Raw genomic sequence first — 226,222 nt, forward strand, 5'->3', positions numbered from 1 at the left:
GCAACCGGCGGCACAGCTCGATGCCGGAGACGCCCGGAAGCATCCAGTCCAGGATCAGCAGATCCGGCACGCGCTCCTGAAGCCGGATCTCGGCTTCGTCACCTCGCAGAATCGTCTCGACCTCATACCCCTCGGCTTCGAGGTTATAGCGTAGGAGGACGGACAAGGCCTCCTCGTCTTCTACCACGGCAATCTTCGGCTGCATCAAAAACAAACCTCGCTGGCCAACGTCACTCGGTGATCGCGCCGACGGAAGACGTCAGATCTTCCTTCGGTCGCTCACCTTCCGGCTGGGCGCCGGTGGTCATGTAGTAGATGGTTTCCGCGATGTTGGTCGCATGGTCGCCGATGCGCTCGATGTTCTTGGCGCAGAACAGAAGATGGGTGCAACTCGTGATGTTGCGCGGGTCTTCCATCATGTAGGTCAGGAGTTCCCGGAACAGCGAGGTGTAGATCGCGTCGATCTCTTCGTCGCGGTCACGGATCGATTTCGCCTTCTCAGCCGAGCGGGTCGTGTAGACATCGAGCACTTCCTTGAGCTGGGCGAGTGCCAGGTCGGAGAGATGTTCGAGGCCACGCGCGAGTTTGCGCGGCACGCCGGTCGCCTGGATGGCCACAACGCGCTTGGAATTGCTCTTGCCGAGGTCGCCGACACGCTCGAGATCGGCAGCGATGCGAAGGGCACCGATGATCTCACGCAGGTCGGATGCGACCGGCTGACGCTTAGCGATCGTGACGATGGCCTTGTCGCCGATCTCACGTTCCATGGCATCCATGAGCACGTCGTCGGAGATCACCTTCTGGGCGAGGGCGGCGTCGGAGTTGACCAGAGCACGCACGCTTTCGGCGACCATCTGTTCCGCCAGACCGCCCATTTCGGAAATGCGGCGCATCAGGAACTTCAGTTCATCGTCGAAGGCAGAGTAGATGTGAGAGGAACCCATGAGAAACGTCCTTGAATTTGAGGTGAGCCGAGGGTGACCTGGAGGCTCAGCCGAAGCGGCCCATGATGTAGTCCTGGGTGCGCTGGTCATCCGGATTCGTGAACATCTTGTCGGTGTCGTTTTCCTCGACCAGTTCGCCGAGGTGGAACATGGCGGTACGCTGCGAGACGCGGGCTGCCTGCTGCATGGAGTGCGTCACGATGACGATCGTGAAATTTTCACGCAGTTCGTGAATCAGCTCCTCGACCTTGGCGGTCGCGATCGGATCGAGCGCCGAGCAGGGCTCGTCCATCAGGATGACTTCCGGGCTGACCGCGATCGCACGGGCGATGCACAGCCGCTGCTGCTGGCCGCCGGACAGACCGGTGCCGGTTTCCTGCAGTCGATCCTTCACCTCGTTCCAGAGGCCAGCTTTCTGCAAAGACGTCGCGACGATTTCGTCCATGTCGGCCTTCTTGGCGGCGAGACCATGGATGCGCGGCCCATAGGCCACGTTTTCGTAGATCGACTTCGGAAACGGGTTGGGCTTCTGGAATACCATGCCAACCTTGGCCCGCAATTGCACGGGATCGACCCGGCTGTCGTAAATGTCTTCGCCATCGATCTGGATATCACCCGAGACGCGGGCGATCGACACCGTGTCGTTCATCCGGTTCAAGCAGCGCAGGAAGGTCGACTTGCCGCAACCCGATGGGCCGATGAAGGCCGTTACAGCGCGATCCCGTATGTCGACGTTGACATCCTTCAAGGCATGTTTTTCGCCGTAGTACACCTGCACGCCACGGGCGGTGATCTTGATTTTGGGCTGGTTCACGGAAGTCTCCGTCAATATGGATGCGTGATACATTCGAGGGTGTCCTTCTGGGATTTACCAACGGCGCTCGAAGCGGCGGCGCAGGACAATGGCAAGGATGTTCATGACCAGCAGGAAGAGCAGCAGAACAATGATGGCACCCGAGGACCGTTCGATAAAGGCCGGATCGGCACGCGACGCCCAGGAATAGACCTGTACCGGGAGTGCGCTGGCCGGGTCGAGGAAGCCACCTTCAAACGGCCCCGCCGGATAGTTCGCCACGTAGGCAACCATGCCGATCAGCAGCAGCGGGCCGGTTTCACCCGCTGCGGATGCGAGGCTGAGGATCGCTCCGGTCATGATGCCGGGCGCGGCCAGAGGCAGGACATGGTGGAACACAGTCTGCATCTTCGACGCTCCGACGCCCAAAGCGGCATCGCGAATGGATGGCGGGACGGCACGGATCGCGGCGCGCGTCGCAATGATGATGGTCGGCAGCGACATCAACGTGATGACCAGCGCCCCGACAATCGGGGAGGATGCCGGGAGCCCTACGAAGTTGATGAAGACCGCAAGTCCAAGGATACCGAAAACGATCGACGGCACGGCAGCAAGGTTCGAGATGTTCACTTCGATCAAATCGGTGAACCAGTTTCGCGGCGCGAATTCCTCGAGATAGATCGCGGCAGCCACGCCGAGAGGCAAGGACATGATCACCACGAGGAACATCATGTAGGCCGTACCCATGATGGCGATGCCAAGGCCCGCGGCTTCCGGGCGCAAGTCGGACGCATCAGGCGCCGTGATGAAGCTCCAGTTGAACTTCGATGCGAGGATGCCAGCTTCGACCAGCTTGTCGGCCAGGTCCAGCTGCGCGGGAGTCACATTGGAATCCCGTTCAGCTATTTCGCGCGTCACGCGACCCTTGAGATAGCCATCCACGCGGCCTGTGGCGAAAACGTTCACAGTGATCGTCTGGCCTACCAGTGACGGATCGGCCAGGACAGTGTCGCGCAGCCGAGCCGGAGCATCCTTGGAAATCATGTCGGTGACTTCCTTTCGGGACATGCCCTCGACTGCAATACCCTCTTCGGCCAGATACTTGACCAGAGATTCACCCAGGATGCGCGCGTAGCCGATCGTCGTCACCGAAGCCATCTGCGCCGGATCGCGCGAACCGGTCTTGTCCACGACCGCAGCGTCGATCACGACGGGATAGCTGATCGTCGCCTGAACGAATGCCGAAGAGCCGTCACGGATAATGGTGAACAGCATGATCGCCAGGGTGAGCAGCGCGATCACGATCGCGGCGACACCATACATGCGGAACCGAATTTCTGCGGCATTGCGACGCTTCATCAGCGGGGTCTCGCTCATGAGCGAACTGCCGGCCTGCGGCATTGCGAAAGGAGTGCGATCGATGATGTCGGTCATTCGTATTGTTCCCGGTATTTGCGCACGATCCAAAGCGCGAAGATGTTGAGCCCAAGCGTAATCACGAACAGCGTTAGGCCAAGCGCGAAGGCCACGAGCGTCTCCGGCGAGTCAAAGGCAAGGTCGCCCGTCAACTGACTGACGATCTTCACGGTGATCGTCGTCATGGCCTGGAAGGGGTTCAAGTCCAGCTTGGCGGCTGCCCCTGCCCCCATGACCACGATCATGGTTTCGCCGATTGCACGGCTGGCGGCGAGCAGGACAGCCCCGACAATGCCGGGAAGGGCCGCAGGCAGCACGACCCTGCGGATGGTCTCGGATTTCGTCGAACCCAGGCCCAGAGCCCCGTCGCGCATCGACTGCGGCACGGAATTGATGATGTCATCGGCCAGCGACGAGATGAAGGGGATGTTGAGGATGCCGATCACGAGCCCGGCGGTGAGAACCGAGGACCCCGAATTACCGAGACCAAATGGCATGGCGAAATAGTCGCGCAGGAACGGGCCGACGGTCACTAGTGCAAACAGGCCGAACACGACGGTCGGGATGCCGGCGATCACTTCAATCACCGGTTTGACCACTGAGCGGACCCGCGGCGAGGCATATTCTGCCGTGTAAATCGCCGCGAACAGGCCAATTGGAACGGCTACACACATCGAAACGAAACTAATGTAGAGCGTACCCCATAGAAGCGGGATCAGACCAAGTTCGGAACCGCCGCGGAACTGCGGGTTCCAGGTCAAGCCAAAATAGAAGTCCCAGATGGGATAAAGTCCAAAGAAGCGGATACTCTCTGAGAGGAGAGACATCACGATGCCGAAAGTAGTCAGGATCGCCACGCCGGCCGAGGCGATCAACAGCCAGCGCACAAAGGTTTCCGACACATTCCGGGCACGGAAGTCACGGTGAACGCGCATGAAGGCGAAGATGAAGCCCGACACCGCGAGGACCAAGACGGCAACCGTCATCATCGTTGCGCCAGAGCGCTGCATGACGCGGTATTCCTTGGCGGCCTCGAAGATTTCAGGCCGGACTTCTGCACCCAAAGCAACCCCGACCTCGGCCAGGCGCCCCCGAACGTCCGAAAAATCAGCCCGCATGTTCTGCAATTCATCGTCAGACAAGCCGGATCGCTGCTGCAGGGCGTCAAGGCCATCGGCGATGCGGCGCACGTCTTCGACCGCAAGCGTCGTGGATGTGGCGTCGAATGCCACCTGCGAACCCAGCAGACCGACAATGCGCGAGTCGATCCACAAAGGCTGCGCGACAAGCCAGATGGCCATCAGCAGGAAGGCAGGCACTGCCGTAAACAAGGCAACAGTCTGACCATAATAGCCCGGCAGCGAATGAAGGTTCCGGGCATCGCCGTTCGCGCTCTGCATCGCGCGTCGCCTGCCAAAGAAAAAGCCAATCACGGCCAATGTCAGTAGGATTAAGGACAGAATGCCGACGCTCATGGGAAATCCGGTTTTCGCAAGAGGAAGGAGGGCGCCTCGTGGCGCCCTCCTGTGTCAGATAAGGATCACTCTACCGGCGCCATCGGCGTACCAGCGGCAACCATTTCCTGGGTCTTCTTCAGTTCTGGGTCCGACACGAGGCCATAGGCAGCCAGCGGGCCGTCAGGACCAGCCATCTCGTCCGATACGAAGAAGTCGATGTATTCCTGCAGACCCGGGATCACGCCGAGATGCGCCTTCTTGACGTAGAAGAAAAGTGGACGCGAAACCGGATACTCGCCCTTTGCAATGGCTTCAGTCGTCGGAACGATACCGTCCATCGTGGCAACGCGCAGCTTGTCGGTGTTGTTCTGGTAGAACGACAGACCGAATACGCCGATGCCGTTCTTGTTCGCGTCAACGCGGGCCAGCGTCTCGGTGTAGTCGCCGTCGATATCAACGGAAACGCCATCGGTGCGCAGCGCCAGGCAAGCCTTGGCGGCTTCTGCGGCCTTTGCCTTGTCGTCAGCGGCGGTCGAAGCTGCCAGATGCAGGTCGTAAGCGCCCGACTTCTTGCAGCCGGCTTCGATAACCTTCACGTCGAACACTTCGCGAGTGCCGTGCTTGGTGCCCGGAACGAAAGCGAGGATATCCTGCGCAGGGAAGGAAGCGTTTACATCAGCCCAGGTCTTGCGGGTGTTGTCGACGAGCGCGCCGTCCTTAACAACCTTGGCAGCCAGCGCGCCATGGATGTCAGCCGGGGTAAATGCAAATTCCGGACCGTTGAGGTCGGAAGCGAAGACGATGCCGTCATAGCCGAAGCGAACTTCCATGACTTCGGTCACGCCGTTCGATACGCAGAGCTCGTAGTCACCCTTGGACATGCGCGAGGACGAGTTGGCGATGTCAACTGTGTTGGCGCCAACGCCTTCGCAAAGCTTCTTGCGGCCAGCACCCGAACCGCCGCCTTCAACGACCGGCGTCGGGAAAGAGAAGTTTTCGCCGAAAGCTTCGGCAACGATGGTGGAATACGGCAGCACGGTCGAGGAACCGGTAACCTGGACCTGATCACGAGCTGCAGCCGCGCCAGTGAAGGCAACGGAGGCGACCAGCGCCGCAACAGAAATTTTCAGAATGTTCATCATACTCTCCCGTGGATGAGTTTTTGTGTCTGTGGCCGCAATCGCGTCCGTCGCGGCCCGGCAGAGACGTCTTAGCGGCTCTTCGGCTTTGCTTTTATGTCAGTTCAATGAAACATTTGTGACAATTCAAGCCTCTGAAATTTAACGGGAAATTTTCAGAAGGCCCGACTTCTTCGGCTGAATGTGTCAGAAGCGCACGGTGAAGACGCTGCCACTGCCCAATTCCGACTTCACCACGAGCCGCGCCCGATGGCGCGTGAGGATATGCTTGACAATCGCAAGGCCGAGCCCGGTCCCCTTTTTCGAACGGCTGTCCTCGACATTGACGCGGTAAAATCGTTCGGTCAGGCGCGGCACATGTTCCGCGGGAATGCCAGGACCGTGGTCGCGGACGCTGACCTCCGTCGCACCGCCAGCATCGCGGCGGAGCGCAACCTCGACCACTTCGCCGTCTTGACCGTATTTGCAGGCGTTTTCGATCAGGTTTTCGAAGACCTCAACGAGCTCGTCGCGCTCACCCAAGACTTCGATCTTCTCCTCGGGGAGATCGAGGCGGATCTCGACGCCGAGCTCGGCTGCCAGCGGAGCGAGGCTGTCCCTGACATGGCCAAGGATCGGCGCGAGCTCCACCCTCTGGTCCGGTGCGACATGGGCTTTGAGCTCCAGCCGCGACAGGGACAGGAGATCGTCCACCAGGCGGCTCATGCGGTTTGCCTGATCGAGCATGATGGCGAGAAACCGGTCCTTGGCCTTCGCATCGTCGCGGGCCGGCCCCTGCATGGTTTCGATAAACCCGCGCAGCGATGCGAGCGGCGTGCGCAATTCGTGACTGGCATTGGCAACGAAGTCGCTGCGCATGCGATCAAGACGGCGCAGCTCCGAGATATCCTTGAACGACAGAAGGAAATAGGATGCGCCGGCCGCCTTGTCGGCATCGATCGGCGCGACCCGCACCACATAGACTCGTTCGGAAGGGTGACGCTCGGAGTGCTCGATCTGGTTGGGCTGAGCGGTTTCGATCGTCTCCCGGATCATGTCGAGGATCCCGGGGGAGCGCCAACGGGTCGAGACATGCAGGCCGACGACGAGCTCGCCGAACACCTTCTGAGCGGCCTGGTTCTGGGCAATCAACTCGGCCTCAGGACTGAGGACGAAGATCGGCATGTCGAGGCCGTCGAGCGATGCAAGGATAAGGGGAAGCGGATCAGCCGGCGAATCGGGCTCCGCAACGGTTAGCGTCGGCGCAGCCGGCGTGTCGTCCTCGGGCAGCTGCCGAAAAACCACGAGCAGGAAGAGCAGGACGAACAGCAGTATCGCATACCCGGTGGCAGCACCAGTCGCCCAGGCACTGACCGAAAGGACAGCGGCAGCGAGAATATAGACCCAGGCCGAAAGCAGCCGCCGGAGATCCTTGCGCCAACCGTCACCCCTATCATCCTGCATGCGCGCGCATTCTCCGCCCTGTCATTGTCCAAGTCTGATAGCCCTGATTCATGACAGAAGTTACACTGCTGTGCCATCACTTGCCGGGCCCTTTCCCCGGCGGATCGATCGATGTGCCGCAAGATGGAACCGAGATGCTTGAACTTCATTTCGGCTTGGGCTCAATTAAGACCATCGAAACGAGCAAGACAAAGGGAGCCGAGGATGGACGCGCAAACGGAAAAGAGGGCAGTTACCCTCTCGGTCGGTGAAACCCAGCAGGTCTTCGACATCGAACTGCCGGACCTGCCGGACTGGATCGAAGACAAGGCGCTTAAGTCCGGTGGCTTTCCCTATGACAAGAAGCTCTCCGAAAAGAACTACGCAAAGGAACTCACCCAGCTGCAGATCGAGCTGGTGAAGGTGCAGTTCTGGATGCAGAAGACCGGCGAACGCGTCATGGCCTTGTTCGAGGGCCGGGATGCCGCCGGCAAGGGCGGCGCCATCCATGCGACACTTTCTTATATGAACCCCCGCTCCGCTCGCGTGGTCGCCTTGACCAAGCCGACCGAAACGGAGCGCGGTCAATGGTATTTCCAGCGCTATGTCTCGCACTTTCCAACGGCCGGCGAGTTCGTGCTCTTTGACCGCTCCTGGTATAACCGCGCCGGTGTCGAACCGGTCATGGGCTTCTGCACGCCCGACCAGTACGAGAGCTTTCTCGAGCAGGTGCCGCGCTTCGAGAAGCTGATCGAACGGGAGGGCATCCGCTTCTTCAAGTTCTGGCTGGATACCGGACAGGAAATGCAGCTCAAGCGCTTCCATGACCGTCGTCACGATCCCCTGAAGTGCTGGAAACTCTCACCAATGGATATTGCAGCCCTGCACAAATGGGACGATTACACGAAGAAGCGCGACCGGATGTTGAAGGAAACCCACACCGAGCGCGCGCCGTGGACGGTGTTGCACGCCAATGACAAGCGCCGCGCGCGGTTGAACCTCATCCGCCACATGCTGCTGTCGCTCGATTACGAAGGCAAGGATGTCGAGAAGATCGGCAAGCTCGACAAGAAGATCATCGGCAGCGGCCCCGACTTCCTGAAGTGACCTTTATCTTTTGGGGGGAGCCAGCCGCACCCCGCCTCAAGCCCGCGTGACTGTCACTGGCCGGGCAGCACGCGGATCGCGTAGAGGTTCACGCCGCGTCCGCTGCCTGAGAGATCCGCATTGATCAAGAGGCGGCCCGGAGTGGACGGTGCCATGCCGTTGTCGAAGGAGACGCGGAACAGCGCATCGAGCTTTTGCGGGTTGACCGTGAAGCGGTGGCGCGGACAGTCGCCCATGCGCGGGAAATCGCATTCGACCGAGATCTGCACAGGCTCGTCATCAATCGACTGCACAGTGAGCGCAATCGTGGAGGTGCGGCCTGCCATTTCACGCAGAACCTCCGTCGGCACGGTCACTTCGATCACGCCAGCCTCGTCACCGCTGCGCGAGACGATCTGGGCGGCACTGCCGTCGCTGGCCGTGACAATATCGACGAGCGCATTGGCGCGGGGACGAAGCGCCGAGACCTGCTGCGGCGCAAAGACCTCGATCCAGTCATCCGAGAAGCCACCGCGTGCATCGAGCGCCTGCGGCCCGGCAGGCTCCGACGGGGAAGTCGTCTCGGGTGCTCCGGTAAAGTCTTCGGCTTCGGCGCGCGGCGGCGGATTGGGCACCGAGGTGTCGCGCTCGGCCTCCGTGAGCAGCAGCCCGGAGGAGTAGATCCACCATGCGCCGATCCCGAGCGTCGCCAAGAAAATCGACATGATGGTCAGTCGAGCCACAATCCCGCGGCGCCGGCGCGGTGCCTGCAGGGGACGCTCGGACCGCATGTCCGGCATTGGCCCTTCATCATCGGCATGAGCGTCAACAGACGCCCTCGCCGCGATTTCGGGCTCTTCGTCGAAAGAAGGCTCGCGGTAGCCTGTCTGGGCGCCGACTGGCGGATCACCTGCGGCGAAGCCGGGCTCGACACGACCGGTTCGCCGATCGGGCGGCGTTGGTGCCGTCGGCTCGGCAGCCCGCTGTGACGGCGCCGCCACCGGTGCGGCCGGGTGAGGCACCGAAGGTTCGGGACGCACTTCCAGACGCGTGCGCTCTTCGAGCTCGATGGAATGGATGAGCGCCTCCAGTCGGCGGCGCTGATAGTCTATGGATTCGGGGTCGTCGATGTTCTGCTTGCGCAGACCCGTTTCGAGCGCCTGACGGGCAGACTGATAGACCCGGGCGCGGGCCTCCGCATTCGAACGGTCGGCGCGCGCCAGGGCGTTCCTGATGGCCGTTTCCAATCCACTCATTGGCCGCCATACTCCTTCGGGGATCGCCCCAGCCACATCGCAATCATAGTTTCGATTCGGTAAACTCTGGATATTTCAAGCACAAGCCCGGAAAACCCGTATGGCGCCGAATAAACACAGGAATGAGGCTGCGTGGGCAATGTCAGCATTTCCGGGATCCGACGCTTGCATGACCGTCGAGCATAGGACCGGCTTTCCTCGCCGTCCATGTTCTGCTATTTGACGTTTGCGTAAACGTAAACTTCATGGGAGGTGAAGTGATGGCCCTGCCGCCGATCCTGAAAGACAATCTGAGGCTCCCCGTCGTCGCCTCGCCGCTCTTCATCATATCACATCCGAAACTGACGCTCGCCCAGTGCAAGGCGGGAATCGTCGGCTCGTTCCCGGCGCTGAATGCCCGGCCGGAGGCGCAACTCGACGAATGGCTGGCCGAAATCACCGAGGAACTCGCCGCTCACAATGCGAAGAACCCGGATCGCCCGGCCGCCCCCTTCGCAGTGAACCAGATCGTGCACATGTCGAACAAGCGGCTCGAGCATGACCTGATGATGTGCGTCAAATACAAGGTGCCCATCGTCATCTCCTCGCTCGGCGCCGTGCCGGAGGTGAATGCCGCGGTACATTCCTATGGCGGTATCGTGCTGCATGACGTGATCAACAACCGCCATGCCAATTCGGCGATCCGCAAGGGCGCAGACGGGCTGATTGCGGTGGCGACGGGAGCGGGCGGCCACGCCGGAACGCTCTCGCCTTTTGCCCTCGTCCAGGAAATCCGCGAATGGTTCGATGGACCGCTTTTGCTCGCCGGCGCGATTGCCAATGGCGGTGCGGTGCTCGCTGCCCAGGCAATGGGCGCCGACATGGCCTATATCGGCTCGCCCTTCATTGCGACGGAAGAAGCGCGTGCGTCTGACGAATACAAGCAGGCGATCGTCGATGCGCATGCCAACGACATTGTCTACTCCAACTACTTTACCGGCATTCACGGCAACTATCTGAAGCCATCGATCGTCGCCGCCGGCATGGACCCTGATAATCTGCCGGTAGCCGATCCCTCGAAGATGGACTTCGACAAGGCGACCACAGGCGCCAAGGCCTGGAAGGACATCTGGGGCTGCGGCCAGGGCATCGGGGCGGTGAAGGCCGTCGAGCCGGTCGCTGCCGTGGTCGATCGGTTTGAGCGCGAATATATAGGCGCAAAAAAGGCGATTTGCGGCTGAGACTGCCGCTGCTAGCGTCCCCGCAACACTGATTTGCGGGGACCCCATATGCGTCTATCCACTTTGAGCCTAACGCTTGCCGCTCTGGCCGGCAGCTCCTTTGCCGTCAACGCTGCCGACGGCGCCTACAAGGAGTTCAAATCCTGGCAGGTGAGTTGCTCGCAGACGCAGTCCTGCAGCATGCGCCAGTTCATCTCCGACAACCCCGTCTCGGGCTTGGAGCTGCAGCGCAGTGGCTTGCCGGAAGCGCCCGTCGCGCTTTTGATTTCCCCTTCCGAGAGTGCTCTTCTTGAGGGCGAGGGTGAGCTGATCGTTGCGATTTCGATCGACGGCGGTGCGCCGACGACCTTCAAGGACAAGGAAATCGCGATCGACGCAAATGCGCAGGCTCTCTCGCTGTCCGGCAACTTCATCGGCAGCGGCCTGATCGACAGCCTGAAAAACGGCACAACGGCCAAGATCACCATTTCCCGCAGTCAAATGACTGCCGAAGGCGACGTCCCGCTTGCGGGTGCTGCCGCGAGCCTGCTGTTCATCGACGAGTTCCAGAAACGTGTCGGTCACGTTGATGCCATGAGCGCCATGGGCGACAAGGCCCCGAATCCGCCCCCGCCGGTATCGGACATCCGCCGCTTCGCTGACTTCCCCGAAACAGTCCGCGCCCGCTTCGCTGATGGGGGCGAATGTGCGGAAACGGAAGAAGCCATGCTTGACGGCAACGCGCTTGCCCACAAAATCGCCGAGGAGCAGACACTTTATATTACGCCCTGCGGCATGGGCGGCGCCTACAACTTTCCCTATGCCGTCTTCGTGGAAGTCTATGGCACGGTATCGACACTGCCTTTCCCGACGATGCAGGAGGGCGCACCGAGTGCCGTCACCAGCGCCTTCAATCTGAGTTATGATTACGAGGCGAAGGCCTTCTCCGCCTTCTTCAAGGGACGCGGCGTGGGCGATTGCGGAACCTACAACGAATGGAAATTCGCAAAAGGCGCAATGGGCCCGCAACTCGTGCTCGTCGAGGAGGCGTTCAGGGACTGCCCGGCCGAGATCGACGAAAACGAGGCCGTTGATCCTGCAAACTGGCCGAAGTCCTGGCCTCTCCGATAATCGGAAAGCAAACAGGGCGGCTGCGGAATTTTTCCGCGGCCGCCGAAATGCGTCTTGAAATCAGCGGACAATCCCTGTATCAGCCCCTCACCAAACGCGACGGGATTTTTCCCGCTCCAGCGCTGGCCGCTTTAGCTCAGGTGGTAGAGCACATCATTCGTAATGATGGGGTCGCAGGTTCGAGTCCTGCAAGCGGCACCATTTCCTGAAATATTCTAAGGCCCTTCCCTTCCCCGCCGAGACATTCTGTGCAATGAGCGCCGTCGGGCGCGAGTGCCGTAAACTTTAGTACGGGCTCGGGCGGGTTGATTGACGTCTCTCCTGCTGCAGCGCGATTACGCTGCCGTCCACCTTGCCCAATTCCATCGACACGAACGGCAAAAGGGCCCCGACTTGCGAGGCCCTTCCGGCAATTTGATTGGTGATCGGCCGATCAGATCCAGTATGGCGGAACACCATAGTAGTCGTAGACCGAGCGACCATTGTTGCGATACCACTCATCGCTATCGTCGCGGGCGCGCGGCGCACCCTCGACCTGTTCCTTGGTCAGATCGATGCGATAGCCGTCCAAGCTCTCGTCATAAGTGAGCTTTTCCCAGGGGAGCGGATAATAGTCGTCGCCAATTCCCCAGAAGCCGCCGAAGCCAAGGACGGCGTAGGCAACGCGTCCACCCTTCTTCTCGAGGATAACGCGCTGGATGGAGCCGATGCGGTCACCATCGCGGCCATAGACGGCAGTGCCTTCGACCTTGTCGCTGGCGATCAGGCTCGGGGTGTCCTTGACGTAAGGATCCTGGCCGGCGGCGGTGTTTCGTTTTTCCTGCAACATGAGAAGTCCTCCTTCTTGGTTGTCGATGAAAGAGGTAACGGGTGGCCCTCAAGCATGGTTCCCCACAAACCACTTGAACAGCCAAGCGACAGAATGTTGACGTTTACGTCAAGGTTATATAGCGTTCTCACACTTGCACTGCCGGTGCGAAAGCATAAGCTTTCGGGACCTGAGGAGGAACCAGTCCCGAAAGGGCGTGCCGGCAGACCAATGATTTTCGGGAGGATTACATGACGGAAACTCTGAGCCGCCTCAGCGGCCGCGCCGCGGAAAAAATCTGGGTCAACTCCTATCCGGCATCGGTTCCGGCCGAGATCGCGCCGCATGCGCATCCCTCGCTCGGGGCGCTTTTCGAAGCGAGCTGCGCGAAATTTGCCGACCGCCTCGCCTTCTCCAGCATGGGCCGCGGCATGACCTTCCGCGAACTGGAACAGCAGTCCCGCAAGGTCGGCGCCTGGCTGCAGTCGAAGGGCCTCGTCAAGGGCGACCGCGTTGCCGTGATGACGCCGAACATCCTGCAGAATCCTGTCACCGTCTACGGCATCCTGCGCGCCGGCATGACGGTCGTAAACGTCAACCCGCTCTACACCCCGCGCGAACTCGAGCACCAGCTCAAAGATTCCGGCGCCAAGGCGATCGTCGTGCTTGAGAATTTCGCCCATACGGTCGAGCAGGTCGTGGCGCGTACCGACGTCAAGCATGTCGTGGTCTGCACCATGGGTGACATGCTCGGCCTCAAAGGCCACATCGTCAACCTCGTTGTGCGCAAGGTCAAAAAGCTGGTGCCTGCCTGGTCGATCCCGGGCAATACCGGCTTCAAGGCCATGCTGGCCGAAGGTGAAAAACTCACCCTGAAGCCTGTCGAGGTGGTGTCCAGCGATGTCGCCTTCCTTCAGTATACCGGCGGCACCACGGGGGTTTCCAAGGGCGCGACGCTCACCCATGCCAACCTGCTCGCCAACAAACAGCAGATCGCGCTCTGGCTGGAAGCCGCCTTTGCCGGGCAGAACCGCCCTGACGTGCTGAACTTCGTCTGCGCGCTGCCGCTCTATCATATTTTCGCGCTGACGGTGAATTCGCTGATGGGCGTGGCGCTCGGTGCGCACAACCTGCTGATCGCCAATCCGCGCGACATCCCGGCCTTCATCAAGGAGCTGCAGAGCTTTAAGGCGCATGTCTTCCCGGGCCTGAATACGCTGTTCAACGCGATGATGAACAATCCGGAATTCAAGAAGATCGATTTCTCCTCGCTGATGCTTGTGCTCGGCGGCGGCATGGCGATCCAGCGACCGGTTGCCGAGCGCTGGCTTGAGATGACGGGGCGTCCGATCACCGAAGGCTATGGCCTCTCCGAAACATCGCCGGTTGCGACCGTCAACCGCCTCGATGCGCGTGAGTTCACCGGCATGATCGGCCTGCCGCTGCCTTCTACCGATATCGAGATCCGTGACGAGGATGGTGTCACGATGGCGATCGGCGAAGTCGGCGAGATCTGCATCCGCGGCCCACAGGTCATGGCCGGCTACTGGCAGCGCCCGGAAGAGACCGCCAAGGTGATGAGCGATGACGGCTTCTTCCGCTCCGGCGACATGGGCCTGATGGACGAACGCGGCTATGTGAAGATCGTCGACCGCAAGAAGGACATGATCCTCGTCTCCGGCTTCAACGTCTATCCGAACGAGATCGAGGAAGTGGCTGTCATGCATGCCGGCGTGCTCGAATGTGCTGCCGTCGGCGTGCCGGACGAGCATTCGGGCGAAGCGGTGAAGCTCTTCGTGGTCAAGAAGGACGAGAACCTGACCATCGACGAGCTGAAGGCGCATTGCGCCGCCAATCTCACCAACTACAAGCGGCCACGCTATATCGAATTCCGCACCGAACTGCCGAAAACCAATGTCGGCAAGATCCTGCGGCGCGAGTTGCGCGACGGAAAATAAATCGATTTAAATTTGGGGAGGCTCTAGCCTCCCCTTCGTCTTGATCCCGTCTCAACTCGCTAATAAGGTCCCCGGCATCATCGTCGAACCAGGGACATTCCGATGCAATCCATCATCGACACGCTGACGAGCACGGTCGCCGCCACCCACGCCGAAGACCTGCGCGCCGCCTTTGCCGCCGATCCTGAGCGCTTCAGCCGGTTTTCCGCTTCGCTCGACGACCTCATGATGGATTACTCCAAATGCGCCGTAAACGACGAGGTGCTCGATCAGCTCGAGCAGCTGCTGGTGACGGCCGGGGTCGCCGAAAAGCGCGACGAGATGTTCTCGGGCGCACCGATCAATTTCACCGAGGGGCGCGCCGTTCTCCACACGGCGCTGCGCAACCGCTCCAACCGTCCCGTCATGGTCGATGGGCGCGATGTCATGCCTGATGTGAACGGCGTGCTCGACGCCATGGGCAAGTTCGCCGATGGCATCCGCTCCGGCGAGATGAAGGGTGCCACCGGCAAGGCGATCACGGACGTCGTCAATATCGGTATCGGCGGCTCGGATCTCGGGCCTGTCATGGCGACGCTTGCGCTCTCGCCCTTCCATGACGGCCCGCGCCTGCATTTCGTCTCCAATATCGACGGCGCGCATATTGCCGACACGCTGAAGACGCTTGCACCCGAGACCACGCTCTTCATCGTGGCGTCGAAGACCTTCACCACCATCGAGACGATGACCAACGCCCAGACGGCGCGCGCCTTCATTGCCGGTGCGCTAGGCGAAGCGGCCGTCGGCCATCACTTCTGCGCCGTGTCGACCGCGCTCGACAAGGTCGCCGCCTTCGGCATCGATCCGGCCCGCGTCTTCGGCTTTTGGGATTGGGTCGGCGGGCGTTATTCGATCTGGTCGGCCATCGGCCTGCCGCTGATGATCGCGATCGGGCCCGACAATTTCGGCGATTTCCTTGCCGGCGGCCATGCCATGGACGAGCATTTCCGCAACGCCCCCTTCCGTGCGAACCTGCCGATGCTGCTCGGCGCGCTTGGCGTCTATCATCGCAACGTGCTGAACTATGCGACGCGGGCGATCCTGCCCTATGACCAGCGGCTGTCACGCTTCCCGGCCTATCTGCAGCAGCTGGACATGGAATCGAACGGCAAGAGCGTCACCATCGACGGAAAGCCGGTCCAGGGCGCGTCGGGGCCTGTCGTCTGGGGCGAACCCGGCACCAATGGCCAGCATGCCTTCTACCAGCTCATCCACCAGGGCACGAGCGTCATCCCGGCCGAATTCCTGATCGCCGCCAACGGCTTCGAGCCGGAATTGCGCCACCAGCACGAACTCTTGATCGCCAATTGCCTGGCACAGTCGGAAGCCCTGATGAAGGGCCGCACGCTGACTGAGGCCAAGAGCCAGTTGACCGCCAAGGGTGTTGCCAGCGAAGAAGCCGACTTCCTCGCCCCGCACCGCGTCTTCTCCGGCAATCGCCCGTCGATCACCTTCGTCTACGAGCAACTGACCCCCTTCACGCTGGGCCGCCTTATCGCGCTCTACGAACACCGCGTCTTCGTCGAAGGCGTCGTCTTCCGCATCAACTCATTTGACCAATGGGGCGTGGAGCTCGGCAAGGAGCTGGCAACGGGTCTGCTGCCGGTAGTGCAGGGCAAGGTCGCCGCGACCGGGCATGACAGCTCGACGGTCGGGCTTGTCTCAGCGCTGGCGGAGCGGAAGATGGGGTGAGGAGACGGGGGATCGAGGTATTGCCTGTAACAGGCTGCTCTTTGATCCTCAGTTTCGCGGAGAGATTTCGGCCATCGTGCCTCGAACCACGATTGCCGTGGCCTTAACTTCCGCTTCCTGAAGCTTGAACGCGCTTTCGGAAAGTTGCGGCTATCGTCTGAGCGCTAGCGCCTCCTCCGACAATTAGCAGCACCTGAAGCTCGTCCTGATCTCGGATCAGCGCAATTTTCATTGACTTTTTCTGACCTCCGTTCTTCCAAACGCCAGTTCCCAGTGCAGAAGGCAACTCGGCTGCCGTACGTTTAGGAACAGGTACGGCCGCTGCATACCAGTCGTTGTTGGCAATCACTGTCAGAGCATCTCCCACCCGAGTGATGGTAAGCGAGCAATTGCCACATTCACCGGCGTTAGACTCTACCTGCCGCCAGATCCCTTCAAATTCTCCGGCTTCTGCCAAAGCGAAACCTGCAGCTGCGATGAAAACCGCCAAGCACAATGACTTAAACTTCGAATAAAGGTTCATTTCCCGCCTCCAACAGCCAAACACAATCTATGGTGGAGACGTTGCCCGGGGCTTAATTTTTCAGACTGTATTTTACTGTTCGGAACGGAGTGATCTGCGCGTCTGCTAGTTCTCGCGGACGGCGCCAACTTTACGTTGGTTCACGTAGAGATGCCCGGCATCGGCATGCCGGATATACCCCCGCCCTTGCAAGACGCTACGCAAATCGTATGGCGACCCTTGCGGTCGCGTCCGTCTCAGAACCCAATCTCAGCCGCCGTCGGCGGATTGGCCCCTGCTCGCGACACAGTCACGGCCGCAGCCTTGGCGCCAACCGTCAGCGCCTCGCGCACAGCCTCTTCCGAGAGCTTTGCTACCGTCTCCTTGGTCAGCAATCCCTGACGCTTCAGGGAAGCCAAAATGCCCGCATCAAACGTGTCGCCGGCGCCGACGGTGTCGACGACTTCGACCTTGTTCGAGGGCACCGAGACCTTGAAATTGGCGGTGTAGGCTGTCGCCCCTTCTGCGCCCTTGGTCAGCACGACCAGCTTGGCGCCGCGCGTCAGCCAATAGGCGGCACGTTCGTCCTGGCTGCCCTGGAGATCGAACCAATCGAGGTCTTCGTCGGAGAATTTCAGGATGTCGGACATATCGGCCATGCGGGCGATGCGGGCCTGGTGGGCGGGTTTGTCCTTGATGAAGCCGGGGCGGATGTTCGGGTCGAGCGAGATCACGCGGGTCTTGTGCTCGCGGGTCATCAGCGCCTCATAGGTCGAGCCGCAGGGTTCCGGGATCAGGCTGATCGCACCGAAATGCAGGGCCTCGCAGCTGTCATCGAGGGTGGGCAGATCGGCTTCCGTGATCATCCGGCCTGCCGTGTTCTCGTCATAGAAGGCATAGGATGCCTGGCCGTTGGTGAGCTTGACGAGCGCGATCGTGCAGGGGCGCGAGAGCGTGGCGCAATAGCTGAAATCGACACCCGAGGATTTCAGCGTGTCGCGCAGGATATCGCCCAGCATGTCGTCGGAGAGGCCGGTAAAGAAGCCTGTCTCGATGCCAAGACGGCCAAGCGCAATTGCCGTGTTGAAGATCGCGCCGCCGGCATAGGGCGAAAAGGCGCGTTCGCCGAGCGTGGTTTCGCGTGGCAACATGTCGATCAGCGCTTCGCCGCAACACAGGATCATCTCGACCTCCCAGACATCAGTTTCAATCGATTTAAACCAAGTCGCGTGGGATTTCCAGTGCGACTGCGAGCATCTGCTCAGGCGAGCGACGAAACCCCGCCATTGCGGCCAGACCATTCGAGTGGCGCATCGAGGAAGGCCTCGACTTCCGACAGCGTCTTTTCGTCGAAGAGCTTCTGCTCGCGGGCGACGGCCAAGACGTTCCGCCAGGTGGCGATGTAATGCAGCTTCACCTTGCCGTCGTCGAAGCGCTGCAGGGCTTCCGGGAAGATGCCGTAGAAGAACAGTGCAATGCCGTGATCGACAACGCCACCGGCTGCTCGGATCGCATCGATGAACTTGAACATACTGCCGCCGGCCGTCGTCAGGTCCTCGATCACGAGAACGCGCGACCCTTCCGGCATGTGGCCTTCGATCTGGGCATTGCGGCCATGGCCCTTGGGGGCCTTGCGGACATAGATCATCGGCAGGCCGAGGCGATCTGCGAGCAGGGCTGCAAAGGGAATGCCCGCCGTCTCGCCACCGGCGATGCAGTCGAACTGCTCGAAGCCGGCATTACGCATGAGCGTCGCTGCGGCAAAATCCATGACACTGGAGCGCACGCGCGGATAGGAGAGGAGCTTGCGGCAATCGATATAGACAGGGCTCTTCATGCCCGAGGAAAGCTTGTAGGGCTCGGCCGCATTGAAATGTACCGCCTTGATCTCCCAGAGCATCTTCGCCACGAGTTCAGCCATCACGGCGGGATCGGTGAAGGGGGTCTGGATCATGGGGGGCTCCTGTCTGTCTGGTTTCTTCGGCAATAGCAGCTAGCCGGGCGACCCGCCAGATGGGCGTGGCATGGAACAATCAGCCTCGACAGATCTTTACGGCTCACCATCCACGAAGGACAAATCTCCATGGACAACATGCTCGTCATTCAGCCGCTCATCGCTCTCATCGCCGGCATTCTCATTCTCATCATGCCGCGCCTTTTGAACTATGTGGTCGCGATCTATCTTATCGTGATCGGCGTGCTTGGCCTCTGGCCGCAGCTCGGCTCGCTCGGAACCTGACGCAGGCTGTTTCAGCCCCTCCACGCCTTCAAGAAAATGCCTCGCGTTATCAGCGAGGCATTTTTCGGTTCAGGCGACATCCCAGTGCAGCGGGAATTTCGGATTGAAGACCGTCACCGGCCCGGCGCCCGTGAAGATCTTGCCCGGAAACTCGACCGGCTCTGTGCGCTTCACCAGGGTAATGGTCTCTTCGTTTGCGGGCAGGCCATACCAGGCCGGTCCGTTCAGCGAGGTGAATGCCTCGAGCTTATCAAGCGCATTCTCCTGTTCGAAGACATGGGCAAGGCAGCTCATGGTGTTGATCGAGGTGTAGATGCCGGCGCAGCCGCAGGCGCATTCTTTCGACGGATCGACATGCGGCGCGCTGTCAGTACCGAGGAAGAACCTGGCATCGCCGGAGACGGCCGCCTTGCGCAGCGCCTGCCGATGGTTCTCGCGCTTGGCGACTGGGAGGCAGTAGTAATGCGGCTGGATACCGCCGACGAGAATGTCGTTGCGGTTGATGATCAGATGATGGGTGGTGATCGAGCCGGCGAGGTTGCGATCGGCGCTGCGGATATACTCGATGCCGTCCTCGGTGGTCACGTGCTCCATCGTGACCTTCAGTTCCGGCAGGCGCTTGCGCAGCGGATCGAGAACCGTATCGATAAAGACCTTTTCGCGGTCGAAGATGTCGACTTCGGGCGTCGTCACCTCGCCATGGACGCAGAGCGGCAGCCCGACCTTTGCCATGCGCTCCAGCACGGGCATGGCCTTTTCCATGTCGCGTACGCCGCCATGGGAATTGGTCGTGGCACCGGCCGGGTAGAGCTTCACCGCCGTGATCAGGCCGGAGCGTTTGCCCTCTTCCACGTCATCGGGATTGGTGTGTTCCGTGAGATAGAGCGTCATCAACGGCTCGAAGCGGTCACCTTGCGGCACCGCCTTCAGGATCCGCTCGCGATAGGCACGCGCATCATCGGTCGTCACCACCGGCGGTACGAGGTTCGGCATGATGATCGCACGGGCGAAGTGGCGGCTGGTGTCGCCGATCACGCCTTCCAGCATCGCGCCATCGCGCAGATGCAAATGCCAGTCGTCGGGGCGGCGGATGGAAAGGGATGACATGGGGCGAGCCTCCGGCTTGACGAGAACTCGCCGCCCTTAGCATGTCCATCCCGCCGGATCAAAGGATCAGGCGACCCGTTCGTTCGCTGATACGATCGTCTTTTCCGCTTCCTCCATCTGCTCACGGCGATCCTGCTCCATGATCGCCTGGATCCGCGGAAGCGCCCGCTCGAAGGCGGCCACACAATCCGGATCGAACTGGGTGCCAGCGCGGCCGAGGATATGCTCGACCGTGCGCTCGAAGCTCCAGGCCGGCTTGTAAGGGCGTTCCGTCGTCAGCGCGTCGAAGTTGTCGGCAACGCAGACGATGCGCCCGGAGATCGGGATTGCGGTCCCGACGAGACGGTTCGGGTAGCCCTGTCCGTCCCAGCGCTCATGGTGGCTGGCGGCAATCTCAGAGGCCAGTTGCAGAAGCGAAGAACGGGAGCGCCCGAGAATGTCGCTTCCGATCTCCGCATGAGACTGCATCTGGCGATATTCGGCTTCCGTCAGACGCCCCTGCTTCAGAAGAACCGTGTCGGGCATTGCGACCTTGCCGATGTCGTGCATGGGCGCCGCCAGCCGGATGTCGTGGCAGACATGGCTCGGCAGACCCAGCTCGATCGCGATCGCTTCCGAATAGGCAGCGACACGCAATGTGTGGCGGGCCGTCTCCGGATCCTTGTACTCGGCAGCGAGGGTCAGGCGATGGATTATCTCCTGCTCGCGCTCGCGCAGTTCGCCCACGGCACGTTCGACCTCGCGGCGAAGCCACTCGGCCTGGTCGGCAAGCTGGCGACGCGCACGGGAAAGGCTGACGATATTCTGCACACGCGCCTGAAACTCGACCGGGTTCACCGGCTTGGTCAGGAAATCGATCGCACCGGCATTGAGAGCCGCCATGCGGGTCGTCATGTCCTTGTCGGCGGTGACGAAGATCACCGGGACGTTGGCATATTTCTCGAAACGGACGATCTCCGTATAGAGCTCCACCCCGTTATACACCGGCATCTGGTAATCGATGATGGCAATGTCGAAATCGAGCTCCGGCAGGGCTGACAGCACGGAATCGGGGCTCGCAAAAGGCAAGGCTTCGCAGTGATCGAGCTTACCGACGAGCTTCGTCAGGAGCTTCAGATTGGTGCTGTTGTCGTCCACCAACAAAATACGCATGAACGCCTCCGTGCTTCTCAGGCAACCAGTTTGAATTTCAGAGCGAGAATTTCCTCGCCCAGCATTTCGATATCCGCGGCAACCGGTCTCTGGCTGCGCAGCGCGTGGGCCTTTACGGCCAGATCATTGAGCCCGACATTCGAGGCTGCGCCCTTGATGGTGTGCAGGACACGGTCGATTTTCTCAGGGTCGTTGCGGCGAAGGGCCTCGTTCAGCTCATCGAGCAGACTGGTCGCATCGTCGAAGAAGGATTCCACCAGCTCCTGGAACACCTCTTCGCCCAAGGCATCCACCAGTTCGGCGTGACGCGCTTCGTCCAGCCCCTCGATGCCGAGGGCGGGCATGTGAAGCGGGATCTCGGCAAAATCCAGTTCAGGCAATTCAAGCTTCTGCGGGGCCGTCGTCGTGGCCGCTGCCGGCGCACTTTCGCGTGCGGAAGACGTCGTGTGGGCAATCATTTTCTTCAATCTCTCAAGTGTCACTGGCTTGGATTCAAATCCCTGCATGCCCGCATCAAGGCAACGGCGTCGATCGTCGTCAGAAGCGTTTGCGGTCATGGCGATGATCGGCACATCGGCAGAGGGGCCGCGCTCGGCAATGATGCGCTTCGTTGCCTCGATGCCGTCCATGACAGGCATCTGCATGTCCATGAGGATCAAATCGAAGCGCTGCCCGCGAGAAATTGACACGGCTTCAGCACCGTCATTGGCAATCTCGACATCCTGGCCCAGGCGCGCCAGGAAACGGGTGGCGACAATCTGGTTCACCTTGTTGTCTTCGACCAACAGGATGCGGCATCGCGGCAACGTCTCTTCGGCGACGACCTGCGCGGCGAGACCGTTCGCTTCTTCGCGGGTTACCGGGACAACGCCCAGTTCGAACCAGAAGATCGAGCCGACACCGACCGTGCTGCTCATGCCGAGCTCGCCGCCCAGCTTCTCGACGATCTGCTTGCAGATGGTGAGGCCGAGACCGGTGCCGCCATAGCGACGGCTGATCGAGGCATCGACCTGGGAAAAGGGCTTGAACAGCTTGTCGAGGCCGGCCTCATCGATGCCGATGCCCGTATCTTCCACCTCGAAGCGGATCATCAGCTTGCCTTCGCGGTAGAAGTCGCGCAGGCGCAGCGTCACCGTGCCGTGATGGGTGAACTTGACGGCATTCGACAGGAGGTTGAGGAGAACCTGGCGCAGACGCGTCGGGTCGGTCTTGACGTAGAGCGCCTGCAGGGAATCCGGCAGGTCGAGGATCACCGTGTTCTCGTGATCGTCGGCGCGGCCGCGGATGATGCTGACCGTGCTTTCAGCGAGCGCACAAACGTCGAAGGCACGCTCCTCCAGCTCGAGCTTGCCGTGCTCGATCTTGGAGAAGTCGAGGATCTCGTTGATGATCTCGAGCAGGGCCTCGCCAGACGAGCGGATGGTTTTGACGCTCTGGATCGTGTCGTCAGGCAGTTCCGAAAGCTCGAGCAGTTCCGACATGCCGAGGATCGCATTCAGCGGCGTACGGATCTCGTGGCCCATGGTGGCCATGAATTGCGACTTCGCGCGGTTGCCGGCGTCAGCCGCTTCATAGGCCTCACTCAATTGAGTTGCCATGACCTGCAATTCATGGCTCGACTGCCGGACCGAGCGAAGCTGTCGATTGAGCGTAATGACGAGGAAGACCACCGACACCATCAGCAGGCTCAGCATGACGGTGGAGGTTCGCTCCAGGCTGAGGATCGTTGACCGGCTATCGGCGCGCTCGTGGCTGACACGGGTATTGGTATAAAGCAGGAAATCCTCTGCCACGCGGCCCATGGAAACCAGTGCAGTGTCAAGTTCCTGCAGCTGCCCGGAGGTCGGAGTTATCCCGTCCGCATAGTCATCAAAGATCGGCTGGACCTTGCGGACACCTTCCGTCACGGCGGCGATGTAGCCGCGAATAAGCTCGTCGCCGGAGAAGTAGGTCCCGAACTTCGCTTGATCGAGGATCGAGACGCGGGAATAGAGGATGTCGTAGCGCAGGGACAGATCGTCGAGCAGTTGCGGATCCTGTGGATCGGCTTTCGCGCTGCTCAGGCTATGACTGAACTGTCGTACTTCGCGGTCCAGTTGATAGACCGACCAGAGCGAATTTTCGCGGACGCCATCCTCCATGATCCGGTATTGGCGCGCGATATCGACAAAGAGAACCAGAAGCACGATCAAAAGCACCGCAGACACGGTCTGCAGAACGAAGGCAACAGTGCCTCCGCCTGCAAATTTCCGGGCTTTGGCGCCTGTCAATGTCACTGGCCGACCTCGATTTCCTTGATCTGCCAGACAGACCGCGAGAAGTACTTCTCGTTGAACAGGTCTGCATTCAGATCGAATGGATAGACCAGCATGAGCGGGCCCTTGTCGCGTATCGACATCGGCTTGCCATCAATCTTGGTGGCGAGGATCGTGTCGAGCTTGGCATCTTCGGCTGGCACATCGGCGGCGTAGTCGTTCAGGGCGCGGACCTTCAAATTCGTGCCGGTCGCACCGACTGCAGCGAGGATTTCGCGCAGGAGCGGGCCTTCGAAGGTCACCCTGCCAGTCGTCCAGGGCGTTTCCATCTCGCCCTTGCGGCCTTTCAGCTTCTCCAGCATCGCCATGTCGAACTGAGCGGCGTCACCGGCATTGGTATTGGAGATCTTGCCTGTCACGGTCAGCACGACCGGTCCGCTCGGCGCTTCCAGCGCCAGGGCGGCCGTTGCAGAGAGACCGATTGCAAGTATCGCAGCGATAATGCTCTTCATGGTGCAGCTCCTTCAGATTAGGCCGAACGCAGTTCCGGATGCACGGCGCCCGCGCCGATGTGATCCGAAAGCAGCTTGCGGAAGGCGACCGCTTCAACCGGCTTGTGCAGGAAGTCCGTTATACCGGCGGCCTTTGCTTCCTCGCGAAGACGCGGCTCGTCGTCCGCCGTCACCATCACCACAGGAACATCACGGTAACGGTCCATCAGGCGCACGGCCTTGACGAACTGAAGCCCGGACATGCCCGGCAGCTTGTGGTCAACAATCAACATTTCGAAGTTCTCGGCATGACACAGCATCAGAGCCGTGTTGCCATCGCCGGCAACCTTGATCTCTTCAACGGTGACCTTCTTTGCGAGATGCTTGATGATCATCGCATTGGTCGGATTGTCTTCGACAATTAGTATGGCCATTTCCAAACCCCCATGAACACGCCCAGCCCAGGCTCCGTCAGCCTTCCAGGCCGGACGGGAACTGCGTTAACCTTTCATGGAGGAGTTGTATCAGGGGGAGGCTGAAATTCGCTGAACCAAACCGGTACAATTTTACCGATGGCACATTTAATTAGAACTTAAGAATTTTCGTAGGCTCGACTACACCTTGAGACGGGCGTGTTCACAGCGTATTGAAGGTGAAATCGGCCGGCGCGCTGCGCTCGATGACGAGCCTACCATTGGGCAAATCATTGCCTTCCACTTTCGCTTCGATCTGTGCCGGTGTGAGACCATAATGGGTCCAGCGTGCTACGAGCCTGCGCTCCAGTTCACTGATCGGCGGCGCAACCATGACGGTAAGGTCGAAGAGATCCGCCAGGCTCGCCCAGCGCCCCTGCTGCAGCAGGAGATAATTGCCCTCGGCAATGACGATGCGATCGTCCGCGACAATGCATCGCGCGGCGGCGATGGCGAGTTCGCGGTCACGATCGAAGACGGGCGTGAAGACTTCACCGCCGGCCTTGACGGCTCTCAGGATGTCGCCCAGGCCCCTGATGTCGAAAGTATGCGGAGCGCCCTTGCGGGCGATGTCACCGCGCTCTTCAAGGATCGCATTGTCGAGGTGGAAGCCATCCATCGGTAGAACCGCGCTACGGTGGCCCCTCTCCGTCAGAGTTTGATGCAATCGATCCGCCAAAGTTGACTTACCCGCGCCTGGTGGTCCGGCCACACCTACGAGCAGGCGGACGCCATCCTGCGCCCGCCGCTCGATCTCGGTGATCAGATCATCCAGCACCGGCGTCATGCGGCGCGCTCGACCTCTGGGGCCGGACGGGCGCCCGTCATGAAGGCGACGGCATCCGACATGGTGTAGTCCTTCGGATTGATGACGCAGAGACGCTTTCCGAGACGGTGAACGTGGATGCGATCGGCAACCTCGAAGACATGCGGCATGTTGTGACTGATCAGCACGATCGGCAGGCCGCGCGAGCGGACGTCGAGGATCAGTTCGAGTACCTTGCGGCTCTCCTTGACCCCGAGTGCGGCCGTCGGCTCGTCAAGGATGATGACCTTGGAGCCGAATGCCGCCGCACGCGCGACTGCCACACCCTGGCGCTGGCCGCCCGAGAGCGTCTCCACCGCCTGATTGATGTTCTGGATCGTCATCAGGCCGAGTTCGGAGAGCTTGTCGCGGGCGATCTTCTCCATCGCCGGCCGGTCCAGCTTACGGAATACGCTACCCATGATGCCCGGTTTGCGCAGTTCGCGGCCGAGGAACATGTTGTCGGCAATCGAGAGCGCCGGCGACAGAGCGAGGTTCTGGTACACGGTCTCGATGCCGGCATTGCGCGCATCGATCGGCGAGCGGAAATTGATCTGCTTGCCTTCGAGCCTGATCTCGCCCTCATCAGGCGAAACGGCACCGGAGATCGCCTTGATCAGCGAAGACTTGCCGGCCCCGTTGTCACCGATGACGGCGAGGATTTCGCCGGGATAGAGATCGAAGTCTGCCTGATCGAGGGCAGTGACGCGGCCGTAACGCTTGACCAGGCCGCGGGCTGTGAGAATGGGTTCCTGGGTCATCAGCCTGCTACCTTTCTGATCCACTGGTCGATTGCCACGGCGGCGATGATGAGAACGCCGATCAAGAGATAGGTCCATTGCGGGTCCGTGCCGATCAGGCGCAGGCCGAGCTGGAAGACACCGACGATCAGTGCGCCGAAGATCATGCCGAGGATCGAGCCACGCCCGCCAAAGAGCGAGATGCCGCCGATCACCACGGCCGTGATGGATTCGATATTGGCAAACTGTCCGGCGGTCGGGGAAACCGAGCCGATTCGGCCGATCAGGGCCCAGCCGGCGAGTGCACAGATGAGGCCGGACAGCGTGTAGACGGAGATCAGCATGCGCTTGACGTTGACGCCTGCGAGTTCCGCCGCATCCGGATCGTCGCCGACCGCATAGACGTGGCGGCCCCAGGCGGTGTGGTTCAGCACATACCAGAGGAGTGCAACGAGGAGCACCATGGCGATAACGCCATAGGTCAGCACCGCGCCGCCCATGCGGATGTTCTCGCCGAAGAACTTGAGGATCGGCGCGTTCGCATCGATGTCCTGGCTGCGGATCGTCTCGTTGGCGGAATAAAGGAAGTTGGTGGCAAGCACGATCTGCCACATGCCGAGCGTCACAATGAAGGGCGGCAGTTTCATGCGCGCCACGAGCACCCCATTGATGAAGCCGCAAAAGGCGCCGACACCGAGACCGCAGATCACGGCAAGCTCGGGAGGAAGGCCGTAGCGGAAGGCAAACTGGCCCATGACCACCGACGACAGAACCATGATGGCGCCGACCGAGAGATCGATGCCCTTCGTCAGGATTACCAGCGTCTGCGCTGCTCCAACGATCCCGACAATCGCGACCTGCTGCAGAATGAGCGTCATCGTGAAGGCGGAGAAGAACTTGCCGCCGAGAATAAGGCCGAAGACGGCGATCGACAGAACAAGCACGATCAGCGCAACGGCTGCCGGGCTTGAATGCAAGAAATGCTGGAAGCGCTCGAGGGCACTCTTTTCATGACGGTCGAACGAGGCGACTTCGGTCGAACTCGACGACAGGACCTTTTCAAATTCTTGCGTGGTCCGCGTCTCGGGATTGGCCGGCTGCATGGGTCATCCTCCCTGCCGTTGGTCTCAGTATTTTACATGAAGGATACGCCCGACCTGCCGCCGCGCAAAGGCCGGGCGTTGCGCCTAGCGGCAGGAGACGAGCTCCCGCCGACGTTTCAGTTCAGGCGCAGGAGTTTCGATCAGCCCCAGCACTTCTCGGTGCCGACCTTGGTGTCGATCGACTCGACGCCGGCTGCCGGCTTGTCGGTGACGAGGGCGACGCCCGTGTCGAAGAAGCTCTTGCCTTCGGAGGCCGCCGGCTTTTCACCGGTGTCTGCGAACTTCTTGATCGCTTCGATGCCGAGCGATGCCATCAGCAGCGGATACTGCTGCGAGGTGGCACCGATGACGCCTTCGGCGACGTTCTTGACGCCCGGGCAACCGCCGTCGACCGACACGATCAGCACGTCACCTTCCTTGCCAACGGCCTTCAGCGCTTCATAGGCGCCGGCGGCTGCCGGTTCGTTGATGGTGTGAACGACATTGATGGACGGATCCTTCTGGAGAAGGTTTTCCATGGCGGTGCGGCCGCCTTCTTCATTGCCGTTGGTGATGTCATGGCCAACGATGCGCGGATCGGTTTCGTCGCCGATCTTGTTGATGTCGACCACGTCAATGCCGAAGCCCTTCATGAAGCCCTGGTTACGCAGGACGTCGACCGACGGCTGCGAGGGGGTCAGGTTGAGGAAGGCGATCTTGGCGTCCTTGGCGGCGTCGCCGAGGGTTGCTGCTGCCCACTTGCCGATGAGTTCGCCGGCGAGAAGGTTGTCGGTCGCGAAGGTCATGTCGGCAGAATTGATCGGCTCCAGCGGCGTGTCGAGGGCGATGACGAGGAGACCTGCGTCACGGGCCTTCTGAACAGCCGGAACAATGCCCTTGGTGTCGGATGCGGTGAGCAGAATGCCCTTTGCGCCGTCGGCGATGCAGGTTTCGATGGCGGCAACCTGGCTTTCGCTATCGCCGTCGACCTTGCCGGCATAGGACTTGAGCGTCACGCCAAGCTCGGCGGCCTTGGCGGTCGCGCCTTCCTTCATCTTGACGAAGAAGGGGTTGGTGTCGGTCTTGGTGATGAGGCAGGCAGAAACGTCGGCTGCCTGTGCCGGGGCGGCGAAAACAACGCCGAGGGCAAGGGTCGACAGGGCAGCAGTGATCAGAGACTTTTTCATTTGGTAATCCTCCCGAATGGTGTCGGCCAGCTCCTCCGGCCGCAGCGTGTCGGCACGGATCACCTTCCGGCGATCCGATCGGCTGCCATCAGGCATCCACTCCTCCACGGGCCCATTTAGAACATGAGGACATTTCAGCTGTCAATAAATAAATCCAGTTGAATTATTAAATCGGTGTGACATTCTGCGAGCGCTTTCGTAAGAGGAAGCGGTCGGGAGGAGCGGCCTTCAGTGTCACAGGATGATCATGCACGACTGGCGGATCCGGCGCCCAGGGTGAGCGCCGGCGGCGGCTCGAACCAGGTGCGCGTGCGCGCCTATAACGAGCGGCTGGTGCTATCGCTCGTGCGGCAGAATCCTGGCTGTTCGAAGGCCGATATCGCTCGCCTTACCGGCCTTTCCGCCCAGACCGTCTCGGTTATCATGCGCTCGCTCGAAAGCGACGAACTCTTGATGCGCGGCGAACCGATCCGCGGCCGTGTCGGCCAGCCCTCCGTCCCGATGTTCATAAACCCGGAAGCGGTCTTTTCCTTCGGCGTGAAAATTGGCCGCCGAAGCGCCGACCTCGTGCTGATGGATTTCGCCGGCACGATTCGGGAGCAACGCCACCGCACCTATCGCTACCCCCATCCCGATCATCTCCTGCCCTTCATCTGTGACGGCATCGCCGCCATGGAAGCTGAAATGGACGAACACACGCGGGCACGCATTGCCGGAATCGGCATTGCCGCGCCCTTCGAACTCTGGAACTGGGCCGAGGAAGTCGGCGCACCGGAAGGGGCGATGGATATCTGGCGCAAGGTCGACCTGCAGGTCGAGGTCCAGAGCCGCATGGCGCATCCCGTCTATCTGCGCAACGACGCGACCAGCGCCTGCGGAGCAGAACTGGTGTTTGGCGCAGGCCAACGCTACCCGGATTTCGTCTACTTCTACATCGGCTCGTTCATCGGCGGCGGCATCGTCGTCAATTCGTCCCTCTTCGTCGGCCGAACCGGGACCGCAGGAGCGATCGGCCCCCTGCCCGTCCGCGACAAACACGGCCAGACGCGCCAGCTTCTCGACATCGCCTCGATCTTCGTTCTCGAGAACCTGCTGCGAGAGCGCGGGCTCGATCCCCAGCCGCTCTGGTATGCAGCGGAAGAATGGATCGACTTCGGCGAGCCGCTGGAAATCTGGATCCAGGATACGGCAGCAGCGCTGGCCCAGGCCGTGATCGCGGCCGCATCGATCATCGACTTTGCTGCCGCGATCATCGACGGCGGCTTCCCGGCCTGGGTTCGCCATCGCCTGGTCAAGGCCACCATCGAGGCGATGAACCGCCTCGACCTGCAGGGCGTCGTCATTCCCGACATCGTCGAGGGCGAGGTCGGCGATCAGGCCCGCGCCATCGGCGGCGCCAGCCTGCCGATCTTCGACCGCTATCTCATCGATCAAACCGTGTTGTTCAAGGATACCACCCATGCTGAAGGGCATTGACCCCCTCCTAAGCCCCGAACTTCTCGCCACCCTCCGCGCCATGGGCCATGGCGACGAGATCGCCATCGTTGACGGCAACTACCCTGCGCTCGAACATGCGCGGCGCCTGGTACGCCTCGACGGGCATCACCTCGTGCCCGTGCTGAACGCGATCCTCAGCGTGATGCCGATCGACGATTTCGTGCCGGAGGCGATCTTTCGGTCTGTCGTCGGCGGGAGGCCGGACCAGGTCGATCCGGTGCACCAGGAGATCATCGACTGCTGCGCAAAGCATGAGCCGAAAGTACCCGTGACGAAGCTGATCGGTGCGGATTTCTACAACCGGGTCAAGGCCGCCCATACCGTCGTGCAGACGGGTGAGCCGCGCCTCTACGCCAATGTGATCCTGCGCAAGGGCGTGATCTACCCCTGATCCAGCGGCTGCGCTCAGCCCTCGAGGGCGCGCGAGATCCTTCGGGACAGTTCCACGGGGTTCTTCAGAACGATGGCGCGGCTGGTGCGCTCCACCAGCTGTTCGCGCGCCAGCCTCGACATCTCGCGCGACACCGTCTCTCGGCTAGCGCCGATATGTTCTGCCAGTTCCGCATGCACCAGCGGCGGCGAAATGATGCGTTCGCGACCACCGTCGTTGCGCACGCGCGAAAGCCTGAGCAGTGTGTTGTAGAGGCGATGCTTGGTGTCGAGGAACGAGAGTTCCGACAGGCGATCGTTCATCGCCCTGATACGCTTCGAAAGAAGCTGCAGCAGCGCCAGCGCGACATCAGACCTCTGCCGCAGAATGTCGAGAAAGACGATGCAGGGGATCACGGTCACCGTTGCGTCGCTAACGGCCATGAGGCTTGCGGAACGGGCCATGTCATCGATGGCGGACTGCTCGCCGAGGATGTCGCCGCGCTTGAAGCTGCCGAGAATGGCCTCCTTACCGACGGAGAAACGCAGCACGGCGCGGATCTCTCCCGTCTGGACGATGAAGACATCCTTGGACATATCCTCGAAGTCGACCAGACTTTCGCCGGCACTCAGCGTACGAGAATGGCAGCGCAAAAGCCATTCGCGGTCCTCTTCCGGCGTGAGACCAGCAAAAATCGCACATCCGCGCAGTGTCGGAAGCGTTGTTGCCGGAAGCGGCAGGGCGGAGCCTGTCGTAGCGTTTGCTTTCATTTACGGATTACTTGTCGCGTTCATGACGATGGAGCTTACTTATTCGCCGGTATCGATGCTTAGCAAGATGTCGAAAACCAAGACCCTTACAATTCGGCTACCGCAGAGCATCGAATTTCATTCAATTTCAAACAATGCAGAAACCGGTGCGCAAGAGTCAACCGATGGAACCCGATGACGGCCCCCAGACGTCGGTGAGGGCAAAGCCCCGCTCGAAGGGATCGAAGGGATCGAGCGCGACCTGATGCAGGCCGAAGGTGAAGCCTCGGCCGCTGATGGTCGGGATGACGGCCGGACGACCGGCCACCTCCGACAGGTCGGAAAGGCCCACCTCGAATTCAGAACCGATGATCGAGCGGGACAGCATCGTGTCGCCGACCGCGACCTTGCCTCGGGCGTGCAGCGTCGCGAGATTGGCAGAGTTTCCGGTGCCACAGGGCGAGCGATCGACGCGACCCGGCCACATCGTGGTGCAGGTGCGGATTGCACCGTCAGGATCGACATCGCGGAACATCACATAGGCAACGCCGGAAATGGCCGGGATCTCGGGATGGACAACGGGGATCTTGCGATTGATCTCTTCCTTCAGGATCATGCCGGCCTCGACAAGCGCCCGGGCATTGCCCTTTTCGATCGTGAGCCCGACCTGACCGACATCGACGAGCGCATAGAAGATGCCGCCATAGCTCAGATCGAAGGTGATGCGGCCCCATTGCTCGGTGTCGAGCGTCACATCCAGCTCGTGCACGAAGGACGGCACCATGGTGAGCTTGACGCGCTCGCAGCGCCCGTCACGGCAGGTGGCGGTCGCCTTGACGAGTCCGGCTGCCGTTTCCAGCATGACGACCGTCTCGGGCTCCTGCATCTCGACCATGCCGCTTTCCAAAAGCGCCGTCGTCACGCAGATCGAGTTGGAGCCGGAGCTCGCATGGGCCTGGTCGGGCTGGAGAATGACGAAGGCGGCATCGGCGGAGGGGTTCTTCGGCGGCAGCAGCAGGTTCACGGAGCCGATAGGTGCGCCGCGCGGCTCGAGCACCAACATTCGCCTCAGCGCCTCGCCCTTGGGATCCGTGTTCAGCCAAAGCAACTGCTCGGCGACGGTCTCACCCGGGATCTTCGGCACGCCACCGATGGCGACTTTGCCGATTTCACCCTCGGCGTGAACGTCGAGCAATTGAAGAGTGCGCTTCCATCTCATGTCATTACCCCATGCCGGTCGACCAGCCCGTCGCGAAAGCGGGCCACTGCCCTTCAAGAGCACAAGCTTATGCGACATCTCAAGGGGATACATCACAGGTGGCGACCTGCAACGTTGCCGGGGCCGTGTTAAATCAGGGGAACGAGATATCCAAGTGCTTTTATTGCGTGTTCATGAAAACGGCTTTGGCGATCACCCGCGAGTAAGACCGCACGGAGAGTCACGGCAATGAGCTTGCCCTTGGTCAGCTGACGCCGACAATCATGCCATGATGAAAGCGAGAGGAAATGGCGCACCCGAAGAGATTCGAACTCCTGACCCCCAGATTCGTAGTCTGGTGCTCTATCCAGCTGAGCTACGGGTGCTTGCCAAGGCCGACTGTGCGTCGGCGTGTGGCGATCCTCTAAAGCGGGACGATCAGGATTGCAAGCGCCCTTTTCGAAAAAAGAGTCATTTTCCTGTCACGTGCCTCGCCGGACGGTCTCAGGCGCGGGCGCGCCAGTCGTCGAGAGCCACTGGCCTGTCGGGGATTTCGACACGGAACATGGTGCCGGGACCCGGCTTTTCCACAAGGGCGATTGTTCCACCATGGGCGATCACCAGCTCGCGGGCAATCGCCAGGCCAAGGCCCGTGCCGCCGGAACGCGCCGAACCACGGAAGGCAGTGAAGAGGTTCTCCCGCGCCTTGCGCGGCATACCGGGGCCAGTGTCGTCGATGACAATGGCTACGACCGATCCGGTTCGCTGGGCGGATACGGTGATGCGCCGAACATGCTCGGGATCGTCGGGCGTGAACGTGGCCAGCGCCTGGATGGCGTTGCGGCAGATGTTGTGAATGACTCGGAAGAGTTGCTCGCTATCGGCATCGACCTCGATGTCGACGCCGACGTTGTCGATGAATTCGATACCCGCCTCGTGGCTCAGATGCAGGAGATCCCGAACCTCCTGACAGACTTCAGACAAAAGGAAGCGGCGACGGCGCGGCTCGGCTTCCGAAGTCTGACCATAGGAGAGAACCTCGCTGGTATAGCCGACGGCGCGATCGATGGTGCGCAAGAGCTTGGGGGCGAAGCTTTTCACCAGGGGATCGTCGACATCGACCAGACGGTCGGACATCAGCTGGGCCGAGGCCAGGATGTTGCGCATGTCGTGATTGATCTTGGAGACGGCGAGACCGAGGTCGGCGAGCGTCTTCTGCTGCCGCAGCGTCTTCTGCAATTGGTCCTGCATCCGTGAAAGATGACGCCCAGCAACCGCGATCTCGTCATTTCCGACGGTCGGCGGCAACACGCGCGTGGGATCTTCGGGATTTTCCGCGAACACCTGCATGCTTCGGGCCAGACGTCGCACCGGCATGATCATCACGCGATTGATCGCCAGGAACATCAGGACGGCAGCGATAACGGAAATAATCAGGGAGATGAAGAGGATGTTGCGGGCATAGCCGAGCATGGCCTTGCGCAGCGGCGCTTCGTCCATGACGATCTCGACGGTCACGTCACTGCCTTCCGCGATGGGCCCGTAGACGCGCAACAGGCGGTCGCCGCCGAAGATCAGCGTGTAGAAGGCGTCGCGAATCGATCCGAGCTCCGAGTAATCCGAGAGGTCGAAGGCGGCATCCACTTCGCTCGGCATCTCGGTCACCGCAAGCAGGCGCGAGGTGCCGTCCTTGCGAAGCACGATGGCCTTCGTTCCCGTGGTTGTCAGCGTATCTTCCTGAACACCACGGGGCAGCTCCAGCGGCTGGAGCCCATCGATCACCACTCCAGCGGCAGCCGCTGTGTTCAGCCGATCCTGCAGCCAGCGCTGGCGCATCGTGGCAACGGACGGTGCAAAGATCAGGATCTCAGCCAGCATTACGAAGGCGATTGTCAGCCACAGGAGCTTGCCGGATAGTCCCCTGATGCGGGACGGCATGGCATACCCCCCGGAGAGGTCGGCCTGCAGATGATTGTCCTGCCGGTCGAGCATCGGCCCTCATTCCTTATCGTTCCGGCCTGCCCAAATATGGCGCCGTCCGGCACGACTTCACGTCAGTGTGAAGCTGTCTTCTCATGCGTATCACGCGCAAGCCGCGAAGGAACATGAAAGTTTGGTCATGTTCTTTGCGTGGTCACCAGTATAAACGATGGAGCCGGCGTGGCGGATGTGTGGCGAGACGCGGTTTTTTCGCCTTTATTCGCAAGATAGAGGCTAAAAAGCCGCGTGATTGACTCCTGTGCGCCCTGACACTATAAGCCGCGCACGTTCGGATACAGGCGCCCGGCGGCGCTCACCCGTGCGACGAACCAAAACGCTGTTGCAATTTGCACATCCAAGAAGGGCCGCACACCGCGGTATTAAATAAATGTCGAAGCGTACTTTCCAACCTTCCAAGCTTGTTCGCAAGCGCCGCCACGGTTTCCGTGCGCGTATGGCCACCAAGGGCGGCCGTCAGGTCCTCAACGCACGCCGCGCTCGCGGTCGCGCGAAGCTCTCGGCCTAAGGCCGGATGAGCCCGACGAGACTGACGGGCCCATGACGTCCACGGACTCCAAGACATCTGTTGGCCGGCTCAAGAGCCGGCCTCAGTTTCTCGCCGTCAGGCACGGCGAAGCGCGCAAGGGTCGCACCTTCCTTCTGGAGGTTCTCGACCGCAAGGATGACGCGCCGCCCCGCGTGGGCTTCACAGTCACCAAGAAACACGGCAATGCAGTGGAACGTAACCGCATGCGGCGCAGGCTGAAAGAAGCCGTGCGACTGAATGCGGCGTTTGCAATGCAGCCGGGACACGACTATGTCATTGTCGCCCGGCGCGAGGTACTCGATGTACCTTTCGATCAATTGTCCCGGCAATTGATCCTGCGCATCGAAAACCGCCAGACGAATAACTCCCGGTCGAACAAGACCGCTCCCAGGAAAGAGTGATGCAGAACAACCGCAACTATTTCATCGCGATTGCCTTATCGGTGGTGATCGTCCTCGCCTGGCAGTTCTTCTATATGAACCCGCGTATCGAGGCCCAGCGTCAGGCTCAGGAGGTGCAGATCGCCCAGCAGCAGGCGCAGGCCGAGCAGCAGGCGACGAGCCCTGCAGCCACGGTTGACGGTAGCTTGCCAGCGGGTGCGGCCGCCAATCCGGAAGCAAGCCGCGATGCCGCCGTCGCCCGGACGGCCCGCGTCGAGATCGACACCCAGGATCTCGTCGGCTCCATCAATCTCACCGGTGCCCGCTTCGACGATCTGAAGCTGCGACAGTACCGCGAGACCGTCGATCCGACGAGCCCGATCGTTACCCTGTTCAATCCTGCCGAAACACGGGACGGCTATTTTGCCGAACTCGGCTTTATCGCCGGCGAAAATGCCGGTTCCGTTCCGGGCCCCAACACCGTCTGGACGGCACCCGAAGGCGCAAAGCTGACCGAGGCGACACCTCTTACGCTGACCTTCACCAACGAAGCCGGCCTCACCTTTACCCGCACGATCGCCGTCGACGAACATTACATGTTCACCATCGAAGACCAGATCGTGAACAATGGCGCTGCGTCCGCAAGCCTTGCGCCCTATGGCCGCGTGACCCGCTACAACAAGCCGTCCACGCCTTCGATCTTCGTTCTGCATGAAGGTTTCCTCGGCGTCGTCGGCACCGAGGGCAGCCTCGCGGAATACGACTATACGGATGTAGAGGAAGACGCCGTTGCCAATGCCAAGGCCACCGGTGGCTGGCTCGGCATCACGGACAAGTACTGGGCCACGTCGCTCATTCCGCAGCAGACCCTGCCTTACGAATCGCGCTTCTCCTACTTCACCGACGGTCAGGCCCGCTTCCAGGCCGATTACAAGAACGATGCTGTCAGCATTCCGGCCGGCCAGAGCACCTCGGTCAAGACCCTCTTGTTTGCCGGTGCCAAGCAGGTTCCGGTCATCGATAGCTACCAGGAAAGCCTTGGTATTCCGAAGTTTGATCTGATGATCGACTGGGGCTGGTTCTACTTCATCACCAAGCCAATGTTCCACCTGATGGACTACTTCTTCCATCTCGTCGGTAATTTCGGCGTGGCCATCCTGCTCACCACCATCGTCGTCAAGCTGTTGTTCTTCCCGCTCGCCAACAAGCAGTACGCCTCCATGGCCAACATGAAGCGTGTGCAGCCGAAGCTCGAAGAACTGAAGACCAAGTATGCCGACGACCGCATGGGCCTGCAGCAGGCGATGATGGCGCTCTACAAGGAAGAGAAGATCAATCCGGTTGCCGGCTGCTGGCCGGTACTCCTGCAGATCCCGGTCTTCTTCGCGCTCTACAAGGTCATCTACGTCACCATCGAAATGCGCCACGCGCCGTTCTTCGGCTGGATCCAGGATCTCTCCGCTCCCGATCCGACGAGCTTGTTCAACCTGTTCGGTCTGCTGCCCTTCACGCCGCCGCTCTTCCTGATGATCGGCGTCTGGCCGCTCATCATGGGCGTCACCATGTGGGTCCAGATGCGCATGAACCCGACGCCGCCGGATCCGACGCAGGCGATGCTGTTCAACTGGATGCCCGTTGTCTTCACCTTCATGCTCGGCACGTTCCCCGCCGGCCTGGTGATCTACTGGGCATGGAACAACACGCTGTCGATCCTGCAGCAGGCCTTGATCATGAAGCGTCACGGCGTGGAGATCGAGCTGTTCAAGAACATCGCCAACATGTTCCGGCGGAAACCGGCCCAGACCAAGTGACGATCAAAAGCCCCGGCCATGCCGGGGCTTTTTCTATGGTGATCGAGATTTAATCCCATGTCCGACTCCTCCGCCACACAACGCTCCTGGCTCGGCATTGCTCTCGTTGCCGGCTCGGCGGTCGCGTGGAGCTATGGCGGAGCGATCCAGCGTTTCATCGGCGTGGAGGATGGCTGGACGATCGTGTTCTGGCGCTGCCTGTTCGCTGGCCTTTTTCTCCTTGCCTTCATGCTGATCCGTGATCGGATCGATGGCACGATACGCCTGTTCCGCGCCATGGGCTGGCCGGGCTTCTGCATCGCCGTCGGCTTTGCCCTTGTCTCGACCTTCTTCGTGCTTGCCGTCACCATGACACCGGTGGCCAATGTCGTGCTGTTCATGGCATCCATCCCGCTGTTTGCAGCCCTTCTCGCGCGCGTCGTGCTGGGGGAACCGATCACGCCGGTCACCTGGGGCGCCATCGCAGCCGTCATCCTCGGTGTGGGCATCATGGTCTCGGCCTCGATCGGTGACGGCGGCTCGATCCTCGGGCTGACGCTGGCCGCCGCCATTCCGGCGATCTTCGCCTGCATGACCGTGCTGACCCGCCGCTATCCCGGCATCCGCATGACGCCGGCTGCCTGTGGCGGATCCTTCATCGCATCCGCGATTGCCGGCACCCAAGCCGGTGCCTTTGCCGTTGGCTTCCAGGATCTCACTTTGCTCTTCTGCTTCGGCGCCCTCAATCTCGGGCTCGGCATGGCACTTTACGTCACCGGTGCCCGGATGATCCCCTCGGCACTCGCGGCGTTGCTCGGTACCGCCGAGATGATCCTTGCGCCGATCTGGATGGTGATCCTGCACGACGAGATCCCGTCGGGGCGCACGATCATCGGCGGCGCGCTCGTCATGGCCGCCCTCTTCACCTATCTCATAAGCCACGCGCGGCAGGCGTTGCGGCCCGTTCCGACCTCTGCTGCTTGACTTTCCGGGCCAAAACCCGGATCTGTCCCGCTTACGAAAGGCCAGCCCATGACCGAGACACACGACAAACCCGACCAGCCGCTTTTCGGCCGCCCCTGGATCTTCATCCGCGGCGTGCCGTCGATGGAATTCCTGCCGCCGGAAGGCCCGCTAGAAGTGGCCTTTGCCGGGCGCTCGAATGTCGGCAAGTCGTCGCTGATCAATGCGCTCGTCGGCCAGAAGGGGCTGGCGCGCACGTCGAACACGCCCGGTCGCACGCAGGAGCTCAACTACTTCGTGCCCGACGGCTACTCCGGCGGCGCCGGGGACCTGCCGCCGATGGCGCTCGTCGACATGCCCGGCTACGGCTATGCCCAGGCGCCGAAGGAACACGTCGATGCCTGGACGAAGCTGGTATTTGATTATCTTCGGGGTCGCGCGACGCTGAAGCGCGTCTATGTGCTGATCGACAGCCGCCATGGTCTGAAGAAGAACGACGAGGAAGTGCTTGGCCTGCTCGACAAGGCGGCGGTCTCCTACCAGATCGTGCTCACCAAGACCGACAAGATCAAGGCTCCTGCCGTGCCGAAGCTGATCGCGGAAACGCAGGAAAAGATCAAGAAGCGTCCTGCCGCCTTCCCGGGCGTTCTCTCGACATCATCTGAAAAAGGTGATGGCCTCGACCAATTGCGCGGGGCAATCAGCGAGGCCATCGGTCGGAGCCTTTGACGCTCAGGCTCCGATCAGGTCGGCCCTATCAGGCGGAGACCGGGCCGAACCGTCGTTCCTTACATCTTCGGCAGGATCACCGTGTCGACGACATGGATGACGCCGTTCGACTGCTTGACGTCAGCGATGGTGACGGTCGAGACGCCGCCATTCTCGTCGGTCAGCGTCACCTTGCCGTCTGCTGCCTTGCCCTTCAGCACGCAGCCGCCGACGGTTGCGACATCGGCTTCACCGCCATTGTCGGAGATCATCTTGACGAGGGCTTCGGACATCACGTCAGCTGCCACCACGTGGCAGGTCAGAACCTTGGTGAGCTGTTCCTTGTTCTCCGGCTTCAGCAGCGTGTCGACAGTGCCGGCCGGCAGTTTGGCGAAGGCATCATTGGTCGGTGCGAAGACGGTGAACGGACCGGCGCCCGACAGGGTTTCAACGAGACCGGCTGCCTGGACGGCGGCAACGAGCGTCGTGTGATCCTTCGAATTGACGGCGTTTTCGACGATGTTCTTGGTCTCGAGCATTTCACCACCGCCGACCATCGGATTGGCGGCATAGGCTGCGGCAGCGCCTGCCAGGATGGCTGCGGAGAATGCGAGCGGGCGAAGAGCGGTCTTGAACATTACGGTTTCCTCTTATCCTTGGTGTTCACGATCGTGTCCCTGCGGTTCGGGCGGGACATCGGGGGCGTTCCTCAGCGGGAACACCACCAAGGACGGCGCGTTGTTCAAAGAAGTTTCAGGCGGCCCGACAAAATCGGCTGCCTGAAAACAATCCATTGAATTCATGAGGGAATTTCTTCTTCAGGGACGAACTTCGCCGAGCGCCACGACAGGCCCGGTGGCTTGTCCAGTTGGCGATCCACCGAAAGGCTCGAGGCTGACGGCCAGCACGACACCCTCCGTCAGGCGCGTGCGCAGCGCCTCGGGAACATCGAGTTCGCCTTGCCCGGTCTGCGGCAGCACGCCGAGCGATATCGGCGGCTGTTCACCCTCGACGAGCCAGAGTTCGAGCGACTTCTCATCTGAACCACCGCTTGCGACGGGCGTGACAGCAAGGCGGCCCGAGTTCCCGTCGTAGCGTGCATGCAGGGCAATCGCCTGGTTCTCGCCAGCAAGTTCGGCGGTCAGAGCGGCCTGCGGCTTTGGACGCATGCGTTCTGCATAATCGAGCCCGAACACCAGACCGAGTGCCGCAATGGAAGCAAAGCTCAGGCCGCGCCAGAGCACCAGCGAATTCCACAGGCTGCCCTTTACCGCCGCGACCGCGGCAGGAGACGCAAACAGCCGATCCTCGATCTTCGAAAACAGCTGATCCGGCGGTGACGCCTCGGCGTAATCGTCGTTGAACTGGGTGAGGTTCTCTTCCCAGCGCTTGACCATGGCGGCGAACTGCCGGTCGTGACGCAGGCGCGCGTCCACCTTCTGACGCTCAGTTCCGCTCAGGACACCGAGGACATATTCGCCCGCAAGAACTTCGTCCCGCGACCGGTCTCCCTTGCTTTGGTCAGGCGTGCTCATCCATGCACTCTCTCAGTTTCAAAAGGCTGCGCCGCAGCCAAGTACGCATCGTGTTCAAGGGAACGGCGAAATGGTCGGCCAGTTCCTGATAGGACAGTCCTTCCACATAGGCCTGGCGAACGGCGAGCGCCCGATCAGGATCCAATGCCTCCAGGCATGTGTCAATGCGGCCACCCTCGGATCGGAGCATCGCATGCTGCTCCGGATCCGGCGCGAGATCCGCCAGATCGATCGCCGCCTCTATGTCTTCCCCCTGCGGTCGACGCGCCCGAAGACGATCAATGCAGTGGTAGCGGACGATGGCGCAGAGCCATGGATAGGCATTGTCGCCGTCGCCCGTATAGCTGCCGGCCTTGTGCCAGATCTTGACGAACACGTCCTGGAGCGCCTCTTCGGCCTCTCCCCTGTCTTTGAGCATACGGATGCAGATAGCGAAAAGTTTCGCCGAAATACGACCATAGAGCAAGGAGAAGGCGCTCCGGTCCCGCAGGGCTACCCGGGCCAGCAATCCGCCGATGTCGTCGCGTTCCATAGAGCCCCCTCACCCAGTGGCCTTGATATAGCACGACATCTTCGGTGGACAATGCGACGAGAAGAAGAAGCATGTCACGTGCCGCTTATATTGTGGCTCGATTATTCCCTACAGGCGACACATGCGCTAAAAGGCCGCCATCCAATGCGAGGTTTCCCATGACATCGACCGAAAGCGAAATGCAGGCCCGCCTTCTCGTCCAGGCCCTGCCCTTCATGCAGCGCTACGAGAACAAGACGATCGTCGTCAAATATGGCGGCCATGCCATGGGCAATCCCGAGCTCGGCAAGGCCTTTGCCGCCGATATCGCACTTCTGAAGCAGTCGGGCGTCAACCCGATCGTCGTGCATGGCGGCGGCCCGCAGATCGGCGCGATGCTTGCCCGTATGGGCATCGAATCACGCTTCGAGAACGGCCTTCGCGTCACCGACCAGAAGACCGTCGAGATCGTCGAAATGGTGCTGGCCGGCTCGATCAACAAGGAAATCGTCGCCCTCATCAACCAGACGGGAGAATGGGCGATCGGGCTCTGCGGCAAGGACGGCAACATGGTCTTTGCCGAGAAGGCACAGAAGAAGGTGCGTGATCCCGACAGCAATATCGAGCGCGTGCTCGATCTCGGCTTCGTCGGTGATGTCGTCGAAGTCGACCGCACCCTGCTCGATCTTCTGGCCCGCTCCGAGATGATCCCGGTCATCGCGCCTGTTGCTCCCGGCCGCGACGGCGCGACCTACAACATCAACGCCGATACCTTTGCCGGTGCGATTGCCGGTGCCCTCAATGCCTCGCGCCTGCTCTTCCTCACCGACGTTCCCGGCGTGCTCGACAAGGACGGCAAGCTGATCAAGGAACTCTCGGTCGCCGAAGCCCATGCGCTGATCAAGGACGGCACGATCTCGGGCGGCATGATCCCGAAGGTCGAGACCTGCATCGAGGCCATCCAGGCCGGCGTGCAGGGCGTCGTCATCCTCAACGGCAAGACCGCCCATTCCGTATTGCTCGAGCTCTTCACCGAGACGGGTGCAGGCACGCTGCTCGTTCCCTGACCCGGATCTCAACGCTGCCGGTCACTCGATCGGCAGCGGACGCTCCAGCTTCTCGCTTCCCGGCGTCACTGTGCGCATCGAGGCAACCGCGATCAGCACGATCGTATAGGCGACGAAGTTGTAGATCAGGCCGAGGCTCAGGCCTTCGGCATAAACCTGCTGTCCAGACATCCCCGCGGCAGCATTCCTCGCCAGATCCGAGAAGAAGATCTCGCTGACGATCGCGATCCCCAATGCGCTTCCCACCTGCTGGATCGCCTGAAGCGCCCCCGATCCGCCACCGGCATCCTGCGGCGGCACCCCGGCCAGCACGAGTTGGAACATCGGCGCAATCGCAATGCCCATGCCAAGGCCGCTGAGCAGGAACCAGGGCAGGAGCGCCATGCGGTCAATGCTGTCCCCTACAGTCTGGATCTCGCTCCGCAACAGCCCCATGCCGATCACCACCATGACGACACCGACGACCACACGGATGCGCGGCGCAATACTGCCAAGGCGGCCTGAAATTAACGAAGCGATGAAGATGCCAACGGAGAAGGGCACGGTGGTCATGCCCGACTGCAGCGGGGTGAGACCATAACCCTGCTGCAGGAACATCGCAAAAATCAGAAAGAAGCCGGGCAGCGTCGAGAAGAAGGTCGCAGTCATCAGCGAGCCGATGACATAGTTGCGGTTTTTCATCAGCGCCACGGGTAAAAGTTCCGGTGCCTTGATGCGGTGCTGGCGACGCTCCCAGAAGCCGAAAGCCACGCCAAAGGGAATGGCCATCGCGACCATCACGAAGCACCAAAGGGGCCAGCCGAAACCGCGTCCCTCGATCAGCGGGAAGATGATGCAAAAGATCGTCAGGGCAGCCAGAATGATGCCGACGAAATCGTTCTTCAGGCCGGGCTTGGGCGGAAGTGCCGGGATCAGACGCCAGCCGAGCAGGATGGTCATGATCCCGACTGGAATGTTGATGAGAAAAATCGGCCGCCAGCCAAGCCCGAGTACATCGAGACTGATCAGCCACCCGCCGAGGATGGGCCCGGACACCGAAGCGAGGCCGGCGCTGAGGCCGAACAAGGAGAAGGCCGCAGCCCGCTCTTTCGGCGGGAACATCATCTGGGCAATCGCCAACACCTGAGGCGTCATCACCGCAGCCCCCGCGCCCTGCAGCAAGCGTGCGACGACCAGCCAGCCGATGTCAGGCGCCAGGCCGCACAGCAGCGAGGCGATAGTGAAGGCCGCCACACCGACGAGAAAAACCTGCTTCTTGCCCCAGACATCGCCGAGACGGCCAAACGGCAAAAGCCCGAGCGCGAAGACGAGCACATAGCCGGCCACCACCCATTCGATCTGGCTCGAGGTCGCGCCAAGCTCCGACTGAAGGCTCGGCAGCGCGACATTGACGATGGTGACATCAAGCAGGTTCATGAAGTTCGCCAGCATCATGACCGCCAGAGCCGTCCAGCGCTTGGGGTATGGATGCGACGCGTCGGCGCTGATCGTTGGTGACGCGGGTATCTTGGTGTGCACTTTTGTCTCCCCGGCCTCGGCGCGCTTGTGCCGTACGGTGTATCGCGCAGCGGGATGGGTCGCAACGGGGTAAGGGTGTCCGTCATGGTGAGGCGGGCGTGGCGGCGTTCCTCTCCCCCTTGCGGGAGAGGATGGAAAATCGAAGGCTTAGGCGAGCGCAAGCCGCCTAAACTTCAGATTTTCCCGGTGAGGGGGGCCGTTCCGTCGGCAACACCCTGACCGAGCCCCCCTCTTGCGAAATCTGAGGTTTAGCCCTGATCGGGCCAGGCCCTCGATTTTGTAACCTCTCCCACAAGGGGGGGGGGAGAGGGGTATCGCCCCTCACACCAGCACCAGCAACAAAACCCCGAACACAATCAGCACGCATCCCGCAATCTCCAGCCTGTTGATCCTCTCCTTGAAGAACAGCACCGACGACGCAAAGGTGAACAGCATCTCGACCTGGGCGAGCGCCTTGACCACCGCCACCTGCTGCAGCGTCATAGCCGTGAACCAGCCGAAGGAGGCCGTGGCGCCAACGAAACCGACGAGGGCGCTGACCTTCCAGGCAGCGCGGACGCGGGTCAGCTCTGTCCGATCACGCCAAGCCATCCAAAGAAACATCGACAGGGTTTGGATCGTGATGACGACGCAAAGCGTGTAGCCGGCCTGCACCATGGCATCCGGCGCGGGCAGGCTCGGGGCCAGTGACAGTGAGGCGGTGCGGTAGGCGATCGCGGAGACGCCGAAGAAGAAACCGGAGGCGAGGCCGATGAGTGCCGTACGGCTTCCAACCGAGGTGACGAGGCTCATGGGCGTGAAGGCCGTACGCGCCACGGAAATCAGCATGACACCAAGAATTGAGACGAGGATTGCGGCGGCCGTGCCCAAGCCGATCGTCTCTCCGAACAGAAGAAGCGCCAGCAAAGCCGCTTGCGCGGGTTCGGTGCGCGAATAGGCGGTACCGACGGCGAAGTTTCGGAACGAAAAGAGGTGCACGAGCAGGAAGGTGGCGGTGATCTGCGCGAGCGCCCCGATGGCCGCCCAGATCGCAAAGGTCAGCCCCGGCACCGGCAGCGGACGGTCTAGGGCAAGATGCAGGATGGCGAGATAGAGGAAGGCGAAGGGCAGGCCGAAGCCAAAGCGGACGAAGGTGGCACCTGTTGTGCCCATCCGGCCTTTAAGGTGTTTTTGCAGCGTCGAGCGCAGGTTTTGCAGGAAGGCGCTGCCAACCGTGATGAGGGCCCAAAGTTCCATGGGAGAGCGTCCAGAAGAGCCGCAGCGCAGGGATGTCGGCTTGCGGTAGGAAATCGGAAAGGGGGGAGGTCTTGCCTGAGCTTACGCCTCAGGTCCTGCGGCTCACGCCTGACGCTGGCGAATCGTACCGGCGCTGACCGGATGAAAACGCGCGGGCAGGCGCTTGCGGTCCTGCAGGACCACGACCCGCTCCATTGCAGAAATCGCCATCTTCTTTCCCATCTTTTCCAGATAGCACTTCCCGAAGCGGCGACCAATGCTAATTAGAGGCAACGCGCCTGATGTCGTCAGGCCTTTCGCACTGCCCAAGAGGACCTGATGAACACGCCAGCCAAGATCCCCTCGCCCGCCGATTTTTCCCATGTGCGCGACTGGGTCTTCGACCTCGACAACACGCTCTATCCGCATCACATCAACCTCTTCGCGCAGATCGATACGAACATGACCGCCTTCGTGTCCGAGCTTTTGCAGCTGGAGCCGGCCGAGGCGAAGCTTCTGCAGAAGCGCTACTACCACGAACACGGGACGACGCTTGCCGGGCTGATGCTGCATCACAAGGTTGATCCGAACGCCTTTCTGGAGCGGGCGCATGCGATCGACTATTCGGCGCTTCTCCCCGACGAGGTCCTGGGGTCTGCGATCAAGCAGCTGCCGGGCCGCAAATTCATCTTCACCAACGGCACGGTTGCGCATGCGGAAGCGGCGGCCCGGGCACTCGGCATCCTCGACCATTTCGACGACATCTTCGACATTGTCGCTGCCGATTACGTACCGAAGCCGGCAGGCGCGACCTACGACAAGTTTGCGAGCCTCAACCGCATCGACACGAAACATGCCGCGATGTTCGAAGACCTGCCGCGCAATCTGATGGTGCCAAAGGCACTCGGCATGAAGACGGTGCTGCTCGTGCCCCGTAATCTCGACACCGCGATCCTTGAGACCTGGGAGCGGGTCGAGCATATCGATGCCGATATCGTCGACTACCTCACTGACGATCTCACCAGCTTCCTGCAGCGGCTGCTCTCCGATGCAGCGTGAGCACAAGCTTACGAAAGTTTCATGCAGCTTACCGAGAGTTAAGTAGGGCCTGAGCCTTGCCGCCGTTACGGTTATCCCATCGAAGCAGACACTCGAAAGGATATCCCAATGAACGGCAAGACCCTGACGCTGGCCGCCGTGGCAGCCTCCCTCCTCATCGGCACGACCGCCGGCGGCGCCTTTGCGCAGGACCGCGGCGAGCGCCGTGGCGGTCCGGAAGTGATGTTCGTGCAGATGCTGCAGCAGCACGACACCAACAAGGACGGCAAGATCAGCAAGGAAGAAGCGACGGCTGCGGGCAACGCAATGTTCACCGCCATCGATGCCGACAAGGACGGCGTGCTCATCCCTGGCGAGATGCGCCAGCATCGGGAAGCGATGCGCGAAGAGCACAAGGCGGCCCGGGAAGCCATGCGGGCCGAGCGCCAGGCGGAACGCGAAGCCGCAAAGGCCGATGCGCCCACCCCACCCCAGGGTGGCGCACCGCAGGAGCAGGCCATGAACGGCGACGGTCCCGGTCGGGATGGCCGAGGCCATGACGGCAAAGGACATGAAGGCAAGCGCCATGGCTGGCACAACGAGCGCGCCGATCGCGGCGGGGATCGCGGTGGCCGAGACGGCATGCGCGGCGAGGGCCGGATGATGCGGGTGGCCGATACCGACGAGAACGGCCAGATCAGCCAGGCGGAAGCGACCGCCATGGCCGACCGGATGTTCACCCGGATGGACCGTAACAATGACGGCGTCATCAGCGCCGCAGATATGCCGAAGCGGCCGGTCATGATGCGCTGATTGCGCGATCACATCACCAAATCAACTGACGGCGGCCCCTCATGGGGCCGCTTCGTCGTTCAGATCATAGAAATCAGCGATGATCTTCCAGGCCTCTTCGGCCGTTTCGGCGAACTGGAAAAGCTCTAGATCTTCAGGGGCGATCGTGCCGAAGGCCGCGAGCGCCTCGAAGTTGATGATGTCCTCCCAGAAGGCGCGGGAGAAAAGGATCAGCGGGATCGGCGCCATACGCTTGGTCTGAATGAGCGTGATCGTCTCGAAAAATTCGTCCAGCGTGCCGAAGCCGCCTGGAAAGATGGTGATCGCCTTGGCACGCATCAGGAAATGCATCTTGCGGATGGCGAAATAGTGGAAGTTGAAGCTGAGCTCTGGCGTGACATAGGGGTTGGGCGCCTGTTCGTGCGGCAGGACGATGTTGAGGCCGATCGAGGGGGCGCCCACCTCCTGAGCCCCGCGATTGCCAGCTTCCATGACACCGGGGCCCCCGCCGGTCACGACCACATATTCCTGGTAGTCGCTGTGTTGTGCATGCTCAGAGCAGAGCTGAGCAAACTTGCGGGCTTCCTCATAATAGATCGAAGCGTCTTCCAGGTTCTTCTTCTGGATATCGTTCTTCGCCGCCCAGGCAGCTTCGCCGGGCGCGGGGATGCGCGCGCCGCCGAACATGACGACCGTCGACTTGATGTTTCGTTCGGTGAGGATCATTTCCGTCTTCAGCAATTCGAGCTGTAGACGCACCGGCCGAAGTTCCTCGCGGCAGAGGAATTCATCGTCGACATAGGCAAGCGTATAGGACGAAGACGCCGATTGCGGCGTGCGCGGAATGACTTCAGCCGTCTGCTTGTCGGTCGAGCTATCCTTCAGCGGATCCCAGGATCCGTCCTTGCGTCTGTGCTTGCCATTCTTCCACCGTGCCATGCCTCTTCCTTTCCAAAGCGCAGAGCTCCCACGGCTGTTTTCTTCCAGCCCTTTATGCGCTAGAGCTTTGCGCGAATTTTCGATCAGATCCTGATCGGTTCCATCCCCACGGTAGACAACGAAGTTTAAGGAATTCAGATGAGCGCCACCGATCTCGCCCAGCTCGAACACGTCATCGAAGCGGCATTCGACAACCGCGATACGGTTTCGACCACCACCACGGGCGAGATCCGCGACGCGGTCGAAACGGCGCTCAACCTCCTGGACAGCGGCCAGGTTCGTGTCGCAGCCCGTGGCGAAGACGGCAGCTGGACCGTGCATCAGTGGCTGAAGAAGGCCGTGCTCCTCTCCTTCCGTCTGAACGACATGGAAGTGGTGAAGGGCGGCCCAGGCACTTCGACCTGGTGGGACAAGGTGCCGTCGAAGTTCGAAGGCTGGGACGAAAGCGAATTCCGCTCGGCCGGCTTCCGCGCCGTACCGAACGCCGTTGTCCGCCGCTCGGCTTACGTGTCCAAGGGCGTCGTCCTGATGCCGTCCTTCGTCAATCTCGGCGCCTATGTCGGTGAAAACACCATGGTTGACACCTGGGCGACGGTCGGCTCCTGCGCCCAGATCGGCGCGAACGTGCATCTGTCCGGCGGCGTCGGCATCGGCGGCGTGCTTGAGCCGCTGCAGGCCGGCCCGACGATCATCGAGGACAATTGCTTCATCGGTGCCCGCTCGGAAGTCGTCGAAGGCTGCATCATCCGCGAAGGCTCGGTTCTCGGCATGGGCGTTTACATCGGCAAGTCGACCAAGATCGTCGACCGTGCCACCGGCGAAGTGATGTATGGCGAAGTGCCGCCCTATTCCGTCGTCGTTGCCGGCTCCATGCCCTCGGGCAATGCGGTCATGGCAAACGGTCTGCCGGCGCCGCATCTCTACTGCGCCGTCATCGTCAAGCGCGTCGATGAAAAGACCCGCTCGAAGACCGGCATCAACGAATTGCTGCGCGACTAAAGCGGATGTCCGGGCCGGGGCGAGAGACGACGGTCGGCTGGGCGCTCTTCCTTTGGGACGGGCGCATCGGCCGGCGCATCTTCATCCTCGGCACCCTTTTCTGGATGATGACGAACGCGGCCGTGATCGCGTTCGTCACGGGCCAATCAGACGAGCAGGTCGCACCCGGCTTCCTCTCGCTCTTCCTCGCCTCTGCTTCCCTCTCCCTCCTGTCGTTGCTGATGCTCGGCACCAAGAGGCTGCACGACATCGGCATGCCGGGCGTGGTGGCGGCGCTCCTGATCATGCCTGCGTTCTCACTGATCATCTTCTTCGCGCTCTGCGTCTGGCCCTCGGTCGAGGATGACAACCGCTATGGACCGGGTCCTGATATGCGTTCGACCTGAGGGGGGCGCGTGGTGGGTGACAGGCTCCGGCGGATCGGCTAAGTCTGCCTTATCTTCTCAAGGCACCGACGGCCGGGCTGAACCGGCACTCGGTCAATCCCGTAAAAGTTTTCATGACCGCTACCAATCCCGTCGATATCCTCCAGGCCCTTATCCGCTGCCCCTCCGTCACGCCCGCCGAAGGCGGCGCGCTTGATGTGCTGGAAGGCCTCCTTTCGCCTCTCGGCTTCAAGGTCGATCGTATGGTCGCAAGCGACGAGGGCACGCCTGATATCGAGAACCTCTATGCCCGGGCCGGATCTGATGGACCGCATCTGATGTTTGCCGGCCATAGCGATGTCGTGCCCGTTGGTGCCGAGACCGACTGGAGCGCTGGCCCGTTCTCGGGCGACGTTCGTGACGGAATGCTCTATGGCCGTGGCGCTGTTGATATGAAGGGCGGGATCGCCTGCTTCATCGCGGCTTATGCGCGGCTGGTCGAAGCCAGCACGCTGCCGAAGGGCTCGGTCTCGCTGCTGATCACCGGCGACGAGGAAGGACCTGCCGTCAACGGCACGGTGAAGTTGCTCGAATGGGCGGCGACGCGTGGCGAGCGCTGGGACGCCTGCCTGGTCGGTGAGCCGACCAATCCCGATGCACTCGGCGACATGATCAAGATCGGCCGGCGGGGCTCGGTTTCAGGCACCGTTACGGTGAAGGGCGTGCAGGGTCACGCGGCCTATCCGCATCTCGCCGACAATCCGGTGCGCGGGGCGCTGTCGCTGGCGAAAAGCCTGATGTACCCGGCCTTCGATCAGGGCACGGAAAACTTCCAACCGTCCAACCTCGAAGTGACCACCATCGATGTCGGCAATGCGGCAACGAATGTCATCCCGGCATCCGCTCGCTTCAAGTTCAACATCCGCTTCAACGATCTGTGGACCGCCGACAGCGTCAAGGCCGAGATCATTCGCCGGCTCGAAGCTGCGGCTGTGGATCCCGAGCTTCGCCCGGATCGCGCTGCGATCGGCTACGATATCGTCTGGTCGGAGCGTCCGAGCCATGTTTTCCTGACGCGCAACAACGCGCTGATCGCCTCGCTGTCGGGTGCAATCGAGACGGTAACGGGCAAGACGCCGAAGCTCTCGACCACCGGCGGCACATCGGATGCCCGGTTCATCAAGGATTATTGCCCGGTGGTCGAATTCGGCCTTGTCGGGCAGACCATGCACATGGTCGACGAAAGGGTTGCCGTTTCGGATCTGGAAACGCTCACCGTGATCTACCAGACCTTCATCGAACAGTGGTTCGCCCATGCCGACGCTTAGAGAGGTCGAGTTCTATCTCAGGGGCCTCTGGCTGCTGTTCAAGCAGGATCCGTCAGGCTTCTCCTATCTCGACCTGACCGACCGCGGCGCGATGCGCTCTTTCTGGGCCGTGCTCTGGGCGCTGCCCGCGATCATGATCTCGTTTGCCTGGTGGCGGCTGCTCTATCTCCAAGGCCTGCCGGAGGGGACGGAGACAGGCGCCCTGTTCTTCTTCCGCCTGGCGCTGGTCGAGGCCTCCAACTGGCTGTTTCCGCTGATATTGCTTGGCATTCTCTGCTGGATGGTCGGGATCGGCGAGAAATACGCATCGATGGTCGTGGCGATCAACTGGCTTGCTCTGCCGGTCTCCTATTCCTACGGCCTTCTGGTCCTGTTGATGATGTTCCTGCCCGGCCTGGCAGGCCTCGTGGCGCTGTTGTGGTTTCTGCTGATGATCACCGTCATCGCGGCGCTCTTCCGCATCATACGCATGATCGTCGGCGACCAGTTGCTGATGGTCTCAACCATCGTTCTGATCCTGCTCGTGCCCGCCATGATCATTGCCGAGGTGCTGGAACGCTATCTCGGCGTCTATCCGGGTTGAGCCTTGAGCCTCAGCCGCTGAACGGCTCGTCGCCGGGATAGTCCACAGCCATGAAGAACAGTCCTTCCGGTGGCGCGACCGGCCCGCAGGCTGCCCGATCACGGGCTTCGAGTGCAGCGCGCACATCGGCCGGTGTCATCTTGCCCTCGCCCGCGAGCTTCAACGTGCCGGCAAAGGAGCGGATCTGATTGTGCAGGAAGCTCTGGGCCGTGGCGCGGATCTCGATGAGATTGTCGGAGCGCGTGACATCCAGGCGATCCAGCGTGCGGACTGGGCTCTTCGCCTGGCAATGGGCAGAGCGGAAGGTGGTGAAGTCGTGGTGACCGACAAGCTGCTGCGCCGCCGCATGCATCGCCTCGTGATCGAGCGGCTTCGGCACCCACCAGGCACGCTTGTCCTCCAGCGCCAGACGCGCCGGGCGGGCGATGATCCGGTAGAGATAATGCCGGCGAAGCGCCGAGAAGCGGGCGTCGAACTCATCAGGTACGGCCTGCACGTCGATTACCGCGACCTGTTCCGACGCCATGGCCAGATGAGCGTTCAGCGCGTTGCGCAGCTTGTGCGGCTCCCAGGCGCGGGAAAGATCTGCATGGATGACCTGGCCCATGGCATGGACACCGGAATCGGTGCGGCCTGCGCCCCGGATCACGACAGTCTCGCTGGTCAAAGACAGGATCGCCTGTTCGAGGGCGGCCTGGATGGAGTGGCCGTTGTCCTGGCGCTGCCAGCCGACATAGGCCGAGCCATCATATTCGACGGTCATCCGGAAGCGGGGCATCAGGCGATCACCGTGCCCTTGGGGAGTGGGGTGCCACGCAGGAAGTCTTCGGCGTTCAGTGCCTTGCCGCCGGCCTTCTGGAGGCGGACGAGGCTGATTGCGCCCTTACCGCAAGCGATCGTCAGGTGCTCGTCAAGGGCCGTGCCGGCAGCCGCCAACACTTTATCCTTCTCGGCGAGATGCGAGGCGAGGAGCTTGACGCGTTCGAGCTTGCCATTGACCTCGATCTCGGTCCAGGCGCCCGGGAAGGGCGCGAGGCCGCGGATATGGTTGTGGACCTCGGTTGCCGAACGGGCGAAGTCGACGCGGGTCTCGGCCTTGTCGATCTTTGCCGCGTAGAGCACGCCCTCTTCCGCCTGAACGACCGTTTCGAGCGTCCCGGCTTCGAGCTTCGCCATCGCCGCGACCATGGCTTCGGCGCCGACGACACTCAGGGCATCGTGCAGTTCACCGGCGGTCATGTCAGGACCGATCGTCACCTTGCGGGTCAGCGCGACGGGGCCGGTGTCGAGGCCCTTGTCCATCTTCATCACCATCATCCCGGTCTCGGCATCGCCGGCCATGATGGCGCGCTGGATGGGGGCAGCCCCTCGCCAGCGCGGCAGCAGGGAGGCATGGCCGTTATAGGCGCCGAGACGCGTGCCGTTGAGGATCGCCTCCGGCAACAGCAAGCCATAGGCAACGACCACCGCGACATCGGCCTCAAGCGCGACAAAGGCATCACGGTCGGCCGGATCGCGGAAATTCAGGGGGTGGCGGACTTCGATGCCGAGGTCTTCGGCCGCCTGATGCACCGGCGACTTCTGCAGGTCCAGGCCACGGCGACCGCCCGGACGGGGCGGTTGCGAGTAAGCGGCGACGATCTCGTGGCCTGCCGCATGCAAGGCTTTCAGGGTCGCGACGGAAAAGTCCGGCGTGCCCATGAAGATGATGCGAAGTGCCATTCTGTCTGCCTTCAAGCGCGGGTTAAACTACGCCCAGAGCATTTCCGGCGAAAACGGAGCGCCGTCAATGCTCTATCATTTTGTTTATACGCAATTCCGGACGCAAAACCGCTTCGCACTTTTGCTGGATTTGCTCGATATCAGATCTTCTGACGGGCGGCCTTGGTGAACCTCTTGATCACCATCTCGCGCTTCAGGCGGGAGATGTGGTCGATGAAGAGCACGCCGTTCAAATGGTCGATTTCATGCTGAAGGCAAGTGGCGAGCAGGCCGTCGGCCTCGGTCACCGTCTCCTTGCCGTCGCGGCCGAGCGACTTCACTGTAATCGAGGCCGGACGTTCAACCTCGGCATAATAGTCCGGGATCGACAGGCAGCCTTCTTCGTAGACCGAGCGCTCGTCCGAGCTCTTGAGGATCTCCGGATTGATGTAGACGAGCGGCGCCGGCTCTTCGCCTTCCTTGGCGAGATCGATCACCAGCAAACGGCGCGGCACGCCGACCTGGATCGCTGCAAGGCCGATGCCCGGCGCTTCGTACATGGTTTCGAGCATGTCATCGATCAACTGCTCGAGCTCGGCATCGACGCGCTCGATGGGCGCGGATACCTGACGCAGCAGGGGATCGGGCAGGATGATGAGAGGCTTGATGGTCATGGCCTCCCTTAGCGCAACTTCCCCACGGAGGAAACGGAAAAAACGCTTCCGTTTCTCCGATTCTGAGCCGGATCAGGCGACCCGTCGTTCCATCATGCGACGCCCCTGCGGGGCTGCGTCGGCACGGGTGCGGATCTGAGACAACTGCTCGACGAGACCGGCGACCTCGGCCCGCAGGCGGCGCGTCTCGTCCGACGTGCGCTCGACCATGTCGCTGTTCTCGTGGGTCAGGAGATCCATGTTGCGGGTCGCCTGGTTCACTTCATTGAGGCCGATCGCCTGGTCCTTGGCCGCGGTCGCGATGTCGGAGACGAAGGTGTCGATCGCATCGATGCGCGTGATGATGTCGGTCAGGGCTTCACCGGTGCCAGTAACGAGACCGACGCCTTCCTTCACCTGGGCGGAGCTCTGGGAAATCAGCTGCTTGATTTCCTTCGCCGCATCGGCTGAGCGCTGGGCAAGCTGGCGGACTTCCTGGGCGACCACGGCAAAACCCTTGCCGGCATCGCCAGCGCGGGCTGCTTCGACGCCGGCGTTCAGCGCGAGCAGATTGGTCTGGAAGGCGATTTCATCGATCACCCCGATGATCTTGGAGATCTCAGTGGAGGACTTTTCGATCGCATCCATGGCGGAGACAGCCTTCGACACGACCGTACCTGACGTCTTCGCCTGCTGCTGCGTATCGCGCACTTCCTGCGAGGCACGCTCGGCATTGGCTGCCGTCTGACTGACGCTGACGGACAGCTGCTGCAAGGCGGTGGAGCTTTCCTGCACGCCGCTGGCCTGGCGGGTCGTGCGGCTCGCCAGTTCGCTCGAGGCGTGAGCGATCGCATCGGTTCCGCTCAGAATGCCTTCCGAGGCGCGGCGGATCGCGGCAAAGGAAACGTTCAGGCGATCGACCGTATCGTTGTAATGCCCTGCCATCTCCTTGAAGTTCTCAGGCAGGTCCGTGGTCATACGGGCTTCGAAGTCACCCTGGGCGAGCGATTCCAGGCCACGACGCAAATGCTCCATGGCGATCGCCTGATCGGCCTCAAAACGGGCACGCTCTTCCTCGAGCGCCCGGCGCCGGCTTTCCAGCTCTTCCAGGTAGACGGAAATCGAATAGTCCATGTCAAGCATGGCGGCCTTGACCACGGCGCGCATCTTGTCGGCGAGCGAGGCGGCATGCTGTTTGCCGAACGGGAAAGGCCAGTGCTTGACCAGGATGCCGGCCAGTAGTTCGCCAACCAGCATCGAATAGCCGCCGATATACCAGCGTGGCTCGAGCCCGATACGGGCATGGGCCTTGCCGACCGCCGTGACCCCGCGCACGTAGTTTTCATCGAAATTGCCGCTGGCGACCTTGTCCCAATGGCCGATCTGGGCGCTCTTTGCGCCATTCATATGGGCGCCATCGCGGAAATGCGCGGCGGTCTTCCCGGTCTTTGAAACCTTGGCGTAAAACTTGTCCAATGCCCCGCCCAGGACCTCCTTGATCGAAGGCCGAAGCTCGGCGAGCGTGCTGCGCGTCTTCTGATCGATTTCCAGGAATTCAAGACGTTCGGTGAGGTCGTTCTGAGTGTTCGAGGTCATGATGTGATGAAGACTTTCGGTTTGGCTGGTATCAGTCAGAACTGCCACGCTTTGCTGAACAGTTTCTAAACGGTCGCGCGGTTTCCGCGCGACCGTGACGGGCAAAGTCCGGACTAAGAGGCCATGCGGTAGTTGCTGCCTGGGTTCGACGTCTGCATGCGGCTTCCGCTCGTCTTGAAACCTTGCAGCGCCTGGACGAGGCGCCCGGCCTCTTCCATCAGCGTCGCGGTCTGGGCCGAGCTTTCCTCGACCATGGCGGCGTTGCGCTGGGTGATCTGATCCATCGACTGAACTGACGTGTTGACCTCGCGCAGGCCGCCGGACTGGTCGGCTGCGGCAAGCGCGATCTTGCCGACGATGTCGTTGATCTCGCCGATGCGGACGATGATCTTGCCGAGTGCATCGCCAGCATTGTTGACGAGGCCGACACCAGCTTCGACCTGTGTCGAGCTCTGCGAGATCAGGTTCTTGATCTCGCGGGCGGCGTTGGCGCAACGCTGCGCAAGCTCACGAACTTCCTGCGCGACGACCGCGAAGCCACGCCCGGCCTCACCCGCACGGGCAGCCTCCACGCCGGCGTTCAGCGCCAGAAGGTTGGTCTGGAAGGCAATCTCGTCGATGACGCCGATGATCTTGGAAATCTCGTCGGAGGATTTCTCGATGGCCCCCATGGCGGTGACAGCGCGGGAGACAACCTCTTCGGAGACGCGGGCTTCCGTCAAGGCAGCACCGACGACCGTGGCAGCCTCCTTCGCGCCATCGGCGGTCAAGGTGACATTCTGGGTCAGCTCGTGCAGCGCGGCAGTGCTTTCCTCGAGACCCGCCGCCTGCTGCTCGGTGCGCTGTGCGAGATCATCGGTGGCATCGGAAATCGCAGTCGTCGACTTGAAGATTTCGTCGGCAGAATGGCGCACGGTCGTAATCGTCGCGCGCAGGGCATCGACCGACGCATTGTAGTCCTCGGCCATCTGCGCGAAATTGGCCGGCAGATCGTTCGGCAGCCGGGCTTCAAGATCGCCGGCAGACAGCTTGCCGAGTGCGCCGCGCAGGGCTGCGAGCGCCGTTGCCTGCTCGGCTTCCGCCTTCAGCCGGGCGTCTTCCGCAGCCTGACGCTGCTCGGCCAGGATCGCCAGATAGACGGAGATGGAATAGTCCATGTCGAGCAAGGCAGCCTTAACGACGACAGAGATCTCTTCAGCGAGCTGCTCGGAATTGCGCCGACCGAAACGGCTCGGCCAACGTTCGCGAACGACCGCATGCACGAGTTGCTCGAGAACGAGCGCATAACCACCGATATACCAGCGTGGCTCGAGGCCAATGCGCGCATGGGCCTTGCCGACCTTGGTGACACCCTCGACATAGCTGTCCGTATAGTCTGCGGTGCCGACGATGCCCCAGTGTTCTTCCTGACGCTTCTTGGCACCCTTGATATGATCGTCGTTGCGAAAGAAAGCGGCGGTCTCTGGAACCTTGCGGATCTTGTCGTAGAAGATTTCGAGTGCACCGCCGATGTTCTTGCGGATCAGCGGTCCAAGTCTTCGCAGAGTTTCCCTGCCCTTGTCGTCCAATCCCAGGAAGCGAAGACGGTTCTTCAGATCTGCATTTTCGGTTTGCGACGCCATGGCCGGTACTTCACTCTTCTGGTTCACAAAAACATCAGCGATTGCTGATAAGCGACATTCAGAGAATTCTAAAATGGTAAATGTTCAGTTGTCGGGGGAGAGCATATTTTTGCCTTCGCGAGCGTATCGCGGTCGCACTGAACGAAAAACGTCCAGATTTCCGGGGAAGGATTGATTATCGTCACATACTGAAGGCGCGTATTTTTTCGCTATAGCAACCTGTGACTTCCCGGCAAGGGAGACGTCCGTTCACTCTTTGATCTGTTTTCGCGGTCCGAATCAGCTATCATCCCGCGCATGACCCTTCTCGACATTCCGGCAGTGACCATCGGCTCAGTCACCCTTCAGCCCGCGTTCCTCATCGGCCTCGTGGCTCTTCTGTTTTTACTGCCGCTCGTCTTGATCGTCATCGCGACGATGCGGGCCGCACGTTTGCGCGCCGAATTGCGGGAAGAGACTGCACGGCGGGACGAAGCTGCGGAAGCGCGGCTTGCGGAACTGCTGAAGGCCCAGGCTGAAATGCAGGGACGGCTTGCAACCATGGCCGAAGTGTTCGGCAGCCGCCAGGCCGAGCTCAATCAGTCGATCAGCCAACGGCTTGATGGCATGACGCATCGGTTAGGCACGACGATCACCGAGCAGACCAAGTCGACGCATGACAATCTGCGCACGCTGCAGGAGCGACTGGCGGTAATCGATGCCGCGCAGAACAACATCCAGTCGCTGGCCAAGGATGTCGTCGGCCTTCAGGCGATCCTGTCCAACAAGCAGACGCGCGGCGCCTTCGGCCAGTCGCGCATGGAGACGATTGTCGCCGACGGTCTGCCGATGGGCGCCTATGCGTTCCAGACGACGCTCTCCAACGGCTCGCGTCCCGACTGCACCATCCGGATGCCAAACAATTCGCCGCCACTGGTGGTGGATGCCAAGTTTCCGCTCGAAGCCTGGAACGTGATCCGGGAGACGGAAAATCCGGAGCAGAAGAAGGCCGCCTCACAGCAGTTCCGCCGGGATATGGAGGTGCATATCCGCGACATCTCGGAGAAGTACCTGATCCCCGGCGAGACCCAGGATATGGCCTTCCTGTTCGTGCCGTCGGAATCGATCTTCGCTGAGATCCACGAGAACTTCGAAGGCGTTGTGCAGAAAGCGCACCGGCAGAAGGTGGTGATCGTGTCGCCATCGCTGCTGATGCTGTCCATCCAGGTGATTCAGGCCGTACTGAAGGACCAGCGCATGCGTGAGCAGGCGCACCTGATCCAGGGCGAAGTCATCCGATTGATGGAGGACCTTGGACGTCTGGACGACCGGACGCGAAAGCTTCAGAGCCATTTCCTCGCGGCCCAGAAGGATGTCGAGATGATCATCACCTCCTCGGACAAGCTGGCAAAACGCGGCGCCAAGATCGAAGCCATGGAATTCGAGACACCCGGCGGACGAGAGGATGGCGACGATGCGCCCAGCCGCGCCGTCGAGAGCCGCACGGGTCTACTCAAGCTCAGGGTTGTTGACGAGGACTGAGACCCGGTCCAAAAGAGCGCGACAGCCTAGAGCATTCAGGGAGGCACCGCGCTCATGATCACCGTCTTCGGCTCCATCAACATGGACCTCGTTGCCACCACGCCCAGGCTGCCAAAGCCGGGTGAAACGGTCGCCGGGACGGGATTTGCAACGGCAGCGGGCGGCAAGGGTGCAAATCAGGCGCTGGCAGCCCGGCGCGCCGGGGCCGAGGTGCGCATGGTCGGCGCTGTCGGTCGCGACGAGTTCGCAGGCCCGGCGCTTGATCTTCTCGACAAGGCAGGCGCAATCCTTTCGGCCGTTGCCCGCGTCGATGGCCCGACCGGTACCGCGCTCATCCTGGTGGGGGGCGACGGCGAGAACATGATCGCCGTCGTGCCCGCCGCCAATGGCACCGTCAGCGCTGCGCAGGCCGAGAGCGCTATAGAGGGCATGCAGGACGGCGATATCCTGATGGTGCAGCAGGAGGTGCCGGCAGGCTCCGTCGAGGCTGCGCTGAAGAGCGCGAAAGCACGGGGCGTCCGGACGGTGCTGAACATCGCACCCCTCATCCCGGAGACAGAAGACCTGGCGGCGCTTGCGGATATCGTCATCGCCAACGAGACCGAATTCGAACGGCTGGTCGGCCGTGACAACCTGACAGGCGAAGAGCGGGAGCAGATCCTCCTCGACATGCATGGCAAGACCGGTCAGATCCTGATCGTCACCCTCGGCGCCGATGGCGTGATTGCTGCCGAAGGTGGTACTCTGCACCGGACCAAGGGCCTGAAGATCGTGCCGGTCGATACCGTCGGCGCAGGAGATACCTTCTGCGGCTATCTTGCCGCGAGCCTGGATGCTGGTCTTGCTTTCGGCGATGCACTGCGCCGCGCCGCCGTCGCCGGATCGCTTGCCTGCCTCAAGGCCGGCGCCCAGCCGTCGATCCCCGTGGCCGCCGATGTGACGGCCTCGCTTTGATACTTAATCAGGCCGCTTAAGTCTGATTTATTGCCCGTTAAGCAATGGAACATAGCATCGGTCGCGATCGGGGTATGCGAAAGCGTGCCCGGCCGCGCCATGACAGCGCGGAACGAATGTCCCTGCGTCCTGATCCTCAGTTTTCGAGGCTCCCATGTTCGCCTTCTTTACCCGTTCGATCGCCGCCAAACTTCTGGTCGTCACCGGCGTTGCCATCGGACTTGTGCTTTTCCTTTCCAATCTCGTTCTGATTTCTCAGACCCGTGATCGGGTTCATTCCCTGACAATGGAACAGGCCAATGCCGAGGCCAAATCCATCGCCCGCGAGATCGCCGGGGACATCGGCGAACTGGCAAGTGCGGCGCGCACCATGTCCGGCGTCATCGGTCGCGGCCACGAAGGAAAATCGCTCGACCGCCAGGGGATCACGAACATCCTCAAGGCCAACCTTGAGCAGAACCCATTCGCCTTCGGAAGCTGGATGGCGGAGGAACCCCGCGCCATCGACGGTCAGAAGGATGAAATCAAGGGCAAGCTTGAGCTCTCCGCCAATGACGACGGTGACTTTACGCCCTATTGGTCGAAAGATCGTAATGGCGACATTCAGTTCTCCACCTTCCGCGCGGACTATCCGGCAGAATGGTACGCACTCGCTGCCAAGAGCGGCAAAGGCGCGATCACCGCACCCTATCTCGCCGAAGGCACCGACGTTCCGACGACGATGAGCTCTATTGCCTATCCGGTCTATTCCGGCGGCAAGCTGCTCGGCGTGACGGGCGTCGACATGTCCCTGCTTTCGCTCTCCGAGAAGCTCAAGGCGTTGAAGCCATTTGAAACCGGGCGTGTGCTGCTCGTGGCGCAAGGCGCGCAGTGGCTCGTGGCCCCGACTGACGAGCTTCTGATGAAGTCATACGAAGCCGAAGGGGCCGACGCCCTCAAGACTTCGCTGTCGAACGGAACCGGCAGCCTCGTACCTAATCTTTCCGACGCAAGCGGCGAAGGCTACGACCGCCTGCTCTACCCCTTTGCCGTTCCCGGCGTGAACGCCACCTGGGCGGTGATCATCGACATTCCGCATGCTGCGATCAACGCACCGATCGAGGCACAGACCATGATGATGATCATTGGCGGCCTGATCGTACTTGCAGCCGTGATGCTGGCGCTGTTCCTTGCAGTGCGTTCGATCGCCCAGCGCCCGCTGCATGGTCTCGTCGGCGACGTCGAACGCATGACCAAGGGCGACTACGCCAGTGACGTCTCAAACCAGGATCGCCAGGATGAGATCGGTCTTGTCGCCAAGGCGCTCGATGGCTTCCGCCACAAGCTCGCCGAAAGCAACATGCTTGCCGCCGAAGCCGATGCACAGCGCAAGGCCGCCGAAGGCGAGCGCCGTCGCAACGAAGACGAACGCACTCAATCCGCTTCGGTGCAACAGCATGTCGTGACCGCGCTCGGAAGCGGTCTCGCGCAGCTCTCTCAGGGCAATCTCACCTATCGGATCGCCGACGAATTCCCGGGCGAGTATGCCGCCCTGAAGCGCGACTTCAACGATGCCGTGACAAGCCTCGAACAGGCGCTCGCCTCTGTGAACGGCAGCGTGGTCAACATCGCCGCCGGCACCAGCGAGATCTCCGAAAGCGCTGCAGACCTTTCCAAGCGAACCGAGCAGCAGGCGGCGAGCCTTGAGGAGACGGCGGCGGCTCTCAACGAGCTGACCGAACAGGTCAATTCGAGCGCCGACAATGCAGGGACAGCGGCAAACACCGTTTCGGTTGCCGTGAAGGATGCCGAAAAGTCTGGCGAGGTAGTACAGAAGGCAGTTGCCTCGATGCATGGCATCGAGCAGTCGTCGCAGGAAATCTCCCGCATCATCGGGGTCATCGACGAGATCGCCTTCCAGACCAACCTGCTCGCGCTCAATGCGGGCGTGGAAGCGGCGCGTGCCGGGGAAGCCGGAAAGGGCTTTGCCGTCGTCGCACAGGAAGTCCGTGAGCTCGCCCAGCGTTCTGCAACGGCCGCCAAGGAGATCAAGGCGCTGATCAATGCCTCGGCCGCCCAGGTCAAGGACGGCGTCGAGCTTGTCGGCGAAGCCGGTCAGACGCTCGAAAAGATCGCCCAGCAGGTCATGCAGATCAACGGCCTCATCCGCCAGATCTCCGCTTCGGCAAGCGAACAGGCATCCGGCCTCAAGGAGGTCAATGCCGCCGTCAACCAGATGGACCAGGTGACCCAGCAGAACGCTGCGATGGTGGAAGAGACGACGGCGGCCAGCATGGCGCTGCGCAACGAGTCCGATACCCTGCGCGGCCTGGTGGCGAAGTTCCAGGTAACCGGCGCTGCTGCGCCAGTTGCGGCCCTGCGCGCTGCGGCGGAAACGATGCGAAGCCCCGCAACCTCAACGGCTGCAAGCCCCAGAGCACCGGTCTATACGCCGGCCCCTCGCAAGATGGCGGCGGCAGGCGGCGCTGCGGCAAGTGCGGACAATTGGGAAGAGTTCTGAGGTTCAGAGCCCAAGTCCAAATCCAAATCAAAGGGCGCTGCCGAGGCAGCGCCCTTATTCGTTTGATCAAAGGCGGGCAAAGCGCTCGATCAACAGATCGAAGAAGCCGTCGGCATCGACGCTGCGCATGAAGGTCGCATTCGGCGTGCGGCCGGAGACGCGCCACCAGTCGACAACGGTCATGCCGACCGTCAGCTCGGACTCTAGCTCGATCTCGACATTGCAGTGGCGTCCGCTGAAGAGCTCCGGCTTCAGAAGGTAGGCAACCACCGTCGGATCATGTAGCGGGCCGCCATCCGAGCCGTATTTCTCCTCGTCGAAGCGCTCGAAGAATTCCAGCCACTCGACCATGACCTTGGCCGGCTTTGTGCCGAGCGCCGCCATGCGCGCAACGCGGGCCTTGGTGGTCATCAGCTGGTGGGTGACATCGAGCGGCATGATGGTGACCGGGATGCTCGAGCCGAGGACGGCAGCGGCGGCATGCGGATCGACATAGATGTTGAACTCGGCGGCCGGCGTGATGTTGCCCCCCTCGGAGAAGCCACCACCCATCATCACCAGTTCTTTGACACGCGGGGCGATGTCCGGCGCCTTCTGAAGCGCAAGGCCGATGTTCGTCAGCGGGCCGAGCGTGCAGAGCGTGACGGTGCCTGCCGGCTCGTTGCGGACCGTCTCGATGATGAAGTCCACGGCGTGCTGGCTCTGGACGGCCATTGTCGGTTCGGGGAGAACCGCACCATCAAGTCCGGTCTTGCCATGGACGTGTTCGGCTGTGACGAGCGGGCGTACCATGGGCCGATCAGCCCCTTCGAAGACGCGCCGGTCGGTCTCGCCGCAGAGCTCGCAGACGATGCGGGCATTGCGGCTCGTCATCGTGAGGGGCACGTTGCCGGCGACCGTGGTGATGCCAAGCAGGTCGAGTTCATCCGGGCTGGCAAAGGCGAGCATGAGGGCGGCGGCATCGTCCTGACCGGGGTCGGTATCGATGATGATCTTGCGGGGTTCTGTCATGGAGCAATCCTAAAGTCGAAAGGCCGAGGCTTGGAACGCGGGTTCGCTTTTGTCAAGCAAGACAGTGCTTGTCGGGGGCCGTACGATTTCCCATATTTAGCAGACGACGACAGTCCTTGAGGGCTGCACAAGGGAATGAAATGACGCGCAACAGACTGCCATCCGAAGCCTTCATCATCACCTTCGACACCGGCGACGGTAGCGCCTTTCGGCGCCCACGGGGTAGCGATGGCTACCCGCCCTATGACATCGAGCGACTGCCGCCGCAGAAAGGCAGCGAACGGCTGCGCGTGACGCTCGCCGTGGCAGGCTTCGCAGAGGACGAACTCGATGTCAGCGTGGAGGCCAGTCAGCTCGTGATTCGTGGCAAACAGGCCGAACGCGAGGAGGCAGACTATCTCTTCCGCGGCATTGCCTCACGTCAGTTCCAGCGGGTCTTTGCCATCGAAGACGGCATGGAGGTGACCGGGGCTTCGCTGAGAAACGGTCTTCTGGCAATCGAGATCATCCGCCATGATCCCGTGCATCTGGTAAGGAAAATTAACATCTCCACCGCAGAATGAAGTTCGCGGCAATGTTCTGCCGCCTCTCCCTCATTCGCGGAGGATCGGAATGTTACTCAAAGAAGCCTCATCCCGCCTGACGAAATCCGAACTGGCGCATCTCGGCGCCGGCGAAGTGGGCTATATCAGGAAGATGAAATCGGACGACGTGTCCCGCTGCTTTCCGGAGGCCCCGGAAATCGATCCAACGCTGGATCTCTGGGCGCTGTTTGCCGCGGACGGTACGCCGATCCTGCTCACCGACAACAGGTCCAGCACCTTCTTCAAGGCAGCAGAAGACGACCTCAAGACCGTTTCGCTGCACTAACAAGTGCAGCGAGCCGCCATCTCACAGAGATGCGAATCAGCGCTTTTGAAATGTGAGATAGGCCGATGACCGGCCTTCACGCCGAGCCTTGGCTTCATAGCGTGTCCCCGGCCAGCCCTCATAGGGCGTGAGCCAATCGCTCGCATTGCGGGCCAGCCACTCAAAACCACCATGATCGCGGCAGTGTTGCAGCGTCCAGTTGACGTAGGTGTCGATGTCAGAGGCAAAGCAGAAGGTGCCTTCCGGCTTCAGGACCTTGTGGAAGCGCTGCAGATTCACTTGCGAGACGAAACGTCGCTTCCAGTGCTTTTTCTTGGGCCAGGGATCAGCGTAGAGAAGATCGATCTGGTCGATCTGGCCTTCCGGCAACCAGTCCAGCAATTGGGTCGCGTCATCATCATAGACGCGAATGTTCTTCAGACCCTCGGCCTCGACGACCGCGAGTAGTTTTGCCATGGAATTGACGAAGGGTTCGACACCGATAAAGCCGGTCGTCGGATTGTTCCGGGCCCGGTGAACCAGATGCTCACCGCCCCCGAAGCCGATTTCGAGACGGATCTTGTCGACGGGAATAGGGAAAAGCGACTTGAGATCACCCGGCACCGGCGACGCCAGGTCGACCTTCAGCTCCGGCAGGACGGTTTCCATGCGCTCGACCTGTTGCTCGCGCAACGGCTTGCCCTTGCGTCGACCGAAGAAAGCTTCGGTCGACCTCGTCCTGCGTTCCTGTTCCGTCATTCAGATCAAGCCTTGATCGCATCCTTGAGCGGCTTGACCAGGTCCAGCTTCTCCCAGGAGAAGGAACCATCACGGCCAGCCTTGCGGCCGAAATGGCCGTAGGCCGACGTCTTAGCATAGATCGGCTTGTTCAGGTCAAGATGGCGGCGGATGCCCGATGGGGACAAGTCCATGACCTTGCGGATGCCGGCTTCGACCTCGTCCTCGGTCACCTTGCCGGTGCCATGCAGGTCGACATAGATCGACAGCGGCTGGGCAATGCCGATGGCATAGGAGATCTGGATCGTGCAGCGGTCAGCCAGACCGGCAGCGACGACGTTCTTTGCGAGGTAGCGGGCAGCGTAAGCGGCCGAGCGGTCGACCTTGGTCGTGTCCTTGCCGGAGAATGCGCCACCGCCATGGGGGGCTGCACCGCCATAGGTGTCGACGATGATCTTGCGGCCGGTGAGGCCGGCGTCACCATCCGGGCCGCCGATGACGAACTTGCCGGTCGGATTGATATACCAGGCGCAATCGTCGGCAATTTTCAGGTCGCCCAGTGCTTCCTGGATATAGGGCTCGACGACCTCGCGAACCTTCTTGGAGTCCCAGCTCTCGTCGAGGTGCTGGGTGGAGAGAACGATCGAGGTGGCTTCGGCCGGCTTGCCGTCGACGTAACGAACGGTGACCTGGCTCTTGGCATCGGGGCCGAGCTTGCCGACATCGCCCTCGCCCTTCTTGCGGGCGGCAGAGAGGGTCTGCAGGATCTTGTGCGAATAATAGATCGGGGCCGGCATCAGGTCCGGCGTTTCCTTGCAGGCGTAACCGAACATGATGCCCTGGTCGCCAGCGCCTTCGCTGTTGGAACTGTCGGCCGCCTTGTCGACGCCCTGGGCGATGTGAGCCGACTGCGAATGCAGGAGCACATCGATCTTGGCCGTCTTCCAGTGGAAACCGTCCTGCTCATAGCCGATGTCGCGGATCGCCTTGCGTGCGGCGGACTTGAACTTCGCGGGGTTGATGACCTCGTTGCCATTCTTGTCGGTCTTCATCAGGCTCGGCGGAAGGCGGACTTCACCGGCAATAACGACACGGTTGGTGGTGGCAAGCGTTTCGCAGGCGATGCGTACGGTCCAGGGATCGACACCAGTCTTGGCGGCTTCGCGGTAAACGAGATCGACGATTTCGTCGGAGATTCGGTCACAAACCTTGTCCGGATGACCTTCGGATACGGATTCGCTGGTGAAAAGATAATTCGCACGCATCGGGATTCCCCTCAAAGTATGGATGGCGGGCATCGTTACTCAGTTCGAAACCCGATGACAAGGACACAACCACATAAATATATCTTTATGTGAGTAAATTTTTCCTTCCGCGGGCACAAAAAAAGCGGCCCTGCGGCCGCTCTCTTTGTCAGGAGTGCATCCAGCTTACTCGCTGTCTGCTTCAGCCGCCAGCGCCTTGACGAGGTCAACGATCTTGCGACGGACCTTGGCGTCGCCAATCTTTACAAAGGCGCGGTTGAGCTGCAGGCCTTCGGAAGACGACAGGAAGTCGACAACGTAATTCGAGCTGGAGGCTTCTGCCATGCCCGCACCCGACGGCTGCTCGCCCGGCGCATCTTCGAAGAAGAAGGAAACCGGCACAGTCAGAATGTTGGAGATGTTCTGAAGGCGGCTCGCACCAACGCGGTTGGTACCCTTTTCATACTTCTGGATCTGCTGAAAGGTGATCCCGAGGCTTTCACCAAGCTTCTCCTGGCTCATGCCCAGCATCGTACGACGAAGGCGAATCCGGCTTCCGACATGGATGTCAATCGGGTTCGGCTTCTTCTTGTTCTCGATCATTAATGTCGTCCTGACAAAATTGTTGGCGTTGCGACCATAACCCCTTGCCCGCCAAACCATAACGAGACGTTGTGCTCGCCATCGATCATCTTTCAGCATACTTGCAGATTATCGGTCTGATCCACTATGCAATTTTAGGGGTTTTTGGTCAATTCGTCCGCCTAATAAAACCCAGACTAGAAACTACAGCCAGAAGGCTCATGAACACCAGCACCAACCAAAAGTTTAAATTGTGGTTGTGGATGTTTTTTTCCGGAACAGATTCTATACCGAAGGTTGAATCTGCAGCTCCGACGGCATCAAGAGAAAGTCCCTCAATGACACGTCCATAGGGGTCGATCACAGCGGAAATGCCGTTATTGGCTACCCGGATCAGCGGCACGCCAGTCTCCACGGCGCGCAAACGGGCCTGAAGGAAGTGCTGGTATGGGCCCGGGGTTGCGCCGAACCAGGCGTCATTGGTGACGTTCAAGATGACACTAGCGCCGGTGAGATCAGGGGCAATTTCCGCCGGAAAGATCGCCTCGTAGCAGATCAACGGATAGAGCCCGATGCCGGAGGGAAGCGTCAGTGGCGTGCGGCTGGATGCTGCGGTGAAGCCGCCGGGCAGGCTTATCAGCTCCTCGATCCCGAATTCCCGCAACAGGCTCTCATAGGGCACATATTCGCCGAAGGGCGTGAGATGGACCTTGTCGCTCGCGGCGAGGATCTGGCCCTCGTCGTCGATCATGTAGACGGAATTGTAGTAGAGCGGCATCTGGCCCGCGCCGCGCTCCTCGGCCCGAACGGCGCCAGTCAGCAGGATCTGCCCTTCCTCGAGCACATCGCCAATGCGCGCCAGAGCATCAGGGTTTTCCGTCAGGATGAAGGGGACCGAGGTTTCCGGCCAGACGATCACATCCGGCCGGGGCTTGCCTTCCTCCGGTGCTGCTGCCGTCAGCGCCAAGTGCTTCTCGAAGATGCCGATGCGGTCGGTGTTCTCCATCTTTTGCGACTGATCGATCGATGGCTGCACGAGGCGGACAGTGAGCGTCTTGTCAGTCGGAACCACCGGCGCGACATACAGGCGGTAGGCGCCATAGCCCAGATGAGCGCTGAGAAGGCTCGCGGACAGCAGCAAGCCGGGCCACGCCCCGCGACGCGTGCCGAGGAGTGCCGGAGCTGCAAAGACGAAGACGGCCAGCGGTGTGATGGCGAGGACGCCGAGCACATGGCTCGACTGCATCATCAGGGGGACGGGCATGGCGGCATAACCGATCGCATTCCAGGGGAAACCTGTCGCGACGAAGCTGCGGAGCCACTCGGCGAAGCCGAAGGCGGCAGCAAGTGCTGCTATGCGGCCCATCCCATCCGACCAGACGAGACGTGCAAGCAACGTGGCCAGTCCATAGAAGATGGCGAGCACGGCGGGCAGGCCGAGAACCGCAAGCGGGATTGCCCAGGCGAATTCGTCCGCTTCCAGAAGCAGAGCGTTTCCGAGCCACCAGAGGCCACAGACAAAATACCCTAGACCAAAGAACCAGCCCGTCCAGAAGGAGGACGACAGCCCTGCCCTGCCCGTATCGGCATTGCCGGTCGCACCGTCCAGCAGCCAAACCAGCAGCGTGAAGGAGATGAACATCGATGCGAAGATGTCGAAGGGCGGCAGGGCGAGCGCCCCGATTGCGCCTGCGAGCACCGCGAGCCCTGCCCGCCTGAGACCCCACATGAGCAGGATCCTCGCTGCCAAAGCCTGCATGTCCACCCCTTCTGCCCCGAATCAATCGCGGGCAGTCTCCCAAAAAACGGAGGCTCTGTCGCGGTTTTCGCTGCGGAGTGTGTCGACCGTCAGACTGACGTGCGCTCGGCGTTTTCCATCTCGGCCACGGGGGCTTCTGGGGCTTCCGGGGCAGACTCGACGACGGGTGGTGTTTCGACCTTCGTTGCGCGCGGCTTGGCAGCCGCCCGTGTACGCGGCTTCGCTGCAGCCTCACCCGCGGAGACGGCTGTGGCGTTCGGGGTCTTCGTCTCGGCAGCCTCGTCAGCACGCGCCTCGACATCACCCTTGGCGGTCGAGCGACGGCGAGCGCCGGCCCGCTTGCGGCCGATCCGGACGCGCTTGATGCGACGTGGATCTGCATCCAGAATGTGGAATTCGAAGCCGGGTAGAGCCTGGACAACTTCGCCACGCGCAGGGATGCGTCCAAGCGCCGAGAAGATCAGACCACCCAGCGTGTCGACGTCTTCGATCCGGTCGGCAATGTCGAAATCCGGGCCGATCGCTTCGGCGATCTCTTCGAGTTCGACGCGGGCGTCGGCGATAATGACGTCGTCGGAAACGCGGCTGAACATGACTTCTTCGTCGTCATGTTCGTCATCGATGTCGCCGATGACCATTTCGACGATGTCCTCGTGGCTGACGAGACCGTCGGTGCCACCATATTCGTCGATCACGAGCGCCATCTGGGTGCGTGCTGCCTGCATGCGGCTCATCAGGTCGGAGGCGAGCATCGATGGCGGCACGAAAAGGATCGAGCGGATGATGCCGGCTTCGGCGACCGTCTTGCTGAGGTCGATGCGGGCCAGATCAAAGTCGATCTTCGGCTTGGCAGACTTCTCGACCTTTTCGGCCTTTTCAGCCTTCTCGCCACCGTTCGCTCCGGTGGTGGCCTTGGCCGTCACACGCCGGCGACTGCGGGCCTGCTTGGTGACGTAGGACAGCAGGTCACGGATGTGGACCATGCCGCGCGGATCGTCCAGCGTGTCGGCATAGACGGGCATGCGCGAGCGACCGGAAACGTCGAAGATGGTCATCAACTCGCCAATGGTCACACTCTGATCGACCGCTTCGATATCGACACGCGGCACCATGATGTCTTCAACGCGCACTTCGCGGAAGCGGAGAATGTTGTTGAGCATCGCCCGCTCTTCGGGCGTGAAAGCCTCTCCGAGGCTGGCATCGGCGCTCAGGGCGACCGTCAGATCTTCGCGCAGGCTTGTGGTGGAGGACGGCTTCAGTATACGGCCCAGACGGGCCCAGAAGGAAGGATGTTGGCGTGCCGAGCTTTCCGCTCGGGTAGGACTACTGCCCTCGTCCGAAGACGATCCTTCGTTGCTTTCTTTGGCCTCGGGGGCCGTTTTCGTCGCAAAATCGGTCATTGTTCCAAACTATCAGATGGGGTCCTGCCCCGCATAGGGGTCAGATAGGCCAAGTTCCGCCAGAATGCGAGTCTCCAGCGCTTCCATTTTTTCGGCGTCATCGGCCTCGATATGGTCGTAGCCGAAGAGATGCAGGAATCCGTGAACCATCAAGTGGGTCAAATGATCCTCGAAACTCTTTTCGAGATCGACTGCCTCACGCTCGACTGTCTCCCGGGCGATGATGATATCGCCGAGCATCGGACCCGGCATCTTGCCGGGGGTCACCGGGAAAGCGGGAAAGGACAGGACATTGGTCGGCTTGTCCTTGTTGCGCCATTCCGCATTGATCTCGCGGATCATTTCGTCGTCGCCGAAAACGAGCGAAACCTCTGTCGGCTGCTTCGGAAAGGGCTGACGTTCTTTTGCAGCGAGATGGTTTTCAGCAGTACCGAGCACACGAAGGGCCAATGCCTCCAGCGCGGTCTCGTCTGCCCAACCGTCTGCCTCGACAGCGATCTGTATATCCAACTGGCTCATCGTTTAATCGCAGAGCGGGCTTAGTGCTCGCTCTGCTCGCTCTCGTCCTGTACCTTGTACTTGGCGTCATAGGCCTGCACGATCCGTCCGACAAGCGGGTGGCGCACGACATCGGTATCCTTGAAGCGGACCACCGATACGCCCTCCACGCCCTTGAGCACCTGCAAGGCCTCGACGAGACCTGACGTCACGCCGCGCGGAAGGTCGACCTGGCTCGGGTCGCCGGTGATGATCATGCGGCCGTTCTCGCCGAGACGGGTGAGGAACATCTTCATCTGCATCGAGGTGGTGTTCTGCGCCTCGTCGAGGATGATCGCGGCATTGGCCAGCGTCCGTCCGCGCATGAAGGCGAGCGGGGCAATTTCAATGACGCCAGCGGTGATGGCGCGCTCGACCTTGTCGCCGGGGATCATGTCGTAGAGCGCGTCATAGAGCGGGCGAAGATACGGATCGACCTTTTCCTTCATGTCGCCGGGCAGGAAGCCGAGACGCTCGCCAGCTTCGACGGCCGGACGGGTCAGGACAATGCGATCGACAACGCCGCGCTCCAGCAACTGGGCCGCATGGGCAACGGCGAGATAGGTCTTGCCGGTGCCGGCAGGACCAACGCCGAAGACCATTTCCGATCGTTCGAGCGCGCGCATGTAGGCGTCCTGGGTCGGGGTGCGGGCGGCAATCGTCTTCTTGCGCGTGGAGATCTGCGCCATCGAGAGCTTGGCTTTGCGCTCCATCGTCGGAAGAGAAAGCTGATCGTCGGCGGCCACCGCCATGCGGATTGCCCCTTCGACATCCGAAGCGTCGACCGAGACGCCGCTCTGCAGGCGGGCATAGAGGAAATCGAGTGCGCGTCGGGCCTGGTTGGTGGCCTGCAACTCACCCGTGATGGCGACAGAATTGCCACGGGCGCGGGCTTCGATCTGAAGGCGCTGCTCGAGAAGTTTCAGATGTTGGTCGAATTGACCGAAGAGCTCGCTCGCAAGCCGGTTGTTCTCGAACGTCAAGATGAAGTGATTGGCGTCGGTCGCAGTTGTGCGGACATTGCGCGAGGGTGAAGAAACCACTTCTGTTGCGTTCAAGCGATCAGGCTCCTGTTCGATCAGGTTCAGGCCCTCACTCTAACCCTCTGCCACCTCGGCAAACAAGCTGTTTGGGCCGGCTGCGGTGATTCGTACCTGTATAATGTCACCGATTTGCGATGACTTTGCATCAACATTCACAGACTGCAGCCAGGGCGAACGGCCGATGAGCTGTCCCGGCATACGGCCCGGCTTCTCCAGAAGCAGATCGATGGTCTTGCCGATCATCGACTGCATGAAGGCTTGCTGCTGGTCGAGCAGCAACGCCTGCAGCCGTGCCAGGCGTTCCGTCTTCACATCCTCGGCCACGTGATCGGGCAGGTCGGCGCCGGGTGTGCCGGGACGTGTCGAATACTTGAACGAATAAGCCTGCGCGTAGTTCACTTCGCGAACGAGATTCATTGTGTCCTCGAAGTCCTGATCCGTCTCGCCCGGGAAACCGACGATGAAATCGCCCGAAAGCGCGATGTCTGGACGGACAGAGCGGATGCGCTCAATCAGGGCGACGTATTCGGAGGCCTTGTGGCGCCGGTTCATGGCCTTCAGGATCCGGTCGGAGCCAGACTGCACCGGCAGATGCAGATAGGGCATCAGCATGCGCAGGTCACGGTGCGCCTCGATCAGACGGTCATCCATGTCGCGCGGGTGGCTGGTGGTGTAGCGCAACCGGGCGAGCCCCGGGATCTCCGCAAGCTTGTGGAGGAGGTCACCGAGGCCGATCGCCCTGCCCTCTCCATCCTCGCCATGCCAAGCATTGACGTTCTGGCCGAGCAGCGTCAATTCGCGCACACCTGAATCGACGAGGCGGCGGGCTTCGGTCAGCAATTGGGAGAGCGGGCGGGAGACTTCCGAGCCACGGGTATAGGGCACCACACAGAAGGTGCAGAACTTGTCGCAGCCTTCCTGAACGGTGAGGAATGCCGTGACCGAGCGCGGCTTGCCAATGACCCTGGTCGGATCGGGCAGATGCTCGAACTTGTCTTCCAGCGCATATTCGGTGTCAACCACGCGCTGGCCTGCGCGGGCCTTGTGCAGTGCCTGCGGCAGACGATGATAGGTCTGCGGACCAATGACGACGTCAACGGCCGGCTCGCGACGGGAAATCTCCTCGCCTTCGGCCTGGGCGACGCAACCGGCGACGCCGATCATGAATTCCTTGCCTTCGGCGGCGCGGGCCTTCTTGTGCTCTCGCAGGCGGCCGAGCGCCGAATAGACCTTTTCGGCGGCCTTTTCGCGGATGTGACAGGTGTTGAGCAGGACGAGATCGGCCTCTTCCATGACCTCGGTCGGGGCGTAGCCATCCGCCGCCAGGGCATCGGCCATGCGGCCGCTGTCATAGACGTTCATCTGGCAGCCATAGGTCTTGATGAAGACCTTGCGCGTGTTGGCGCCCGGCGCCGGGGTTTCGGAGAGGGTCGCGGTTTCCTGGGTCATGGCGCGCTATTTAGTGGTTTTCGGGCCGCGATTAAACCGAAAAATTGTCTGTAGGGCTCAGCGACCGTGACGGCCGCGCAGATGGGCGAGCAGCATCGAGCGCAGCTGCTCCTCAATTCGGGTGGCAAGTGTCTTGCGGCTGTCGCCCTTTTTGAACTCCACCGTCTCGCCAAAGGTGACATCGACATCGATGGCCCCTGCACGCAGGACGCCGAGCAGATGCTCCACCAGGCCGATGTCGCCTGGCCAGCCAGCGATCGGACGGTGATAGCGGCCCATGGGCATGCCCTGAACGCGGGTATAGGCGATCGCGACCGGCTGGACATGTACCACCGCGTCGTCTTCGGGTGGCAGGGCGGCTGCGGCCGCCCCAAAGAGCGAGGACTTAATGCCTAGAATACGATTGCCATCGGAGGTCGTACCTTCCGGGAAGAGCACGACGATTTCGCCATCGGCCATGCGGGCCGCGATCTCGTTGACCTGGTCACCGGTTCGGCGCTTTTCTTCCCGCACGACGAAGATTGTTTTCTGCAACCTTGCCAGGAAGCCGAAGACGGGCCAGGAAGCGACCTCGGTCTTGGCGATGAAGGTGACGTCGGCGAGGGAACCGAGGACGAGAATATCTTTCCAGGAGGCGTGATTGGCGGCGATCATCAGCGGGCGGCGGGTGTCGAGCGCGCCGTGGACATGGACGCGGATGCCGAGGAACCAGAGGGCCAGACGGTGCCAGTGGTGCGGCAAACGCCGGCGAAGCGGCCAGTCGAAGCGCAGTGCCAAAAGCTGGACCGGGATCAGCAGGCCAGAGACCACGAGCAGTACGATCAGATAGAGCCCGACCCTCAGCCAGTTGATCACGCGGGCCTCACTGGCATGGCGGGCATTGGCTCACTTCTCGTCTTTCGACAGCGGAATGCCATAGAGCTCAAGGCGGTGACCGACGAGGCGGAAGCCGTGTTCGCGGGCAATGCGCTCCTGGAGCGCTTCGATTTCCGGAGAGTGGAATTCGACGACGGTGCCGGTCTTCAGGTCGATCAGGTGATCGTGGTGTTCTTCCGGCACAGTCTCGTAGCGCGAGCGTCCATCGCGGAAATCGTGGCGCTCGATGATGCCGGCGTCTTCGAAGAGTTTGACGGTGCGGTAGACCGTCGAGATCGAGATTTTGGCGTCGATCTTGGAGGAGCGACGATAGAGCTCCTCGACATCCGGGTGATCGTCGGATTCTTCGAGGATGCGAGCGATGACGCGGCGCTGCTCGGTCATGCGCATGCCCCGCTCGGCACACAGCGCTTCCAACGATTTCAGGGCGTCATTCATGATGTCAGCATATCCGCAGAAGGTCGGTTCGTCCAACCGACCGGTTAGCGAAGATCACGGCGCATGACAAGCGCAGAGGACCGGCGGCCGTTTTCGTCGGTGTAATAGGCCGGACGCTCACCGGCCTTCTCGAAGCCGAGCTTGCGGTAGAGGCCAAGGGCTGCGTGGTTGCCGTCATCGACCTCGAGGAACATGGATTCACCGCCCCTCGCCTTCGCCTCGCGCAGAGCCGCCTGCATGAGGCGCCAGCCCAGGCCGAAGCGGGCGACCTTGTCGCCGACGGCAATCGTCAGGATCTCCGCCTCGCCGGCCACTTCGCGGGAGAGGACAAAGCCGGCCAACGGCGCCTTGAAGACCAGCGTATTGGTCTGCCAGGCAGCAAAGCCGAAGCTGTTGGGCTGGAGGAGCAGGCTGAGGAACTCGCCATCGCCCCAGGCGCGGGGGAAGCGCTGGGCATGCAACTCGGCCACTGCACGGCAGTGTTCGGAGGTCATGGGCACGATTTCGAATTCGGGCTGGCGGTAGAACAGGCTGTCGCGCATGTCAGGCTCTCGATACTGCAAATCCCGTCTGCGGTTTCGCATCCGGTCCGCGCAGATAAAGCGGCTTCGGCTTGCCCTGAGCTTTCGCCGTTGCTGAAATGCGCGCGACGATCTCGATCGGATAGTGATCGGGGGCGGTTTCAGCCTCGTGGTCGGCGGCGAGAGCCGAGGCCGAACCGACGAGCACCGTGCCCGGAATGGCAGCTCGGGCGAGATAGTCGTCGAGCTCCAGCAGCAGTGGCTCGCCCTGAGGCGCACCGTGTTCGAAGCTCTGGGCATAGACCTGATCGCGATGGGCGTTGATCGCGGCCAGCACGGGCTTTTCCGGTTCGGATGCGGTCTGCGCCAGCACTTCGAGTGTCGAGACGCCGACGCATTCCACGCCGAGCGCGAGAGCCAGGCCACGGGCCGCGGCAACACCGACACGGATGCCGGTGAAAGAGCCGGGTCCGACGGTCACGCCAATGCGCTCGATATCGCCGAGCGTCAGCCCGGCTTCGGCGAGCGCCTCGTCGATCATCGCCATTAGCCGTTCGGCATGGCCACGGCCGATTGTTTCGCTAACGCGACCGAGAATGGTGCCGGCATCAGAATCAAAAACGGCGGCTGCGCAGTCCACACCCGCCGTGTCGATCGCAAGAACGATCATGTCGTCTCCAGTCCGGTCAAATCAGACCGCTTCGACTTCCTGCACTTCCGGAACGAAGTGGCGCAGCAGGTTCTGCACGCCATGCTTCAGGGTTGCCGTCGAGGACGGGCAGCCAGCGCAGGAACCCTTCATGTTGAGGAAGACCTTGCCGTCCTTGAAACCGCGGAAGGTGATGTCGCCGCCATCCTGGGCGACGGCGGGGCGCACGCGGGTCTCGAGCAGTTCCTTGATGGTCGCGACGATCGTCTCGTCGCCGGCATCGAAGAATTCCTCATCGCTGTCGTTCTGTGCTGAGGTCGAGGCCGTGCCCATGACCGGGGCACCGCTCATGAAATGCTCCATGATCGTGCCGAGGATCGCCGGTTTCAGGTGATGCCATTCGGGGCCGTCCTTGGAGACAGTGACGAAATCGTAGCCAAAGAAGACGCCGGTAACGCCCGGGATCGCGAAGATGCGTGCCGCAAGCGGAGAAGCGCTCGCGCTGGTGGCATCGCGGAATTCGGCGGTGCCGGTTTCCATGACCACCTTGCCGGGGAGGAATTTCAGGGTCGCCGGGTTCGGCGTGGCTTCGGTCTGGATGAACATGTTGGCCTCCGGGCGGTGAGTGCACCGCTAAAGATTAGAATGCTTCAAAAATAGACCCTGCAGGCTCCATCTTCAAGACGTGATCGGCAGGATGCTCAAATTAGCAAAGCGCGTCGATTTCTTCATTGGTCAGCGTATCCGGCAGGACCGTGACCGGGATAGGGAAAGCTGCAGCCCGACCGGCGATCATCGAGACCAGAGGGCCCGGACCGTCCTTGGTCGAGCCTGCGGCCAGAACGAGGATCGCGATGTCGCGGTCTTCTTCGATCAGACTATTGATCTCGGGATAGGCGCTTCCCTCGCGGATGATCAGCTCAGGCTCGATGCCGATGGTATCGCGTACGGTCTGGGCAGCCTTGGCCATGATGGCTTCGGCCTCTTCCCGGGCTTCTGCCCGCATGATCTCCTCGACACCCAGCCATTGCTGGAAATCACCTTCCGGGATCACATAGATCAGCACCAGTCCGCCATTGGAATTCTTGGCGCGGCGGCCGGCATAATGGACCGCACGCGAGCATTCCGGGGTGTTGTCGATCACCGCCATGAACTTGCGGCGGTGACCTTCAAGACGTGACAGACGCGTTGAAACCATAGAGAACCCCGCCGCCGGACTGATAACATGTGACGCGGGCGGGCTCCGGGCGGACCCGCCAGCGACCGAGACCTTATCGCACGAAGCCGATGATGTCGCGGACTTCGTTCATGGTCTTTTCGGCACGGGTGCGGGCACGCTCGCCGCCGTCCCGGAGGACCGCATCAATGTGACCGGGGTCTTCCATAAGACGACGCATCTCGGCATTGATCGGGCCCAGTGCCGCGACCGCCAGATCGATCAGTGCCGGCTTGAAGACGGAGAACTGCTGGCCGCCGAACTCCGAAAGAACATCCGCTTTGGAGCGGTCCGCGAGCGCTGCGAAGATGCCGACGAGGTTGTCGGCTTCAGGGCGACCCTTGAGGCCATCGACTTCGCTCGGCAGCGCGTCCGGATCAGTCTTGGCCTTGCGGATCTTCTTCGAGATGGCGTCCTGGTCGTCCATCAGGTTGATGCGCGAAAGGTCTGATGGATCCGACTTCGACATCTTCTTGGTGCCGTCCTTGAGGCTCATGACGCGGGGCGCCGGGCCATCGATCAACGGCTCCACCATCGGGAAATAGGCATGCACCGGCTCTTCGCCGACCTTGATGTCGATGCCGAGGCCCGTCGGCTTGATCTTGTCATGGAAGTCCAGGTTGAACTTCATGGCGATGTCGCGGGCGAGCTCCAGATGCTGCTTCTGGTCTTCACCAACTGGCACATGGGTGGCGCGGTAGACGAGGATGTCTGCGGCCATCAGGCTCGGATAGGCATAGAGGCCGAGCGAGGCCTGCTCGCGGTCCTTGCCCGCCTTGTCCTTGAACTGGGTCATCCGGTTCATCCAGCCGATCCGGGCGACGCAGTTGAAGATCCAGGCAAGTTCCGCATGCTGCGGCACCTGGGACTGGTTGAAGACGATGTGCTTCTTCGGGTCGATGCCGGCGGCGAGGAAAGCGGCGGTGATCGAGCGGATCTGGGTCGCCATGTCCTCGTGGACGAGCTGGGCCGTCAGCGCATGCAGATCGACGACGCAGTAGATGCAGTCATTGTTTTCCTGGAGCGCGACGAACTTTCTGATGGCACCGAGGTAGTTTCCGAGATGGAGATTGCCGGTCGGCTGAACGCCGGAGAAAACCAGCGGCTTGAACTCAGTCATAATAATCCTCAACAGGCTGGTGGAGGGCCCGATCATCTGATCGCGTCGGTCAGGGCTTATGCACGGCGAGCGGGGCGCAATCAAGCGCTCACTTCGGCGGATACCCAGGGGTCGGCTGGCGCCGGCTCGATCAGGTCCCAGAGATTGCCGTAGAGATCCTGAAAGACGGCGACGGTTCCATAGACTTCACGGCGCGGCGCCTCCTGGAAGACGACACCCGCCTTCACGAAGCGTGCCTGGTCGCGGGCGAAATCATCCGTTTTCAGAAAGAAGCCGACGCGGCCACCGGTCTGGTTGCCGATCGCGGCACGCTGAGCATCGTTCGACGCCTCGGCGAGCAGAAGCGAAGCGCCTTCGGCACCGACTGGACGGACCACCAGCCAGCGTTTGCCGTCCGGCATTTGGGTGTCCTCCATGCACTCGAAGCCGAGGCCATCGCAATAGAAGGCCTTGGCCCGATCATAGGTGTCCACGACCAGACTGACGAGAAAGAGGCTGTTTCCGCTCATGAAATCGCACTTTCGGTTTGATGTGTGACGAAGACACCATCGATGTCACGCATAGGGAAATTTCCTCTCAGAATCGAGGGGTTTAGGGAATAAATTCGCGACGTGCCAAGACCTCGATTCACGAGCTGATGCGGGCTCGAAATGCAGAAACGAGCAAAGCGCACCAAATTTGACACATTTCGGGGAATAAAAACCCGCCGAAAGCGATCTGGATCGCCCCAAAGAACAATCCCATTCCAGAAGGTCACTCATGCGCACTTTGTTTCGCGTCGCGCTCGGCTGCGTTCTTTCGCTCTGTCTCCTCTCCCCCGTCGAGGCCGTGGAGAAGAAGAAGCGACACTTTTTTATGAAGCACGATACTGCTGTCGCCTACACGCTGCAGCGGGTCAGCGTCAAAGCCAACTGCTTTCCCGACGAATTGAAGGCGATCCTGGCCCATATCGCCAAGAAGACCGGCAAGAAGCCGGTCGTAACCTCAGGACATCGCCCGCGCTCCGGCCGCTCGCAGCACAGCCATTGCTTTGCAGCGGACATTCGCGTGCCCGGCGTGCCCGAGAAGAAGATCGTGGCCGCCGCCCGCAGCGCGCCCGGCATCGGCGGCATCGGGCGTTACTGCAACGGCATCGTGCATGTCGATATCGGGCCGAAGCGGACCTGGACTTACTGCTGACCCGGGTCGGGTGAGGTCGTTGCGGCCTCGTCAGCCGTTTTCTTCCTGCGCTGGAGGCTGCGACGGACTAGGCGCCAGTCCGCGCCGCCGATCAGGAAGGCGATGCCGAAATAGACCGGCATGGCGATTGCGATCAGCCCTCCCAGCGCCAGCAACTGATCGAAGAGCGGGCTTGATGGTGAAAGCCAGCCAGCCCAACGATCGGAGAGGTAAACGAGCAGGCCGGCCATGATGGCGGAGGCGATCACCAGACGTAGGGTGCGCGTGAGCAGTGACCACTCGAAAACGAGGTGGCCCCGCCACAGCAGCACCGAAAACAACAGGATGGTGTTGGTCCAGCCGGCGGCAGCCTCGGCCATCGCAATGCCGCTCTCCTCGAAGATCGGGAAGAGCGTGATGGCAAGCCCCGTGTTGAGCGCGACCGACACTATGGTGAAACGCATCGGCGTCTTGGTGTCTTCGCGGGCGTAGTAACCCGGCTGAAGCGCCTTGATCAGCACGAAGCCCGGCAGGCCTATACCGTAGATCGCAAGGATCGAGGCGACGACGGCAGTGTTCTGTTCGGAGAAGGCGCCACGCTCGTAAAGCACCCGGATGATTTCATCGGACAGCACCCAGATTGCGGCAGCGGCCGGCAGCGTCAGGAAGAGAACGAACTCGATCGAGCGGTTCTGCAGCCCCTTCGCCTCGTTCATGTGACCGCCCTTCAACGCACGCGCGAGTTCCGGCAGGAGGACGACGCCGACGGCGACCCCTACGACGCCGAGCGGCAGCTGATAGATGCGGTCGGCATATTGCAGGGCGGAGATTGCCCCCTCTTTCGTCGAGGCAATCGCCTGGCCGATGAGCTGGTTGATCTGGGTGATGCCACCCGTGATCGCGGCCGGCACGGCGAGCACCAGCAAGCGCTTGACGTTGGGGGTAAAACGCGGACGCTTGAAGCCGATGCGGATGCCGGCATTGCGCACGCCGAGATAAACGACGGCCATCTGCAAGAGGCCTGCCCCCAGCACGGACCAGGACAATGCCCAGGCGGTCGCAGCGGGATCAGCGCCCGTCCACAGAGCCCAGCCAAGCGCACCGATCATCAGCACATTGAGAAATACGGGCGCGATGGCGGCTGCAAAGAAATGATGCAACGAGTTGAGCATGCCGCTCAGCATGGCCGTCAATGACATGCACATCAGGTAGGGAAACATGACGATCGCGAGGCGGACCGTCAGGTTGAACTTTTCCGGATCGTCGGCAAAGCCCGGCGCGATGATCCACTGGACCAGCAGCGGCATGGACAGCTGCATGCCGATGGTCAGGATCAAGAGAACCGAAAAGAGAACTCCGAAAACCTCTTCGGAAAATCGCTTGGCGCCATCAATGCCATTCGCCTCGATCTCCTTGGCGAAGAGCGGCACGAAGGCAGCGTTGAAAGCGCCCTCGGCGAAGAGGCGGCGGAAGAGATTGGGGAAGCGGAAGGCGGCATAGAAGACGTCGGCGACCGGGCCTGTGCCGAGTGCCGCGGCCATCAGGGTTTCGCGGGCGAAGCCGAAGATGCGGCTTCCGAGCGTCGCCCCACCGACCGTCATGAATTTCTTGACGAGGCTCATTCCTCAGGCCCGTGCCTTTTTCGGCGCCGGCGCTGCGCGGTGTGGCTGGGCGATGATGCCCGAGGGCATGTTGTCCTTGAGCTCGTCCGGCTGTTCGGTCATCACCGGCTTCAGGCGATTGGCAATATTGGCCTGCCGGTTCTCGTTGGTCACCTTCTGTCCGACGAGGTCGGTGACATAGAAGGTATCGATGACCTTTTCCCCGAAGGTGGTGATCCGTGCCGAATGAATGTCCAGCGACAGGTCCGACAGCACGGCGGTGATCTCGGCAAGGAGACCGATGCGGTCGAGGCATTCCACCTCGATAACCGTGAACTTGTTGGACAGCGCATTGGAGATGCGGACATCCGGCTGAACCGGAAAGGTCTTGTTGCGCTTCTTGCCCTTTGTGCGCGTGGCAATGACCTCTGGCAGGCGCTTACGGCCCGACAGCACGTCCTCGATCATCTTCCCGATGGTGGCCGCGCGGCGGGTTTCGTCCTCGTCGATCGGGAACTCCCGGTTGATCAGGATCGTATCGAGGGCCCGGCCGTCCGAGGTCGTGAAGATCTGGGCATCGGCGATGTTGGCGCCGGCCGCCGCACAAGCGCCGGCGATGATCGAAAGGAGACGTGGATGGTCGGGCGAGAGCACCGTGATCTCGGTGATCGCGTGGAACTGGTGAGTGCGCACCATGGTCGCCAGCGCCTGGCCCGACTTGTCGGTCTGACGGATGAAATGGGCGTGGCGGACCTGGTCTTCGAGATCGACCGAGAGCAGGTAGGGCTCGTAGTGCAGCTTGGTATAGGTGCGCTGGTCCTTCTGGCTCCAGCCTTCGAGCGCCTGGCTGAGCTGCTCGGCGGCATGCTTGGCGCGTTCCTTGCGAGAGACCTGGGAGAAGCCGCCTGACAGCAGCAGTTCGGTCTCGTAATAGAGCGTGCGCAAAAGCTGGCCCTTCCAGCCATTCCAGACACCCGGGCCAACGGCCCTGATATCGCAGATGGTCAGAACCAACAGCATCTTCAGCCGGTCGAGCGACTGCACCTTTTCGGCGAAGTCGGTGATGGTCTTGCGGTCGTGCAGGTCGCGCGTCTGAGCCACCATCGACATCAGCAGATGCTGGTCGATCAGCCAGGCGACCATTTCGGTCTGCTTGGGCGAGAGGCCGAGACGCGGGCAGAGCTTGCGGGCGACCTTGGCGCCGGCGACGGAGTGATCCTCCTGGCGGCCTTTGGCGATATCGTGCAGGAGGATCGCGACATAAAGCGTCTGGCGATCCTCGATTTCCGGCATAATCTTGTTGGCGAGCGGATGGATCTCCTCCGCCTTGCCGTTGTCGATCTCGGAGAGCACCTCGACCGTGCGGATCAGATGCTCGTCGACGGTATAGTGATGATACATGTTGAACTGCATCATCGAGACAATCTTGCCGAATTCCGGCATGAAACGACCGAGCACGCCGGCCTCGTTCATGCGCCGAAGGATGAAACCCGGATCCTTGCGTGAGGTCAGGATCGAGAGAAACAGGCGGTTGGCCTCTTCGCTTTCGCGGAAATCATTGGTGATCAGCGACAGCGAGCGGGTGACGGCCTTCAAGGCATCAGGATGGAATTCGAGCCCGTTCAGATCCGCCACGTGGAAGAGGCGCATGATCGACATCGGGTCCTTCTTGAAGACGCCGGGATCGGCAAGCGCAATGCGGCCGCGATCGTCGATGAATTCGCTGGCGCCGGGGATCTTGCGCGGACGGTTGGCAAAACGGCCGATCATGCCACCGATACCGGGGGCGGCCTTGGCCTGCTGATCCTCAAGTGCTGCCGCAAAGATGCGGGTGAGATCGCCGACGTCTTTTGCCACGAGGAAGTAGTGCTTCATGAAGCGCTCGACGGCGGACAAGCCCGGACGCGGCTGGTAGCCGAGGCTCTTGGCGATCTCCGGCTGGATATCGAAATACAGGCGCTCTTCCGGCTTGCCGGTCAGATAATGCATGTGGCAGCGGACCGCCCAAAGGAAATCGTCGGCCTTCTGGAAAAGGCGCCACTCGTGGCGGGAGAGCACGCCGAGACGCACCAATTCGCCGGTGTCGCGGACATGGTAATTGTATTTGGCGATCCAGAAGAGGGTCTGCAGATCGCGCAAGCCCCCCTTGCCTTCCTTGACATTGGGCTCGACGAGGTAGCGGCTGTCGCCGGCCTTGCGGTGCCGCTCGTCGCGTTCGGCAAGCTTGGCGGCGATGAATTCCGGCGCGGTTCCGGTCGTCACTTCCTGATCGAAACGGCGCTGGAGTTCGGTGACCAGAGCCTCGTCGCCGCAGATATGGCGGGTTTCGAGGATCGCGGTCCGAATGGTCATGTCCGTGGTTGACAGGCGGATGCACTCCTCCACCGTGCGGGTGGCGTGGCCGACCTTGAAGCCGACATCCCACAACAGATAGAGGACGAACTCGACCGCCTTGTGCATGGCGGGACCAGCCTTCGGCGGCAGCAGGAAGAGCAGGTCGATATCGGAGCCTGGCGCCAGGGTTCCGCGGCCGTAACCGCCGACGGCGGCGACGGCCAGACCGTTGGCGTCCTTCGGATAGACATGGGTGCGGGCGAAATCGAAGATGACCGAGATAAGCTGATCCTGGATCCAGGAAATCCGGTTGGCGCAGTTCATGCCGCTGCCGTCTTCGAAAAGCTTCAGCCGCGCCTGTTCGCGGGCCTCGGCAGAGGCCTTCTTCAGGATCGGCAGGAGCTTCGCGCGGGTCTCCAGCATATTGCCGCAGCCAGCCTCCGCGATGGTCTTGCAGGACGCACGGAGCGCGTCGATGTCGAGGAGATCGTCGAAGGCAAGCTCTGCTGTGGCCATGGGTGCGGCATCATCTCTTGGGAACCCGGGAATCAGCCGGGATTGGTGGCGCTATAGCGCTTTTCGGGCGCGATTGACAGGCACTCTACCGGTCAAGGCTTGCCAAGTTGTTTCTTGAGATCATAGAGCGCATCGAGCGCCTGACGAGGCGTGAGATCGTCAAGATCGAGTGAGCGCAAGGCCTCCTCGACCTTCGACGGGCCGGATTTTTGGATCTCCTCGCGGCGCACGGCGACCTGGAAAAGCGGCAGATCATCGATCAGCTGGGCGGCAGGGTTCTTGCGGTCGCTGTCTTCGAGGCGGGTCAGAACCTCACGGGCACGGGCAACGACGGCGGCCGGCAGGCCGGCGAGACGGGCGACCTGGATGCCGTAGGAGCGATCGGCGGAACCGGGGCCGACCTCATGCAGGAAAATGACGTCGCCGTCCCATTCCTTGACGCGCATCGTGACGTTCGACATGCGGGCAAGCTTTTCCGACAGCGCCGTCAGTTCGTGGAAATGGGTGGCAAAGAGCGAGCGGCAGCGGTTGGCCTCATGCAGGTGCTCGACGGCGGCCCAGGCGATGGAGAGGCCATCGAAGGTTGCCGTGCCACGACCGATTTCGTCTAGGATGACGAGCGAGCGATCGGTGGCCTGATTGAGGATGGCTGCCGTTTCGACCATCTCGACCATGAAGGTGGAGCGGCCACGCGCCAGATCGTCGGAAGCGCCGACGCGGGAGAAGAGCCGGTCGACGATCCCGATATGCGCCGCACCGGCGGGCACGAAGGAGCCCATCTGGGCGAGGATGGCGATCAGCGCATTCTGGCGCAGGAAGGTCGACTTACCGCCCATGTTGGGACCCGTCAGCAGCCAGATGGCGCCGGGGCCTTTGGTATCGTTGGGCGAGAGATCGCAATCATTGGCGATGAAGGGGCTGGCGGCCTGGCGGCGCAGAGCCTGCTCGACCACCGGATGGCGGCCAGCTGTAATGGCGAACATTCTGCTATCATCGACCAGCGGGCGGCAATAGCCCTGCTCTTCCGCCAAGGCCGCGAGGCCGGCTGCGACGTCGATGACCGCGAGTGCGCGGGCAGCGGCTTTGATAGGTTCTGCGGCGGAGACCACCTGGCTCACCATCTGATCGAAGGCTGCGAGTTCGAGCGAGAGTGCCTGCCCGGCGGCGTTCGCAATCCGGCTTTCGAGATCGGCGAGTTCGGTGGTGGTGAAGCGCATGGCGTTTGCCATGGTCTGGCGATGGATGAAGCGGGCCTTGGCTTCGTCGCCCTCGGTCATCGGACCGGCATTGCCGGCGGTTACCTCGATAAAATAGCCGAGCACATTGTTGTGCTTGATCTTCAGCGACTTGATGCCGGTTTCCTCGGCATATTGCAGCTGAAGGCCGGCGATCACACGTCGGGACTGGTCGCGCAGCGCGCGCAGCTCGTCCAATTCCTGGATCGCGCCATCGCGCAGGAAGCCGCCATCGCGCTTCAGAAGCGGCAGTTCCTCGGCGAGCATCGCGGCCAGGCTGGAGCCAAGATCGGCGGGCAAGGCTGCGAGGTCGGCAAGGGCTTCGGACAGTTCCGCAGGCAGGCTTGACGGGTGCAGAAGGCGGCCAACCTCGGCAGAGGCGGCGAGACCGGCGACGATAGCCCCGAGGTCACGCGGGCCACCGCGATCGAGCGCCAAACGGGAAAGGGCGCGCGGCATGTCGGGCACGCGCTTCAGGGCGTCGCGGAGGCGGTCGACGAGCAGGCCATCGGCCAGGAGATGAGCGATCGAGTCCTGTCGATCGGCAATCGCCTCCGGGTCTGTCAACGGCGACATGAGGCGTTCGGCAAGCAGGCGGGCGCCACCGCCTGTGACGGTGCGGTCGATCGCTTTCAACAGCGAACCGTTGCGCTCGCCGGACAGCGTCTTCACCAGTTCGAGATTGGCGCGGGTCGCGGGATCAATGAAGAGGGTCGAGGCCGCATTCTGCCGTTCGGGCAGACCGAGCGGCGGGCGCTCGGAGATCTGGGTCTTTTCGACATAGGCGACGGCGGCGGCGGCCGCTGCGATTTCGGCGCGGGAGAAGGCGCCGAAGCCATCCAGCGTGCCGACGCCAAAGTAACGGGCAATGCGGCCTTCAGCACTTGCACTGTCGAAGAGCACGCCGGGCTGGGGCACGACGACACGACCGAGCACGTCGAAGGCGGGCTTCAGTTCTTCGTCGTGGAACAGCGTATCGGGCACGATCAGCTCGCGCGGCTCGATGCGCAGGATGTCCGCGAGCAGGCGCGTCTCAGTCGTCTCCGCGAGGCGGAAGATGCCGGTGGAAATATCGATCCAGGCGAGCGCCAGTTGCGGGGCGGAACCGCCCCGGATCCGGGCGAGTGCCATCAGGTAGTTGGATTCGAAGGGCGAGAGGAGTTTATCCTCGGTGATCGTGCCCGGCGTAACGAGGCGGACGACGTCACGCTTCACCACGGATTTCGAGCCTCGCTTCTTGGCCTCTGCCGGATCCTCGATCTGCTCGCAGACCGCAACGCGGAAGCCGAGCGAGATCAGTTTCTGCAGGTAATCATCGGCAGCATGCACCGGCACGCCGCACATGGGGATATCCTGGCCGAGATGCTGGCCGCGCTTGGTCAGCGTGATGCCGAGCGCGCGGGAGGCGTCGACCGCATCCTCGAAGAACAGCTCGTAGAAATCGCCCATGCGATAGAAGAGCAGGCTACCCGGATTGGCGGCCTTGATCTCGATGAATTGCTCCATCATCGGAGTGGCCGTGGCGCGGCTCTCCTCCGAGGTCAGCTCGGCGACGTTCAGGACATCACTTTGGGTGGCTTGATATAGCGTCACGGGCTCAATGTTTTCTTGAAAAGGAAGTCGTGCAACACTAACGACTTAAGGCGAGGAAAAACAACCAGGATGGGCCGGCGTTCGCCCGCTGCCCACAACAAGGTGAGGGGAAGCATGGCAAATGAGAAGACGACCGGCCGGACGAAAGTCTCGGTGACGGAACAGGAAGCTCTGGACTTTCACTCCCAGGGGCGGCCGGGCAAGCTGGAGATTACCCCGACCAAGCCAATGGCGACGCAGCGCGATCTGTCGCTTGCCTATTCCCCCGGCGTTGCCGTTCCCGTGAAGGCGATCGCTGCCGATCCTGCCACCGCCTATGACTATACGACCCGCGGCAACATGGTGGCCGTCATCTCGAACGGCACGGCGATCCTCGGGCTCGGCAATCTCGGAGCACTCGCCTCGAAGCCCGTGATGGAAGGCAAGTCCGTTCTCTTCAAGCGCTTTGCCGATGTCGATTCGATCGATCTTGAGGTGGACACGGAGAATGTAGACGAGTTCATCAATTGCGTGCGTTATCTCGGCCCCTCCTTCGGCGGCATCAACCTCGAAGACATCAAGGCGCCCGACTGCTTCATCATCGAAAGCCGGCTGCGCGAGCTGATGGACATCCCTGTTTTCCACGACGATCAGCATGGCACGGCGATCATCGCGGCTGCCGGCCTGATCAACGCGCTGGAACTGACCGGCCGCGACTTCAAGACGACCAAGCTTGTCTGCAACGGCGCGGGGGCTGCGGCGATTGCCTGTATCGAGCTGATCAAGGCCATGGGCTTCAACGGCGAGAACATCATTCTCTGCGACACCAAGGGCGTGATCTACCAGGGTCGCACCGAGGGCATGAATCAGTGGAAGTCGGCCCATGCCGTCAAGACCGACCGGCGGTCGCTGAAGGAAGCCATGGTGGGTGCTGATGTCGTGTTCGGCCTCTCCCAGAAGGGTGCCTTCGCCGCCGACATGATCGCCTCGATGGCTGACAATCCGATCATCTTTGCCATGGCCAATCCGGACCCGGAAATCACGCCTGAGGAAGTGGCCGAGATCCGCTCAGATGCGATCATGGCCACCGGGCGCTCGGACTATCCGAACCAGGTGAACAATGTTCTCGGCTTCCCTTACATCTTCCGGGGTGCTCTCGACGTGCGGGCAAGCCAGATAAACGATGCGATGAAGATCGCCGCCGTCCGGGCGCTCGCCGATCTGGCGCGCGAGGACGTGCCTGACGATGTGGCCGCGGCCTATCAGGGCGAGCGGCCGCGCTTCGGGCCGCAATACATCATCCCCGTACCCTTCGACCCGCGCCTCATTTCGGCAATCCCGGTTGCCGTCGCCAAAGCAGCGATGGAAAGCGGCGTGGCACGCAAGGAAATCGAGGATCTCGGCGCCTATGCGCATGAGCTTTCCGCCCGCCGCGACCCTATCGCGGCCGCGACGCAGCGCATCTACGAGCATGTCCGCAGCCACCCCAAACGCGTCGTCTTTGCCGAAGGTGAAGAGGAGCAGGTCATGCGTGCGGCGATCTCCTTCGTCAATCTCGGCCTCGGCACCGCGATCCTGCTGGGCCGCGACGAGCCCTTGAAGGCGACCGCCGAGCGGGCCGGCATCGATCTCGACCGTCCAGGCATCGAGGTGGTCAACGCCCGCATGTCCACCCGCGTCGAGGCCTATACCGAATATCTCTATGCCCGGCTGCAGCGGAAGGGCTACCTGCATCGCGATGCGCAGCGGCTGATCAACACCGACCGCAACCACTTCGCCGCCTGCATGGTGGCGCTGGGCGATGCGGATGCCATGGTAACGGGCACGACACGCAACTATTCGACGGCACTCGAGGACGTGCGCCGCTGCATCGACACGGCACCCGGCCACCGGGTAATCGGCGTGTCGCTGGCTCTGGCGCGTGGCCGCACGATCGTCGTGGCAGACACCGCCGTGCACGACATGCCGACGGCGGATGAGCTGGCCGATATCGCCGAAGAGGCGGCGGGTGTCGCCCATCGGCTGGGGCTTGTGCCGCGCGTGGCGCTGCTGGCCTATTCCACCTTCGGCCATCCAACCGGCGAGCGCTCCGAGCGGGTGCGGGAAGCCGTGAAGATCCTCGACCGGCGCGGCGTCTCCTTCGAATATGACGGCGAGATGGGGGCGGATATCGCACTCAATAGCCACCGGATGGAACAGTATCCGTTCTGCCGTCTGTCGGGCACGGCCAATGTGCTGGTCATGCCGGCGATCCATTCGGCGGCGATCTCGACGAAGATGCTGCAGGAACTGGGCGGCTTGACCGTGATGGGGCCGCTCTTGATCGGGCTCGAAAAGTCGGTGCAGATTGCCCAGATGGGCGCGAAGGACAGCGACATCGTCAATATGGCGGCGATTGCGGCCTATAACGCGGCGGGTTAAGCGAAGACCGGAGCGGCTTTTGCAAGCCGCTCCATGTCGTCCTCGATCTCGCGCTTCAGCCAGCGCTTGAACTTTTCCACCTTCTCCGAGCGCCTCGCGTTCTCGGCGGTCACGAAGTAGTGGCCGAAGCCGGTTTTGACCGCCGGACCAAAGGGCGCGAGGAGCTGGCCGTGTTGTAGCTGGTGGGATGCGATGGTCTGCCAGGCGAGCATTACCCCCTGCCCCGCAATTGTCGCGTCCAGGCAGAGCGAAGCCTCGCTGAAGGTGTGGCGGGCCTTGATCTCAGCGCCTTCGAGACCGACGGCGGAGAGCCAGACATCCCAGGTAAACATGGCCCTGCCATCGATGACCTTCGGCAGGTCGAGGATATCTGCGGGTTCGCGCAGTTTTTCGGCCATGGCCGGGGTGCAGAGCGGGGCCACCCGCTGTTCGAGAATGAGTTCGGCCTTGAAGCCCGGCCAGTGACCCCGTCCGACACGAATTCTGAGATCGACATCTGTCTGGCTGGCATCGGTCAGGCGGTCGTTGGCGTCGATGCGCAGGCTGATCTGCGGGAAACGTTCGGAAAAGTCTGCAATTCGATGCACGAGCCAGCGGGCGGCGAAGACCGGGGCGACCGAAATGGTCAGCAGGCTGTCGTCGCTGCGCCTGGCGAGGGCCACGGCGCCCGAGAGGTGGCGGAAGCCATCCGAGAGGCGTGCCAGCATATCTGTCGCCGTTTCTACCGCGACCATGCCACGGCTCGTGCGCTCGAAAAGCATGCGACCGAGCTGCTGTTCGGTCTTGATGACTTGCTGGCTGACGGCGCCGATGGAGACGCCAAGCTCTTCCGCCGCCGCCTGGAGTGAGCCGAGACGTCCCACGGCTTCGACGGCGCGCAGGCCGTTCAGATGCAACTGATTGAGGTTCTTCATATAGAAAAGCTATAATCACAAAGAGCAAAACTCAATTGAAATGTACAGGATTCAAGCAGAGTATCAGGCATCATTTCAACCGATTTCCCATCCATTAGGCGCGCGGAAGGCTAGGTCATGCTCAAGATTTTCTGGAAGCAAGCGACAGCTAAGGCGAAAGCAAGGGCAGACTGGCGGCATGACCCCTTGGGGCATCCGGCTTTACAGGAGATGAGCCTGCTAGAGCTTGCCGATCTTCCGATGGTGGCGGAAGTGCAGATGCGGCAAGGTCGAGCGGAGGTGGTCGAAGATTGTCGTCTAAGCGCCAGCCACGGGCATCGAGCCGGATGCAGTGTATCGCGCTGATCCCAATAGTGAGGGCATTCGGCTTCGCCGCCCCCTCATCCCCGGTGCAACGAGTTGCACCTGAGGGCTGCGCGCCACCTTCTCCCCGATGGCGAGAAGAGGATCAGCTGGCGCTGGCGAAGCGGCCGGCGTCGGCGCCGTAATAGTTGACGTAACGACCGGAAATGCTGGCGATCGGCAGGATGATCAGAACATCGGTGGTGTTGAATGCATGATCGACCACCGCGCCATTGCCGACCATGGCGCCGAGGCGCAGATAACCCTTGATCAGCGGCGGCATGGCGAAGAGGGCGCGTCGGGCATTCACAGCTTCCGACGGCATCAGGTCCATCTCGCGGTAGAGATGCGGCAGCGCGTCAACGGCCCACTCGCCCCTGGCGACGGCGTTCTGGTGCAGGAATGACAAAGCCAGCGCATGCTCCTCCGGCTGCGTGCCGGGGAAGGAGCCGCAGCCGAACATGGCGTCGATGCGGTTATGCAAGGCATAGGCCCAGCAGCCCTGCCAGAGCAGTTCGACCGTGCGCTTCGTGCGGTATTGCGGCAGGACGCAGGAGCGGCCGAGCTCCATGAAACGCTTTTCCGGATGGCGGGCGACGAGCGCGTTGACGCCGAATTCGGAGCCGGAATAAAAGCCGCCATGGGCGATCGCCACTTCATGGCGCAGCAGGCGGTAGGTGCCGACAATCTGGTCTTCGGCGTCGCCATCGATCGAGCGGTCGAGGACCAGAAGATGATCGCAAAGGCTATCCCAGCTGTCGACTTCCCGGCCGCGGCGCGCATCTTCGACGCAGACCTGCGCCTTCATCTCCTCGACAAACACGCGATAACGTACGGCCTGGGCCGCGTCGATCTCGCGTTCGGTGCGGGCGATGCGCGTTTCGAGGCTACCGATTCGGCCCAGGATATCGCGCGAAGCGGGAAGTCCCAGCGGCATACCGGCCGGGTTTTCCAAGAGAAGGTCTCGTTCGATCAGTTCCACGCTCATGGGATCTATCCAGCGTTGAAGTCACGGCCTTTAAACACGAGACTGCTACAGGAAAGTGACAAAACTTCGAACAGCTTCGCCGCCTTTCAAGCCTCCGGCGGCTTCGGCTTGCGATGCTGGATGATCTCGTCGACGACGATGCAGATGGCGCCAATGGTGATGAAGCTGTCCGCCAGGTTGAAGACCGCGAAGGACCAGGTATCTGTGTAAAACAGAATGTAATCGACCACATAGCCATAGGTGAAGCGGTCGATGATGTTGCCGAGAGCACCGGCGATGATCATCGCAAAGCCGAGATGGGCGAAATGTTGTTCGGGGCCCGTCTTGCGCCAGAGCCACAAGACAAAACCGACGATGACCAGGCGCAGGCCGATGATGAACCAGCCGTCGAGATGCGACAGCATGGAGAAGGCGACGCCGAGATTGTGGGTCCGGTAGAGCGCCCAGAAGGGCAAAACCGGGATAAGCTCATGCATCGGCAGATAGACTTCCACCGCATATTTGATGGCCTGGTCGAGGATCAGGACGAAGGCGATAAAGGTCAGGACCGGACCGGGCCGGTTGAAGGCTGCGAGCATCGTCACTTGGCTCCGTCGAGGGCGAGCAGATGGCGGCGGACCTCGAACAGCATTACGCCGGTGGCGACTGCAAGGTTCAGGCTGTCGGCCATGCCAACCTGGGGAATGCGGGCGAGCTTGTCTGCGGCCTGAGCCAGTTCATCCGGCAGACCTGATTGTTCGTTGCCCATCATCAGGATGACCGGCTTCGACTTGTAATCAATGGTGCGGTAATCGACGGCGCCGGCGAGATGGGTGGCAACGAGGCGGGCATCTACCGACTTCTTCCACTTGAGGAAATCAGCGGGCGTCGTTTTGACCAGCGGCAATGCGAACATCGAGCCCATGGTGGCGCGCACGGTTTCCATCGAAAAGGGATCGGTGCAATCGCCGACCAGGATGACGCCTGCGGCACCTGCAGCATCGGCCGTGCGGATGATCGTGCCGAGATTGCCGGGATCGCGGACCCGGTCGAGTGCGATCCAGGTTTCCGAGCCCTTCGGCTGAATGTCCTTGAGCGGCGTCCAGCGCTGTTCGAAGACAGCGGCGACCATCTGCGGATTGTCACGCCGGGTGATGGAAGACATGACCTTTTCGCTGACTTCCAGCACGAGGCCGCCTGATGCCACCGTGCGTGCGGCGACCTTTTCGACCAGCGGCTTGCCCTTGCCGGCCTTGGCATAAACGAGGGTGCGGATGGTCCAGCCGCGATCGAGCGCATCGATCACGAGCTTCAGGCCTTCCGCAAGGAAGGTGCGGCTTTCGTCGCGGCTCTTCTTCTGCGAGAGGGCCTTGATGTCCTTGATGATGGGATTGGCGAGGCTGGTGACTTCCTTGACCTGACCGACGCGGCGCGGGCCGTCCTGGCGATAATCATCGGTCATTTCGGCACCCAGCGGCTGAAGAGAGAGGTGGAGAGCGCACGCCCCGGCGTCTTGCCGTCGAGACCTGCCTCGCGGATGACGAGCTCGCCTGACTCGACCAGGCCGCCCTTGCCGCGCATGGTTTCCCGCATCAGCTCGTGGATCGAGTAGAAGCTGGCACGGATCGAATAGGCGGTCAGAACAAGCCCGACGGCCTTGGGCGCCAGTAGTTCGCGGCATATGTCGAGCATCAGCGGCAGATGGTCGAAGAGCTGCCAGACTTCACCGTTCGGGCCACGGCCGAATTTCGGCGGGTCGGTGAGAATGATGTCGTAGCGATGACCGCGCCGTTCCTCGCGCAGGATGAACTTCATCGCGTCCTCGCAGATCCAGCGGATCGGCGCCTTGTCGAGGCGGCTCAGCGACTGGTTCTCGCGGGCCCAGCCGATCGCCTTCTTGGAGGCGTCGACATGTGTGACTTCGGCGCCCGCAGCGGCGGCCACCAGCGAGGCGACGCCGGTGTAACCAAAGAGGTTCAGGACCTTCAGCGGCCTGTCGGCAGCCTCGATCTTCTCTTTCATCCAGCTCCAATGGGCGATCTGCTCCGGGAAAACGCCGACATGACGGAAGGCGGTGAAACGGCCGTGGAAATCGACGCCGAGCAGGGATAGCGGCCAGGTTTCGCCCAGCGCCTCACGCTGGAAGCGCCAGCGGCCCATGCCGTCTTCGTCGGTATCGCCGGTGAAGACAGCGTCGGCCTTGTCCCAGACATGGGTCGGCAGCGCCTTTGGCCACAGCGCCTGGGCTTCGGGGCGAACGATGCGATAAGGGCCGTATTGCTCAAGCTTCAAACCGTCGCCGCTGTCGATCAGGTGGAAATCGCCCGCGCCTGAGGATTCGAGGATCAGCGGCACGCGCTCGGCCGGGCGGTCACCGTTGCGGATCGTCAGGGCGCGGGCGGGTTCGGCCGTCACATCGGGCGATTGCGGCTGTGGCTTTGGCTTTGGTGCCTCGGCATCACGGCGCGGCGGGCGGGCCTGGCGATCGTCCCTGCCCTTCGACGGGTACGGCTTCGCTGATCCGGGCCGTGTGTCGCCAATGGCTTTCGCCTTCGCTCCCGGGAATGGCTTGGCGCCGGGGCGACGTTCCTTGTTCTTCACGTCAATGATCCGTGGGTCGTGTTCGTTTGCGCCAGCCCATAGCATTGCCGGCCCGGCGCGGAAAGGAAATTTGCCGCGAGACCGAATGACCTGATGTCACTTGGCGCCGAGTTGGGGCAGCGTCGAACCGGCAATCTGTTCGGCCCTTGTCTTCTGGCGATCGGCCTCGGCCTGCCATTGCTGCGCCTCACGCGACTGGCTGCGTGCCTTCTTGCGATGTTTGCCCTGGGTGAACCAGGTCACAACGGAGCCAAGGAGCACACCGAGTATGACCGCAAGAATGAGGAAGACGAAGAAGGGTGCGGAGACAGACAGAGCCTGATCCGCGGGATTGAAGGGGTTGAGCGCGAGACTGACGACGCCGCGATTGGCCACGGCCAGAACGATGAGCAGCACACCGAGGGGCAGAAACACCACGAGGCTCACGACTTTCCGGATCATCTGGACAACTCCCTGTTCACTCCGAGGTGAATGCATCACCTCTTTGGGCTCAAGTTAAGGACAGGGGCGGAATTTTCAACGCGAAAAGCGCTTATTCGTCGTCCTCGTCACCCATGCCCGGGTTGAGGCGCTCGCGCAGTTCCTTGCCCGTCTTGAAGAACGGAACCCATTTCTCCTCGACAAACACGGTTTCACCTGTACGCGGATTGCGCCCCGAGCGCGAGGGACGGTTCTTGACGGAAAAGGCACCAAAGCCGCGGAGCTCCACGCGATTGCCGGCGGCCAGCGCATCAGTGATTTCGTCCAGAACCGCATTGACGATATTCTCGACATCGCGATGATAGAGATGCGGATTGCGGGCCGCGACGATCTGCACCAATTCCGACTTTATCACGCGGACCCCCTGAAATTTCTATTGTGACGTTGAGCGGCGATAACGTTGCCAAAGCAAAAAAGCTCAGTCAAGGAACAACTTAACCATAAATTGCCGGCTTTGCGAGAGATATGACGAGCGTCACACGCAATATCGTGATCGCGAGGGTCACATTTTCACCCTCCGCGTGCTGCATGGCTTGTGTGGCGCTTTCTTGTAACAAGTCTGCCATAATCCATATTGGCAAGGCCGAACGGACATGCGAAACGACGAACAGGCGGCTTGCTGACGGCCACCGCCACAATATTACGGATCCTAGGGAATGCTGGAAGCGACACATGAAGGCCTGCCGCCGCTGGAGCGCCGATCCGAAGCCGATGCCTATCGGCGGGCGGTCAGCCATTCGCGTCGCGTCCGGCGTCTGCGCTTCCTTCTACCTGTCGTCGCACTGGCCATCACGCTGGCATTCGTTGCGGTTTCCTTCGTGCGCAGCCTGATGCCCGACGAATTGCAGATCGAGTCCGCCACTATAGAAGACGGTAAGGTCGTGATGGAAAAGCCTGCGATCGCGGGCCGCAACGACGAGGGCGTGCGCTATTCGATGCGCGCTGAGCGAGCGCTGCAGGACATCAAGAATCCCAATATCATCGCGCTCGAGACCATTGCCGCTGCCGTGCCGGTCAACGACAAGATCATCGCCCGCGTTGTCGCCTCGAGCGGCATCTTTGACCGTGGCGCAAACACCCTCAACCTCGACAAGCCGTTCACTCTCAATCTCAGCAGCGGCATCGACGCGCAGTTCAATTCCGCCAATCTCGATATTGCCGGTGGCACGATGAAGACAAATGATCCTGTCGCCATCCAGACCAAAGGCGCGTCGATTGTTGCGAACTCGCTCGAGATGAAGGATAAGGGGCGAACCATGATCTTCGCGGGCAGTGTCAAGTTGAACATCGAGCCGTCCGCCATTCAAAGCAATCGGTCCACGGAAGCCGCCCAGCCATGATTCACAGCACCTTCGCCAAGTTTTCCTTTGCTGGCTTCCTTCTGGTTTCGGCAGGTCTAGTTGCCGGACCATCGGCGGCACAGACGACCAACAGCCAGATGAACGGTCTGAAGCTGTCCAACGATCAACCCATTCAGATTGAAAGCGATCAGCTGGAGATCCGCGAGCAGGAAAAGAAGGCCTTCTTCACCGGCAATGTGAAGGTTGTGCAGGGCACGACGACGCTGCAGGCCGGGACCATGGTCGTTCACTATCGCGGCGAGGGCCAGACGGTGACCCAGGGCAATGCCGATATCGAGAAGATCGACGTGGCCCAGAAGGTATTCCTGTCATCCGGCACGCAGCAGGCGACTGCCGATACGGGGTATTTCGACATGACGCAGCAGGTCTTCGTACTTGAAGGCGAGCGCGTCGTGCTTTCGGAAGGGCAGAACGTCTTTGTCGGCTGCAAACTCACCGTCCAGATGAATTCCGGTCAGGCCAAGCTCGACAGCTGTGGCCGGCGCGTTCAGATTCAGCTCGACCCCAAGTCCCAGCAGAGCAACTGACGGGTTCGCGTGAACGTGCACATTCCATTTTTCTCCAGGACGAAGCAGCCCAAAAAGGCGGCGAACCCGACCGGCCTGCCGGGCGACAAGTCGCGCTATGAAGGCACACTGATCGCGCATGGACTGACGAAGACCTACAATTCGCGCCGCGTCGTCAACGGTGCTTCGCTGGTGGTCCGCCGCGGCGAAGCCGTCGGGCTGCTCGGGCCCAATGGGGCGGGCAAGACGACCTGTTTCTACATGATCACGGGCCTCGTTCCGGTCGATGCCGGCACCATCTCGATCAACGGCAACGACGTCACCTCCATGCCGATGTATCGGCGCGCCCGTCTCGGCGTCGGCTATCTGCCGCAGGAAGCGTCGATCTTTCGCGGCCTGACGGTGGAAGAGAACATTCGCGCAGTGCTTGAGGTCCATGTCTCCGAGAAGCGCAAGCGCGAAGAGAAGCTCGACGAATTGCTCGCCGAATTCCACATCGAGAAACTGAGGAAGTCGCCGGCTGTCGCGCTTTCCGGCGGTGAACGCCGACGTCTGGAAATCGCACGTGCCCTTGCGACCGATCCGACATTCATGCTGCTGGACGAACCCTTTGCGGGCGTCGATCCGATCTCGGTCTCCGACATCCAGAACCTCGTGCGACATCTGACGGCACGCGGCATCGGCGTTCTCATCACCGACCACAATGTGCGTGAAACGCTCGGCCTGATCGACCGCGCCTATATCATCCATGCCGGTGAAGTGCTCACCCATGGCCGGGCCAACGACATCGTCAACAATGCCGATGTGCGTCGCCTCTATCTCGGCGAACAGTTCAGCCTCTGACGGATCTTTGAAGAAAAGACCGCCTCACCATTCCCACGGCTTGACCAAAACAAAATAAAAAGCAATTTTTGGGCCAAGTGGAATCTCCCGCCATAAAAGGCGGGATTGCGGGGAAATGTAGGGGAGTCGAACGTCCGCCATGGCCTTATCCGCCAATCTGTTCCTGCGACAAAGCCAGTCCTTGGTGATGACTCCCCAGCTGATGCAGTCGATTCAGCTGTTGCAGATGACTCACCTCGAACTGATGCAGTTCATTGCGCAGGAAGTGGAGCGGAATCCGCTGCTCGAAATGGCGGCAGATGATGGTGATTTGGGCGGCGAAATGCCTGACAATGCCGATCGCCACGGCAATACGACGCAGGAAAACCAGGCCGCTGCAGACGAGGCTGGCGCCTCCCCATCGCTCGACAGCGATTGGTATGAGAACGGTGCGAGCGAGCGGCTGAACGACAGGCTCGATACGAATTACGATACCGCCTTTGCCGACGAAGGCTCCACGCAGCGGCCCGATGCGCCGGAGCTGCTTGGGCAATGGAAATCCATGCCCGGTCAGTCCGGGGACGGAAGCGAGGGCTATGACCTCGACGATTTCGTTGCCGGTCAGGTCAGCCTCAGGGACCACCTGAACCAGCAAGTCCCCTTCGCACTCTCTTCGGCCTCGGATCAGTTGCTCGCCTCCGTGCTGATCGACCACCTGGATGAAGCGGGCTATCTGCGCGCAGATCTCGACGAGGTGGCGTCTCGCCTCGGTCTGAGCGGCGCGGATGTCGAGGCGGTTCTTGCGACCCTGCAGACGCTCGAGCCCGCCGGGGTCTTTGCGCGCAGCCTCAGCGAATGCCTGGCGATCCAGCTGCGTCAACGTGATCGGTATGATCCGGCGATGGCAGGTCTCATAAACAATCTCGAATTGCTTGCAAAGCGCGACTTCGCCACGCTGAAGAAGATCTGCGGCGTCGATGAGGAAGATCTCGTCGACATGCTGTCGGAGATCCGCAAGCTCAATCCGAAGCCGGGCAGCAGCTTTGAGCATGCGGTCAGCGAATCCGTGACGCCCGATATCGTCGTACGTCCCGACGGGCTTGGAGGCTGGCAGGTCGAACTCAATCCGGATGCGCTTCCGCGCGTGCTTGTGAACCATAGCTACATGGCCGCTGTTGGGCGCCCGAAGGCGTCCAAGGACGCCCCCGACCAGGCCTTCATGTCGGAATGCCTGCAGAACGCCAATTGGCTCACGCGCAGCCTCGACCAGCGCGCGCGAACGATCACCAAGGTCGCAGCCGAGATCGTGCGCCAGCAGTCCGCCTTCCTCGACCACGGCGTCGACCACCTGCGGCCGCTGAACCTGAAAACGGTCGCCGATGCCATCAAGATGCACGAATCGACCGTCAGCCGCGTGACGACGAACAAATACATGCTCACGCCCCGCGGGCTGTTCGAACTCAAATACTTCTTCAGCGTGTCGATCGCCTCGGCGGAAGGCGGCGACAGCCATTCGGCGGAAGCCGTGCGCCACAGGATCCGCGCATTGATCGAGAAGGAAAGCCCCGAAACGGTTCTCTCTGACGACGATATCGTCGATCAGCTGAAATCATCAGGCGTCGATCTCGCCCGGCGCACCGTCGCCAAATATCGCGAGTCGATGAACATCGCTTCTTCCGTCCAGAGACGTCGCGAGAAGCGCGCCATGGCCAAGGTTTCGGCCGGCTGACGGCCCCCTTCCCGCCTTAAAGATTAACAGGAGATTGACTCTTTCCCCGTGGGCGGCTAGAAGCGCGCCGCAATCGACAGCGCACACTGTCAACCGAAGGACAGATCCTTCGACGACGCCCGACAAACGAAGGCACAGACTAACCTAACCGTTCGAAAAGCTTGGACGCGGCCGTCGCTTGGCGTAAAATGGATACGCAACCAATCATAAGAAGGGAAACTCCATGAGTGTGCGTGTATCCGGCAAGCAGATGGAAATCGGCGAAACGTTCCGGCAGCGGATCGAAGATCGAATCCAGGATGCGGTTACCAAATACTTCGACGGAGGGTATTCCGGGCAAGTGGTCGTCTCGAAGTCGCAGTCGCGCTTCGCGGCAGATTGCCTGGTGCATCTCGATACCGGCGCAAACCTGCATGCAGCAGGTGAGGCCAATGATCCGCAAGTGGCCTTTGACACCGCCTTCGAGCGCGTCGAGAAGCGCCTGCGCCGCTACAAGCGCAAGCTGAAGGATCATCACGCGGGAGAAGCACAGAACCCGTCGATCGAGGTCGCCTACACGGTTATGGATTCCGTCGACGAGGATCACGAGGAACTTCCCGAGGACTATGCGCCGACGATCGTTGCCGAGAGCACCAAGAAACTTCGGACCATGTCCGTCGCTTCCGCAGTTATGGCTCTCGACATGACTGACGACCCGGTTCTTCTGTTCAGAAACCCGGGAAGTGAACAATTGAATATCGTTTATCGTCGGAATGACGGTAATATCGGGTGGATCGATTCCGCCAACATCAAAGGCTGAAGATCGGCTTGGGCGGCTGCGCGAGGCAGCCGCCCGTTCCTCGATCCGAGGCATGAAGGACATTGATATGGCATTGGCAGATTTGCTGCAGCAGGATGCTGTCGTACCGGCTCTCCGGGTGAACTCCAAGAAGCAGCTGCTTCAGGAACTTGCGGCCAAAGCCTCCAAGCTTACCGACATTCCGGAACGGGAAATCTTCGACGTGATCCTGCAGCGCGAGCGCCTCGGCTCGACGGGCGTGGGCAACGGCATCGCCATCCCGCATGGAAAGCTGAACAAGATCAGCAAGATCACGGGCGTCTTCGCAAGACTCGAAACGCCGGTCGATTTCGAAGCGCTCGACGATCAGCCGGTCGATCTGGTCTTCCTGCTGCTCGCGCCCGAGGGTGCCGGGGCAGATCATCTCAAGGCCCTGTCACGCATTGCGCGCGTGCTGCGCGACCAGGACCTGGTGGCCAAGCTCCGGGCGACTGAATCGGCCTCGGCGATCTACACCTTCCTCAACGAGGAACAGGCGTCGAACGCCGCCTGAGCGACTGCCTTTAGGTCCAGACAGCAAAAAAGCGCCCGAATGGGGCGCTTTTTTTCATTCACGCGATATCACGTCTGCTCACGCCTTGGCGGCATCCTCGGCTGCGGCTTCCTTCGGACCGCCCTTGGCAACACCGACCATGGCCGGGCGCAGCACACGCTCGCCGATGGCGTAGCCAGCCTGAACGACCTGGACGACTGTGTTGTTGGGCACGTTCGGATTGGGCACCTCGAACATCGCCTGATGGAAGTTCGGATCGAACTTCTGGCCTTCCGCCTCGATCTTGCGCACGCCATGGCGCTCGAGCGTTGCCAGCATACCGCGCTCGGTCATTTCGACACCTTCGATCAGAGCGGTGACGGTCGCGTCTGCGGCGGCACGAGCCTCGTCCGGCAGCGTCTCAATCGCGCGTCGCAGGTTGTCGGAAACGGAGAGCATGTCGCGGGCGAAGCCGGTGACCGCATAGGACTTGGCATCCTTGATTTCGCGGTCGGTGCGGCGGCGCAGATTGTCCATTTCAGCGGCCAGGCGCAGGAAACGGTCGCGCAAATCGGCGTTTTCTGCCTTCAAAGCGTCGATCGGATCATTCTCCTGCGCGGACCCGGCCTCGCTTTCGTTCGCAACCTGTCCTTCTTCGGTGGTCGCGGTTGCTTCTGCCTCGGTAGCTGCCGCGTCAGGTCCGTTCTTGTTGGTTTCTTCGGTCATGACGTTCTCCGGATGATGTCTCGTTTTCGAAGCTCAAAGCTTTCGAATGCGTGCCCGATATCAGGGTTTGACGAGAAAAAATCAAGGGTTTGTCGGGAAATTGGCTCAGCGCGCGCCGCGCGAGAGCCTCGCCATCAGCTGAGCGGTGTAATCGACCATCGGCACTATGCGCGAATAGTTGAGGCGGGTCGGACCAATCACGCCGACGGCGCCGACGATACGGTCTTCGCCATCACGATAGGGTGCGACGATCAATGAGGAGCCGGAGAGCGAAAAAAGCTTGTTTTCTGATCCGATGAAGATCCGGACCCCCGGGCCGCTTTCGGCCAGATCAAGGATTTCGATCAAGCTTTCCTTGCGCTCCAGATCATCGAAGAGCAGGCGCAGGCGATCAATGTCCTCAGAGCCGGCAAGACCTTCGAGCAGATTGGCGCGACCGCGGACGATCAGGCGGGCGGGCTGCTTTTCGGCCACTTCGCCCGACCAGACAGCGAGGCCGCGCTCGACCAGATCCTGGGACAGGGTGTCGAGCTCGGTCGCCACCTGGGACTTCAGGCTTTCAATCTGGCCACGCAGTTCGCGCAGCGTCTGACCTGCCAGGTTGGCGTTCAGGAAATTGGCCGCCTCGGTCAACTGCGAGGCCGTGATGCCTGCCGGCAGTTCGATGATGCGGTTCTCGACCTGATTGTGCTCGCCGACGAGAACGGCGAGCGCCTTGGTCGGTTCGAGCCGAATGAATTCGACATGCTTGAGAACGGGATCGTTCTTTGCCGAGATGACAAGACCGGCGCCACGCGACAGGCCGGACAGCATGCGGCTTGCCTCGGTCAGCATGGCCTCCATCGGCTGATCGGCACCGGAAGGCCTGATCTGACGCTCGATTTCGTCGCGCTCGCCTTCGGAAAGATCGCCGATCTGCATGAAGGCGTCGACGAAGAAGCGCAGGCCGGCCTGCGTGGGCAGGCGTCCAGCGCTGATATGCGGCGCGTAGATGAGGCCGAGTTCTTCGAGATCACTCATGACGTTGCGCACGGAGGCCGGCGACAGCGACATGGGCAATAAGCGCGAAAGATTACGCGAACCGAGCGGATCGCCGCTGTCGAGATAGGTCTCGACGATACGGCGAAAGACCTCCCGGGAGCGGTCGTCCAGGGAGGCGGACACGTCTGCGACGGTCGTCTTCGGTGATGCCATTATCGGAGCGAACATGATCTCAGAGGTTTCATGCAAGAAATATAGTCACTGCTTACGGGATGACCAAGGGGTATTTCGCCGCGCGCAAGGCTCTCTGCGCTGCGGCATGGTTTTTCTTTGCAAATAAGCTGCTCCGTCCTTAGAAGGCAACTAACAACCCAGGAGATTGCAATGCGGCCATCCGGCAGAAAAACCGATCAAATGCGCAAGGTTTCATTCGAGCGCAACTTTTCCAAGCATGCAGAAGGCTCCTGCCTGGTGAAGTTCGGCGACACGCATGTGCTGTGCACCGCGAGCCTGGAAGAGAAGACCCCGCCGTGGCTGCGCAATTCGGGCAAAGGCTGGGTGACGGCGGAATACGGCATGCTGCCGCGCGCCACCGGTGATCGCATGAAGCGCGAGGCCGCCTCGGGCAAGCAAAGCGGCCGTACCCAGGAAATCCAGCGCCTCATCGGCCGGTCCCTGCGGGCGATCGTCGATCTCGAGGCTCTCGGCGAACGCCAGATCTCGATCGACTGCGACGTTATCCAGGCGGATGGCGGCACGCGCACGGCGGCGATCACCGGCGCCTTCATTGCCCTGCATGACTGCCTGAAGTGGATGGAAGCCCGCAGCATGATCAAAGTCGAGAAGGTCCTCAAGGATCATATCGCGGCCGTTTCGTGCGGCATCTTCGCAAGCCAGCCTGTGATCGACCTCGATTATCTGGAAGACTCGGCTGCCGAGACGGACGCCAACTTCGTCATGACTGGCTCTGGCGGCATCGTCGAGATCCAGGGCACGGCAGAAGGCAAGCCGTTCAGCCAGGACGAGTTCCTCACGTTGCTTGGTCTGGCGCGGAACGGCATCGACGAACTGGTGGCGCTGCAGAAGCAGACAATCGCCTGAGAAGAAGGGCCGCATGATCGAAGGGATCCTCGAAACCGCACTCTATGCGGACGATCTGGACAAGGCAGAGGCGTTTTATGACGGCGTCCTCGGCCTTGAAAAAATCCGCCGTGGCGGCAACCGGCATATCTTCTATCGGTGCGGGTCCGGCGTCCTTCTGATCTTCAATCCGGCAGAAACGGAGACACCCATCGCCGACGACCCCTTCCCTGTCCCGACCCACGGGACGAGGGGCACTGGCCATGTCTGTTTCATCGTCCGTCACGACGATCTCGATGCCATGCGCAGTCGGCTGCAGCAGGCCGATATACCGGTCGAATCCGAACTGACATGGCCGAACGGCGCATGCTCGATCTACTTCCGCGATCCGGCCGGAAACAGCCTGGAATGCGCGTCCCGCACCCTTTGGACTTCTTGAACGGACCTATCGCATGCGCAAACTCGACACCCGCACCATCATCGTTGCCAGCCACAATGCCGGCAAGATCGCTGAAATCGCCGACCTGATCGGCCCCTTCGGCTTTTCTGCCAAATCGGCCAAGGACCTTGCCTTCGTCGAGCCAGATGAAACCGGTACGACTTTCGAGGAAAATGCCGCGATCAAGGCGCTCGCCTCTGCCAAGGCTTCGGGGCTGCCTGCGCTCTCGGACGACAGCGGCCTCGTCATCGATGCGCTCGACGGCGCCCCAGGCGTCTATACGGCGAACTGGGCCGAGCGCGAGGATGGCAGCCGCGATTTTCAGATGGCGATGGAGAAGGTCGAGAAGGCTCTCCAGGAGCGCGGCGCAACGGATGCGGCTCAGAGAACCTGTCGCTTCGTCAGCGTGCTCTGCCTCGCCTGGCCGGACGGTCATACCGAATTCTTCCGGGGTGAGGTCGAGGGCGTGGTTGCCTGGCCGCCGCGCGGCACCGCCGGTTTCGGCTATGACCCCGTCTTCCAGCCCGAGGGGCATCAGCGCACCTTCGGAGAGATGACCGCGGACGAAAAACATGGCTGGAAGCCCGGCAATCCAGAGGCTCTGTCGCACCGTGCCCGGGCCTTCAAGCTTTTCGTCGAAACCTGCCTGGAGGCATGACGCCTTGACCGATCGGTCCTTTACGCTCCTGCCCGACACTGGCGAGCCTGGTTTCGGGGTCTACGTGCATTGGCCCTTCTGCGCGGCCAAGTGTCCGTATTGCGACTTCAACAGTCATGTGCGGCACCAGCCGGTCGATCAGGCGCGCTTCGTCGCCGCCTTTCTTGCCGAGCTGAAGGCTGTGCGGGCCATGTCCGGGCCGAAGACCGTCACCAGTGTCTTCATGGGCGGTGGTACGCCGTCGCTGATGGATCCCTCGACGGTCGGCGCGATCCTCGACGGTATTGCGGCCAACTGGCATATGCCAGACGGCATCGAGATCACCATGGAGGCGAACCCGTCCAGCGTCGAGGCGACCCGCTTCCACGGCTATCGGGCAGCGGGCGTCAATCGTGTTTCGCTCGGGGTGCAGGCGCTGAACGATCCAGACCTCAAGTTCCTCGGACGCCTGCATGATGTCGCCGATGCACTCAAGGCGATCCGACTGGCGCGCGAGATTTTTCCGCGCATGTCCTTCGACCTGATCTACGCCCGTCCGAACCAGACGGTCGAGGCCTGGGAGCGGGAGTTGAAGGAAGCGATCTCCTATGCCGTCGATCATCTGTCGCTCTACCAGCTGACGATCGAAGAAGGCACGGCCTTCTATGGCCTGCACAAGGCCGGCAAGCTGATCGTGCCCGACGACGAGCATGCCGCCACGCTTTATGAGGCGACGCAGGAGATTACCGCGCGTGAAGGACTGCCGGCCTATGAGGTTTCCAACCACGCCCGCCCGGGCGCGGAGAGCCGCCATAACCTGACCTACTGGCGTTATGGCGATTACGCCGGCATCGGTCCAGGTGCCCATGGACGCCTCACCCAGGGTCGCACCAAGATTGCAACGGTCGCCGAGCGGCATCCGGAAACCTGGCTTTCGGCCGTCGAGCAGAGTGGTCACGGCATTATCGAACGCGAAGAGCTCGATCACGAGGCGCAGGCCGACGAGCTTCTCCTGATGGGCTTGCGGCTTCGCGAGGGCGTAGATCTCGCCCGGTGGCAGCAGCTGTCCGGCCGCGACCCCGATCCGGACAAGGAGCAGTTTCTGCTGGATCAGGGCTTCATCGAGCGGCTCGGCAATTCGCGGCTGCGCTGCACACCGCCGGGCATGCTGATCCTCGACGCCGTGGTCGCGGATCTCGCCTGCTGAGAATCCTCAGATCTTCAGTTTAGCCGGCGACATTCGGTTTGGTGTAGCACGGTCCAACGACAAAGCCCGCCGATGCATCATCGGCGGGCCTTTCTATTCGGTTCGTCAGGAACTCGCTTACTCGTTTATCAGACGGCGCAGAAGTTCGATTTCCTGCGACAGCTTCTGGTCTGCCGAGATCAGCTCTTCGATCTTGCGGACGGCATGCAGTACGGTCGTGTGGTCACGTCCACCGAAGCGACGACCGATCTCCGGGAAGGAGCGCGGGGTGAGCGTCTTCGACAGATACATGGCAATCTGGCGCGGCTTGACGATCACGCGGGTGCGGCGGTTCGATACAAGTTCCTGGCGCGAGACGTTGTAATGACGGGCCACGACGCGCTGGATGTCCTCGATGCGCACGCGCTTCTGATCACCGGCGCCGACGAGGTGAGCGAGCAGTTCGTCAACGCGCTCGATCGACAGGTTCGGCTCGAAGGAGCGGCGGAAGAGCAACTGGTTGAAGGCGCCTTCCAGATCGCGGCCGCTGCTGGTGATGTTGCGGGCCACATGCTCCAGGATCTCGGCGGGGATGTCGATCGACGGGTCGTCCTTGCGGGCGACGTCGAGGCGCGACTTCATCATGTCGAGGCGCATGTCGTAATCGGGCGCTTCCATCTCGATGGCGACGCCACCCTGGAGGCGCGAACGAACGCGCGGATCGAGCGATTCCAGTTCCCAGGGCGCACGGTCGGCGGCGACGACGACCTGCTTGGCGCTGTCGAGCAGCATGTTCAAGAGATGGCAGAACTCATGCTGGATCATCTTACCCTGCAGGAACTGCATGTCGTCGATGATCAGAAGGTCGATATTGCGCAGCGAGTCCTTCAGCGTCAGGGCATCATTGTCGCGGATCGCGGTTGCGAAACGCCACATGAAGTATTCTGCCGTGAGATAGACGACGCGCGGCTGCCGCGGGCTCTGGATTGCGGCATTGGCGATGGCCTGCAACAGGTGCGTCTTGCCGAGGCCGACGGACGAATGGATGAAGAGCGGGTTGAAGCGCACGGCGCCGGCGCCGGCTTCAGCGATCGTCTTGGCAGCTGCGAGCGCCACGCGGTTCGAGGACCCTTCCACGAAACCATCGAAGGTATAGCGGCTGTCGAGTGGCGAGCCGAACAGCGGACCTGCCTGTGTGGTACGGGCGTTCGACGGTGCCTGGGTCTGGGCCGAGGCGATCTGGCCTACGGTCTGCGGTCCGGTCTTGCGCGGCGAAGCCGGCTGGCTGACGTCCGATCCGACCGAACGCTCCTCGACGACAGGACCACGGGTGCTGCGGCTAGCGCTGCGCACCATGATTTCGACCTTCAGGATCGACGGATCTTCAGCCTGGAAGATCGACGTGATCAGGTCGAGGTAACGGTTGTTGATCCACGACTTCAGAAATGTCGTCGGTACGGTCAGGCGCACCACGCTTTTCGATGCTGAGTGCAGCTTCAGACGCCCAAACCAGCTCTGGTATACGTCCACACCCACCTGAGCCTTGAGCCGCTTGCTGAAACGATCAAACAGAGCATCATGCTTCATCTCGGCATTGTCTCCTGCCCCTTCGGAGCATGCGGCGCCGAGCGCCGAATGTGCATTGTCCCCGTTCGCCAACGCACCGGCCGTCATAGAGTTCATATGCATTTTGCCGCCTTCCAAATTCATTCCAGGTGCCGGGCGTATCCATTTGCGCCCGACAGCCGCTTCATCTCTAATCGATCCCTTGAGGGATCGATGGTCCCCGAACACTTCGCGCCGACTTCAGCCAAAAGTCAGCTCAACGCGCCATCGCCCCCTCACGACAATGGCAGTGCTCATACGTGCGGCATCCTCGTCATCCCGCACATCCTTGTCCTTGTCGTGGCCATCAGCCACCATCAAGGCGCAAAACCGCCATCACGCGGAAACAGCTAAGTTTCCGATGCAACGTCGATCACTTTATGAGAAAACGGAATGGAAACACTCCGTCCCGGCAAGAGCGACCTGTCACGATGACATTGCTGTCGTCCGGACCGTCGTTTTCGGCCATTGGCTGGCCTCTTGCTGAGAAACATTAAGGCAGGATCAAAAGCCAAGATCAACACCGATTTTTAGGCTATCGGGCGCCTGGACCATTGACTCTTCGTACTTCATTTTCGCGTCACATTCGGGCGAAAAAGAATCGCTTTTGAATCAAGGAGATTCCCAAACAGACACAAGACAGGGCGCTGGCAATGCGAAAAAATAAAATTTCTCTTGACTCATGAGGGGGCCAATCTGCCCCAGCGTGAAGGCAGCCCGCCCACAAGCACCTCCCAGAACCATATGAAATCATTGCGTTTTTCATGTCATCAGACTGACAATATGCAGTGCAGCAGAAAACTCTAAAACAACAATTTTCGATAACCGCGAGCAACAACGACAAAAAGCCCGGCGCAGCGCCAGGCTCTTCGAAAAATGTCAGAAAGGTGTCTAAAATTAGACAGCCAGGGCCTTCACACGAGCGGCCAGACGCGAGATCTTCCGCGATGCGGTGTTGGCGTGAACCACACCCTTGGTGGCAGCGCGCTGGATCTCAGGCTGAGCAGCCTGCAGGGCGTCCTTGGCAACAGCTGCGTCGCCGGAAGCGATGGCTTCTTCGACCTTGCGGATGAAACCACGGACCCGCGAACGACGAGCCTTGTTGACTGCAGTACGGGCAGCGATCTTGCGGGTCGCCTTCTTCGCCGAAGTTGTGTTGGCCATGATGCCTCTCTCGAATTCAAACCAAAGCCCACCATTGCCGCGTCGGGTCGTTGCGACCTGCCATACCAGCACTTGGGGGGCTGTTTCATGGGAAAAGCGCATCGGCTTTCCCAACCGTGGGCGGGCATATAGCGGGAAAGCGCGAATGCGTCAACGCGGATTCTGCAGATAACGCGCCTTCCCTTGCGCTTATCTATGCTTGAAGGCGGGCTTCCGCTTCTCAACGAAGGCCGCCATGCCCTCCTTCTGGTCTTCCGTCGCAAACAGCGAATGAAACAGCCGGCGTTCGAAGCGCAAGCCTTCGCCCAGGGTCTGCTCGAAGGCGCGGTTCACGGCCTCCTTCGCCATCATCACTGAAGGCAGCGAGAAGGAGGCAATCTTGGCTGCCGCTTCCAGCGCCTCGTCCAGCAGGCGCTCGGGCTCGACGACGCGCGCCACCAGGCCGGCACTTTCCGCTTCCGCGGCATCCATCATGCGGCCGGTCAGACAAAGATCCATGGCCTTGGCCTTGCCGACGGCGCGGGTCAAGCGCTGGGAGCCGCCCATGCCGGGAATGATGCCAAGGGTGATCTCGGGCTGGCCGAACTTTGCGGTCTTCGAGGCGATGATGAAGTCGCACATCATGGCGAGCTCACAGCCGCCACCGAGTGCAAAACCGGAGACGGCGGCGATGAAGGGCTTGCGGAAGCCGGCGATGTGATCCCATCCGCCGATGAAGTCACCGGTATAGGTGTCGACGAAACCAAGCGACTGCATTTCCTTGATGTCAGCACCGGCAGCGAAGGCCTTTTCCGAGCCCGTGAGCACCACAGCACCGACAGTCGCGTCGGCCTGCAGCTCGGCGAGAAGCTGGCTTAGCTCGCGCATGACCGTCGAGTTCAGGGCATTCAGCGCCTGGGGCCGGTTGAGCGTCACCAGCGCAACACGGTCGCGCCGTTCGATCAGCAGGGTTTCAAATGACATGGCTTCCTCCTCCACGACCCGAAGGCCTCATTTCTGGCAGGTGCGACAATAGAATGTCGAGCGGCCGGATTGAACTATCCTTTCGACGGTACCCCTGCAACCATTCGTGAGGCAGGGCTCGCCCTCCCGATCATAGGCGCGGAAGGAATGCTGGAAGTACCCCAAGGTGCCATCCGCCTGGATATGGTCGCGCAGCGACGAACCACCTGCCTCGATCGCATCGGCAATGACCTCGCGGATCGATTGGGTGAGCAGCTCAAGTTCCGCCTTCGGTTTTCCCTTCGCCGTGACCAGGGTGGAAACCTTGCGGGTCGGCGACAGATGCGAGCGCCAGAGCGCTTCACAGACATAGATGTTGCCGAGGCCGGCAATTACCTTCTGATCGAGCAGAGCCCCCTTCAGCGGCTGGCTGCGGCCTGCAAAACGGGTCGCCAGATAGTCCGGGGAGAGGATATTGCCGACCGGCTCGGGGCCGAGATCGCGAAATGCCGGATAGGTATCGAGTTCAGAACGCGCCATCAGCTCCATGAAGCCGAACCGACGCGGGTCATTATAGACGACGCGGACAGGGCCCTCCGGACGCTGCAGATGAAAGACGACGTGGTCGTGCTTCTCATCCTTGCTGCGCTCGTGGTGGAAGACGCCGGGGATGTTTGCCTCGGCTGCCGCTTCGATACGGAACGAGCCGGACATGCCGAGATGCGCGATGACGGTCAGATCCTCCTCAAGGTCGACGAGCAGGTATTTCGCCCGACGGGACAGCGCGAGAATACGCCGACCTTCGACCCTTGCGGCAAAATCGCGCGGGAGAGGAAAGCGCAGATCCGGTCTGCGCAGCTCCAGGCGCTGCAGATTGGCGCCTTCCATGGCGGGCGCAAGGCCGCGTCTGACTGTCTCAACCTCTGGCAATTCCGGCATTTCCGCCCATCTTTCTGTTTGAACCGCTTCTTTAAAGGTCTATAGACCAGCGAAGCCAAGGCTTCTCCCACGCAGATAGCGCGAGACAGGCCTTTTCGCTATGGTCCGCCGACCGTTCCGATATGTGGAGTGAACCGATGACTGCAAGCCGCATTTCCGCCGATGGCGGCATGGAAACCTCCTACGGGTTCCGCCAGGTCGACGAGCAGGAAAAGCAGGACCTGGTCAACGATGTCTTCCACAAGGTGGCCAAGCGCTACGACATCATGAACGACGTCATGTCAGCCGGCCTCCACCGTGTCTGGAAGGATGCGATGGTGGCGGCTCTCAATCCGCGCAAGGATCAGAACTATAAGGTGCTCGACGTCGCCGGCGGCACGGGCGACATCGCCTTCCGTATCGTCGAGGCCTCCAACCGAATGGCGCATGCGACCGTGCTCGACATCAACGGCTCCATGCTCGGCGTGGGTGCCGAGCGGGCGGAGAAGAAGGGGCTTTCCCCCAACCTCACCTTTGTCGAGGCAAATGCGGAAAGCCTGCCCTTCGAGGACAACAGCTTCGACGCCTATACGATCGCGTTCGGCATCCGCAATGTGCCGCATATCGATGTGGCGTTGTCGGAGGCCTTCCGCGTTCTGAAGCGCGGCGGACGTCTGCTCGTGCTGGAGTTTTCCGAGGTGGAACTGCCGCTGCTCGACAAGGTCTATGATGCCTGGTCGTTCAATGCGATCCCGCGCTTCGGCAAAATGATCACCGGCGATGCCGAACCCTATCAGTATCTCGTCGAGTCGATCCGCAAATTCCCCAATCAGCCGGATTTTGCCCGGATGATCGAGCGCGCCGGTTTCTCCAACGTCCGCTTCACCAATTACACCGGCGGCATCGCGGCGCTCCATTCCGGCTGGAAGATCTGAGGCGCATGAGCACGATCGGGGCATATTTCCGCCTGGCGCGGGTTGGGTGGGTGCTGGTGCGCGAAGGGGTGGTCGCGGCCCTGCCGTCCGAAGGACTTCCGCCGCTCGTCGGGATCGCCAAGGCGGCCGTCGCGCCGCTCGCGCGTGGCCGCGCGAAATCGGTCGAGCGGTCGGATCGTCTCGCCAGGGCCGTTGCACGCCTCGGCCCGTCCTATGTGAAGATCGGCCAGTTTCTCGCCACCCGTCCGGATGTCGTCGGCGCTGAATTTGCAGAGGATCTCGCCGGGCTGCAGGACCGGATGGATTTCTTCCCGACGCAAGCCTCGAAGACGACCATTCAGGAATCGCTCGGCCGCTCCATCGAAGAGCTCTACACGCATTTCGGTGAACCGATCGCCGCCGCCTCGATCGCCCAGGTGCATCCGGCCCAGGTCGCAACGCCAGAGGGCTCGCGGAAGGTTGCCGTCAAGGTGATCCGTCCGGGCGTGCGCAAGCGGTTTGCGGCCGATCTTGAGGCCATGTATCTCGTCTCGCATCTCCAGGAACGTTTCCTGCCGCATACGCGGCGCCTGCGGCCCGTCGAGGTGACGAAGACGCTGGAGCAGACCACCAAGGTCGAGATGGATCTGCGCCTTGAGGCTGCGGCCCTGTCCGAGATTGCGGAAAACACCAAGGACGACCCGGGCTTTCGCGTGCCCGAAGTCGACTGGGAGCGCACGGGCCGCGACGTCGTCACCATGGAATGGATCGATGGCGTCAAGATGTCCGATGTCGAGGGCTTGAGGGCCGCCGGTCATGACCTCAACGCGCTCGCCGACACGCTGATCCAGTCCTTCCTACGCCATACGTTGCGCGACGGCTTCTTCCATGCCGACATGCATCCGGGCAATCTCTTCGTCGATCCCGCCGGCATGATCGTCGCCGTCGACATGGGCATTGCCGGACGACTTGGCAAAAAGGAACGCCGCTTCCTCGCCGAGATCCTCTACGGCTTCATCACGCGCGACTACATGCGCGTGGCAGAAGTGCATTTCGAAGCCGGCTACGTTCCGTCGCACCACAACGTCGCGAGCTTCGCCCAGGCGATCCGCGCCATCGGAGAGCCGATCCACGGGCAGCCGGCCGAGACCATCTCGATGGGTAAGCTGCTGACGCTATTGTTCGAAGTCACCGAGATCTTCGACATGCAGACACGCCCTGAACTGGTGATGCTGCAAAAGACCATGGTCGTCGTCGAGGGCGTCTCGCGCATTCTCAATCCGCGCTTCAACATGTGGAAAGCCGCAGAGCCGGTCGTCTCAAATTGGATCCGCGACAATCTGGGTCCGAAGCGGATTGCGACCGATCTCAAGGACGGCGCCAAGGCAGCACTCAGGCTGGCCGAAGCTCTGCCAGAAATCGCCAGCAAGACCGAGAAGCTTCATGGCGAGATCGTGCGGATGAGCGAGGAAGGTCTGCGTTTCGATGCGGACACGGCCGAGCGCATCGGACGGGCAGAAGCGCGACATACACGGTCTGGTCGGATCGCGCTCTGGGTGATCGCGGTCGCAGCTGTGGTGACCGCCTTCCAGGTGTCCTGACGGCAACCACGGACGAAAATAAATCGCGAGTCCGCGATTTTTTGATGGAACAAACATATCGATCGTGCGTTGCAACCACCTAACGCGCTTTATGTTCCGTCAGGAGTGACATGTCTGCCACCCAAACCGGCTTCGTTCGGTCCACGCTGCTCTTTCTCCTGATTGGCACCGCAATCCTCATCGGCATTATCGTCGCGACCTTTGGTCTTGTCGAGCGCACCCAGGCGACCTTCGAATATATCCTGCAGGAGCGTAACATCCGGCGCATGGCCGCCGACCTCATGCAGAAGCTGACCGACGCCGAGACCGGCCAACGTGGTTTTGTTATCACGCAGGACGAGCTATTTCTTGAACCTTACGAGTCCGCCGTCGGCGCGATCCGGGAAGAGGTCGACCGACTGGCGACAGCGGTTGCCGATCGCCCGGTCAAGGCAGCCCAGATGGACCGGTTGCGCGACCGGATCCGGGGAAAGCTCGCCGAGATGGGGCAGGCCATCAATCTCATGCGCAGCGGCGAGCAGGCTCAGGCCGTCGAATTGATCCAGAGCGATGTTGGTCGTGAGCTTATGGACGACATCCGCTCCATGCTCGATCAGTTCAAGGAACTTTCGGACGCGAATGTCGACCGGGGAACCGAGGCGCAGATCAGTGCGACCCAGCAGCTTCAGTGGATCACGGTCGGCGGCGGCATCGCCATCATAGCCGTGATGGGTGGTGCGATCCTGGTCGTCGCCCAGCATGTGCGTGCACTTGCGGCTTCCAGGCGCGAGGTGGAAGTGTTGAACCAGGGTCTGGAAGCCCGCGTTGCGGAACGCACCGAGGACCTGATGCAGGCAAACCAGGAGATCCAGCGCTTCGCCTATATCGTCACCCATGACCTGAGGGCACCGCTCGTGAACATCATGGGCTTTACCGCAGAGCTCGACGCCTCGCTGAAATCCTTGCAGGCCTATGTCCTGAACGACGGCAAGCCGGTGTCCGAAGAGGAGATCCGCGAGGCCAGACTGGCTGCGTCGGAAGACCTGCCCGAAGCCATCGGCTTCATTCGCTCGTCGACCAAGAAGATGGACGGACTGATCAACGCGATCCTGAAGATCTCGCGCGACGGGCGACGCCAGCTGAAGCCCGAAATCGTCGAACTGCAGCCCCTGCTGGAGACCATCACCAACAGCGTCTATCACCAGATCAGCGAAAGCGACGGCAGCATCGATATCGACATCAAGGCCACCCGCCTGAACACCGATCGATTGTCGGTCGAACAAATTCTTGGTAACCTTTTCGATAATGCTATCAAATACAAGCATCCCCAACGGCCCCTGACGCTCGCCGTCCGAACCGCGCCCGAAGGGCGTCACATGGTAAGGATCGAGGTGCAGGACAACGGCCGTGGCGTTGCAGAGCAGGACCACGAACGCATTTTCGAACTTTTCCGCCGCGCCGGTCAGCAGGACCAATCGGGTGAAGGCATCGGCCTTGCCCATGTCCGCTCACTGGCACGGAACCTTGGGGGGGAGATCACCGTTCAATCCCGTTTAGGAGAAGGGTCAACCTTCGTACTGCGACTGCCATCTGATCTGTCACGCTTGGTACGGAGTTGATAATGAAAGCCGTGGGTAAAGAAGTCACCATTGTCATGGTCGAAGACGACGAGGGTCACGCCCGTCTGATCGAAAAGAACGTGCGTCGGGCCGGCGTCAACAACGAGATCGTGCCCTTCACCAACGGCACCGAAGCGCTGGACTATGTGCTGGGCAAGGATCGTAGCGGCAAGATTTCAGAAGACCGCTACCTGTTGATCCTGCTCGACCTCAATCTGCCCGACATGTCGGGCACCGATATTCTCGACCAGATTAAATCCAATCCGCACACGCGACGGCTCCCGGTCGTCATCCTCACGACGACGGATGACGAACGCGAAATCCAGCGCTGCTACGATCTCGGGGCCAATGTCTATATTACCAAACCTGTCGATTACGACAATTTCGCCAACGCCATTCGCCAGCTCGGACTGTTCTTCTCCGTCATGCAAATCCCCTGATGGCGGGCAGGCGATGAGCTTCAGCGTTCTCTACATCGATGACGATGCTGCCATTGCCCGGCTGGTCCAGAGGCATATGGGACGGCTTGGTCATGAGGTGTCGCATGCCGAGAACGCCGAAGACGCGCTTGAACTCCTGAAGACGGCCGCATTCGACGTCGTCGTGCTCGATCATTACCTGCGCCAGACGACCGGCCACGACGTGCTCGGCCGCATGCGCGATGCCGAGATCGATGTGCCGGTGGTCTATGTCACCGGGTCCAACGAGGCGCAGGTCGCGATTGAGGCGATCAAGGCGGGTGCTGCGGACTACGTGATCAAGACAGTCAGCGACGACTTCCTGTCACTCTTGTCGAGCGCGATCGAGCAGACGGTCGCCAACGCCCAGCTGCGTGCAGCGAAGGCCCGCGCCGATGAAGAGATCAGGCTTGGTAAGGAACGTGCCGAGGCGCTGCTGGCCGAGGTCAACCATCGCGTCGCAAACTCGCTGGCGCTGGTCGCCAGCCTGCTCAGGCTGCAGATCTCGGCGGCCCGCAGCGATGAAGTGAAGGCGGAACTGGCTGAAACCCAGGCCCGCATCACGGCAATCGCCGGCATGCACCGCAGTCTCTACACCTCCGACGACGTCAGCCGGGTGGAGCTTGATCGTTACCTCAACCGTCTCACCGTTGAGCTCTACAATTCCCTGCACAGCGCCGAAAAGCCGGTGCGCCTGCTGCTCGATGCGGATCCTATTTCGCTCAGCGCCGACAAGGCGGTTTCGGTCGGCATGATCGTCACCGAACTCGTGACCAACGCCTTCAAATACGCCTATGCGACCGGCCAGCCGGGTGACATCAGGGTGCATCTGAAAACGATGGGCAACGGCGAGGCGCTGCTCCGGGTCGAGGACGACGGGGTCGGCATTGATCCCCAGTGCGCGCCGAAGGGAACCGGTCTCGGGAGCCGGATCGTCAAATCCATGGCCTCGACGCTGGGAGACGGTCTGCGTTATCTCGAAGGCACGCCTGGCACCGTGGCGGAAGTTCCGCTCAAGCTCGACAGCGGGGCTTGAGCCACGCCGTTTACCACTCCGGCGTCCAGTGATTTGCCAGCGACCCGATTTGCGTTAGGGTCGCGCCGCAGAGATTAAGGGTGCTTCTTCATGAGCTTGGCCGGAAAGCGCATTTTGCTTGTTATCGCGGGTGGCATAGCCGCCTACAAGAGCCTCGACCTCATCAGGAGGCTCAGGGAGCGCGGTGCGAGCGTGCGGCCCATCATGACGCGTGGGGCACAGGAATTCGTGACGCCGCTCGCCGTCGGTGCGCTGTCGGCCTCCCATGTCTATACCGAACTCTTCTCCCGCGAGGACGAGCAGGATGTCGGTCATATCCGGCTTGCGCGCGAATGCGATCTCGTGCTTGTCGCACCCGCGACCGCCGACCTGATGGCGAAGATGGCGAACGGGCTTGCGGATGATCTTGCATCCACAGTGCTGCTTGCGACCGACCGTCCTGTGCTGATTGCGCCTGCCATGAACCCGAAGATGTGGGCGCATCCGGCAACACAGCGGAACTACGCCACACTGCAACGTGACGGCATCAAGGCCATCGGCCCGATGGAAGGCGAGATGGCGGAAAGCGGCGAGCGCGGGCGCGGTCGTATGGCCGAGCCGATCGACATCGCGGACCGTGTCGAAGACCTGCTCTCGGGTCCGAAACCGCTTGCGGGCATGACAGCCGTCGTGACCTCGGGCCCGACGCATGAACCGATCGATCCCGTGCGCTACATCGCCAATCGCTCCTCGGGCAAGCAGGGCCACGCGATTGCGGCAGCCCTTGCCCGCCTGGGCGCCGAGGTTACCCTGGTCTCCGGCCCCGTGACCATTGCCGATCCCGTGGGCGTTCGCACCCAGCATGTGGAGCGGGCCGAGGAGATGCGCGATGCCGTGCTCTCGGCGCTTCCGGCCGACATCGCGGTCATGGTTGCCGCCGTCGCCGACTGGCGTGTTGCGTCCTCGGCGGAGCAGAAGATCAAGAAGCAGCCCGGCGAGGCGCCGCCGCCGCTCGAACTCACGGAAAACCCTGACATCCTCAAGACCGTCGGCCATCATCCTCAGCGCCCACGGCTCGTTGTCGGCTTTGCCGCAGAGACCCAGAATGTCGAGGAAAACGGCCGCTCCAAGCTTGAGCGCAAGGGCGCCGACCTGATCGTCGCCAATGATGTCTCGCCCGAGACCGGCATCATGGGGGGCGATCGCAACCGGGTGAAGCTGATTTCCCGCGACGGGGTCGAGGCCTGGCCGGACCTTTCCAAGGACGAAGTGGCGGAACGGCTGGCACTCTGGATCGCGACCCAGATCGGCGGGACCGGCGCATGAGCCTTTTTACGCAATCCGGCTTCGACGCCTTTGTCCAAGGTTTCGCCGGCACCACGCAAGTCGACCAATGGGACAGCCGTGTCGCCAAGGTCGGAGACAAGGTCTTTGCGCTGCTCACCAACAGTGAAAGCCGGTTGACGTTCAAGGTCAGCGAAGAAAGCTTCGAGATCCTGACATCGCTCAGAGGCGTGTCGCAGGCGCCCTATTTCGCCAAGCGCAAATGGGTCAGCGTCGAACCGGACAGCGAGCTCGGCGAAGCCGACCTTATGGAATATCTCACCCGCTCCTATCGCACGGTCAGTGCGTCGCTGACCCGCAAGCTGCGCGCCGAACTCGGCATCGTCGAGTAAAGCTGTGATCAGACCGCAGCCATCGCCGGCTGACGGATCTGCTCGACCCGTGTGCGCTCGACGTCAGGCTTGAACTCGGCGGCATCCAGACCGTTTTCGCTGAGGATCACGGCACTGCCTGCGGGAATTTCCACCCAGGTATCCGTCTCGTCGTTCAGCGGCTCCGACACGAGACAGAAGCTGCCCTTCGGCCCCATGGGCGCTGCAAACAACGTTGGAGCATATTCGTCCGTCGAGTAGCGCACGGCATAGAGCGTCTTGCCATCGGAAAAGGCAGCCGTCATGCGGATGCGGGCGGTGCCGGTCAGATGCAAGCTGATCTGCTCGACGAAGCCGACGGCCTCGCTCATGGCCGCGATAGGGCGCTCACGCAATCCGAACTGAAGGGCCAGCAGGAAGAGCAGTTCGCTGTCGGTCGTGCCAACACGGGCATGGAAATGCTCATCGTCCAGCATGCCTTCCATCGGCCGGCGGATGCGATCGAAATTGTCGATCTGGCCGTTGTGCATGAAGGACCAGTTCCCCTGGACGAAGGGATGGCAGTTGTCGCGGCGGGTGGCGCCATGGGTTGCAGCGCGGACATGCGCGAGAAACAGCGGCGAGCGAATCTGGCTTGCGAGGCTCTTCAGATTGCAGTCGGACCAGGCCGGCAGCACATCCCGGAAGCGGCCCGGCTCGGGGCGGTCACCATACCAGGCGAGACCGAAGCCATCGCCGTTGGTGGCGGTCTTGGCGCGGGTTGCGCAATGCGATTGCTCGATAAGGGAATGCGCAGGCGAGGTCACCAGCTCCTCGAGGAAGATCGGAACACCACGGTAAGCTGCCCAACGACACATATGAATTCTGCCCCAGGTCCATCGACCGACTGCAAATCTTCGGTAGTCTTCGCCCGATAGACTAATGATTTGCAAACATCGCATCCTTCATGACAAAATTTTGTCGGGCAGTGCAACATTCTTCCTGCTGTCGACTGGCACAAAAGTGAACACTGCGTTCTGCCCGGCAGGCCTGCGTGCCATGGTTCTCTCGCCTATATTGCTTCCCAAGCAACGAGCCCGTTCCCCGAGGAGGTCCGCCAATGTCCATTCGCCCTGTCAAGCATGAGAGCCGCGCCACGCCGACCATGGAAGGCGCCGGCGTCAAGCTGCACCGCGTCTTCGGCTTCGGCGATCCCTCGATGACCGACCCCTTCCTGATGATGGACGACTTCCGCAACGACGAGCCGATGGACTACCTCCGCGGGTTCCCTTGGCATCCGCATCGCGGCATCGAGACGATCACCTATGTGCTGGCCGGCACCGTCGAGCATGGCGACAGCCTGGGCAATCAGGGCATGCTAGGCGCGGGCGACCTGCAATGGATGACCGCCGGCAGCGGCATCCTGCATCAGGAAATGCCGAAGGGCGATTTCGCCGGCCGCATGCACGGCTTCCAGCTCTGGGCCAACCTGCCCTCGTCGCTGAAGATGACCAAGCCGCGCTATCAGGACATCAAATCACCTGAGATCCCTGTGGTCATCGATGATGACGGCACGTCGGTTCGCGTCATCTGTGGCGACTTCTGGGGCAAGAGCGGCCCGGTAGACGGCATCGCCGCTGAACCCGTCTATCTCGACATCTCCGTGCCGCCGGGCAAGCGCAAGACCTTCCCGGTCGACACCTATCGCTCGGCATTCGCCTATATTTTTGCAGGCTCCGGCTCGTTCCGGGATGCGTCGAAGCCCTTCGGCGTCAAGGTCGAGAAGGAATACATGGGCGAGGAGCTGAATATCCGCGACCTCTCCGGCAACCGGACGCTTGTCGTTTTCGACACCGGCGACGAGATCACCGTTCAGGCCGGCGAACAGGGCATCCGCTTCCTGCTGGTCACAGGCAAGCCGATCAAGGAGCCGGTCGCCTGGCATGGTCCGATCGTCATGAACACGCGGGAAGAACTTATGCAGGCGATGAAGGAGCTGCAGAACGGAACCTTTATCAAGGCCGATCATTAACCCCACGCAGTCAAGTTCACTTCCACCCGGCGTCTCCAGCGCCGGGTTTTCTTTTTTGTCTGCATACACCGCCTCAGAGATCAAGTCTGTGCAGGCGCCGGCCAGAGCGCGTGGAAATGATGCACCGGCCCATGTCCTGAACCAACGGTCAGCGCATCGGAACGCCGAACAGCCTCCGCCAGCCAGGCCTTGGCAACACGCACGGCCTCCTGTGGCTCCAGCCCCTTTGCCAATTCGGCAGCGAGCGCGCTCGACAGAGAACAGCCAGTGCCATGCGTATTGCGCGTTAGGATCCGTTCCGCCTCGAACCAGGTCACCTGGCCATCCGCAACCAGCACATCCGGGCTTTCCGGACCTGCCAGATGGCCACCCTTGAGCAACACTGCCCGGGGTCCGAGTGCTGTCAGCCTGATGGCCCGGGATTCCATGATGCGGCGGTCGAAAGCCTCGGGATCACCGAGCAGGGCTGCAGCCTCCGGCAGGTTCGGCGTCAGGAGCGTCGCGAGCGGCAACAAGTCCTCCGTCAAGGCCGCGACCGCATCCGGATCAAGCAGCGATGCACCGCCCTTAGCGATCATGACGGGATCGAGAACAACAGGGATGCCGCGATAGGCTTTCAGTGCTTCGGCGACGGCCGAGGCAATGCCAGCATTGGCGATCATGCCGATCTTCACCGCATCGACCCTGACATCGGCAAAGACCATGCGGATCTGCTCGGCGACAAAACCGGGATCGAGCGGCACGACGGCCGAGACGCCCGTCGTGTTCTGCGCCGTCAGAGCCGTGACGACCGCCATTCCGTAGCAACCGCGGGCCGAAAAGGCCTTGAGATCGGCCTGGATGCCCGCCCCACCGGAAGGGTCGGAGCCGGCGATGGTCAGCACGTTGCGGATGATGGATGATCTCATGTCTGCGTCTCCCAAGGCGGCGGAGACGCAGCGGGCACAGCGCGGATATATCTGGCGCGACACCCGAGCGACTCCCTCCGCCAGCATGATCTGGTTCAGGTTCAAAGGGTGCTTCTCAGCCCGGCTTGCGCCAGACGCCCCTGTCTCTCAGGCGCCAGACTATGCCACAGCATCGTTCCTGTCACCTGGGTCTCTCGTCATTCCCATTCAGCGTTTGCAGCGGAGGACCAGAGCCGCTAGGGAGGCCGGGATATCCAACCGACCCGAGGAGATTGCCTTGCATCACGCGCCAGACCGCCTTTTCGACCGCTCCTATGATGGCTTTCTCTTCGACATGGACGGAACGCTGCTCAATTCGATCGCCGCTGCCGAGCGCGTCTGGAGCCTCTGGGCACTGAAGCACGGTCTGGATCTCGAAACCTTCCTGCCGACCATGCATGGCAAGCGCGGGATCGACACCATCCGCGCCCTGAACCTGCCCGGCATCGATGTGGTGAAGGAAGCGCTCGAGGTGGAGCGCGGCGAGATCGAGGATCTCGACGGTATCACGCCGATCCCCGGCGCCATCGACTTTCTGAAAAGCTTGCCCGCCGAACGCTGGGCGATCGTGACCTCGGCTCCATCAGCCCTTGCCCGCGCCCGTATCGGGGCCGCCGGCCTGCCACAGCCGCTGCAGATCGTGACGGCGGAAGACGTGAAGATCGGCAAGCCTGATCCGGCCGGCTACCGGCTCGGTGCAGAGCGGCTCGGTTTCGCTGCATCGCGCTGCCTGGTGTTTGAGGATGTGCTGGCAGGCGTCAGAGCCGGAGAAGCGGCAGGGGCAGATGTCGCCGTGATCACGGCGACGCACGCGCATCCGCTGGAGACGTCCCATCCGACGATTGCGAGTTATGAGAAACTTAGGGTGGAGTTCGACGCGTCCCGGGGACTGAGGATCAAGGCGGCAGAATAAGCCGACCCGGCGGCGACGGGAATTCCGTCACCGCCCTCGACCAAACTCACGCCGCCTTGGCGACGTGATACTCCTTGATGGCGACCATCTTTATCGCGGGGTAACGTTCGGACTCGTAGCGCAGCGAGAACTGGTCCTGCGCCATGAAGACCGGGTCGCCGTCGAGATCCCGGCAGATATCGCCACGGCGCTGGGTCATGAACTTTTCCAGATCGTCCTTATTCTCGGCCGAGATCCAGCGGCAGACGGAGAAGCGCGACATTTCGAAGGACACCGGCAGGCCGTATTCGCCCTGCAGTCGCTCCTTCAGGACGTCGAGCTGCAGTGCACCGACGACGCCGACGATGGCCGGCGAGCCGTCTTCGGGCGAGAAGAGCTGCACGACGCCCTCTTCCGCCATCTGCTGCAGGGCTTCCTTCAGCTTCTTCGCCTTCATCGCATCTTCCAGACGCACACGGCGCAGGATTTCCGGCGAGAAGTTCGGCACGCCCTGGAAGACGAGGTTTTCGCCTTCGGTCAGCGTGTCGCCGATTCGCAGCGTGCCGTGGTTCGGGATGCCGACGACGTCACCGGCATAGGCCGTATCCGCCAGCTGACGCTGCGAGGCGAAGAAGAACTGCGGCGCCGTCAGGCCCATCTGCTTGCCGGTGCGGGCCAGGCGCGCCTTCATGCCGCGCTCGAGCTTGCCGGAGCAGATGCGGGCAAAAGCGATGCGGTCGCGGTGGTTCGGGTCCATGTTGGCCTGGATCTTGAAAACGAAGGCGGTCATCTTGTCTTCGGCGGCATGCACCGTGCGGGTGTCAGCCACCTGGTCGCGCGGCGGGGGCGCATAGGCACCCAGCGCATTAATGAGGTCGCGGACACCGAAGTTGCGCAGTGCCGAGCCGAAGAAGACTGGCGTCATGTGGCCTTCGAGGAAGCTCTGGCGATCGAAGGGCCGGCAGGCTTCGCGGGCAAGTTCGAGCTCGTCGATGAAGGTCTGGCGCTCGTTTTCGGGCAGGTTCTCCGCCACGCTCTGCGGACCGTTGACCTTGAGCGGCTCGACCTGGGCATCGCCGCCCCGATAGGTGTTGTTGGCCAGATTATAGGAGCCGCAGAAGGTCTTGGAACGGCCGACGGGCCAGGTGATCGGTGCCGTGTCCAGCGCCAGCTTCTCTTCGACCTCGTCGAGGATCTCGAAGGGGTCGCGGCTTTCGCGGTCCATCTTGTTGATGAAGGTGATGATCGGAATGTCGCGCATGCGGCAGACCTCGAACAGCTTCAAGGTCCGCGGCTCGATACCCTTGGCGGCGTCGATGACCATGACGGCGGCGTCGACTGCCGTCAGCGTGCGATAGGTGTCGTCGGCGAAGTCTTCGTGGCCAGGCGTATCGAGAATGTTGAAGACATGGCCTTCATATTCGAAGGTCATGACCGAGGTCACGACCGAAATGCCGCGCTCGCGTTCGATCTTCATCCAGTCCGACCGGGTCTGGATGCGATCCTTCTTCGCCTTGACTTCACCGGCAAGCTGAATGGCGCCGCCGAACAACAGCAGCTTTTCGGTCAGCGTCGTCTTACCCGCATCCGGGTGCGCGATAATAGCAAAGGTGCGGCGGCGGGAGACCGCCTCGGCGAGCGTTTCAGCCATATCTCAGGAGTCCTTCTGGTCGGGCGGTTATCTAGCGTTTCGACGGCCAATATGCAATTGAGCGCGACAAACAAAGGAATCTCGCCATGGCTGCCATCCGCACCGACATCCTCGGCCCCGTGCTCAACCTCAAGCGTCTGCCGCATGGGCAAGGGCTTGATCTGCCCGCCTATGAAACGGCAGGAGCGGCGGGAATGGATCTGAGGGCAGCGGTGTCCGATGGAGAGTCGCTGATGCTTGCCCCGGGCGCGCGGGCGCTGGTGCCCACCGGCTTCATCATGGAAATCCCTGAAGGTTTCGAAGCCCAGATCCGCCCACGCTCGGGTCTCGCCTTCAAGAACGGTGTGACATGCCTCAACACACCCGGCACCATCGACAGCGACTATCGCGGCGAGGTGAAGGTGCTGCTGATCAATCTCGGCCAGGAGAATTTCGTCATCACCCGCGGCATGCGCATCGCCCAGATGGTGATCGCACCGGTGACGCAGGTGCGCGTGGCCGAGGTGACCGAGACGAGCGACACGGCGCGTGGTGCCGGCGGGTTCGGATCGACGGGGGTGTAGGAATCCAATGCTGGAAACGCTGACGCTCAGGGAAGGCTATTTCGAAGATCCGAACGCCTTCCGAGCGCTCGCGGACCTGCTGCAGTACGTGTTCGGCATCGATATCGGGCTGCAGAGCCGCTTCGGCGGGCCGGATCCATCTTCGATGCCCTTTGGCTATTTCGACGCCACTGGCCGTTGTGTTGCCAATTTCTCGGTGTTTTCCATGCCGCTTCTCATAAAAGGGCGTGTCGTCAAGGCGGCTGGGTTTCAATCGGGTGCCGTTCGCCCTGCGTTTCGTGGACAAGGGCTCTATCGCGATCTGATGCAGCGCGCCTTTGCCTGGGTCGACAAACAGGGTTTCGAGGCCGGCTTTCTTCTAACCGACAAGCCGGAACTCTATCACGACTATCGTTTTCGAGTTGTGCCGCAATTCTGCTTCTGCGGCGAGGTCACACAAACGGTGCCTGCGGACGCCGAGGCGCGGGAAATCGACTTGGAAAACCAGGACGATGTTACGCTTGTCTTGAGGATCCTCGCCGATCGGGAGCCTGTCGCTCGTCAGCTTTCCGTTGTGCGCCAGTCCGAAATGTTTCTGCTCAATGCCGCCCTCACCCCGGAGATCAGGCTCAGCTACTTACCCGGCTTCGACGCCATCCTTGCCTGGAAGCTCCGTCGCGGCACATTGCAAATGCTCGATATCGTCGCCCGCCAGATACCGTCGATGTCAGAGATCCGCGGCGCATTGAGTGTTCCGCACGACCGCATCGAGGTATTCTTCCCGACCGACCGTCTCGAATGGAGCGGGAGCGCCAGACCGTATGACGGGTCGTGCGCCCTGATGGTCAGCGGGCTTCAGCCATCCGACATCCCGACTCCCAGCATCTTGTCGCCGATGGCTGATTTCTAGTGCGTATCACAGGACCGGCGGCAGACGCCGCTTGAGGGGCGTGGACTTGACCATTGCGGTATTGGTCTGCGCCTTCTCGGTGATCCGGTCGTGGACCCGGTCGAGATCGGCCATGTTGCGGACGGCCACGCGGCACACAAAGCAGTCGTCACCGGTAATCTTGTCACACTCGATGATCTCTGGCGTTTCCAGAATGATCTTCTCGACGATATGCAGCATGCCCGGCAGCGGACGCACGCGCATGATGGCCTGCAACGGATAGCCGAGAGCATCGAGAGACACGTCTGCGGCATAGCCCAAGAGAACGCCACGCTCTTCCAGACGGCGCAGACGCTCGGAACAGGCGGGTGACGAAAGACCGGCGCGTGCTGCCAGTTCTTTCAGCGACAGCCGAGCATCGTGCGCGAGGGCGTCAACGATTTTGCGGTCTGCCGTATCCAACACTTGAGGAAAATTAGGATTCATCGCCGATCTCCTGCGCATAATTCCGCAGATGCGAGACTACACCTAATCTGCGCAAAGGAAATCCCGACTTTCCAGGCATAGACTGCGGAAAACTCGGAGATCGACCATGAACCATGTTACGAAGCGCGGAATCTTAGACATGACCTTTGCGATGGTCATGTCCGGCACGATCGGCTGGTTCGTGCTGCAATCGGGCCAAAGCCCCTACAACGTGGTCTTCTTCCGCTGCCTGATCGGCGCTCCGGTTCTCGCCTTGCTCTGCTTTCACCTGAGGGCCTTTTCCAGTTCCGGCCTCGATGCGAGGCGTATCCTGATCGCGGCCGGTGGCGGTGTGGCGCTGGTGATGAACTGGCTGCTGTTGTTTTCGGCCTATCCGCTGGCCTCGATCTCTGTCACGACGATCGTCTACAATTTTCAGCCCTTCATGCTCGTCGGCCTCGGAGCGCTGTTCCTCGGGGAGCGCGTGGGCGCCGCCAAACTCGGCTGGATGGGCCTGGCCTTCGCCGGAATGCTGGCGATGACACTGAGCGGAACATCCCTCAGCGGTCATGCGGGCCAGGGATATCTCACAGGCATCCTGCTCGCGCTTGCGGCCGCCTTCTGCTATGCGGTGGCCGCCTTTGTTACCCGGCGCCTGCGCAGCACGTCGCCTTATGTCATCGCCCTTATCCAGGTTCTTACCGGTATCGTCATCCTTGCGCCCCTCGCCGATTTCAATGCCCTGCCGAGCTCGCCGCAGAGCTGGGCCATGGTGGCGACCATCGGGGTTGTGCACACCGGGGTGATGTATGCCTTCCTCTATTCGGCGATCCAGAAGCTCCCGGTCGTGCTGACGGGCACGCTCTCCTTCCTCTACCCTGTCGTCGCCATCCTGGTGGATATCCTGGCCTATGGCCATGTGTTGACGCCCGGACAGGCGCTGGGCGGCGCCGCGATCCTGCTTGCCGCCGTGGGCACAACCCTCAACCTCACGCCACGACATCTTCTACCCGGAACCCGAAAGGCCTGACATGATCACCTGCAGCCTGCGTTATGAGATCGATCCCTACAAGCTCAAGGAGTTCGAGCATTATGCGGCCCTCTGGATCCCGCTGGTCAATCGGCTCGGCGGCAACCATCACGGCTATTTCCTGCCGCATGAAGGGGCAAACGACATCGCGCTCGCGCTGTTCAGCTTTCCGTCGCTCGCGGCCTATGAGGCCTACCGCGCGGCGATGGCGGCAGATGCCGAGTGCCAGGCGGCCTTCGCCTATGCCGAGGAGACCCGTTGCATCCTGCGTTACGAACGCAGCTTCATGCGGCCGATGTTCTGATCGTCAACGCTGCGCTTCCGTGACCATGCGGATGGCGAGAGCCGCGAGCACCGTGCCCATGAGCCAGCGCTGGACGACCATCCAGAGGGGGCGACCGGCCAGGAAGAGGGCGATGGAGCCGGCAGAGAGCGCGATCAAACCATTGACCGTGACGCTGATCACCACCTGGGTGAAGCCGAGCGCCAGGGACTGGATCAACACGCTGCCACCAGCGGGATCGATGAATTGCGGCAGCAGCGAGAGATAGAGCACGGCGACTTTCGGGTTCAGCAGGCTGGTGACGAAGCCCATCAGGAAGAGCTTTCGATTGCTGTCGGCGGGCAGGTCGCGGACCTGGAAGGGCGAGCGGCCGCCGGGCTTCAGCGCCTGCCAGGCCAGCCAGGCCAGATAGAGAGCACCGGCAAATTTGAGCAGGTCATAGGCGAAGGGGACTGCAAACAGCAGGACCGTGAGCCCAAGCGCCGTCAGCAGCACATAAACGACGAAGCCGAGGGCCACTCCCGCCAGCGAAACGAGGCCCGCCATCGGCCCCTGACAGATCGAGCGCGAGACGAGATAGATCATGTTCGGCCCAGGTGTCAGCACCATGCCAAGGCAGATCAGGGCAAAGGCAAGCAGCATGGCGGCGCTGGGCACAGGGGCGTTCTCCGTAAGGTCCTTCATGACTATGCGTGTCCGCCAGCGACCGCAAACGAGATCGTGTCATCGAGACAAGTCCGCCGGAACGCACGATCGCGACGACGGCGGACGTCATGGTACGGCCACGCCAACGATGTCGCAGGCGACATCCGGCGCCAGGGTTTGTGCCGCGTGTATCGCCGTGGATCTTGCGCAAGAGCCGTAATCCAGGCGCTTTCCCATTGCTCTTAAAATCAATAGAACTGAGTGCGAGCGGAGGACCTCCATGACACTGACGACCATCATCGCCTATTGCGGCGCGCTGTTCATTACCGCCGCCATCCCGGGACCCGGCATGACCGCGATCGTCGCGCGGGCGCTGGGGTCCGGATTTCGCCCGACCTTCTTCATGGGGCTCGGGCTCATCCTCGGCGATCTCGTCTATCTGACCGCCGTCATCCTCGGGCTCTCCGTCTTGGCGAAAACCTTCGTGACGCCCTTCCTGATCCTGAAATTCCTGGGTGCCGCCTACCTCGTCTATGTCGCCTGGAAGCTCTGGACATCAGGTCTTTTGCCGCAGGACATCAAGGCGGAGGGCGCCATGCGCCCGTCCATGTCCTTCCTCTCAGGCCTTCTGGTGACGCTGGGCAATCCGAAGACCATGCTGTTCTACGTCGCTCTTGTCCCGACGCTGATCCCGCTCGAGGCGATCGGACTTGCCGACTACATCCTGCTCGTCGGCCTGACCTTCGTCGTGCTGATGGCGGTGCTTCTGCCCTATATCCTGCTCGCGGCCCAGGCGCGCGGGCTCATGAAGCGTCCGGAAGCGCTGAAAGTCCTGAACCGAAGTGCTGCTGGCATCCTTGCCGGCACCGCCGCCTATATCACGGCGCGCGCGGCCTGATCGGCACGCGGCATGAAACAAACAGGCGGCAGGCGCTTTTCTCACCAGGAGACGAATGCGACCGGGCCCACGGAGCAGATTTTTCCACGGATCAAGCTCGCCGCGGCATGGCTATGCTGGCAAGGACCGGTCGGCGGGCGTAAGCTCGCGCCAACCAAATCATAAGGGAGACACCGATGACTGAGCAGAAGAAACCCGGCCGCGGACGCGTCTATGGCTCGATCACCGAGACGATCGGCGACACCCCGATCGTCAGGCTCGACAAGCTCGCCAAGGAAAAGGGCGTGAAGGCGCATCTGCTCGCCAAGCTCGAATTCTTCAACCCGATCGCCTCCGTCAAGGATCGTATCGGCGTTGCCATGATCGAGAGCCTGGAAGCCCAGGGCAAGATCGTGCCCGGCAAGACGGTTCTCATCGAGCCGACATCCGGCAATACCGGCATTGCGCTCGCCTTTGCGGCAGCGGCAAAGGGTTATCGCCTGATCCTCACCATGCCGGAGACCATGTCTATCGAGCGGCGCAAGATGCTGGCCCTGCTCGGCGCCGAGCTCGTGCTGACCGAGGGGGCCAAGGGCATGAAGGGCGCGATTGCCAAGGCACAGGAACTGGCCGAGACGACGCCGGACTCGATCATCCCGCAGCAGTTCGAGAACCCCGCCAATCCGGAAATCCATCGCAAGACGACAGCCGAGGAAATCTGGAACGACACCGACGGCCAGATCGACTTCCTCGTCTCCGGCATCGGCACAGGCGGCACCATTACCGGCACCGGCCAGGTGCTGAAGAGCCGCAAGCCCGAGATCAAGGTCGTCGCCGTCGAGCCGGCCGACAGCCCGGTTCTCTCGGGTGGCAATCCCGGCCCGCACAAGATCCAAGGGATCGGCGCGGGCTTTGCGCCCGCCATCCTCGACACCCATGTCTATGACGAGGTCGTCACCGTGACCAATGACGAAGCCTTCGAAAATGCACGTCTCGTTGCTCGCCTCGAGGGCGTACCGGTTGGCATCTCTTCGGGCGCCGCGCTGACGGCAGCGATCAAGCTTGGCCAGCGTGAAGAAAATGCCGGCAAGACGATCGTCGTCATCATTCCGTCCTTTGCCGAGCGCTATCTGTCGACTGCGCTCTTTGCCGGTCTCGGCGAGTAAGCCACCGAAGGGGCGCCGGGCAACCGCCGGCGCCTCCTCACCCCTCGATTGCAGCCGCCCCATTCCCCGGCTAGAGTAGCTCACGACAGGTCGACTGCAGTCCTGAAGGGCCCCCATGCGTGCATTACTTCACCGCCTGCCTGCGTTTGCCTCCGTTCAAGAGCGACTGTCGACGAGCGGCTTGATCGCGACCTATGTCGCGAGCCTCATCGTCTTCGCAATGGCACTGGCGATCCGCGCCTGGTTCGACCCCGTGCTACCCGCAGGCTTCCCGTTCCTCACCTTCTTTCCCGCAGTGATCATCTGCGGTTTTGTCTTCGGCGTCCGGCAGGGCCTGATCGTCGCCACGCTCTCCGGCCTTGCGGCCTGGTACTTCTTCATCAGCCCAGGGCGCTTCGACTTCTCGCTTGGCACCTTGCTCGCCATGGGGCTCTACCTTTTCGTCGTCGCCACCGACCTGACGCTGATCTACATGATGAAACAGGCCTATCGTCAGGAGATCGGCACACGCGAGGAGGTTCAGCGGCTGGCCGAGCAGCAGGAAGTCATGGCCCAGGAACTGGACCATCGCCTCAAGAACATCTTCGCCACCATCAATGCGATCATCAGCCTTTCCCTTAAGAATGCCTCAAGCGCCGACGAGCTGGCCGCACGGCTGCGCGACCGACTGACTGCGCTCGGCCGCTCCAACCTCCTGCTGCGGGGTCTTCGCGAAGGCGAGGACGCCTCGCTGCAAAGCGTCGTCTTCCAGGCGCTCGAACCCTTCGCTATCGTCGGCACACCCCGCTTCACAGCGCATGGTCCGCGCGTCCCGATCGGCGGCCAGACCGTCGTCGTGCTCAGCCTCATCCTGCATGAGCTCGGCACCAATGCCGCAAAATACGGCGCCCTCAGCGTCGGCCATGGCCAGGTATCCCTGATCTGGGACATCGAGACCGACCAAGACGGAACCGAGCAACTCGTCATGCGCTGGAGTGAAAGCGGCGGTCCGCCACCCCTTACGCCACAGCCGGGATCGGGCGGTTTCGGCTCCACACTGATGAAACGCGTCATCGCTGGCGTGCGCGGCCACACGGAGATCGCCTATCCCGAGACCGGAGCCGAGGTGCGCCTCACGCTTCCCGTCGACATGCTTCGCCCGACGGCCGTGCCGGCCTGATCCACTCTTCCTCTTCCTGCCCCGTTCCTCCTATCCCTTCCTCCTACAGGCCGCCGGTCACGCGGCCGCTGCCAGCCGCTCGGAGGCGATGCGGTACGAGATCGCCTCAGCCAGATGGATACGCCCCAGGGTTTCCACCCCCTCGAGATCGGCGAGGGTCCGCGCCACCTTCAGCACCCGGTGATAGCCGCGCGCGGAAAACCGGAATTTTTCGGCAGCATCGCGCAACAATTGCAGCCCCGAGGCATCTGGCTCGGCCAGCGTCTCAATCAAGGCCGTCGAGCAGCGGGCATTGGTGCTGAACGGCAGGCCCAGGCGCTCGAAACGATCTCGCTGACGGGCGCGGGCCGAAGCCACGCGTTTGGCGACCTCCGCACTGCTTTCGGCCGCGCGGGGCCGGATCAGGTCCGTGGCCGAGACGGCGGGCACATCGATGCGGATGTCGATGCGGTCCATCAGCGGCCCCGAGATGCGGCCCTGGTATTCGGTCTGGCAGCGGATGCCGCGCGCGCAGACATGGCCAGGCTCGCCTGCCATGCCGCAACGGCAGGGGTTCATGGCCGCCACCAGCTGAAAGTCGGAGGGGTAGGAGACCCGGTGGTTGGCGCGGGCGATGATGCATTCGCCGGTCTCGAGCGGCTGGCGGAGCGCATCGAGCACCGGCGGCGCGAATTCCGGCAGTTCGTCAAGGAAGAGAATGCCATGATGGGCAAGCGACGCCTCGCCGGGCTTGGCCTTCAACCCGCCGCCGACCAGAGCTGCCATGGTGGCCGAGTGATGCGGCGTGCGGAATGGCCGGCGATCGGAGAGCTTGCCGCCCGAAAGTTGCCCCGCGATCGAATGGATCATCGAGACTTCGAGCAGTTCTGCCGCAGAGAGCGGCGGCAGGATCGACGGCAGGCGGGCAGCGAGCATCGACTTGCCCGAGCCGGGCGGGCCGACGAAAAGCAGATTGTGTCCGCCGGCGGCGGCGACCTCCAGCGCCCGCTTGGCGCTTTCCTGGCCCTTGATGTCGGCGAGATCCGGCAGGTTGGCCGCGGGTGCCCGGATCGATGGTTCCGGCCGGGAGAGCACCTGCGTGCCCCTGAAATGATTGGCCAGCGCGATCAGGCTGCGCGGGGCGAGGATATCGATCTCGCTGCCGGCCCAGGCGGCCTCGGCACCACTGTCGGCCGGGCAGATCAGGCCCTTGTCCATGGCATTGGCGCTGATCGCCGCGGGCAAAGCCCCCGCGATCGAGGCGATCGTGCCGTCAAGATTGAGTTCGCCGATCACCAGAAAGCCCTGGAGCGCATCACCCGGGATGGCGCCGAGCGCCGCCATCAGGCCGAGGGCGATCGGTAAATCAAAGTGAGAGCAAATCCCACTTTCATGATTTTGTATGCAGATGACTTCAATTCGATCTGAGAGTCGCTGGCTGGCGTTTTGGTTTCCGGAGCTATCTAAACATCGGAGCACGCACTTTATACTAACGCATCCGCCGACTAGGCGGATTCCGCATTCATTCGAATGCAAGTCAGACCAGCGCGCTCGTCACGCTGGCGCAGGCTGGCTTGCAATCGAAATTACTGGAACTTCGGGCGTAGCCCGTCCGCTTTTCGACCGTTAGGTCGACCGGACCCGTCCGCAGGACGGGCTTTGACAGTCCGACGGCAACGGGGACCGCTGGGCCGCCTCAAGGCTTGTCAAATATCTGTCGATTTTGATCCGCTTGAGCACATTCCGAATTATCGAAGACGCCCCAGCCGTTTCCTTCTCGAGGCTGAGCAAACAGGATTCCTCTTTGCTCATAAAAACGCTGCAGTAGCACAGAGCCATGCGGCCAGTCGCGCCGGCCTGTCTCAAGTCGCTGGATGGTACTTCTTGATAGTCCTGCTGCTTCCGCCACCTCGGCCTGTTTCATGCCAAGGAGTTCTCTAGCGGCTCTGAGTGTTTTGGGCGGAGCTATCATTCTGGAACACCATTACACGGTTCACATCAATCACCGGCATTCCAAGGACTCAAGGGAGAAATGTCCCAAACTAAGAATGGAAAAAAATCTGGATGCCTGAGGCGTCCACTGGACGCCTGAGGCGTCCTGCGCTACGACCGTTTGTAACGGGCAATAGCGAAGGATTGAGCAAATGACATTCGTCTTCGATGATCCAAGAATCATGCAACGTGTGCTCCACGATTTGGAGAAACTGCAATCGGGAAAGTTGGACACCTCTGAAATTCTGACAACGGCACCGCTGTTGGAGGACCACAGGCTGGTGCTCGGTTGGTGCCACGCGATGAAAGGAATTGTCACCCGTCATCCATTGCTTCCAGACGGAAACGAGGTCGTTACCAGTCAACTCATCTACATGAACCCTGACATCGGTCTGGCTCGGACCCTCAGTCGCTGGTACCGCCTCGGTACGCCGCGCCCAAAGCGGGGGCACTGACATGAAACGCTATCAACTCCGTGAACGCTTCCGAGATCTGAAGAAGGATCCGAGCGGCCTCCTGGCCTATTTCGCACTTCGGCGACTGATCAAGAAGGATGGTATGAACTTTCGCCCGGACGATGGATTCGTCATTGCAACAGTTCCGCCCGACTTTCGACCGCTCTCCTACAAGAAGGCGTGTCACGTCCTCCTAAATGTCGACGGAGACGAATGGGGGCTGCATCGCGAAGCCGTGCGACTTGCCAGCACAACCAAGCGGACGAAAACGATTGAACACGAGCTTTCGATTTTTGAACTGCGAGGTCTGCGTGTCCTTTTGGCGACCCACCTAAACGAGGTGCCTAAAGAAGTGCGCTTCGTCGCAAAGCGTATCCTCTCGTTAAGCCCGCCGTTGGCGGAAGATGTTCATGCTACACGACGCATCCTTGGTATGCCGACATTAAGCAGCGAGCAGGTGGATGTCCTTATAGGCAAGCCGGAGAGCATAATGCTCGCTGGGGTAATGAAGCCGCAATGGTGCGCTGATGATACACGGGCGCTGATTGAACTCGAGCATTTGGACGAAGAAGCGCCGAGCCTATTCGAAGTGCCAGGCTTCAAAGAGCAAAAGATTTGGGCCCGGGGATTAGTCAAAGACATTGGTCTTTGGCGACAAGGTAAGTTGGGTTGGAAGGATATCGGGCAGAGCGCGCTCGTATCCGGTCCGCCGGGTGCGGGAAAGACATACTTTGCTTCGGCTCTTGCCACGGCCCTTGGATTTCGGTTGGTCCAGACCACGGTCGGTGTGTGGCAAACTGGAGGTTACCTCAACGACATGCTTGCAGCGATGAGACGGAGTTTCGATGAGGCCAAGGGGAGTGCCGGAGCGGTCCTGTTCATCGACGAGTTCGACAGCATTGGCTCGCGCCCGAGCCGACCGACCGGACACCCGAATGAGACGTATTGGCAGGTAGTCATCAACGAGTTCCTCAGCCTGATGAATGCCCCAGGAGAGGGCGTGATTGTCATCGGTGCCACGAATTTTCCGGAATGGATCGATCCCGCGATCCTGCGGGCAGGTCGCATCGAGAAACACTTCAAGTTGGGTCTGCCAGACGTTACGACTCGGGCCGAAATCTTGCACCACCATACTGGTAATGCTCTACCCTTCGAATCCTTGATCGAGCTTGCCGACGATCTCGAAGGGAAGTCTGCAGCGGCACTTGAAGAACTCGTTCGATCGGCTCGACGGCGAGCAAGGAATGAGGAGCGGGAACTTCAGTTGCGTGACTTGCGCGCTGTCATGCCGGAGAGGATAGGCTACGCCCCCGAAGAGCTATTCAGGCTGGGCGTCCATGAAGCTGGCCACGCCTTAATCGCACTTACGCTTAACTGCGCGCGTTCCGCGACGATCGAGATAAGGGATACTTTCGACGTTTCACCGGGCTCATATACGCGAGGCCGAACCACGTATGATCTGTTCGAGTATAACCTGCCAACCGAAACCGTTCTTCTAAATCGAATTGCGATGTCCCTCGCCGGAATGGCTGCCGAGGCGGTCGTCTTCGGAGACCGATCCCTGGGCTCCGGAGGTCTAGTCGGCAGCGACGTCGAACAAGCAACTTCGATCGCTCGGCGACTAGTCGGATCGTATGGTCTGGGCGAGACACCATTCTTCTTCGCCACGCCAGAGGAGCTGGAGGACGAACGAATGCCTCCCGCGCTTGAGGTTGAGGCGATGAGGATCTTGCGCGAACAGTATGAACGCGTGCTTGGCATCCTCTCCCGTGAGAAGGACCAGCTTATCGCTCTCGCTTCCGAGGCCGTTGCACATGGGAAAGTCATGATCGAAAGAGATGCAGGACTGGTTAGCGAAAGCGAAACGGCGGTCGACTAGGGTCGATTACAGGAAGACAGTCGCATATCAGCGTTTCGGGGCGTGCTGGTAATGTCGTTCAATCCATAGGTTTGATGGCTATTCGCTGACAGCCTCATCAAAACCCCTCTAGTTCTACGGGAGATTAGTCTTACTAATTTATGATAAAGTCTACATGCGGCGAGATTGGGGGGACTGTCATGAAACATGACGAGTTGATCGCTGACATGCTGCAAGCTGCTTTGAATCTTGCAAAGGAAAGCAGGTACGAATTCCTATGCTATCTGATCGAAATGGCCGTGCTTCATCTCCGCAAGGATGGACAACAGAAGAACGGGTGCAAGCCATCAGGCGGCTAGACGAAGTTGCGGAGCGCCTGCAGAGCCTGATGGAGTTGGCCGACGACAACGGCCACACTCTGCTTGCCTATCTTATCAACATGGCGGAGGTCGAAGCACGCTATGTTGCTGACGAACATCGCAAGCATCTCAAAAACTAGCCAGCAAGAGGAAGCAGGATCATGTCTGCTGCCGGAAACGGTCGTTGCAATTTGAGTGCGTCGTCCCACGGTGCTGTCATCCAGGTCTCGCGCTCTTCTTCTGTGGTGAGAATGACTGGCATCGCCTTCGGGTGAATGGGGGCGACAACTTCGTTCGGTTCACACGTCAAGAAACCGAAAAGCTCGTGGGTGCCTGGCCGCGGCGTTTTCTGTGAGCCACGGACACCAGTCCACGTCGTCCAGACCCCGGCGAAGAAGGCCAGTGGCTTCTCCTCGTTGATCGCGAACCAGCGCTTCGTTTTCCTGGGCTTCGTATCTTCCCATTCGCAAAACGTTGTCCAGGGGACAAGGCAGCGGTGCTCGACACTCCGCCAAGGTTGCCAGTGTCTGGATTCGATATTGCGGATATTAGTGACACCCGTGTCCGGGTTCCCTTTGGTCACGAAACTTGGTGACGGCATTCCCCACGTCAAAGCGGCGAGTTCGCGGCCGCCAGGCGTATTGCGCACGACGGGTGCTGGACGGTCCGGATACACATCGATCGTTGGCTCGAGATTGCCGAGGATATCGTTCGCAACCTTGCCCAGCGCACGCATGGCCTCTTGGTTGGTGCTGATGTTGTAGAGATTGCACATGCCGTCCTCCGCTGGCCTCCACCATCCCAGGTGATCGATTTCAGATAGTTCGATCATTTCGCCCCGATGACAAGCACGGAAGCGAAGGGCGATGTCGCGGTCGGCGAAGCTGTGCAGCAGCCAGGTCGCATCCGCTTCATAGGAAATGAGCCGCGTGTGTCCCACGCCCAACGCACTGGCTTCGTAAATGATCGGCAGTCGTTCCTGAACGCTGCGGCTTTCAGGCCAGGGAATGATGACGTGGTGGGGAAAACGTGCGTTCAAAAGGGTTTTTGTCCAACGCTGTTTGCGGCTTGCCATGGCTACTCTCGTTCGCGCCCCCGCCGAGGGCCAAAGGATTCAATTTTTCCACCGCCGAAGGAGCCGCTCCCCTTCAACGACGAATAGTTGACACTACATCATGAAGATGAGAACATAAAGAGAACAGACGAGGTGAAACATGACCACTACGAGCACGAATGATGTCGTTGCAAATGCACTTGCCGAGGTTGCCAAAGCGCGAGCGTGGCGGGAGAAAAATGAAGCCCAGAGGCGCCGTACCTTCGGCGGCATGGCTACTCGCCAGTCGGTCTATGTGTTCGCTCGGAAGAAGCCGATAGAGGAAGAGCCATGCAAGCAGTGACCCCATGTATGGAAGAGCAGCCCAATGAGGTCGAAGAGGTTCTCAAGCTGTTCGGCGGAGATGCTCGTAAAGCGCTGTCCGCGGTCCTCGGCGATTGCCATCATTTGCATGAGCAATTGCGGTTGACGTCCGGTGCCATGAGCGTCGGTTTTACAAGAGGCTGGCTGCCAAAGGAGCGCGCTCAGCAGATGGTTGATCCGTTACCAGTCACGGCGATCGATTAGGAATCTCCCAAGAGAGATTGATTCTTCGACGCCTAAAGGATCTCCCTCTCCGAACGAGCGACCATCCCTCCGCGTAAGTTCTCTCCTAAGTTCATCAACCAGCGACTCCGAAATCGCAAGGCGCTCTTCTAGAGTGACAATTTTTGCTCGTAGTTCGTCATGCTCACTCATGAAGATATCCATGGATGAGGAGATCGCTTTCATCGAAGAAGGTGCGTGATGTGGTCGCGCAACTGCGACTTCCGGAACCTCGCTCATCGCCTCCAGTAGCCGACGTTTCTGCGCAAACGGTTCATTGTCCTTAACCATGACGACCTCCATAAGAAACGCGTATCCTCGGCTGCACTACCGAACCAGCTTCCGTAGAGCGTAGGTCTTCAAAATATACGAAAAGCTTAGGTGTTGAGCAAATGAAAATAATTTATAGAATAAAAGTGGTAAATGACTCGATTTGATTGACCTTTTTCATAAGGACTCAGCTTTTATTATAATTCCTCTTATCGTGAATCCTACGAGAAGTTGATTATATTGCCTTCGGCAGGCATAAATGCAATGCGGAGGATAGGAACCAATCTGGTTGCCGTGGTGCAGAATGGAGCTTGTCCTCGGCTTAGTCGCGCGCACTGCAAGGCGATAACGCGAGGTCTTTCCAGTCAAAAGAAGGTCTGCTTTGGGGCCGTAAGCGGATTGTCCGCTTCTATTGCACCGAGAACAGAAGCGGACAACAGACGTCTGTGTCCTCAAGCACAGCCCTCAGCCTGAACTTGAGGACGCCCGTTAGATTTCAGTCCGCTCGGCCAGTTCCAGTGCATCCTCAATGTCGACGCCGAGATATCTGACTGTGTTCTCGATCTTGGTATGGCCAAGCAATATCTGGATCGCTCGAAGATTGCCGGTGGCCTTGTAGATCATGGCAGCCTTCGTTCGCCGCAGGGAATGCGTACCGTAATCCTCCCGTCGCAGCCCAATCGCAGTCACCCACTCATCGACCAGCCGGGCGTATTGCCGAGTGCTGAGATGATCAGCGTAGCCGACGCGACTGGGAAAGGCATAGTCATCGACTGTTCCTCCCCTTCGCTGAAGCCAGGCAAGCAGACTGGCTCTGACCTCGGTCGTAATTTCGAACTGCACGGGTCGTCCAGTCTTCTGCTGGACGACCATCGCTCGAGTTCGAATGTCGTGGCCGGTGACGAGTGTCCCGATTTTCAGCTTTACCAGATCGCAGCCACGGAGCTTGCTGTCGATGGCAAGATCAAAAAGCGCCCGATCTCGTATCCTTCCTTCACGGTCGAGGAAGAAGCGGACTGCCCAGATTTGGCGCTGCTTTAGAGGCTTCTTGACGCCAACTTGCTTGCCTGCGTTCCAGGCCGGTCGACCCAGTGCGCCAGGATCATATTGTGAGATACCCATTTAAGTTCTCCTATGGCCACCATTGGCCACAGGGAGAACGCGCACCTTCGGTTAGATGACGGGGCCGAAGGCAGACTGTCAGATTCGAGCTTCAATCTGCGAGAGGCAGGCACTCGGCGCCGTATTGGTCGCTGAATCGATCACCGCCACTATGGGGACATGCCACGGCGACCAACCGTCAGATCGCCCTGATTTGTTCACGAACCCAATTAACTCATGATCACGAAATCCTCTCCCGTTCGGCTGTCTGGCGCGAGTGGGGCGTCGGTCAGGATCAGGATTGCGCCGGGATGCAGGACCCTCTGCATGGCAGATACAAAGGATGGGTCTGCAGAAATACGGGAGAGGAGGTTTGCGGACGTGCTGACCACGCCCTCGTCCTCGTTAGGATTGGCAAACGCGATCCAGCGCATGCCCAGTACAGCGTCGTTGATGTCGTCGAGCAGGAACACATGGCTCCCAAACTTGTCCCTGCCGCTCACCGTGATCCGGCCCTCGGCGCGGATCTCGGAGTTTTCGACCAGCAAAGCCCTGCTATCGAAGGTCGACATGATAACGGAAACGACCGGCTGCTTCTTCAGGTCCGTCCAGTCGTTCGGACGCTGCTTGCCGCGTAGCGCCGTCACGGCATCGCCGAATTCGCGGGCCGCATAGGCACCGAGCACCATGCCGGGATGAGTGAGTTCCTGCGGATCTGCGGCAGCACCCGAGATGATGACGGGTGTGCCGAGATGGGTGATGTCGAAGAGCCGTTCGGAAAAGGTCATGGGCAGGCGCACGCATCCGTGCGACGCCGGGTAGCCCGGCAGATTGCCGGCATGAAGCGCGATCCCGGACCAGGTCAGCCGGTTCATGTTCGGCATCGGTGCATCGTTATAGGTGCTCGACTTGTGGTGCTTGTCCTTCTGCAGCACCACAAACACGCCCGTAGGCGTCTCGTGCCCCGGCTTGCCGGTCGAACAGGTGGAGACGGCGATGCGGATGCCGTTGCGATAAACATGCACGCGCTGTTCCAGAAGGGAGACGACGATGGCCACCGGGCCAGTGCGCTGCCTCTCCGCATGCCATGTGAATTCGCCAGGCTTGAGCGCGGCGACGTCCTTCATCACCTCGCCGGCCAGCCCCCTGGCGGGACCCGAGAGCACGGCCAGTGCCGAGATCCCCGTCATGAAGAGACGCCTGCCCTCAACCGTTTTCGTCATTGCCGATCTCTCGTTCACAATAGCGATGGAACCGACCATTTCAGGACCTATCCCGGGTGTCCAATGAGTTTCCTTCTTGTATTTCAAAAAACTCTCATGGAACGTGGGAACACGTGCCTCGCCATCCCTGCTTGCATGAGCAGATGGCGATAGGGAAGACGCCTGTTCGAATGTAGCCAGAAGGACAACAGCATGGATTTCCGGCATAACCTGCGCGCCTTACACACTTTTGAGACGGTTTCACGCCATCTGTCCGTGGCTGCGGCAGCAGAGGAACTGGGCGTCACGCAGAGTGCCGTCAGCCACCAGTTGCGCCTGCTCGGGGAGATTGTCGGCGAACGGCTGATCCAGAAAAAGGGCCGGGGCATCGCGTTGACGGACGCCGGTCGCGATCTCGCACGGCGCCTCCAGCCGGCCTTTGCCGAGATCGACCGTTCGCTGGCCGAGGCGATCGGCGGCACCCGCGATCGGGTGAGGCTCGCCATCTGCAGCAGTTTCGCCCAGGCATGGCTCGTGCCTCGGCTGCACTCCTTCTATGCGGCGCATCCGGATATCGATTTGCAGATCATGATGTATGCGCAGGACCCCGAGCTTACCGATGCCACGGGAGACGCCTTCGTAACGACACTCCCCAAGGATCGCGGCTATCACGCACAGCTTCTGTGGCCGGAGTATCTGATACCCGTGGTATCCGCAGCGGTTGCCGGGCGGAAGAGGACCTTCAGCTACATCACAACCGAATTGCAGCCCGGCAAAATCGGTTCGGACTGGCAGGCCTATGGGCGGCACACCGGGCGGGCCGATCTTCTTCCCCTCGATGGCCGATGGCTCTTCGCCTCACATTATGTGATTGCGCTGGATATGGTTCGCGAGGAGCTGGGGGCGGCACTCGTTCCCGATTTTCTCGTCGAGCCCGAAATCAAGGCTGGCCGTCTGACGCTTCTCGACGGGGCCGGGCTTCCGACGCATGAGGATTACCACCTCTGCATCAAGGAAAGCCGCCGGTCCGAGCCGGCGCTCGATGCCTTGCTGCGCTGGTTCAAGCTGGAGCTCGGCAAATCGGAACGCATCGCGCCCAAGGAGCGGCTGAAACTGGTGTAACCATGAGACCTTCTCATATTAGACTAATTTAATTCACTGGTTTGCAAGCTTTGAGCATGCCAGTCTGAGGACAGCGAGAGGTTGCAAGGCAACCGTTCGAAGCCTTCCCAGTGGGAGATGTCCGATGCGTTTGTGGCGTGCGTTCGTCGGTGGTGTGATTGCGGTGACGCTGATCGTCATGGCAAATGGCGGCCCCGGGCCGGCAATGGCGCAGGAGCGCAGCGCACGTGTCGAGTTCAGCCGAGGCCAGAGCTCGACGACCATCCGGGGTACCGTCCGCGGATACGAAGGCATCAACTACCGTATCAATGTTCGCGGCGGCCAGCGGCTGGCCGTCACCATGGACAGTTCCAACGGCAGCAACTACTTCAACATTCTCGGCCCCAGTGGCGGCGAAGCGCTCTTCAACGGATCGATTTCCGGCGATTTTGCCGACATCATCGTGCCCGACAGCGGAGACTATACCGTGCAGGTCTACCTGATGCGCAATGCCGCGCGCCGCAATGAGCAGGCGCGCTTCACGCTGCGCATCGAGGTCACCGGCGGCAGGCCGATTGCGCCGCCCTCGCCTGATTTCGCCGATGGTCTTTCCGGCGGGCCGGACTTCTTCCAGGTGGCGGGCATTTCGCGCGGCGATGCCTTGAACATCCGCACCCGCCCGAGTGCCCAGAGCCCGATCGTGACGCGCGTGGTCAATGGCGAGATCCTGCGCAATGGCGGCTGCCGCATGACCGGACAAACACGCTGGTGCCGGGTTTCCCGGCCTGATGGCAGCAATGCCGGCTGGGCGGCTGGACGGTTCCTGATCGAGGTGAGCAACTGAGCCCGATCAGGCCCTGATGAAGCAAAACAGGAGGGGAGACGCATGATCAGGTTCATAACGACATCAGGAACGATCTGCCTTGCTTTGGGGCTGCTTGCGGGCTGCACCTCGGACGGAACATCGCAACTGCCGCCCACGGCTGCCGCTACTCCGAGGTTGATGGACGAGAGCGTGCCGCCGGCGGCCCGTAGCGCCTGTCTGGCCGCAGTTTCCAACACGACGAACAATGGCGATGTCGAGATCATCGAAATGATCTTCTCGGAAGCCAATTCGCAGGTGACCGTCGGTGTTGGCCCGACACGGGCACCGTGGAACTGCCTCGTCTCCAACAGCGGGGTGGTCGCCAACGTAATGTCCATGACGAATGAGGGCTCTCTGTGAGGCCCGCTTCCTAACGGTGCCGGCTCGCTCCGGCACCGGATCTCCGCACTATGAGCGGAGGACCCGGCCACGACAGGTTTTCATCATTGACCAAAAAGAGGATCCTCATGCAACGCCTGACGCCTCTCGTCCTCCTGTGCCTGTCTGCCGCCATGTCCGCGCAGGCGGCCGAATTGGTTCCGGTGCCAGAGATCGGCCCGGACCAGCTATCGTTCTCTGTGACCAATATGGACATGTCGGTCGATCCGGGCACCGATTTCTATCGTTATGCGGTGGGCGGCTGGCTGGACCGCGTCGAGCGGCCGGCAGACCGCGTCAGCATCGGGACCTTCGACTTCATGGGGCTGAGACTGACGGCGCAGATGAAGAACCTGATCGCGGAGGCCGGGGAGAAATCCGCAACCGCGACAAAGGGAAGTCCGCTGCAGCAGGTCGGCGCTTTTTATAACTCCTACATGGATGTTTCCGCCCTCGACGCGAAGGGCATAGCGCCCATCGAGCCTGAACTGGCCAGGATCGACGCCATCGCGAGCCTCGACGATCTCGCGACCTATCTCGGGCACTATGTTTCCGTTGCTGGAGAGGTTCCCCTGGTCGGCATCGTTCCCTCGGCAGATCAGGCCGATACGACGAAGATGGTGCTCTTCATCGTCAAGGGTTCCCTGATCTTCAATCAGGAAAACCTCTACGAGGCTCCGGCGGGTTCGGCACTCGATATTGCTCTGAGGGGTAACCTGAAGACCGTGCTGGAACAGGCCGGATACGAAACCGCCCGGGCAGCGACCGTGGTCGACATGGTAGCTGATCTGGAACGCGAGCTGCATGGCGCAATGCTGACACCGGTCGAATCGATGAACCCGGACAACAGCTACCAGCCCAAACCGTTCGACGCTGTTCAGGCCGAGATCCCGGCACTCGATCTCACGAAAATCCTCGCAGCCGTCAACGTCGCGGTGCCGGAAACGATTGTCCAGACGCAACCCCGCTACCTAGCGACCCTCTCGCGAGTGCTGGCGGACAAGTCACTCTCCGACATCAAGGACTACCTCAAGGTCAGGGTGATCAACCACTTCAAGCCGTTCCTTGGGACACGCTTCGACGACAGTGCCCGCGAATGGAACCGGATCGTCTTTGGCATTGACCGGCTCCCGCCGCGCGAGGAGCTCGTCCAACAGAGCCTGCAGGCCAACATCGGTCATCCCGTTTCGCGTCTCTATGTCGAGCGCCACTTCTCCGGGGAGACCAAGGTCAAGGCGACAGACATGGTGGAGCGTGTTCACCAGACTTTCGAGAACCGCATGAAGCGCCTGATCTGGCTCAACGACGACACCAAGAAAGCGGCCCTCACAAAGCTTGAAAAACTCTCTTACAAGATCGGCTATCCGGAAAACTGGATCGACTATTCGACCGTCGACATCCGCACGGACGATCTGGTCGGCAACATCATGCGGATCAATGCCTTCGATACCGCGCGCTCCTATGCGAAACTCGGCAAGCCGGTGGAACACGAGGCCTTCGCGGATTCCACCGCAACGCTGCCCGTGATCATCAATGCCGGCTACGACATGCAGATCAACGGCTTTGAGGTGCCCGCCGCGATCCTGCAACCGGCGGCTTTCGAGGCGGACAAGGATGCGGCCACCTATTTCTGCCGCATCGGCGCGGTGCTCGGCCATGAGATGACCCACGGCTTCGACAGCCGGGGCCGGCTGTATGACGCCGACGGCAATCTCAACAACTGGTGGAAACCCGAGGACGCCAGCGCCTTCGACAAGGAAGCCGCCAAACTGATTGAACAGGCGAGCGCCTATGAAGTTCTGCCGGGCCTCAAGCTGAACGGTGCCCTCAGCGTCGGCGAAAACATGGCGGATGTCGGCGGCATCAACTTCGCATTCGACGCGCTGAAGGACTACCTCGCGGAGCATCCGGAAGAAAATGTCCCGATCGATGGCCTCACACCCGAGCAGCGCTGCTTCATCTCCTGGGCTCAGTTCTGGGCGATGAAGGTGACGGACGAGGCCATCCGCAGCGTCTTCATGAGCAATGCGCATCCGCCCGGCTTCTACCGCGCGACGGCAGCGCTCAAGCATGTCGACGGGTTTTACGAGGCCTTCGACATCAAGGAGGGCGACAAGGAATGGGTGCCGCCGGAACGGCGCGTGAAAGCTTGGTGAGCGGATCGCCGACCGGCAGACATCAAGATCATGAACCAGACGAGTGCAAAGGAGAGGGACTATGAAACGCATCATCGCATTGCTGGCTGCCACGACACTGGCTTTTCAGATGGGTCTCCAGCCGGTTGAGGCCGGCATGAGCGACAAGGACAAGGCGGCCGCGGCCGCCGCAGCCATCGCCATTCTCGGCATCGCCGCTCTCGCCCACAACAAGCATCATTATGAGGAGGGCTATGAGCCTGGCGGCGGTGAGGAGACGGCGGAATTCGAGCGCGGCTATCGCGACGGCGTTCATGGCTATCCCTATTGGGAGCAGAACCGCACGCGTGGCTATGCCGAAGGATATCAGGCCGGCGACAGGGAGCGCGAGAACTCGATGGCGCATCGCCAGCAGGCGTCCGCTGCCAAGGCGCCACCCATGGCCTATCAGGGTTGCGCCCAGATCGTGGCCCGCAACTTCGCGGTCGGCACCCATCAGGTCCACTTCACCAAGGCGCGCTCGCCGGGCAAGCATGAATGGATGATCGAGGCCGCAGTCGGGCGCCAGTACATGACCTGCAAGATGCGTGACAGCGGCGAATTGATCGACCTGAGGGGCGGCCGCCTCTGAGACTAGGCATGGCTGTTGGCGGGTATTGGGGGATTTTCATGAATTACACTGACATCTTCGCGTTGATCAGCGTCCTCACCGGCCAGGCCCGCGACGAGTTCGCGGGCCTGAAAGCCGGCGAAGCCGGTGGGCAGCCGATCTCACAAATCCTCTGCCCGAGGCCCCTGCCCGCAGACGAGATCGAGGGAAATACGGTCTTCTGTGGCAGCGTGCAGGTCCCGGAAGATCACTCCAAGCCTGACGGCAAGAAGATCACCCTCGAATTCGCGATCCTGAAATCGCATTCGCTCTATCCTGAGGCCGATCCCGTGGTCTATCTGCAGGGGGGCCCAGGGGGCAGCTCGATCGGCCAGATCCCGCTGCTCGCCCAGACCTTCGAGCCCTTTCGCAAGACCCGAGACGTGGTGTTCTGGGACCAGCGGTCCGCCGGCCTTTCCGGCCAGTCGGTCAAGTGCTTCAATGCGCTGGCTGCAAACGCCGCACTGATTGCCCAGAAGAACTACACAACGACCGAGATCGATGGCAGCAATATCGGCAACAACACGATCGCGGATTGCCTGAGAGAAGTCGAAGCCGCCGGCATCGATATCTCAAAGTACAATACGACTGAGAACGCCAAGGACGTGCCGCTTATCGTCAGCGCCCTCGGCTACGAGAGCTATAACATGTATGGCATGTCCTACGGCAGCAAGCTGGCGCTGGAGACCATGCGTGTGGCGCCCGAGGGCATCCGCTCGGTGATCATCGACGGCGTGGCTCCTTCCTGGGTGAAGCTCTACGAGACCTTCGCGCAGAAGGTCAGTGAACCGATCGAACACGTCGTCGAACAATGCAAGGCGGACGCGAGCTGTAATGCCACCTTCCCTGACCTCGACAAGGTGATCATCGACACTCTGCACGCAGCGAAAGCCGGCAAGGTCATCCATCAGGGAAAGCCGATGGAGCCGCGCACCATCTTCAGGCCCTTCGAAGAGCGCAACGGACAATATGGCCGCCTCTCGATGACGCCGTATCTGCCTGCCTTCATCTACGAGCTCCACCGGGGCAAGGAGATGCCGACGGTCGACATGCTGGTTGGGCTCGACTTTGTCATGCCAATGGCGGGCGATGACGACGTGACCAAGGCCGCGACAATGCTGCCGAAGGCACAGCGCGCGCTGATCGGCGCGCTCGCCGACAATGTGGCGATTTCCGCCCGGATCGATCGCTCCAATCAGAATGTTATGGAACAGTTACGCGACGAGATCGATGCCAGCAAAAACTACGGACCGGTGGCCACTCTGTTCGATACTGAACTCGAAAAGGCGCTGATCGCCGCCCGGGGAGACGATGCGGACAAGGGCGCAAAGATCGTGTCCGATTACACGGCGCTACAGAACACCAAACCCTCGAAAGACAGTCTCAGGAGCTTCGTCACGAGCTATACCACCGGCGACGCGACCACGAGGCTTCTCGCCCTGATCGACGGCATGAGCGATGCCGAACTCTCCGGCTCCTTTACCATCATCCAGCGCGATGTGGCGAAGTCCGAACACGGCTTCTTTGGTGACCTCTATCTCTTCAACTATGCCTGCCAGGAGGACCTGCCGTTCAACAGCTTCGAAGGCTACGAAAGATTCACCGCCGCCCAGAAATACCCCTATATCGGCGATGACGCCGACGAGATGGCACGCTTCGTCTTCGGCTCCTGCATCCCTTTCAAGCAGGTCCAGCGCGAAAACTGGCAGGTGCCAGTGAAGAGCGGCATACCCACGCTTTCGATCGGCAGCCTCTATGACAGTCAGACGCCGGCAAGTTGGGCGAAGGTGGCAACCGAAGAGCTGACCAATGCGCAGGTCTTCATGATCCCCGAAGCCGGCCACGGCGCCTTGGCCTACCAGCCTTGCGTGGGCGATATGGGCGTTGCCTTCATCGATAAACCGGAGCGCAAGCTCTCCGATGCCTGTACAGAGAGCATCAGCATCGATTGGCATATTCCCGACTGGGCGAAGGCTTCAAAGTAGCCATGGCCGATTTCGTTGATCCGAAGCATGCATCCGACACGGCGCAAGACAGCGAGGCGAAACCCGCGCTTTGGCTTCGGGTCCTGCAATTTCCGCTGACCCGTCTCATTCTGCTCGGCCCCTTGCTCTTCCTGTTGATGGGCATCAGCAACGGGTTCTGGAGCGTACAATTTGCCGATCGGCCTCTGCTGGCAATAGCAAGCGCGGCCTTGATGGCAGCGCTGGCTATTGCCGTCTATGTCGCTTTCGTCCGTATCGTGGAAAGACGCCCCGTGGACGAACTGGCCCTGTCGGCGATGGGCCGCGAACTGGGCCTCGGCATGCTTTCAGGTGCCGGTCTCTATACGCTGTGTGTCGTCATCCTGATGCTTCTCGGGGTCTACAGCATCGACGGCATCAATCCCGCTTCTCTCATGCTCCCGTCCGCGGCGATGGCACTGAGTTCGGGGGTCTTCGAGGAACTGCTGCACCGGGGCACGATCTTTCGCAATGTCGAAGCGCTTGCGGGGAGCTGGATTGCCCTCCTGGTCTCAGCGCTGATCTTCGGAATGATGCATCTCGGCAATCCAGACGGCAATATCGTCGGCGGGCTCGCCATCACCATCGAGGCGGGCCTGCTGCTTGCCGCTCTTTATCTGGTCACGCGAAGGCTTTGGTTGAGCATCGGCGCCCACATCGCGTGGAACTTCACCCAGGGCGGCATCTTCTCCGGCTCGGTGTCAGGCGCCTTCGAACGGCCAGGCCTGTTCAAGGCCGTGATCGAAGGGCCGCAGCTTTTGACCGGCGGAAAATTCGGGATGGAAGCGAGCCTTGTCGCGCTCGTCATCTGTACTGCGACGGGCCTTTTGGTCCTGCGCATGGCGGTGAAGCGCAAAAACATGGTGCCGCCGATGTGGAAACGGACCTGACCAGATGCCGAGAAGAGGCGCAACAATGCCGAGCATCGCCACGGCAAAGGCAAGTGAACAAAGAGCAGGTTGACATGAATTTTGCGCACGGAAAGGCCCGTCTTCCTCTCAGCCTTATCGTCTACGTGCTCTGGGCCGCGATCACCATCGGCGGCGGGATCTGGCTGAGCGGCGGGCAAAAGCAGTCCTTGATTGAAGGCCTTTCCAAGGGACCACTGTGGAACGTTATCGCAGCCTTTCTCTTCCTCGTCCTCGTCATCATCACGGCGGGTTGGCGCGATATGAAATTCGGGGCGCCCGACCCGATGAGCTCGCTTCGGATCATGTGGTTCCCGGCACTTTACGTCATTGCGTTCCTCAGCATGGCAGGCCTCCTCGGCTTGCCACCGTTGAGCTTGATGCTTCTGATCTTTCTCAGCACCGCATTCGTCGGCCTGTCAGAGGAGACAATGTTCCGTGGTGTGCTGTTTGAGGCTCTGCGGACCCGGGTGAAGATCTGGCCCGCGATGATCTGGACATCGATCCTGTTCGGCTCCGTCCACATCCTCAACGCATTGACGACGGGCGAATTCCTGAGCGCCTTGCTGCAGGCCTTTACCGCGACCCTGAGCGGCTTCGCCTTCATCGCCATTCTCGTTCGCACCGGCTCGATCTGGCCGGCGATCATCTATCATGCGCTGTGGGACTTCGGCACATTCGCGATCTCTGCCGGCAGCGAGGCAAGCGGTGCCGCGTCGAGCGGCGAAGTCGACAGATGGGCCTTCCTCCTACCTGTACTGCTCGTCCTGCCAAACTTTCTCTATGGGATGTACCTTCTGCGACATGTTCGGAACGAGGATGTTTGAGTGGGAAGAAGCCTTTCGCCCAGTGACTAGAAAAGGGCTTCACTGTGCCTTTGTGCCAGCAGCGTTTGTCGCCGACGTCATGTTCTCTGCCGTAGTCGACGCCAAAAGTCGGGAATGCGGCGTGACGCCACTCCCGCGCTATGTCCGCTGCCAGGCGAGGGCAATGAAGACCGAACGACCGAAATGACGGCGCTAAGCTGCCACGAGAACATGCTCCCCTCGCCTCCGGCTTGGCGCTCCCGCGCGGAAATAATTGCCGCTCTCCCGCTATGTTGACGTCGGCCCAAAGCCAGGGCACAAAGATGGCATCCACGGTCGCTCGCGGCAGGAAAACAGAGGAAAATCAACGGCGATTTTGTTAAGCCTTTGAAATAATGTGAGAATCTAGGTTCTCCAGGCAGGCCATTTTAGGCCGGTTCTCCGCGTAAATTCGGCGGCTGTTTCTCACAGAAAAAAGCGACGCCTTCTCAACAGCTTGAGCAATTTCGGCTGCTGTTCTTCAGGCCATCCGTCGTGCTTGAGCGGGGCTCGCAAAGCTGGCTGGGGACCCGCAAGCGATGTCTTTTATGGGGCCGAAAGGCGACAGTACGCTACCCGTGCTGCATGATCGCTTTGCAGCCCATAAGAATGGGGGTGATCTCGACGTTTCCTCGCCAAGATACCCGCAAGAACGGCCCCTCAGCCACAGAAGGCCATGCCATTCGGCGCGTACCACTTTTGGGCCAGATGGCCTACGCCCACTTGCGGCAACGGCTAGTCGAAAGGTCTCCCCGGCAAGCGTTGATACGTGCCGATTGCATCTAGATGGCAGAGGTGGCACTCATGGTTCGTTTGAGTACATCGGGTTTGGACGTGTGACCATGCATAATCGAGAAGCGGATCGAGTTGAGGCTCTCGAAGCCTACAATGTGCTCGACACTCCGCGTGAGCGCGATTTTGATGACATCGCGGAACTCGCTTCTCAGATCTGCGAAACACCGATCGCGGTCGTCAACTTGATCGGCAGAAATCGACAGTTTTTCAAAGCGGAGGTCGGCCTCGGGGTACGGGAAACACCAATCGATTCTTCTTTTTGTGCAAAAGCGATACTAGAGGAAGAATTCCTGATTGTGCCGGATGCCACGAAGGATGAGCGCTTCGCATGCAATCCACTCGTCACCAATGCGCCAAATCTGAGGTTTTACGCCGGCGCTTTGCTGAAGACGGACGCTGGCCATGCTATCGGAACCGTCTGCGTCTTGGACTACAAACCGAGATCTCTCTCTCCGCTACAGGAAAGCGCACTACGCGTTCTCGCGCGTCAGGTCATGCGGCAGCTTGAGCTGCGGCAGCTTTTGCGCGAACGTGAAGCAGCGCAGGCCCGCCAGGATCTCCTGAACAAGGAGATCTCGCACCGGATGAAGAATACGCTCTCGATGGTCCAGGCAATCGCCAATCAAACGCTCAAAAAGGTCGTTGACAGAGAAGCGGTACAAGCATTTCAGCGGCGAATATCTGCACTCGATCTGGCGCACGATCAGCTTTTACAGGAGAACTGGACAGCCGCCCCACTCGGACGCGTGGTTCGCCTGTTACTAGACCTGCATGACGATGCTGGAAGGATCCATGCGGATGGTCCTGATCTGGACCTTGGACCGAGAGCGACGCTCTCGATGTCGATGCTGCTGCACGAGCTCGCCACCAATGCTGCGAAGTATGGTTCACTGTCTCTTCCTGACGGGCGCGTGGACCTCTCATGGCAGATCGAGACAGATTCGTCAGAGCCAATGCTGAGCGTAACATGGAAGGAATCGGGCGGACCTATCGTTGCAGAGCCGGTCCGCAGTGGCTTTGGATCCCGCCTCATCCAGCTCGGCTTGCTTGGAAACGGCGATGCCGAGAAGCGCTATTTGCCGGACGGCCTTGTCGCCACGTTCCGAGGCAGCCTAAAGGATATTCGCGAGCTTTAGGAGAAGCAGCAACAGCCAGCATTCCAGGTCCTCACAAGGTCACTTGATGGTAGCCCTGCGTGAATGGTGATTTTCGGTCGAAGGCGCTGTCGGCGTGAACCCGGATCCGAACTGTTGGACGTACAAAGGCTTCTTCGACCGCTGATGATCGACACGCGCGACTTACGAGGCGACGAGCATTTGTCTGATGGCTGAGACCACCTGACCGTGGTCGTAAGGCTTGCTGAAAAACTTTCCCTCTACAGGAAGACGTTCATCGTTCAAATCGCGCTGGCCAGAGGCAATGATGATCTTGACGGGAGGCCACCTGTCCCGCACCGCCTCGGCAAGCTTCAAGCCGTCCATGCTGCCAGGCATGTCGATGTCCGTGAACATGAGCCTAATCTCTGCATGCGCGTTGAGAAGTGCTATCGCGTCGTCGGCATTTGAGGCTTCGAGCACGTTGAAGCCCTCGTCCTGAAGAGACATTGCGATGTCCATGCGCACGATTGGTTCGTCCTCGACAACAATGACAGTGACCGCCTTATCTGTCATTCCATATACCTTCCGTCATCAACTTTACTTCCAAAGGTTTCGCAGCGGTGAACCTTGCTAACTCGTGCCCAATCGAATTGATCCCACAATCTAGGATTATATTTCTCAATGGTTAAAACCTGCTCATTCCAGTGATGCTGGCACCAAACATCAATAGCCTAGCCGCAAACAGATAATCTGCTGTATTGGGCGATCTATCGAATCGTGTGACGCCTTCAGTGACGATCTACGTCCGGTCCCTGAACTCCTTCACACTCATTCCCACCCATGATTTGAAAGTCCTCTGGAAATACGCGCTATCCTGAAAGCCCAGCCTGCTAGCGATTTCGTCGATGGGCATTTCTCCTGCGGCCAAGAGCAATCGTGCCCTTTCCATTCGACGTCGGAGCACGTGCTGGTATGGGGTCTCTCCGGTGGACGCCTTGAAGGCCCTGCTGAAATGGAACCGACTTAGGCCCGCGAGTTCAGCAAGGCTCGACAGGCTGAGATCTGAGCCAAGGTTCTCCTCAATAAACTCGTCGATAAGAGCCAGAGGCGCTCTGCCAAGGGGCGGCGGCTGTCTCAATGTCGGCATTGTTGCTTTGTGGATCGCCAGGATGGTGATGAGGCCCAGTGCTTCTTCGTATAGAGCATCAGAATGATCTCGCTTTAGCAGGCCGGCCCATTGGCGCAGATATCCTGCGACCTCGTCGCTTCGGTAATAAACCTTCTCATCGACACGTTCGGCGAAGCGAGTGTCCAGTTCCTGCCGGATAGCGGCCGGGTCAAAATAGATAGCTGTGAACGAGTTGTTCCGTCTTTGGAGTTCGGACCAGCCAGTGACACGTGCACCGCGCGGGACATAGGTCAGCGTGTGGCGGAGGTCACGGCGGTTGTCCTCCAATCGATCCCCTGCCCGTATGCCTCCATCTTCCAGGACAATGTCATGATAGGCACAGAAATGGAGGTCGCTGGTCCAGTCGTAACTGAAAGCAGCACCCAACTCTGGTTGAACGTGCTCCACCGTGAAGCCGCTGAGCTTCCTTGCGTGACGTTGCGGCAAATGGGCCAACCCTTGAAGGGCAAGCAACTCATTTTGTTCCATATTTAGCGTAATGTTGCTTTCCCTATCAAATTGTTGCTACCTAGCACTCTATTCAAGTTGACGTGATCGGCGGGAGTGGAGGGGACACAGGAACCACACGCTTTGCGACCCCGCTAGCCGATTCCCTTCTCCGACGCCGTCACTCTTACGTGACAGTATCATTTGACCGAGTATTTTGAGACCTTCTGATGCACAGAAAAATATCCGCACTGACAGGCAACAAAATGCTCGGTCTGGAGCGAAACGCCCTGATCGGCGCAGTGACCGCAATCTTCTTCTTCGTCATCAGCACCGCGCTGACCGTTTACACAGTCCAGAACGTCCGAGACAGCAATGCAAGAGTGACACAAACGCATGGTCTTGTGGTGGCACTCGACCTGCTTTTGATCGACATACAGGATGCAGAAACGGCACTGCGTGGCTTTCTTCTAACTTCGGAGGAGGCCTATCTCACGCCATATCACCGTGCCCTCCCACAGGTTCAGAGCCGAATGGACACAATCAGCTCGGCTGCTACAGCCGAGATGCGCGAACGTGGGAGTGTCGAGGAACTCCGAGCGTTTGTCTCGTCCAAACTTGAAGTGATGGCGCTAACACTGGAGGTCTTCGAGACACGAGGGTCCGTCGAAGCGTTGCCCCTTGTAAAATCAGACCGCGGCCGCAGCGACATGGACGGCATCCGCAACGTCATCTCCCAACTGCGTAACGAGGCTGGTGAAGAGCGGAGCCAGCGCCTTGAGGAGATGAATGCGTCATACATTATTGCCCGGGCGAGCGCGCTAGCTTCGGGGCTGCTTGGCATCGTCCTGACCCTCGCGATCTCCGCACTGGTGAGAAAATCCACTCTGGCGCAGAAGCGCGAACAGTGGTTGCGGGATGCACAATTGGGCTTGGCTGCATCCGTCAGCGGTGAGCAGCAAATCGCGAAACTTGGCGAAAACATCCTGGGCTTCCTCACCAACTATCTCGGTGCCGTTGCAGGTGCCATTTATGTTGAAAATGCCGGCCGCTTTCATCGCATGGCCGTCCACGGCGTACCTGCAGACGTGATCCTGCCTACGAGCTTTGGCCAAAACGACAGCTTGTTCGGCCATGTGTTGCGGGATCACCGTCCGATCGCGGTTGGCGAGGTTCCGGATGGCTACATCAACTTCGGCTCAGCTCTTGGACAGCAGAAGCCCCGATACCTCGCCTTGGCGCCTGCGATCGTCGAAGGGGACATACGAGGCGTTTTCGAACTCGGCTTCCTGTCCCCGATCAGCGATCAGACTCTGGTGCTTTTTGAACAGGTCTCAGAGCTGATTGCCGTCGCCATCCGTTCGGCGGAATTCAGAACCCGCCTCCAGGCACTTTTGGAAGAGACCCAGCGTCAGTCGGAGGAACTGCAGGTCCAGGGCGAGGAGCTGCGCGTTTCAAACGAGGAGCTGGAAGAACAAGGGCGCGCACTTCGCGAACAACAGACACGCCTGGAACAGCAGCAGGCGGAACTCGAACAGACCAACTCGCAGCTCGAGGAGCAAGCGGAAGAACTGGAACGACAGCGGGACAATCTTGAACGGTCGAAAGACGCCATCGAGGCCAAGGCGAAGGAAGTGGAACTCGCCAGCCGCTACAAATCTGACTTTCTCGCGAACATGTCGCATGAGCTGCGAACACCGCTGAATTCGTCGCTGATACTTGCCAAACTCCTGGCTGACAATTCCGAAGGCAATCTGACTGCCCAACAGGTCCAATTCGCCCAGACCATTCAGTCATCGGGCAATGATCTGCTGAACCTGATCAATGACATCCTGGACCTGTCCAAGATCGAAGCAGGACATGTGGAGATAAATGCGGAAGCGGTGTCCATCGAGAGGACCGTCAATGGGCTTCGTCACATGTTTGAACCGCTCGCAACCAACAAGGGTCTGCAGTTCAACGTCTCGGTCGAGGCGGGCGTGCCCGCAGTCATCCAGACCGATCCGCAGCGCCTTGAGCAGGTTCTCAAGAACCTCTTGGCGAATGCGCTGAAGTTCACCGAAAACGGCGGCGTCTCGCTGACTGTTAGCCGTCGCGATGACAGCCAGGTCGCCTTTTCGATCAAGGACACGGGCATCGGGATTGCGGACGAGCAGCAAAAGCGGATCTTTGAAGCCTTCCATCAGGCGGACAGCACCATCAGCCGCAAGTTCGGCGGCACCGGGCTTGGTTTGTCGATTTCTCGCGAACTCGTGCGCTTGCTTGGAGGCCGCTTCCAGCTTCAAAGCCAGCTTGGCGAGGGCAGCACGTTCACCGTCATCATCCCGGCCGAGTTCGACAGTGCGCTGGTCCACGCTCCGAAACAGGATTTTGCCCCACCCGTCGCGTCCGCTGCAGAACCCGTCTTCCGCACGGAAGCAGAGATCACTGCACAAAAGCCAAAGGCCGTCGCAATCGTCGATGACGACCGTGCAGCATCCGAGGCAACGGCCCGCAAGCTGCTGATTGTCGAGGACGATCAATCCTTTGCACTCATCCTGCGCGATCTCGCCCGTGAGCTGAAGTTCCAGGCGCTCGTAGCCGGAACCGCTCAAGAAGCCCTGGAACTCGCCCATCAGTATCTGCCGAACGCCATCCTGCTCGATGTCGGTCTTCCGGACCAATCCGGCCTTTCGGTGCTTGACCGCCTGAAGCGTGACGTGCGGACGCGCCATATTCCGATCCACATCCTCTCCGCCGAGGATTATTCCGATCGGGCTCTCTCGTTGGGCGCCGTCGGCTATGCGCTGAAGCCCGTACAACGCGATCACCTGGTGTCGATGATCGAGTCCCTAGGCGCAAAGGCCGAACAAACGCTGCGGCGCGTGCTGATCGTTGAAGACAACGCCGTTCAAAGAGACGCGCTCTCGAAACTTCTGTCGTCGCATGACGTCGAAACGGTGGGGGCCGGGACTGCGGCAGAGTGCATCTCGTTGCTGGCCGAACAGACCTTCGACTGCATGGTGCTGGATCTGTCGTTGCCAGATACATCCGGCTTTGCGCTTCTGGAAACGTTGAGCGAAGCGGGCATGCATTCCTTCCCACCTGTCATCGTCTACACCGGACGCGTCCTCTCGTCCGAAGAAGAACAGAGGCTTCGCCGCTACTCGAAATCTATCATCATCAAGGGTGCAAAATCGCCGGAGCGTCTTCTCGACGAGGTCACACTCTTCCTGCACCAGGTGGTCTCCGAGCTGCCGGACGAGCAGCAGCAAATGATCCGCAAAGCGCGCAATCGCGATGAACTGCTGGAAGGGCGCCGCATTCTGATCGTCGAGGACGACGTGCGCAACGTCTACGCCCTGACCAACATCCTCGAACCACGCGGGGTGATCGTCGATATCGCCAGAAACGGCGAGGAGGCGCTGGAAAAGCTGGAGCAATCGATAAGCAACCCAGACGGGCGGATCGATCTGGTTCTGATGGATGTAATGATGCCGGTCATGGATGGCCTCACCGCAACCCGCCACATCCGCAAGAACTCAGCATGGCAGAAATTGCCGATCATCACCTTGACCGCCAAGGCAATGCCTGACGATCAGAAACGCTGCATTGAAGCCGGCGCCAATGACTATATGGCAAAGCCGCTTGACGTCGAAAAGCTTCTGTCTCTCGTGCGGGTCTGGATGCCGCAATGACGGAGACGTTCGAAAAGGTGGAGGATATTGAGATCCGGCTGCTGCTGGAGGCGCTTTATCATCGCTACCACTATGACTTTCGCAGCTACGCCATGTCGTCGATCCGGCGGCGGTTGCGCCAGGCACGCGAACAGTTGGGCTTTGCGACCATCTCAGCCATGCAGGAGCGCGTCCTTCATCATCCCGAGATGCTTGACGACATGCTCCGCTTCCTTACGGTCCAGGTCAGCGAGATGTTTCGCGACCCGTCCTACTTCGCGGCGATCCGGGAGAAGGTCGTTCCGCATCTTCGCACTTACCCCTCCTTGAAGATCTGGATTGCCGGATGCAGTTCGGGCGAAGAGCTCTATTCCTTTGTCATCCTTTTTCGCGAGGAAGGGCTTGAGGAGCGAACCCTCTTTTATGCGACGGATATTAATCCAGAGGCCCTCGCCCAAGCGGAAGCCGGAATCTATGACATCGAACGGGTCAGATTGTTCACCGAGAACCATCGTGACTCCGGCGGCAAGGGATCTTTGTCTGACTATTACACGACGGGCTACAACCGGTGCGTCCTGGACAAAAGCCTGCGGCGCAATGTCGTGTTCTCAGATCATAGTCTCGTGACGGACCAGGTCTTTGGTGAGATGCAACTGGTCTCCTGCCGGAACGTCATGATCTATTTCGACCGGGATCTACAGGACAGGGCTGTCGGTCTTTTCCGGGATACGCTGCCACGCAACGGCTTTCTCGGGCTGGGCTCGAAGGAAACACTGCGGTTTTCAACGCATGCCGATGGCTTCCGGGAGTTCGTCCGAGATGAGAAGATCTATCAGAGGATCGGCTCGTGAAGGACAATCCGAACGGTGCGATCATCATCGGCGCCTCTGCTGGGGCGCTCGAAGCTCTGTCCGTGCTATTGCCGCCACTACCTGCGACTTATCCATATCCCATCTTCGTCGTGGTGCACTTACCGCCAAACAAACGCAGTGTGCTCGCTGCGATTTTTGACCTCAAATGTCAGCTTCGTGCGATTGAGGCGGAAGACAAGGAGCCCGTGGAAGCCGGGTTCATCTACTTCGCGCCCCCTAATTATCATTTGTCGCTCGAGGGGCGAACTCATGTCGCTTTATCCAGCGAAGAAGAGGTCCTCTTCTCGCGGCCCTCGATCGACGTGGCATTCGAGAGCGCGGCAGACGCCTGGGGCAGCCAACTGACAGCGATTATCCTGACAGGCGCCAATCATGACGGTTCCCAAGGCCTTTCGGCCGTCGTTCGTTCTGGCGGAACGGCAATCGTTCAGGATCCGACCGAGGCTTTCACTCGGGCCATGCCTGAAGCCGCTATCCGCGCATGCCCAGGCGCTCAAGTTTTGACCTTGTCCAAGATTTCAACCTATTTGCAGAACATCGAAAATGAACACTGACGTCAAATTCCTCTTGGTTGACGACCTTCCAGAGAACCTGCTTTCTCTGGAAGCTCTGCTACAACGCGACGAGCTGATGCTATTGAAGGCGCGGTCCGGCGATGAGGCTCTCGAACTTCTGCTGCAACATGATGTGGCACTGGCGCTGATCGACGTTCAGATGCCAGGACTGAACGGCTTCGAACTTGCCGAACTTATGCGAGGCAATGAGCGGACACGGCGGGTTCCGATCATTTTCGTGACTGCCGGTACCCACACAGCCGAGCGGCGGTTCCAGGGATATGAAGCGGGCGCCGTCGACTTTATTCAAAAACCGATCGAGCCGGATATTCTGCGCAGCAAGGCAGAGATTTTTGCAGAGCTCTATCGTCAGCGTAAAATGATTTCCGAACAGCGCGACCTTCTCGAGGTGCAGACTCGCGCGCTTCAGCTCGCCGACAATCGTAAGAACGAGTTCATCGGGGTTCTCGTCCATGAACTGCGCAACCCACTTGCCGCTCTCAATGGCGGGCTGAAAATTCTTTCGAGAAAGCCGGATGCTGGCAAGGTGGAGCAGATCCATGGCCTCATGCACCAACAGATGGACCACATGATCAGGCTCGTTGACGACCTGCTCGATGTGTCACGGATAACGCAGGGCAAAATCAATCTTGTTAAATCTGACTTTGACTTGAGAGATGCCATTCACTCTGCGCTGGACATGACCGGACAGGCGATCGAGGAGCGAAACCATGCGGTGACCGTCAGCGTTCCGGATCAGCCGTGCAGAGTATTCGCGGACAAGGTCCGGCTGACACAGTGCGTTTCAAACCTCGTGAATAATGCCGCAAAATACACGCCGATGGGCGGTCAGATTGAGGTAGCGCTGGACTTGCATCCGCGCACCTATCGCATCAGCGTCACTGACAATGGTCTCGGCCTCAGTGCCGAGGCCGCTGGTGCAATCTTCAGGATGTTCGAGCAAGTCGAAGAGCATCGGGATCATGCTCATGGGGGACTTGGGATCGGCCTCGCCCTCGTCAACCAACTCATGGAGTTACACGGCGGCGATGTATCTGTGTGGAGTGATGGTCCGGGATTGGGTAGCGTTTTCACGCTTGAGCTGCCGAGTGAGGCAAACTGGCCGACCCAAGGCTAAGGCGCGTCTGCTAAAAATGTCTCGATTGCCCGCAACCTGCGGACAAGTCTCATTCGCATCGGAGACCTGATCTCATCAGTCCTCACGCCTGGCTTAGCCGAGGCCGAAAAAAGATAAAACCGCGATAACAATAACGACCAATCCAACAATATAGATGATGTTGTTCATGTGCATTCCTTTCCATTTGCCTATTTGAGAACGTATAATCCGGAGGTTGGTTCCTTTTCCAAATTTCTGCATGGGCGCTGGAATTCGAGGTGATAGCCGCCATGCTCCACTTCGATGCTGCTGCGGCTAACTACTCGTGGACGGGTACATTGGTCGATGCCGCTGTAGACAGCCTGCCCGGTCGATCAGGCTCAGTTCGGAGAGGAAAACGACGAAGAGCACCGCTATTCTGCAGCGTGCATTGGTGCCGTAGCACCGTAACCGCTGTTTCTGTCGCACGTTGCCATAGCCAGCTCCTGGTTCGAGAAAGTAATACTAGGTAACCTTGCCGCTGGCCGAGCCCCAACCGCTGATACTGCTTCGGAGCTTGGCTCGAATTTCAAATTTCCGCCAAAAGGATGCGTATTTTAGCCATTTGCTCAAGAGCGGCTTCATCTTGATGTGCCAGCTTGCGCTATACGCGGATGGGAAGAGAACGAAGTTGATTACTCGCAGGGCGATACTCGTGGGCGTAATGGTGGGGCTGCTCTCCGGATGCACTGGTGGCGAGAACGTGGATTTCCGCTTCCGCACGATCGTGCGGCTGATTGTCGACGGAACTCCTCGTGAATTCACCAATGTAATGGAGCTCAAGATTGCTCGAGTCACACATAGCCTCATTGGTATGGGGGGCTCTTCAATGCTTTCGGGCGAAGCGCTTAGGATTGATCTGGGGTCACGCGGGAATATCTATGTCCTCCCACTTCGACGGTACGCCGACGGGCAGATCAGCTACGAGTTCTTTGATTGGGCCGTGCCCAAGGCGTTCGGCATAAAAAATGGCCTTGGTTCGCTCTCCGATCAGGACTACAAAGATTTGCGTTTGCTTAACGGACGCAAGCGACTGAGTATCAAGTCGCTACCTACGTTTGTGGCCTTCACGAACGAGAATGAAGCCAGTTCGCTCTATCAGCTTGATCCTTGGGACATCGAAAGACGCTTTCCGGGTGTCCACTTTATAAGCGTGGATGTTGAAATCACGGACGCGCCGATCACTGAAGAACTAGGAAAGCACTTGCCGTGGCTTGTAAACTTATCCGAGCACACGGCCTTTCCCCGTGACCCACCTGGCCACCAGAGGCCAATGCGCGAAAGCCCGATTGCCTACGTGATGCTTGAAGAGTTCTTCTTCGGGAAGGGAAGTCGGCCATATCGTCCGCCGCAGTTCAAGCGGCCGTCGACACTGAAGCTATTGTCCAGGGTCTCACCGTGATATGCTCGCAAGGATTCGTTTGCGATCCCTACGCGTTATTGTCCCGGATAGTGCCAAGGTAGGAGTTCATCAATCCGGGATTGCCTGTGACCGCGGACAATGAATGCGAGCGTGGCACTCAGGTAGCCGAATGGATCGATGGCATTCAGTTTGCAGGTCTCGATCAGCGACGCGATGATCGCCCAGTTCACGGCTCCCGCGTCATGCCCTGCGAAGAGTGCGTTCTTCCGATTGAGGGCAATCGGCCGGATGGTCCGCTCGACGCTATTGTTGTCGATCTCAATGCGGCCGTCGGTCAGGAACAACTTCAGACCCTCCCAGTATTTGGCGATGTAGGCCAAAGCCTCGCCGAGTGGGGACTTCGTGGAGACACGGGCGCGGTGATGGACGAGCCAAGTCTGCATGTCGGCGACAAGTGGCATTGATCGTGCCTGCCGTCCGGCAAGGCGAGCCTCCTGATCAAGGCCTCGCAGTTCGGCCTCAATCCGATAAAGCTCTCCGATCCGTTTGACGCCGTCCTCGGCAATCGGCGCTGTCCCGTTGCGGGTTATCTCTACCAGCTTGCGACGGGCGTGTGCCCAGCAATAGGCAAGCTGAATGTCCGTGCCAATCCGGTCTGGCCCGACCAGCCTGTTGTATCCGGCATAGCCATCGACCTGCAGGATGCCTGAGAAGCCCTGTAATATCCGTTCGGCATGAATGCCTCCTCGGCCGGGAGCGTAGGTGAAGGCCACGCCCGGCGGAGCGCCCCCGCCCCATGGGCGATCATCCCGCGCCAGCGCCCAGAAGTATCCTGTCTTGGTTTTGCGCGAGCCGGGATCGAGAACCGGGGCGCGGGTCTCATCCATGAACAGCTTGGTCGAGCGCTTCAGGTTGGCGATCAACGCATCGAAGACGGGCCGCAGCTCATAGGCTGCCCGACCGACCCAATCGGCCAGCGTGGAGCGGTCGAGATCGATCCCTTGGCGGCTCATGATCTGCGCCTGCCGATAGAGCGGAAGGTGATCAGCATACTTGGAGACCAGAACATGGGCGATGGTCGCTTCCGTCGGGAGGCCTGCCTGGATCAGCCGTGCTGGTGCCGGAGCCTGAACGACGCCGTCTGTGCAGGCACGGCATGCATATTTGGGGCGACGAGTGACGATCACGCGGAACTGTGTCGGGATCACGTCCAACCGCTCGGAGACATCTTCGCCAATGCAATGCAGGCAACCGCCACAGGCGCAGATCAGGCTTTCCGGCTCGATCACCTCTTCGACACGAGCAAGATGCTTTGGAAGGAAGCCGCGATTGGTAGCGCGTGGCTTGGCAATCCTATTTGCCGCAGGAGCGTCCGCCTCATCCTCGGCATGGATCACGGCCATCGCCGTCTCCAGGTCTTCTAGCGCCAGGTCGAATTGGTCAGGATCGGTCTTCTCGGATTTGCGTCCGAAGGCGGCCTGCTTGAACGCTGCAACCAGCTTCTCAAGCCGTTCGATCCGCTCATCCTTGCGGGCGATATGCTCGTCTTTGCTGGCTATCGCGACGTCCTTGGCCGCCTCGCTTAGCCGCGCCGCGATCAGCATCGCCTTTAGGGCGGCAACATCATCGGGAAGGTCGGCGGCATCAAACATGGCAGGAAGCTACCAAATCCGGAGCCGATTTGCCTTCGAAATTTGCCGTGCTGAGTCATCGTGCCGCAGCTATTCGATGGCCTCCGGGGTTCTCGTCTGGATGGCATGAACCCGCCGCCAATCGAGGCCTGCAAACAGGGCTTCAAACTGGGCGTGGGTCAGCGTCATCAGACCATCCTTGATGCCGGGCCAGGTGAAGCTGTGCTCTTCCAGCCTCTTGTAGGCGAGCACAATCCCGCTGCCATCCCAATAGATCAGCTTCAGCCGGTCCGCCTTGCGCGACCGGAACACGAAGACCGTTCCGGTGAACGGGTCCTTGTGCAGTTCGTTCTTCACCAGCGCGGTCAATCCGTCATGACCCTTGCGGAAGTCTACGGGTTTGGTCGCCACCATGATCCGCACGCGGTTCGACGGAAAGATCATATCGCCGCCGCCAAAGCACGGGCGATGGCAGCGATCCGGGACGCAGACGCACCTTCCTCAAGACGGATGGTGAGGGGACCGAGGACAATCTCGGGGCGACTGAGCATTTTAGGCGGCAGTTCCGAAACAGGCGGATCGACGATCACCGCCGCGAACTCTACCGCATCCTCCGGTGCTGGCAGGATCAGCTTGCCCTGCCGCGCCATCGTCCGCCAGGTGGAAAGGCTGTTGGCTCGCAATCCATAGCGTTGCGCAACTTCATTGACCGTCGTGCCAGGCCTCAAGCTTTCCGAAACGATCTTCGCCTTGACCTTATCAGGCCAATGCCGGTGAACCTCACGTCCAGGCTTGCTGGTCGTGAGAAACTCCAATGTAGTCTCCATGGAGAAACTCCCGTTCTTCATCCATGGAATGTCGATCTCAGATCAGGCGGCTGCAGGCAACGTGGGGGCAGAACACCGGTTACGTAGCACCTCAGGTCGGTAGATGAGGTGCTACGGCACCAATTCTTCACTTCGGCGCATTGCTGACGCATTGACTGACAACGGGCCGCCGGTAGCTGCCCGTTGCCTCGATGGGTCTAGCAGGTCAACCGATACGGATCGACTTGACGTTGACGAATTCCTTCAACCCTTCCGGTCCGTGTTCGCGGCCATAGCCGGATGTCTTGACGCCACCGAATGGCATGCTCGGGTAAGCGACGTTGAAGGTGTTGATGAACACCATGCCAGTGTCGAAATGTTCTGAAGCCAGCTTGCGCGCATACTCGACGTCCTTGCTGAAGATACCGCCACCAAGACCATATCGACTGCTATTGGCGATCCGGATCGCGTCCATATCGTCCTTTGCACGGATAATCGCCGCAGCGGGACCGAACATCTCGTCTTCATAGGCAGGCTGTCCAGGTTCAACATCCGCAAGCACTGTGGCCGGATAGAACCAGCCTGTGCGATCGGGAATCTCGCCACCGGCAAGAAGCCGAGCTCCCTCCTCAATGCTCTTTAGAACCTGGCTGTGTAGTTCATCGCGCTGCTTCTTGCTGACCATCGGGCCAAGCTGCGTCTTGTCATCCGTCGGGTCACCCACCGTGACCGCTTTAAACGCCTTGGTATAGGCTTCGACGAAGGCATCATAGTTCTTCTCAGTGACGATGAAGCGCTTGGCGTTTACGCATGTCTGACCGTTATTGTAGATGCGCCCCTTCACGCAGGTTTTGACTGCGAGATCGAGGTCGGCATCGTCAAGCACCAGATAGGCATCGTTGGAGCCCAGTTCGAGCACGGTCTTTTTCACCAGCTCGGCGGCCTTCGCGCCCACCGCACGGCCGGCCCTGTCACTGCCGGTCAATGTCACACCCCGTACGCGCTCGTCTTCGATGACCTTGTCCGATTGCTCATGCGAGATCAGCAACACGCCAAACAGCCCCTTGGGCAGGCCGGCCCGCTCATAGAGATCACGCAGATAAAGGCCGCTGCCCGTGCAGGCTTCGGCATGCTTGAGGAGAACGCCGTTGCCTGCCATCAGGCTGGCGATCGAATACCGGACGGCTTGATAGGCGGGGAAATTCCAGGGCTGGATGCCGTAGATCACGCCCAGCGGCGCGTGCGTGACATATCCCTTGCCGCCTTCGATTTCGCGCTCGTCATCAGCCAGTGCAGACGGACCGATCTTTGCGGTATAGTCGCATATAGCGGCGCACAGATCGACCTCGCTAAGGCTGTCCTTCAGCAACTTCCCAACCTCATCGGTCATCAGCCTGGCGAACTCGTCCTTCGAGTTGCGCATCTCATCGCCAATCGCCGCGATCACCTTTGCCCGCTCGTCGAGGCTACTGAGGCGCCACTCCAGAAATGCGTTGTGACTGGCTTCAACGACAGCCATGGCCTCTGCGTCTGACATGTGCGGATAAGACTGAATCTCGGTTTCGGTCAGCGGGTTGATGGTCTTCAGAGAATTGGACATAGGGGGAGCTTTCTCCTGTTTGATGTGTCGGGTCCATTTGATCGGCCAATGAGTGGAGTTCGAACAGCCTCGTCATGAGATGAGCGCTGCCATTGGGCTAACGCTGTGATCTGCGCATAGGTTCGCAACTTACGAGGCCGGACCCTGCAGCCCAGGCGGAGGCAAGCCTTCAGAATCCGGGTCTCGCCCTTGGCTGCGATCGAGCAGGCGCATGATCGGTGTCACGGTTAAGCCGTGAATAAGAACTGACAGCAGCACCACCAACCCAACAATCGCCCATAGCCGCTCACCGCCTTCAACGGGCATATGGTTGAGGCCGTAAGCGAGATAGTAGAATGAGCCGACGCCACGAATACCGAAAAAGGCAAGCGTGAGCTTTTCCCTCCAACTCGCCTTGAAGCCAAGCAATCCGATCAAGCCTGCAAAAGGGCGAATGATGAGCAGAATGACAAGGGCGGCAACCACATCGATGGCGCGAAGCGGGGCAAGAAGACCACTCACCAATGCCCCTCCGAAAAGGACCAGCAAGATCATCATGGCGAGACGTTCGACCTGCTCGGTCACATCATGCATCTCACGATGAAAGTCATGCTCCCGATGAGCCTGGCGAAGAGTGAGCGCAGTAATGAACACCGCCAAAAAGCCGTAGCATTCGATCATCTCCGTCAGGCCATAGGAAACGAAGGTCGCAGCAATCGCGATCAATCCGTCCCCCGTCTGAGACAACCTGGTATCAGCAGGGATCCGGAAGGTGAGCCAACCAAATAGTCGGCCGACCAGCCAGCCGCCCACGATCCCCGCGCCAATTTCCCAAAGCACGTTGTGTAGGATCCAGGTTCCCAGCCAAGGCTCTTTTGTCGTGGCTGCAAGGCTGAGTGCGATGGCGAGGTTCACGAAAGGAAATGCCAACCCATCGTTCAGTCCAGCCTCTGATGTGAGGCCAAATCGCACCTTGTCTTCCTGGCCTGTCTTCGGAGGACCTACCTGTACGTCTGCGGCAAGAACAGGATCGGTCGGCGCCAGGCTTGCACCAAGCAAAAGCGCGACAGGCAAGGAAAGGCTCAAGCCCCAAACGCCAATCAGCGTGATGGCCACGATACTCAGCGGCATGGTCAATGCCAGAAGCCGCCAGGTCACACCCCATCGCCGCCAACTGAACACACGGTCCAGTTTCAGGCCAGCCCCCATCAAAGCGATAATGACCACGAACTCGGTGAAGCGTTCCGTGAACTCGGGATAGGTGAAAGGTAGCGGCTGGTCCGACACCTGCGGGGCCAGAAACAATGCTGCTCCCAACGCGATGCAGATGATCGGCAATGAGAGCGGAAGACGTTTGAGAGCCAAAGGCAACCAGGCGACGAGCGCAATCAGAATGCCAAGCCCCGTGAGCACCAGGATATACGGATCGGGGGACCACTCGTTCAGATCGATCATGTGACCTAAACCCGGTCAAGCAGGATTAGATCCATTGCCCTAAGCTACTTTTTCGATATTCGAATGGCCCTGTGTTTTGGGTAGCAAACCCTCAAAGCGGGTGCGGAGCCGCGCAACCGTTCAGACCAGATCGTCACCTGACCAAATGGTTGCACTGCTAAAAGTGGCTGAATTCGGAGACGCAAAGCGACCCCGCGAAACCGGGTGCATTACCTTCCGCTTGGCGCTGCCGCGCGGAAATAATTGCCGCTCTCCCGCCATGTTGACGTCGGCCCAAAGCCAGGGCACAAAGATGGCATCCACGGTCGCTCGCGGCAGGAAAATAGAGGAAAATCAAAGGCGATTTTATTAAGCATTTGAAATCATGTGAGAATCCAGGTTCCCCAGCCAATTCTCCCAAAAACCCATGATCCCTAAGTTTTTCCGTCGTGCCGGATCCCGTTTTGGCGTCATCGGCGACCTGATGCCCAAAACTGATGCCCAAAGGTGAGCCCCAAGCCGAAATCGGTACGGGGTGACCTCAGGGCCTGATTCAGGGTGTCTACGTCATGGCAGTCCGCCACGGGGTCGAAAATCTTATCCGCCGGGGAAACATCTTCTACTGGCGGCCACGCATTCCAGCAGCCTTCATTCACTGCCAACCCGGCAGCCGACTTTCACTGACCCTTCATTGTTCGGATCATAGGAAGGCACAGATGATCGGCCGCAAACTCAACACGCGGCTCGCCTATGGCAGCATTCAGAAATAATGAAGCTGCCCTGAACGACCGAAATGAAGGCGCATTCTTGCCATCAATGTCGTAGCGGCAATTTTTCAGAACACCCAATCGAGCTTGGTCAACGTGCAAGGGAAACACCGCTTACGAAACATCTGTGTACAAAGACGGCCAAACGCTGGCGCGGCAAGATAATGTCCGGCTTACCCGGAAGGTCCGACCGTCGCAGCCGGAATCGATAGCCCAGGCGATGGAGCAGCTTTCGAACCGCTATCTCTGGCTTCGTGTCGCCGCTAAGGACCGCTTGCATATTGCGGTGGCGTTCCGCCGAAACGATTGAATGTCGTTGTCCATTTCCTTATTTCAGCATCTCGCAAGGACGCTTCCCGAATCAAGACGGAGATAGGTAATCCAATCCCACCCTGGTCATCTCGACGCCTAGCTTTTGGATCAGGTTGAGGGCGTATTCATACCGAAGCTGCGCTGTAATGACCGCATCTCGCGTCTCAATGCTCAGGCCGCCGGTCTGCCCGCACAGGTAATGCAGCTTGATAGGCGCGGTTTTAGCGACCGGGTCGACGTCGAACACGCCGAAGTTCTCCGCGTTGAACAGACGCCACACCGGCGAAGGGTTTTGCCCGCCTTCAAAGACACTGAATGCGCTGATCTTGCCGTCACTTCCTTTCAGGAAGACGAAAGTGTTGGAATTAACCTCTTCCCTGCCAAGCTTCTTGGTGCGTGGGTGCAACTGCACGGCCATGAATGGTTTTATCTTAGCCTTGATCGATTCGTTGATTCCCGCTTGCCCTTTTTGGTTCGGGACGAGATCGCACGCTGGCGACACGCAAACCCAGTAGTTTCCTTCCAGCTTGATGATATGTCCTGGGTGGAGATGCCAACCTGAAACTGGCTTCGTGGAGATATATGAATTGTAGCGATATAACGCGTCGAGCTTCTCGCCCTCGCTGTTGACTCGGATGTTATAGTGAGAGCCGAAGCCCTCGACCTTCGGGTCATTTAGCCCCGGATCGCAATCGACGAGTTTAATGCCGAATTTGATTGCCTCTCCCCCTACCACATCAAGAAGGCGTTCTGTATGCCGGGCCGTATGCGCCTCTAGCAGGAATTTCCTGTGACTGTGACCCGCGTCGCCCCTCGGCGATTTCGAAAGCTCATCGTAGTACTGCCAGTACACGTGCTTGTCGCTGAGGGCCAATTCCTCGGCATAGGCGCCTTCAGCGCTGATGGCCGCACGGATCTTCGATGAGATCATCCGGGATGGGGAAGGTTTCCAATCCTCGATTGCCTCGGCCAGCGCGGTGAGGAGCTGGGGGTCCTTCTTGCCCGCGAACGCGACGAAGCCTCCCGGCGTTCGAATCCATGGGCGCCGGCCTTGGTCAGGGGCGCTCCAACGGATGTCCAAAGGACGGTCATCCGACTCGTCATAGGTCTGTTCGTAAGTCTGGAGTATCCGACAGAAGACCTGCACTTGCTTTTCGACGGCCAGTTCAGCCTTAGCGCACAGGTCCCGGAAGGCAGCCAGTTTTCCTTCTGTCCTTACGAACCCTGCTGCTTTCTTCCCTTTTTGAACCTGTTGACGGTACAGATAGTGGATGTCGCGTCCGACCGTAGCCTTGAGCCTGTTCCAAATGTCTTCGAGTTTCGCGTCGCTGTCGGCATTTTCCTCCAGATCATCGATCACCGCTTGGCCCGCCGCGCCCAGATCCCTGACCTCGGGTGATGGACGCAGAAGGGCATCAAGGACGGCCTCGAATGGTTCGAGCAGAGGCTCCGCTGTTGGTTTCGACGCGGAACTGAGCCGGTTTTTCCACCGAGAAGTGAGCCACCTCTAAGTATGGTTTTCTGATCAGGGTTTGGTCAAGGGATTGGCTTTTTCTCCTCTCTTCTGTGCTGCGGCAGCCGAGCTGGCCTTGAAGCGGAAGCTGTCGTTCCCGGTTTCCAGGATATGGCAACGATGAGTCAGGCGGTCGAGCAGAGCAGTCGTCATCTTGGCGTCGCCGAAGACCGTTGCCCATTCGCTGAAGCTGAGGTTGGTGGTGATCACGACACTGGTGCGCTCGTAGAGCTTGCTCAACAGGTGGAAGAGCAGCGCTCCACCTGAGGCACTGAATGGAAGGTATCCGAGCTCATCCAGGATCAGTAGATCGAGACGAACCAGCGCCTCAGCGATCTGACCCGCTTTGCCTTTGGCCTTCTCCTGCTCGAGCGCATTGACCAGTTCGATGGTCGAGAAGAAGCGGACCTTGCGGCGATGATGCTCGATCGCCTGGACTCCGAGGGCGGTCGCCACGTGGGTTTTGCCCGTACCCGGTCCGCCGACAAGAACGATATTCTGGGCTCCGTCGATGAACTCGCATCTGTGCAATTGGCGCACCGTCGCTTCGTTGATCTCGCTGGCAGCGAAGTCGTATCCGGACATGTCCTTGTAGGCTGGGAAGCGGGCGGCCTTCATATGATAGGCGATGGACCGCACCTCGCGCTCGGCCATCTCGGCTTTCAGCAACTGGGACAGAATGGGCACGGCTGTATCGAAGGCTGGAGCACCTTGCTCGATCAAGTCAGTGACCGCTTGGGACATGCCATACATCTTCAGGCTGCGCAGCATGATGACTACGGCGGCGCTGGCGGGATCATGACGCATGGCGACCTCCCACGATCCGGACACGCAAGCCATCGTAGCGTTCTACATTGGCCTTGGGTTCACGAGCCAAGGTCAGCGCTTGGGGCGTATCGATGTCAGGACCATCGGTCGTCTTACCGTCAGTCAACCGATGCAGCAGATTCAGCACATGCGTCTTGGTCGCCACGCCTTGATCCAGAGCCAGTTCCACAGCCCTGAGGACGACCTCTTCGTCGTGATGAAGGACAAGGGCAAGGATATCGGCCATCTCACGATCACCGCCGGGACGGCGAAGCATCTGATCTTGTAACTGTCTGAAGGCCGATGGCAATTCCAGGAAGGGTGCACCATTGCGCAGGGCACCGGGTTTGCGCTGGATGACGGCAAGGTAATGTCGCCAGTCGTAAATCGTGCGCGGCGGCTTGTGGTGGCTCCGCTCAATAACCCGCTCATGCTCGCAGAGAACATTGCCCTCGGCCGCAACGACCAGTCTCTCGGGATAAATCCGCAGGCTGACGGGCCTATTCGCAAACGATGCTGGTACGCTGTAACGATTACGCTCGAAGGTGATCAGGCATGTCGGCGAGACGCGCTTGCTCTGCTCGACGAAGCCGTCGAACATGGCGGGGAGCGACATCAATGCTGCCCGCTCATCAGCCAAGGCATTCGCGATCGTGCCGGACAAGGTGCCATGCGCCGTCTCCCGCCATAGGTCCTGGCAATGCTGCTCCAGCCAGTCATTTAACGCCGCCAAATCTGGGAAGTCCGGCATCTGTTGCCACAGTCGCGGGCGGGCATCCTGGACGTTCTTCTCGACCTGCCCCTTCTCCCAGCCTGCCGCCGGATTGCAGAACTCAGGCGCAAAGACATAATGGTTCGTCATCGCCAGGAAGCGGATGTTGACCTGCCGTTCCTTGCCCCGGCCCACGCGATCAACCGCCGTCTTCATATTATCGTATATGCCGCGGCCAGGTACGCCGCCGAAGACCCGGAAACCGTGCCAGTGGGCATCGAAGAGCATCTCGTGCGTTTGCAGCAAGTAGGCCCTGATCAGAAAAGCCCGGCTGTGCGACAACTTGATATGGGCGACCTGAAGCTTCGTGCGCTCGCCGGCGATCACGGCATAGTCTTCACTCCAATCGAATTGGAATGCCTCGCCTGGGCGGAAAGATAACGGAACGAATATGCCGCGGCCCACCGTCTGCTGCTCAGCCCGCCACTCACGAGCGAAAGCGGCGACCCGACCATAGGAGCCAGTAAAGCCGAGAACCGCCAGATCAGCATGAAGCTGCTTCAGCGTTCGGCGCTGCTTGCGCGATCGCCCGGCCTCGGTCTTCAGCCAGCCAGAAAGTTTGTCGGCAAAAGGATCAAGCTTGCTTGGTCGTTCCGGTACCGTGAACGTCGGCTCGATCGTACCAGCGCTCAGATATTTCGCGATCGTGTTGCGCGACAGCCCGGTGCGTCGGCTGATCTCACGGATCGACAGTTTCTCGCGCAGCGCCATCCGACGGATGATGTTTAAAAGTCCCATGTGGATCACTCCGTTGCCCCCGTCGCTCACAGCGTTGGGGGAAGGTTCACATGGCTCAATTCTCAATGGAAATTATGCGCCCAACCGGCTCAGTTCTGCGTGGAAACCAACAAGCCGGCGTTCCAATCTCGTTAAGGCCAATGACTGGGTGGATCGGGTTCACGGCTGGATCGCGGGCAGACCATCGGCTGAAGTCTGCAAGGCGCTTCAACTCCCCCTTGGCGGCGGCCGGCCCGTGTCTCTGCTAGTGCTCAGTCGGCACGTGGCTAACTTCGTCGGTGCAACTGAATTCGACCGCCGCGCGATCTGGACCAGTTGGCCACGGCTCGCCAAGACCGTGTCCGAAAGTGACGGTGACAGTTTTCTCAAGTCGCTGGCACGTAGGCCAGCCAGTCTCAGGCAACGGCATCCGAACACGATGGTCAACACGTATTGCTTTCCTGGACTAACAGTGGAAGTCAGAGTGGATTGACACTGGGCAACGCGACCCTTTGCCGACGAGCGAATGCCCACACCATTGCCAGTTTACTACTCATAGCCCGCAGCGCTTTCGAGCGCCTGACAAAGTCTCGGACTGGCTAGCCATTCTCCAAAGTTTTAACGGCGTTGAAAAGATTCGGTTCTGCTCGGGGTGCGATCGACATACGGTCCGCCCACTGACGAAGCTCACTCGCAACGTCCCTGCCGTTGGCACCTTCTAAAGCGTCCGAAAGGCCCCTAATAACGGCAGCATCTTCTGTATCACGAACTAAGACTGGCTCCCCGGCCCAAGCGTACTCATTCGCCGCGATGTTGTTGAGGTAGTTATTGATTGCCTCGTCACTCATATGACCAAGGTACTTGCGGGCGATGGCAATGATAACATTAGGCTGCCAAGCTCTACCGTTAGCGCCCCTATCTCGGAGATACAAATCTCGCACAACGCTTTCGCAGAACGTTGCTCGAAGACGGTGCCCGCTTCCAGCGATTTTGCAATCCCTGAATATGAGCGCCATCCTATTGCTTATAGCATCGGCAGTGAGAAATTTAGATCCGCTCGTTTTGTTCGATAGGAAGAGGTTGTCTGGAGGGTCATAGGAATATCTCTGCCGTTTACGGTCGATAAAGCGCTGGCGGTCGTTAAGAATGTAATCCACCAGCTCGATTGCGATCGAGATCGGAATAGGCGCAAGTCTCTGAACTGAGCCCTTCTCAATGACCGGCACAAACAGGTATGTTCGCCCCAGCCGCAGCATTTTGTTCAAGCATTCAACAATTTCAAATTGAGAATCATTCAGACGCCGGCCGCTTTTAAGGACCGAAGCTAAACCCGCCTTCATGAAAGTGCTTTCGACAGCCATGGCGCCGAAGAAACCACTCACGGTGAGTGACTCGCATCCTCCAGCCCGCAGCCCACCGAACCTGAAAAGTGATGCGATGAAATAATATGAGTGGATATGAAAGGGACGATGGGCTTTTGCAGTAGCTTTGATTATCTCCGTTGCCTCTTCAGGCGTAGGTGTCGGCCTGAGATAGCGAAGCCTCGGATTTTCCGACCGAGGATAAGCAAAGGTCGGAGCCTCATCTCCTTGGCTGTCCGGCTCGCGAAAGCGAATTCTACCCAGCGCCCTCCTCCGAACATCGCCCAGTGTCTCTCCCCGCCCACCCTCTAGGCGCACATCAAATTCGACCTTCAGGAACTTGTAGAATGAAAGGATCGTGTCCGTCTTGGCCGCTGTCGTTTCATCGAAATTCGCTCGAGGATCGGTTCCCGGAAACCGAACAACATTCCCGTATCGTGTCCCGCCTGAGATGATGAAATCTCTGAGATCTTCGACATCGGCCCCTCGGTAGTCCACCCGTTTCAGGTAGATAAAGTCCCACCACTGACACAGCGACCTCGCGTCCGCTTCAACCGTGCGCCATGATTTGCCTTGATTGAAACGCCTATCAAATAGGTATGCGTTTACTGGAATTATCAGACCTTCACGCGGATTGTAGCACACGGCCTGCCGTTTAACGGAAGCATTCCCTTTTGATATACACTCTATGAACTGAACTCTTGTTTCAATAGAATTGCCCATACTAGAATATATCCCACTCTTTTCTTAGGTATTTACTGTCTGGAATCCTCCTTTTTATTTCTTTTCTGTATTCTGTTGCAACTATTTGCATTCTTGATATTTGAGCCATAAGCTCTGAATTCAGTTTTTTAAGATCTTTGTTTGCAATTTTTAAGAGCGATGGGTCCCCGACCTCCTTGAAATTACTTAGTTCATTCTTAGTCCCATCAAACCTCTTCATCAGATCTACCAAGGCTGCTTGTAGAGGGTCGTCCTTTTTAGGGGAAGTTATCCAAGGGTCTGAAAATTTGAAGATATCCCGAGCGGGATCATGCCAATTGCGGAGTTCTGCCCTAGTCTTGGGCCAGAAATCGTCTGTCTTCTGTCCGAGGCGCTTCCACGTTGCGATGATCTCTTCCATACGAGCGATTTTGGCTGCTAAGGTCTTCTCAATGAAAGGCCGCTTCTCGTCACGCGGTAGACTTTTCGCTCGAGCTATTGGCGGAGCTTCAGACATCATACTTCCCCGCGTGAGCGAGTATGATTCGGCGGCGTTCGCGCAATAGTTCCTGCTGGTCCGGGCTAGCAAACTCCATCGCCGCGTCCAAGTCACCCAGAGCAGCGCTCCAATAGTTCTGGAACTCCGGGAGGCGCGCTTGCTGCGAACACTGCAAGCAGCCAAGGTCATCCGCAAAATCGAAGGCGGGTCCGGTCGCCGCCTGAGGTGCAGTTCCCGTGAGCCGCTGCTTCAACAAAAGGCAATTCGCGTTGTGGACATCCCGCAAGTTGCCCTCCAAGCCGCACAGACCGTGACCCTCTGGGTGAGCCTTCAACCTTGCGGAGGCAGCGAGGGCGTCGAGGGCCGCCTCGAAACCAGCCGACCCACTCTCAGCCTGCGAAAGCTGTATTGAAGAATTGAACCGATTCTTTATCTCATCGACCTGCGCAGTGATAAGCTTCCCCAAAGGGCCAGTTATCGTCTCTCCAGATGCCACCCTGCTGTAAACGTCTCTCGTGAATGCCAGACGACTGCTTTCGATGGTATCAAGGCGATCTTTCGCCATCTTGGTCGCTGGGCTCTTTCGTGCTTTTTCCGCATTACTTTCATCCCAGATCCGCAGCATGTCTTTAGCCTTGGTTGTAATGTAACCCATTGTCGTCTCTGGATTGAAGTGACGGTATTGGAGGCTCAAAGCGATGAGCGACGGGAACGAGTATCTCCAAAAATATGTGACGCCGAAGAATTTGCGAAGTTGGTGTGGGGCGAACGGCCACAAACCTTCGCCGTCCACCTCTGGGACGCGGGCCCACACGCTGAAGCTCTTTAGCCCGGTAGCGAGATTAAAACTGCAACAGCGATCAGAAAAACCACATCGAAAATCGAAGAGAAAATGTCCTGGCGGCGATGGGCGAATTGCCTTCAGCTTCCTTAGTACGTCCACTGCAGCCTTGACCGAGTGCGGGATCGGAACCCTGTCTACCTGACCTCCGCCCTTTTCGATCAAAGTATTGAGCCACAGATCTCCGTTCTCATCAGCCTCGACACAGTCAGACTTCAGAGACATTCCTTCTTGGGCTCGTCGCGCAGAGAAGGCGGTTATAATGATCGCACATGCGGCTGGCAGGATCTCGTAAGTCAGCCTTCTAAGATCAACGCTGTCATCTTCCCGGCTGCGGCGCGGCGCCATAAACGCTAGTATTACGTCCGCAAAACCAAGATCCTTAAGCCTCCTGCCGACGCTATTCGCTAAGATAAGCGCATTTGGGACTCCACGATCAGACAATCCTGCATTGGCAATTTCGATGATGTCCGAAACGCACTCATCCAATACCAGAGTGAGCGCTGCGTTTATGAGCCAACTAGTTTGATACGCGGGCGGATCATCAGTAACTTCGCTTCGCTTCGTCCACCCCTTTATTGCTGCAGAAAGTTCCTTTTTATTGTGATATATTTTGCATCCTATTGGATCGTGATCCAGCTTTCCCCGGAAACGCCAAAGGTGATGCCAGACGGCTACCTTCTTATAAACCGTATTCTCATTAGGATCTTCGCTCCCCTCAGCCGCCGATGATTGGAGGCCACTCCGCCCGCGGCGTGTACGTAGCAACCCAACTTCGTTAAAGTACGCGTCGAGGACGCTGCGGGCCTGCGGGGTTATCGAATTGCCATGTGGAACCCCCATCAAGCGAGCGATATAGGGACCATCAACCCGGCCTTCGTCATTGACAAGCACTTGGAGTTCGTTCTGCCGGAAAGCCTCAACTAGGCGGCTGGCCTGAGGCTCCATCTGCAAGAGGCCTTCACTGCCTCCTTCTTTCAACGAGTCTATGTATTCCGCATGCCATTCCTTGGTAAGATCAGCGTTGCACATTATGCCGCGGGAGAGCCGCCAACGGATGAACTGCACCAAATGTTGGAATTCGCGTGCTGCCGAGGCAGCCACATGAGCCCACCCGAGCGGTTTCGGCTCTTGCACATAGAACAAAAGTTTCTTGGCTGTAATGAGATCGTGCTCAAGCGCCGGATCGGTAAGACGCATCTGGTTAGGCCAGCCGACTAAGGGGACATCGAAGTCGATCTCTACTTCTGTGAAACGTTTCGTTTGCGGATCGTCTGTTTCGAGAATCCACTTATGTTCCAGTAACGAGCCGCTCTTAAGCCAGCGCCGAATTGGAAGAACTGAGATTGCGTCATAGTGCCGTTGACCAGCATGAACGCCGTTATGATGAGGGATAGCTAGCCTGGACATCAAATCACCAAAGACATGGTACTGTCGTCTTACCTTCTGAAAGCTTCGCGTCGATCTCTCTGCATATCCGCTCAAACGCGCTCCAGAATCTGCTCTCCTGAAGCTTCAGAATGTAACCCTCAACAATAGCCATCCAAGGAAGCCAAACTCGTAAGAAGCGGGAGGGGTTTGTCGACAACATGCATTCTGCACGTCGTTCTAATCCCAGCTTCGCCAGATAAAGGTCTGACATAGATTTGTCGGAGATACGTAGCGCCCTCGTGTTCTTGTCCATGAGCGGCAACTCCTCAATTTCCCTCCCTTCAGGCGGAGACGAGCGCTGCGAGTTTCGATCAATCTGGGCGAACTCAAGGCCGGCTTCTAATCCAAGCAGCTTTCGCCTATAAAGCTCCTGCTCAAGGACTCCGAGCACTCTCGCGGCATGAGGAATACCATGCAGTGCAATCGCCTCCCATTGATCTACGAATTTACGGATCATCTCCTCCAAGACTGCCTTGGCTCCGTTCCTGTCGAGATAGAAGAACGGCATGATTCCGTCGGAGTGGTTCCCCAGCTCCTGATTCATCACCAACGCAAAATCATCCATTTCGGCGCTTCGGTTCAGTGCCGTCCGCCGGATAACCATCCTTGTTATCCGTAATCCCCCGATAAGGGGGTTGTTCTTGTGACGCCGTAGGAAGGCGGGCCACCATTCAGAGTCTATCGAATTGAGGCGTGACCTGACCCTAGGTTCTGAGGGTCGCTGATAGATCCATAGCCGATCGCTATCCGCCTTCCTGATCTGTGGGCTTGAGCGCAACATGCTGGTCATCTCGAGCCATTGCTCGAAAACTCGTTTTGCCGAGATTTGCTCGCCAACTTTCTTCGGCAGCCAGCCTCCTTCATCCAATAGCGGAGCATCGACTTCATTCAGCTTGCTGTTCAGCGGGCCATTTTTTCTGTTTTTTGTGCTCGTCGCTGTGACAAGCTCGAAGCGGCCCCGCCTCTCCCTTCCAGAAATAGCATTAATCTTTAGATCTTTGCATGGTTGACTGTTGAACGCCGAATCTATGATCAGAATATGGAAGGCGGCGTTCAGTGCTACGCTGGTAGCTTGGATATGTCCCTGGATCCAGACTGGATCTCCTACGCTTTTCATCAGCGTCGCCAACTTGCGTGTCTTGACCTTTTTCAGCCCGCGATGAAGGATTGCAGACACCAGCTTAAACACGAGGCCTTCGTATTGATCATCGTTGATGCCAAGTCGATTTCGGAACCACTGCCTGATCTTTCCTTTGCTCTGATTGTACTCTGCTAACAGGGATACAATCGCCTCCTCATCCGGAAGATGGGGATCCTCTTTGAGTCGTTTGCCCCGAATGAAGCGCTCACGTTCAATCTGAAACTCCTCGCAGAGGCACCTTCGAAGCTCCATCAATAGATCGGCATTGTGCCTGACAAACGCTTCCGCCGCTTCGAGGCGCCCAAGCCGGGTCGTGGAGAACAACCCCGCTTCTCGCGCGAGAGTGGCCAGTGTCGGCGTCCGCGCTTCCTTGTTTTCAGGAAGCCCGGCACTGAAAGTAAACTTTGGGGCGAAACCCACCCTCGAGAACGCCCCCAAAACAGATTTTATAGTATCTATTTCCGAGTTTATCGAACTTGTACTGGTTACACTCCCGAAAGAAAAGTCGTTCCGATCGCATAAAGCATCAAACGTATTTGCCAGACACTGCTCAATATCCTCGGTTTCTGGAAGTTTTCCACGGAATAGACTGTAGCAACTGTGTATTCTTCCCTCCGGACTTGACGGGTTCATTACCCCTTTTTCTCCCACGACTAAGAAAAATCTTACCATTCTCTTGAAGTAGGCGTAGCTCGTGGCGGGGGAATAAGCCGATGACCCATACACCGTGCGCCACACCCTCGCAAAATTCGCACAGAATTCTGATCCGTAGAGCAGAAGAAGGGGCGTTAGGTGGTAACGGGTCGGATGACCCTGAATCTGAAAAATGTATGTCTCGCTCACGTCTACCTCTGAATCCTTTACCAGAAACTCGAATCCATGACCCAAGCCAAGGATTCAATCCGCAAACTCCGAAAACAAATATCTAACAAAGATTCAGTCCTTCAAATAATAAAACGAATCCTTACGCAGCTAAAAATCTACACTATTTGACTTGATCGAACATAAATCCTTATCCCCTCAATTACTCTCGTCAAAATCCCACTCCTAGACGAACACGAATCAGCGTGTCCCAGCTATGGGAGCACAATTATACGCTATGTTGCAATATTTTTCTAAGCGCCGCGCGGGGATGTACTATTAATCCCATCCAAAAGAGGCGGATGCCACAGAAGGATCTTCAGTTTTTGGGAGTTGGGCGGGATAGGATGTGAGCGGGATCAGAGATTGCGCAGACGTGGCACTCACCAGCTTCAAGCCCATCTGAGGGCACGTCTCTTGAGCTAGCCTGCGGGGCGGATGGCGAAGGGGAACTTCGCTGCAATGACGAGCAGCCCCAAGGTCTACGGAACCATGCCGACATTAGACTTCTTCCTCGACACCTGCAGAGTTTGCAGGCGGAGCGCACACCTTCACTGGAGGCTTGCGTCAGTGACTCTGAATGCCCCTGATTATTTTGTATGGAGATGACATTGCGCGACTGGCCCTACGCCGTATGCCATTCGCCTCCATATTAGAAATTTTATGTGGCCTTAGCACCCCCTCTTTCGGCAAATCGGCTGGCGCGAGATTGACCGTCACCCGCTTGGCAGGAAGCGCCAGTCCCGACGCATGCAAGGCCGCCTGGACCCGTTCGCGGCTTTCGGCCACCGCCTTGTCCGGCAGACCGACGATCTGCATGCCCGTCTTGCCGGGCGCGACCATGACCTGAACTTCGACGGGCACACCCTCGATGCCCTGGAATGCAACCGTACTGACACGCGCTACCATTGCCCGCCCTCGTCGATCGACCTGAAGTCACCGCTGCAACTTCATATTGCGTGTGGCGACGAGAACAATCTCGCATAAGACGAGGGAGTGCGCAAGAACATTTGCGGAACACCTGCATCTTCAGATAGGTTTCAGGTTGCATCCAGTTGAACAACTGGCACAAGCCTCGAACTTCCAAAGAGGATTCAGTCGGTTAGGCCCGCTTGCGCTCGATGGCATCCCAGAGGAGTGCTGCGATATCGGCGCCACCGAATTTCTTCACCTCGCGGATGCCAGTCGGTGACGTCACGTTGATCTCGGTCATGTAGTCGCCGATGACATCGATGCCGACAAGCAGGAAGCCACGCTCACGCAGAGCGGGGCCGATGCGGGCGCAGATTTCCCGCTCGCGCGCGGTCAGTTCGGTCGGTTCCGGTCTGCCGCCCGCATGCATGTTGGAGCGGGCATCATGTTCGGCAGGAACGCGATTGATTGCGCCGACGGGCTCGCCATCAACAAGGATGATGCGCTTGTCGCCCTTGCGCACCGCCGGCAGGTAGCCTTGCGCGATAAAGGGTTCGCGGAACATCTGGCCGAACATTTCCATCAGCGAGGAAAAGTTGCGATCGTCGCGGGTCGAGTGGAAGACGCCGGCGCCACCATTGCCGTAGAGCGGCTTCAGGATGATGTCGCCCTGCTCCTCACGGAACCGGGCAATCTCGGCCGGATCCTTGGTGATCAGCGTGGGCGGCATCAGGTCGGCGAATTCGGTGACGAAGATCTTTTCCGGCGAATTGCGCACCCAGGCCGGGTCGTTGACGACGAGCGTCTTCGGATGGATGCGCTCGAGCAGATGGGTCGAGGTGATATAGGCCATGTCGAAGGGCGGATCCTGCCGCAGCAGGATGACATCCATGGTGGAGAGGTCGACACGCTCAGGCGCGCCGAGGGTGTAGTGGTCGCCCTTGACGTCGCGCAGTTCCATGGGCTCGACGGTTGCAAAGACCTTGCCGTCACGCATCGAGAGCCGGTCCGGCGTGTAATGGAAGAGCTTGTAGCCGCGGTTCTGGGCCTCGATGCTCATGGCGAAGGTGCTATCGCCCCCGATGTTGATCGTGGATACGTGGTCCATCTGGACGGCGACGTTTCTGATATTGGCCATGAGCTATCCCCTGCGATTGCCCAGCAGATTTAGGCGGCGCGCCGCGCGAAGGCAACGCCGCCGACCTTGAATTTTGCTGAAGCGATGGTGAAGCGCTCAGGCGAAGACCCGCTCGGCCTCCTGCGCGACCGGCTGCGCATCCGAAGGCGGCATACCTGCGTCCAGCCGGCGCCCCGTATCGACGGAGAACACATGCAGCTTGGACGGGGAAATGCGCAGCGGAAGCCGCTCGCTCAACTCGACATGCGAGGCGATGACCGCAGTCATCGGCTGACCTGCGACCAGACCGTGGACCAGACGCTGGGCGCCGAGTTCCTCGACATAGTCGATTGTCAGCGAAAACTGAGCATCGTTCTCATGGGTCAGAACGAGATCCTCGGCGCGCATCCCAAGACGGACCGGGCCTTCCGACCAGGCGCCGTCCACCGGGAGCGCGACATCCGCGAAGTGAAGCTGTCCGCCTTCGATGCGGGCATCGACGAGGTTCATGGCCGGCGAGCCGATGAAGCTTGCGACAAAGGTGGAGGCCGGGCGATTGTAGACCTCAAGCGGCGTGCCGATCTGCTCGATGCGACCGCCGTTCAGGACCACCAGGCGATCAGCGAGCGTCATGGCTTCCAGCTGGTCGTGGGTGACGTAGATCGCGGTGGTCTTCAGCCGCTTCTGCAGCTTGCGGATTTCGCCGCGCATGGTGACGCGCAGCTTGGCGTCGAGGTTCGACAGCGGCTCGTCGAAGAGGAAGACAGCCGGCTTGCGGACGATGGCGCGGCCCATGGCGACGCGCTGGCGCTGGCCACCAGAGAGCGCCCTCGGCTTGCGGTCGAGATATTTCTCGATCTCCAGCATCTTGGCGGCTTCTGCGACGCGGGCGGCGATTTCCGTTTTCGGCGTGCCGCGGTTCTTCAGGCCGTAGGCCAGATTGTCGTAGACGGTCATATGCGGATAGAGCGCATAGTTCTGGAAGACCATTGCGATGTCACGGTCTGCCGGCTCGACTTCGTTGACCACGCGGTCGCCGATCGAGATCGTGCCTTGCGAGATTTCCTCAAGCCCTGCCACCATGCGCAGCAGCGTCGACTTGCCGCAGCCCGAGGGGCCGACGAGCACGATGAACTCGCCATCCTCGATCTGGATGTCGACGGTATCGACAGCCTTGGCACCGCCCTTGTCGTAGATCTTGCAGACTTCGTTGATGTCGATGGACGCCATGATCGGCACTCCCTTTACTTGTCGGTTTCGGTGAGGCCCCTGATGAACCAGCTCTGGAACACCACCACCACGATCACGGGCGGCAGCATGGCAAGCACGGCCATGGCAAAGGCTTCGTTGTAGTCGGGGATCTGCGAGCCGATCCACACCTGGAGGATCTGCTTGATGCCGCGCATCAGGGTGTAGAAGCCCTCTTCCGTCGTCATCAGCATTGGCCAGAGATACTGGTTCCAGCCGTAGACAAACATGATGATGAAGACCGCCGCGATCATGGTGCGCGACAACGGTAAGAGCACGTCGATGAAGAACTTGAACGGACCCGCGCCGTCGATGCGCGCAGCCTCCAGGAGTTCGTCGGGCACGGACTTGAAGAACTGGCGGAAAAAGAAGGTCCCCGTTGCGGATGCCAGGAGCGGCAGGATCAGGCCCTGGTAGCTGTTCAGGAGGTTGAGATCGCTCATCACCTTGTAGGTCGGCAGGATACGCACTTCGAGCGGCAGGAGCAGCGTGGTGAAGATCAGCCAGAAGGCGAGCGTTGCAAAGCGAAAGCGGAAATAGACGATGGCATAGGCGGCCAGCATCGAGAGTATGATCTTGCCGATGGCGAAGCCCAGCCCCAGGATCAGCGAGTTCATCGCCATGGTCAGGCCGGTGACCTGGCCGGTGAAACCACCACTCTCAAACAGGACCTTTTCATAGGTCTCGGTGAAATGATCACCGACGGAGAGCATCAGGCCGTTCGAGTGGATCTCGGCCGCGGAATGCGTTGATGTGGTGAAGGCGACCACCAGCGGCCCGAGCATGAAGATCACGCCCGCGATCAAGATCAGGTGGTCGAAGAATTTGGTGCGGTACATGGCGCTCTCCTCAACCGTAATGGACGCGACGTTCGATGAAGCGGAACTGGATCATGGTCAGGACCAGCACGATCAGCATCAGAATGACTGACTGGGCCGAGGACGAACCGAGGTCGTTGCCGCGGAAGCCGTCGAGATAGACCTTGTAGACCAGCGTGATCGGATTGTTGGCGGCACTGTCTTTGACGATGACGTCGACGACGCCGAAGGTGTCGAAGAGCGAATAAGTCATGTTGATGATGAGCAGGAAGAAGGCGGTCGGCGCCAAGAGCGGGAGCGTCACGGTCCAGAAGCGGCGGGTGCCGGACTTGCAGTCCATCGTTGCCGCCTCCCGGATCGAATTCGGGATGCCCTGAAGCCCGGAGAGGAAGAAGATGAAGTTGTAGGGGATCTGGTTCCACACGGCGATCAGCACCATGGCAAAGGCCGTGTCGAAATAGTTGATACCAATCTTCATGTCCCAGCCGAACCACGAGACAAAGGTAACAAACGGGCCGATGTGCTGGTCGAAGAACATCAGGCCAATCAGGCCTGCTACAGGTGGGGCAATGGCGTAAACGATGATCAACAGGGTCTTGTAGGTCGACTGCCCTCTGATGACCGCATCGGCCTTCAAGGCGAGCAGCAGGCCGAGAGACAGGACGAGAAAAGTGACGATGACGCTGAAAGCGACCGTGAAGCGCGCGATGCGTCCGTATTGGGACGCCGAGAAGATGTCGCCATAATTGCTCAAGCCGACAAAGGTCGATCCGAAGCCGAAGGGATCTTCGATGTAGAAGGAGGACTGGATCGCCTGCACAGACGGCCAGTAAAAGAAGATCGCGATGATCGCCAACTGCGGCAAAAGAAACAGGTAAGGCAGAAATCGCGAATTGAACTGGACGCGCTTCATCAGGGGCCCCTTAATGGAAAGCCCGGGGACCGATGGTCCCCGGGAACGACATTGGACAGGACGGTTCTATCAGCCAGCGGTCTTGGCGAAGCGGGCGAGGATCTCGTTGGCTTCGGCTTCGATCGTCTTGAAGGCGTCTTCTACGGTGACTTCACCCGAGAAGATCTTGACGAATTCGCGGTTCATCACGTCGCGGATCTGCGGGTAGAAGCCCATGCGATAGCCCTTCGACCACTCACCACCCGGCAGCATCAGCTGCTGCAGGCCGACTTCTGCCTGAGGGGTGCGGTCGTAGTGACCGTCCTTCTTGGCCAGTTCATAGGCAGCAGTCGTCAGCGGCACGTAGCCGGTTTCCTTGTGGTAGTAGTACTGGATTTCCGGCGAGGCGATGAAGTTGAAGAAGTCGCCGGTGCACTTGTTCTCTTCAGCCGACTTGCCTGCCATGGCGAACAGAGCCGCGCCGCCGATGAAGGAATTCGTGCCGGAACCCGCGATGCCGCTCCAGTTGGGCATCAGGGTAGCAGCAAACGGCATGGTGGCGGTCTTCAGGAGGCCGCCGAAGGAACCGGAAGAACCGACCCACAGAGCAACCTTGCCTTCTTCGAAGGGCTTCTGGTTGTCGTTCCAGCCTGCGCCGTAGAAGGCGAACATGCCGGCATCCTGCCATTCCTTGAGCTTGGAGAACATCATCCGCTGCTCTTCGGTGTTGACCAGGATCTTGGTGTCGACGACGCTGTCGTAACCGTTGTTGTTGGTCGCGAACTGCAGGTTGTTGCGCGAATGGAAGTTCTCGACCATCTGCCAGGGCAGGTGCGACTGGACGAGCGGAATGTAGCCGGCTTCCTTGAGCTTCGGAGCGATGGCTTCAAACTCTTCCCAGGTCTTCGGGGCTTCGACGCCAGCCTTTTCAAGGGCTTCGACGTTATAGTACATGATCGGCGCCGAAGACGAGAGCGGCATGCCGACAAACTTGCCGTCTGCATCGGCGTAGAAGTAGCGAACGCCCTGGATGTAGTCTTCGGCGTTGAAGGTGTGGCCGGCTTCGCGGATGATGTCTTCAGCGGCGACGGTTGCACCCTTGGCATTGATGATGGTGGCAGCACCGGCATCGAAGACCTGCAAGATGTTCGGGTGCTGGCCCGAACGGAATGCAGCAATGCCAGAAGCCAGAGCTTCTTCATAGGTGCCCTTGGACACAGGCGTCAGAACACAGGCGGTCTGGGCTGCATTGAACTTGACGGCCAGTTCGTTCAGAACTTCGCCGTTGCGGCCGCCCATGCCGTGCCACCAGGTGATGTTGGTCGCGGCAAGCGTCGTCGATGCGGTCATGGTCAGGGCCAGAGCGGCCAGGGAAATCTTCTTGATCATGGGTTAGATCCTCTCCACCGGTTGTTGCGGTGAGGGCTCCAATAGGGCCGATCCATGACAGCGACTTGAATCTTTTATGACAGACCTGTCACAATGAATGGGTTTCGAAAAATCGTGATCGAAACTCAAACGAAGCTAAAATGCGCCCTCGAAATGGACAGGCCAGCGCCACGGCTGCACGACGATGATATCATGGCGAAGTGACAGGCGTGTTGCATCGGATTGCCTGCGAAGCCAATGATCTGCGGCATTGGCGATGCGGCGCTCGGCCTCGTGGCCAACCGCATCGACGCCGGCGCGCAGGTCTTTTCGAGCTTTCACTTCGACAAAAATCACCAGATCGCCGCGACGGGCGATGATGTCCACTTCGCCGGCTTTCGTCTTGTAGCGGAGCGCCACGATCCGGTAGCCCTTGAGGAGGAGCGCGAGGGCGGCCCGGTATTCCGACCAGCGGCCCAGCCTCTCGGCGCGGATGCGTTTTCGATCCGCGCCTCTGGGCGTCATGCGGCCCCCTTGAGTTCCAGCAGCCGCTGGTAAAGCTCCTTGCGCGGCAGGCCGGTCAGCTTTGCGGCTTCCGTTGCGGCCTTGGCCGTCGGCATGGTGTTCGACAGCTCGGCGAGCAGGCTATCGACATCAGCGGCGTCGGGCGCTGCATCTGGGGCGGGCGGGCCGATGACGAGCACGATCTCGCCCTTGACCGTCTTTTCGGCATAGTCGCTGGCGAGCTCTCCGAGCGGACCTCTACGGAACTCCTCGAAAGTCTTGGTCAATTCGCGGCAGACTGAGGCCGGCCGATCGATGCCCAGTTCGTCGGCTGCCGCGACAAGCGTATCCCCGATCCGGTGCGGGGACTCGAAGAAGATCAGGGTTGCCGGCACCTTGGCGAGTTCGCGAAGTCGGTCGCGCTTGGCCTTGTCCTTGGTCGGCAGGAAACCGGCAAACAGGAAAGCGTCGTTCGGCAAGCCGGAACCGACAAGGGCCGCGAGCGGTGCGGAGGCGCCGGGGATCGGCACGACGCGGTGGCCCGCCTCGATCGCCAACTGGCCGAGGCGATAACCGGGGTCGGAGACGAGCGGCGTGCCGGCATCGGAGACAAGCGCCACCGACTTGCCGGCTTCGAGGGCGGCCAGCAGCCGGGCGCCTGCCTCGTCGGCATTGTATTCGTGATAGGCGTAAGGGCGGTTCTCGATGCCGTAGCGGTCGAGAAGGACTTGGGTGACCCGTGTATCCTCGCAGGCGAGCACGTCTGCACCGGCCAGCGTTTCGAGCGCGCGGATGGTGATGTCGCCGAGATTGCCGATCGGGGTCGCGACCAGATAAAGCGCAGGCTCCAGCGGTCGCGCCGCGACCGGCGTGTCGTTGAGGCGATAGCGCTTCGAGGTGGCTGCAACCGGCTGATTTTTGTCTTCTGTTGTCATGGCGCCTTTATCCTCCACCCCCATGCTCGCGGCAAGGGTGCCCGGCCCATAAACCATTCCGGCAAGCTCTGCTGGGGACTGGCGTGGAAAACCTTGGAGCCTCTTGCTTTTCCCGCAAATTTGCTGCCATTTTGCCCGTCCACATCGTCCGGCCCGGGGACTGCCCGGCCCCTATTTTCCGATCCGGAACTCCGGAAGACGACACGTCGAAAGCGGTAGCATCCCATGCGTATAACTCTTGAACGGTCCAATCTCCTCAAGTCCCTCAATCACGTGCACCGCGTGGTTGAGCGTCGCAACACGATCCCGATCCTGTCGAATGTGCTGCTGAAGGCCGAGGGCGCCGAGCTCGATATGAAGGCGACGGACCTCGACCTTGAGATTACTGAGGGCACACCTGCCATGGTCGAGCAAGCCGGCGCCACGACGGTCCCGGCACATTTGCTTTATGAAATCGTGCGCAAGCTGCCCGACGGTTCCGAGGTTCTGCTCGCCACCAATCCGGATGGCGGCACGATGACGGTGGCGTCCGGCCGCTCGAAGTTTTCGCTGCAGTGCCTGCCGCAGTCGGACTTCCCGGATCTCACCGCTGGCACCTTCACCCATTCCTTCAAGATGAAGGCATCCGATTTCAAGATGTTGATCGATCGCACCCAGTTTGCGATCTCGACGGAAGAGACCCGTTACTACCTGAACGGCATCTTCCTGCACACGATCGAGGCGGGCGGAGCTTTGAAGCTGCGCGCCGTTGCAACCGACGGCCATCGCCTGGCGCGCGCCGATGTCGACGCACCCTCGGGTTCGGAAGGCATGCCCGGCATCATCATTCCGCGCAAGACGGTCGGGGAGCTGCAGAAGCTGATCGACAATCCGGAGCTGATCATCGGCATCGAGATCTCCGATTCCAAGATCCGCCTGTCCATCGGCTCCGTCGTTCTCACGTCCAAGCTGATCGACGGCACCTTCCCGGACTATCAGCGCGTTATCCCGCAGGCGAACGACAAGGAAATGCGCGTCGATTGCCAGACCTTCGCGCGTGCCGTCGACCGCGTCTCGACGATCTCGTCCGAGCGTGGCCGCGCCGTGAAGCTGGCGCTGGCCGATGGTCAGCTGATGCTGACGGTCAACAACCCGGATTCGGGAAGTGCGACGGAAGAAGTCGCCGTCGGCTATGAAAGCGACGCGATGGAGATCGGCTTCAACGCCAAATATCTCCTCGACATTACCGCCCAGCTTTCCGGCGACGACGCGATCTTCCTGCTCGCAGATGCCGGCTCTCCGACGCTCATTCGTGATACGGCCGGCGCCGACGCGCTGTATGTCCTGATGCCGATGCGCGTGTAACGCGCCCCGTCTCTGGCGGGTCGATGGCTCGCTAGCGTCATTCTCTCTTGCAATTGCGACAAAACGACCCAAAATTGTCGCAATGCGCTCGAACAATCGAGCAGCAACAATAAGAGGGACGACCATGGCTATCCGATTGAAGGAACGGTTCGAGAAAAAATTCGACGAGGAAATCCGTTTCTTCAAGGGCATGATGCAGGGTCCCAAGACAGTCGGCGCGATCGTGCCGACGTCTTCGGTGACAGCAAAGCGCATGGCGAGTGTCATCGATGTGAAGTCGGGCCTCCCGGTACTCGAGCTCGGCCCCGGCACGGGCGTGATCACCAAGCAGATCCTGGCGCGCGGCGTGCCGCCCGAGAAGATCGTTTCGGTCGAGTATTCCGAGGATTTCTACCGCCGCCTGGTCGAGGACTACGCCGGCGTCAACTTCATCCACGGCGACGCCTTCGACCTCGAAAACACCCTGGGTCGTTTCTCAGACCAGACCTTCGATTGCGTCATCTGCGCCGTGCCGATGCTGAGCTTCCCGATGGAAGCCCGTATCCAACTGCTCGAAGACCTGCTGTCCCGCATCCCCGAAGGCCGCCCCGTGGTGCAGATCACCTACGGCCCGGTGTCGCCTGTTATCGCCAAGCCCGATCGCTATCACATTCAGCATTTCGACTTCGTCGTGCGCAATATCCCGCCCGCCCAGCTCTGGATCTATCGCAAGGCCTGATCGGCCAGTTTTGCGGAGAACGGGGGATCGTCGATCCCCCTGCCCTTGTCATGCTTGCGATTTGACGCGCGGCATGCGAGTGGACGGGGCATGGAGATCTGGCAGGAGTCTTTGTCTTGAGCGCACGTCATCGTCTCATCGTCGGACTGGATGTTCCGACTGTCCAGGAAGCGGAGCGCGTCGTCTCGACACTCGGCGACAGCATCTCATTCTACAAGATCGGGTATCAGCTCGCCTTTGCCGGCGGATTGGAATTTGCCCGCGATCTCGCGAAAGAAGGCAAGCAGGTCTTCCTCGACATGAAGCTGCTGGACATCGACAACACGGTGGCGTCTGCGGTCGAGAACATCGCGCGCATGGGCATGACCATGCTGACCCTGCATGCCTATCCGAAGGCCATGGCGGCAGCCGTCAAGGCGGCCGAGGGATCCGGTCTTTGCCTGCTCGGCGTGACGGTGCTGACCTCCATGGACGAACAGGATCTGACGGATGCCGGCTACGAATACGATCCGCATACGCTCGTGCTGAAACGCGCCGAACAGGCCCGCATCGCCGGCATGGGCGGGATCGTCTGCTCGGCAGAAGAGGCGTCGGCCGTGCGTGGAATCGTCGGACCGAAACTTGCGATCGTCACCCCCGGCATCCGCCCGACAGGCGCCGACAAGGGCGACCAGAAGCGCGTCATGACGCCGTCTGACGCGATTGCCGCCGGATCGAGCCACCTCGTCGTCGCTCGACCGATCGTCAAGGCAGAGGATCCGAAGGCGGCAGCGCTTGCGATCCTCGCCGAGATGGACGAGGCGCTGCTCAAGCAGCATTAAGCACAGCCGATATGGGAGGAGAGACCATGGCCAAGGGATACTGGATCGCACGCGTCGATATCCGCGATGCGGAGCACTACAAGGATTATGTCGCCGCCGCGAAGCCGGCCTTCGAGACATATGGCGCCAAATTCCTCGCAAGAGGTGGTGCCTATACCCTGGTTGAGGGCGATGGGCGGGCGCGCAACGTGGTGATCGAGTTCCCCACCTATCAGGCCGCCGTCGATTGCTACAACTCGCCGGAGTACCAGATCGCCGCCAAGATCCGCCAGGAAGTGGCGGACGGGGAAATCGTGGTTGTCGAGGGCATCTGAGCCCGCCCTGCCCCTGTGTCTCAATGTCCGGCGGATGCGGCCTTGACGGCCCTTTCCCCCGCCGGGCGATTCGGTTAAGAGAGGCCAGCCAGATCGCGCATATCGTGTGCGCCTATATATAGTTCAGGGGAGCCGTCCATGACCTTGTCCAACCTTCCGCCGCTCGTCACCGTTTTCGGGGGCTCGGGCTTCGTCGGACGGCATGTCGTCAGGGCACTCGCCAAGCGCGGCTACCGTATCCGTGTTGCCGTTCGCCGTCCTGATCTCGCAGGTTTCCTGCAGCCGCTCGGCAATGTCGGCCAGATCTCCTTCGTCCAGGCCAACCTGCGTTACCGCTCATCGGTCGATGCCGCGGTCCAGGGCGCCGACCATGTCATCAACTGCGTCGGCATCCTGTTCGAAAGCGGTCGCAACGGCTTCGACGCCGTGCAGGAATTCGGCGCACGCGCGGTTGCTGAAGCCGCCCGTTCGGTCGGCGCGACGCTGACCCACGTTTCGGCGATCGGTGCCGATGCCAAGTCCGACTCCGTCTATGCCGCGACCAAGGGTCGTGCCGAAGCCGCGGTCCAGTCGATCCTGCCCGACGCCACGATCCTGCGTCCGTCGATCGTCTTCGGCCCGGAGGACGGCTTCTTCAACAAGTTTGCCGCCATGGCTCGCCTGGCGCCGGCGCTGCCGCTTGTCGGCGGTGGAAAGACCAAGTTCCAGCCTGTTTATGTCGGTGACGTCGCCGAGGTCGTGGCGCGCTCCGTCGACGGCTCGATCGCCCGTGGCAAGATCTACGAACTCGGGGGCCGTGATGTCGCGACCTTCAAGCAGTGTCTCGAGATGATGCTGGAAATCGTCGGCCGCAAGCGTGCGCTTGTCACGCTGCCCTTCGGCATCGCGTCTCTGATCGGCAGCATTGCCTCTGCCGTGCCGCTGATCACGCCGCCGCTCACCAGCGACCAGGTCAAACTTCTGAAGAAGGACAATGTCGTGTCGGCCGCTGCCAAGGCCGAGGGGCGCACGCTGGAAGGCCTCGGCATCGAGCCGGTGACCATGGCCGCAATCCTCCCGACCTATCTCGTGCAGTACCGCGTGCATGGCCAGTACACAGGGACCGGCAAGGCGGCCTGAGGCCGCCTGAAGTCGCCTTTTGCAGAGCTGCAACCTTAACCGCCGTTGCACAAAAGACGCAGCCGCGTGAAGACCTGCGTTAACTCAGGATAAAGCAAGTTCGCCTATTGATGGCGGTCGCGGCAATGCGTAAAGACTGGCCCCCAACGGCCGGACGGCAACGATTGCCGGCCCTCATTTTCAGTCAGTCTCAAGAGGCATTTCCATGGGCAAGCCTATCGCACTGTTCTTCGCATGTGCGGCACTGGTCATCATCGCCGGCTCCTTCGTCGCCCCGACCACGGTGGCGGCCCGCAAGGACAACTGCTCGCCTGCCTATGGCATCGACCCCTGCTCGACGGCCTCGATACCGTCGACCAACTGATCTCCCAAAATCGAAAAGGCTGCCCTTCGGGACAGCCTTTTTTCTTGTCTCCGCTCTGCCGGCTTCAGCCGAACATCAGCAGACCGATGATACCTGCTGTGCCGACGGCAATCCGCCACCAGGCAAAGGGCGCATAGCCTCGTTTTGAAACAAAATTCAAAAGCCCCCTGACGACAAAGAGCGCCGAGATGAAGGCTGCCACGAAGCCGATCGCGATGATCATGGTGTCGTCGACGGTCAGCGCGTTGCGGTTCTTGTAGAGATCGAGCGTGAAGGCGCCGAGCATGGTCGGCATGGCGAGGAAGAACGAAAACTCGGCTGCCGAGCGCTTGTCAGCACCGAGCAGCAGCGCGCCGACGATCGTCGCACCGGAACGAGATGTGCCCGGGATCATCGCGACGCACTGGCAAAAGCCGATCTTGAGCGCAAGCGACAGCGGATATTCGGTGACGTCGTGATACCGGGGCTTCAGCGGCAGGCGGTCGATCCAGAGCAGGACGAAGCCGCCAAGGATCAGCACGACACAGATCAGCATCGGCGTCTCGAAGAGCACGGTCTTGATGAAGTCATGCGCGAGGAAGCCGATCACGGCAGCAGGCAGGAAGCCGAGGAGAACCGCACCAACGAAGCGACGGCTCTCGGCGCTGGTCGGCAGCGACAGGGCAATCTTGAGCAGCTTGGCGAAGTAGACGCTGAGGATGGCCAGGATTGCGCCCAGCTGGATCAACACCGCAAATGTGTTGCCCGGCGATTCGAAGCCGAGGAAATGGCCGGCCAACAGGACATGGGCGGTGGAGGATACCGGCACGAACTCGGTCAGGCCTTCGATCAGGCCAAGGACGAGCGCGCTGATAATGGATTGGTCTTCCATGAGGTCTCCTTCAAGGGGAAGGCAAAGTGATTTGCTTGTATTGCCGGGGCCGAAACCCTATAGCTTGGAAGCCGCGCTGATGACCAGCCGCTTCGACAGCCTGCGCTGCGGCCACTGAAAAATCCGAGAATCCGAGTTCCGATGCCGACCCTGTATCATCACACGATGTCCACCGCGTCCCGTTTCATACGCCTGGTCCTGTCCGAATACGGCTTCCAGACGGATCTGGTGGAGGAACAGACCTGGGAGAAGCGCAAGGAGTTCCTCGCCTTCAATCCCGCCGGCACGTTGCCCGTCTATGTCGACGACAACATGCGGGCACTGTGCGGCCCGACCATCATTTCCGAGTTCATCGACGAGACGCATGGCGTGTTGAAGCGCGACCGGCGCCTGTTTGCGGAAGACCCGTTCCAGCGGGCCGAGATCCGCCGGCTGACGGAATGGTTCCTGCAGAAGATGGAGCAGGATGTCACCAAGCCACTGGTGCGCGAGCGGGTGCACAAGCTTATCATTCCCAATGGCCTCGGTGGCGGCGCTCCCGATTCCAAGGTTCTGCGTACGGCGCGCTCGAACATTCGCCATCACATGAAATACCTGACTTGGCTTTCCGGTTCGCGCCAGTGGCTCGCAGGAGACCGCATCAGCTACGCCGATCTCTCGGCGGCAGCGGCTGTTTCCGTGCTTGATTATCTCGGCGAGATCGACTGGAACGAATTTCCGGTCGCCAAGGAATGGTATCAGCGCATCAAGTCGCGGCCGTCCTTCCGCCCGTTGCTGACAGAGCGCGTGCGCGGCATCACGCCGGTGTCGCACTACGCCGATCTCGACTTCTGACGGTTATCTTCATGGACGAGCCGCAGATCGATCCCAAGATCCGGAAGCGGCAGGCAGACCTCACGCGTTTCCTGCGTCAGGAGGCACATGCCCAGGGCTTCGATCTCTGTCGCATCACGCTGCCGGACGCCATTCCCGAAGCGCCGGCAAGGCTCGAGACCTTTCTCGAGGCCGGACGGCACGGCACCATGGCATGGATGGAAGAGACGAAGGAGCGTCGTGCCGATCCACGGGTGCTATGGTCGGATGTGCGCTCCATCGTCATGTTCGGGATGAACTACGGTCCGGACGAGGATCCCCGGCTTCTGCAGTCGCAAACCGACAAGGCGGCAATCTCCGTCTATGCCCGCAATCGCGACTATCACGACGTGATCAAGGGACGCCTCAAGGAAGTGGCGACGCGGTTTGCGGCGCGTGCGGGCGAAGACGTCAAGGTCTTCGTCGACACCGCGCCCGTCATGGAAAAGCCGCTTGCGGCGTCAGCCGGCCTCGGCTGGCAGGGCAAACACACCAATCTCGTCAGTCGCGACTTCGGATCTTGGCTGTTTCTCGGCAGCCTCTTCACCACAGCGGACCTGGAGATCGACGCGCCGGAGCGCGATCATTGCGGGTCGTGCCGGGCCTGCCTCGACGCCTGCCCGACGGACGCCTTTCCGGCCCCCTACCAGATCGATGCTCGGCGCTGCATTTCCTATCTGACGATCGAGCACAAGGGTCTGATCGACCGGGCGCTGCGTCCCGCTTTCGGCAACCGCATCTATGGCTGCGACGACTGTCTCGCCGCCTGTCCCTGGAACAAGTTCGCAGCCTCGGCCCGGGAGATGAAGCTTGTCGCGCGCGAAGACCTCAAGGCCCCCGACATCGCCTTCTTCCTGACGCTGGACGATCCGACCTTCCGCACCTATTTCAGCGGCTCGCCGGTCAAGCGGATCGGGCGGGACCGCTTTGTGCGCAATGTGCTGATTGCGGCCGGAAATTCCGGCTCTCGCGATCTGGCGCCGGCCTGTGAGAGGCTGCTGACGGACGGCTCGGCTGATGTGCGTGGCATGGCCGCCTGGGCGCTGTCCAGGCTTCTGCCGGCGGATCGCTTCGCCGCTCTGCAGAGCGCGCATTTGATGACGGAAACGGACGAGCATGTCCGACAGGAATGGATGACGGAGAGCTGACGCATGCGCTTGATGATTTTTGGAGCCGGCTATTCGGGTAAGGCAATCGGCAAGCTTCTCGGCAGCGAGGGCGCCTCTGTCGCCGGGACCACACGGAGTGCAGAGAAGGGCGAGGCGCTTGAGGACATGGGAATCCGGCCCTTCGTCTTCGACGGCACGAGCCTGTCGGAGCCCGTTCTTGCCGAACTCGCCGAGACCACGCATCTCGTCCAGTCGATCGCGCCCGGCAGTGAGGGCGACCCGCTGATCCGGCTCTGTGGCCAGGCGGGCATTAAGGCCTTGATGCCAAAGCTCGAATGGATCACCTATCTTTCGACCGTCGGCGTTTATGGTGATCATCACGGTGCCTGGGTGAACGAGGAGACGGAGCTGAAGCCGGTCTCTGTGCGCTCAGTGGAGCGCGTGGAGGCCGAGCAGGCGTGGCAGGTGGTCGCGGCACGGGACAACCTGCCTCTCGCGATCCTGCGGCTCTCCGGCATCTATGGTCCTGGCCGCAACACCTTCATGAACCTAGCCAACGGCACGGCGCGCCGCCTCGTGAAGAAAGACCAGGTGTTCAACCGCATCCGGGTCGAGGACATCGCATCCGCCACGGCGTTCCTGGCCGGCCCGAACACAGGCGGGATCTTCAACGTCACCGACGACATGCCCTCCCCGCCGCAGGACGTGGTAACCGAAGCTGCCCGCCTGATGGCGATGGATGCACCACCCGAGCAGCCTTTCGAGACGGCGGAGCTGACCCCCATGGCGCGCTCCTTCTACGGCGAAAACAAGCGGGTTTCGAACGCCAAGATGAAGTCGCTCGGATTCAACTTCCAGTACCCGAATTACATGATGTCGCTGGCCGATCTACTTGCCTCCGGCACATGGAACCAACGGGCCTGAAGGGGCGTTTTACGGGGTCAAACTTTGCGCTCTAAGCGCCAGAATGCCGATGCAGACGAGCGTCTGGCCCCGTCCGCACCACAATTTGGGCAGCAAATATGACCTCTGAGCAAAATTTTTCTTCACCGATTCCGTGAATGCCGCAAACGGTGGAATCGTGAGTTTTTAATTCCATGAAGACTCATGAAATCAAACGATTTTTCTGTATAATTCACATTTCATTAAGGTAAAGATCCGTCTTCCGTTCATCACGAACGTTACAGGCTGTAATGTTTCGTGATTATCTGCGGGCACGTTTTTGCCATTTTTGACCCTGCCTAGCCGTCGGCACGCAAAAAACCACTCGTGTCAACGACTAGGGACGTAGATCTTGATCATCAACCGCCGCTCTGCTTTCGCCGCTGCAACTATTGCTGCACTCTTTGCTTTCGCACCTTCGAGTGCAAACGCAAAGTCGTCATGCGGTGGCGCATCCTGGTATGCGCTGACATCGAAGACGGCTTCCGGCGAACGCATGAACCCGACGAGACTGACGGCGGCCCACAAGACCCTGCCATTCGGCACCAAGCTGAAAGTCACCAATGCGCGAAGCGGCAAGAGCGTTGTCGTCCGCATCAACGATCGCGGTCCCTTCATCCGCGGTCGCGTGCTCGACCTCTCCAAGGCCGCGGCCCAGAACATCGGCATGATCCGCTCGGGCCATGCCAAGGTCTGCTACGAGATCATCGGCTGATTGGCTGCAATTCCGGGAGCGGCGATTGGTTCGTCGGGTTTTAGGCGCTTGCTCTTGCCCTTGATCGCCGTTACCACGCTCTCTTCTTTCAGAGGAGAATGACCATGCGCTTGGGCGGCCGTCTTGCCGGTGCGATCGAAGTTTTGAGCGATATCGAGACCCGTCGCCGACCCGTTGCCGATGCCCTCAAGGATTGGGGCCTTTCGCACCGTTTCGCCGGTTCCGGCGATCGTGCTGCCATCGGCAACATCGTCTACGATGCCCTGCGCATGAAGCTTTCCCATGCATGGCTGATGGATGACGACAGCGCCCACGCGCTCGGCTGGGCCGTTCTCTTGCGCCAATGGGGCATGAGCCTTGAAGCGCTCCAGGCGGAACTCGAAGGTGACAATTTTGCGCCGGCGGCGCTCTCTGAAACCCAGGTGCAGGCCTTTACCTCCCGCGACCTTTCCGATGCCCCGCTGCATGTCCAGGGTGACATTCCCGATTGGGTGCAGCCTTCGTTCGAAGAAGCCTTCGGCGACGAATGGCTGGCCGAAGCCAAGGCACTGGCCACCCGGCCGACGCTCGATCTGCGCGTCAACACGCTGAAAGCCAACCGAGACAAGGTGCTGAAGGCACTCGATCGCTCCGGCGCCAAGGCGTCGCCGATCGCCCGTTTTGGCATGCGCGTGCCGGCTGGCGAAGGCCCGTCACGCCTCCCGAACGTTACGGCAGAACTCAGCTTCCAGAAGGGCTGGTTCGAGGTTCAGGACGAGGGCTCGCAGATCGTCGCCGATCTCGTGACGCCGCGCGAAGGCGATCAGGTTCTCGATTTCTGCGCCGGCGGTGGCGGCAAGACGCTCGCCATGGCGGCTGCCATGAACAACAAGGGCCAGGTGCACGCCTATGACGCCGACCGCAAGCGGCTGGCGCCGATCATCGAGCGGCTGAAGCGCGCCGGCACCCACAACGTCCAGGTCCACGACAGCACCAAGGGGCTGGCGAGCCTGAAAGAACGCTGCGACCAGGTACTGGTCGACGCGCCCTGCACCGGCACTGGCACCTGGCGCCGTCGCCCTGACACCAAGTGGCGGCTCACCGACCGTAACCTGCAGGAGCGCATTGCCCAGCAACAGGAAGCGCTCACCGAGGCTTCGACCTTCGTCAAGCAGAATGGCTCGCTGCTCTATGTCACCTGCTCAGTTCTGCCGGAGGAAAACGACCGACAGGTCCAGGCCTTCTGCGAGGCCAATCCGAGCTTCGAGATCGTCTCCGTGGTCGAAGACTGGACGCGTCTTTTCGGTGCTTCAGCGCCGAAGCCGCGATCGGCGGATGGCAAGACGGTGACGCTCAGCCCCGCCAGCATGGACACCGACGGCTTCTTCTTCTGTCGGATGCGCCGTCGCCCGACGTGACTTGATCATCGTCAATTCCAGCGATCAATTCGTATACTCGACTATTTGACACCAGTTTCTTTTTGCGCGAAGACATGGCCGTCCGTTCAATACGAGGCGTCCATCGGCGCCGAAGGGAGACACCATGATCCGGAAATCCGTCATCGGCGCGTCCGTCGCGCTGCTCGTCACATCGGCTGCGATTTTTGCCGGCCCTGCATTGGCTGCGCCTGCGCCCAAGGACGTGCTGACGCACTATGCAGAGCTTGCCCATGCCAAGTTCGAGGACTCGCTCTCGACCGCCAAGGCGCTCGATGTGGCCATCGATGCGCTGATCGCGAAGCCCAGCGACGAGACGCTGAAGGCGGCCCGCGCAGCCTGGATTTCCGCCCGCGTTCCCTATCAGCAGACCGAGGTCTATCGCTTCGGCAACCCTGTTGTCGACGATTGGGAAGGCAAGGTGAATGCCTGGCCGCTCGATGAAGGCCTGATCGACTATGTCGATGCTGCTTACGGCACCGAAAGCGACGGCAACGCGCTTTACGTGGCCAACGTCATCGCCAGCCCGAAGATCAAGATCAACGGCGAAGAGGTCGACGCCTCCAAGATCACGCCGGAGTTCCTGGGCGAGACCCTGCATGAAGCCGGCGAAGTAGAAGCCAATGTCGCGACCGGCTATCACGCCATCGAATTCCTGCTCTGGGGCCAGGATCTGAACGGCACCGGTCCGGGCGCTGGCAACCGTTCCTACACCGATTATGACACGGCCAATTGCACCAATGGAAATTGCGACCGCCGCGCCGCCTATCTGAAGGCCGCGTCGACGCTGCTGGTCCAGGACCTCGAAGAAATGGTCGCCGCCTGGGCGCCTGAAGGCGAGGCGACAAAAAACGTCCTCGCCGACGAGAAGAAAGGCATTTCCATCATTCTGACCGGCATGGGCTCGCTCTCGTATGGCGAACTCGCGGGCGAGCGCATGAAGCTCGGCGTGCTCCTGCATGATCCGGAAGAGGAGCATGACTGCTTCTCCGACAATACACATGCCTCTCATCTGAACGACGCCGTCGGCATCGCATCCGCCTATACCGGCGAATACACCCGCGTCGATGGCACCAAGATGACCGGTCCGTCGCTGTCGGAACTCGTCGCCGCCAAGGATCAGGCGCTCGATACGGAAATGAAGGGCAAGCTCGACAAGACTCTCGCTGCAATGAACACGATGGCCGAGCGTGCAGAGACCACCGAAGCCTATGACCAGATGATCGGCGAAGGCAATACCGAGGGCAATGCCGCCGTGCAGGCCGCCATCGACGGGCTTGTTGACCAGACGCAGACCATCCAGCGCGTCATTGCGTCGCTCGACCTCGGCACGATCGAGCTTGAAGGCTCCGACAGCCTTGATAGTCCTGAGGCCGTCTTCCAGTAAGCAGCAAAGGCGGGCCGCCCCGTCCAGGGGAGCGGCCCGATCCCCATCATGAGAACTCGCAAGGCCACCCTCGCCGGCCTCGGCATGCTTTTGACAACGGGCCTGACGATCTCGCCCGTTGCCGCCGAAGAGGCTGTCGGACGAACCGATCTGACGCCGAAGGACATCTCCCGCGTCATCGTCGTCACGCGTCCGACGGAAGACTTCAGCAAAGCCGAAAGCTTCGAGCTGATGCAGGGCGGCGCCGGCACCTCCCCGCGCGGCGTGAGCGCCGACTCCTTTTCCGACTTTTCCGCCAACATCACCTTCGCCGAAGAAGAAGAGTTCAAGCTCGGCAACGCTCTGTTCCGCAAGCTCTGGGTCTCCTCTCCCTCCTCGACCCAGGCCTCGGACGGCCTCGGCCCTCTTTTCAACGCGCGGGCCTGCCAGAGTTGTCACCTGAAGGACGGGCGTGGCCACCCGCCGGAGGGCGACCGCGACCATACCTCGATGTTCTTCCGCATCGCGCGCCCTGCCGCCACGCCAGAGGAGAAGGCCAAGCTTGAGCAGCTCGACATCGCTTCGCTGCCCGATCCCGTCTATGGTGGCCAGTTGCAGGACCAGGCGGTGCCCGGCATCTCCGCGGAAGGCCGCATGGCCATCACCTACACCAAAGAGCCGGTGAGACTGGCTGGCGGCGAGACGGTCATGCTGCGCCGCCCCAGCTATTCCGTCAGCGATCTCAATTACGGTCCGCTTGATCCGACGACGACCCTTTCCCCGCGCATCGCCAATCCGATGATCGGGCTCGGCCTGATCGAGGCGATCCCGGAAGAGGATATTCGGGCACTCGCCGATCCCGATGACCTCGATGGTGACGGCATTTCCGGACGTGCCGCTCGCGCCCGTGATCACCGGATCGGCGAAATCAAGCTCGGTCGTTTCGGCTGGAAGGCGCAGAACGCCTCGGTGCGCGACCAGAGTTCCAGCGCCTTTGCCGGCGATATCGGCATTTCGACGCCAGATGATCCCAGGCATTTCGGCGATTGCACCGAGAAGCAGACCGCCTGCCTCGAAGCGGCCACCGGAGTCCAGCCGCGGCTGGGCGACACCGAAGGCCCTGATCCAGTGCTCGATCTCGTCACCTTCTATGCGAAGAACCTCGCCGTTCCGAAGCGGCGTGACGTAGACGATGCTCAAGTGCTGCGCGGCAAGGAAGTCTTCTACGCCAGCGGCTGCACTGCTTGCCATCGGCCGAAATTCGTCACGAGCCGCAAGGCAGAGAACAAGGCACAGGCCTTCCAGCTGATCTGGCCCTATTCCGATTTCCTGCTGCATGACATGGGCGAAGGTTTGGCCGACGGTCAGGCGGTCGGCGATGCGACAGGATGGGAATGGCGCACGCCGCCGCTCTGGGGTATCGGTCTGACGCAGGTGGTCAGCGGCCACAGCTTCTTCCTGCATGACGGGCGGGCGCGAAACCTGACCGAGGCCATTCTCTGGCATGGCGGGGAGGCGGAAGCCGCCCGCAATGCCTTTGCCGCCGCCACCCTCGAGGACCGCAAGGCCCTGATCACGTTCCTGGAGTCCCTCTGATGCGGTTAATCGCGCGCCTTGCCCTCCTCACTGCCGCTCTGATGCCGCTGCCCGTACTGGCGCAGGAATCGAGCTCGACCGTCGGCGTGCTCGACGCAGCCAAGGTCCCGGGCGTCATGACGCGCGCCGTCGACGGTTTCATCCGCCCGGGTTATCGCCGTTTCACCGATCAGGCCACTGTCCTGCAGGGCGCGATGAACACGCTGTGCAGCGCTCCGTCACCCGAGACGCTCGACGGCGCACACAAGGCATTCGGCGACATCGTCGAAGCTTGGTCGCGCATCGAAATTGTCCGTGTCGGCCCTGTGCTCGACGACAACCGCTTCGAACGCATCCTGTTCTTCCCCGACCGCAAGGGCACCGGGCTGAAGCAGGTTCAGGCCGCTCTTGCCAAACCTGATCCGACCGTCACGTCGGTCGAGACGCTGAAGGGCAAGAGCGTTGCCATGCAGGGGCTCGGCGCGCTGGAATTCGTGCTGTTCGGCACCGGCTCCGAAGCGCTTGCGACCGCCGAGGGCCATTACCGCTGCCAGTATGGCACGGCGATCGCAGCCAATCTGCAGCGCCTTGGCGCGGAACTCTCCGCCGCCTGGGATGCGCCTGACGGTGTGGCTGCCGCCTGGAAGACGCCAGGACCCGACAACCCGATTTACCGTGACGAAGCGGAAGCCGCCAAGGAACTGCTCGGCGTGCTCGTGCATGCCGCAGAAACCATCCGCGACCAGCGCATCGAACAATTCTACAAGGGCGACGCGAAAAAGGCCCTGCCGCGCCAGGCGATCTATTGGCGCTCGGGCAATACCTTCCGCTCGATCACTGCCAATATCGAAGGCCTGCGCGACCTGCTCGACACCTCGAGCATGGTCGAGCTTCTGGCCGACGGCAATCGCTCGGTCGTCTCCTCGACCGATTTCGTTGCCCGCTCACTGTCGCGGGTCTCAGCCGACATCAAGCCGGATGTGGCTCAGGTCTTTGAGGATCCAGCCCAGATCGCCAAGCTCGACTTCCTGCTGCTCAACAGCCGCGACCTGATCCTCCGGCTCAATAACGATCTCGGTGGCGGCATCGGGCTTGCCGCCGGCTTCTCCTTCTCCGACGGCGACTGAGATGATATCAACGCCGCTCATGGATCGTCGCGCCTTCCTGCGTTCCGCAGGCCTCGCCTTTATGGCGAGTCTGGCGCCGCGTTCGGCCTTTGCGCTCGAACGAACGGATGCAGTCTATGCCAGCGGGCTGAAGCGTCCGGACGGCAGATTTGCCATCGGGCTGGTCAGCGAGGCGGGCACGCTAATCGACGAAATCGCATTGCCCGGCCGTGTCCACGGGCTCTGCCACAGCGCCGCGAACGGGCTTTCGGTCGCCTTTGCCCGTAGACCCGGGACCTTTGCCGTCATCTTCGACGCCAAGAAATCCGTGGAGCCACGGATCATCGCGGCGGCGAGCGGACGGCACTTCTTCGGACACGGCGCCTTTTCGCCTGATGGTCGGCTCTTCTACGCCAGCGAAAACGACTTTGACGCCAATGCCGGCGTGATCGGGATCTATGATTGCATCTCCGGCTTCGAGCGCGTGGGCGAGGTCCCGGCCCATGGTATCGGCACGCATGACATCACCGTCACGGCCGATGGTCTCCTGGTCATCGCCAATGGCGGGATCGAGACCCACCCGGATTTCGGGCGGACCAAGCTCAATCTCGACCATATGGAGCCGTCACTCGTTCTGGCCGAGGCCAGGACAGGCGCGCTGATCGAGAAGCACACGCTTCCGCCCGAACTCAAGCAGCTCTCCACGCGGCATCTCGACGTGGCCGCCGACGGTCGCATCTGGTTCGCCTGTCAGTATGAGGGGCCGCGCACGGATCGACCGCCGTTGGTGGGGTATTTTGCCAAGGGCGTTCCCGTCTCCTATGTCCAGCTTCCCGACGAAACGACCGACCGGCTCGGCAATTATGTCGGTGCCATCGCCGTCAACCGGGCTCAGGGTCTCGTCGGCATCGCCTCGCCGAAAAACGGGCTCTGGGCGGTGCTCGATGGCAAGGACGGTCTCCTGCTGTCCGAGACGACGTTGCCGGATGCAGCGGGCATTGCCCCCTCGCCAAAGAGCTTTGCCGTCTCCTCCTATCGTGGCGATTTCCTCGACCGAAACACCGAGGTTGCCTGGGACCAGCATATCATCCGCCTCTGAAGGCTGGCAGAACTAGCCGTGGAACACTAGATGACCTCCATGTCCAAGATCCTGAGCTACATCCTCTTCATCGGTTTCGTCGTCGGCGCGGGCCTTCTCGCTGGCCTTACCAATCCGCCGGGCGACTGGTTTCAGTCGCTGGAAAAACCGTTCTTCAACCCGCCCGCCTGGCTCTTCGGCCCGGTCTGGACGACGCTCTACGTGTTGATCGGCGTGGCCGGCGCCCGGATCTGGCAGCGCGCACCGAAATCGGCTGCCATGCAGCTCTGGTTCGCGCAGATGGCTTTCAACTTGATGTGGTCGCCGGCCTTCTTCGGTCTGCAGAACCCCGAGCTGGCGCTCGCCGTCATTCTGGGCATGCTGGTGACGATCATCGCCTTCATGGTGAAAGCCAAGCCGATCGACCGGATCTCGACACTGCTCTTCGTGCCCTATCTCGCCTGGGTCACGTTCGCCGGCATTCTCAATCTCAGCCTCGCCTGGTTGAACTGAATTTGCCGCTCGCCGGCTTGCCTGCCTGGAACGACCGTGCCAATTTCGCCGCCAAAGGGGACAGGGCATGGTGGACTACGATCAGGAAACGGTCGAAACGCGCATTCGGCAGAGCTTTGCGCGCCAGGGGGCGATGGAAACGCTCGGGGCGGAACTCTCGCGCGTCAGCCCCGGCGTCGTCGAGATCGAGCTTGAATATGACCGCAAGCTCACCCAGCAGCACGGTTTCCTGCATGCCGGCGTCATCTCCGCCGCCCTCGACACGGCCTGCAGCTATGCGGCCTATACGGTGACCACGCCGGAGGTCTCGCTGCTCACCATCGAGTTCAAGGTCAACCTCATGTCGCCGGGGCGTGGAGAACGTTTCCTGTTTCGCGGCGAAATCACCAAGCCCGGCTCCAACATCATCGTTGCCGATGGTCGCGGTTATGCGCTGACCGAAGGCCCTGCCAAATTGATTGCCTCGATGACCAGCACGATGATGGTCATCCGCGGACGCGAGGGCATTTCCGGATGACCTATGAGATGAAGTCGATCGCCGGCAAGACTGTGCTTTTCGTGATGGCGGCGGATGCCGAATACGGCGTTTTCCTGCGCACCCGCATCTCGCCGCTGATGACCGGCGTCGGACCAGTGGAAGCCGCCGTGGTGCTGACGAAGGAGCTTTCCCGGCTGTCGAGCCACGACGATCTGCCGGATCTCGTCGTCTCTCTCGGCTCGGCCGGTTCCGCGACGCTCGAACAGGCGGAAATCTACCAGGTCTCGGCCGTCTCCTATCGCGACATGGACGCCTCTGCCTTCGGTTTTGAGAAGGGCAAGACGCCGTTTCTCGACCTGCCCGTTTCCGTTGAACTGCCACTCAGGATCCACGGCATCCCGGCGGCCACGCTTTCGACCGGTGCCAATGTCGTTTCGGGTGCAGCCTACCAGTCGATCGACGCACAGATGGTCGACATGGAGACCTTTGCCATCCTTCGCGCCTGCCAGAGCTTCGGTATTCCGCTGATCGGGCTGCGCGGCATTTCCGATGGCCGCCACGACGTCAACCATATCGACGACTGGACGCAATATCTGCATGTCATCGACAAGAAACTCGCACTTGCCGTCGATGGCCTGCAGACGGCGCTGGAAGACGGTGTCTTCTGGTTCTGAGCGGCTGCACAAAAAATCGAGATTCTCTGGGCATTCTGCCATTGAAAGATGGGCCCGTTTTCTTTAAAGGCTCGCCATGACCCAGACAGCACATCCCGACAGTGTTCTCATCGTCGATTTCGGCAGCCAGGTAACGCAGCTGATCGCCCGCCGCGTTCGTGAATCCGGCGTCTATTGCGAAATCGTCCCCTTCCAGTCCGCCGAAGAAGGCTTCCACCGGTTGAAGCCGAAGGCGATCATCCTGTCGGGAAGCCCTGCTTCCACGCTCGATGAGGGAAGCCCCCGGGCACCGCAGGTGCTGTTCGACAGCGGTCTTCCGATCTTCGGCATCTGCTATGGCCAGCAGACCATGTGCGCCCAGCTCGGCGGCAAGGTCGAAGGCGGCCATCACCGCGAATTCGGCCGCGCCTTCCTCGAGGTCGAGCAGGATTGTGACCTGTTCGGCGGCCTCTGGTCGGTCGGCTCGCGTCACCAGGTCTGGATGTCCCATGGCGATCGCGTCACCGCGATCCCGCCGGGCTTCAAGGTGCTCGCCACCTCCGCCAACGCGCCGTTTGCCTTCATCGCCGACGAGGCACGCAAGTATTACGCCGTGCAGTTCCATCCGGAGGTCGTTCACACGCCCGATGGTGCGAAGCTCATCCAGAACTTCGTGCAGAACATCGCCGGCGTGAAGGGCGACTGGACCATGCATGCCTATCGCCAGAAGGCGGTCGAGCAGATCCGCGCCCAGGTCGGGGACAAGCGCGTCATCTGCGCGCTCTCGGGCGGCGTCGACTCGTCCGTCGCAGCACTGCTGATCCACGAGGCCGTCGGCGACCAGCTGACCTGCATCCTCGTCGACCACGGTCTGATGCGCAAGAACGAGGCAGCGGATGTCGTTGCCATGTTCAAGGAACACTACAACCTGCACCTCATCCATGTGGACGCCGTCGACAAGTTCGTCGGCGAGCTGGAAGGTGTTTCCGACCCGGAAACCAAGCGCAAGATCATCGGCCGCCTGTTCATCGAGACCTTCGAGGACGAAGCCAAGAAGCTCGGCGGCGCTGACTTCCTCGGCCAGGGCACGCTTTATCCCGACGTCATCGAAAGCGTCTCCTTCACCGGCGGCCCGTCCGTGACGATCAAGAGCCACCACAATGTCGGCGGTCTGCCCGAGCGCATGAAGATGCAGCTCGTCGAACCCTTGCGCGAACTCTTCAAGGATGAAGTGCGCGTGCTTGGCAAGGAGCTCGGCCTGCCCGATAGCTTCATCGGTCGCCACCCCTTCCCGGGTCCGGGCCTTGCCATCCGCTGCCCGGGCGGTGTCACCCGCGAAAAGCTCGACATCCTGCGCGAAGCCGACGCCATCTATCTCGACGAGATCCGCAAGGCCGGCCTCTACGACGCGATCTGGCAGGCCTTTGCCGTGCTCCTGCCGGTCCAGACCGTCGGCGTCATGGGCGATGGACGTACTTACGAATTCGTCTGTGCGCTGCGGGCCGTCACCTCGGTCGACGGCATGACCGCCGATTTCTACCACTACGACATGGAATTCCTCGGTCGGGCTGCCACCCGCATCATCAACGAGGTCCGCGGCATCAACCGGGTGGTCTATGACGTGACGTCGAAGCCGCCGGGCACGATCGAGTGGGAGTAAGCTGGAGGGGCGGAATCGACCCGCCTTTCTGGATAACAATTACCCTGTCCCATAGATCAAAGTTGTTACCCTTGTTAGGTTTCAACTATGTCTACCCAATTCTTGAAGCGCTACATTTTGCCTTCTGACGACCACGAATTCGTTGGTCGCATCTTTGATCTGTCTGTCGTGTCTTTGCATTTCGAGAGCTATAGCGACCTCTCAAAGCACGCAGACTGCAAGTATGCATTCGACGTAAATCATGCTCTTTCTTTGCTGACCCGTAGGGTCGAATCCCTCAACATGGTCGGCGGAATGATTTGGCCAAACAATTTGCCGAAAAATTTCAAAGACTTCCCAGTGTCTCGATATGAGTGGCTGAATATCACTGCCGACGTCTTCCTGACGCGTTATGTGTCAGTAGTCGACTGCGCCATGGTGCTGGTGAATGAGGTACTCGAGTGTGAGCTACCTCCAAATGCCTGCAGCTTGGCAGCCTTAAAGCGAAAAGCCGTTCCGGAACCAGTTCTTTTTCATCTAGGGCTCATGATTGAAGATCAAGGGCACCTCCGGAAAGAGCGAAATGGTCGAATTCACCACGGTAGTGAGCGTGGTTTTAGTTCAGATGATGAAATGCTGCGTATTGGAGCGCTCTTCGAGCACAGGTTCAACGGCGCTCGTGGCGCGGAAGGGCGACCTCTCCCGGTAGAACGACTTTTTCGAGAAGGCCTAATTGACCTTCAGAGGGACTTCAATTTGGCCATGCGGAAGTTGGTAAAACAACTTAACCGCCTCTACGATATGTTGCAGCCAGAGTTCGAAGCCCGATTTTCTCCCAAGTTTAGGGTTGGACCTTTCGCCAGACCGGGGTGATGGATCAGGAATTATTTGTCTTCTGGAAAATCTCTACGAAAGGTTTCGCTAGTGGCATTGGTATTGGGGACTTTGGCGGAGCGAACCAGATTAGTCGAACGGGCTTCGCCTCACCCTTTCTTGCATCAGTGCCGCAGTTTGCTATTCCTGCGGTCGCACAGACTGAAAGGATGCGGCCCATGGCAATCACCATCTATGGCATCAAGAACTGCGACACGATGAAGAAGGCGCGCACCTGGCTCGAGACCCAAGGCGTGGCGCATGACTTCCACGACTACAAGGCCAAGGGCGTGGATGCGTCGACCCTCGACAGCTGGATCGGCAGGGTCGGCTGGGAGGTGTTGCTCAACAAGGCCGGCACCACCTTCAAGAAGCTCGATGACGCGCAGAGGCAAGGCCTTGATGCGGCAAAGGCCAAGGCGCTGATGCTGGAGCAGCCGTCGATGATCAAGCGGCCGGTGCTCGACGTGGATGGCGCGCTTGTCGTCGGCTTCAAGCCCGAGATCTATCAGCAGACCTTCAAAGCCTGATCCCATGGCGAAAACCACCCGCGCCACGCAGTTTCTCGACAAGGCCGGGGTGGCCTATACAACGGCGACCTACGACTACGACCCGAATGCCGAGCGCATCGGGCTGCAGGCGGCGGAAGCGATCGGCGAGCATCCGTCGCGCGTGTTGAAAACGCTGATGGCGGAACTCGACGGCAAGCCGGTCTGTGTGGTCGTGCCCTCAGACAGGGAAGTGTCGATGAAGAAGCTGGCGAGTGCCTTCGGCGGCAAGTCGGCAGCGATGATGAAGCCGGCCAATGCCGAGAAGCTCACCGGCTTCGTGGTCGGCGGCATCAGCCCGTTCGGTCAGAAGAAACCGGTGCCGACCGCCATCGAGATATCAGTCATGGACGAAGCGCTCGTCTACATGAATGGCGGCCAGCGCGGGTTGCAGGTGCGGCTCTCGCCGCAGGATGCGTTTGCCGCACTGGGCGCAATTGCGGCGCCGCTGGTGGCTTGACACTTGCCCATGGTCTGGACTTCGCCATCTTTCCCCTTAAGTCTGGCGTTACAGCCACAACAGGAATACCCCATGACCCTCCCCGATCTCTCCGCCTCCATCGATCCAGTCAAGCTCGACAAACTCGCCGAGGTGGCGATCAAGGTCGGGTTGCAGCTGCAAAAGGGGCAGGACCTGGTGCTGACGGCCCCGCTCGTCGCCGTGCCGCTTGTCCGCCTGATCACGGCGCATGCTTACCAAGCAGGCGGTTCGACGGTCACCACCTTCTATTCGGATGAGGAGACGACGCTTGCGCGTTATCGCCATGGTCACGACGCGAGTTTCGACCGTGCGCCGAACTGGCTCTATGACGGCATGGCGAAGGCCTATGAAAACGGGGCTGCCCGCCTCGCCATTGCCGGCGACAATCCGCTGCTGCTGTCACAGGAAGACCCTGTTAAGGTCGGCCGCGCCAACAAGGCGACCTCGATCGCCTACAAGCCGGCGCTGGAGCATATCTCTAATTTCGACATCAACTGGAACATCTGCTCTTATCCGAACCCCTCCTGGGCGAAGCTCGTTTTCCCTGACATGCCGATCGAGGAGGCCGTGCGCAAGCTTGCCGATGCGATCTTTGCCGCTTCCCGCGTCGATCGTGACGATCCCATCGCGGCCTGGGCCGAGCACAATGCGGAACTCAAGAAGCGCTCGACCTGGCTCAACGGCGAGCGCTTCTCAGCGCTCCATTTTACCGGCCCCGGTACAGACCTGACGGTTGGTCTCGCCGACGGCCATGAATGGCATGGCGGCGCCTCGACGGCGAAGAACGGCGTGACCTGCAATCCCAACATTCCAACCGAGGAGGTCTTTACCACCCCGCATGCGCTGAAGGTGGAGGGACACGTCTCCTCGACCAAGCCGCTCAGCCATCAGGGCACGCTGATCGACAATATCCAGGTGCGCTTCGAAGGTGGTCGGATCGTCGAGGCCAAGGCCTCGAAGGGCGAGGCCGTGCTCAACAAGGTCCTCGACACCGACGATGGCGCGCGGCGCCTCGGCGAAGTGGCACTGGTGCCGCATTCCTCGCCGATCTCGGCCTCGGGCGTGCTGTTCTACAATACCCTCTTCGACGAAAACGCCTCCTGCCACATTGCGCTCGGCCAGTGCTATTCGAAGTGCTTCCTCAATGGCGCCTCACTCAGCCAGGACCAGATCAAGGCGCAGGGCGGCAACTCCTCGCTGATCCACATCGACTGGATGATTGGCTCTGACAAGGTGGATATCGATGGCATCCGCGCCGACGGCTCGAAGGCACCCGTCATGCGTCAAGGCGAATGGGCTTAAGGCCTCCGCCTCAGAGGTCGAGCTCGACCCAGAGAGCCGCGTGATCGGAGGCCGCATCCTGCGGCCTCTTCAGTTCCTCATAGGTCTCCCAGCGCTTCGGCCGTGACCCCGGCCACATGCCGGTGCGGATCACACCGCCCTTTTCCACCTTGTCGAAGAGCTTGGGAGAGAGCAGCAGGTAATCGATCTTGTTGCTGGGATTGGACAGGCCGTAAGTGCCCTCATAGCCGCCATTGTCGAAGCTCGGATGATCGAAGGCATCGGTCAGGTCGGCAGTCTTCAGCAGGGGGCTCAAGGGATCGCTGTCGGGCGTATCGTTAAGGTCGCCGATGACAGCGATATGCTCCCAACCCTCGGCAAGCCGCTCCTCGACGATCTCGGCAACACGGCTCGCCTGGGCCTTGCGGCGGCGGTCGGACTCAACCTTGCCGCCGAAACCCTTGCTCTTGAAGTGGTTGACCATCACCAGCAGCCTATTGCCGCTTGCGGTCGTCACCTCGAATTCAGGGCAGTCGCGGGAGAAGATGATGCGGTCGCTGCCATCGGGCAACCGGTCGTCCACATGGCTGCGCATCCGGCCGATCGGGAATAGCGGACCGGACATCAGGCCGACATCGATCCCGCGCTCGTCATTGCCATCGATCAGCATCACATGGCGAAACGGGTTGCCCCCGACCGAGGCGAGGATCTCGTCGCTGAAGGCCTTGAGCACGGGCCGGCTTTCAGCCTCGACCACGCCCAGCACGTCCGCCTTCAGGTCGCGGATTACGCGTGCCGTGTTGCGCATGGCATGCTCGTTGATGGGTTCATCGCGCAGTTCAAGAGAGCCGACCCAATCTGCACGGCCAGATGCGGTGATCTCGATGCCGCCTGTTTTGGGGCGCTTCAGCAGGCCGCCGCGATTGCGGCGCAGGATGACGAAGGGACCGGTGTCGCTCTTTTCCATTCCGAGATCGACAATCAGATCCGCCATCGTCCTGCGGTCAGTCGGCATATAGGCGACCTCGCCGAGTAGCGCGTTCAACGCGGCGAATTTCTCAAGAACGGGGCGCCCGTCCTCCCAGGTCTCCAGGTTCATCGCCTTGGCGCGATCGAACAGGTTCTCGACGTTGTAGACGGCAAGGCGCATCACTCCCTCCCTGGCTCACTGGGAAGGAGTCATATCAGAGATTTGTGATGCGCGCATGTCGCGAGACGTCAGAGACTTCCCGCGACTGACACGCAGCCGTATCTTACTCAGCGATAATAGACGATCTTGCCACCGTTAAAGGCGGTCTCGACCCACAAGACGTTCTGCGCGGCAATGCCACGGACCTGGAGCGCTGCAGACAGACTCGGATCTTCCGTCACGGCCGCCTGGGCAAGCCGCATGCTGTTGCCGGTGGGGTAGATGACCTGCATCGGATAGGTATGACGATCGAAGCCGCCGCGATCGACGCGGATCGCGGTGACATTGCCATTATACTGCTTGCCGAAGAGGATTTCGCGGGGCGTCCAGCCGCCGGCCTCGACATAGGTTGCGGCACCGGCCGGAAGGGCGGCGAAAGTAGCCGCAGCAAGGGCTGCGGCGACGACGAGTTTCTTCATCATGATCATGCTCCTTTTCGCCGGACGCTTGGGAGCACATCCGGCTTCATCCGGACATGTGGAGATCGGAAGAATGGTTTTCCAGTATAATCACATCAGCTTGATCGGTTGCGCACAACCGATCGCGGTGACGGAGTGTTCACGTCCGCCGATGCGGACCGCAGTCTCGCAGCCCGACGAGGGATTATGACTGCAATTAGCCCTGGCGGGCCTTGCGGGCGGCGTAGCGACGGTCGCGCTCGGCCTTGCGGGCGGCTTCGTCTTCGACAACGCGGCTGATGCGCGATGCTTCCGCGTGTTCGCGGGCGTCCTTCTCGGCATTTGCCGCAGCGATCGCGGCTTCTTCGCGTTCGCGGGCTTCCTGTTCGGCGCGGATCTTTTCCTCGGCCTTCAGGCGGTCGCGTTCGGCATGGCGCTTGACGCGCTCTTCGGCACGGGCCGCGCGTTCTGCCATGCGTGCTTCACGCTCAGGATCGGCAGCGGCATGGGCGGCCTTGTAAGCCTGAAGCAGCGCTGCCTTGGCGTCAGTTGCGGTGGTACGGCGCTCGGCGAGGCCATGGTCTCTCGTAAATTTCATTGGGGCTCCGATCTCTTGGAACTGGGGTCAGGTACGGGCGCGCTTGGCGACGAGGGCCGCCGTTGCGCTTTCGCGCGCTTCGCGTTCGCGTGTCAGACGGGCTTCGCGCAGGCGCAGCGTCTTCTCGTCACGGGCAGAGGTAATCGCATCCTGCTCGTCGATCGCGCGACCGCGGGCCAGAAACTGCGACTGCGTTTTCGCAAAGGCGAGTTCGGCGGTCTGGCGCGACTTGGTGAGTTGCTCGGTCATGTCATCTCCTTTCAGGAGGCTTGCCCATGTCGGGCAATAAAAAAAGGCCAGGCTATCTGCCTGACCTTCCGTGGGATCTTGCCTTCGACAGTGCCAGTACATCCGTGGTCAAAGGAAAGCGGATCCCGGATCTATCAGGCTGCCTGCAGGTTGCAGGCCGACATCTTGCCCGACTTGTTGTCGCGCTCCATGTCGTAAGCCAGCTTCTGGCCTTCAACGATTTCGCGCATGCCGGAGCGTTCAACTGCCGAGATGTGAACGAATGCGTCCGGGCCGCCGTTGTCAGGCTGAATGAAGCCGAAGCCCTTGGTGGAATTGAACCATTTTACTGTGCCAGTGGTCATGATGAACCCTTTCATAGCGTAGAGAGTGCCCCAGCGCGGATGCGCTGTGGAGGTAACGATTTTTGAAAGGAAGGTTCGACAGGGCGCAAATGATGCGCGGTAACCAAAGCTCAGCAAGCAAATATCGATGACCATTAGATAGACGCGTTTCTAATGAATGTCAACCATCGGTTTCCATTCCGCCCCAAATCTCAATCAAAAGTGTAATTTGCGCGAATGCAACCGCATCCCGTTTTCTGCATCAAATGCTCGCGAAAGCGGCCCTGAGTTTCGCCAGGAAACGCTTGCGCTTTTCATCCGTCGCGCGGTCCATGTCGTGCAGCGCCAGCATGCGAAAATCGACGGACTTGGCGCAGAAGGCGGCCACACCACGCTTCATGATCCGCCTGACCGGGTTGCCCATGTAGAGATGCACGACCCACCACGGAGAACCGGTCGAGGTCACGACCCAGAAGCTACGGATATGAGTCATCAGCGGCACGATGCGTCCGCCGGCCTTGTCATGCTCGAAGGCAACGCCCGGCACGAAGATGCGGTCGATGAAGCCCTTCATGATGGCCGGCAGATTGAACCACCATTGCGGAAAGACGAGCACGAGACCATCTGCTACCTTCAGTCGCTCGACAATGCCTGAGACGTCTTCCGGCGGTTGATAGCCCGGCTCCATGTAGGCGGCACGCTCGGCAGCCGAGAGGCGCGGGTCGAAATCCTCGGCGTAGAGGTCGAGCAGATCGACTGCATGCCCCTGTCCTTCCAGCGTTTCGACCACCGTTCTCGCTGCAGATGCGGCAAAGCTTTCCGGCAGGGGATGAGCGAGCACGACCAGAAAGCGGCGTGACATCAGAACAGGCTCCCCTGCCCAGCCGCAGGCTCGCTCTTGCGCGCCGGCTTGGACACGGCGGCTGCGCGGGCCGGCTGCGGGGCCGGCTGCGGGGCCGACGGTTCCGGCGGGGATACACCCTCGCCAGCAACGGCATCCACTCGCCCATCGGCGAATTCGATCGCGATCGCCTGGCCATGCGACAGCCCGTCGGCGCGCGAAACCGGGCGATCATTCTCGTCGCGGATCACGGCATAACCGCGCGCCAGTACGTTCTTGTAGGAGAGTGACTGCAGCACGCGGTCCTGCGACACCAGTGACTGTCGGGCACGGCGCAGGTCGTTCATCACGGCGCTGTCGGCACGGCGACCGAGACTTTCCAGCCTGTCCTTCGAGCGCTCCGTCATCGCCTTCAGCCGCGCCGGGACTGCCGTCAACGTTGCATCGAAGCGTCCAAGGCGGGCCTTGTTGCGCTCGATCAGCCGTTCGATGACCCGTTCGGCGCGCACGGCATTTTCCGTGAGTTTCTGCTTACGCTCCACCAGTCGGCGCGCCAGCATGTCGGGCGACAGTTTCGCCGCCGCGCGCTCGAAGCTGCGGCGCTTATTCATCGTGTTGAGTTCGAGGCTGCGCCCGAGACCTGCGGCCGCCTCGTCAAAGCGACGACGCGGCAAGGCCAGCAACTGGTCCAGCGAGGGCAGCGCCCGCACAAGGCTGCGCAGGTTCTGGCGGCGATTGTCCATCTGCCGGTTCATGGCGCCGGACAGCCGCGCGGACAGTGTCGCCACCTGCGCCTCAAGATCGGCCTTCACGGGCACGGCCATTTCGGCCGCCCCCGTCGGGGTCGGCGCGCGCACATCGGCAGCATAGTCGATCAGCGTCCAGTCGGTTTCGTGGCCGACGGCCGAGATCAGCGGAATGCTGCTCGCAGCCGCCGCGCGGACCACGAACTCGTCATTGAAGCTCCAGAGATCCTCAAGGCTACCACCACCGCGGGCGACGATCAGCACGTCCGGTCGCGGGATCGGCCCGCCAGGCTCCAGCGCATTGAAGCCGTGGATGGCATTTGCCACTTCGTCGCCGGAGCCTTCGCCCTGAACCTTGACCGGCCAGACCAGCACATGCACCGGGAAGCGGTCGGAGATGCGGTGCAGGATATCGCGGATGACAGCACCGGTCGGCGAGGTGACGACGCCGATCACCTTCGGTAGGAAGGGCAGGAGCTGCTTGCGGGCCGGGTCGAACAGGCCCTCCGCCGTAAAGCGGCGCTTACGCTCCTCGATCAGGGCCATTAGGGCGCCTGCACCGGCCGGCTCCATCTGCTCGATGACGATCTGGTATTTCGACGAACCCGGGAAGGTCGTGACCTTGCCGGTGGCGATCACCTCCATGCCCTCTTCCGGGCGATATTTCAGCTTGGAAAAGGAGCCCTTCCAGATCACCGCATCAATGCGCGCCTTGTCGTCCTTCAGGCTGAAATAGGCATGGCCCGAGGAATGCGGTCCGCGATAACCGGAGATTTCACCGCGCACCCGCACATGGTCGAAGGATGTTTCGATGGTGCGCTTGATCGAGCCCGAAAGCTCCGAAACGGAAAATTCGGTGAGGTTCGTCGGCGAATCGTTGTCGAAGAAATTGCTCATGCCCCTTCCCTAGCGGAAAACGGGGCCAAGATCAGCCCAAAGCACCCGTCATCAAGCGCTTTCCGCTCACGGCAGCTCCACCCGGTAAATCTGCATTCCGGAGGCGCCTTCGAGGGGCACGGGCCTGAGATAAGCAGGCACCTCCCCCTTCATCATGCCGGCATAGAGCCCGTCGACTTTCGTCGACGCGATGTTTTGTGTAGGCGTGAGATCCGGGCAGAAGACGAGGATCGTCGCCCCGGCGCCGCGCAGGAAGGCGGCGGCCTCTTCCGGTTCGGCCAGCCCCACATGCAGTTCCGTCAGCATGCCACCCTGATTGCGGTGGTAGGGGCCGGACAGGACGCGGTGGCGGGTGAAACGCAGAATTTCCGGGCCCAGATCCACAGCCGCGACTACCACGCCGTCCGGCAGGCTGTTCAGGGTCGCAAATCCTGCCGGCGCGTCACAGGCCGGCTTGGCCCCAGCCATGGTGGCCGGTGTCTGGGCAAGCCCCTTCATCCGGTTGGTTACACCTGCCGTTCCCTCGACGAAGAGCACGCCGAACAGCGCCCAGGCGCTCGGCACGGACAGGAAGGCGGCGAGCGCAAAGAGCAGGCCCGTGCCAAGCTTCTGCGGCTCTTCGCGCGCCTTGCGCCTCAGTTCGCCGATCAAAAGCGCCAGCGGCGGGATGGCGAGCAAATTGGCGAAAATCGCCCCGCGCACCTGAACCAGCGCAATAACGAAAGAAACCGCGATCAGACCGAGCATGATTGCGTGGCTGCGGATCCGGTCACCATTGACGATGCGCAACAGGCAGACGCCAATGGCGAAGAAACCGACGGCGTAGAAGCCTCCGAAGGCTGCGGGGTCCTTGGCGAGTTGATCGACGAAGGACTGGGCCTCGATGACGCCGGAAAGCCAAAGCGTGTGCAGCAATGGATCGAGTTCGTTCAGCGGGTTCTGCAGGCATTGCGGCGCGATCGTCACGGTGCCGGCCAGCACCAGGGCGCCGGTCACGCCGATCGCCGCAATCCGCAACCGACGATCGCCCATGCCCGGAAGCTGCGTGGCAACGAAGAGGGACGCGGCTCCGATGCCGATCACGGCATAGAAGCCGACCGAAAGGCTGTCGCAGGTCACCACCGCATACTGGACCGATGGCACGGTGGCGAAGAACATGGCAGACAGGCTGACAAGAAGCGTCAGGGAGAAGGCGCGCGCGGCCCTCGCATAAACCTCACCCTCGAGCGCCCATAGGATGCCGACGGTGGCACAGACGGTCGCCACCAGCGGCGTGGTCTCGGCGCCGATGGCGATCGCAAGTGCAGCAGCGAGGCCCGCAAGCGCATGGCCAACGAGCCCACGCGCCGGATCGACCAGCCCCGCAGCCATGGTCGCGACCAGGACCAGCTGGACATTGTGGTGATCGATCGAGCCCGGCAGGAAGCGGTTTCCGGTGACGACGAAGACCGCCGTCAGCATCAGTGCCAGATGCATGGTGACATCATCGCCCATGCGGCGGGCGGCGACGGCGACCGCTGCCATCAGCGGCAAGATCAGAAGGAAAGGCCAGACGATCAGCGCCAGCGCCTCGGCCTGTTGCATCGGCACAAACTGGGCGAATAGGCGGATCAGCAGCGCGATCGGCAGATCGATCAGGCGGGACCAGTGCATCAGCGTGCCGCCATCAAGCCCCAGCCGATACTGTGTGACGTCGAACCAGGACTGACCGGCAAGCAGATCACGCACCTGCACGAGCCGCAGGACATCGTCGTTGTCGGCTCCGACATAGTCGCTCGCGGCCGGCAGGTTGAGCGCAGCCAGCACCGCCATGGTCACGATACCGTAAACCAGCGTCCAGAGAAGGAGCGGGCGCGGCGCCCGGGCTCTCGACGCGCCAGGCAGGGTGATGTCGGCCATGCTTCGTCAAACCTCCAAGTCCGCCTCGATCGTTTCCTTGCAAAGAAACGACCGGCAGACCGTATTTCAAAGACTGCTCTTCTCCGAAACCTAGCCTTAACCTTCTCAAGAAATAGTAAAACCAATGGTGGCCGAAGGCTGCCCGAACCCCAGCGCTTTGAGCAGGTCCCGATGAGCCACCCGGCCAACCCCTCCCTCGACATCGCCGTTCTCCTGCCCTGCTACAATGAGGCGGCAACGATCGGCCAGGTTGTGAGCGATTTCCGTGCGGCCCTGCCCGAGGCGAAGATCTACGTCTATGACAACAACTCGACCGATGGCACAGCGCTGAAGGCGATGCTGGCCGGGGCCACCGTCGTGCGCGAACGTCGCCAGGGCAAGGGCCATGTGGTGCGCCGCATGTTCTGCGACATCGATGCCGACATCTACATCATGGCCGATGGCGACGGGACATATGGTCCTGCCGACTCCGAGGAACTGATCCGCACGCTGATCACCGAGCGGGCCGACATGGTGGTCGGCACCAGACGGGGGGTCCATGACGATGCCGGACGCCAGGGCCATGCCTTCGGCAACCGGCTGTTCAACCTGCTTTACCGCGTGCTGTTCGGCAACGACTTCACGGACATCTTGTCCGGCTACCGCGCCTTTTCGCGCCGTTATGTAAAGAGCTTCCCAGCGATTTCCGGTGGGTTTGAGATAGAGACGGAAATGTCCGTGCATGCCTCGCGGCTGAGGCTGCCGGTCGTCGAGCTGGAGCTCGACTATGGGCGTCGCCCAACGGGATCACAATCGAAGCTCTCGACATTTCGAGACGGCTTCAAGATCCTCAAGATGTTCGCTCTCCTGATGAAGGAGACCCGGCCCTTCGCGTTCTTCGCCCTTATCGCCGGCGCGTTCCTGGCGAGCGGCATACTCTTTGCCGCTCCGGTCATCGTGGAGTATCTCCAGACGGGCCTTGTCCCGCGAATGCCGACCTGGGTCCTGTCCCTCTGCCTCGTCGGCCTCAGCTTCGTTTCCTTTGCCGGTGGGGTCATCCTGGATTCGGTTGCGCAGGGACGCAACGAACTGCTTCGGCTTCATTATCTTGCCTTGCCCTCGATCCACTCGCGGAGCCGGTCCGAAGCGACCGAAGGGAATGCACAGGAAAGAAATGCCGCATGAGGCGCGAGACCACCAACAGGATCCGCTTCGTCATAGAAGACATCCTCCCGCCGATTCTGCGCGATTCCAGGCTGTTCCTTTGGCTGGCCGAGCGGGTCTGGGGCAAACACATCCGGGATCTGGCCGAGTTTCGGGCGCGCGCGCCGTTTCTGACGGAAGAGGCCTATGCCGCGCTCTACCGCAAACACCCGCGCGTGCATGCAGGCACGGACAATTCGGAGGCCTGTATTGAGCAGGTCGTTCAGGGGGTCGAGGGTGAAAGCGTCTGCGACATCGGCTGCGGGACGGGCGCGCTGCTCACGCGCATCCGTGCGCGTCACCCGCATCTTGCCCGGGTCACCGGCGTGGATTTTGTCATCGATGACGCGGCGGCCCTGCCGGGTGTCGAATATGTTGCAGCGAAGATCGAAAACCTGCCCTTTGCGGACAAAGAGTTCGATACGGTCATCTGCACCCATGTCATCGAACATGTTCTCGAATACCAGCGCGCCATCGCGGAGTTGCGGCGCATTGCCCGAAAGCGCCTGATCATCGTCGTTCCGCGGGAACGTGAAGCGCGCTACAGTTTCAATCCGCACTTCAATTTCTTTCCCTATACGCACTCGTTCCTGCGCGCCATGCATCCGATCCCACCACAATATACCTGCGCGGATATCGGACGGGACATCTTCTACATGGAAACGCTGGAGGGCTGAGGGCGATGGAGTTTTCCAGCCTGACACTTGCGACCTGGATAGGATTGCTCGCCACGCCGCTGTTGATTGCGATGGGGCAGGTTCTGTTCAAGCTGACGAGCCAGAGCACGGGTACATTTTCTCTGGCGAGCCTGATGATGCTCGCGGTCAATCCGGTGTTCATTGCGGCGCTGGCGCTTTACGGTTTTGGAACCGTCGTCTGGATCTATGTGCTGCGCTCCGTACCTCTGACGCTCGCCTATTCCTTCATGGGGCTGACCTTCTGCTTCGTCCCCCTGCTGGCGCAACTCTTCTTCGGCGAACCCTTGCACATGCGCTATCTGATCGGGACGCTGCTCATCCTGGCCGGGCTTGTGACCATACATGTCTGATCGCAGCAATCGGTTTGATTCGTCTGTGACGCTCGGCGTCACGCTGGCCGCCGACCTCCTGCTGTTTCCGATGATTTTTGCCGTCCTCGACGCACCGCTCATGTCACGTGCGGCATCCCTGGTCGTTGCCTATGCTCTCTCGCAAATCCTGCGGCTCGGCATCGGGCGCGGCATATCCCCCCGGGCCCTTCTTCAGGTGCCGGGCTTGTGGCCGCTTCTTGCGGTCACGGTCCTGATCAATTTCGGCCTTTTCGTTATCCTCAACGCCCGTGCGCCGGACATCCGACCCATCCTGCATCTGTTGCTGGCCTGGGCCGGATCTCTGCTGTTCCTCAGTTTCGGATCTTCACGGATAAAACGCCTGCGCTGATCTTCGGCCACCGCTGCGGACAGTCGAGGTCGGTTCGCTTACACCGCTTCCCAGCCATCCTTGTCTGCGGCCCGGTAGATCGCATCAATCAGCGTCTGGTTTGCCTTGGAGCTTTCCAGGGTGACGACCTCCCCCTTGGTGCCGGCAACAGCGCGGGCAAAGGCTTCCGCCTCCAGCTTGTATTGGCGGCTGTCGGGGAAGCGGAAGATCTGCGAGACGTTGTGGCTGCGATTGGTGAGTTCGACTTCCTCGGCACCCCAGCGATCGGCGTTGAAGGGTGACTTCACCTCGATGAACCCGTCAGTGCCATGGAAGACCATCAGCTGGCGGTTGGCCATCTGGGTCGAGACATAGAAGTTCAGTTCGAAATCGGCAAAGTCAGCCTTCACGCTCGCATAGATATCCGTGCCGAAATCCGGATCGCGCTCGATGGTCGACTGGACGCGGACCGGCTCCTTATCCGTGACGAAGCGGGTGGTGATTGTCGGGTAGACGCCGATATCGGGCAATGCACCGCCGCCGAGCTCCGGGATGTTGCGCATGTTGCTGGGGTCGCGGTTGAAATAGGTGAAGGAGCCCTGGACCATCTTCAACGTGCCGATCGCGCCTTCGGCCAGCAGTTCACGCACCTTCAGCCAGACCGGTGCGTAAGTCACCATATAGGCTTCCGTGATCAGTACCTTGTTGCGTTCGCGGGCCGCGATGATCTCGTCGATTTCCGACGCTTTGAGCGCGATCGGCTTTTCACAAAGCACATGCTTGCCGGCGTCGGCGGCCTTGATCGCCCATTCGACATGCTGCGAGGTCGGCAAAGGAATATAGACCGCGTCGATGACGTCGGAGGCCAGCATCTCCTCGTAGGAGCCGAAGGCATGCGGCACCGAGAAGCGATCGGCCATCTCGCGGGCTCTCGCCAGATCGCGGCTGGCGATCGCTGTCACCACGGCATTTTCGGCATCCTGGATCGCCGGCACGACAAGCTCGCGACCGATCTTGGCCGTCGACAGAATTCCAAAACGCAGCATCTTTATTCCTCCTCAAAATGTCGGGGCGGACATTAGGCGAAGCTCCGGCAGGGCGCAACGGGTTGTCAGACAATCAGCTTGCTCGGACAAGGAGCAGCTTGGCCGAAAATGTCCGATCTTCGTCCGGGCCGCGCATAGTACCCATGACGCCTGAACTTATGCTAGCTGTCATCACAACGACAGGAGACGAATATGTCCGCTCAAGACACTGCCCTCATCGTGGTCGACGTTCAGGAGAGCTTTCGCCATGCGCCCTATTGGGACGCATCTGAACTCCCCGCTTACCTTTCGAGGCAGCAGGCGCTGATCGACGGCGCGAAGGCTGCAGGCATGCCGATCGTGCAGATCTTCCACGTCGACACCGACGAAGCCTTCCGGCTGGAAAGCGGACTTGTCCGCACGCTCGACGAGATCACAATTACGCCGGACGTGACCTTCCACAAAGGCGTGCATTCGGCCCTGGTCGACACTGGTCTCGAAGCCTGGCTGCGCGAAAAGGGCATCTCCCGCGTCATCGTCTCGGGCATCCGCACCGAGCAGTGCTGCGAGACCACCACGCGCCATGCATCCGATCTCGGATTCGCGGTCGACTTCGTCACCGAGGCGACGCTCACCTTCCCGATGACGCATGCCTCGGGCCGGGTCTTTACCGCAGACGACATCTGCATGCGAACGGAGCTGGTGCTTGCCGACCGCTTTGCCCGGATCGTGACCGTCGAGCAGGCTCTGATGCCGCCCTCCGCCGCCGCCTGAGATTGCCCATCATGGACGTGATCCCAGTCTTCATCCTCGTTCCGCCTGACACCCTGCTGATCGACATTGCCGGTCCGCTGGAGGTGCTGCGGTATGCGAACCAGGAGCAGGACCGGGTCCGTTTCGACTATCGCTACATCTCGGCTCAATCGCGGCAGAAGACCTCGATCGGGCTCATGCTCGACGGTCTCGAACCCCTGCCCGAGACGCTGCCTGACAATGCGATCCTGATGATTTCCGGCAGCCTCACTGTCGGCACCGAAGAGATCGCCCGCGAGGCCGAACTGAAGACGCTGACGCGCTGGCTCGCCCGCACGGTCAGGCCGGACACGCGGCTCGTCACCATCTGCTCCGGCGCGCTGCTTGCTGCGGCAGCCGGGCTGATGGAGGGCTATCAGTGCACCACGCACGCAGAATGCCTAGACGAACTCCGGGCACTTGCACCGACGGCGAGTGTTCTGGAGAACCGGCTCTATGTGGAAGATGGCAACCGCTTTTCGAGTGCCGGTATCTCGACCGGCATTGACCTCATGCTGCATCTCGTCAGCCGCTTCGCCTCGCCGCAGGCAGCACTCGCCGCTGCCCGCAAAATGGTCATCTATCTCCGTCGCAGCGGCCAGGACCCTCAGCTTTCGCCCTGGCTTTCCGGCCGCAACCATATCCATCCGGCCATCCACCGCGCCCAGGATGCGATCATGGCGGATCCGGCGCGCGACTGGTCGCTTCCCGGGCTCGCCGAGATCGCGCATTTGAGCGAACGGCATCTGTCCCGTCTTTTCCGGGAATATGTCGGTCAGTCGGTCGTCGATTACGTCAACCTGATGCGGGTGACGCTCGCCCAGGAGCTGCTCAAACAATCGAGGCTCGACATGGAGAACCTCGCTTTGCGCGCCGGATTTGCCTCCTCACGCCACATGCGACGGATCTTCGTCCAGCATCACGGCGTGCCGCCCAGTCACTTTCGCCGGGCGGCCGAATGAGGAGCCCTGGACCGCAAAAGAGAGACTGCGGGACTGGACGGCCGCCGGTTTCGATCCATATCGATTGCGGTTTCCGGCGTCGGGACAGCGGCTCTGCAGGTTCGATCAACGCTTCTGAATGGCCTCTTCGACCGACGCTTGCTAACCTGCCTTTTCCGTCGCTCCCTTAACCCCTCCCGAGGCTTTCCATGCAGAAACGTGCTCTCGGCCGCACCGGCCTTTCGATCGCTCCCGTCGTGCTCGGCGGCAATGTCTTCGGCTGGACGGCCGACGAAAAGACGTCGTTTGCCATTCTCGACCGCTTCTTCGAGGCCGGCTTCAACACGATGGACACGGCCGACATGTATTCGCTCTGGGCCGACGGCAATATCGGAGGCGAGAGTGAGACGATCATCGGCAACTGGCTGAAGCGCGGTGGTGTGAAGCGCGAAGATGCCGTTATCGTCACCAAGGTCGGGGCCGATCTCGGAGGCAAGAAGCGAGGCCTCAGCGCGCGCCGCATTGCAGAGGCGGTCGAAGATTCGCTGCGCCGTCTGCAGACGGACTATATCGACCTTTATCTCGCCCATTGGCCGGATGCGGAAACGGATGACGAGGAGAGCCTTGCCGCCTTCGCCAAGCTGAAGGATGCCGGCAAGGTGCGCGCGATCGGCTGCTCCAACCTCGACGCCGAACAGCTGCAGGCGACCTTCGATGCGGCAGCTAAGGCGGGCGTTGGTCGCTATGACGTGATCCAGCCGGAATACAATCTCTACACACGCTCGAAATTCGAGGGTGAACTCGCAGAGCTCTGCCAGCGCGAGGAGATCGGCGTCATCACCTATTATGCGCTGGCCTCGGGCTTCCTCACCGGCAAATATCGCAGTGCTGCCGATACCGAGGGCAAGGCACGCGGCGAGGATATGGAGCCCTATCTCAACGCACGTGGCTTCGATATATTGGGCGCTCTCGACCAGATCGCGGCCGAAACTGGCACCAGCCCCGCGACCGTTGCGATCGCCTGGATCGCCGCACAGCCCGGCGTCACCGCGCCGATTGCGTCTGCCACCAGCCTGCGCCAGCTTGAAAGCCTGATCGCGGCCGGGAAACTGGAGCTGACGACCGCGCAGATGAAACAACTCAACCAAGCCGGAGCATGATCATGAAGACTCGCAAACTCGGCACCCTCACCACATCGACCATCGGCCTCGGCTGCATGGGCATGAGCCATGGCTATGGCACCAACATCGACGAGGCAGCGGCGCAAACGCTGTTCGATCACGCCATCGAACGTGGCGTGAACTTCTTCGATACGGCGGAGGTCTATGGACCCTTCACCAACGAGGAACTGGTCGGAAAGGGACTGAAGCGGCATCGCGACCACGTGGTGATCGCCACCAAGTTCGGCTTCACCATCGGCGACGAGGCCAAGGCCGCTCGACCTTCCGGCCTCGACAGCCGGCCGGAGCATGTGCGGGCCGTCGCCGAGGCGTCGCTGAAGCGGCTCGGCGTCGAGGTCATCGATCTCTTCTATCAGCACCGCGTCGACCCCGACGTTGCGATCGAGGAGACCGTCGGCGTGATGGCGGACCTCGTCAAGGAAGGCAAGGTCAAGGCGCTGGGCTTGTCCGAAGCAAGTGCGGCAACGCTGCGACGCGCCCATGCCGTGCATCCGATCTCGGCCATCCAGAGCGAATATTCACTCTGGACCCGCGACCCCGAGACCAACGGTGTGCTCGACACCTGCCGCGAGCTCGGCATCGGCTTCGTGCCCTTCTCCCCGCTTGGTCGCGGCATGCTGACGGGTGCCTTGAAGGATTTGTCCAAGCTCGGCGAGAACGACTTCCGCCGCGGGTTGCCGCGCTTCGACCAGGAGAATTTCGACGCCAACCTTGCGCTGGTTACCGCGCTCGAAACCATGGCGGCGGACAAGGGCGTGAAACCCGGCCAGCTGGCGCTTGCCTGGGTTCTCGCCCAGGGCGATTTCATCGTGCCGATCCCCGGCACGACCAAGATCGCCAATCTCGACAGCAACATCGATGCGACCGGGATCACGCTCTCGGCCGAAGAGCTCGCCACGCTGTCTTCCGTCGTCTCGCCCGACAAGGTGGCCGGCGCACGGTATGGCGAGGCCATGGCCAAGATGGCGGGGCGCTAAAGGTCTCCCTCAAGCAAAGCGCCGGCTACCCGCCACGCAGAGAACGACCAGCAGGGCTGTCGCCAGCATGGGAAGGCTGACCTTCTCATGCAACAGCCCTGCGGCAAGCACAAAACCGAGAAAGGGTTGCAGCAGCTGCAGCTGCCCGACCGAGGCAATGCCGCCCAGCGCCAGACCGCGATACCAGAAGATGAAGCCGATCATCATGCTGAACAGCGAGACGTAAGCCAAAGCCAACCAGCCTGACATCGACACGGCGCCAAGATCCTGCGGCAGTGTCCAAAGCGCGAGTGGCAGCATCACCGGCAGCGACAGCACCAGCGCCCAGCTGATCACCTGCCAGCCGCCAAGCCGACGCGACAGGCGGGCACCCTCGGCATAACCCAGGCCGCAAACGATTACCGCCGCAATCATCAGCACTGCGCCTTGCACCGCCATGTCCGCCGTCCCCGAGAGCGCAAAGCCGGCCACGAGCGCCGCTCCCGTGACGGAGAACATCCAGAAGACCGCTGATGGGCGCTCCCCCGCCCGCAAGACGCCGAACAGCGCGGTAGAAAGCGGTAGCAATCCGATGAAGACGATCGACTGGGCGGAATTGATGCTCTGCAGCGCCAGCGCCGTCAGCAGCGGGAAGCCGACCACGACACCAAGCGAGACGATGGCCAGCGGCAACAGATCGCCGCGCAGGGGGCGCTTCTCCCGCATCGCGATCAGCAGGGCCGCTCCCAGAAGTGCGGCGATCACGGCCCGCGCCGAAGTCAGGAACAGCGGGGCGAAATCGGCAAGCCCCACCCGCGTTGCCGGCAGTGAGCCGCTGAAGATCAGCACGCCGATGAAACCACTCGCCCAGGCCTTCCACGAAGTCGTCATTTTCGTCTCCATTCGTCTGGCCTCCCCTATCGCGCGGAGGGGCTGGCGCATCCAGATATGGATCGATACAATCTAGTCAAACTGTATTGACGACAAAGGCCATACAGATGAACGAGCGCGTTCAACCATTGGAGCCACCAGCGTCACGCACGGCCCATGTCATGGCCGTTATTCGAGGCCGCATCGGTTCGGGTCAGCTCGTACCAAACGACCGTCTGCCCTCGATCCGGCGGCTGGCTGCGGAGCTTTCGGTGTCGCCCTCGACTGTGGTCGAAGCCTATGACCGGCTCTCCGCCGAAGGCTTGATCCGGGCCCGCCCCGGCTCCGGCTTCTTCGTCACCGAGGCCGGTCGCACGCCAGCACCCCTCGTCCGGCTTGAGCCGCCAAGGCCCCCTGAAGTCGATCCCTTCTGGGTAGCGCGTCAGGCGCTGGACGCCGATCCAGGCACATCCAAGCCCGGCTGCGGCTGGCTGCCGCCGGACTGGATGCCGACCGCCCTGCTGCATGCCGCCATGCGAAACGTGCTCCGCCAGGCGACCAGCCTCATGACGGATTACGGACCCTCGCGCGGCAGTGCTGGCCTCCGGCGCTTCGTCGAGACGCGACTGCGTCAGCAGTCGATTCCGCTTTCCGAGAATCAGGTGCTGCTTGCCGGGTCCGCCACACAGGCGCTCGATCTGGTCTGCCGGCTGCTTTTGCGCCCCGGCGACCGCGTGATCGTCGACGATCCCTGCTACTTCAATTTCCAGACGCTGCTCCGCGCCCACCAGGCCATTGCCATTCCCGTGCCCTATACGGAAAACGGCCCTGACATTGCTGCCTTCGAGGCCGCCGTCGCCCGCGAGGCGCCGCGGCTTTATCTCACCAATTCCGGTCTGCACAATCCGACCGGTGCTACGCTCTCGCCGCAGATCGCCTTCCAGCTGCTCGGCATCATCACGCGTTCGGACATGCTGGTCGTCGAGGACGACATCTTTTCCGATTTCGAGCCGGAGCCTGCGATGACACTTGCGACGCTCGACGGGCTTTCCCGGGTCATACGCATCGGCAGCTTCTCCAAGACCATCTCTGCTTCGCTGCGCACAGGATTCATCGCCGCCGACCCCGAGCGGATCCGGCTCCTCACTGACCTCCAGGTTGCAATCCAGTTTGGCGGCCCAAGCCAGGTTGCGACCGAAGCGATCCATGGCGTGCTCGCAAGCGGCGGCTATCGCAAACATCTCGAGCAATTGCATCGGCGGCTCGACACAGAGCGGCGCGCGGTGGGGACCCGGCTCGGGGAGCTTGGCATCCATCCCGTGCTCGCGCCGCGCGGCGGACCCTATCTCTGGTGCCGGATGCCGGAAGGTGTCAGTTCCACCGCGCTTGCGCAGGCCGCCCTGCCGCAGGGGGTGGTGCTGGCGCCCGGCAACGTCTTCAGCCCATCGCTGTCATCAGACGGTTTCATGCGCTTCAACGTCGCGCACATGGGCGATGCGCGCCCGTTTCGGGTTCTGGAACGGGCGTTGAAGACGTCGCGCTGGCACTGACTGCCGCCGTCTTCGTGGTGGCTTTGAGTGTCGGGATCGGTGATCTGCCGATCTCGATCACCACCACTTTCCTTGCGATCTCCAACAAGCTCGGCTGGACGACAGCCGAGCTCAATCGCATCCATGAAGCCGTGATCTGGGACTACAGGCTGAGCCGGGCGCTTGTCGCGGCCTTCTGCGGTGCGGGGCTCGCGATCTCGGGCGCCATCATGCAGTCGCTGCTGCGCAACCCGCTGGCTGAACCCTATGTGCTCGGCATTTCGGCCGGCGCCTCCACAGGGGCCGTGAGTATCGTCATCCTCGGCTTCGGCTCCGGTGCTGTCTCCCTCTCGGCCGGCGCTTTCGCCGGGGCCTTCGCCGCCTTCCTCTTCGTCGTCCTGTTGTCCAACGGCACGCGCGGCGGGGCCGACCGCACCATTCTGGCTGGCGTTGCTGCATCCCAGCTCTTCAACGCCGCAACCTCTTATATCGTGACGACTGCCGGCAATGCCCAGCAGGCGCGGGATGTGATGTTCTGGCTGCTCGGCAGCTTCGGCGGCGTGCGCTGGCCCGAGTTCATACTGGTCTCCGTGGTCGTCGGGTTTGGCCTGATCGCCTGCCTCGCCTATTCCCGCATCCTCGACGCCTTCGCCTTCGGCGACGAGGCCGCCGCAGCACTTGGCGTCAATGTCGGTCGCGCCTGGCTCGCGCTCTTCTGTCTCACCGCCATGCTGACGGCGACGATCGTCAGCATGGTCGGCTCGATCGGCTTTGTAGGCCTCGTCATCCCGCACGCTGCGCGCTTCCTCGTTGGGCCGCTCCACATCCGCCTGCTTCCGGCCTGCGCGATCGGCGGAGCCATCTTCATGGTGCTTGCCGATATCGCCTCGCGGATCCTGGTTCCGCAGCAGGTGCTGCCCATCGGCGTCGTGACCGCGCTTGTCGGCATGCCGGTCTTCTCGATCATCCTCTATCGTTTCCAGCGCCCGACATGAGCATCACGGCCGACACCATCACCTGGAAGATCGGGTCGAAGACCATTCTCGACAAGGTGAGCTTTGCCGCACGTCCGGGCGAGATGCTAGGCCTGCTCGGCCCGAACGGCTCCGGCAAGACCTCGCTGCTGCGGCTGCTCGCAGGATTGAAGCGTCCCCATTCGGGCAGCATCAGCCTCAAGGGACACGATATCCAGTCGATCGCCCGCAAGACGATGGCGCAGCGCGTCGCCTTCGTCGAACAACATGCGACAACCAATGCCAATCTGAAGGTTGTCGACGTCGTCAAGCTCGGCCGCTTCCCGCATCGCTCGATGTTCTCCGCCTGGACTGCGGAAGACCAGGCAGCCGTCGAGCAGGCGCTGGAGCGGGCGGGGATGGTGGCAAAGCGCGACCATACCTGGCAGAGCCTGTCCGGCGGCGAACGGCAGCGGGCGCATATCGCCCGGGCCCTGGCTCAAGCCCCGAAGGAAATCATCCTCGACGAGCCGACCAACCATCTCGACGTGCAGCACCAGATCGCACTTCTGTCGCGAGGTATTCTCGATCGATGCCCATGTTGAGCCCTCGGCGCATCATGGCCGGCCGCTGATCCAATTCTCGCGGACGGTCCGCTAGGTCGACATGATTGCCGGGCAGTCCTGACCCGGACGAGCCGCCGATGCGGCTGAGAAATCGACCATCTCGCTCAGCCGCCGACCGCCCGGCGATAGGCCGATGGCGTCGTGCCGGTGACGGCCTTGAACATGCGCGTCAGATGGCTCTGGCTGCTGAAACCGCAGGCCGAGGCGATCTGAGCGATCGGTTCGCTACCGGCCAGCATACGCCTTGCGCGATCGATACGGCGGTTGAGGATGAAGTCATGCGGTGAGACGCCGCAACTTGCGCGAAACATCCGCTGCAGATGGAATTCGCTCAAGTCCGCCAGCTTCGCCAAATCCTTCAGCGTGATTGTCTGGTCGAGGCTTGCCTCGATGTGCTCCACAAGCCGCCGGCGCAGCACGGGAGCCAGACCGCCACGCAGCACCGGACGCCGCTCACCGCCATAACGAGGGTCGGCAAAGAGCTGCCCGACGGCCGCGACGATCGCCTGTTCGGCCAGCAGCCGGTTGCCGCCCTGCGTGGCAGCGGCCAGATGCACCAGCGCCTCCGCGAGTTTCGGCGCCTCGTCGAAGGTCGCCTCTGGCAGAAGCATCAGCCGGGCATCGCGGTCGAAGGTCTCCGAGAACAGGCGACGCAGTTCATCGTCAGCGACATAGAGATGCACGAATTCGAAGTTGTCGGTGATCTCCCATTCGGAAGACGCCCCCTGCGGCATGATGCAGAGCGCACCCGGCCAGCCGGCGATGCTGCCGGCATCGATCCGCCGCGTGCCGTCGCCGCCGCGCAGGTAACAGCTGAAGGTATGCCCGTCGGTGCGCTCATAGCGCATGCGATCATGGCTGTTGCGCCAGATCGCACTTGCCCGGCCCTCGCCAAGGTCAAGCGTTTCCCCACGCTCGGCACGGGAAGAGGCGGACAGGGAGCCGAAGACGGTGGCGGTGTGCAGCATGGATGGTCCTTGAAAGATCGTCTGCATTCTAGCGCGCTTGATGCGCTGCGCCATCACCAATCGGATAGGCGTGGCCGCCTCAGTGCTGTTCACCGCAAGATCATGCAAGAACGGATGGCGCCAGCTGCGTTACCTGCGTCTCGAAAGCGAGGCGCATGACATGACCAATCTCCTTCTCTTCTCGTCGACCGTGCTGATCTGGGGCACGACCTGGATCGCGATCGCGCTGCAGATCGGGCCGGTGCCCGTGCTGGTCTCGGTCTTTTATCGCTTCGCCCTTGCCGCCCTCCTGCTCGTCGGCGTGCTGGCCCTCACAGGTCGCCTGAAGGTGCCGACGCTCAAGCAGCAGCCCTTCATCCTCGTCCAGGCGCTGTCGCTCTTCTGCTGCAACTTCCTCTGCTTCTATCACGCGGCGAGCTATGTGCCGTCTGGGCTCATCTCCGTCGTCTTCTCGCTCGCCACTGTTTACAACGCCGTCAATGCCCGGATCTTCTTCGGCGATCAGATCAAGCCGCGCACGCTGGTCGCCGCAGGCTTTGGCGCCACCGGACTTGCGCTGCTTTTCGGGCCCGAGATCTTCATCGCCGTCAATCCGGACAGCTGGAAGGGCATCGGCCTTTCGGCGCTCGGCACGCTGTTCTTTTCCTTCGGCAACATGGCCTCCCGCCGCAACAGCGCTGAAGGCATCGCGCCTGTCACCGCCAATGCCTGGGGCATGAGCTACGGCTCGGCAGCACTTCTCGCCCTGATCGGCATCACCGGCACGCCCATCGTGCTGCCGGCGGACCAGACGTATCTCGCCGCCCTCGTCTATCTCTCGGTCATCGGCTCCGTCATCGGCTTTACCACCTATCTGATGCTGGTCTTGCGCATCGGCTCGCAGAAGGCGGCCTACGCCACCGTGCTCTTTCCGGTGGTCGCATTGACGCTTTCGAGCCTCTACGAGGACTATCACTTCACCCCGCTCGCGATGGTGGGTCTCGCACTCACGCTCGCCGGCAATGCAGTGATGTTTGCGCGCCTGCCGAGCCGACAGCCCCTTAACGCTGTCGAGCCGGCGGAACTGAAGGGCTGACTACAGATCCTTCCGCCGTGACGGATGGCGCGGTCGATTTCCCGCGTCAGCGACGACATTCTGCGCTATGAGAAGCGTCACCGTCTGATCCCAACGCTGAAAGTGCCCATGGCCCCACGTTCCAACTCCGTGATCCGCCCTTGACCGGCCTTAACGATACTGCCGCGCTCACGCGGCTCGGTTTCAGCGCCTTCTTCACCGAGCAAGTGACGGCTGACGAGGCCGAGCTCCTTGTGCGCCGCATCTCCTCGGTGCATCGCGACCGCCTGGAGGCGATCGATGCGACGGGGCCGGTGGAGATCGAGCTTCCGCCCAACAGCAACACGGCCGATTTTGCCGTGGGCGACTGGGTTCTTGCCGCGCCCTATACCGGACTGCTCGCGCGCCGCCTGGATCGCCAGACCGTGCTGCAACGGCGGACCGAAGGCGCTTTTGGCCAGCAGCTTGCCGCGGCCAATGTCGATACGCTGTTCATCGTCACCTCCTGCAATGCGGACTTCAACGCCGCGCGGCTGGAACGTTATCTGGTGATGGCCAATGAGGCGGGCACGCGGCCCGTCATCGTGCTCACCAAGGCCGATACGGTCGACAATGCCTCCATCTACGCGGATGAGGCCCAAGGCCTGCAGCGCGATCTGCCTGTCGTCATCGTCAACGCCCGCTCGTCTGAAGCCATCGACCCCTTGATGCCCTGGTGCGGCCCCGGCCAGACCGTTGCGCTGGTCGGCTCTTCTGGTGTGGGCAAGTCGACGCTGGTGAATACGCTTGCCGGTCACGGCGCGGAGACGGCGCAGAAGACCGGCGCGATCCGCGAGCATGATGCCAAGGGGCGGCATACGACGACGGCACGTTCCCTGCATGCAATCGCAAGCGGCGGCTGGGTGATCGATACGCCCGGCATCCGCACGCTCTATGTCAGCGACATCACGGACGGGATCGACACGCTGTTTGCCGAAATCACCGAGCTTGTGCCGCATTGCAAGTTCCGAGATTGCAGCCATTCGCACGAAAAGGGCTGCGCCGTGCAGGCGGCGGTCCAGGACGGTAGCCTCGACCCGGCGCGTCTCGACCGGTGGCGACAATTGCAGGCGGAGAACCGCGACCGCACACCCGTCTATTCCGGGCCGAAGGGCAACAAGACGCTGCGCAAGAAGAAGTATTGAGCTTTCGGTCGCCAATCCCTACATAGGGTTCATAGGCGACGCCCTTCGCACGCGTCGCATCCGCTCGCCATCGACGAGCTTTTCTTCCCCGTTTAGCGCGACATTCCAGGCTCCGGCATTCTGCCGGCGCATTTCCAGAATTGGAGACCAGCATGGCAGACGACAACACCAAGGGCTATGAGCCCATTCCCTTTGCCAAGAAGCATCGCATCTCGGTCGAAGACGCCAAGGCGATCCTTGCCAAGCACGGCGACGACCGCAAGTCCGCCGACAAGGAAGGCCGTCGCGTCAGCCTGTGAGGTGTGATGACGAAGCCCGACCTTACCGACGGTCATGACCGTCGGGTACACATCAAAAAGCCCTTTCCCTGACATGCAGGGAAAGGGCTTTTTCTTTGTCTCATCGCCAGCGGCCCAGGTCCGCCCGCCATCACAGGATCAGGCGCGCAGCGTGCCGCCCGTGGACTTCTCGACATTGCCGACGATCTTCTTCGTCAGTGTATCGAAATCCTCGTCGGTCAGCGTCTTGTCGGTCGGCTGGATCAGAACCTCGATCGCCACCGACTTCTTGCCCTCGCCGACGGATGCGCCCTCGAAGATATCGAAGACATTGACGCCGGAGATCAGCTTGCGATCGGCGCTTGTCGCCGCCTTGATGATCGCGCC

At 60.7% G+C, this 226,222-nt stretch carries 222 protein-coding genes, 2 tRNA genes, 3 pseudogenes and 1 riboswitch (2 of these 228 running past the window's edge); of the genes and pseudogenes, 111 read left to right on the top strand and 116 right to left on the bottom strand.

Going from position 1 to position 226,222, the window contains the following annotated elements:
- From phoB to phoR, 7 genes are all read right to left on the bottom strand, one after another.
- Positions 1–205, bottom strand: partial view of a phosphate regulon transcriptional regulator PhoB gene (gene phoB / locus SJY08_RS16115; RefSeq protein WP_006727960.1) — the beginning only. It extends 479 nt beyond the left edge of the window; 205 of the gene's 684 nt are visible here — the first part of the coding sequence; it begins with the start codon at positions 203–205; its stop codon lies off the left edge, out of view.
- Between the two features lie 25 nt (positions 206–230).
- Positions 231–944 (bottom strand): phosphate signaling complex protein PhoU, encoded by a 714-nt coding sequence (phoU, locus tag SJY08_RS16120; protein ID WP_054149079.1) that lies wholly within the window; start codon positions 942–944, stop codon positions 231–233.
- Between the two features lie 46 nt (positions 945–990).
- Positions 991–1,791, bottom strand: a complete 801-nt coding sequence (gene pstB, locus SJY08_RS16125) for a phosphate ABC transporter ATP-binding protein PstB (RefSeq protein WP_054149080.1) — start codon at positions 1,789–1,791, stop codon at positions 991–993.
- A gap of 21 nt (positions 1,792–1,812) precedes the next feature.
- The gene (gene pstA, locus SJY08_RS16130; protein WP_377276880.1) at positions 1,813–3,171 is read right to left on the bottom strand and encodes a phosphate ABC transporter permease PstA; all 1,359 of its coding nucleotides are present in this window, start codon (positions 3,169–3,171) and stop codon (positions 1,813–1,815) included.
- Positions 3,168–4,628 (bottom strand): phosphate ABC transporter permease subunit PstC, encoded by a 1,461-nt coding sequence (gene pstC, locus SJY08_RS16135; RefSeq protein WP_054149082.1) that lies wholly within the window; start codon positions 4,626–4,628, stop codon positions 3,168–3,170. Before pstC ends, pstA begins: the two co-directional genes overlap by 4 nt.
- A gap of 65 nt (positions 4,629–4,693) precedes the next feature.
- On the bottom strand, positions 4,694–5,749 hold the full coding sequence (locus SJY08_RS16140) for a PstS family phosphate ABC transporter substrate-binding protein (protein WP_069042410.1): 1,056 nt from the start codon (positions 5,747–5,749) through the stop codon (positions 4,694–4,696).
- A gap of 186 nt (positions 5,750–5,935) precedes the next feature.
- Positions 5,936–7,192: a phosphate regulon sensor histidine kinase PhoR gene (phoR, locus tag SJY08_RS16145; RefSeq protein ID WP_377276883.1), complete on the bottom strand. Its 1,257-nt coding sequence runs from the start codon at positions 7,190–7,192 to the stop codon at positions 5,936–5,938.
- Between the two features lie 204 nt (positions 7,193–7,396).
- Here phoR and ppk2 point away from each other — a divergent pair, with 204 nt between their 5' ends.
- Positions 7,397–8,278, top strand: a complete 882-nt coding sequence (gene ppk2 / locus SJY08_RS16150; protein WP_054149084.1) for a polyphosphate kinase 2 — start codon at positions 7,397–7,399, stop codon at positions 8,276–8,278.
- Between the two features lie 53 nt (positions 8,279–8,331).
- Here ppk2 and SJY08_RS16155 read toward each other — a convergent pair whose 3' ends face one another.
- Positions 8,332–9,513 carry a hypothetical protein gene (locus tag SJY08_RS16155; RefSeq protein ID WP_069042411.1) on the bottom strand — a complete coding sequence of 394 codons (1,182 nt, stop codon included), beginning with the start codon at positions 9,511–9,513 and terminating at the stop codon, positions 8,332–8,334.
- 260 nt (positions 9,514–9,773) lie between these two features.
- Between SJY08_RS16155 and SJY08_RS16160 the strand changes: the two genes are divergently transcribed.
- The 3 genes from SJY08_RS16160 to SJY08_RS16170 all read left to right on the top strand — a co-directional run bounded on the left by SJY08_RS16160 (position 9,774) and on the right by SJY08_RS16170 (position 12,044).
- Positions 9,774–10,733 (top strand): NAD(P)H-dependent flavin oxidoreductase, encoded by a 960-nt coding sequence (locus SJY08_RS16160; RefSeq protein ID WP_377276886.1) that lies wholly within the window; start codon positions 9,774–9,776, stop codon positions 10,731–10,733.
- Positions 10,734–10,781: 48 nt separating this feature from the next.
- Complete coding sequence (locus SJY08_RS16165) at positions 10,782–11,843, top strand: DUF1176 domain-containing protein (RefSeq protein ID WP_377276888.1); 1,062 nt, start codon at positions 10,782–10,784, stop codon at positions 11,841–11,843.
- A gap of 125 nt (positions 11,844–11,968) precedes the next feature.
- Positions 11,969–12,044: transfer RNA gene (locus SJY08_RS16170), tRNA-Thr, on the top strand.
- Between the two features lie 232 nt (positions 12,045–12,276).
- On the opposite strand, the gene SJY08_RS16175 is transcribed toward SJY08_RS16170, so the two are convergent.
- Entirely contained in the window at positions 12,277–12,672 is a 396-nt protein-coding gene (locus SJY08_RS16175) for a PRC-barrel domain-containing protein (RefSeq protein ID WP_054149088.1), read from the bottom strand.
- Between the two features lie 230 nt (positions 12,673–12,902).
- Here SJY08_RS16175 and SJY08_RS16180 point away from each other — a divergent pair, with 230 nt between their 5' ends.
- Together SJY08_RS16180 and pgi are read left to right on the top strand one after the other, a co-directional pair.
- On the top strand, positions 12,903–14,609 hold the full coding sequence (locus SJY08_RS16180) for a long-chain fatty acid--CoA ligase (RefSeq protein WP_377276891.1): 1,707 nt from the start codon (positions 12,903–12,905) through the stop codon (positions 14,607–14,609).
- A gap of 102 nt (positions 14,610–14,711) precedes the next feature.
- Positions 14,712–16,340 carry a glucose-6-phosphate isomerase gene (pgi, locus tag SJY08_RS16185; protein WP_377276893.1) on the top strand — a complete coding sequence of 543 codons (1,629 nt, stop codon included), beginning with the start codon at positions 14,712–14,714 and terminating at the stop codon, positions 16,338–16,340.
- Between the two features lie 103 nt (positions 16,341–16,443).
- Here pgi and SJY08_RS16190 read toward each other — a convergent pair whose 3' ends face one another.
- From SJY08_RS16190 to SJY08_RS16200, 3 genes are all read right to left on the bottom strand, one after another.
- The gene (locus SJY08_RS16190; protein WP_377276895.1) at positions 16,444–16,863 is read right to left on the bottom strand and encodes a hypothetical protein; all 420 of its coding nucleotides are present in this window, start codon (positions 16,861–16,863) and stop codon (positions 16,444–16,446) included.
- 236 nt (positions 16,864–17,099) lie between these two features.
- Positions 17,100–18,026: a carbohydrate kinase gene (locus tag SJY08_RS16195; RefSeq protein WP_300889899.1), complete on the bottom strand. Its 927-nt coding sequence runs from the start codon at positions 18,024–18,026 to the stop codon at positions 17,100–17,102.
- A 77-nt stretch (positions 18,027–18,103) separates the two neighbouring features.
- Positions 18,104–18,796, bottom strand: coding sequence for an orotate phosphoribosyltransferase (locus tag SJY08_RS16200; RefSeq protein WP_300889898.1), 693 nt, complete (start codon positions 18,794–18,796; stop codon positions 18,104–18,106).
- Between the two features lie 129 nt (positions 18,797–18,925).
- On the opposite strand from SJY08_RS16200, the gene SJY08_RS16205 reads away from it, so the two are divergent.
- Positions 18,926–19,081: a DUF3096 domain-containing protein gene (locus SJY08_RS16205; protein WP_069042418.1), complete on the top strand. Its 156-nt coding sequence runs from the start codon at positions 18,926–18,928 to the stop codon at positions 19,079–19,081.
- Positions 19,082–19,150: 69 nt separating this feature from the next.
- Here the strand turns inward: SJY08_RS16205 and pyrC are convergent, their stop codons facing one another.
- The 9 genes from pyrC to SJY08_RS16250 all read right to left on the bottom strand — a co-directional run bounded on the left by pyrC (position 19,151) and on the right by SJY08_RS16250 (position 28,373).
- Entirely contained in the window at positions 19,151–20,188 is a 1,038-nt protein-coding gene (pyrC, locus tag SJY08_RS16210; RefSeq protein WP_377276898.1) for a dihydroorotase, read from the bottom strand.
- Positions 20,189–20,254: 66 nt separating this feature from the next.
- The gene (locus SJY08_RS16215; RefSeq protein ID WP_054149095.1) at positions 20,255–21,340 is read right to left on the bottom strand and encodes an HD domain-containing phosphohydrolase; all 1,086 of its coding nucleotides are present in this window, start codon (positions 21,338–21,340) and stop codon (positions 20,255–20,257) included.
- Positions 21,341–21,357: 17 nt separating this feature from the next.
- Positions 21,358–23,616 carry an ATP-binding protein gene (locus SJY08_RS16220; RefSeq protein ID WP_377276900.1) on the bottom strand — a complete coding sequence of 753 codons (2,259 nt, stop codon included), beginning with the start codon at positions 23,614–23,616 and terminating at the stop codon, positions 21,358–21,360.
- Positions 23,613–24,107 (bottom strand): molybdopterin-dependent oxidoreductase, encoded by a 495-nt coding sequence (locus tag SJY08_RS16225; protein ID WP_069042420.1) that lies wholly within the window; start codon positions 24,105–24,107, stop codon positions 23,613–23,615. Before SJY08_RS16225 ends, SJY08_RS16220 begins: the two co-directional genes overlap by 4 nt.
- 17 nt (positions 24,108–24,124) lie before the next feature.
- Entirely contained in the window at positions 24,125–24,520 is a 396-nt protein-coding gene (locus SJY08_RS16230) for a response regulator (RefSeq protein ID WP_300889896.1), read from the bottom strand.
- A gap of 202 nt (positions 24,521–24,722) precedes the next feature.
- Positions 24,723–25,346: a nucleoside triphosphate hydrolase gene (locus SJY08_RS16235; protein ID WP_377276903.1), complete on the bottom strand. Its 624-nt coding sequence runs from the start codon at positions 25,344–25,346 to the stop codon at positions 24,723–24,725.
- Positions 25,343–26,125: an ATP-binding cassette domain-containing protein gene (locus SJY08_RS16240; protein ID WP_054149099.1), complete on the bottom strand. Its 783-nt coding sequence runs from the start codon at positions 26,123–26,125 to the stop codon at positions 25,343–25,345. The genes SJY08_RS16235 and SJY08_RS16240 overlap by 4 nt, the downstream gene beginning before the upstream one ends.
- The gene (locus SJY08_RS16245) at positions 26,125–27,207 is read right to left on the bottom strand and encodes an ABC transporter permease (protein ID WP_054149100.1); all 1,083 of its coding nucleotides are present in this window, start codon (positions 27,205–27,207) and stop codon (positions 26,125–26,127) included. Before SJY08_RS16245 ends, SJY08_RS16240 begins: the two co-directional genes overlap by 1 nt.
- Before the next feature lie 140 nt (positions 27,208–27,347).
- Positions 27,348–28,373, bottom strand: a complete 1,026-nt coding sequence (locus SJY08_RS16250; protein WP_377276906.1) for a sugar ABC transporter substrate-binding protein — start codon at positions 28,371–28,373, stop codon at positions 27,348–27,350.
- A 231-nt stretch (positions 28,374–28,604) separates the two neighbouring features.
- Here SJY08_RS16250 and SJY08_RS16255 point away from each other — a divergent pair, with 231 nt between their 5' ends.
- A complete protein-coding gene (locus SJY08_RS16255; protein WP_054149101.1) occupies positions 28,605–29,849 on the top strand; it encodes an ROK family transcriptional regulator in 1,245 nt (414 codons plus the stop codon).
- Complete coding sequence (locus tag SJY08_RS16260) at positions 29,833–30,261, top strand: RbsD/FucU family protein (protein ID WP_054149170.1); 429 nt, start codon at positions 29,833–29,835, stop codon at positions 30,259–30,261. The genes SJY08_RS16255 and SJY08_RS16260 overlap by 17 nt, the downstream gene beginning before the upstream one ends.
- Positions 30,262–30,275: 14 nt before the next feature.
- Here the strand turns inward: SJY08_RS16260 and SJY08_RS16265 are convergent, their stop codons facing one another.
- From SJY08_RS16265 to SJY08_RS16280, 4 genes are all read right to left on the bottom strand, one after another.
- On the bottom strand, positions 30,276–31,010 hold the full coding sequence (locus SJY08_RS16265) for a Crp/Fnr family transcriptional regulator (RefSeq protein WP_006727990.1): 735 nt from the start codon (positions 31,008–31,010) through the stop codon (positions 30,276–30,278).
- A 157-nt stretch (positions 31,011–31,167) separates the two neighbouring features.
- Positions 31,168–32,208, bottom strand: a complete 1,041-nt coding sequence (locus SJY08_RS16270) for a 4-hydroxyproline epimerase (protein WP_300889894.1) — start codon at positions 32,206–32,208, stop codon at positions 31,168–31,170.
- 288 nt (positions 32,209–32,496) lie between these two features.
- A tRNA-Arg gene (locus tag SJY08_RS16275) sits at positions 32,497–32,573 on the bottom strand.
- Between the two features lie 118 nt (positions 32,574–32,691).
- The gene (locus tag SJY08_RS16280) at positions 32,692–34,179 is read right to left on the bottom strand and encodes a HAMP domain-containing sensor histidine kinase (protein ID WP_069042424.1); all 1,488 of its coding nucleotides are present in this window, start codon (positions 34,177–34,179) and stop codon (positions 32,692–32,694) included.
- Between the two features lie 376 nt (positions 34,180–34,555).
- Here SJY08_RS16280 and rpmH point away from each other — a divergent pair, with 376 nt between their 5' ends.
- From rpmH to yihA, 5 genes are read left to right on the top strand one after another with little or no spacing between them, the layout of a single operon-like run.
- Positions 34,556–34,693, top strand: a complete 138-nt coding sequence (gene rpmH, locus SJY08_RS16285) for a 50S ribosomal protein L34 (RefSeq protein WP_006727993.1) — start codon at positions 34,556–34,558, stop codon at positions 34,691–34,693.
- A gap of 32 nt (positions 34,694–34,725) precedes the next feature.
- Positions 34,726–35,115: a ribonuclease P protein component gene (gene rnpA, locus SJY08_RS16290; protein WP_069042425.1), complete on the top strand. Its 390-nt coding sequence runs from the start codon at positions 34,726–34,728 to the stop codon at positions 35,113–35,115.
- On the top strand, positions 35,115–36,905 hold the full coding sequence (gene yidC / locus SJY08_RS16295; RefSeq protein ID WP_377276911.1) for a membrane protein insertase YidC: 1,791 nt from the start codon (positions 35,115–35,117) through the stop codon (positions 36,903–36,905). Before rnpA ends, yidC begins: the two co-directional genes overlap by 1 nt.
- Positions 36,906–36,962: 57 nt before the next feature.
- Entirely contained in the window at positions 36,963–37,868 is a 906-nt protein-coding gene (locus SJY08_RS16300) for a DMT family transporter (protein WP_377276913.1), read from the top strand.
- 48 nt (positions 37,869–37,916) lie between these two features.
- Entirely contained in the window at positions 37,917–38,576 is a 660-nt protein-coding gene (gene yihA / locus SJY08_RS16305) for a ribosome biogenesis GTP-binding protein YihA/YsxC (protein ID WP_054149108.1), read from the top strand.
- 59 nt (positions 38,577–38,635) lie between these two features.
- Here yihA and SJY08_RS16310 read toward each other — a convergent pair whose 3' ends face one another.
- From SJY08_RS16310 to SJY08_RS16320, 3 genes are all read right to left on the bottom strand, one after another.
- Positions 38,636–39,193, bottom strand: coding sequence for a fasciclin domain-containing protein (locus tag SJY08_RS16310; protein ID WP_054149109.1), 558 nt, complete (start codon positions 39,191–39,193; stop codon positions 38,636–38,638).
- Positions 39,194–39,373: 180 nt separating this feature from the next.
- Complete coding sequence (locus SJY08_RS16315) at positions 39,374–40,090, bottom strand: anti-sigma factor domain-containing protein (RefSeq protein ID WP_300889892.1); 717 nt, start codon at positions 40,088–40,090, stop codon at positions 39,374–39,376.
- Positions 40,077–40,622 carry a sigma-70 family RNA polymerase sigma factor gene (locus tag SJY08_RS16320; RefSeq protein WP_054149111.1) on the bottom strand — a complete coding sequence of 182 codons (546 nt, stop codon included), beginning with the start codon at positions 40,620–40,622 and terminating at the stop codon, positions 40,077–40,079. Before SJY08_RS16320 ends, SJY08_RS16315 begins: the two co-directional genes overlap by 14 nt.
- A 158-nt stretch (positions 40,623–40,780) precedes the next feature.
- On the opposite strand from SJY08_RS16320, the gene argB reads away from it, so the two are divergent.
- A complete protein-coding gene (argB, locus tag SJY08_RS16325; protein WP_054149112.1) occupies positions 40,781–41,668 on the top strand; it encodes an acetylglutamate kinase in 888 nt (295 codons plus the stop codon).
- Positions 41,669–41,689: 21 nt separating this feature from the next.
- Here the strand turns inward: argB and SJY08_RS16330 are convergent, their stop codons facing one another.
- Positions 41,690–43,186, bottom strand: a complete 1,497-nt coding sequence (locus SJY08_RS16330) for an MFS transporter (RefSeq protein ID WP_377276918.1) — start codon at positions 43,184–43,186, stop codon at positions 41,690–41,692.
- Between the two features lie 321 nt (positions 43,187–43,507).
- Positions 43,508–44,422: an EamA family transporter gene (locus SJY08_RS16335; RefSeq protein ID WP_377276920.1), complete on the bottom strand. Its 915-nt coding sequence runs from the start codon at positions 44,420–44,422 to the stop codon at positions 43,508–43,510.
- Positions 44,423–44,740: 318 nt separating this feature from the next.
- Between SJY08_RS16335 and SJY08_RS16340 the strand changes: the two genes are divergently transcribed.
- Together SJY08_RS16340 and SJY08_RS16345 are read left to right on the top strand one after the other, a co-directional pair.
- Positions 44,741–45,460 carry a pyrimidine 5'-nucleotidase gene (locus SJY08_RS16340; RefSeq protein ID WP_054149115.1) on the top strand — a complete coding sequence of 240 codons (720 nt, stop codon included), beginning with the start codon at positions 44,741–44,743 and terminating at the stop codon, positions 45,458–45,460.
- A gap of 108 nt (positions 45,461–45,568) precedes the next feature.
- On the top strand, positions 45,569–46,252 hold the full coding sequence (locus tag SJY08_RS16345; RefSeq protein ID WP_377276922.1) for a calcium-binding protein: 684 nt from the start codon (positions 45,569–45,571) through the stop codon (positions 46,250–46,252).
- A gap of 39 nt (positions 46,253–46,291) precedes the next feature.
- On the opposite strand, the gene SJY08_RS16350 is transcribed toward SJY08_RS16345, so the two are convergent.
- Positions 46,292–47,170: an LOG family protein gene (locus tag SJY08_RS16350; RefSeq protein WP_377276924.1), complete on the bottom strand. Its 879-nt coding sequence runs from the start codon at positions 47,168–47,170 to the stop codon at positions 46,292–46,294.
- Between the two features lie 138 nt (positions 47,171–47,308).
- On the opposite strand from SJY08_RS16350, the gene dapD reads away from it, so the two are divergent.
- The 4 genes from dapD to SJY08_RS16370 all read left to right on the top strand — a co-directional run bounded on the left by dapD (position 47,309) and on the right by SJY08_RS16370 (position 50,445).
- On the top strand, positions 47,309–48,169 hold the full coding sequence (gene dapD, locus SJY08_RS16355; protein ID WP_377276926.1) for a 2,3,4,5-tetrahydropyridine-2,6-dicarboxylate N-succinyltransferase: 861 nt from the start codon (positions 47,309–47,311) through the stop codon (positions 48,167–48,169).
- Positions 48,170–48,174: 5 nt separating this feature from the next.
- Positions 48,175–48,555 (top strand): DUF805 domain-containing protein, encoded by a 381-nt coding sequence (locus SJY08_RS16360; RefSeq protein WP_054149119.1) that lies wholly within the window; start codon positions 48,175–48,177, stop codon positions 48,553–48,555.
- A gap of 113 nt (positions 48,556–48,668) precedes the next feature.
- Positions 48,669–49,862 (top strand): succinyl-diaminopimelate desuccinylase, encoded by a 1,194-nt coding sequence (gene dapE, locus SJY08_RS16365; protein ID WP_377276929.1) that lies wholly within the window; start codon positions 48,669–48,671, stop codon positions 49,860–49,862.
- The gene (locus SJY08_RS16370; protein ID WP_377276931.1) at positions 49,849–50,445 is read left to right on the top strand and encodes a hypothetical protein; all 597 of its coding nucleotides are present in this window, start codon (positions 49,849–49,851) and stop codon (positions 50,443–50,445) included. Before dapE ends, SJY08_RS16370 begins: the two co-directional genes overlap by 14 nt.
- A gap of 10 nt (positions 50,446–50,455) precedes the next feature.
- Here the strand turns inward: SJY08_RS16370 and truA are convergent, their stop codons facing one another.
- The 5 genes from truA to SJY08_RS16395 all read right to left on the bottom strand — a co-directional run bounded on the left by truA (position 50,456) and on the right by SJY08_RS16395 (position 56,017).
- Positions 50,456–51,223, bottom strand: a complete 768-nt coding sequence (truA, locus tag SJY08_RS16375) for a tRNA pseudouridine(38-40) synthase TruA (RefSeq protein WP_377276933.1) — start codon at positions 51,221–51,223, stop codon at positions 50,456–50,458.
- Positions 51,223–52,167: a methionyl-tRNA formyltransferase gene (gene fmt, locus SJY08_RS16380; protein WP_377276934.1), complete on the bottom strand. Its 945-nt coding sequence runs from the start codon at positions 52,165–52,167 to the stop codon at positions 51,223–51,225. Before fmt ends, truA begins: the two co-directional genes overlap by 1 nt.
- A gap of 140 nt (positions 52,168–52,307) precedes the next feature.
- Positions 52,308–52,820 carry a peptide deformylase gene (gene def / locus SJY08_RS16385; protein WP_112247513.1) on the bottom strand — a complete coding sequence of 171 codons (513 nt, stop codon included), beginning with the start codon at positions 52,818–52,820 and terminating at the stop codon, positions 52,308–52,310.
- Positions 52,821–52,892: 72 nt separating this feature from the next.
- On the bottom strand, positions 52,893–54,395 hold the full coding sequence (locus tag SJY08_RS16390) for a globin-coupled sensor protein (protein ID WP_300889885.1): 1,503 nt from the start codon (positions 54,393–54,395) through the stop codon (positions 52,893–52,895).
- Positions 54,396–54,508: 113 nt separating this feature from the next.
- Positions 54,509–56,017 (bottom strand): globin-coupled sensor protein, encoded by a 1,509-nt coding sequence (locus tag SJY08_RS16395; protein ID WP_069042440.1) that lies wholly within the window; start codon positions 56,015–56,017, stop codon positions 54,509–54,511.
- A gap of 297 nt (positions 56,018–56,314) precedes the next feature.
- Between SJY08_RS16395 and SJY08_RS16400 the strand changes: the two genes are divergently transcribed.
- From SJY08_RS16400 to SJY08_RS16410, 3 genes are all read left to right on the top strand, one after another.
- A complete protein-coding gene (locus SJY08_RS16400; RefSeq protein WP_069042441.1) occupies positions 56,315–57,538 on the top strand; it encodes a DNA recombination protein RmuC in 1,224 nt (407 codons plus the stop codon).
- Positions 57,539–57,592: 54 nt separating this feature from the next.
- Positions 57,593–58,492, top strand: coding sequence for a ribokinase (locus SJY08_RS16405; RefSeq protein WP_377276938.1), 900 nt, complete (start codon positions 57,593–57,595; stop codon positions 58,490–58,492).
- A gap of 154 nt (positions 58,493–58,646) precedes the next feature.
- Positions 58,647–60,992, top strand: coding sequence for a methyl-accepting chemotaxis protein (locus SJY08_RS16410; protein ID WP_069042443.1), 2,346 nt, complete (start codon positions 58,647–58,649; stop codon positions 60,990–60,992).
- A gap of 66 nt (positions 60,993–61,058) precedes the next feature.
- Here the strand turns inward: SJY08_RS16410 and SJY08_RS16415 are convergent, their stop codons facing one another.
- Positions 61,059–62,003, bottom strand: coding sequence for a nucleoside hydrolase (locus SJY08_RS16415; RefSeq protein WP_377276941.1), 945 nt, complete (start codon positions 62,001–62,003; stop codon positions 61,059–61,061).
- Positions 62,004–62,143: 140 nt separating this feature from the next.
- Here SJY08_RS16415 and SJY08_RS16420 point away from each other — a divergent pair, with 140 nt between their 5' ends.
- Positions 62,144–62,566, top strand: coding sequence for an Hsp20 family protein (locus SJY08_RS16420; RefSeq protein ID WP_054149131.1), 423 nt, complete (start codon positions 62,144–62,146; stop codon positions 62,564–62,566).
- Between the two features lie 49 nt (positions 62,567–62,615).
- Positions 62,616–62,873 (top strand): DUF1150 family protein, encoded by a 258-nt coding sequence (locus tag SJY08_RS16425; RefSeq protein ID WP_054149132.1) that lies wholly within the window; start codon positions 62,616–62,618, stop codon positions 62,871–62,873.
- A 36-nt stretch (positions 62,874–62,909) separates the two neighbouring features.
- On the opposite strand, the gene trmB is transcribed toward SJY08_RS16425, so the two are convergent.
- The 16 genes from trmB to SJY08_RS16505 all read right to left on the bottom strand — a co-directional run bounded on the left by trmB (position 62,910) and on the right by SJY08_RS16505 (position 76,933).
- Positions 62,910–63,611 (bottom strand): tRNA (guanosine(46)-N7)-methyltransferase TrmB, encoded by a 702-nt coding sequence (gene trmB, locus SJY08_RS16430; protein ID WP_377276944.1) that lies wholly within the window; start codon positions 63,609–63,611, stop codon positions 62,910–62,912.
- 5 nt (positions 63,612–63,616) lie between these two features.
- A complete protein-coding gene (metK, locus tag SJY08_RS16435) occupies positions 63,617–64,855 on the bottom strand; it encodes a methionine adenosyltransferase (RefSeq protein ID WP_054149134.1) in 1,239 nt (412 codons plus the stop codon).
- Positions 64,856–65,020: 165 nt separating this feature from the next.
- Positions 65,021–65,437 (bottom strand): helix-turn-helix domain-containing protein, encoded by a 417-nt coding sequence (locus SJY08_RS16440; RefSeq protein ID WP_054149135.1) that lies wholly within the window; start codon positions 65,435–65,437, stop codon positions 65,021–65,023.
- Positions 65,438–65,585: 148 nt separating this feature from the next.
- The gene (lnt, locus tag SJY08_RS16445) at positions 65,586–67,175 is read right to left on the bottom strand and encodes an apolipoprotein N-acyltransferase (protein ID WP_377276947.1); all 1,590 of its coding nucleotides are present in this window, start codon (positions 67,173–67,175) and stop codon (positions 65,586–65,588) included.
- Between the two features lie 89 nt (positions 67,176–67,264).
- A complete protein-coding gene (locus SJY08_RS16450; protein WP_377276949.1) occupies positions 67,265–68,575 on the bottom strand; it encodes a hemolysin family protein in 1,311 nt (436 codons plus the stop codon).
- A 12-nt stretch (positions 68,576–68,587) separates the two neighbouring features.
- Complete coding sequence (gene ybeY, locus SJY08_RS16455) at positions 68,588–69,094, bottom strand: rRNA maturation RNase YbeY (RefSeq protein WP_377276951.1); 507 nt, start codon at positions 69,092–69,094, stop codon at positions 68,588–68,590.
- A gap of 20 nt (positions 69,095–69,114) precedes the next feature.
- Positions 69,115–70,170, bottom strand: coding sequence for a PhoH family protein (locus SJY08_RS16460; protein ID WP_054149138.1), 1,056 nt, complete (start codon positions 70,168–70,170; stop codon positions 69,115–69,117).
- A gap of 39 nt (positions 70,171–70,209) precedes the next feature.
- Positions 70,210–71,604: a tRNA (N6-isopentenyl adenosine(37)-C2)-methylthiotransferase MiaB gene (gene miaB, locus SJY08_RS16465; protein ID WP_377276953.1), complete on the bottom strand. Its 1,395-nt coding sequence runs from the start codon at positions 71,602–71,604 to the stop codon at positions 70,210–70,212.
- 57 nt (positions 71,605–71,661) lie between these two features.
- Positions 71,662–72,456 (bottom strand): lysophospholipid acyltransferase family protein, encoded by a 795-nt coding sequence (locus tag SJY08_RS16470; protein WP_069043953.1) that lies wholly within the window; start codon positions 72,454–72,456, stop codon positions 71,662–71,664.
- Between the two features lie 33 nt (positions 72,457–72,489).
- Positions 72,490–72,918: a Fur family transcriptional regulator gene (locus SJY08_RS16475; RefSeq protein WP_006728031.1), complete on the bottom strand. Its 429-nt coding sequence runs from the start codon at positions 72,916–72,918 to the stop codon at positions 72,490–72,492.
- Between the two features lie 44 nt (positions 72,919–72,962).
- On the bottom strand, positions 72,963–73,460 hold the full coding sequence (locus SJY08_RS16480) for a GNAT family N-acetyltransferase (protein WP_054149140.1): 498 nt from the start codon (positions 73,458–73,460) through the stop codon (positions 72,963–72,965).
- A gap of 1 nt (position 73,461) precedes the next feature.
- Entirely contained in the window at positions 73,462–74,109 is a 648-nt protein-coding gene (gene tsaB / locus SJY08_RS16485; RefSeq protein WP_054149141.1) for a tRNA (adenosine(37)-N6)-threonylcarbamoyltransferase complex dimerization subunit type 1 TsaB, read from the bottom strand.
- Between the two features lie 21 nt (positions 74,110–74,130).
- Positions 74,131–74,694, bottom strand: a complete 564-nt coding sequence (locus SJY08_RS16490; protein WP_054149142.1) for a NifU family protein — start codon at positions 74,692–74,694, stop codon at positions 74,131–74,133.
- Positions 74,695–74,794: 100 nt separating this feature from the next.
- On the bottom strand, positions 74,795–75,286 hold the full coding sequence (locus SJY08_RS16495; RefSeq protein ID WP_054149143.1) for a universal stress protein: 492 nt from the start codon (positions 75,284–75,286) through the stop codon (positions 74,795–74,797).
- Positions 75,287–75,359: 73 nt separating this feature from the next.
- Positions 75,360–76,424, bottom strand: a complete 1,065-nt coding sequence (gene trpS, locus SJY08_RS16500; RefSeq protein ID WP_054149144.1) for a tryptophan--tRNA ligase — start codon at positions 76,422–76,424, stop codon at positions 75,360–75,362.
- Between the two features lie 80 nt (positions 76,425–76,504).
- Complete coding sequence (locus SJY08_RS16505; protein ID WP_377276958.1) at positions 76,505–76,933, bottom strand: VOC family protein; 429 nt, start codon at positions 76,931–76,933, stop codon at positions 76,505–76,507.
- A 250-nt stretch (positions 76,934–77,183) separates the two neighbouring features.
- Here SJY08_RS16505 and SJY08_RS16510 point away from each other — a divergent pair, with 250 nt between their 5' ends.
- Positions 77,184–77,603 (top strand): DUF882 domain-containing protein, encoded by a 420-nt coding sequence (locus SJY08_RS16510; protein WP_054149146.1) that lies wholly within the window; start codon positions 77,184–77,186, stop codon positions 77,601–77,603.
- Here SJY08_RS16510 and murJ read toward each other — a convergent pair.
- From murJ to mutS, 3 genes are all read right to left on the bottom strand, one after another.
- The gene (gene murJ / locus SJY08_RS16515; RefSeq protein ID WP_377276960.1) at positions 77,594–79,204 is read right to left on the bottom strand and encodes a murein biosynthesis integral membrane protein MurJ; all 1,611 of its coding nucleotides are present in this window, start codon (positions 79,202–79,204) and stop codon (positions 77,594–77,596) included. The two genes, SJY08_RS16510 and murJ, sit on opposite strands and share 10 nt — an antisense overlap.
- A gap of 3 nt (positions 79,205–79,207) precedes the next feature.
- Positions 79,208–82,033: a [protein-PII] uridylyltransferase gene (locus SJY08_RS16520; protein ID WP_377276962.1), complete on the bottom strand. Its 2,826-nt coding sequence runs from the start codon at positions 82,031–82,033 to the stop codon at positions 79,208–79,210.
- A 92-nt stretch (positions 82,034–82,125) separates the two neighbouring features.
- On the bottom strand, positions 82,126–84,777 hold the full coding sequence (gene mutS, locus SJY08_RS16525; RefSeq protein ID WP_377278635.1) for a DNA mismatch repair protein MutS: 2,652 nt from the start codon (positions 84,775–84,777) through the stop codon (positions 82,126–82,128).
- A 198-nt stretch (positions 84,778–84,975) separates the two neighbouring features.
- Here mutS and SJY08_RS16530 point away from each other — a divergent pair, with 198 nt between their 5' ends.
- Positions 84,976–87,261, top strand: a complete 2,286-nt coding sequence (locus SJY08_RS16530) for an NADP-dependent malic enzyme (RefSeq protein ID WP_054149173.1) — start codon at positions 84,976–84,978, stop codon at positions 87,259–87,261.
- On the opposite strand, the gene SJY08_RS16535 is transcribed toward SJY08_RS16530, so the two are convergent.
- From SJY08_RS16535 to SJY08_RS16565, 7 genes are all read right to left on the bottom strand, one after another.
- The gene (locus SJY08_RS16535; RefSeq protein WP_377276965.1) at positions 87,258–88,175 is read right to left on the bottom strand and encodes a LysR substrate-binding domain-containing protein; all 918 of its coding nucleotides are present in this window, start codon (positions 88,173–88,175) and stop codon (positions 87,258–87,260) included. The genes SJY08_RS16530 and SJY08_RS16535 overlap by 4 nt on opposite strands.
- A gap of 448 nt (positions 88,176–88,623) precedes the next feature.
- Complete coding sequence (locus SJY08_RS16540; RefSeq protein ID WP_300889920.1) at positions 88,624–89,454, bottom strand: GNAT family N-acetyltransferase; 831 nt, start codon at positions 89,452–89,454, stop codon at positions 88,624–88,626.
- Between the two features lie 137 nt (positions 89,455–89,591).
- Positions 89,592–90,083: a signal peptidase II gene (gene lspA / locus SJY08_RS16545; protein WP_054149153.1), complete on the bottom strand. Its 492-nt coding sequence runs from the start codon at positions 90,081–90,083 to the stop codon at positions 89,592–89,594.
- 2 nt (positions 90,084–90,085) lie between these two features.
- Entirely contained in the window at positions 90,086–90,946 is an 861-nt protein-coding gene (locus SJY08_RS16550; RefSeq protein WP_377276967.1) for a TrmH family RNA methyltransferase, read from the bottom strand.
- Positions 90,943–92,085 (bottom strand): class I SAM-dependent methyltransferase, encoded by a 1,143-nt coding sequence (locus tag SJY08_RS16555; RefSeq protein ID WP_377276969.1) that lies wholly within the window; start codon positions 92,083–92,085, stop codon positions 90,943–90,945. The genes SJY08_RS16550 and SJY08_RS16555 overlap by 4 nt, the downstream gene beginning before the upstream one ends.
- Positions 92,086–92,181: 96 nt before the next feature.
- Positions 92,182–92,526 carry a LapA family protein gene (locus SJY08_RS16560; RefSeq protein WP_377276971.1) on the bottom strand — a complete coding sequence of 115 codons (345 nt, stop codon included), beginning with the start codon at positions 92,524–92,526 and terminating at the stop codon, positions 92,182–92,184.
- 91 nt (positions 92,527–92,617) lie between these two features.
- A complete protein-coding gene (locus SJY08_RS16565) occupies positions 92,618–92,920 on the bottom strand; it encodes an integration host factor subunit beta (protein ID WP_054149157.1) in 303 nt (100 codons plus the stop codon).
- 301 nt (positions 92,921–93,221) lie between these two features.
- On the opposite strand from SJY08_RS16565, the gene lptC reads away from it, so the two are divergent.
- From lptC to ptsN, 6 genes are all read left to right on the top strand, one after another.
- Entirely contained in the window at positions 93,222–93,905 is a 684-nt protein-coding gene (gene lptC, locus SJY08_RS16570) for an LPS export ABC transporter periplasmic protein LptC (RefSeq protein WP_054149158.1), read from the top strand.
- A complete protein-coding gene (locus SJY08_RS16575) occupies positions 93,902–94,453 on the top strand; it encodes an LptA/OstA family protein (RefSeq protein ID WP_300889865.1) in 552 nt (183 codons plus the stop codon). Before lptC ends, SJY08_RS16575 begins: the two co-directional genes overlap by 4 nt.
- Positions 94,454–94,528: 75 nt before the next feature.
- Positions 94,529–95,275, top strand: coding sequence for an LPS export ABC transporter ATP-binding protein (lptB, locus tag SJY08_RS16580; protein WP_054149174.1), 747 nt, complete (start codon positions 94,529–94,531; stop codon positions 95,273–95,275).
- 139 nt (positions 95,276–95,414) lie between these two features.
- On the top strand, positions 95,415–96,983 hold the full coding sequence (gene rpoN / locus SJY08_RS16585) for an RNA polymerase factor sigma-54 (protein WP_377276974.1): 1,569 nt from the start codon (positions 95,415–95,417) through the stop codon (positions 96,981–96,983).
- Between the two features lie 223 nt (positions 96,984–97,206).
- The gene (gene hpf / locus SJY08_RS16590; RefSeq protein WP_054149161.1) at positions 97,207–97,782 is read left to right on the top strand and encodes a ribosome hibernation-promoting factor, HPF/YfiA family; all 576 of its coding nucleotides are present in this window, start codon (positions 97,207–97,209) and stop codon (positions 97,780–97,782) included.
- A 67-nt stretch (positions 97,783–97,849) separates the two neighbouring features.
- Complete coding sequence (gene ptsN / locus SJY08_RS16595; protein ID WP_054151256.1) at positions 97,850–98,314, top strand: PTS IIA-like nitrogen regulatory protein PtsN; 465 nt, start codon at positions 97,850–97,852, stop codon at positions 98,312–98,314.
- A gap of 78 nt (positions 98,315–98,392) precedes the next feature.
- Here ptsN and grpE read toward each other — a convergent pair whose 3' ends face one another.
- Together grpE and hrcA are read right to left on the bottom strand one after the other, a co-directional pair.
- A complete protein-coding gene (gene grpE, locus SJY08_RS16600; RefSeq protein ID WP_054151195.1) occupies positions 98,393–99,019 on the bottom strand; it encodes a nucleotide exchange factor GrpE in 627 nt (208 codons plus the stop codon).
- Positions 99,020–99,124: 105 nt separating this feature from the next.
- Complete coding sequence (gene hrcA, locus SJY08_RS16605) at positions 99,125–100,213, bottom strand: heat-inducible transcriptional repressor HrcA (RefSeq protein ID WP_377278639.1); 1,089 nt, start codon at positions 100,211–100,213, stop codon at positions 99,125–99,127.
- Positions 100,214–100,384: 171 nt separating this feature from the next.
- Between hrcA and rph the strand changes: the two genes are divergently transcribed.
- Genes rph through hemW form a run of 4 tightly spaced genes read left to right on the top strand, consistent with a single transcriptional unit; the run spans position 100,385 to position 103,363 of the window.
- Positions 100,385–101,101 carry a ribonuclease PH gene (gene rph / locus SJY08_RS16610; protein ID WP_054151197.1) on the top strand — a complete coding sequence of 239 codons (717 nt, stop codon included), beginning with the start codon at positions 100,385–100,387 and terminating at the stop codon, positions 101,099–101,101.
- A 13-nt stretch (positions 101,102–101,114) separates the two neighbouring features.
- Positions 101,115–101,519 (top strand): VOC family protein, encoded by a 405-nt coding sequence (locus SJY08_RS16615; RefSeq protein ID WP_300889863.1) that lies wholly within the window; start codon positions 101,115–101,117, stop codon positions 101,517–101,519.
- A gap of 13 nt (positions 101,520–101,532) precedes the next feature.
- Positions 101,533–102,177, top strand: a complete 645-nt coding sequence (gene rdgB / locus SJY08_RS16620; RefSeq protein ID WP_300889862.1) for an RdgB/HAM1 family non-canonical purine NTP pyrophosphatase — start codon at positions 101,533–101,535, stop codon at positions 102,175–102,177.
- Between the two features lie 4 nt (positions 102,178–102,181).
- Positions 102,182–103,363 (top strand): radical SAM family heme chaperone HemW, encoded by a 1,182-nt coding sequence (hemW, locus tag SJY08_RS16625; RefSeq protein WP_377276979.1) that lies wholly within the window; start codon positions 102,182–102,184, stop codon positions 103,361–103,363.
- A gap of 117 nt (positions 103,364–103,480) precedes the next feature.
- Here hemW and dnaA read toward each other — a convergent pair whose 3' ends face one another.
- From dnaA to mutM, 4 genes are all read right to left on the bottom strand, one after another.
- Positions 103,481–105,031, bottom strand: a complete 1,551-nt coding sequence (gene dnaA, locus SJY08_RS16630) for a chromosomal replication initiator protein DnaA (RefSeq protein WP_300889859.1) — start codon at positions 105,029–105,031, stop codon at positions 103,481–103,483.
- 813 nt (positions 105,032–105,844) lie between these two features.
- Complete coding sequence (rpsT, locus tag SJY08_RS16635; RefSeq protein WP_006724980.1) at positions 105,845–106,111, bottom strand: 30S ribosomal protein S20; 267 nt, start codon at positions 106,109–106,111, stop codon at positions 105,845–105,847.
- A 189-nt stretch (positions 106,112–106,300) separates the two neighbouring features.
- Positions 106,301–107,074 carry an enoyl-CoA hydratase gene (locus tag SJY08_RS16640; RefSeq protein ID WP_054151201.1) on the bottom strand — a complete coding sequence of 258 codons (774 nt, stop codon included), beginning with the start codon at positions 107,072–107,074 and terminating at the stop codon, positions 106,301–106,303.
- 27 nt (positions 107,075–107,101) lie between these two features.
- On the bottom strand, positions 107,102–107,992 hold the full coding sequence (mutM, locus tag SJY08_RS16645) for a bifunctional DNA-formamidopyrimidine glycosylase/DNA-(apurinic or apyrimidinic site) lyase (protein ID WP_054151202.1): 891 nt from the start codon (positions 107,990–107,992) through the stop codon (positions 107,102–107,104).
- A gap of 137 nt (positions 107,993–108,129) precedes the next feature.
- On the opposite strand from mutM, the gene ubiE reads away from it, so the two are divergent.
- The 7 genes from ubiE (at position 108,130) to SJY08_RS16680 (ending at position 115,233) form a co-directional block, all read left to right on the top strand.
- Positions 108,130–108,906: a bifunctional demethylmenaquinone methyltransferase/2-methoxy-6-polyprenyl-1,4-benzoquinol methylase UbiE gene (gene ubiE / locus SJY08_RS16650; protein WP_054151203.1), complete on the top strand. Its 777-nt coding sequence runs from the start codon at positions 108,130–108,132 to the stop codon at positions 108,904–108,906.
- Between the two features lie 5 nt (positions 108,907–108,911).
- Positions 108,912–110,486 (top strand): 2-polyprenylphenol 6-hydroxylase, encoded by a 1,575-nt coding sequence (ubiB, locus tag SJY08_RS16655; RefSeq protein WP_153763511.1) that lies wholly within the window; start codon positions 108,912–108,914, stop codon positions 110,484–110,486.
- A gap of 110 nt (positions 110,487–110,596) precedes the next feature.
- Positions 110,597–112,084: a CHASE3 domain-containing protein gene (locus SJY08_RS16660; protein WP_377276984.1), complete on the top strand. Its 1,488-nt coding sequence runs from the start codon at positions 110,597–110,599 to the stop codon at positions 112,082–112,084.
- Positions 112,085–112,086: 2 nt separating this feature from the next.
- Positions 112,087–112,524, top strand: a complete 438-nt coding sequence (locus SJY08_RS16665) for a response regulator (protein WP_054151206.1) — start codon at positions 112,087–112,089, stop codon at positions 112,522–112,524.
- A 13-nt stretch (positions 112,525–112,537) separates the two neighbouring features.
- Positions 112,538–113,578 carry a sensor histidine kinase gene (locus tag SJY08_RS16670; RefSeq protein ID WP_377276986.1) on the top strand — a complete coding sequence of 347 codons (1,041 nt, stop codon included), beginning with the start codon at positions 112,538–112,540 and terminating at the stop codon, positions 113,576–113,578.
- 90 nt (positions 113,579–113,668) lie between these two features.
- Positions 113,669–114,883 (top strand): bifunctional phosphopantothenoylcysteine decarboxylase/phosphopantothenate--cysteine ligase CoaBC, encoded by a 1,215-nt coding sequence (gene coaBC, locus SJY08_RS16675; RefSeq protein WP_377276988.1) that lies wholly within the window; start codon positions 113,669–113,671, stop codon positions 114,881–114,883.
- Positions 114,880–115,233, top strand: coding sequence for an MmcQ/YjbR family DNA-binding protein (locus SJY08_RS16680; RefSeq protein ID WP_377276990.1), 354 nt, complete (start codon positions 114,880–114,882; stop codon positions 115,231–115,233). The genes coaBC and SJY08_RS16680 overlap by 4 nt, the downstream gene beginning before the upstream one ends.
- 8 nt (positions 115,234–115,241) lie before the next feature.
- Here the strand turns inward: SJY08_RS16680 and SJY08_RS16685 are convergent, their stop codons facing one another.
- Positions 115,242–116,069, bottom strand: a complete 828-nt coding sequence (locus SJY08_RS16685) for a class II glutamine amidotransferase (protein WP_054151210.1) — start codon at positions 116,067–116,069, stop codon at positions 115,242–115,244.
- 242 nt (positions 116,070–116,311) lie between these two features.
- Between SJY08_RS16685 and SJY08_RS16690 the strand changes: the two genes are divergently transcribed.
- Entirely contained in the window at positions 116,312–117,223 is a 912-nt protein-coding gene (locus tag SJY08_RS16690) for a pirin family protein (protein WP_377276993.1), read from the top strand.
- 80 nt (positions 117,224–117,303) lie between these two features.
- On the opposite strand, the gene thiD is transcribed toward SJY08_RS16690, so the two are convergent.
- Positions 117,304–118,119 (bottom strand): bifunctional hydroxymethylpyrimidine kinase/phosphomethylpyrimidine kinase, encoded by an 816-nt coding sequence (thiD, locus tag SJY08_RS16695; protein ID WP_377278641.1) that lies wholly within the window; start codon positions 118,117–118,119, stop codon positions 117,304–117,306.
- Between the two features lie 67 nt (positions 118,120–118,186).
- Positions 118,187–118,283, bottom strand: a riboswitch (TPP riboswitch).
- A gap of 125 nt (positions 118,284–118,408) precedes the next feature.
- On the opposite strand from thiD, the gene SJY08_RS16700 reads away from it, so the two are divergent.
- On the top strand, positions 118,409–119,083 hold the full coding sequence (locus tag SJY08_RS16700; RefSeq protein ID WP_377276995.1) for an HAD-IA family hydrolase: 675 nt from the start codon (positions 118,409–118,411) through the stop codon (positions 119,081–119,083).
- Positions 119,084–119,129: 46 nt separating this feature from the next.
- Here the strand turns inward: SJY08_RS16700 and SJY08_RS16705 are convergent, their stop codons facing one another.
- On the bottom strand, positions 119,130–120,713 hold the full coding sequence (locus SJY08_RS16705) for a peptide chain release factor 3 (RefSeq protein ID WP_054151212.1): 1,584 nt from the start codon (positions 120,711–120,713) through the stop codon (positions 119,130–119,132).
- A gap of 86 nt (positions 120,714–120,799) precedes the next feature.
- Between SJY08_RS16705 and dut the strand changes: the two genes are divergently transcribed.
- Both dut and SJY08_RS16715 read left to right on the top strand, forming a co-directional pair.
- Positions 120,800–121,276: a dUTP diphosphatase gene (gene dut / locus SJY08_RS16710; RefSeq protein ID WP_377276997.1), complete on the top strand. Its 477-nt coding sequence runs from the start codon at positions 120,800–120,802 to the stop codon at positions 121,274–121,276.
- Positions 121,242–122,165: a GNAT family N-acetyltransferase gene (locus SJY08_RS16715; RefSeq protein ID WP_377276999.1), complete on the top strand. Its 924-nt coding sequence runs from the start codon at positions 121,242–121,244 to the stop codon at positions 122,163–122,165. The genes dut and SJY08_RS16715 overlap by 35 nt, the downstream gene beginning before the upstream one ends.
- 6 nt (positions 122,166–122,171) lie before the next feature.
- On the opposite strand, the gene SJY08_RS16720 is transcribed toward SJY08_RS16715, so the two are convergent.
- Positions 122,172–122,630, bottom strand: a complete 459-nt coding sequence (locus tag SJY08_RS16720) for an Lrp/AsnC family transcriptional regulator (protein WP_150127463.1) — start codon at positions 122,628–122,630, stop codon at positions 122,172–122,174.
- Positions 122,631–122,736: 106 nt separating this feature from the next.
- Between SJY08_RS16720 and SJY08_RS16725 the strand changes: the two genes are divergently transcribed.
- A complete protein-coding gene (locus SJY08_RS16725) occupies positions 122,737–123,639 on the top strand; it encodes a DMT family transporter (RefSeq protein ID WP_377277002.1) in 903 nt (300 codons plus the stop codon).
- Between the two features lies 1 nt (position 123,640).
- Complete coding sequence (locus tag SJY08_RS16730) at positions 123,641–123,943, top strand: NIPSNAP family protein (protein WP_153763502.1); 303 nt, start codon at positions 123,641–123,643, stop codon at positions 123,941–123,943.
- Between the two features lie 3 nt (positions 123,944–123,946).
- Here SJY08_RS16730 and SJY08_RS16735 read toward each other — a convergent pair whose 3' ends face one another.
- A complete protein-coding gene (locus SJY08_RS16735) occupies positions 123,947–124,606 on the bottom strand; it encodes a LysE family translocator (protein ID WP_377277004.1) in 660 nt (219 codons plus the stop codon).
- A 241-nt stretch (positions 124,607–124,847) separates the two neighbouring features.
- On the opposite strand from SJY08_RS16735, the gene SJY08_RS16740 reads away from it, so the two are divergent.
- The 3 genes from SJY08_RS16740 (at position 124,848) to SJY08_RS16750 (ending at position 127,769) form a co-directional block, all read left to right on the top strand.
- On the top strand, positions 124,848–125,465 hold the full coding sequence (locus tag SJY08_RS16740; RefSeq protein ID WP_377277006.1) for a LysE family translocator: 618 nt from the start codon (positions 124,848–124,850) through the stop codon (positions 125,463–125,465).
- Positions 125,466–125,641: 176 nt separating this feature from the next.
- Positions 125,642–126,610, top strand: a complete 969-nt coding sequence (cysK, locus tag SJY08_RS16745) for a cysteine synthase A (protein WP_377277008.1) — start codon at positions 125,642–125,644, stop codon at positions 126,608–126,610.
- A gap of 115 nt (positions 126,611–126,725) precedes the next feature.
- A complete protein-coding gene (locus SJY08_RS16750) occupies positions 126,726–127,769 on the top strand; it encodes an HWE histidine kinase domain-containing protein (protein WP_377277010.1) in 1,044 nt (347 codons plus the stop codon).
- Between the two features lie 57 nt (positions 127,770–127,826).
- Here SJY08_RS16750 and SJY08_RS16755 read toward each other — a convergent pair.
- Together SJY08_RS16755 and SJY08_RS16760 are read right to left on the bottom strand one after the other, a co-directional pair.
- Positions 127,827–129,125: pseudogene (locus SJY08_RS16755) on the bottom strand (YifB family Mg chelatase-like AAA ATPase); the annotation flags it as partial.
- Between the two features lie 319 nt (positions 129,126–129,444).
- Positions 129,445–129,720: a helix-turn-helix domain-containing protein gene (locus SJY08_RS16760; RefSeq protein WP_377277012.1), complete on the bottom strand. Its 276-nt coding sequence runs from the start codon at positions 129,718–129,720 to the stop codon at positions 129,445–129,447.
- A 172-nt stretch (positions 129,721–129,892) separates the two neighbouring features.
- On the opposite strand from SJY08_RS16760, the gene SJY08_RS16765 reads away from it, so the two are divergent.
- From SJY08_RS16765 to SJY08_RS16775, 3 genes are all read left to right on the top strand, one after another.
- Positions 129,893–130,195, top strand: a complete 303-nt coding sequence (locus tag SJY08_RS16765; RefSeq protein ID WP_377277014.1) for a DUF6634 family protein — start codon at positions 129,893–129,895, stop codon at positions 130,193–130,195.
- A gap of 1 nt (position 130,196) precedes the next feature.
- Positions 130,197–132,074, top strand: a complete 1,878-nt coding sequence (locus SJY08_RS16770) for an AAA family ATPase (protein WP_377277016.1) — start codon at positions 130,197–130,199, stop codon at positions 132,072–132,074.
- 316 nt (positions 132,075–132,390) lie between these two features.
- Positions 132,391–132,552, top strand: a complete 162-nt coding sequence (locus SJY08_RS16775; protein WP_377277018.1) for a hypothetical protein — start codon at positions 132,391–132,393, stop codon at positions 132,550–132,552.
- Here SJY08_RS16775 and SJY08_RS16780 read toward each other — a convergent pair.
- Positions 132,549–133,187: an SOS response-associated peptidase gene (locus SJY08_RS16780; RefSeq protein ID WP_377278643.1), complete on the bottom strand. Its 639-nt coding sequence runs from the start codon at positions 133,185–133,187 to the stop codon at positions 132,549–132,551. The genes SJY08_RS16775 and SJY08_RS16780 overlap by 4 nt on opposite strands.
- Before the next feature lie 439 nt (positions 133,188–133,626).
- Here SJY08_RS16780 and SJY08_RS16785 point away from each other — a divergent pair, with 439 nt between their 5' ends.
- Together SJY08_RS16785 and SJY08_RS16790 are read left to right on the top strand one after the other, a co-directional pair.
- Positions 133,627–133,809: a hypothetical protein gene (locus SJY08_RS16785; protein ID WP_377277020.1), complete on the top strand. Its 183-nt coding sequence runs from the start codon at positions 133,627–133,629 to the stop codon at positions 133,807–133,809.
- Entirely contained in the window at positions 133,797–134,033 is a 237-nt protein-coding gene (locus tag SJY08_RS16790) for a hypothetical protein (protein WP_377277022.1), read from the top strand. The genes SJY08_RS16785 and SJY08_RS16790 overlap by 13 nt, the downstream gene beginning before the upstream one ends.
- Here SJY08_RS16790 and SJY08_RS16795 read toward each other — a convergent pair.
- From SJY08_RS16795 to SJY08_RS16805, 3 genes are all read right to left on the bottom strand, one after another.
- Positions 134,010–134,342 carry a hypothetical protein gene (locus SJY08_RS16795; protein ID WP_377277024.1) on the bottom strand — a complete coding sequence of 111 codons (333 nt, stop codon included), beginning with the start codon at positions 134,340–134,342 and terminating at the stop codon, positions 134,010–134,012. The genes SJY08_RS16790 and SJY08_RS16795 overlap by 24 nt on opposite strands.
- A gap of 468 nt (positions 134,343–134,810) precedes the next feature.
- Entirely contained in the window at positions 134,811–135,443 is a 633-nt protein-coding gene (locus SJY08_RS16800) for a tyrosine-type recombinase/integrase (protein ID WP_377277026.1), read from the bottom strand.
- 209 nt (positions 135,444–135,652) lie between these two features.
- On the bottom strand, positions 135,653–136,645 hold the full coding sequence (locus SJY08_RS16805) for a L,D-transpeptidase (protein WP_377277028.1): 993 nt from the start codon (positions 136,643–136,645) through the stop codon (positions 135,653–135,655).
- A gap of 192 nt (positions 136,646–136,837) precedes the next feature.
- Between SJY08_RS16805 and SJY08_RS16810 the strand changes: the two genes are divergently transcribed.
- The 9 genes from SJY08_RS16810 (at position 136,838) to SJY08_RS16850 (ending at position 147,439) form a co-directional block, all read left to right on the top strand.
- The gene (locus SJY08_RS16810) at positions 136,838–137,746 is read left to right on the top strand and encodes a LysR family transcriptional regulator (RefSeq protein WP_377277030.1); all 909 of its coding nucleotides are present in this window, start codon (positions 136,838–136,840) and stop codon (positions 137,744–137,746) included.
- Between the two features lie 124 nt (positions 137,747–137,870).
- Positions 137,871–138,569 carry an SH3 domain-containing protein gene (locus tag SJY08_RS16815; RefSeq protein ID WP_377277032.1) on the top strand — a complete coding sequence of 233 codons (699 nt, stop codon included), beginning with the start codon at positions 137,871–137,873 and terminating at the stop codon, positions 138,567–138,569.
- Between the two features lie 42 nt (positions 138,570–138,611).
- Positions 138,612–138,950, top strand: coding sequence for a hypothetical protein (locus tag SJY08_RS16820; protein WP_377277034.1), 339 nt, complete (start codon positions 138,612–138,614; stop codon positions 138,948–138,950).
- A 107-nt stretch (positions 138,951–139,057) separates the two neighbouring features.
- Positions 139,058–141,124: a M13 family metallopeptidase gene (locus tag SJY08_RS16825; protein ID WP_377277036.1), complete on the top strand. Its 2,067-nt coding sequence runs from the start codon at positions 139,058–139,060 to the stop codon at positions 141,122–141,124.
- Between the two features lie 61 nt (positions 141,125–141,185).
- Complete coding sequence (locus SJY08_RS16830) at positions 141,186–141,734, top strand: hypothetical protein (RefSeq protein ID WP_377277038.1); 549 nt, start codon at positions 141,186–141,188, stop codon at positions 141,732–141,734.
- 38 nt (positions 141,735–141,772) lie between these two features.
- Positions 141,773–143,737, top strand: a complete 1,965-nt coding sequence (locus tag SJY08_RS16835; RefSeq protein WP_377277040.1) for an alpha/beta hydrolase — start codon at positions 141,773–141,775, stop codon at positions 143,735–143,737.
- A gap of 2 nt (positions 143,738–143,739) precedes the next feature.
- Complete coding sequence (locus SJY08_RS16840; RefSeq protein ID WP_377277042.1) at positions 143,740–144,645, top strand: CPBP family intramembrane glutamic endopeptidase; 906 nt, start codon at positions 143,740–143,742, stop codon at positions 144,643–144,645.
- A 74-nt stretch (positions 144,646–144,719) separates the two neighbouring features.
- Positions 144,720–145,490 (top strand): CPBP family intramembrane glutamic endopeptidase, encoded by a 771-nt coding sequence (locus tag SJY08_RS16845; protein WP_377277044.1) that lies wholly within the window; start codon positions 144,720–144,722, stop codon positions 145,488–145,490.
- A gap of 860 nt (positions 145,491–146,350) precedes the next feature.
- Entirely contained in the window at positions 146,351–147,439 is a 1,089-nt protein-coding gene (locus SJY08_RS16850) for a sensor histidine kinase (RefSeq protein ID WP_377277046.1), read from the top strand.
- 162 nt (positions 147,440–147,601) lie between these two features.
- Here SJY08_RS16850 and SJY08_RS16855 read toward each other — a convergent pair whose 3' ends face one another.
- Together SJY08_RS16855 and SJY08_RS16860 are read right to left on the bottom strand one after the other, a co-directional pair.
- A complete protein-coding gene (locus SJY08_RS16855; RefSeq protein ID WP_377277048.1) occupies positions 147,602–147,973 on the bottom strand; it encodes a response regulator in 372 nt (123 codons plus the stop codon).
- 226 nt (positions 147,974–148,199) lie between these two features.
- Complete coding sequence (locus tag SJY08_RS16860) at positions 148,200–149,057, bottom strand: helix-turn-helix transcriptional regulator (RefSeq protein ID WP_377277050.1); 858 nt, start codon at positions 149,055–149,057, stop codon at positions 148,200–148,202.
- A gap of 188 nt (positions 149,058–149,245) precedes the next feature.
- On the opposite strand from SJY08_RS16860, the gene SJY08_RS16865 reads away from it, so the two are divergent.
- The 5 genes from SJY08_RS16865 to SJY08_RS16885 all read left to right on the top strand — a co-directional run bounded on the left by SJY08_RS16865 (position 149,246) and on the right by SJY08_RS16885 (position 156,655).
- On the top strand, positions 149,246–152,692 hold the full coding sequence (locus tag SJY08_RS16865) for a response regulator (protein WP_377277052.1): 3,447 nt from the start codon (positions 149,246–149,248) through the stop codon (positions 152,690–152,692).
- Positions 152,689–153,522, top strand: a complete 834-nt coding sequence (locus SJY08_RS16870) for a CheR family methyltransferase (RefSeq protein ID WP_377277054.1) — start codon at positions 152,689–152,691, stop codon at positions 153,520–153,522. The genes SJY08_RS16865 and SJY08_RS16870 overlap by 4 nt, the downstream gene beginning before the upstream one ends.
- Positions 153,519–154,097, top strand: coding sequence for a chemotaxis protein CheB (locus tag SJY08_RS16875; RefSeq protein ID WP_191192710.1), 579 nt, complete (start codon positions 153,519–153,521; stop codon positions 154,095–154,097). Before SJY08_RS16870 ends, SJY08_RS16875 begins: the two co-directional genes overlap by 4 nt.
- Positions 154,087–155,235 (top strand): ATP-binding protein, encoded by a 1,149-nt coding sequence (locus SJY08_RS16880; RefSeq protein WP_377277057.1) that lies wholly within the window; start codon positions 154,087–154,089, stop codon positions 155,233–155,235. Before SJY08_RS16875 ends, SJY08_RS16880 begins: the two co-directional genes overlap by 11 nt.
- 493 nt (positions 155,236–155,728) lie before the next feature.
- Entirely contained in the window at positions 155,729–156,655 is a 927-nt protein-coding gene (locus tag SJY08_RS16885; protein ID WP_377277059.1) for a hypothetical protein, read from the top strand.
- 35 nt (positions 156,656–156,690) lie between these two features.
- On the opposite strand, the gene SJY08_RS16890 is transcribed toward SJY08_RS16885, so the two are convergent.
- From SJY08_RS16890 to SJY08_RS16910, 5 genes are all read right to left on the bottom strand, one after another.
- Complete coding sequence (locus SJY08_RS16890; RefSeq protein ID WP_377277061.1) at positions 156,691–158,268, bottom strand: IS66 family transposase; 1,578 nt, start codon at positions 158,266–158,268, stop codon at positions 156,691–156,693.
- 69 nt (positions 158,269–158,337) lie between these two features.
- Positions 158,338–158,691: an IS66 family insertion sequence element accessory protein TnpB gene (gene tnpB, locus SJY08_RS16895; RefSeq protein WP_377277063.1), complete on the bottom strand. Its 354-nt coding sequence runs from the start codon at positions 158,689–158,691 to the stop codon at positions 158,338–158,340.
- Positions 158,688–159,074, bottom strand: coding sequence for a transposase (locus SJY08_RS16900; protein ID WP_377277065.1), 387 nt, complete (start codon positions 159,072–159,074; stop codon positions 158,688–158,690). The genes tnpB and SJY08_RS16900 overlap by 4 nt, the downstream gene beginning before the upstream one ends.
- Before the next feature lie 205 nt (positions 159,075–159,279).
- Positions 159,280–160,653 carry an NAD-dependent succinate-semialdehyde dehydrogenase gene (locus SJY08_RS16905; protein WP_377277067.1) on the bottom strand — a complete coding sequence of 458 codons (1,374 nt, stop codon included), beginning with the start codon at positions 160,651–160,653 and terminating at the stop codon, positions 159,280–159,282.
- A 129-nt stretch (positions 160,654–160,782) separates the two neighbouring features.
- Complete coding sequence (locus SJY08_RS16910) at positions 160,783–162,087, bottom strand: cation:proton antiporter (RefSeq protein WP_377277069.1); 1,305 nt, start codon at positions 162,085–162,087, stop codon at positions 160,783–160,785.
- A gap of 548 nt (positions 162,088–162,635) precedes the next feature.
- Between SJY08_RS16910 and SJY08_RS16915 the strand changes: the two genes are divergently transcribed.
- Positions 162,636–162,836, top strand: a complete 201-nt coding sequence (locus SJY08_RS16915; protein ID WP_377277071.1) for a DUF6538 domain-containing protein — start codon at positions 162,636–162,638, stop codon at positions 162,834–162,836.
- Between the two features lie 88 nt (positions 162,837–162,924).
- Here SJY08_RS16915 and SJY08_RS16920 read toward each other — a convergent pair whose 3' ends face one another.
- From SJY08_RS16920 to rsmI, 16 genes and pseudogenes are all read right to left on the bottom strand, one after another.
- Entirely contained in the window at positions 162,925–163,140 is a 216-nt protein-coding gene (locus SJY08_RS16920) for a hypothetical protein (protein ID WP_377278645.1), read from the bottom strand.
- Positions 163,141–163,194: 54 nt separating this feature from the next.
- Positions 163,195–164,505 (bottom strand): hypothetical protein, encoded by a 1,311-nt coding sequence (locus SJY08_RS16925; RefSeq protein WP_377277073.1) that lies wholly within the window; start codon positions 164,503–164,505, stop codon positions 163,195–163,197.
- Positions 164,506–164,670: 165 nt separating this feature from the next.
- Positions 164,671–165,465, bottom strand: a complete 795-nt coding sequence (istB, locus tag SJY08_RS16930; protein WP_377277075.1) for an IS21-like element helper ATPase IstB — start codon at positions 165,463–165,465, stop codon at positions 164,671–164,673.
- A complete protein-coding gene (gene istA, locus SJY08_RS16935) occupies positions 165,455–166,975 on the bottom strand; it encodes an IS21 family transposase (protein ID WP_377278647.1) in 1,521 nt (506 codons plus the stop codon). Before istA ends, istB begins: the two co-directional genes overlap by 11 nt.
- A gap of 578 nt (positions 166,976–167,553) precedes the next feature.
- Positions 167,554–169,038: a hypothetical protein gene (locus SJY08_RS16940; protein WP_377277077.1), complete on the bottom strand. Its 1,485-nt coding sequence runs from the start codon at positions 169,036–169,038 to the stop codon at positions 167,554–167,556.
- A gap of 1 nt (position 169,039) precedes the next feature.
- Positions 169,040–169,438: a hypothetical protein gene (locus SJY08_RS16945; RefSeq protein WP_377277079.1), complete on the bottom strand. Its 399-nt coding sequence runs from the start codon at positions 169,436–169,438 to the stop codon at positions 169,040–169,042.
- An 88-nt stretch (positions 169,439–169,526) separates the two neighbouring features.
- Entirely contained in the window at positions 169,527–171,767 is a 2,241-nt protein-coding gene (locus tag SJY08_RS16950; protein WP_377277081.1) for a hypothetical protein, read from the bottom strand.
- Between the two features lie 4 nt (positions 171,768–171,771).
- A complete protein-coding gene (locus SJY08_RS16955; RefSeq protein ID WP_377277083.1) occupies positions 171,772–173,817 on the bottom strand; it encodes a hypothetical protein in 2,046 nt (681 codons plus the stop codon).
- A 651-nt stretch (positions 173,818–174,468) separates the two neighbouring features.
- A pseudogene (locus SJY08_RS16960) lies at positions 174,469–174,699 on the bottom strand (magnesium chelatase domain-containing protein); the annotation flags it as partial.
- Positions 174,700–174,892: 193 nt separating this feature from the next.
- Positions 174,893–175,840 carry a glutathione synthase gene (gshB, locus tag SJY08_RS16965; RefSeq protein ID WP_377277085.1) on the bottom strand — a complete coding sequence of 316 codons (948 nt, stop codon included), beginning with the start codon at positions 175,838–175,840 and terminating at the stop codon, positions 174,893–174,895.
- A 96-nt stretch (positions 175,841–175,936) separates the two neighbouring features.
- Positions 175,937–177,049: a sn-glycerol-3-phosphate import ATP-binding protein UgpC gene (locus tag SJY08_RS16970; RefSeq protein WP_377277087.1), complete on the bottom strand. Its 1,113-nt coding sequence runs from the start codon at positions 177,047–177,049 to the stop codon at positions 175,937–175,939.
- 14 nt (positions 177,050–177,063) lie between these two features.
- Positions 177,064–177,906 (bottom strand): sn-glycerol-3-phosphate ABC transporter permease UgpE, encoded by an 843-nt coding sequence (gene ugpE / locus SJY08_RS16975; RefSeq protein WP_377277089.1) that lies wholly within the window; start codon positions 177,904–177,906, stop codon positions 177,064–177,066.
- Positions 177,907–177,916: 10 nt separating this feature from the next.
- Positions 177,917–178,798 carry an ABC transporter permease subunit gene (locus SJY08_RS16980; RefSeq protein WP_054151226.1) on the bottom strand — a complete coding sequence of 294 codons (882 nt, stop codon included), beginning with the start codon at positions 178,796–178,798 and terminating at the stop codon, positions 177,917–177,919.
- A gap of 69 nt (positions 178,799–178,867) precedes the next feature.
- Positions 178,868–180,166: an extracellular solute-binding protein gene (locus tag SJY08_RS16985; RefSeq protein ID WP_054151227.1), complete on the bottom strand. Its 1,299-nt coding sequence runs from the start codon at positions 180,164–180,166 to the stop codon at positions 178,868–178,870.
- Positions 180,167–180,301: 135 nt separating this feature from the next.
- A complete protein-coding gene (locus SJY08_RS16990; RefSeq protein ID WP_300889844.1) occupies positions 180,302–180,670 on the bottom strand; it encodes a YraN family protein in 369 nt (122 codons plus the stop codon).
- Positions 180,667–181,584: a 16S rRNA (cytidine(1402)-2'-O)-methyltransferase gene (rsmI, locus tag SJY08_RS16995; protein ID WP_377277092.1), complete on the bottom strand. Its 918-nt coding sequence runs from the start codon at positions 181,582–181,584 to the stop codon at positions 180,667–180,669. The genes SJY08_RS16990 and rsmI overlap by 4 nt, the downstream gene beginning before the upstream one ends.
- Positions 181,585–181,809: 225 nt before the next feature.
- Between rsmI and dnaN the strand changes: the two genes are divergently transcribed.
- The 6 genes from dnaN (at position 181,810) to SJY08_RS17025 (ending at position 186,264) form a co-directional block, all read left to right on the top strand.
- Complete coding sequence (gene dnaN, locus SJY08_RS17000) at positions 181,810–182,928, top strand: DNA polymerase III subunit beta (protein WP_054151229.1); 1,119 nt, start codon at positions 181,810–181,812, stop codon at positions 182,926–182,928.
- Positions 182,929–183,052: 124 nt separating this feature from the next.
- Entirely contained in the window at positions 183,053–183,646 is a 594-nt protein-coding gene (gene pmtA, locus SJY08_RS17005) for a phospholipid N-methyltransferase PmtA (protein WP_377277094.1), read from the top strand.
- A gap of 116 nt (positions 183,647–183,762) precedes the next feature.
- Positions 183,763–184,467 (top strand): orotidine-5'-phosphate decarboxylase, encoded by a 705-nt coding sequence (pyrF, locus tag SJY08_RS17010; RefSeq protein ID WP_069042488.1) that lies wholly within the window; start codon positions 183,763–183,765, stop codon positions 184,465–184,467.
- A 26-nt stretch (positions 184,468–184,493) separates the two neighbouring features.
- Entirely contained in the window at positions 184,494–184,781 is a 288-nt protein-coding gene (locus SJY08_RS17015) for a DUF1330 domain-containing protein (protein WP_377277097.1), read from the top strand.
- A 138-nt stretch (positions 184,782–184,919) separates the two neighbouring features.
- Positions 184,920–185,900 (top strand): complex I NDUFA9 subunit family protein, encoded by a 981-nt coding sequence (locus tag SJY08_RS17020; RefSeq protein ID WP_054151233.1) that lies wholly within the window; start codon positions 184,920–184,922, stop codon positions 185,898–185,900.
- A 205-nt stretch (positions 185,901–186,105) separates the two neighbouring features.
- Positions 186,106–186,264: a hypothetical protein gene (locus SJY08_RS17025; protein ID WP_171901570.1), complete on the top strand. Its 159-nt coding sequence runs from the start codon at positions 186,106–186,108 to the stop codon at positions 186,262–186,264.
- 64 nt (positions 186,265–186,328) lie between these two features.
- Here the strand turns inward: SJY08_RS17025 and SJY08_RS17030 are convergent, their stop codons facing one another.
- On the bottom strand, positions 186,329–187,135 hold the full coding sequence (locus SJY08_RS17030) for an undecaprenyl-diphosphate phosphatase (RefSeq protein WP_377277100.1): 807 nt from the start codon (positions 187,133–187,135) through the stop codon (positions 186,329–186,331).
- Between the two features lie 141 nt (positions 187,136–187,276).
- On the opposite strand from SJY08_RS17030, the gene SJY08_RS17035 reads away from it, so the two are divergent.
- From SJY08_RS17035 to SJY08_RS17115, 17 genes are all read left to right on the top strand, one after another.
- Entirely contained in the window at positions 187,277–187,969 is a 693-nt protein-coding gene (locus SJY08_RS17035; protein WP_054151235.1) for a glutathione S-transferase family protein, read from the top strand.
- A gap of 11 nt (positions 187,970–187,980) precedes the next feature.
- Positions 187,981–189,135 carry a tRNA epoxyqueuosine(34) reductase QueG gene (queG, locus tag SJY08_RS17040; protein ID WP_377277102.1) on the top strand — a complete coding sequence of 385 codons (1,155 nt, stop codon included), beginning with the start codon at positions 187,981–187,983 and terminating at the stop codon, positions 189,133–189,135.
- A gap of 3 nt (positions 189,136–189,138) precedes the next feature.
- Entirely contained in the window at positions 189,139–190,020 is an 882-nt protein-coding gene (locus tag SJY08_RS17045; RefSeq protein ID WP_377277104.1) for an SDR family oxidoreductase, read from the top strand.
- A 370-nt stretch (positions 190,021–190,390) separates the two neighbouring features.
- Positions 190,391–190,753, top strand: coding sequence for a septal ring lytic transglycosylase RlpA family protein (locus tag SJY08_RS17050; RefSeq protein WP_171901571.1), 363 nt, complete (start codon positions 190,391–190,393; stop codon positions 190,751–190,753).
- Positions 190,754–190,857: 104 nt separating this feature from the next.
- Complete coding sequence (locus SJY08_RS17055) at positions 190,858–192,150, top strand: RsmB/NOP family class I SAM-dependent RNA methyltransferase (protein WP_377277106.1); 1,293 nt, start codon at positions 190,858–190,860, stop codon at positions 192,148–192,150.
- Positions 192,151–192,274: 124 nt separating this feature from the next.
- The gene (locus SJY08_RS17060; protein WP_377277108.1) at positions 192,275–193,555 is read left to right on the top strand and encodes an imelysin family protein; all 1,281 of its coding nucleotides are present in this window, start codon (positions 192,275–192,277) and stop codon (positions 193,553–193,555) included.
- A gap of 48 nt (positions 193,556–193,603) precedes the next feature.
- Entirely contained in the window at positions 193,604–195,130 is a 1,527-nt protein-coding gene (locus tag SJY08_RS17065; RefSeq protein ID WP_377277110.1) for a di-heme oxidoredictase family protein, read from the top strand.
- Entirely contained in the window at positions 195,130–196,236 is a 1,107-nt protein-coding gene (locus tag SJY08_RS17070) for an imelysin family protein (RefSeq protein WP_377277112.1), read from the top strand. Before SJY08_RS17065 ends, SJY08_RS17070 begins: the two co-directional genes overlap by 1 nt.
- 1 nt (position 196,237) lies before the next feature.
- The gene (locus SJY08_RS17075; RefSeq protein ID WP_377277114.1) at positions 196,238–197,314 is read left to right on the top strand and encodes a DUF1513 domain-containing protein; all 1,077 of its coding nucleotides are present in this window, start codon (positions 196,238–196,240) and stop codon (positions 197,312–197,314) included.
- 39 nt (positions 197,315–197,353) lie between these two features.
- Positions 197,354–197,806 carry a TspO/MBR family protein gene (locus SJY08_RS17080; protein ID WP_054151262.1) on the top strand — a complete coding sequence of 151 codons (453 nt, stop codon included), beginning with the start codon at positions 197,354–197,356 and terminating at the stop codon, positions 197,804–197,806.
- Positions 197,807–197,873: 67 nt separating this feature from the next.
- The gene (locus SJY08_RS17085) at positions 197,874–198,323 is read left to right on the top strand and encodes a PaaI family thioesterase (RefSeq protein WP_377277116.1); all 450 of its coding nucleotides are present in this window, start codon (positions 197,874–197,876) and stop codon (positions 198,321–198,323) included.
- Complete coding sequence (locus tag SJY08_RS17090) at positions 198,320–198,958, top strand: 5'-methylthioadenosine/S-adenosylhomocysteine nucleosidase (protein ID WP_377277118.1); 639 nt, start codon at positions 198,320–198,322, stop codon at positions 198,956–198,958. The genes SJY08_RS17085 and SJY08_RS17090 overlap by 4 nt, the downstream gene beginning before the upstream one ends.
- 76 nt (positions 198,959–199,034) lie before the next feature.
- A complete protein-coding gene (guaA, locus tag SJY08_RS17095; RefSeq protein WP_377277120.1) occupies positions 199,035–200,597 on the top strand; it encodes a glutamine-hydrolyzing GMP synthase in 1,563 nt (520 codons plus the stop codon).
- A gap of 87 nt (positions 200,598–200,684) precedes the next feature.
- The gene (locus SJY08_RS17100; RefSeq protein WP_377277122.1) at positions 200,685–201,449 is read left to right on the top strand and encodes a hypothetical protein; all 765 of its coding nucleotides are present in this window, start codon (positions 200,685–200,687) and stop codon (positions 201,447–201,449) included.
- Positions 201,450–201,628: 179 nt separating this feature from the next.
- Positions 201,629–201,979 (top strand): ArsC family reductase, encoded by a 351-nt coding sequence (locus tag SJY08_RS17105; RefSeq protein ID WP_377277124.1) that lies wholly within the window; start codon positions 201,629–201,631, stop codon positions 201,977–201,979.
- Positions 201,980–201,983: 4 nt separating this feature from the next.
- Positions 201,984–202,457: a Cys-tRNA(Pro) deacylase gene (ybaK, locus tag SJY08_RS17110; protein WP_054151250.1), complete on the top strand. Its 474-nt coding sequence runs from the start codon at positions 201,984–201,986 to the stop codon at positions 202,455–202,457.
- Positions 202,458–202,529: 72 nt separating this feature from the next.
- Positions 202,530–203,780: an aminopeptidase gene (locus tag SJY08_RS17115; protein WP_377277127.1), complete on the top strand. Its 1,251-nt coding sequence runs from the start codon at positions 202,530–202,532 to the stop codon at positions 203,778–203,780.
- A gap of 10 nt (positions 203,781–203,790) precedes the next feature.
- On the opposite strand, the gene SJY08_RS17120 is transcribed toward SJY08_RS17115, so the two are convergent.
- From SJY08_RS17120 to SJY08_RS17155, 8 genes are all read right to left on the bottom strand, one after another.
- A complete protein-coding gene (locus SJY08_RS17120; protein WP_377277129.1) occupies positions 203,791–204,909 on the bottom strand; it encodes an endonuclease/exonuclease/phosphatase family protein in 1,119 nt (372 codons plus the stop codon).
- Positions 204,910–205,016: 107 nt separating this feature from the next.
- Positions 205,017–205,370 carry a hypothetical protein gene (locus SJY08_RS17125; RefSeq protein ID WP_150127464.1) on the bottom strand — a complete coding sequence of 118 codons (354 nt, stop codon included), beginning with the start codon at positions 205,368–205,370 and terminating at the stop codon, positions 205,017–205,019.
- Positions 205,371–205,563: 193 nt separating this feature from the next.
- Positions 205,564–205,944, bottom strand: a complete 381-nt coding sequence (locus SJY08_RS17130; protein ID WP_153763478.1) for a DUF6481 family protein — start codon at positions 205,942–205,944, stop codon at positions 205,564–205,566.
- A 27-nt stretch (positions 205,945–205,971) separates the two neighbouring features.
- Complete coding sequence (locus SJY08_RS17135) at positions 205,972–206,193, bottom strand: hypothetical protein (protein ID WP_054151255.1); 222 nt, start codon at positions 206,191–206,193, stop codon at positions 205,972–205,974.
- Between the two features lie 134 nt (positions 206,194–206,327).
- Positions 206,328–206,537 (bottom strand): cold-shock protein, encoded by a 210-nt coding sequence (locus tag SJY08_RS17140; protein WP_006725042.1) that lies wholly within the window; start codon positions 206,535–206,537, stop codon positions 206,328–206,330.
- A gap of 241 nt (positions 206,538–206,778) precedes the next feature.
- Positions 206,779–207,378, bottom strand: coding sequence for an NAD(P)H-dependent oxidoreductase (locus SJY08_RS17145; RefSeq protein ID WP_377277133.1), 600 nt, complete (start codon positions 207,376–207,378; stop codon positions 206,779–206,781).
- The gene (gene xseA / locus SJY08_RS17150; protein WP_377277135.1) at positions 207,378–209,000 is read right to left on the bottom strand and encodes an exodeoxyribonuclease VII large subunit; all 1,623 of its coding nucleotides are present in this window, start codon (positions 208,998–209,000) and stop codon (positions 207,378–207,380) included. The genes SJY08_RS17145 and xseA overlap by 1 nt, the downstream gene beginning before the upstream one ends.
- Positions 209,001–209,066: 66 nt before the next feature.
- A complete protein-coding gene (locus tag SJY08_RS17155; protein ID WP_377277137.1) occupies positions 209,067–210,899 on the bottom strand; it encodes a hypothetical protein in 1,833 nt (610 codons plus the stop codon).
- A 171-nt stretch (positions 210,900–211,070) separates the two neighbouring features.
- Between SJY08_RS17155 and SJY08_RS17160 the strand changes: the two genes are divergently transcribed.
- From SJY08_RS17160 to SJY08_RS17175, 4 genes are read left to right on the top strand one after another with little or no spacing between them, the layout of a single operon-like run.
- Positions 211,071–212,063 (top strand): glycosyltransferase, encoded by a 993-nt coding sequence (locus SJY08_RS17160; protein WP_377277139.1) that lies wholly within the window; start codon positions 211,071–211,073, stop codon positions 212,061–212,063.
- A complete protein-coding gene (locus SJY08_RS17165) occupies positions 212,060–212,758 on the top strand; it encodes a class I SAM-dependent methyltransferase (RefSeq protein ID WP_377277141.1) in 699 nt (232 codons plus the stop codon). The genes SJY08_RS17160 and SJY08_RS17165 overlap by 4 nt, the downstream gene beginning before the upstream one ends.
- A gap of 5 nt (positions 212,759–212,763) precedes the next feature.
- The gene (locus SJY08_RS17170) at positions 212,764–213,129 is read left to right on the top strand and encodes a transporter (protein ID WP_054151426.1); all 366 of its coding nucleotides are present in this window, start codon (positions 212,764–212,766) and stop codon (positions 213,127–213,129) included.
- A 25-nt stretch (positions 213,130–213,154) separates the two neighbouring features.
- On the top strand, positions 213,155–213,499 hold the full coding sequence (locus tag SJY08_RS17175; RefSeq protein WP_377277143.1) for a hypothetical protein: 345 nt from the start codon (positions 213,155–213,157) through the stop codon (positions 213,497–213,499).
- Between the two features lie 38 nt (positions 213,500–213,537).
- On the opposite strand, the gene SJY08_RS17180 is transcribed toward SJY08_RS17175, so the two are convergent.
- On the bottom strand, positions 213,538–214,524 hold the full coding sequence (locus SJY08_RS17180; RefSeq protein WP_377277145.1) for a Gfo/Idh/MocA family protein: 987 nt from the start codon (positions 214,522–214,524) through the stop codon (positions 213,538–213,540).
- A gap of 192 nt (positions 214,525–214,716) precedes the next feature.
- Between SJY08_RS17180 and SJY08_RS17185 the strand changes: the two genes are divergently transcribed.
- The 4 genes from SJY08_RS17185 (at position 214,717) to SJY08_RS17200 (ending at position 218,394) form a co-directional block, all read left to right on the top strand.
- Positions 214,717–215,277 (top strand): cysteine hydrolase family protein, encoded by a 561-nt coding sequence (locus SJY08_RS17185; RefSeq protein WP_377277147.1) that lies wholly within the window; start codon positions 214,717–214,719, stop codon positions 215,275–215,277.
- A gap of 11 nt (positions 215,278–215,288) precedes the next feature.
- Positions 215,289–216,257, top strand: a complete 969-nt coding sequence (locus tag SJY08_RS17190) for a GlxA family transcriptional regulator (protein WP_377277149.1) — start codon at positions 215,289–215,291, stop codon at positions 216,255–216,257.
- Between the two features lie 188 nt (positions 216,258–216,445).
- Positions 216,446–217,396, top strand: coding sequence for an aldo/keto reductase (locus SJY08_RS17195; protein WP_377277151.1), 951 nt, complete (start codon positions 216,446–216,448; stop codon positions 217,394–217,396).
- Positions 217,397–217,398: 2 nt separating this feature from the next.
- Positions 217,399–218,394 (top strand): aldo/keto reductase, encoded by a 996-nt coding sequence (locus tag SJY08_RS17200; protein WP_377277153.1) that lies wholly within the window; start codon positions 217,399–217,401, stop codon positions 218,392–218,394.
- A gap of 9 nt (positions 218,395–218,403) precedes the next feature.
- Here the strand turns inward: SJY08_RS17200 and SJY08_RS17205 are convergent, their stop codons facing one another.
- The gene (locus SJY08_RS17205; RefSeq protein WP_300889820.1) at positions 218,404–219,264 is read right to left on the bottom strand and encodes a DMT family transporter; all 861 of its coding nucleotides are present in this window, start codon (positions 219,262–219,264) and stop codon (positions 218,404–218,406) included.
- A gap of 107 nt (positions 219,265–219,371) precedes the next feature.
- On the opposite strand from SJY08_RS17205, the gene SJY08_RS17210 reads away from it, so the two are divergent.
- The 3 genes and pseudogenes from SJY08_RS17210 to SJY08_RS17220 form a co-directional block, all read left to right on the top strand.
- The gene (locus tag SJY08_RS17210) at positions 219,372–220,793 is read left to right on the top strand and encodes a PLP-dependent aminotransferase family protein (RefSeq protein ID WP_300889819.1); all 1,422 of its coding nucleotides are present in this window, start codon (positions 219,372–219,374) and stop codon (positions 220,791–220,793) included.
- A complete protein-coding gene (locus SJY08_RS17215) occupies positions 220,784–221,767 on the top strand; it encodes a FecCD family ABC transporter permease (protein WP_377278650.1) in 984 nt (327 codons plus the stop codon). The genes SJY08_RS17210 and SJY08_RS17215 overlap by 10 nt, the downstream gene beginning before the upstream one ends.
- A pseudogene (locus tag SJY08_RS17220) lies at positions 221,764–222,297 on the top strand (ABC transporter ATP-binding protein); the annotation flags it as partial. The gene SJY08_RS17215 and the pseudogene SJY08_RS17220, both read left to right, overlap by 4 nt.
- A gap of 158 nt (positions 222,298–222,455) precedes the next feature.
- Here the strand turns inward: SJY08_RS17220 and SJY08_RS17225 are convergent.
- Positions 222,456–223,199 (bottom strand): helix-turn-helix domain-containing protein, encoded by a 744-nt coding sequence (locus SJY08_RS17225; protein WP_377278652.1) that lies wholly within the window; start codon positions 223,197–223,199, stop codon positions 222,456–222,458.
- A 280-nt stretch (positions 223,200–223,479) separates the two neighbouring features.
- Here SJY08_RS17225 and SJY08_RS17230 point away from each other — a divergent pair, with 280 nt between their 5' ends.
- The 3 genes from SJY08_RS17230 to SJY08_RS17240 all read left to right on the top strand — a co-directional run bounded on the left by SJY08_RS17230 (position 223,480) and on the right by SJY08_RS17240 (position 225,856).
- Positions 223,480–224,394, top strand: a complete 915-nt coding sequence (locus SJY08_RS17230) for a DMT family transporter (protein ID WP_377277156.1) — start codon at positions 223,480–223,482, stop codon at positions 224,392–224,394.
- A gap of 140 nt (positions 224,395–224,534) precedes the next feature.
- The gene (rsgA, locus tag SJY08_RS17235; RefSeq protein ID WP_377277158.1) at positions 224,535–225,557 is read left to right on the top strand and encodes a ribosome small subunit-dependent GTPase A; all 1,023 of its coding nucleotides are present in this window, start codon (positions 224,535–224,537) and stop codon (positions 225,555–225,557) included.
- A 152-nt stretch (positions 225,558–225,709) separates the two neighbouring features.
- Positions 225,710–225,856 (top strand): hypothetical protein, encoded by a 147-nt coding sequence (locus SJY08_RS17240; protein ID WP_166600004.1) that lies wholly within the window; start codon positions 225,710–225,712, stop codon positions 225,854–225,856.
- 138 nt (positions 225,857–225,994) lie between these two features.
- Here SJY08_RS17240 and pheT read toward each other — a convergent pair whose 3' ends face one another.
- A protein-coding gene (gene pheT / locus SJY08_RS17245) for a phenylalanine--tRNA ligase subunit beta (protein ID WP_377277161.1) crosses the window boundary here: on the bottom strand, positions 225,995–226,222 show its end. 2,196 nt of this gene lie beyond the right edge of the window; the window shows 228 of its 2,424 coding nt (coding positions 2,197–2,424); the start codon falls outside the window, past its right edge; the stop codon is at positions 225,995–225,997.

It is taken from the genome of Rhizobium sp. R86522, from assembly GCF_042466255.1.
Taxonomy (GTDB): Bacteria; Pseudomonadota; Alphaproteobacteria; order Rhizobiales; family Rhizobiaceae; genus Allorhizobium.

Bases quoted from the DNA above. Each gene is read 5' to 3' on its own strand.
- phoU (WP_054149079.1), bottom strand. From the start codon at position 944: ATGGGTTCCTCTCACATCTACTCTGCCTTCGACGATGAACTGAAGTTC.
- pstB (WP_054149080.1), bottom strand. From the start codon at position 1,791: ATGTATCACGCATCCATATTGACGGAGACTTCCGTGAACCAGCCCAAA.
- pstA (WP_377276880.1), bottom strand. From the start codon at position 3,171: ATGACCGACATCATCGATCGCACTCCTTTCGCAATGCCGCAGGCCGGC.
- pstC (WP_054149082.1), bottom strand. From the start codon at position 4,628: ATGAGCGTCGGCATTCTGTCCTTAATCCTACTGACATTGGCCGTGATT.
- SJY08_RS16140 (WP_069042410.1), bottom strand. From the start codon at position 5,749: ATGAACATTCTGAAAATTTCTGTTGCGGCGCTGGTCGCCTCCGTTGCC.
- phoR (WP_377276883.1), bottom strand. From the start codon at position 7,192: ATGCAGGATGATAGGGGTGACGGTTGGCGCAAGGATCTCCGGCGGCTG.
- ppk2 (WP_054149084.1), top strand. From the start codon at position 7,397: ATGGACGCGCAAACGGAAAAGAGGGCAGTTACCCTCTCGGTCGGTGAA.
- SJY08_RS16155 (WP_069042411.1), bottom strand. From the start codon at position 9,513: ATGAGTGGATTGGAAACGGCCATCAGGAACGCCCTGGCGCGCGCCGAC.
- SJY08_RS16160 (WP_377276886.1), top strand. From the start codon at position 9,774: ATGGCCCTGCCGCCGATCCTGAAAGACAATCTGAGGCTCCCCGTCGTC.
- SJY08_RS16165 (WP_377276888.1), top strand. From the start codon at position 10,782: ATGCGTCTATCCACTTTGAGCCTAACGCTTGCCGCTCTGGCCGGCAGC.
- SJY08_RS16175 (WP_054149088.1), bottom strand. From the start codon at position 12,672: ATGTTGCAGGAAAAACGAAACACCGCCGCCGGCCAGGATCCTTACGTC.
- SJY08_RS16180 (WP_377276891.1), top strand. From the start codon at position 12,903: ATGACGGAAACTCTGAGCCGCCTCAGCGGCCGCGCCGCGGAAAAAATC.
- pgi (WP_377276893.1), top strand. From the start codon at position 14,712: ATGCAATCCATCATCGACACGCTGACGAGCACGGTCGCCGCCACCCAC.
- SJY08_RS16190 (WP_377276895.1), bottom strand. From the start codon at position 16,863: ATGAACCTTTATTCGAAGTTTAAGTCATTGTGCTTGGCGGTTTTCATC.
- SJY08_RS16195 (WP_300889899.1), bottom strand. From the start codon at position 18,026: ATGATCCTGTGTTGCGGCGAAGCGCTGATCGACATGTTGCCACGCGAA.
- SJY08_RS16200 (WP_300889898.1), bottom strand. From the start codon at position 18,796: ATGATCCAGACCCCCTTCACCGATCCCGCCGTGATGGCTGAACTCGTG.
- SJY08_RS16205 (WP_069042418.1), top strand. From the start codon at position 18,926: ATGGACAACATGCTCGTCATTCAGCCGCTCATCGCTCTCATCGCCGGC.
- pyrC (WP_377276898.1), bottom strand. From the start codon at position 20,188: ATGTCATCCCTTTCCATCCGCCGCCCCGACGACTGGCATTTGCATCTG.
- SJY08_RS16215 (WP_054149095.1), bottom strand. From the start codon at position 21,340: ATGCGTATTTTGTTGGTGGACGACAACAGCACCAATCTGAAGCTCCTG.
- SJY08_RS16225 (WP_069042420.1), bottom strand. From the start codon at position 24,107: ATGAAGAGCATTATCGCTGCGATACTTGCAATCGGTCTCTCTGCAACG.
- SJY08_RS16230 (WP_300889896.1), bottom strand. From the start codon at position 24,520: ATGGCCATACTAATTGTCGAAGACAATCCGACCAATGCGATGATCATC.
- SJY08_RS16235 (WP_377276903.1), bottom strand. From the start codon at position 25,346: ATGACGCCGGTGCTGGATGATCTGATCACCGAGATCGAGCGGCGGGCG.
- SJY08_RS16240 (WP_054149099.1), bottom strand. From the start codon at position 26,125: ATGACCCAGGAACCCATTCTCACAGCCCGCGGCCTGGTCAAGCGTTAC.
- SJY08_RS16245 (WP_054149100.1), bottom strand. From the start codon at position 27,207: ATGCAGCCGGCCAATCCCGAGACGCGGACCACGCAAGAATTTGAAAAG.
- SJY08_RS16250 (WP_377276906.1), bottom strand. From the start codon at position 28,373: ATGAAAAAGTCTCTGATCACTGCTGCCCTGTCGACCCTTGCCCTCGGC.
- SJY08_RS16260 (WP_054149170.1), top strand. From the start codon at position 29,833: ATGCTGAAGGGCATTGACCCCCTCCTAAGCCCCGAACTTCTCGCCACC.
- SJY08_RS16265 (WP_006727990.1), bottom strand. From the start codon at position 31,010: ATGAAAGCAAACGCTACGACAGGCTCCGCCCTGCCGCTTCCGGCAACA.
- SJY08_RS16270 (WP_300889894.1), bottom strand. From the start codon at position 32,208: ATGAGATGGAAGCGCACTCTTCAATTGCTCGACGTTCACGCCGAGGGT.
- SJY08_RS16280 (WP_069042424.1), bottom strand. From the start codon at position 34,179: ATGCTCGACCGGCAGGACAATCATCTGCAGGCCGACCTCTCCGGGGGG.
- rpmH (WP_006727993.1), top strand. From the start codon at position 34,556: ATGTCGAAGCGTACTTTCCAACCTTCCAAGCTTGTTCGCAAGCGCCGC.
- rnpA (WP_069042425.1), top strand. From the start codon at position 34,726: ATGACGTCCACGGACTCCAAGACATCTGTTGGCCGGCTCAAGAGCCGG.
- yidC (WP_377276911.1), top strand. From the start codon at position 35,115: ATGCAGAACAACCGCAACTATTTCATCGCGATTGCCTTATCGGTGGTG.
- SJY08_RS16300 (WP_377276913.1), top strand. From the start codon at position 36,963: ATGTCCGACTCCTCCGCCACACAACGCTCCTGGCTCGGCATTGCTCTC.
- yihA (WP_054149108.1), top strand. From the start codon at position 37,917: ATGACCGAGACACACGACAAACCCGACCAGCCGCTTTTCGGCCGCCCC.
- SJY08_RS16310 (WP_054149109.1), bottom strand. From the start codon at position 39,193: ATGTTCAAGACCGCTCTTCGCCCGCTCGCATTCTCCGCAGCCATCCTG.
- SJY08_RS16315 (WP_300889892.1), bottom strand. From the start codon at position 40,090: ATGAGCACGCCTGACCAAAGCAAGGGAGACCGGTCGCGGGACGAAGTT.
- SJY08_RS16320 (WP_054149111.1), bottom strand. From the start codon at position 40,622: ATGGAACGCGACGACATCGGCGGATTGCTGGCCCGGGTAGCCCTGCGG.
- argB (WP_054149112.1), top strand. From the start codon at position 40,781: ATGACATCGACCGAAAGCGAAATGCAGGCCCGCCTTCTCGTCCAGGCC.
- SJY08_RS16335 (WP_377276920.1), bottom strand. From the start codon at position 44,422: ATGGAACTTTGGGCCCTCATCACGGTTGGCAGCGCCTTCCTGCAAAAC.
- SJY08_RS16340 (WP_054149115.1), top strand. From the start codon at position 44,741: ATGAACACGCCAGCCAAGATCCCCTCGCCCGCCGATTTTTCCCATGTG.
- SJY08_RS16345 (WP_377276922.1), top strand. From the start codon at position 45,569: ATGAACGGCAAGACCCTGACGCTGGCCGCCGTGGCAGCCTCCCTCCTC.
- SJY08_RS16350 (WP_377276924.1), bottom strand. From the start codon at position 47,170: ATGGCACGGTGGAAGAATGGCAAGCACAGACGCAAGGACGGATCCTGG.
- dapD (WP_377276926.1), top strand. From the start codon at position 47,309: ATGAGCGCCACCGATCTCGCCCAGCTCGAACACGTCATCGAAGCGGCA.
- SJY08_RS16360 (WP_054149119.1), top strand. From the start codon at position 48,175: ATGTCCGGGCCGGGGCGAGAGACGACGGTCGGCTGGGCGCTCTTCCTT.
- dapE (WP_377276929.1), top strand. From the start codon at position 48,669: ATGACCGCTACCAATCCCGTCGATATCCTCCAGGCCCTTATCCGCTGC.
- SJY08_RS16370 (WP_377276931.1), top strand. From the start codon at position 49,849: ATGCCGACGCTTAGAGAGGTCGAGTTCTATCTCAGGGGCCTCTGGCTG.
- truA (WP_377276933.1), bottom strand. From the start codon at position 51,223: ATGCCCCGCTTCCGGATGACCGTCGAATATGATGGCTCGGCCTATGTC.
- fmt (WP_377276934.1), bottom strand. From the start codon at position 52,167: ATGGCACTTCGCATCATCTTCATGGGCACGCCGGACTTTTCCGTCGCG.
- def (WP_112247513.1), bottom strand. From the start codon at position 52,820: ATGACCATCAAGCCTCTCATCATCCTGCCCGATCCCCTGCTGCGTCAG.
- SJY08_RS16390 (WP_300889885.1), bottom strand. From the start codon at position 54,395: ATGACCTCGAACACTCAGAACGACCTCACCGAACGTCTTGAATTCCTG.
- SJY08_RS16395 (WP_069042440.1), bottom strand. From the start codon at position 56,017: ATGGCGTCGCAAACCGAAAATGCAGATCTGAAGAACCGTCTTCGCTTC.
- SJY08_RS16400 (WP_069042441.1), top strand. From the start codon at position 56,315: ATGACCCTTCTCGACATTCCGGCAGTGACCATCGGCTCAGTCACCCTT.
- SJY08_RS16405 (WP_377276938.1), top strand. From the start codon at position 57,593: ATGATCACCGTCTTCGGCTCCATCAACATGGACCTCGTTGCCACCACG.
- SJY08_RS16410 (WP_069042443.1), top strand. From the start codon at position 58,647: ATGTTCGCCTTCTTTACCCGTTCGATCGCCGCCAAACTTCTGGTCGTC.
- SJY08_RS16415 (WP_377276941.1), bottom strand. From the start codon at position 62,003: ATGACAGAACCCCGCAAGATCATCATCGATACCGACCCCGGTCAGGAC.
- SJY08_RS16420 (WP_054149131.1), top strand. From the start codon at position 62,144: ATGACGCGCAACAGACTGCCATCCGAAGCCTTCATCATCACCTTCGAC.
- SJY08_RS16425 (WP_054149132.1), top strand. From the start codon at position 62,616: ATGTTACTCAAAGAAGCCTCATCCCGCCTGACGAAATCCGAACTGGCG.
- trmB (WP_377276944.1), bottom strand. From the start codon at position 63,611: ATGACGGAACAGGAACGCAGGACGAGGTCGACCGAAGCTTTCTTCGGT.
- metK (WP_054149134.1), bottom strand. From the start codon at position 64,855: ATGCGTGCGAATTATCTTTTCACCAGCGAATCCGTATCCGAAGGTCAT.
- SJY08_RS16440 (WP_054149135.1), bottom strand. From the start codon at position 65,437: ATGATCGAGAACAAGAAGAAGCCGAACCCGATTGACATCCATGTCGGA.
- lnt (WP_377276947.1), bottom strand. From the start codon at position 67,175: ATGCAGGCTTTGGCAGCGAGGATCCTGCTCATGTGGGGTCTCAGGCGG.
- SJY08_RS16450 (WP_377276949.1), bottom strand. From the start codon at position 68,575: ATGACCGATTTTGCGACGAAAACGGCCCCCGAGGCCAAAGAAAGCAAC.
- ybeY (WP_377276951.1), bottom strand. From the start codon at position 69,094: ATGAGCCAGTTGGATATACAGATCGCTGTCGAGGCAGACGGTTGGGCA.
- miaB (WP_377276953.1), bottom strand. From the start codon at position 71,604: ATGACCCAGGAAACCGCGACCCTCTCCGAAACCCCGGCGCCGGGCGCC.
- SJY08_RS16475 (WP_006728031.1), bottom strand. From the start codon at position 72,918: ATGAATGACGCCCTGAAATCGTTGGAAGCGCTGTGTGCCGAGCGGGGC.
- SJY08_RS16480 (WP_054149140.1), bottom strand. From the start codon at position 73,460: ATGCGCGACAGCCTGTTCTACCGCCAGCCCGAATTCGAAATCGTGCCC.
- tsaB (WP_054149141.1), bottom strand. From the start codon at position 74,109: ATGATCGTTCTTGCGATCGACACGGCGGGTGTGGACTGCGCAGCCGCC.
- SJY08_RS16490 (WP_054149142.1), bottom strand. From the start codon at position 74,694: ATGTTCATCCAGACCGAAGCCACGCCGAACCCGGCGACCCTGAAATTC.
- SJY08_RS16495 (WP_054149143.1), bottom strand. From the start codon at position 75,286: ATGGTTTCAACGCGTCTGTCACGTCTTGAAGGTCACCGCCGCAAGTTC.
- trpS (WP_054149144.1), bottom strand. From the start codon at position 76,424: ATGACTGAGTTCAAGCCGCTGGTTTTCTCCGGCGTTCAGCCGACCGGC.
- SJY08_RS16505 (WP_377276958.1), bottom strand. From the start codon at position 76,933: ATGAGCGGAAACAGCCTCTTTCTCGTCAGTCTGGTCGTGGACACCTAT.
- SJY08_RS16510 (WP_054149146.1), top strand. From the start codon at position 77,184: ATGCGCACTTTGTTTCGCGTCGCGCTCGGCTGCGTTCTTTCGCTCTGT.
- murJ (WP_377276960.1), bottom strand. From the start codon at position 79,204: ATGAGCCTCGTCAAGAAATTCATGACGGTCGGTGGGGCGACGCTCGGA.
- SJY08_RS16520 (WP_377276962.1), bottom strand. From the start codon at position 82,033: ATGGCCACAGCAGAGCTTGCCTTCGACGATCTCCTCGACATCGACGCG.
- mutS (WP_377278635.1), bottom strand. From the start codon at position 84,777: ATGATGGAGCAATTCATCGAGATCAAGGCCGCCAATCCGGGTAGCCTG.
- SJY08_RS16530 (WP_054149173.1), top strand. From the start codon at position 84,976: ATGGCAAATGAGAAGACGACCGGCCGGACGAAAGTCTCGGTGACGGAA.
- SJY08_RS16535 (WP_377276965.1), bottom strand. From the start codon at position 88,175: ATGAAGAACCTCAATCAGTTGCATCTGAACGGCCTGCGCGCCGTCGAA.
- SJY08_RS16540 (WP_300889920.1), bottom strand. From the start codon at position 89,454: ATGCCGCTGGGACTTCCCGCTTCGCGCGATATCCTGGGCCGAATCGGT.
- lspA (WP_054149153.1), bottom strand. From the start codon at position 90,083: ATGCTCGCAGCCTTCAACCGGCCCGGTCCGGTCCTGACCTTTATCGCC.
- SJY08_RS16550 (WP_377276967.1), bottom strand. From the start codon at position 90,946: ATGACCGATGATTATCGCCAGGACGGCCCGCGCCGCGTCGGTCAGGTC.
- SJY08_RS16560 (WP_377276971.1), bottom strand. From the start codon at position 92,526: ATGATCCGGAAAGTCGTGAGCCTCGTGGTGTTTCTGCCCCTCGGTGTG.
- lptC (WP_054149158.1), top strand. From the start codon at position 93,222: ATGCTGGAAGCGACACATGAAGGCCTGCCGCCGCTGGAGCGCCGATCC.
- SJY08_RS16575 (WP_300889865.1), top strand. From the start codon at position 93,902: ATGATTCACAGCACCTTCGCCAAGTTTTCCTTTGCTGGCTTCCTTCTG.
- rpoN (WP_377276974.1), top strand. From the start codon at position 95,415: ATGGCCTTATCCGCCAATCTGTTCCTGCGACAAAGCCAGTCCTTGGTG.
- hpf (WP_054149161.1), top strand. From the start codon at position 97,207: ATGAGTGTGCGTGTATCCGGCAAGCAGATGGAAATCGGCGAAACGTTC.
- ptsN (WP_054151256.1), top strand. From the start codon at position 97,850: ATGGCATTGGCAGATTTGCTGCAGCAGGATGCTGTCGTACCGGCTCTC.
- grpE (WP_054151195.1), bottom strand. From the start codon at position 99,019: ATGACCGAAGAAACCAACAAGAACGGACCTGACGCGGCAGCTACCGAG.
- hrcA (WP_377278639.1), bottom strand. From the start codon at position 100,213: ATGGCATCACCGAAGACGACCGTCGCAGACGTGTCCGCCTCCCTGGAC.
- rph (WP_054151197.1), top strand. From the start codon at position 100,385: ATGCGGCCATCCGGCAGAAAAACCGATCAAATGCGCAAGGTTTCATTC.
- SJY08_RS16615 (WP_300889863.1), top strand. From the start codon at position 101,115: ATGATCGAAGGGATCCTCGAAACCGCACTCTATGCGGACGATCTGGAC.
- rdgB (WP_300889862.1), top strand. From the start codon at position 101,533: ATGCGCAAACTCGACACCCGCACCATCATCGTTGCCAGCCACAATGCC.
- dnaA (WP_300889859.1), bottom strand. From the start codon at position 105,031: ATGCATATGAACTCTATGACGGCCGGTGCGTTGGCGAACGGGGACAAT.
- rpsT (WP_006724980.1), bottom strand. From the start codon at position 106,111: ATGGCCAACACAACTTCGGCGAAGAAGGCGACCCGCAAGATCGCTGCC.
- SJY08_RS16640 (WP_054151201.1), bottom strand. From the start codon at position 107,074: ATGTCATTTGAAACCCTGCTGATCGAACGGCGCGACCGTGTTGCGCTG.
- mutM (WP_054151202.1), bottom strand. From the start codon at position 107,992: ATGCCGGAATTGCCAGAGGTTGAGACAGTCAGACGCGGCCTTGCGCCC.
- ubiE (WP_054151203.1), top strand. From the start codon at position 108,130: ATGACTGCAAGCCGCATTTCCGCCGATGGCGGCATGGAAACCTCCTAC.
- ubiB (WP_153763511.1), top strand. From the start codon at position 108,912: ATGAGCACGATCGGGGCATATTTCCGCCTGGCGCGGGTTGGGTGGGTG.
- SJY08_RS16660 (WP_377276984.1), top strand. From the start codon at position 110,597: ATGTCTGCCACCCAAACCGGCTTCGTTCGGTCCACGCTGCTCTTTCTC.
- SJY08_RS16665 (WP_054151206.1), top strand. From the start codon at position 112,087: ATGAAAGCCGTGGGTAAAGAAGTCACCATTGTCATGGTCGAAGACGAC.
- SJY08_RS16670 (WP_377276986.1), top strand. From the start codon at position 112,538: ATGAGCTTCAGCGTTCTCTACATCGATGACGATGCTGCCATTGCCCGG.
- coaBC (WP_377276988.1), top strand. From the start codon at position 113,669: ATGAGCTTGGCCGGAAAGCGCATTTTGCTTGTTATCGCGGGTGGCATA.
- SJY08_RS16680 (WP_377276990.1), top strand. From the start codon at position 114,880: ATGAGCCTTTTTACGCAATCCGGCTTCGACGCCTTTGTCCAAGGTTTC.
- SJY08_RS16685 (WP_054151210.1), bottom strand. From the start codon at position 116,069: ATGTGTCGTTGGGCAGCTTACCGTGGTGTTCCGATCTTCCTCGAGGAG.
- SJY08_RS16690 (WP_377276993.1), top strand. From the start codon at position 116,312: ATGTCCATTCGCCCTGTCAAGCATGAGAGCCGCGCCACGCCGACCATG.
- SJY08_RS16705 (WP_054151212.1), bottom strand. From the start codon at position 120,713: ATGGCTGAAACGCTCGCCGAGGCGGTCTCCCGCCGCCGCACCTTTGCT.
- dut (WP_377276997.1), top strand. From the start codon at position 120,800: ATGGCTGCCATCCGCACCGACATCCTCGGCCCCGTGCTCAACCTCAAG.
- SJY08_RS16720 (WP_150127463.1), bottom strand. From the start codon at position 122,630: ATGAATCCTAATTTTCCTCAAGTGTTGGATACGGCAGACCGCAAAATC.
- SJY08_RS16725 (WP_377277002.1), top strand. From the start codon at position 122,737: ATGAACCATGTTACGAAGCGCGGAATCTTAGACATGACCTTTGCGATG.
- SJY08_RS16730 (WP_153763502.1), top strand. From the start codon at position 123,641: ATGATCACCTGCAGCCTGCGTTATGAGATCGATCCCTACAAGCTCAAG.
- SJY08_RS16735 (WP_377277004.1), bottom strand. From the start codon at position 124,606: ATGAAGGACCTTACGGAGAACGCCCCTGTGCCCAGCGCCGCCATGCTG.
- SJY08_RS16740 (WP_377277006.1), top strand. From the start codon at position 124,848: ATGACACTGACGACCATCATCGCCTATTGCGGCGCGCTGTTCATTACC.
- cysK (WP_377277008.1), top strand. From the start codon at position 125,642: ATGACTGAGCAGAAGAAACCCGGCCGCGGACGCGTCTATGGCTCGATC.
- SJY08_RS16750 (WP_377277010.1), top strand. From the start codon at position 126,726: ATGCGTGCATTACTTCACCGCCTGCCTGCGTTTGCCTCCGTTCAAGAG.
- SJY08_RS16760 (WP_377277012.1), bottom strand. From the start codon at position 129,720: ATGATAGCTCCGCCCAAAACACTCAGAGCCGCTAGAGAACTCCTTGGC.
- SJY08_RS16765 (WP_377277014.1), top strand. From the start codon at position 129,893: ATGACATTCGTCTTCGATGATCCAAGAATCATGCAACGTGTGCTCCAC.
- SJY08_RS16770 (WP_377277016.1), top strand. From the start codon at position 130,197: ATGAAACGCTATCAACTCCGTGAACGCTTCCGAGATCTGAAGAAGGAT.
- SJY08_RS16780 (WP_377278643.1), bottom strand. From the start codon at position 133,187: ATGTGCAATCTCTACAACATCAGCACCAACCAAGAGGCCATGCGTGCG.
- SJY08_RS16785 (WP_377277020.1), top strand. From the start codon at position 133,627: ATGACCACTACGAGCACGAATGATGTCGTTGCAAATGCACTTGCCGAG.
- SJY08_RS16790 (WP_377277022.1), top strand. From the start codon at position 133,797: ATGCAAGCAGTGACCCCATGTATGGAAGAGCAGCCCAATGAGGTCGAA.
- SJY08_RS16795 (WP_377277024.1), bottom strand. From the start codon at position 134,342: ATGGTTAAGGACAATGAACCGTTTGCGCAGAAACGTCGGCTACTGGAG.
- SJY08_RS16800 (WP_377277026.1), bottom strand. From the start codon at position 135,443: ATGGGTATCTCACAATATGATCCTGGCGCACTGGGTCGACCGGCCTGG.
- SJY08_RS16805 (WP_377277028.1), bottom strand. From the start codon at position 136,645: ATGACGAAAACGGTTGAGGGCAGGCGTCTCTTCATGACGGGGATCTCG.
- SJY08_RS16810 (WP_377277030.1), top strand. From the start codon at position 136,838: ATGGATTTCCGGCATAACCTGCGCGCCTTACACACTTTTGAGACGGTT.
- SJY08_RS16815 (WP_377277032.1), top strand. From the start codon at position 137,871: ATGCGTTTGTGGCGTGCGTTCGTCGGTGGTGTGATTGCGGTGACGCTG.
- SJY08_RS16820 (WP_377277034.1), top strand. From the start codon at position 138,612: ATGATCAGGTTCATAACGACATCAGGAACGATCTGCCTTGCTTTGGGG.
- SJY08_RS16825 (WP_377277036.1), top strand. From the start codon at position 139,058: ATGCAACGCCTGACGCCTCTCGTCCTCCTGTGCCTGTCTGCCGCCATG.
- SJY08_RS16830 (WP_377277038.1), top strand. From the start codon at position 141,186: ATGAAACGCATCATCGCATTGCTGGCTGCCACGACACTGGCTTTTCAG.
- SJY08_RS16835 (WP_377277040.1), top strand. From the start codon at position 141,773: ATGAATTACACTGACATCTTCGCGTTGATCAGCGTCCTCACCGGCCAG.
- SJY08_RS16840 (WP_377277042.1), top strand. From the start codon at position 143,740: ATGGCCGATTTCGTTGATCCGAAGCATGCATCCGACACGGCGCAAGAC.
- SJY08_RS16845 (WP_377277044.1), top strand. From the start codon at position 144,720: ATGAATTTTGCGCACGGAAAGGCCCGTCTTCCTCTCAGCCTTATCGTC.
- SJY08_RS16850 (WP_377277046.1), top strand. From the start codon at position 146,351: ATGCATAATCGAGAAGCGGATCGAGTTGAGGCTCTCGAAGCCTACAAT.
- SJY08_RS16855 (WP_377277048.1), bottom strand. From the start codon at position 147,973: ATGACAGATAAGGCGGTCACTGTCATTGTTGTCGAGGACGAACCAATC.
- SJY08_RS16860 (WP_377277050.1), bottom strand. From the start codon at position 149,057: ATGGAACAAAATGAGTTGCTTGCCCTTCAAGGGTTGGCCCATTTGCCG.
- SJY08_RS16865 (WP_377277052.1), top strand. From the start codon at position 149,246: ATGCACAGAAAAATATCCGCACTGACAGGCAACAAAATGCTCGGTCTG.
- SJY08_RS16870 (WP_377277054.1), top strand. From the start codon at position 152,689: ATGACGGAGACGTTCGAAAAGGTGGAGGATATTGAGATCCGGCTGCTG.
- SJY08_RS16880 (WP_377277057.1), top strand. From the start codon at position 154,087: ATGAACACTGACGTCAAATTCCTCTTGGTTGACGACCTTCCAGAGAAC.
- SJY08_RS16890 (WP_377277061.1), bottom strand. From the start codon at position 158,268: ATGTTTGATGCCGCCGACCTTCCCGATGATGTTGCCGCCCTAAAGGCG.
- tnpB (WP_377277063.1), bottom strand. From the start codon at position 158,691: ATGATCTTTCCGTCGAACCGCGTGCGGATCATGGTGGCGACCAAACCC.
- SJY08_RS16900 (WP_377277065.1), bottom strand. From the start codon at position 159,074: ATGGAGACTACATTGGAGTTTCTCACGACCAGCAAGCCTGGACGTGAG.
- SJY08_RS16905 (WP_377277067.1), bottom strand. From the start codon at position 160,653: ATGTCCAATTCTCTGAAGACCATCAACCCGCTGACCGAAACCGAGATT.
- SJY08_RS16910 (WP_377277069.1), bottom strand. From the start codon at position 162,087: ATGATCGATCTGAACGAGTGGTCCCCCGATCCGTATATCCTGGTGCTC.
- SJY08_RS16915 (WP_377277071.1), top strand. From the start codon at position 162,636: ATGGCAGTCCGCCACGGGGTCGAAAATCTTATCCGCCGGGGAAACATC.
- istB (WP_377277075.1), bottom strand. From the start codon at position 165,465: ATGCGTCATGATCCCGCCAGCGCCGCCGTAGTCATCATGCTGCGCAGC.
- istA (WP_377278647.1), bottom strand. From the start codon at position 166,975: ATGGGACTTTTAAACATCATCCGTCGGATGGCGCTGCGCGAGAAACTG.
- SJY08_RS16940 (WP_377277077.1), bottom strand. From the start codon at position 169,038: ATGGGCAATTCTATTGAAACAAGAGTTCAGTTCATAGAGTGTATATCA.
- SJY08_RS16945 (WP_377277079.1), bottom strand. From the start codon at position 169,438: ATGGAAGAGATCATCGCAACGTGGAAGCGCCTCGGACAGAAGACAGAC.
- SJY08_RS16950 (WP_377277081.1), bottom strand. From the start codon at position 171,767: ATGTCCAGGCTAGCTATCCCTCATCATAACGGCGTTCATGCTGGTCAA.
- gshB (WP_377277085.1), bottom strand. From the start codon at position 175,840: ATGGCCAATATCAGAAACGTCGCCGTCCAGATGGACCACGTATCCACG.
- SJY08_RS16970 (WP_377277087.1), bottom strand. From the start codon at position 177,049: ATGGCGTCCATCGACATCAACGAAGTCTGCAAGATCTACGACAAGGGC.
- ugpE (WP_377277089.1), bottom strand. From the start codon at position 177,906: ATGTACCGCACCAAATTCTTCGACCACCTGATCTTGATCGCGGGCGTG.
- SJY08_RS16980 (WP_054151226.1), bottom strand. From the start codon at position 178,798: ATGAAGCGCGTCCAGTTCAATTCGCGATTTCTGCCTTACCTGTTTCTT.
- SJY08_RS16985 (WP_054151227.1), bottom strand. From the start codon at position 180,166: ATGATCAAGAAGATTTCCCTGGCCGCTCTGGCCCTGACCATGACCGCA.
- SJY08_RS16990 (WP_300889844.1), bottom strand. From the start codon at position 180,670: ATGACGCCCAGAGGCGCGGATCGAAAACGCATCCGCGCCGAGAGGCTG.
- rsmI (WP_377277092.1), bottom strand. From the start codon at position 181,584: ATGACAACAGAAGACAAAAATCAGCCGGTTGCAGCCACCTCGAAGCGC.
- dnaN (WP_054151229.1), top strand. From the start codon at position 181,810: ATGCGTATAACTCTTGAACGGTCCAATCTCCTCAAGTCCCTCAATCAC.
- pmtA (WP_377277094.1), top strand. From the start codon at position 183,053: ATGGCTATCCGATTGAAGGAACGGTTCGAGAAAAAATTCGACGAGGAA.
- SJY08_RS17015 (WP_377277097.1), top strand. From the start codon at position 184,494: ATGGCCAAGGGATACTGGATCGCACGCGTCGATATCCGCGATGCGGAG.
- SJY08_RS17020 (WP_054151233.1), top strand. From the start codon at position 184,920: ATGACCTTGTCCAACCTTCCGCCGCTCGTCACCGTTTTCGGGGGCTCG.
- SJY08_RS17025 (WP_171901570.1), top strand. From the start codon at position 186,106: ATGGGCAAGCCTATCGCACTGTTCTTCGCATGTGCGGCACTGGTCATC.
- SJY08_RS17030 (WP_377277100.1), bottom strand. From the start codon at position 187,135: ATGGAAGACCAATCCATTATCAGCGCGCTCGTCCTTGGCCTGATCGAA.
- SJY08_RS17035 (WP_054151235.1), top strand. From the start codon at position 187,277: ATGCCGACCCTGTATCATCACACGATGTCCACCGCGTCCCGTTTCATA.
- queG (WP_377277102.1), top strand. From the start codon at position 187,981: ATGGACGAGCCGCAGATCGATCCCAAGATCCGGAAGCGGCAGGCAGAC.
- SJY08_RS17045 (WP_377277104.1), top strand. From the start codon at position 189,139: ATGCGCTTGATGATTTTTGGAGCCGGCTATTCGGGTAAGGCAATCGGC.
- SJY08_RS17055 (WP_377277106.1), top strand. From the start codon at position 190,858: ATGCGCTTGGGCGGCCGTCTTGCCGGTGCGATCGAAGTTTTGAGCGAT.
- SJY08_RS17060 (WP_377277108.1), top strand. From the start codon at position 192,275: ATGATCCGGAAATCCGTCATCGGCGCGTCCGTCGCGCTGCTCGTCACA.
- SJY08_RS17065 (WP_377277110.1), top strand. From the start codon at position 193,604: ATGAGAACTCGCAAGGCCACCCTCGCCGGCCTCGGCATGCTTTTGACA.
- SJY08_RS17070 (WP_377277112.1), top strand. From the start codon at position 195,130: ATGCGGTTAATCGCGCGCCTTGCCCTCCTCACTGCCGCTCTGATGCCG.
- SJY08_RS17075 (WP_377277114.1), top strand. From the start codon at position 196,238: ATGATATCAACGCCGCTCATGGATCGTCGCGCCTTCCTGCGTTCCGCA.
- SJY08_RS17080 (WP_054151262.1), top strand. From the start codon at position 197,354: ATGTCCAAGATCCTGAGCTACATCCTCTTCATCGGTTTCGTCGTCGGC.
- SJY08_RS17085 (WP_377277116.1), top strand. From the start codon at position 197,874: ATGGTGGACTACGATCAGGAAACGGTCGAAACGCGCATTCGGCAGAGC.
- SJY08_RS17090 (WP_377277118.1), top strand. From the start codon at position 198,320: ATGACCTATGAGATGAAGTCGATCGCCGGCAAGACTGTGCTTTTCGTG.
- guaA (WP_377277120.1), top strand. From the start codon at position 199,035: ATGACCCAGACAGCACATCCCGACAGTGTTCTCATCGTCGATTTCGGC.
- SJY08_RS17100 (WP_377277122.1), top strand. From the start codon at position 200,685: ATGTCTACCCAATTCTTGAAGCGCTACATTTTGCCTTCTGACGACCAC.
- SJY08_RS17105 (WP_377277124.1), top strand. From the start codon at position 201,629: ATGGCAATCACCATCTATGGCATCAAGAACTGCGACACGATGAAGAAG.
- ybaK (WP_054151250.1), top strand. From the start codon at position 201,984: ATGGCGAAAACCACCCGCGCCACGCAGTTTCTCGACAAGGCCGGGGTG.
- SJY08_RS17115 (WP_377277127.1), top strand. From the start codon at position 202,530: ATGACCCTCCCCGATCTCTCCGCCTCCATCGATCCAGTCAAGCTCGAC.
- SJY08_RS17120 (WP_377277129.1), bottom strand. From the start codon at position 204,909: ATGCGCCTTGCCGTCTACAACGTCGAGAACCTGTTCGATCGCGCCAAG.
- SJY08_RS17125 (WP_150127464.1), bottom strand. From the start codon at position 205,370: ATGATGAAGAAACTCGTCGTCGCCGCAGCCCTTGCTGCGGCTACTTTC.
- SJY08_RS17130 (WP_153763478.1), bottom strand. From the start codon at position 205,944: ATGAAATTTACGAGAGACCATGGCCTCGCCGAGCGCCGTACCACCGCA.
- SJY08_RS17135 (WP_054151255.1), bottom strand. From the start codon at position 206,193: ATGACCGAGCAACTCACCAAGTCGCGCCAGACCGCCGAACTCGCCTTT.
- SJY08_RS17140 (WP_006725042.1), bottom strand. From the start codon at position 206,537: ATGACCACTGGCACAGTAAAATGGTTCAATTCCACCAAGGGCTTCGGC.
- SJY08_RS17145 (WP_377277133.1), bottom strand. From the start codon at position 207,378: ATGTCACGCCGCTTTCTGGTCGTGCTCGCTCATCCCCTGCCGGAAAGC.
- xseA (WP_377277135.1), bottom strand. From the start codon at position 209,000: ATGAGCAATTTCTTCGACAACGATTCGCCGACGAACCTCACCGAATTT.
- SJY08_RS17155 (WP_377277137.1), bottom strand. From the start codon at position 210,899: ATGGCCGACATCACCCTGCCTGGCGCGTCGAGAGCCCGGGCGCCGCGC.
- SJY08_RS17160 (WP_377277139.1), top strand. From the start codon at position 211,071: ATGAGCCACCCGGCCAACCCCTCCCTCGACATCGCCGTTCTCCTGCCC.
- SJY08_RS17165 (WP_377277141.1), top strand. From the start codon at position 212,060: ATGAGGCGCGAGACCACCAACAGGATCCGCTTCGTCATAGAAGACATC.
- SJY08_RS17170 (WP_054151426.1), top strand. From the start codon at position 212,764: ATGGAGTTTTCCAGCCTGACACTTGCGACCTGGATAGGATTGCTCGCC.
- SJY08_RS17180 (WP_377277145.1), bottom strand. From the start codon at position 214,524: ATGCTGCGTTTTGGAATTCTGTCGACGGCCAAGATCGGTCGCGAGCTT.
- SJY08_RS17185 (WP_377277147.1), top strand. From the start codon at position 214,717: ATGTCCGCTCAAGACACTGCCCTCATCGTGGTCGACGTTCAGGAGAGC.
- SJY08_RS17190 (WP_377277149.1), top strand. From the start codon at position 215,289: ATGGACGTGATCCCAGTCTTCATCCTCGTTCCGCCTGACACCCTGCTG.
- SJY08_RS17195 (WP_377277151.1), top strand. From the start codon at position 216,446: ATGCAGAAACGTGCTCTCGGCCGCACCGGCCTTTCGATCGCTCCCGTC.
- SJY08_RS17200 (WP_377277153.1), top strand. From the start codon at position 217,399: ATGAAGACTCGCAAACTCGGCACCCTCACCACATCGACCATCGGCCTC.
- SJY08_RS17205 (WP_300889820.1), bottom strand. From the start codon at position 219,264: ATGACGACTTCGTGGAAGGCCTGGGCGAGTGGTTTCATCGGCGTGCTG.
- SJY08_RS17210 (WP_300889819.1), top strand. From the start codon at position 219,372: ATGAACGAGCGCGTTCAACCATTGGAGCCACCAGCGTCACGCACGGCC.
- SJY08_RS17225 (WP_377278652.1), bottom strand. From the start codon at position 223,199: ATGCGCTATGAGCGCACCGACGGGCATACCTTCAGCTGTTACCTGCGC.
- SJY08_RS17230 (WP_377277156.1), top strand. From the start codon at position 223,480: ATGACCAATCTCCTTCTCTTCTCGTCGACCGTGCTGATCTGGGGCACG.
- SJY08_RS17240 (WP_166600004.1), top strand. From the start codon at position 225,710: ATGGCAGACGACAACACCAAGGGCTATGAGCCCATTCCCTTTGCCAAG.